This is a genomic window from Achromobacter sp. HZ01, from assembly GCF_003267925.1.
In the GTDB taxonomy this organism is placed as follows: Bacteria; Pseudomonadota; Gammaproteobacteria; order Burkholderiales; family Burkholderiaceae_B; genus Achromobacter; species Achromobacter pulmonis_A.
Genome location: NZ_LWKV01000004.1, coordinates 166,418 through 388,716, shown reverse-complemented (window position 1 = coordinate 388,716; position 222,299 = coordinate 166,418). Strand labels below are relative to the sequence as shown.

Sequence of the window (222,299 nt, the reverse complement as noted above, 5' to 3'; positions counted from 1 at the left end):
CGATCAGCCGGCGCCCGACAGCGCCGCCGATCCCGTCCACGCCGCCGTGCGCGCCTGAGGAGAGCATCATGGAAAATCTGATCCCCTTCGACTACGGCACCCTGCGCGTGGTGTGGTGGGTGCTGATGGGCGCGCTGCTCATCGGCTTCGCCGTGATGGACGGCTTCGACCTCGGCGTGGCCGCGCTGCTGCCGGTGGTCGCCAAGACCGACGTGGAGCGCCGGGTGGTGATCAACGTGGTCGGCCCCGTCTGGGAAGGCAACCAGGTGTGGCTCATCACCGCGGGCGGCGCCATCTTCGCCGCGTGGCCGCTGCTGTACGCGGCCTCGTTCTCCGGGTTCTACCTGGCGATGATGCTGGTGCTGATCGCGCTGATCCTGCGGCCCGTGGGCTTCAAGTACCGCAGCAAGATGGAAGACACCCGCTGGCGCAGCCGCTGGGACGCCGTGCTGTGCTTTTCGGGCGTGCTGGCCTCGCTGGTGTTCGGCGTGGCCATGGGCAACATCATCCTGGGCGTGCCGTTCACGTTCGACCCCGTCACGCTGCGGCCCATCTACGAAGGCCACTTCTACCAGCTGTTCATGCCGTTCGCCTTGCTGGCCGGCGTGCTGAGCGTGGTGATGCTGGCCATGCACGGCGCCGTGCTGCTGGCCTGGCGCACCGAGGGCGCGGTGGCCGAGCGCGCCCGCAACTGGGGCCGGCTGTGCGCGTTGCTGACCGCCGCGCTTTTCATCGTCGGCGGCTTCTGGGTGGCCGGCGGCATCGGCGGCCACGTGATCACCAGCGCCATCGACGTGGCGGCCCCTTCCAATCCCATGCAGAAGACCGTGTCGGTGCAGGACGGGGCATGGATGGCCAATTACGCCAAGTGGCCGCTGATGTGGATCGCGCCCGCGCTGGGCGTGGCCGGGGCGGTGCTGGCGGCGCTGCTGCTGAGCGCGCGCGCCAACATGCTGGCGTTCCTGGCCTCGGCTACGTCCATCACCGGCGTGATCCTGACGGCGGGCTTTTCGCTGTTCCCGTTCATCATGCCCTCGTCGACCAGACCGCAGGCCGGGCTTACGGTCTGGGACGGCTCGTCCAGCCACTTGACGCTGTGGATCATGGTCATCGCGGTCGCCGTCTTCCTGCCGATCGTCACCGTCTACACCGCCTGGGTCTACCGCGTCATGCGCGGCAAGGTCACCGAGGAATCGGTCGGCGGCACGCCCAACTCATACTGACTTAGGAGCCTCCACCATGTGGTATTTCTCGTGGATACTCGGCCTGGGCCTGGCGTGCGCATTCGCCATCCTCAACGCGATGTGGTTCGAACTGCGCGAAGGCCATGCGCATGACCCGCGCGCCGGCCGCGACGACGAGTGAGGGGCGACACCAGCGCCCTCGAGCACGATCCCTCCGCAACGCTGGGCAAACCGCCGCGTGAACAGTCGCGGTGGCTGGCGGCGCTTGCCAGGGCCGCCCGGCTGCCGCTGATACTGGCGGGCGCCGCGCCGCTCGTCGGCGGCATCCTGATGGTGGCGCAGGCCTGGCTGCTGGCCAGCGTGCTGGACGCGGCCATCGTCGGGCAGGCGCCCCGGCACGAACTGATCGGCGGCATTCTCGGCATCGCCGCGCTCATGCTGGTCCGCGCGGCCATCGCCTGGGCGGGCGAGCGCGCCGGCGCCGAGGCCGCGGAACGCATCAAGCTGCACGTGCGGCTGTCGCTGTTCCGGCGCCTGCTGCGCCTCGGGCCGCACTGGAGCCGGGGCCGCGCCGCGGGCGAACTGGCCAGCGCGGTGGTGGACCAGGTCGAGGCGCTCGACGGCTATTTCGCCAAGTACCTGCCGGCCATGGCGGCGGCGGCCATGCTGCCGGTGGCGTTCTCCGTGGTGCTGCTGCCGGTGGACGTGATCGCCGGGCTGCTGCTGCTGGTCACCGCGCCGCTGATTCCGCTTTTCATGGCCCTGGTGGGCTGGGGCGCCCAGGGCGCCAGCCGCCGCCACCTGCGCGCGTTCGCGCGGCTGTCGGGCTTTTTCGCCGACCGCCTGCGCGGCCTGTCGACCCTGAAGCTGTATGGCCGGGCCGAGGCCGAAGCCGCCTCGGTGGCCGCGGCCAGCGACGCCCTGCGCCAACGCACCATGTCGGTATTGCGCATCGCCTTCCTGTCGTCGGCGGTGCTGGAGTTCTTCGCCGCGCTGGGCGTGGCGGGCGTGGCCGTCTATATCGGCCTGACCTATCTGGGCTTTCTGGACGTGCGCTGGACGCCGCTTACCCTGCAGGCGGGCCTGTTCTGTCTGCTGATGGCGCCGGAGGTCTATGCGCCGCTGCGCCAGTTCGCGGCGCACTACCACGACCGCGCCACGGCGCTGGCGGCGGTCACGCAGATCGCCGCCTTGTTCGACGGCCTGCCGCAGGACGACGGAACCGGCGATCGCGTCGAAACCGGCGTCCCCGCCGCGCCCGCATCGCGCGGCGCGGGCGCGGCGGTGGCCGTGGCGGGCCTGGGCGTGCAGGCGCCGGGGCGCAGCCGCCCGGTGCTGTCCGGCGCCGCGCTGGCGCTGGCCCCGGGCGAGCATGTGGCGCTGATGGGGCCCAGCGGCATCGGCAAGTCCACGCTGCTGGAGGCGCTTGCGCGCCTGCGCCCGGCCGAAGGGGACATCCGCATCGACGGCCTGCCGCTGGCCGAATGGAGCGAGGCGGCCCTGCGCGAACGCGTGGTGCTGATCGGGCAGAAGCCGCAGCTGCTGGCGGGCTCCATCGCCGACAACATCCGCCTGGGCCGGCCCGACGCCAGCGACGCCGAGCTGCGCGAAGCCGCCAGGCGCGCCTGCGTGCTGGAATTCGCCGAGGCGCTGCCGCAAGGGCTGCAGACGCGGCTGGGCGGGCGCGGCCACGGGCTGTCCGGCGGGCAGGCGCAGCGCGTGGCGCTGGCGCGCCTGTTCCTGCGCGATCCGGGCCTGATCCTGCTCGACGAGCCCACGGCGCACCTGGACGAGGACACGCAGGCGCGCGTGCTGGACGAGATTCTGGCCTTTTCGGCCGGCCGCAGCCTGTTGCTGGCGACGCATGCGCCGGCCGTGGCGGCGCGGCTGGGCCGGATCTTGCGCGTGGCCGACGCGAAAGTGGAAGACGCATGAAGAACCTGTTGCTGCTGCTGCCGCTGTATGCCCGCCGAAAAAGCGGGCTTTTGCTCGCATTATTCTGCGCGCTGGCCACGGTGGCGGCGGGCGTGGGCCTGCTGGGCGTGTCGGGATGGTTCCTGACCGGGGCCGCGCTGGCCGGCGCGGGCGCCGCGTTCAACTTGTTCGCGCCGTCGGCGCTGGTGCGCGCGCTGTCGTTCCTGCGCATCGTGGCGCGCTACGCCGACCGCGTCGTCGGCCATGCCGCCACGCTGCGCCTGCTGGCGGACCTGCGCGCCGTGGTGTTCGCGGCGCTCACGCGGCTGACGCCGCGGCAACTGGCGCGCTACCGCGACGGCGACCTGGTGGCGCGCATGACGGGCGACGTGGACGCGCTGGACACGGTATTCCTGTTCGTGCTGGCGCCGCTGGCCACCGCGCTGCTGGGCGGCGCCATCCTGACCGCGGTGCTGGGGCGCTGGGTGCCCGCCGCCGCGCTGGCGTTCGCGCTGGCGCTGTTGACGGCCTGCGTGCTGGTGCCCCTGTGGCTGTTGCGGGCCGCGCGCCGGCCGGGCGCGGCGGCGCAGGAAAGCGCGGCCGGACTGCGCGCGGCCACGCTGGACGCGGTGGATGGGCATGCCGACATGGTGGCGCTGCACGCGCAGGCGCAGACCACGGATCACTTCGAGCGGCTGTGCCAGGCCAGCGCGGCCGCGCGCGGCGACCAGGCGCGGGTCGCGGCCCGGGGCCAGTTCTTCCTGCAGTTCGCCGCCGGCGCGGCGGTGCTGGCCTGGCTCTGGTTCGGCCTGGACACGCTGGCCACCGGACGGATCAGCGGTCCGGTGCTGGCCGGCCTGCTGCTGGCGGTCATCGGCATCTTCGAAGTGGCCGGTCCCATCATGCGCGGCGTCTCGCGCATGGGCTCGGCGATGTCGGCGGCGGCGCGCATCCGCGAGGTGACGCAAAGCCAGCCCGACATGCTCGATCCCGATGCGCCGCAGGCCCTGCCCGAGACCGGCGCGCTGGAACTGGACGGCGTGCGCTTCGCCTATCCCGCCGCGCCCGGGGAGCCGGCGCCGGCGGTGCTGGAAGACGTGAGCCTGCGCGTGGCGCCGGGCGAAAGCGTGGCCATCCTGGGGGCGAGCGGCGCCGGCAAATCGACCCTGCTGCATCTGCTGCTGCGCCTGGAAGATCCGCAGGCCGGGCAGGTGCGTTTCGGCGGCGTGGACGCGCGCGCCTGCGCGCAGGCCGACTGGCACCGCCGCGTCGCCTTGCTGTCGCAGGAGGCGCCGGTGTTCCTGGGCACGCTGCGCACCAATCTGCTCATCGGCGATCCGCAGGCCGACGACGCCGCGCTGTGGCGCGCGCTGGACGCGGCGCGTCTGGGCGATTTCGTGCGCGGCCTGCCCGAAGGGCTGGACACCTGGGCGGGCGAAACCGGTTCGCGGCTGTCGGCAGGCCAGGCGCGCCGCCTGTGCCTGGCGCGCGCGCTGCTGTCGCCGGCCGCGGTCATCGTGCTGGACGAGCCCACCGCCGGCCTGGACGCCGCCGCCGAAACCGCGTTCTTCCAGGACCTGCGAGCCGCGGTGCGCGGGCGCGCCGTGGTGCTCGCCACCCACGCGGCCTTGCCGCCGGGGGCGGTCGACCGAAGCTACCGATTACGCGCCGGCCGCCTGCATAAACATGGTCGGAACGCCGTCCTGGCTTAAGCGCGGCCGCGAGGTTATAGTTCGCCTTGCTTCAATTCTTCAGGGCCGTCTTCCATGCAGACCGACTACGCCGAGTACATCCGGCGCACCATCCGCAGCGTTCCAGACTGGCCCCAACCCGGTGTCGTTTTTCGCGATATCACGCCGGTGCTGCAGGATCCGCGCGCATTCCGGGTGCTGATCGATCTCTTCGTCTACCGTTACATGCGCCAGCGCCTGGACCTGGTGGCCGGGATCGACGCGCGCGGGTTCATCGTGGGCAGCGTGCTGGCCTATGAACTGAACCTGGGCTTCGTGCCCGTGCGCAAGAAGGGCAAGCTGCCGTTTCGCACGGTGGCCGAGGAATACTCGCTGGAGTACGGCAACGCGTCCGTCGAAATGCACACGGACGCGGTGCGCACCGGCCAGCGCGTCCTGCTGGTGGATGACCTGATCGCCACCGGCGGCACCATGCTGGCCGCCATCAACCTGCTGCAGCGCCTGGGCGCCAACGTGGTCGAGGCCGCGGCCATCATCGACCTGCCCGGCCTGGGCGGTTCGGCCAAGGTCGCCGCCACCGGCACGCCGCTTTTCACGGTCTGTCAGTACGGGGACGATTGATCACGCATCCAGCAACCGCGGCTGGATGAAGTCCAGGAACGCCTTGGTCTTGGCCGGCAGCATGCGCGAGGGCAGCAGCGCGAACAGCGGCAGCGGCGTCAGGCTCCAGTCGGGCAGCACGCGCACCAGGCTGGATTGCTGGATGGCGCGCTCCATGGCGTCGAACACCAGCAGCGGCGTGATGCCCAGGCCCTGGCTGGCCAGGCGGGCGAGCATGCCGACGTTGTTGGCCGACAGCCGCCCCGACACCTGCACGCGTTCCACCTTGTCGCCCGAATGCAGCATCCAGAAGGATGAGTCCTCGCGCATGGTGGGCCGCAGGCATTCGTGGTGGGCGAGATCGGCCGGCGTGCGCGGTTCGCCGTGGCGGGCCAGGTAGTCGGGCGAGGCGTACAGCTGGTGCGCCATCAGCACGATCTTGCGCGATATCAGGCTGGAGTCCGGCTGCTGGCCGAAGCGCAGCACCAGGTCGAACGGATTGCTGATGGGATCGATCGGCCGCATGCTCAGATCGAAATCGCATTCGATGTCCGGATGCTGTTCGCGGAATTCGCGGATCACGGCGGGCAGGAATAGCTGCGCCAGGCTGGTGGGCAGGGAAATGCGCAGCCGGCCCTTGGGCTGCACCGCCATGTCCAGCAGCTGGTCGTGCGCGATGCGCGCCTCTTCCACGATGTGGCGGCAGCGCTCGAAATAGACGGCGCCGGCTTCGGTCAGGTCGATCTTGCGGGTGCTGCGGTTGAGCAGCCGCATTCCGATGCTGCGTTCCAGTTCGCTGACCCGGCGCGAGAGGGTGGAGGTTGGAATATTCAAGGCTTCGGCCGCGTGGCTGAAGTTCTTGCGCTTGGCGACTTCGACGAACAGGGCGATGTCGTTAAGCTGTATATCCATAGGTCCTCGTCATTCAAAATTCCATTTCTGGCAGATTCATATCATAAATGTAATTATTGTCCCGCCAGCAGGAATGTCTATTCAGCGCGGGATAAAAGTCCGGGGCGCGCATGGCGTAATCCGGCGCCGTTACGTAGCTTGCGCGTGGCTGAATGCCGGACAGGCTTGCGGCACAACGGTTTTCCCAAATCTTGTGCAAAAATTGATCGGGTTTGGCCGGCGATAGCCAGGAATTATCCCGTTCATGAAAATATGTTCGCCAAATTAAGGGTTTTTACTAGGTCGCAATCGCCAGATACTTCGTCCCAGCAATCAAATTGTCATATCGCGGCGCCAGCCTGGCGCCTGCGGTGTGCAAGGTTTAGGATGGAGTCGTCTCAATGAAAGCCCTAGCTACCGCCCTTATGGTTACCGCCACGCTGGTAGGCATGTCCGCCGCTCACGCCGATGGCAAGACGCGTGAACAAGTCCAACAGGAACTGCAGGCCGCCAAGGCCGCCGGCCAGGTCACGTTCGGTGAACTGGATTACCCGCCTGTCGCCGCCGAGCGCAGCGGCATGTCGCGCGAGCAGGTCCAACAGGAACTGCAAGCCGCCCAGGCCGCCGGCCAGGTGACCTCGGCCGAGCTGGACTACCCGCCCAAGGCCGCCGTGTCGCAATCGGCCGGCAAGACCCGCGAGCAGGTCCGCCAGGAACTGGCCGAGGCCAAGGCGCGCGGCGAATACACCTTCGGCGAACTGGATTACCCGCCCCAAGGCAAGTAAGCCGCTCGCGCCGCAAGGCCGTCGAGAACCCCTCGCGCATGCAGGCCGAGGGGTTTTTCTTTGGCGCGCGCGGATCGATAGTGTTGCGCGCGCGCATCGGAATTGGACGGCGGCCGCGACAACTGTTGTGGGTCGGCCTGGGCGCGCCAACAATGTCCAGGACGGTCGTTTTCCGAATGCGTGCAATGATTCACATTTGATATCAGTGCGTTAGCGGCGGTTTCCAGAAATCGCCTGACCGGCGGCGCCGGCCATTATTCCAACCATGGAAAGTTGTTCTTCGAAATCCGGGTTACTTCGAATTGGCGCAGGCAGGACACTAGCTTCAGTGCATGCGCCGCGGCCTGCCGCGGCACGCAAATTCCGGCCCGCTTGCGTGGTGGGTTTGCGATTTGCCTTTATCTCGCCATATTGGGGACTTATATGAAGAAGACGTTATTGGCCGCAACGCTGCTGGCCGGCTTTGCCGGCGCAGCGCAGGCCGCCGACTCCGTGACGCTGTACGGCTTGATCGACGCCGGCGTCGGCTACGAAAGAGTGAAGTTCGACGGCCATGCGCAAAGCCGCTTCGGCGGCGTGCAGGGCGTGAGCAGCGGCTCGCGTTTCGGCCTGCGCGGCACGGAAGACCTGGGCGACGGCCTGCGCGCCGTCTTCACGCTGGAAGGCGGCTTCGGCCCGATGAACGGCAACTCGCTGCAGAACGGCCGCCTCTGGGGCCGCCAGGCCACCGTCGGCCTGGACAGCGATAGCTGGGGCCGTCTGGAATTCGGCCGCCAGACCAACCTGGCGTCCAAGTACTTCGGTTCGATCGACCCGTTCTCGATCAGCTACAACACCGCCAACATGGGCACCACGTTCGGCAGCGCCAACACGATGCGCCTGGACAACATGGTGCTGTACCAGACCCCCAGCATGGGCGGCTTCAAGGTTGGCGTGGGCTACTCGTTCAGCGCCGATGACACGGTCACGGACAGCAAGCAGACCGGCTTCGAAAGCGGCAACAACAACCGCGTGCTGACCGCCGGCATCCAGTACGTCAACGGCCCGCTGAACCTGGCCGCCGCGTACGACCGCTTCAACCCGTCCAACGACAGCGCCGGCGGCAAGTCGTCCGCGCGCATCCAGGAATACATCGTCGGCGGTTCGTATGACTTCGAAGTCGTGAAGCTGGCCGCGGCGTTCGGCCAGACCCGCGACGGCTGGTTCGTGGGCCAGAACATGGGCACCACGCCGGACGGCATGGAGAAGCTGGGCACGTTCAAGCTGGCCGATGGCTTTCGCGCCAACTCGTACATGATCGGCGCGACCGTGCCGCTGGGCCGCCACGCCGTGTTCGGCTCGTGGCAGCGCGCGACCCCCAGCAACGACAGGCTGACCGGCGACGACGCGACCTTCAACGTCTACAGCCTGGGCTACACCTACGACCTCTCCAAGCGCACCAACCTGTACGCGTACGCCTCCTACGGCGACAACTACGCGTTCCAGCGCGATGCGACCGACACCGCTGTTGCGGTGGGCGTGCGCCACCGTTTCTGAGCGACAGTACGTCCGGCCGATACCTTGCTGAATGCGCGGCCCGTCTCCGCGGGCCGCCGAGTGACAGCGAACCCCCCTCCCAGGTTGGGGCCGGACGTATCTGGAGCAGGAAAGGGAAGGGCCTCCGCAAGGAGGCCCTCTCGTTTTTTCGCCGCGGCGCCGAGGCGCGCGCCGCCCGCTACAGGAACAGCTTGTAGGCCGGGTTGTCGGTCTCGTTCCAGTGCGGATAGCCGAGTTCGGCCACGAAGCTGCGGAACTGCTTCTTGTCGGCCGGCGGCACCTGGATGCCGATCAAGATGCGGCCGTAGTCGGCGCCCTGGTTGCGGTAATGGAACAGGCTGATGTTCCAGTCCGGATTCATCGCGTTCAGAAAGCGCATCAGCGCGCCCGGGCGTTCCGGGAACTCGAAGCGGTACAGCAGTTCGTTGCGCGCCAGCGCCGAACGTCCGCCCACCATGTGGCGCAGGTGGGTCTTGGCCATTTCGTCATGCGTCAGGTCCAGCGTATCGAATCCGTGGCGGCGGAAATTGGCCGCGATCTTGTCCGGCTCGGCCGCCGACGACACCTGGATGCCGACGAAGACGTGCGCGCGGTCCGAATCCGAGATGCGGTAGTTGAACTCGGTGACGCTGCGCTCGCCCACCAGTTCGCAGAAGCGGCGGAAGCTGCCGCGCTGCTCGGGCATGGTGACGGCGAAGATGGCTTCGCGCATTTCGCCCACTTCGGCGCGTTCGGACACGAAGCGCAGGCGGTCGAAATTCATGTTGGCCCCGCAGGCGATGGCCACCAGGGTCTTGCCCTTCAGGTTCTGCTCGGCCGCGTATTGCTTGGCGCCGGCCACCGCCATCGCGCCGGCCGGCTCGAGCACGCTGCGCGTGTCCTGGAACACGTCCTTGATGGCTGCGCAGATCGCGTCGGTATTGACCACCACGAAGTCGTCGACGTACTGGCGCGTGAGCTTGAAGGTTTCCGCGCCCACCATCTTCACCGCCGTGCCGTCGGAAAACAGCCCCACGTCGTTCAACTGCACCCGCCGGCCCGCGCGCACGCTGCGCAGCATGGCGTCGGAGTCTTCGGTCTGCACGCCGATGATCTTGATTTCCGGGCGCAGCTGCTTGATGTAGGCCGCCACGCCCGCGATCAGGCCGCCGCCGCCGATGGCCACGAAGATGGCGTCGATCGGGCCGGGATGCTGGCGCAGGATCTCCATGCCCACCGTGCCCTGGCCGGCGATGACATCGGGATCGTCGAAGGGATGGACGAAGGTCAGCTTTTCCTTCTTTTCCAGCACCTGCGCGTGCGCGTAGGCGTCGGAGAAGCTCTCGCCGGCCAGCACCACCTCGCCGCCCAGCCGGCGCACCGCGTCGATCTTCACCTGCGGGCTGGTGGTGGGCATGACGATGACGGCCCGGCAGCCCAGCCGGCTGGCCGCCAGCGCCACGCCTTGCGCGTGGTTGCCGGCGGAAGCAGCGATCACGCCGCGGCTGCGCGCCGCCGGGCTCAGGTTGGCCATCTTGTTGTACGCCCCGCGCAGCTTGAAGCTGAACACCGCCTGGGTATCTTCGCGTTTGAGCAGGACCGTGTTCGAAATCCGCTGCGACAGCAGCGGGGCCGCCTCCAGCGGGGATTCGACCGCGACGTCGTAAACCTTGGAAGTCAGGATGCGTTTCAGGTAATCGGTGGACATGGAGCGTGCAGAGTAGGGAAGTGGGGGAGATTATTGCAGACGGCCGGGCGCGGCTACACTCGCCCCACTATGGAAGAAAGTCTGTTGTCCGCCGTTCACTGGATGCTGGGGGTGCTGGCGCTGCCCTCGGTCGGCCTGTCCGCGATCTTCACGGTTTCGCTGGTGTCGGCGACCCTGCTGCCGATGGGCTCCGAGCCGGCCGTGTTCGGCTATATCAAGCTCGCGCCCGACATGTTCTGGCCGGCCGTGCTGGTGGCCACGCTGGGCAACACCATAGGCGGGGCCATCAGCTACGCGATGGGGCTGGGCGCCGAGCGCGCCGTGCAGCGCTGGAAGGAAAAACACCCCCATCCGCACCCCGACGCCACCGAAAGCGGACGCATGCGCGGGCGCTGGAACGAGCGGGCCCACGACTGGATCCACCGCATGGGCCCGCCGGCCCTGCTGCTGTCCTGGCTGCCCGCGGTGGGCGATCCGCTGTGCGCGGTGGCGGGGTGGCTGCGGCTGCCCTTCTGGCCCTGCGTGCTCTACATGGCCATCGGCAAGTTCCTGCGCTATCTGGTCATGACGGCCAGCCTGCTGTGGTTTTTCCCGGGGCAGATCTAGCGCCGGCGTCCCGATAAATAGGGGGCGCATTATTTCGGATTTTCCGCGGTTCCATGCCCGTTCCTGGGGGTATTCAGGGACAGACATGAACGATGGCATAAAATGTTTTTTTACGGGCCCCTCTTGCAGCCATGAACGCCCCACTCGCTAGCCACATCTTGAACGGGGCGATGCCGCCCGCAGCACCCGCGCGCTTGCGCGAAATCCCCTACAACTACACCTCGTTCTCCGACCGCGAGATCGTCGGCCGGTTGCTGGGCGACGATGCCTGGAGCCTGTTGACCGACCTGCGCGGCGAACGCCGCACCGGACGCTCGGCCCGCATGCTGTACGAGGTGCTGGGCGACATCTGGGTGGTGCGCCGCAATCCCTATCTGCAGGACGACCTGCTCGACAACCCCAAGCGCCGCAAGCAGCTCATCGAAGCCTTGCATCACCGCCTGGCCGAGATCGACCGCCGCCGCGAGCCCGACGTGCCTGCCGAGGCCGGCCACGACCCGCACCGCGACGAGAAGGTCGTCGGCCTGCTGGCGCGGGCCCGTTCGGCCATCGCCGCCTTCGAGGGCGAGTTCGACCAGACCGCCATGATGCGCAAGCAGGCGCAGAAGGCGCTGGGCCGCATCACCGCGCGCGACAACATCAAGTTCGACGGGCTGTCGCGGGTCTCGCACGTCACCGACGCCACCGACTGGCGCGTGGAGTATCCCTTCGTGGTGCTGACGCCGGACTCGGAAGACGAAGTCGCGGCGCTGGTCACGGCCTGTATCGAGCTGGGCCTGACCATCATCCCGCGCGGCGGCGGCACCGGCTATACCGGCGGCGCGATTCCGCTGACCTGGAAGTCGGCCGTCATCAACACCGAGAAATTCGACAAGCTGGGCCAGGTCGAGTCCTGTATCCTGCCCGGGCTCACCGAGCCCGTGGCGGTCATCCATGCCGGCGCCGGCGTGGTGACCAAGCGGGTCTCCGAGGCCGCCGAGGCGGCGGGCTTCGTCTTCGCCGTCGACCCGACCTCGGCCGAGGCCTCGTGCGTGGGCGGCAACATCGCCATGAACGCCGGCGGCAAGAAAGCCGTGCTGTGGGGCACCGCGCTGGACAACCTGGCCTGGTGGCGCATGGTCGACCCCAACGGCAACTGGCTCGAAGTCAGCCGCCTCGACCACAACATGGGCAAGATCCACGACGTGGACGTGGCCCGCTTCGAACTCAAGTGGTTCGACGGCCGCGGCAAGCCGGGCGAGCGCCTGCTCAAGACCGAGACGCTGGAGATCCAGGGCCGCGTGTTCCGCAAGGAAGGCCTGGGCAAGGACGTCACCGACAAGTTCCTGGCCGGCCTGCCGGGCATCCAGAAAGAAGGCTGCGACGGCCTGATCACGTCGGCGCGCTGGGTGCTGCACCGCATGCCGCGCCATACGCGCACGGTCTGCATGGAATTCTTCGGCCAGGCGCGCGACGCGATCCCGTCGATCGTCGAGGTCAAGGGCTACCTGGACGGCGAGGGCCGCGCGCGCGGCGCCATCCTGGCCGGTCTGGAGCACCTGGACGAACGCTACCTGCGCGCCGTGGGCTACGCCACCAAGAGCAAGCGCGGCGTGCTGCCCAAGATGGTCCTGATCGGCGACATCGTCGGCGATGACGAGGACGCGGTGGCCGCGGCGGCCAGCGAGGTCGTGCGCCTGGCCAACACCCGCCACGGCGAGGGCTTCGTGGCCGTCAGCCCCGAAGCGCGCAAGAAGTTCTGGCTGGACCGCTCGCGCACCGCCGCCATCGCGCGCCACACCAACGCCTTCAAGATCAACGAAGACGTGGTGATTCCGCTGCCGCGCATGGGCGAATACACCGATCACATCGAGCGCATCAACATCGAGCTCTCGACCCGCAACAAGCTCAAGCTGCTGGGCGCGCTGGAGGCCTATCTGCGCACGCCGCTGCCGGTGGGCAAGGCCGACGACAGCGAGACCGACATCGCGGACACCCGCGCCGAGGCGCTGGCCGAGCGCACCCGCCAGGCGCTGGAGCTGCTGGCCGGCGCACGCCGCCGCTGGCAGTGGCTGCTGGACAACCTGGACATGCCGCTGGCGCAGGCCTTGCCCGAGCTGCACGGCCTGGGCATGGGCGAACTGCAGGCCACGCTGTCGGACCGCGTGGCGGCCCAGCCCGGCGCGCGCCTGTTCGACGTGGTGCAGGACCGCAGCATCCGCGTGTCCTGGAAGGCCGAAGTGCTGGCCGGGCTGCAGCGCACCTACTCGGGCGCGGCCTACAAGAAGATCGTCGACGAGCTGATCGCCATCCACGGCCGCGTGCTCAAGAGCCGCGTGTTCGTCGCGCTGCACATGCACGCCGGCGATGGCAACGTGCACACCAACATCCCCGTCAACTCGGACGACTACGAGATGCTGCAGGAGGCCCACCAGGCCGTCGAGCGCATCATGCAGATCGCCCGCGACCTGGACGGCGTGATCTCCGGCGAGCACGGCATCGGCCTGACCAAGTACGAATTCCTGACCGACGCCGAACTGGCGCCGTTCCAGGAATACAAGCGCCGCGTGGACCCCAACGGCCACTTCAACGCCGGCAAGCTCATGCCCGGCGCCGACCTGCGCCACGCCTGGACGCCCAGCTTCAACCTGATGGGCCACGAGTCGCTCATCATGCAGCAAAGCGACATCGGCGCGATCTCGGAATCCATCAAGGACTGCCTGCGCTGCGGCAAGTGCAAGCCGGTGTGCGCCACGCACGTGCCGCGCGCCAACCTGCTTTATTCGCCGCGCAACAAGATCCTGGCGACCTCGCTGCTGGTGGAGGCTTTCCTGTACGAAGAGCAGACCCGCCGCGGCGTGAGCCTGAAGCACTGGGAAGAATTCGAGGACGTGGCCGACCACTGCACGGTCTGCCACAAGTGCTACAACCCCTGTCCGGTCGACATCGACTTCGGCGACGTATCCATGAACATGCGCGCCGTGCTGCGGCGCATGGGCCGCAAGTCCTTCAATCCCGGCACGGCCAGCGCCATGTTCTTCCTGAACGCCAAGGACCCGGCCACCATCAACGCCACCCGCAAGGCGATGGTGGGCGTGGGCTACAAGGTGCAGCGCGCCGCGCACGACCTGCTCTCGGGCCTGGTCAAGAAGCAGACGTCGGCGCCGCCGGCCACGGTCGGCAAGCCGCCGCTGCGCGAGCAGGTGGTGCACTTCGTCAACAAGAAGATGCCGGGCGGGCTGCCCAAGCAGGCCGCGCGCAAGCTGCTGGACATCGAAGACGCCAACTACGTGCCCATCATCCGCGACCCCAAGGCCACCACGGCCGACACGGAAGCGGTGTTCTACTTCCCGGGCTGCGGCTCGGAGCGCCTGTTCTCGCAGGTCGGCCTGGCCACCCAGGCCATGCTGTGGCATGCGGGCGTGCAGACCGTGCTGCCGCCGGGCTACCTGTGCTGCGGCTATCCTCAGCGCGGCAACGGCATGACCGACAAGGCCGAGCAGATCATCACCGATAACCGGGTGCTGTTCCACCGCGTCGCCAACACGCTGAACTACCTGGACATCAAGACCGTGGTGGTCAGCTGCGGCACCTGCTACGACCAGCTGGCCGGCTACGAGTTCGACAAGATCTTCCCCGGCTGCCGCCTGATCGACATCCACGAATACCTGCTGGAAAAAGGCATCAGGCTCGAAGGCGCCAAGGGCGTGCGCTACATGTACCACGACCCCTGCCACACGCCCATGAAGCTGCAGGAGCCGATGAAGACCGTGCGCGCGCTGGTGGGCGAGGGCGCGGTCAAGAGCGACCGCTGCTGCGGCGAATCCGGCACGCTGGCCGTCACCCGGCCGGACATCTCCACGCAGGTGCGCTTCCGCAAGCAGGAGGAACTGCTCAAGGGCGACGCCGCGCTGCGTAGCGACGGTTTCACGGGCGACGTGAAGGTGCTGACCTCGTGCCCGTCGTGCCTGCAGGGCCTGTCGCGCTATCAGGGCGACACCGGCATGGACGCCGACTACATCGTGGTCGAGATGGCGCGCCACATCCTGGGCGAAAGCTGGATGGAGGACTACGTCCGCCGCGCCAACGCGGGCGGCATCGAGCGCGTGCTGGTGTAAGTCGGACACACGCGCCCGGCGGCATTGCGCCGGGCGCGTTCATTGACGGGGCGCAATGCGGCGCGGCCCGGCTTCATGTTGAGATTCGTTTTTAAATAAAATCGATTCTCATTATTGAGTTCGGACACCCGTATTGCGCCATGCCCGCTTCTTCCAGAACCACCATCCTCGCCGCTGCCCTGGCGGCCGCGGCCAGCCTGCCTGCCGGCGCCGCCCTGCAGCCCATGTCCGAAGCGCCGCTGGCCGGCGAGGCCGAACTCCAGTGCCGCTTCGGCGAGGACAACAGCACCGAGTGCGTCAGCACCTACCGGTACACCATTCTGACGCCGGCCGGGCGCGACGTGGTCTCGCGCATCGACCGCAGCTATCCGGAGACCGACAGCCTGGAAGTCTTGCGCGCGGAGCTGATCCAGCCGGGCGAGCCGCCGGCGCCGCTGGCCGACGAACAGATCGACACCCGCATGGCGCCCAATCCGGACCAGGGCTTTCTGCGGTTCAAGCAGACCTCGCTGGCCTTTCGCAATCTGCGGGTGGGCAGCACCATCGTCTTCACGCTGCGGGAACGTTCCGCCGGCATCGCGCAGGCCACGCAATTCCATTACCGGCTCAATCTGACGCCGGCGCAGGTGCGCCAGGACCGCTTCCGGGCCGAGTTCAGCGCCGGCCGTCCGATGGTCTGGCGCGCCGAGGCCATGGACGACTATCGCATCGAGGCGTCGCCCGACGCCAGGCGCATCACCGTGGCGCTGAAAACCACGCCGTACTACCACGCCTACGTCAATGAATCCGACAACGGCTATCTGCGCCGGCCCCCGCGCCTGGAGATCGGCAGCGCCGCCGGGCTGCAGGATTATTTCGGCCCGTTCGCCGCGCGCTACAACGAGATCCTGTCGGCGCCGCTGCCGCCGGCCGCCGCCCAGGCCGTCCAGGCGCAGCGCGGCAAGACGCCGCAGCAGGCCGTGGCCGGCCTGATGCGCCACATCCACGAACGCTACCGCTACCTGGCCGACTGGCGCGGCAGCGAACGCGGGTTCATTCCGTTCACGCTGGACGAGATCGAGCGCCGCGGCTACGGCGACTGCAAAGACCTGACCGTGCTGCTGACCGCCATGCTGCGCGCGGCCGGCATCGCGGCCGAGCCCGCCCTGGTGGTACGCGGCGCCGTGGCCCCGAGCGTGCTGCTGCCGGGCATGGCGGCGCCCAACCACTCGGTCGTGCGGGCCCGCGTGCAGGGCAAGACCTGGTGGCTGGACCCGACCAATCCGGTCTTCGTGCCCGACTTCATCATGCCCGACATCCAGCAGCGTTGGGCCTTCGTCATGGACGCCCAGGGCCGCATGCGGCGCGAGGACATTCCGCTGGAGCGGCCGATGCCCAGCTTCGCCGCCACCCGCCGCGAGCGCTTCCTCCAGGACGGGCAGGCCGAGGTCCGCGCCTCGGTGGATCTGGCCGGCATGGCGGCGGTGCAATTGAGCCTGGGCGACCGGCAAGCGGGCACGACGGCGATGGACCAGGTCCTGTGCCGCAGCTTTGCCCCCGAAAACCGCGATTGCAGCCTGCGCCGTCCGGCCAGCGGCTTCGTGATGCCGCCCGTCTATCGCATCGACGCCACGCTGGTGGACCTGCAGGCGCTGGAACGGGCCGGCGCCGGGTACGTGCGCACGCAGTCCGCGCTGGCCGAGGACTGGGAATTCTTCGCGCGCTATCGCCGCACGGGCCAGCTGGCGGACATCTATCTCGGCGCGCCGGAGGTCCTGTCCCATGACGTGACGCTGACCGGCGCCACAAGCGATGCGCCGGCGCTGCGCTGCCGCGTGCGTTCGCCCTGGATCGACGTGGACCTGGAAGGCGCGCCGGCCGGGTCGGACTATCGCTACCGCTACCGCAGCCTCAGGAAGGTGGGCTGGTTCAGCCACGCCGACATCACGTCGGAGGCCTTCGGCCAGGCCATCGAACAGGGCAGGCAGTGCGTGGCGTCGCTGCGCATGACGGTCGCGCCGCCGGACCGGTGAGCGCGCCCGCGCCCAAGTAAAAAAACGCGGCCGCAAGGGCCGCGTTTTCATTGCCTGCGAAAAGCCGGCTTATTCGAGCTTGATGCCCGCCTTCTTGATCACGTCCGCCCAGGCGCTGCGCTCCTGCTCGGCGTAGGCCTTGAATTCCTGGGCCGACAGCGGCATGGGGATGACGCCCATGTCCAGCATCTTCTGGGACACGGCCGGGCTCTTGAGCGTGGCGTCCAGGTCGGCCGAGAGCTTCTTGACCACGTCGGCCGGCAGGCCGTCCGGGCCCACCAGGCCTTGCCAGGCGTACGCGACGAAATTGGCCACGCCCTGCTCGGCCATGGTCGGCGTGTCGGGCAGCACCGGCAGGCGCTCCGGCGTGGCGGCCGCCAGCACGCGCAGCTTGCCGGCCTTGACGTTGGGCAGGCCGGCGGCCAGGTCGATGAACATCAGGTCCACCTGGCCGCCCAGCAGGTCCTGGATGGCCGGGGCCGCGCCCTTGTAGGGCACGTGCAGCACGTCGGCGCCGGTGCGCTGCTTGAACAGCTCCAGCGCCAGGTGGTGGGGCGAGCCCGCGCCGGCCGACGCCGCCGTCAGCTTGCCCGGTTCCTTCTTGGCGGCCGCCAGCACCTCGTCCACCGTCTTGTACGGGGAATTGACGTTCACCGCCAGCAGCAGCGGGAACTTGGCGATGCCGCCGATATAGGTGAACTTGGCCGGATCGTAGGACAGCTTGGCGTACAGCGACGAGTTGAAGGCCAGGGTGCCGGAGTCGGCGGTGCCGACCACATAGCCCGACGGTTCGGCCTGGGCGATGGCGGTGGCGCCGATGATGGTGGCGGCGCCCGGGCGGTTCTCGACCACGATGGTCTGGCCCAGCGTCTTTTCCAGGCTGCTGGCGACGGTGCGGGCCACGACGTCGGTGCCGCCGCCGGCCGGGTAGGGCACGATCCAGCGCACGGGCTGGGTGGGCCAGGATTGGGCGCTGGCCGCGCCGGCGGCCAGGGTCAGGGCGGCGAGCGCCAGCAGGCGCTTCATGGGCTTGTGCATGGGGTGTCTCCTTGTGCGGAAGGGCTAAAGCGCGGCGGTCGCAGCCTTGGTCGCCGTCGAATTCACGCCGCTTTTTCTTGCGCCGCCATTATGCCTTGCGCTTGCGCAAACAAACCGGAAAAAAACCCATGCCCGGCGCGGATCACTGCGGATCGGGGTAGGTCCGGGCGCCGAACACGGCCGTGCCGATGCGCACCTCGGTCGAGCCTTCCTCGATCGCCAGCTCGAAATCCCCGCTCATCCCCATCGACAGCCGGTCCAGGCCGACGCCGGGGATAGGGTCCTGGCGCAAGCGGTCGCGCAGCTCGCGCAGGGCACGGAAACAGGCCCGCACCTCGGCCGGGTCCGGCGAGTTCACGGCCAGCGTCATCAGCCCTTGCACGCGCAGGGTGGGGAAGTCGGCCGCGATCCGCCGCAGAAAGGCCGGCACGTCGGCCGGCGCCATGCCGTACTTGCTGGGCTCGGAGGACGTCTTGACCTGCACCAGCACGTCCAGGACCCGGCCCTCGTTCTGCAGGCGCCGGTGCAGGGCCTCGGCCAGTTCCACGCGGTCCAGCGACTGCACCTCGGCCGCGTCGCGCGCGGCGTCGCGCGCCTTGTTGGTCTGCAGATGGCCGATCAGCACCCATTGCAGGCCCTCGCCGGCCAGCGCGGCGGCTTTTTGCCGGATCTCCTGCGTCTTGTTTTCGCCGAAGCGCCTCAGCCCCAGCGCCATGGCCTCGCGGATGGCTTCCACGCCGAAAGTCTTGCTGACGGGCAGCAGCGTCACGCTTTCCGGCGGGCGGCCGGCGCGCGCGCAGGCCTCGGCGATGCGTTGCTGGATACGGGCCAGGCGCCCGGCCATGGTGTCTACGGCGGTCATGCAGCTCTCTTGCGGAAACGGAAACGCCTCATAGTGTAGGACCGCGCGCAAGGCTTGCGCCACGGGGCCGGCCGCGCCGTTGACCCTGCGTAATCGGCAGGCTTAGAATTTGCAGATATTTGTTTATATTTCAATCTTTTATGCCCTCCGGCGCCGCTTGCGGCACGGCCCCTCAGCCCTTTCCCCGTCCCTCCGCCATGTCCAGCGCAGCGCCCGAATACGCTTTTGCCCAGCCATTTTGCAACCCGCCGGCCTCGCCGATCCGTTCGCTGATGCCATACGCCATGCGGCCCGGCACCATTTCACTGGCGGGCGGCTATCCGGCCCAGGAACTGTTCGACATCGAGGGTCTTACCATCGCCTCGACCCAGGTCATGGCGCGCCTGGGCGCCTGCCTGCAGTATTCCAACATCGACGGGCAGGCCAGCCTGCGCCATGAACTGGCGCGCCTGTCGGCCGAACGCGGCCTGGTCTGCGACGCCGACACCGAGCTGGCCGTGACCGGCGGCTCGCAGCAGGCGCTGGCGCTGCTGAGCCGCGTCATGCTGCAACCGGGCGACCACGCCATCATCGAATCGCCCGCCTTCCCCAATTCCGTCCAGGCGCTGCGCTACACCGGCGCCACCGTGCACACCGTGCCGTCCGGGCCCGAAGGCATCGACGTGGACGCGCTGGACGCGCTGGCCGCGCAGGTCAAGCCCAAGATCGTCTGCGTCGTCGCGTCGTTCTCCAATCCCTGCGGCGCCACGCTGACGCGCCAGCGCCGCCTGCGGCTGCTGGAGCTGGCGGTCAAGCACCGCTTCCTGATCGTCGAGGACGATCCCTACAGCGAACTGCGTTTCGCCGGCGAGGCGGTGCCGCCCATCGCGGCCCTGGCCGAAGGCGAGGCGCGCCACTGGGCGGTGTACCTGGCCAGCATGTCCAAGACCATGGCGCCGGCGCTGCGCATCGGCTGGCTGGTCGCGCCGGCCGAGGTCCGCCGCCGCTGCGTCGGCGCCAAGGCCGCCGACGACATGGCTTCCTCGGCCTGGATACAGGAAGTCGTGGCCCAGTACCTGGCCAACGGCCGCTATGCCGAGCACGTGCCGCGCATCCGCGCCGCCTACGGCCAGCGCTGCGACGCCATGGCCGAATCCCTGGCCCGAGAACTGGACGGCCGGATCACGTTCAGCAAGCCCGAGGGCGGCATGTTCTTCTGGGCGCGTTTGACCGGCGAGGTCGACGCCACCCGGCTGCTGCCCTACGCCATCGAACACGAAGTGGTGTACGTGCCGGGCAAGGCGTTCTATGCCGATCCCGCCCAGGCCGACCTGCACGCCATGCGCATGTCGTTCGCCACCATGAACGAAACCCAGATCGCGCAGGGCATGCAGCGGCTGGGCCGCGCGCTTCAGGCCTGCGAGGCCAACGAGCCGGTTTCGATCTCGCTGGCGGCCTGAGGCATACCGAAATAAGCGCCGGTTGTTTGGCGCGCGGGCTTCATGCCTATAAGCTTGTTGATTGCCGGCGGGCGCCGGCCGATGGGTTACGCGCGCTTGATATTCGTGTTCCTGGTCAAGGACGCTCGCGCTGCACCCATCCTACGATGACCGGACCGTAGGATGGGTGCAGCGCGAGCGTGCCCGGGCAAGAACCCCGTCATCGAACGCGCGTAACCCATCTGCCAACGCCAGCCGGCATCGGCGTGCGACAAGGTCAGAACAACAGGAAACAACTCATGAAGATAGCAAAAGGTTTGATGGGCGCGGCGCTCCTGATGGCGGCGGCGCAAGGCGCGCAGGCGGCCACGCTGGACGTGGTGCGCCAGCGCGGCGCGGTGGCTTGCGGCACGACGACCGGCTTCGCCGGGTTTTCCGCGCCCGACGCGCAGGGCAAGTGGCAGGGGCTGGACGTGGACCTGTGCCGCGCCATCGCCGCGGCCGTATTCGGCGACGCCAACAAGATCAAGGTCGTGCCGCTGAACTCGCAGCAGCGCTTCACCGCGCTGCAATCCGGCGAGGTCGACGTGCTGACCCGCAACACCACCGTGACGCAGCAGCGCGACACCGCGCTGGGCATCATCCACGCCGGCATCAACTTCTACGACGGCCAGGGTTTTCTGGTGCCCAAGTCGCTGGGCGTGAAAAGCGCCAAGGAAATCAACGGCGCCACGGTCTGTCTGCAGACCGGCACCTCGAACGAGAACACGCTGGCCGACTGGGCGCGCGCCAATAACGTGAGCTACAAGCCGGTCGTGATCGAAACCTTCAACGAGGTGGTCAACGCCTTCGCGGCGGGCCGCTGCGACGTCTTCAGCACCGACGCCTCGGGCCTGGCCTCGATCCGCATCTCCAAGCTGCAGAATCCCGACGACTACGTCGTGCTGCCCGAGATCATCTCGAAAGAGCCGCTGGGCCCGTTCGTGCGCCAGGGCGACGATGCCTGGCTGAACGTGGTGCGCTGGTCGCTGTCGGCCATGATCGAGGCCGAGGAATACGGCGTGACGTCCGCGAACGTGGACGAGCAGGCCAAGAGCGCCAACCCCAACATCAAGCGCATCCTCGGCGTGACCCCCGGCAGCGGCGCGAACCTGGGCCTGGACGAGAAGTGGGCATACAACATCATCAAGCAGGTGGGCAACTACGGCGAGAGCTTCGAGCGCAACGTCGGCCAGGGCAGCCCCCTGAAGATCCAGCGCGGCCTGAACGCGCAATGGACGCAGGGCGGGCTGATGTACGCCCTGCCGATACGCTGACGCGGCGCCTTCAGGCGCCGGGATGGCGGTAGAGTTCGGCGATCTTCATGAAGGCGGCGCGCAGTTCGCGCGTGCCGCCCTGGAAGATCATCGGCCGCCCGCGATGCGTGAACACCACCAGGCGCTTGGAGAACACCATGGGCACGAAGCGCGCGTAGCGCACGTCTTCCCAGGCCACTTCGCGGCGCGTGAACCAGGTCTGGCGCAGGCCGCGTTCGTCTATGGTGGTGATCGAGGTCTGCATGTGCCAGGACACGAACAGCAGCCCCAGGAAGCACAGCGCCACCACCACCATCAACAGCGTGTCGTAGGGCTGCGAAGGCGCGCGGATGGCGGTGGTCACCACCTGCACGCCCAGCACGGCCAGGATCACCCAGGTCAGGATGCGCACCCAGTCCGGCCATGCCTGCCCCGACAGCGGCAGCGGGCCGATCGCGCGCAGCAGCGCCGCGCGGTCTTCGGGAGCGGGTGCGCCAGTCGAAGCGCTCATGCCGCCCGTTTCGCGGCAATGGCGTTGCCGGCCCGGCTGGAGCCCTTGCGGTTCAGGTGGGCCGACATCCATTGCCCGATATCGACCACGGCGTCGAAGTCCACGCCGGTGTCGATGTCCAGGCCGCGCAGCATGTACAGCACGTCCTCGGTGGCCACGTTGCCGGTGGCGCCCTTGGCGTAGGGGCAGCCTCCCAGGCCGGCCACCGACGTGTGGAAGATGGAAATGCCGGTCTCCAGCGCCGCCAGGATGTTGGCCAGCGCCTGGCCGTAGGTGTCGTGGAAATGGCCGGAGACGCGCGCCGGATCGGCCACCCGCGTCACGGCGGCCATCACCTCGCGCACGCGCTTGGGCGTGCCCACGCCGATGGTGTCGGCCACGTCGATCTCGTCGACCTGCATGGCCAGGTAGCGCTGCACCACGTCCACCACGGCCTCGACCGGGACCTCGCCCTGGTACGGGCAGCCCAGCGCGCAGCTGATGCTGCCGCGCACGCGGATGCCGGCTTCGCGCGCGGCCTGCACCACGGGTTCGAAACGGGCGATGGATTCGGCGATGGAACAGTTGATGTTCTTTTGCGAAAAGGCCTCGCTGGCCGCGCCGAAGATCACGATTTCATCCGCGCCGGCGGCGCGCGCGCCCTCGAAACCCTTCATGTTGGGCGTGAGCACCGAATAGATGGTGCCGGGGCGGCGCTGGATGCGGGCCATCACGTCGGCGCCGTCGGCCATCTGCGGCACCCACTTGGGCGACACGAAGGACGCGGCTTCCACATTCGGAAAGCCGGCGGCGCTGAGCCGGTCGACCAGTTCCACCTTGATGTCGGTCGGCACGAATTCCTTTTCGTTCTGCAGGCCGTCGCGGGGCGACACCTCGACGATCTTTACGCGGGAGGGCAAAGCCATGTGTGTTCCTGTTCCGGGGTGCAATGGGCGCCGTGTGGCGGCGCGACCGTTCAATATTAGCGCCTACTTCAGGCGCTGGTATCGGCCGTCGTCCAGCCTGGCGATCCGTCCCTGGAGTTCCAGTTCCAGCAGTTGCGCCTGCAGCTCGCCGGTGGACAGCGCGCAGCGGGCCTGTATGGCGTCCAGGTGCAGCGGATCGAAGCCCAGCGCGTCCAGCACGGGATGGTCCGGCAGCGCGGCGGGCGCGGCCTGCGTGCCGCGCGCCGCGGGCATGGGGCCGCCGCCGAGTTCGTCGGTGATGTCGCTGGCGGTCTCCACCAGCTTGGCGCCCTGGCGGATCAGCGCATGGCAGCCGCGCGACAGCGGCGAATGGATCGAACCGGGGATGGCGAACACCTCGCGCCCGCTTTCGCCGGCCAGCCGCGCGGTGATCAGCGAGCCGCTCTGCCTGGCCGCCTCGACCACCAGCACGCCGCGCGCCAGCCCCGCCACGATGCGGTTGCGCTTGGGAAAGTGCTGCGGCTGCGCGCCGGTGCCCAGCGGCAGCTCGGACACCAGCGCGCCGTGCGCCGCGATGCGGTGCGCCAGCTCGCGGTGGCGCGCGGGATAAATGCGGTCGATGCCGGTGCCCATCACGGCCACCGTGCCGGCGCCGTCCGGGCCGGCCTCCAGCGCGCCCTCATGGGCCGCGCCGTCGATGCCCAGCGCCAGCCCGCTGACCACGCGCCAGCCGTGGGCGGCCAGGTGGCGCGCGAAGGCGCGCGCATTGTCGCAGCCGCCCGGCGTGGCGTTGCGCGCGCCCACCACGGCCAGCGAAGGCCCTTGCAGAAACGCCGGGTCGCCGGCCACGTACAGCAGGATGGGCGGGTCGGCGATGGTGAGCAGGCTTTGCGGATAGGTCGGGTCCGCCAGCGTCACCAGGTAGCGGCCGGGGGCGGCGGCCCATTCCAGCGCCTGCTCGACCTGCGCGGCCATCCCGGCCGGCATCGGCGCGGCCAGCTGGCGCGCCAGCGCCTCGGGCAGATGACGCGCCAGCGCCGTGGCGCGCTGCGCGTAGATCTGCTCGGGCAGGCCCAGCGCGCTGAGCAGCGTGCAGGCGGTGGCGGAACCGACGCCCGGCTCCAGGGACAACCGCAGCCAGGCGGCGAGTTCGGAAGAAGATTGCGTGAGCGGCATGTCGCGGGCGCGTGCAGGATGATTCGGTGCGTGAGTGTCGCATGCGGTGCCGCATGGGCGCGCGCGCCGGCCGCGCCGGGTGGACGGAATTGCGCGCCGGCGGGGCGCCGGCAACCGGGGACGCGGCAATCCCGCCAATCCTGAAATTAGGCGAAAACTATTAGAAATCAAGACTCTAATGAATTAAACTCTTACTCAGCATCATTACCAGGCTCCCCCTTTTCAATGGCTTTACTTCCTATTCTTCGCTACCCGGACCCGCGCCTGCACAAAAAGGCCAAGCCGGTCGCCGAGGTCGATGACCGCATCCGCCAGCTCGTGCGCGACATGGCCGAAACCATGTACGACGCGCCGGGGGTGGGCCTGGCCGCAACCCAGGTCGACGTGCACGAGCGCGTCGTGGTGATCGACGTCTCCGAGGAAAGCAACCAGCTGCTGGTCCTGATCAACCCCGAGATCACCTGGCGCAGCGACGACTACAAGGTCTACGAAGAGGGCTGCCTGTCGGTGCCCGGCATCTACGATGAAGTCGAGCGCGCCTCGCGCATCCGCTGCAAGGCCCTGGACATCGACGGCAAGCCCTTCGAGTTCGAAGCCGACGGCCTGCTGGCCGTCTGCGTGCAGCACGAACTCGACCACCTGGAAGGCAAGGTGTTCGTCGAATACCTGTCCAACCTCAAGCAGAACCGCATTAAAACGAAGCTGAAAAAGGCCGAGCGCGAAGCGCTGAGAGCCTAACGGATAGGCCCACCCCCTACCCGCTGCGCGGGCCCCCTCAAGGGGGCGGCGCTGGCGGACCGGCGAAGCCGGCTCCGCGGCGCCCCGGATCGGGCAGGGCATCTGCATGCGCGGAAGCGCTATTCTTTGAGCCCCTGTTTCATTCTTTTCCAATTCCCATGCGCCTAGTCTTTGCCGGCACGCCGGAATTCGCCCGCATCGCCTTCGACGCCTTGCGGGCCGCCGGCCACGAAATTCCCCTGGTCATGACCCAGCCCGACCGTCCGGCCGGACGCGGGCTGAAGCTCACGCCCAGCCCCGTCAAGCAGGCGGCGCTGGACGCCGGCATCGAGGTGGCGCAGCCGCGCAGCCTGCGCCTGGACGGCCGCTATCCCGACGAGGCCGCGCAGGCGCGCGCGCTGTTGCAGGAAGCGGCGCCCGACGTGATGGTGGTGGCGGCCTATGGCCTGATCCTGCCGCAGTGGGTGCTGGACCTGCCGCGCCTGGGCTGCCTGAACATCCACGCCAGCCTGCTGCCGCGCTGGCGCGGGGCCGCGCCCATCCAGCGCGCCATCGAGGCCGGCGACGCGCAGACCGGCGTGACCATCATGCAGATGGACCAGGGCCTGGACACCGGCGACATGCTGCTCGAGCGCGTGGTGCCGATCACCGCCGACACCAATGCGGCGCAGCTGCACGACGCGCTGGCCCAGGCCGGCGGCGAGGCCATCGTCGACGCGCTCGCGGCGCTGGCGCGGGGCGCACTGACCCCGCGCAGGCAGCCCGATGAAGGCGTCACCTACGCGGCCAAGCTCGACAAGGCCGAGGCCGCGCTGGACTGCGCCCAGCCGGCAGAACTGCTGGCGCGCCGGGTGCGCGCCTTCAACCCGGTGCCGGGCGCCAGCATCCGCCTGCCCGGCCTGGCCGATCCGGTGAAAGTGTGGCGCGCCCAGGCGCTGGACGAGACGTGCCCGGCCGAACCCGGCAGCGTGCTGCGCGCGGACGCCGCCGGCGTCGACATCGCCACCGGCCGCGGCGTGCTGCGTCTGCTCGAATTGCAGAAGGCGGGCGGCAAGCGCCAGCCCGTGGACGTGTTCGTGCGCGGCTGGCAGCTCGCCTGAATCCGCGGCCGGCCGTCAGGGCTGGCCGGCCAGCAGATCCAGATAGGCGCCGGACACCAGATGCTCGGGCGCCACGCCCAGCGCCTGCATCAGGCTGCGGGCCTCCTGCATGCCGGCCTCCACCGTTTCGCCGTCGCGCAGCACCACTTCCAATTCCAGGAATTCGCCCAGGTCTTCGACCCGGTCCAGGTGGATGCGGGTGCGTCCGGTGATGTACAGCAGGCGCTGCTTGCGCACGCGGCCGATCGCGCCGTAGGCCAGCGCCAGCGTTTCGCGCAGCGCGTCGGGCGCGGCGGTCGGCGTGATGATGTAGAAGCTTTCCTTGGGCCCGGTTTCGTCGTTGCGGCGGTAGAAAATCAGTTCGCCCGAGCCGTCGGCAAAGGCGCGCAGCTTCAGCCGGCCCCGGGCGCAGGCAAAGAAGGTGTCGTCCTGCGCGATATGCGTGGGCTCCTGGCCCGACAGCGCCGCCGCCAGCGGTTCGATGGCCGCGAGGCTGGGCACCCGGGCCTTGATCTCGACATTGCGCGCCATGCGGAGCCTGCCGGGTTTCAGTACAGGGTGCTGGCCGCCCGCGCGGGCAGCTCGCGGTCGTAGGCCACGCCGTCGATGGTGCCGGACGACAGGTCGGCCAGGATGCGGCCGGTGCTGGGCAGCGCGCTGCGCGGCACCTGCGTCTGCGGGTCCCACAGCTTCGAGCGCAGCAGTGCGCGCGAGCACTGGAAGAACACGGTCTGCACGTCGATGACCAGCACCGAGCGCGGCAGCTTGCCGTCCATCTCGAAGCGGGCGAGCAGGGCCGGCTCGACGCTGATGCGCGCGGTGCCGTTGACCCTCAGCGTCTCGCCCACGCCCGGCACCAGGAACAGCAGGGCGATGCGCGGATCGGCCAGCACGTTGCGCAGCGTGTCGATGCGGTTGTTGCCGCGGCGGTCCGGCAGCAACAGCGTCTTTTCGTCCTCCACCACCACGAAGCCGGCCGGGTCGCCGCGCGGCGAGGCGTCCAGCCCGCCGGGGCCGGCCGTCGCCACCATGGCGAAGGGCGCGGCTTCGATGAAGGCGCGGTAGTGCGGATGCACGTGATCCACTTCCTTCTTGATCGAGGCCTCGCCGGGCTCGCCGTACAGGTCCTTCAGGGCGGCGGCGTCGGAAATCAGGTGGGCGGGATCGAGATGCATGGCGATGGGCTCCGGTTCAGGCCAGGGTGGCGGGCAGGTCGGCGACAGTCAGGAACAGCTCGTCGGGGCTGCGCTCGCGCAGCGCCTCGACGTGGTTATAACCCCAGGCGACGGAGCCGACGCGCACGCCCGCCTTGCGGGCGGCGTCGATGTCGCGCATTTCGTCGCCCACCAGCAGGAAGCGTTCCGGCGCGGTGCCGTGCTGCCTGAGCAGGCGGTCGATCTTGGCGGACTTGCCGAACAGGTCGGTGCCGCATTCGAAATCGTCGAACAGCGCGGCGGTCTGCTCGCCCAGCACGCGCCGCACGTTCTCGATGGAATTCGAGCTGACCACGGCCAGGCGCAGCCCGGCCGCCTTCAGCCGCGCCAGCGCGTCCGGGATGCCGTCGAACAGCTGCACGCTGGGGTCGATCTCCTGCATCAGCGTGCGCACGTGGGCCATGATGGCCGGCAGCTTCCACAGCGGAATGCCGAGGTACTTCAGGATCTCGGCGGCCTCGCGGTGGCGCAGCTGGTCGCGCTCGGCGGCGTCGATCTTGCGAAAGCCGTATTTGTCGGCCACCGTGTTGAGGATGGAATTGAACCAGGGCATGGTGTCGGCCAGGGTTCCGTCGAAGTCGAAAGCGGCGAGGTCGTATTTCAAGTGCAGGGTCCAGTGCGCGTCCGGCGCCGGCGTCAAACGCCGTCGGGGTGGAGGAGGTAGTGCACGACCGGCGCCAGGGCTTCCAGCGGCGGGGCGCCGGCCACGACGCGGGCCGCGTCGGTCCACGGATAGTCCAGCGCCAGCAGCCAGCCGAAGACCGCGTCGGCGTCGGTGGCGGGCAGCGTCACCATGGTCTCGATGGTGATGACCAGGCTGGAGGCGCGGTAGGGCTGCGGCTGGAATTCCCAGTCATAGCGGCCACAGCCCACGCGCACGTTGCCGCTGGCCTTTTCGGTCATGCCGACGATCCAGTCGCAGCGGTAGCCCGGCAGCTGCGCGCCGGCCTCGGGCCGCGACAGATAGAAGGTGTAGACGTTGTCGTAGGTCTGGCCGAACTTGCGCACCAGCGTGTCGGCGATGGCCGCCAGGCCATGCGATTCCGGCGGGAAGGCGATGGCCTGCGTGCGCAGCGCCATCTTCAGCACCGCGTCCGGTGCGAACGCGCGCGCCATGTAGTGCGGGCGGTTCTCGTCCTTGGCGTGGAAATAGTCGCGCAAGACGGATTCGGTGCTGGCGGGGGGCAATGTAGCGGGGGACATCGCAAGAGCTTCCATGAATGGGGGCGTCAGGCCTTGACCGGGTCGAACCACTTCGAGACGTTGGGCGGCTCGTAGATGGCGTAACGGTCCAGCAGCAGGGCGGGGTCGGATTCCACCACCAGCATGTCGCGATGCTGGGGGCGGATGAATTCCTCGTCGACGGCGTGGTCCACGAACCGGACCAGCGCGTCGTAATAGCCCGCCGTGTTCAGCAGGCCGCAGGGCTTCTGGTGCATGTTCAGCTGCGCCCAGGTCCAGACCTCGAAGAATTCTTCCAGCGTGCCGGCGCCGCCGGGCAGCGCGATGAATCCATCGGCCTTCTCCATCATCATGGCCTTGCGCTCGTGCATGCTCTGCACCAGGTGCAGCTCGGTCAGGCCCCGGTGCGCCTGTTCCTTTTTCTGCAGCAGTTCCGGGATCACGCCGATCACGCGGCCGCCGCCGGCCAGCACTTCATTGGCCACCACGCCCATGATGCCGACCACCGATCCGCCGTACACCAGCCCCAGATCGCGCTTGACCAGCTCCCTGGCCAGCACGCGGGCCTGCTCGATGTAGTCCGGCCGCGATCCGGGGTTGGAGCCGCAATACACGCAAATGTTCTTCAGAGTCATAGGGTTCGGGCGACGCTGTCCCGTTACAGATTGCGTCACGGGTTTTCGGGAAGCCCATAGTTTACGCAAGGTTCCCGAAGCATCCCCGGCCGCCGCCGTATTCGGGACCAGAGGCAATGTTTCGACACAGCATGTTCCGCCACGATCGGTAGACTGGGAGCTACGGATCGACTGGAAGCCCCAGGTCGCAGCGCTTTCACTTAACCCAAGAGGAGCCACGATATGGAACAAGCAACCCGTACCCGCCCGTTCGACATGGACGTCAAGGCCATACGCGCCAAGGCCCGCCAGGACATCGAATCCGGCGCCGTCACCGACACCTACCGCGCCGACCGGCAGACCGTGCTCAAGCTGCTCAACGAGGCGCTGGCCACCGAAATCGTCTGTGTGCTGCGCTACAAGCGCCACTACTTCATGGCGCGCGGCCTGAACGCCGAACCTGTGGCCGCCGAATTCGCCGAACACGCCACGCAGGAACAGGAACACGCCGACCGGCTGTGCGAACGCATCGTGCAGCTGGGCGGCGAGCCCAACCTGTCGCCCAAGGGCCTGCTCGACCGCAGCCATTCCGAGTACGTCGAAGGCACTACGCTGGTGGACATGATCAAGGAGAACCTGATCGCCGAACGCATCGCCATCGACAGCTATCGCCAGATGATCGAGTACATCGGCGAGCAGGACTCCACCACGCGCCGCCTTCTTGAAGAGATCCTGGCCGTGGAAGAGGAGCATGCCGACGACATGTCGGACTTCCTGGCCAAGCGTTGAACGGCGGCGCGCGCCGTCAGAGGGCGTCGGCCCAGAGGTCGTATTCGTCCGAATCGGTGACGCGCGCGCGCACCATGTCGCCCGCCTTCAGCGGGCGCTCGGCGCTCACGTAGACGCAGCCGTCGATCTCCGGCGCGTCGCCGGCGCTGCGGCCCACGGCGCCGTCCTCGTCCACTTCGTCGATCAGCACGTCGATCTCGCGGCCCACCTTGCGTTTCAGGCGGGCGGCCGAGATGGACTGCTGCAGCTCCATGAAGCGCTCCCAGCGCTCCTGCTTGACCTCGTCGGGCACCGGGTCGGCCAGCTGGTTGGCGGGCGCGCCTTCCACCGGTGAATACTGGAAGCAGCCTACGCGGTCCAGCTGCGCTTCCTGCATCCAGTCCAGCAGGTACTGGAAGTCCTCTTCGGTTTCCCCGGGGAAACCGACGATGAAGGTCGAACGGATCGTCAGGTCCGGGCAGATCTCGCGCCAGCGCTTGATCCGCGCCAGCGTCTTGTCTTCGAAGGCCGGACGCTTCATGGCCTTGAGGATGCGCGGGCTGGCGTGCTGGAACGGGATGTCCAGGTACGGCAGGATCTTGCCTTCGGCCATCAGCGGAATCACCTCGTCCACGTGCGGATACGGATAGACGTAGTGCAGGCGCGTCCACACGCCCATCTCCGACAAGGCCGTACAGAGTTCGGTCATGCGCGTCTTCACCGGGCGGCCGTTCCAGAAGCCGCTGCGGTACTTCACGTCCACGCCGTAGGCGCTGGTGTCCTGCGAAATCACCAGCAGTTCCTTCACGCCGGCCTTGACCAGGCGTTCGGCCTCGTTGAGCACGTCGCCCACCGGCCGGCTGACCAGGTCGCCGCGCATCGACGGGATGATGCAGAAACTGCAGCGGTGGTTGCAGCCTTCCGAAATCTTCAGATAGGCGTAGTGGCGCGGCGTGAGCTTCACGCCCTGCGGCGGCACCAGGTCCAGGTAGGGGTTGTGGTCCTTCCTGGGCGGCGCGGCCTCGTGCACGGCGCGCACGACCTCTTCGTACTGTTGCGGCCCGGTCACCGCCAGCACGCTGGGGTGCACGTCGCGGATCACCGATTCCTCCACGCCCATGCAGCCGGTCACGATGACCTTGCCGTTCTCGGCCAGCGCCTCGCCGATCGCTTCCAGCGACTCCGCCTTGGCGCTGTCGATGAACCCGCAGGTATTGACCACCACCACGTCGGCGTCATCGTAGTCGGGCGTGACCTGGTAGCCTTCGGTGCGCAGCTGGGTCAGGATGCGTTCGGAATCGACCAGCGCTTTCGGGCAGCCGAGCGACACGAACCCTACGCGCGGCACGCGGCCGTCTGCGGCGGCCGCGGCGATCGCGTCGCCCAGTTGCTTGCCGCTTTCGTTCGCGGGCGCCTTGACGTCAGCGTTGACGGAGCCTTTGCCGGCCCGGGATTTTTCCTGAATTTCCAATCTAGTTCACCGTAGTGTTCGTGTCGTCCGCATGCCAGGGCGGCAGGTCGCGCAGTGTTTCCGGGTGCAGGATGGCGACGCGCAACAGGGTCTTGGCCGCGCCCGAAGGGTTGCGGCGGCCCTGTTCCCAGTCCTGCAGGGTACGCACGCTGACGCCCAGCAGTTCCGCGAAATCCGCCTGGGGCAGACCGACGCGGCTGCGTGCTTCGCTGATGCGCGACGGCTGCCACCGGGCGGCATGTGCCGGTGGGGCTGCTTTTTTCATGACTCGTTCGAAGGTCGGGCGGCGCCTGGCTGCGGCCGCCCAGGGATACAGACCGTCGTGCCGGGGAAGGCGACGAGGGGTAGGGCGTGATTATACGGCATTGCCGTAGGCGCGCATCTGAGGGGCGCGCAACGGCGCCGCCGATCGGCCCGTGCGCGCGAGCGGGCGTCTGCCCTGAGCAGACGCGGCCGCTGGCCAGTCTAAAGATACCTATCGGTACCTTTGTGATAGCGTCCATTTATTCTTATAAATACCTATTTATTAAGGATAATTTACTAGGGTATGCCCTCGCATTGACTTATATAGATACTGCATAGTATGTTCTATCCAGAAAGTGACCACGCAGGAGACAGGCGCGCGTAGGGTTCACTCACCGGCTCACCAACCCATGGCAAGGATGTCTGGAAATATGGATACCCCACGTTGGAAGCAGCGTCCGGAGGGGTCGAATTGGGGCGATTTCGGCCCCGACGACCAAATCGGCCGCATGAATCTGCTGACCCCGCAAACCCGCTTGCGCGCATTTCGCGAGGTTCAGGAAGGCTTGGCCTTCTGCCTCAGTCTGCCGCTCGACTATCCCGGCGGGAACACCTTGTTCCAGCATCGCCGCGAACCGCAGTTCTCTTACGACAGGCGCGGCGATGGCTATAACTACAACTACCGCCTGTCGCAGGTCTGTCCCTGCTTCAACGACGTCGTCTCCGACGATGCGGTGCTGATGTTCCTGCAGTACTCGACCCAATGGGACGGACTGGGCCATGTCGGGCAGATGTTCGACGCCAATGGCGACGGCCTTCCCGAAAAGGTCTATTACAACGGCTACCGGGGCGGCCTGGAGGTGGTCGGCCCGGACGACGCCAAGAGCGGCCTGGGGGCCAAGGCCATCGGCATCGAGCGCATGGCGACCGCCGGCGTGCAGGGGCGGGGGGTGATGGTCGATCTGGAACGCCGCTACGGGCGCGAGCGCGCCCTGGTCGGCTATGACGAGCTCATGGCGGCCCTGGAGGGCGTCACGGTGTTGCCGGGCGACTTTCTTTGTCTTTATACGGGTTTCGCCGACCTGGTCCTCGAAATGAACAAGCAGCCCGACGGGGAAGTCCTGGCGCGCTCCTGCGCCGTGCTCGACGGCCGGGATGAGCGGTTGCTGCAATGGATTACCGATTCCGGCATCGTGGCGATCTGCGCCGACAACTTTGCGGTAGAGGCGTATCCGGCCACGCCGGGCAAGGGCGAGCACTACCCGGGCCTGCCCTTGCATGCGCACTGCCTGTTCAAGCTGGGGCTGCATCTGGGTGAGCTCTGGTACTTCGCCGAGCTGGCGCAATGGCTGCGCGAGCATGGGCGCAGCACTTTCCTGTTGACCGCGCCGCCCCTGCGCCTGCCCGGCGCGGTGGGTTCGCCCGTCACGCCAGTCGCCACCGTCTGACTCCGCCGGGCGGAATGCCCGGCTTTCAATTGCTTTTATTCGGAGACCGCAATGCTCGCTCGCATTCCGGCCTGGACCCTCGCGGTCCTGGCCAGCCTCGCGCCGCTGGCGCACGCCGCCCCGGGTTATCCCGACAAACCGGTAACGCTCGTCATCCCTTTCCCGCCCGGGGGCACCAGCGATGTGGTGGGCCGGCAGCTCGCCATGCAGCTGGGCGAGGAACTGGGCGGAACGTTCGTCGTGAACAACAAGGCCGGCGCGTCCAGCATGATCGGCGCCACCTTCGTGGCCCGCGCGCCCAAGGACGGCTACACCTTGCTGCTGTCGTCCGGCAGCACCTTCACCGTCACGCCGCACCTGATGACGCAGATGTCGTACACGCTGGACGACTTCGCGCCGGTCTCGGCCGTTGCAACGGTGCCGTTCGCCTTCGTGGTGAAGAAGGACTTTCCGGCCCGGACCGTGGCCGATTACGCCGCCTACGCCAAGGCCCATCCCGGCAAGATCAACAATGCCACCAATGGGCTGGGCAGCATGGTGCACCTGCTGGGCGAGCTGGCCGCAACCGGCATGGGCGTGGAGGTGACCCAGGTGCACTACAAGGGCGCCGCCCCGGCGACCGTGGACATGATCGGCGGCGTGGTCGATTCCAACGTGGAGGCGCTCACCAGCGCGGTGCCGAATGTGCGGGCGGGGCAGTATCGGGCGCTCGCCGTGTTGAGTCCGCAGCGCCAGCCGTTGTTGCCCGACGTGCCCACGTTCGCCGAACTGGGCTATCCGGAGATCGTCGGGGAAACCTGGTACGCGGTGTTTGCGCCGGCCGGCACGCCGCCCGCGGTGGTGGAAAAGCTGAACGGCGCATTGCGCAAGATCACGGCATCGCCGCAATTCGTCAAGACCATGCAGCAGATCGGCAATCAGCCGCGCAGCAGCAGTCCGGAAGAGCTGCGGGAGATCACCCTGCGCGAAAGCCGGCGTTGGGGCGATCTCATCGAGAAACTGAATATCCCGCCCGTGCAGTAGGCGCAGGGACGGGGCGCCCCGGCGGCGCCCCGTTCAGCGCGGCAGATAACCCAGCGCCTGCATTGCGCGCAGATGATCGAGCACCGCCTCCTCGCTATCGATGCAGTCGCCGAAACCCGCCTGGCGCAGCTTGATGGTCGATACGAGCGGGGGCAGCGGCAGCGGATGTTGCGCCGACCATGTCGCATCGGCGTACTGCCACGACAGCCCGATAAGGTCCGAAAGTTCCTCCACCCGCAGCCGTTCGCGCCGCGCGATCCCGCGCCACGCCCGGGCTTCGCCCGGCATGGCTTCGCGCATGCGGGTGCGCACCGGCTCTCCCAGCGGCATGTCGAAGAACTCCGCCAGGCGTTCGAACAGCTGGCGCCAGACGATCACGTCGCCATTGGCGATATTGAACGCTTCGCCCGAGGCCTGCGGCGCGTCCCAGGCCCATTCGACCGCCCGGGCGATCAGGCGCGCGTCAGTACACTCCGTCAGCAGTTCCGGATGTCCCGGGTAGGCCAGCGGCTGCCCGGCCTCGCGCAACAGCGCCGCGTACGCTCCCAGCGTGGCGACCGGATTCATGGCGCTGCCCAGGGCAACCCCAAGCACGATCTGGGGGCGGAAGATCGTCCAGCCGAATCCCCGCCGCCGCGCCAGTTCGGCCACCAGGTCCTGCTGGTCGAAATAGAAGTTCGCGTGGTCGCGCACGGCGTCCTGCTCGCGCGCCGGAACGTGCCTCATCTGGCCGTTGTGCACGCCGTATGCCTTGGTCCCCTGCAACAAGGTTACGTGCGCGAGGGGCGCGCCGTCCAGCGCCGACAGCGTGTTGGCCAGCATCCGCGTGTTGAGGGCGACATTGTCCGGGTCCCGCCAGCCTTTGAGCAGGTCGGCCTGCTCATTCAGGGCGGCGTAGACCAGGTGGGTCGTGTCGCGGTGGCCGGCCAGGGCCCGCCGCGTCGCGTCGGCGTCCCGGAGGTCCGCCGAAATCCAGGTCGCTGCCGGCGCGAAGTCGGCCGTGCGGCGCGACAGCCCCGCGCACTGTATGCCCGGCCTGCCCCCCATATGCTCCATGACGGCACGGCCCACCACCCCGAGGGCGCCCACCACCAGCACTTTTCTCGCTGTCATTGGCCTGCTCCGAATTCCAATGCGCCGTTATCGATGGCTATCGCGTCGCGTTCGGCCACCACGGCGCAAAAGCGCACCCGCCCGGGTTCGTCCTGCCACACGTCCAGCCGCAGCGTCTCGCCGGGATAGACCGGCGCGCGAAACCGGCCGCTCATGGCGCGTAACCGTTCCGGCGCGCCGCCGCAGCACAGGCGCACCAGGCCATGCCCGGCCACGCCGAAACTTGCCATGCCGTGCAGGATGGGACGGTCGAATCCAGCCGCGCGCGCGGCCGCGGGATCGATGTGCAGCGGGTTCAGGTCGGCCGAAAGGCGGTAGATGAGCGCTGCCTGCGGCGAGGTCGGGCATTCGGTGCGCTGATCGGGCTCGCGCTCGGGCAAGGGCGCAGGCGCCGGGCGCACCGATGGCGCGCCGCCGAAGCCGCCATCGCCGCGGCAGAACACGGTCTGCTGCATGGTGGCCACCAACGCGCCATCCTCCATGTCGAACAGATCGCGCTCGGCGTACAGCAAGGCGCCTTTGCCTGGCCCCTTGTCGGCCAGGTCGACGATGCGCGTCGCGCTCCGGACCCGCCCCTGGGCAGCGAGCGGCCGGTGCAGCCGGATGGACTGCTCGCCATGCACCGTGCGCCGCCAATCCAGGCCCAGCGGCAGGTCGCGCAGCCAGAAGCCGGGATCGGCCAGCACATTGACCAGGGTGGGCTGGACCTTCAGGCGGGTTTCGTCGACGAAGGCGAGATCCGCCTCGTCGGCCGGATGCATGCCGGCGCCGAGCGCGAGCGCATAGAGCACGCAGTCGCGCCAGCCGTACTGCTGAACGGAGTCGGGAATGCGCGCGGCCAGCAGCGCTTCTGGATCGATGGGCATACGGGCCTCACAAGGTGTCGGCGGTGCCGAGGATGGCCGTGGCCTGGCTGGACAGCACGCCGCCGTTGGCATGCGCCAGCGAGACGCGGGCATCCGGCACTTGCCGTTCGCCCGCCTCGCCGCGCAGTTGCTGCACCGACTCCAGCAGGGTGAACAGGCCATACATGCCGGGATGATTGCAGGAGAGGCCGCCGCCATTGGTATTCACCGCCAGCCTGCCCCCGGGCGCGATCGCGCCGCCGGCGACGAAGCTTCCGCCTTCGCCCTTGGCGCAGAAGCCCAGGTCCTCCAGGAACAGAATGGTATTGATGGTGAAGGCGTCATAGAGCATCACGTGGTCGATATCGCGCGCCGACAGCCCGGCCATGGCGTACGCACGCTGTCCGGACTCGACCGCGCAGGTGGTGGACAGATCCGGCATCGCCGAGATCTGGCGGTGGCTGACCGCCACGCCCGTCCCCAGTACGTAAACGGGCGGCCGGCGCAGATCGCGCGCCCGTTCCGCGCTGACCAGCACCACGGCCGCGCCGCCGTCGGTTACCAGGCAACAGTCCGCCTTGCTGAGCGGGTCGCTGATCATGCGCGAGGCCAGCACGTCGTCGCGTGTGAGCGCGCCGCGCGCGTAGGCGTCGGGATTGCGCTGCGCCCACAGGCGGGCCGCCACCGCCACGTCGGCCAGCTGTTCGCGGGTAGTTCCGTATTGGTGCATGTGCCGGGCGGCCGCGAGCGCATAGCTGGAAATCGGATAGCGCGGCGCGAACGGCGTTTCGTAGGGCTGCGGATCGGGCATGGAGGCCAGCTTGCCGCCGGCCGTCAGCTGATTCGAGCCGTAGCAGATCAATGCCACGTCGCAAAGGCCTGTCTCCAGCGCGGCCATGGCCGATTGGAGGTGGAACAGGAACGATGCGCCGCCCACCATGGTGCCGTCGGCCTGGCGCGGGCGGATGCCCAGGCGCTCGGCCACGTTGAGCACGGGCAGCCCGGACGTGGACATGGCGCAGTAAAGGCCGTCGACGTCGCGCGGTCCCAGTCCGCAATCCTCCAGCGCCAGGACCGCCGCTTCCTGCAGTTGGTCGAAGGGCGAACGATCGGGGGAATTCCAGCGTCGGGTGTTGCCGATCCCCGCGATCGCGCAACGGCCACGCAGGCGGGCGCTCATGGGCGTTCTCCTGCGGCGTCGAACACGACGTAGGCGCCTTCATCGCCGGAAACGATGCGGGCGCGGACAGGCAGGCCGATCGCGGGCGAGGAAGCGCCTTCGATGCGCGTCATCATGCGGGCACCGCCTTCCACTTCGACCAGCGCCACGTTGTAATCGCCGGCGCGGTCGCGTACGGTCGTCGTCGAATACACCACGCCCAGTCCGGGCGATTCCCGCCACGTCAATCGCGGACTGCCGCAAGCCCGGCACACCAGGGCAGGCGGAAACCGCACGCTGGCGCAGTCGTCGCAGTGCTGCAACAGAATCCGGCCTTCCAGCAGGCCCGCCTGATGATGGGCGTCAGGCCCCGGCCCATCGAAACGCGCGTCGCTTGCCATGTCCTACCTCCCTTGCCAGATGGGGGCGCGCTTCTCGGCGAACGCTGCCGAACCTTCGCGCGCGTCGGCCGAGGTGAAGACGTGCTCGGTCAGTTCGGTCTGGCGTTGCCAGATTTCATCCGCCGGCCAGCCCTGCGACTCCACGATGACGCGCTTGCTTGCCGCCACCGCCAAGGGCCCGTTGGCCACGATGCGGCGCGCCAGCTCGCGGGCGCGCTGGAGCGCTTCGCCAGGGGCGCTGACCTGATTGATCAGGCCATAGCCCAACGCCCGCGTTGCGGGGAACATGTCGCCGGTGAGCGCCAGTTCCAGGGCCACCCGATAAGGCAGTTGCCGTGGCAGGCGCACGAGGCCGCCCGCGGTGGCGGCCAGGCCGCGTTTGACCTCGGGCACGCCGAACTGGGCATTTTCGGCGGCAACCACCAGATCGCAGGCCAGCACCAGCTCGAAACCGCCCGCCAGCGCGTAGCCTTCTACGGCGGCGATGAGCGGCTTTTTCGGCGGACGCATGGTCAGGCCGCCGAATCCGCGACCCTCGATGCTGGGACGCTCGCCGCGCAGGAAACCTTTCAGGTCCATCCCGGCGCAGAACGATCCGCCGGCGCCCGTCAGGATACCGATGCGCAGATCGTCGCGGGCATCCAGTTCGTCCACGGCCGCCGCGATCGCGCGCGCCACGGCCAGCGTCACGGCGTTGCGGGCCTGGGGCCGGTTGATGGTGATCGTCAATATGCCTTCGCTGCTTTCCAGCAATACTTCGTCCTGCTCCATGGCGGTCTCCTGTTCGTGTCAACGCGGGGCCATGCGCAGGGCACCGTCCAGACGGATGGTTTCGCCGTTGAGCATGGGATTGGCAATGATGTGTTCGGCCAGCAGCGCATATTCCGCCGGCGTCCCCAGGCGCGCCGGATGAGGCACCGATGCGGAAAGGGTCTTGCGGGCGTCTTCGGATACGCGGGCCAGCATGGGGGTGTCGAAGATGCCGGGCGCGATCGTGCACACGCGAATGGCCTTGCTGGCCAGGTCGCGGGCCGCCACGATGGTCATCCCCACGACCCCGGCCTTGGACGAGGCGTAGCCGATCTGGCCGATCTGGCCTTCATAGGCCGCCACCGACGCCGTCAGGATGCAGACGCCGCGCTCGCCTTCGGCGTCCGGCGCATTGCGGGCCATGTGCGCGGCCGCGATCCGCAGCGTGTTGAATGTTCCGATCAGGTTGATGCGGACGATGTCCGTATAGGTCTCCAGCGATCCTGGATTTCCCTCTTTGTCGACCAGCCGCACCGGTCCACCCCGGCCCGCGCAGTGCACCAGCACACGCAAGGGGCCGAGCGTGGCCGCCAGTTCGCAGGCCGCCTGCACGTCCGCTTCGACGGTGACGTCGGCGGGCGCGAACCGCGCTCCGATCTCGCCGGCCACGCGCTCGCCGTCGGACCCCGGCAGGTCCGCGATCACCACCTTTACACCCTGGGCGGCAAGGCGCCGCGCCGTTGCCAGGCCTAGCCCGGACGCGCCGCCCGTCACGAGCGCGCTACTGCCTTCTGTCTTCATGCCATCGACTCCTTGCCAAAAAGGGAGAACCCATAATACATACCATACGGTATCTTTTCAACGAAGAAGTTAAGTCGATATTTTTACTAGGGAAAATGCCTATGAATAAATTAAAAGGCGGAGATTGACCTTTAAAGATACCGAATGGTATGTTTGCGTCGAGACGCGATTCCAACCAGGCGCAGCCCGGAAAACAGTCGCCGTCGACCGTTGCACCACGCAGTCCCCCTTCACGCAGCACGGGCGGCCTCGGCCGCCGCAGCGCCGGCGCAGACCGGCGATACAAGACGAGGAGACAGGCATGAAGCGGTTACAACAGTTGTTGCAGATGGCGCTCCCGCTGGCGCTGGCAGCCACGATGGCGGTTCCTGCCGGAGCCGCTCCGGCGCCCATCAAGGTGGGAGTCATCTTCCCGTTATCGGGCGGCGCGGGTCCGCAGGGCCAGCACGTCACGCAGGCCATCCAGGCCATGGCGGCGGTGATCAACGAAGACGGCGGCGTGCTCGGCCGTCCGATCGAGATCGTGTCGCGCGACGACGAATCCACGCCGGCCGTCGGCGTGTCGCGAGCCACGGAACTGGTCAGCGCGGGGGTGTCGGTCATCATCGAGGGCTGGAACAGCCCCGTGACGCTGGCGATGCAGCCGGTGATCGCCCGCGCCGGCGTCCTGGACATCACCGCGATATCCAAGGCGGACCCGATACTCTCCGGCGAAGGCAATCCCCTGGCCATCCGGCTGAACAGCTCCAACGCCCAGGACGGAGCGATCATTGCCGATTACATCGCCAGGACGGCGGGCGCCAAGCGCGTCGCTTTTCTGACCGAGAACGATGCCTATGGCAATGGCGCGCAGGAATCCATCGAAAAAGCCCTGAAGGCGCTCGGCCACCCCTACGAGAAAGTGGCCGAGGAGAAATTTCCTTTCACGCAGGCCGATTTCCGGGTGGCCATGACCAACGTGCGCGCGGCCAAGCCGGACGTTACCGTCGCCATCAACGCGAACGAAGGGCTGGGCATGCCCGCCATCATCCGCCAGGCCCGTCAATCGCGGCTGCCGGGCCAGCTTGTGAGCGCGGTGGGCACCGTGGCGCCCAGCGTCATCAACGTGGCCGGCGATGCGTCGGACGGCCTGATCGGCGCCGACATCTATTTTCCCGACGTGGAGCCCTTCGCGTCGAATCCCGCCAACAAGCGGTTCGTAACGAAGACCCAGCAAATGTTCAAGCTCACGCCCGACAAGTTCATGGCGCTGGGCGCGACCTCGCTGCAGGTATGGGCCCTGGCGGCCAACGAGCTCAAGACGCTGGACCGCGAGCCTGTGGCCAAACGCATCCGCGGCGGCAGCTTCAAGGGCACGCTCATGGGCGACATCACCTTCGACCCCAATGGCCAGCTGCAGTCGCACTACTACCTGTTCACGGTCAAGAACCGCAAGATCGTGGTCAAGCCATGACATCGCCGGCCATGACCGCCGCCTTGCGCGTGCAGGGCCTGGGCGTGTGCTACGGCGCCCTGGTCGCCCTGGAGGACGTCAGCTGGGAAGTCAGCCGGGGCGAGCTGCTGGGCATCATCGGCCCCAACGGCGCCGGCAAGAGCTCCTGCTACGACGCGGTGTCGGCGCTGATTCCCCGGCGTGGCAGCGTTTATCTGCATGGACGCGATATCAGCCGCGTGCCGGCGCACGGCCTGGCGCGTCTGGGCATCAAGCGGGCGTTTCAGCAGAACGCCTTCTTCGACCAGCTGACGGTGCGCGACAACATGGTGGCGGCGCTTGGCGGCACGGCCAGCCTCGGAACCAGCATCTTGCGTCCGCTGGCGGCGGGCCGCCACGCGCAGGCGCTGCGCGAGCAGGCCGGCGATTGCCTGGAGCGGTTCGGCCTGCCGCGGGAAAGCCATGGCCTGCGGCCCCACGAGATCTCGTACGGCATGCAGCGCATGCTGTCGATCGCGCTCGCCTACGGCGCGGGCGCCGAGGTGCTGCTGCTGGACGAACCGGCGGCCGGGCTGGGCGGCACCGACATGACCGCGCTGACCGCCTTGCTGCATTCGCTCAAGGCCGAGGGCGTGGCCCTGGTGGTCATCGAACATCACATGGATCTGATCATGTCGGTCGCCGACCGGATCTGCGTGCTCAACCTGGGCCGGCCGCTGGCCTGCGGGACGCCGGCAGAGATCCAGCGCGACCCGCGCGTGCTGCAGGCCTACCTCGGAGGCGAGCAATGACTTCCTCAACCCCTGTATTGAGCGCGCGCCGGCTGGAAGTCTCGTACGCCGGCAACCGGGTGCTCCAGCTCGACCAGCTGGATATCCGTGCCGGCGAGATCGTCGGCGTTATCGGCGCCAATGGCGCGGGCAAATCGACGCTCATCAACGCGATGCTGGGCTGGTCGCGCGGCCGTCCCGCCGTGAGCGGCGAGGTCTCGCTGTCGGGCAGGCCGGTAGGCCGGCTGCCGACGCACGAGCGCGTGCGCGCCGGCCTGCTGCTGGTGCCGGAATCGCGGCTGGTGTTTTCGCAGATGACCGTCCAGGAGAATCTCACTCCCGCCGTCGCGCCGGTGGAGGAGCCGGGGCGCCGCTACTACCGCCGCGACGACGTCTATGCGCTTTTTCCGCGCTTGCAAGAGCGCCGCCACCATCTCGGCGGACAGCTGTCGGGAGGCGAACGGCAGATGCTGGGCATCGGCCGATCGCTCATGATGGGGCCGCGCGCGTTGTTGCTGGATGAACCTTCCATCGGACTGGCGCCCATGCTGGTGACGCAGGTGCTGCAAAGCCTGCGCGCCCTGGCCAGCGCCGGCCTGGCCGTCCTGCTGGTCGAACAGAACGTGCGCGCCGCCTTGCAGGTGGTCGACCGCCTGCTGCTGCTCGAGCGCGGCAGGCTCGTGCTGCAGGGGCCCGCCGCCGAAGTCGGCGCGGACCCGCGCATCGCGCAGGCCTATCTGGGAGCACATACGGCATGAGCCTGCTACAACAACTGATCAATGGCCTGGTCCTCGGCCATGCCTATGCCCTCATCGCCATCGGCTGGACCCTGTTGCTGGGCGTGGCCCGGCTGGTCAACTTCGGCCACGGCCAGATGTACATGCTGGGCGCCTTCGTCACCTGGTGGGCCACCACCACCGCCGGCCTGCCGTATCTGCTGGCCTTGCCGCTGGCCATGGCCGCCGGCGCGCTGATCGGACTTTTCATGCAGCGCATCATGCTGCGCGCCACCTTCGAACAGAACCTGGTGTCGATCATGATCATGACGCTGGGCTTCGGCTACGTGATGCACGGGGCCGCGTCGCTGGCTTTCGGATCGACCGGCCAGATCCTGGACACCGCATGGTCCCGGCACGATATCGAATTCGGCGAGCTGTGGCTGACGTGGCAGGACGCGGCCATCGTGGCGGCCGCCATCCTGCTGTTCCTGCTGCTCAAGCGCGCGCTCGATGGCAGCCGCGCAGGCCGCCTGGTCCGCATGGTGGCCGAGGATCCCAAGCTCGCACAGCTGGCGGGCATCAACGTGCGCCGGGTCTATTACGGCGTGTTCGCGTTCGAAGGCGCGGCGGTCGCGCTGGCGGCCGGCCTGGTGGCGCCGCGCACTCCCATCCTGACCTCCATGGGTTTCGAGGAGGTGATCATCACCTTCGTGGTGGTGGTGCTGGGAGGCATCGGGAGCGTGACCGGCAGCTATGTCGCCGGGGTCGCGCTCGGCGTTTTCACCGCGCTGTTCAGCGCGTTGATCTCGCCCGCCTATGCGACGGCCGCCGCGTTCGCCGTGCTGATCGCGGTCCTGGTGCTACGCCCCGGTGGCCTGAGCGCCGGCGCCATGAAAGGAGTCCATTGATGGCCACGTTATCCGTCTCCCGCCTCGCGCTGCTGCCGGGCGCCGCCGTCGTGTTCTTCCTGCCCGCCTGGCTGGGCGGCAGCCAGGCCCTTTATAGCGCCGCCGTGCTGATCGCGATCATGGCCGTCATGGCCTATGGCCTGGACGTCATCGTCTCCGACCTGGGCGAGGTCAGCCTCGGCCACACCGTCTTCTTCGCCGCGGGCGCGTATGTGACGGCCTTGCTCGCCACCCGCACCGGAGCGGGCGCCTGGCTGACGCTGGCCGCGTCCATCGCAGTGGCGCTCGGCCTGGCCGCCCTTGTCGGCCTGGTCACGCTGCGCCTGCGCGAATTCGTCTTTTCGCTGGTGACGTACGCCGTCTCGGTGGTGGCGGTGACCTTGGCCGCGAACTGGGCATTCCTGGGAGGCTCGGACGGCATCCGCGGCCTGCCGACGCTGGATCTGTCGATCGGCCCCTGGCCGCTGACCGCGGGCAATGACGAGGCGCTCTGGCCCTATGCGTTCGCGCTGCTGGCGGTCACGCTCTATCTGGTGGACCGCTTTCGCCATTCCCGCCTGGGACAGGCCGCGCTCATGGTGCACCTGAATCCGCGCCTGGCCACCATGAACGGCATCGATCCTCTCAGGGTACGCCTGCAGGTATTCCTGTTCTCCGCGCCGATCACGGCCTGCGCGGGCTGGCTCTATGCCTACCAGCGCGCCTACGTGAGCGCCGACATCCTGGAGACCTATTTCCTCATCCTGATGCTGACCGCGGTCGTGCTTGTCGGCCGCCGCCAGCTGCTCGGACCGCTGCTCGCCACGGCGCTGGTGCTGATCCAGGAGAAGTTTTTTTCATTCGGCGGCTATGTCGACAAGATCGTGCTCGGCAGCCTGCTGATCCTTGTTCTGGCCTTTTTCCCGCAAGGGCTCATGGGCCTGCTGACGACGCGTCGCAAGCAGCCCCGAGCCATGGCGACCACACTGGAGAACTCGAAGTGACCGTGATCTGGAATCCGACGCTGGACGATACCGCCACCCGCTGGCAAACCCTGGCCCATCGATTGGGCGCCGAACGCTTCGCGCCGCTGGCGCCCGAGCTGGACCGCGAGCAGCGCTACCCCTGGGAGACCATCTCGGCGCTGGTCGAGCACAAGTTCGCGGGCCTGTTCCTGCCCACCCAATGGGGCGGGCAGGGCGCCGACCTCGTCACCACGGTGGCGGCGGTGGAGGCGCTGGGCACGCACTGCGCGTCGACGGCGGCCATCATGTGCGCCTACCAGCTGGGCGCCTTCCCGCTGCTGCTGGCCGGCACGGACGAGCAAAAGTCCTTCTACCTGCGCGAAATGGCCGAGGGCCGCGCCACCAGCTTCGCCCTTTCCGAGCGGATCGCGGGCTCAGACGCCGCAGCCATCGAAGCCACGGCCGTGCGCGAAGGCGACGGCTGGCGGCTGCGCGGCGAGAAATACTGGATCGGCAATGGCGGCGCCTCGCGCTACTACGTCGTGTTCGCCAAGACCGATCCCGCGGCCGGCGGGCGCGGGATCAGCGCCTTCATGGTCGACAAGGAGCAGGAGGGCGCCGTCATCGACGAACTGTCGGACAAGATGGGCATCCGCGGCACCCAGACTTCGAACCTCAAGCTCGATCTCGTGGTGCCGGAAAGCGCCCGGGTGGGCGAACTCAACCGCGCGCTGCGCCTGGCGCTCCAGACGCTGAACGTCGGCCGCATCATGGTTGCCGCCCAGTCGCTGGGCGTGGCGCTCGCCGGCTACCGCGAGGCGGCCGCCCGCGCGGTCGAGCGGCGGACCTTTGGCCAGCCCATCGGCGAAAACCAGGCCATCGGCTTTCGCCTGGCCGACATGGCGACCGAGATCTCCGCCGCCCGCATGATGCTCTACCAGGCTGCGCAAGCCTATGACCGGGGGGAAGACGTGTCCAACCTGGGCGCGATGACCAAACTGTTCGCTTCGGAGGTTTCGCACCGGGTGGTGGACAATACCGTCCAGATCTGGGGCGGGCTGGGCTACTGCAAGCCAACGGTGGCAGAGCGGCTGTACCGCGACCAGCGCATACTTGAAATCTACGAGGGTTCTTCCGAAATCCAGCGGCTGGTGCTGTCGCGAGCGGTTCGCAAGGAGGCGGAAGAGCTGACTAATTGACCCGAATCCGACACGAGGTAGTAATGGTGAGTGCACAACAGAACCCGGCAGAGATGAGCGGCGGCGAGTCGCGAGAGGAAATTCTGCAGGCGGCCGCTGAACTCTTCATGGAGTTCGGCTACGCCGCCACCTCCATCGATGCGGTCGCCCAGCGCCTGGGCGCCACCAAGGGCCGCATCTATCACCATTACCGGAGCAAGGCCGACCTGTTTTTTGACGTGCAGGTGGCGGCGATGACGCGCCTGACCGACCAGATCGAGCCCATCGCCCGCAGCGGCGGCGATGCGGTCGAACGGCTGTCGGCCATGGCGCTGCGCCATACCCAGATCCTGCTCAAGGAACTTCCGATGCAGAAGGTCGCGGTCCAGGGGCTGGAGCGCCATCTGCTCGAGGCGTCCGCGGCGGCCAAGCGGCTGCGGTCCGTGGTGAAGATGCGCGATGACTACGAGCAGATGTTCGTCGAGGTGATCGACGACGGCATCCGCGCCGGTTCGTTCGTGGATCTTCCCGCCAGGCTGTTGAGTAAACCTTTCTTCGGCGCGCTGAACTGGGCCACGGTGTGGTACAGCCAGCGGCGCCTGCAGAGCGAAGAGGCGATCGACGATATCGCGCACACCCTCGCGGCCTATGCGCTGCGGGGTCTACTCAAGGACTCCAACGATGAAGCAGCAAGAGCAACCCCCTTATTCCAATACCATTTGGGATGAGGTCGAAACCTGGTCGCGGGACCGCATCGAAAGTTTCCAGCTCGATGCCCTGCGCAGGCAATTGCGGCGCGTGGCCGACAGCAGCGCGCATTACAGAAAGGTCTTCGCGGACATGGGCTTCGTGCCCGAAGACCTCAAGACCCTGGCGGACCTGAGGCGCCTGCCTTTCACCCACAAACGCGACTATCTCGACGGCCTGCGCGCCGATCCGCCATTCGGTACGCTGGCCGCCGTCCGGCCCGGCGAGGCCGTCCGGGTGCACTTTTCCTCGGGAACCACGGCCCAGCCCGCGCCCGTGCTCTGGACCCAGCATGACGTGGACCGCTGGGCCGAACTCTACGCAAGATATCTCTATGGCCAGGGCCTGCGGCGCGGCGATGTCTTCCAATGCATGTTCAATTACGCCTGGTTCGTGGGCGGCCTGGGGGCGACGCTGGCCGCGCAACGGGTCGGCGCGCTCGTGATCCCGGCTTCATCGGGAGACACGCAGCGCCAGGTGGAAACCATCTTCGAATATGGCACGGACTGCGTCATCGGCACGCCGTCTTTCATGGCCCATATGGCCGAAACGGCCCAATCCATGGGCCGCGACCTGCGCGAAGCGCGGGTGCGCATGGTCTGCGTCGGCGGCGAGCCCGGCGCCAGCGTCGCCGGCACGCGGGAACGCATCGAACGCCTCTGGGGCGCAAAGATGTTCGATTGCTACGGCGCGCTGGAATGCCAGCCCATCGGCTGGGATACCGCGGCGCAGCTCGGTCCCACGCTGGCCGAAGATTTCATCTACGTCGAGGTCCTGCACCCGGACACGCACGAGCCGGTGGCCGACGGCGAACGCGGCGTGCTGGTGCTCACCCACCTCGACAAACAGGCATGTCCGCTGGTGCGCTGGTGGACCGGCGACATCGTGGTGCGCGACAGCCGCCCCGCGCCGGACGGGCGCACCCACGCCCGCCTGCCGGGAGGCGTGCTGGGCCGCGCCGACGACATGCTGATCGTGCGCGGCGTGAACCTCTTTCCGTCCGCCATCGAAGACGTGGTGCGCAGCTTCGCCGGCGTCAGCAACGAGTACGTCATCATCATCGATGACAGCGTGAAAGACCCTAAAACCGGGTTCCTCACCGGCGTGAAGCTGCGGGTCGAACGCGAACCCGGCGCGGGCGCCGATTTGAGCGAGCAGCTGGCGCGGCTGTTGCGCGACCGCCTGAAGGTGCGCTTCCACGTCGAAGTGGTCGAGAACGGCACGCTGCCGCGCACGATCCACAAGGCGAAGCGGGTGCTCCATGTCTGAGCCCGCGACCCCCAGGCCGCTGGCGGGCAAGCGCATCGTCGAACTCTCGCAGTTCATCGCCGGCCCCACTGCGGCTCAGTATCTCGCCGACTTCGGCGCCGACGTGCTGAAGATCGAGTCGCCGCGCGGCGATGGCGTGCGGACTTTGCCGGGCAACGATTTCGGCAGCTTCTATGCGCGCAGCTTCAACACCGGAAAGCGCAGCGAGGTGCTGGACCTGGCCTCGCCCGAAGGGCGCCAGGCCCTGGAAGCGCTGCTGGCGCATGCCGATGCGTTCATCTGCAATCTCGCTCCGGGCTCGCTGGCCCGTCTCGGTCTCCAGGGCGAGGCGCTGCGCGCCCGGCATCCGGGCCTGACCGTCGTGCTCATCTCCGGCTACGGCCAGCACGACGACCGCATCTGCATGGACACCATTGCGCAGTGCGAGTCGGGGTTCGCGCTGCTCAACGGCGACGAGGACGGTTCGCCGCGCCTGTCCACCGGCTGGCCGGTGGATATGTTCAGCGGCATGTACGCGGGACTGGCTTGCGCGATGGCGGTGCTGGAAGGCCGCGGACGGCTGATAGACCTTTCCATGATGGAGGTGGCCTCGGCGATGCTGCTGGGGCCGGCGGCGCTGGCGCTGAGCGAAGGCGAGACGCTGGACCCGCCCATGGGCAACCGCGACCGCGCCTCCGCGCCGTCCAGCATTTACCGCTGCGCCGACGGCCACGTCTACATCCTGGGCGGACTCGACAGTTATTGGGCGCGTCTGCGCCCGCTGGTCGGCGCCGACGATGCCCCCATCAAGGAACGCATACGCCGGGCGGCGCATTTCGATGCTCAGGTGGAGGCCTGGACCCTGCCGCAGACCCGCGAAGCGGTGCTCAGGCAGATGCGCGAGCTGCAGATTCCGGCCGGCAACGTCCGGCCGCCCGCCGAAGCGCTGGCGCTCATCCGCGCAATGCGGCCGGGTGCGGTATCGCACGTGCTCGCCAGCGGCGAGCACGTGCCGGCTTTCCCCGCCCTGTTCGACGGCCAACGCATCCCCCGCAGCCCCACGCCTGCCATCGGCGGCGCGCTGCGGCCCCTCTCTTGAATTGAACCCCTGCCTTCAGGTGAGCACGATGAATACTTCCACTTGTACGGATTCGACCCAGGTCATGCGGCCGGGGGTGTTGACAGGCCGCAGCGCGCTGGTGACCGGCGCGGGCTCCGGCATCGGCCGCGGCATCGCCCTGCGTTTGCTGGAACTGGGCATGGACGTGTTTGGCGTCGGGCGGCGCGAAGAGCCGCTGGCCGAAACGGCGGCGATGGCTGAGCGCCTGCCCGGCAGCTTCGGCTACGCCACCGCCAACATCCGCGACACCGCGGCCATCGAGGCGCTGATCGCCGAGGTGGGGGAGCGGCAGGGCATCGATCTGCTGGTCAACAACGCCGGCGGCCAGTTTTTCGCTCCGGCCACGCAGATCAGCCGCAAGGGCTGGGATGCGGTGATCGACACCAACCTGAACTCGGTCTTCGTCGTCACCAAGGCGGCCTACCCGTATCTCAGAAAGCGCAAGGGAGCGGTCGTCAATATTTCATTGTCGGGCGTGGAGCGCGGCTCCATGGGTATCGCCCATTCGATCGCCGCGCGCGCCGGCGTGCTGGGCCTGACGCGCACCCTGGCCCTGGAATGGGCCGCCGACGATATCGCGCTGAACTGCATCGGCCCGGGAGCGGTGATCACGGAAGGGCTGGCGGGCGAGGCCGCGCAGGTCATGCTGGACCGCCTGATCGCCGCCACGCCGATGGGCCGTGCCACTCCCGTCGAAGATGTCGCCGAACTGGTTGCCTTTCTCGCCACGCCGGCCGGCCACCTGATGACCGGCCAGCTATTGCAGATCGACGGAGCCGCCCATCTGGGCAGCGGCTTGCACATGCTGGCCGCATAGCCGGGGGAAGCGATTTATCTGTCCCTTAATTTTGACCCGGAGGGGCCTCAGGGACCGCTGCGCCGATACAGCGCCAGCGTCCCCGCCAGCCCGATCAGCAGCCCGCCGCAGATGCGATTCAGCCAGCGCAGGCCGGTGCCGCGCAGGGCGCGCACCATCTGCGCGCCGAGGACGGCGTAGGCCAGCATCACTGCGATGTTCATGAGCGCCATGACGCCGGCCAGGATGGCGTATTGGGCGAACAGGGGCGCGGCGGGATTGATGAATTGCGGCAGGAAGGCGGACATGAAGAGCAGCGCCTTGGGGTTGGTCAGGGCCACCGCGAAGCTGCGCAAGCCTAGGGCCAGGCCGCCGGGGTGGGCGGCGTCGGCCTGGGCGGACGGCATGATGGGGGCGGCGTCGGTGCGCAGCATTTTCCAGCCCAGCCAGGCCAGGTAGGCCGCGCCCGCCCATTTGATGAACTGGAACGCGACCTCGGAGGCGGCCAGCACCACGCCCAGGCCCGAGGCCACGGTCCCGATCAGGACCAGGTCGGCCAGCACCGCGCCGCCCATGCCCCAGCAGGCCGCGCGCACGCCGTGGCGCGAGCCGTTGCTCATGGCGAGCAGCACGGTGGGGCCGGGGGTGACGATGATGGCGGCCGAGGCCACGATGAAGAGCAGCAGGGTGGCTAGGGTCATGGCGGGGCTCCGGAACTGGAAACAGTTTGCCGCCGCGGCGGCGATCCGTCCAGGTCCGGCTACCATAGCGGTCTTGTCTTCTGAATCTGCATCATGTCCACGCGTCCCGACTCCCCCAATCTGGCCCCCCCGCTTTCCGCCGTCCTGCTTTCCAGCGCGGAGGTGGTCGAGAGCGTGCTGGACGGCCGCTCGCTGACGGACGCGCTGGCCGAAGTGGAATCGTCGCTGCGCCCGGCCGTGCAGGCGGTGTCGTTCCATGCGATGCGTTATCTGGGCTGGGCCGACGCCGTGGGGCGCGAACTGGTGCAGCGCTATCCCAGCGTGCTGTTCGAATCGCTGCTGCTGGTGTCCCTGACCCTGCTAAAGGAAGAGGGCGAGGCGGCCGCGGCCTTGCCGGGCATGCCGGTCTACGCGCCCCATACGGTGGTGGACCAGGCGGTGACCGCCGCCGCGCGCAAGCGCGCGCTGGCCTCGTACAAGGGCATGCTCAACGCCTGCCTGCGCCGCTTCCTGCGCGAACGCGCCGCGCTCCAGGCCGCGGTGGCCGACAGCCCCGAGGCCGAATGGAACCATCCGGGCTGGTGGGTGAAGCAGCTGCGCGTGGCCTATCCGCAGCAATGGCAGGAGATCCTGGCCAGCGCCAACGTGCCGGCGCCGCTTACCCTGCGCGTGAACCGCCGCCGGGCCAGCCGCGAGCAGGTGCTGGCCGCCTTCGAGGCGGCGGGCCTGCAGGCCGAGCCGGTGGGCCAGTCCGGCCTGGCGCTGTCCACGCCGCGGCCCGTGGCCCAGCTGCCCGGATTCGCCGAGGGCTGGTGGTCGGTGCAGGACGCCGGCGCGCAGCTGGCGGCCGAACTGCTGGCGCCGGCCGACGGCATGCGGGTGCTGGACGCCTGCTCGGCGCCGGGCGGCAAGACCGCGCACCTGCTGGAGCTGGCCGACATCGACCTTCTGGCGCTGGACGCCGACGCCGGGCGACTGGCCCGCGTGCAGCAGAACCTGGACCGTCTCGGCCTGGCCGGCGGCCACGTTCGGCTGAAGGCGGCCGACGCCGCCGACCTGGACAGCTGGTGGGACGGCAAGCCGTTCGAGGCGGTGCTGGCGGACGTGCCGTGCACGGCCTCGGGCATCGTGCGCCGCCATCCCGACATCCGCTGGCTGCGGCGCGAGAACGACGTGCGCCGCACGGCCGCGCTGCAGGCCAGGATCCTGGACGCCCTGTGGCGCACCGTGGCGCCCGGCGGTCGGTTGCTCTATGTAACGTGTTCGGTGTTCCCGCTGGAGGGCGTGCGCCAGGCGCTGGAGTTCGCGCAGCGCCATCCCGAGGCGATCCGGCTCGATGCGCCCGGCCAGCTGCTGCCAGTTGCGCTCGATGCAACACCCGCGGCGCAGCGCGACGGTTTTTTCTATGCCTTGTTTGCCAAGCAGTCCTGAATCGCCAAGAATAGGGGCATGACGTAGTCTCGGTGTCGTATGTCCATTATCTCGCGCGTATTTCTTGGGTTGTTGCTGGCATCTGCCTTGCTTTCGCTCGTGCCGGGCGGAGCGGCCCATGGGGCCGAACCCAAGGTCACGCAGGTGCGCCCGATGGTGCGCGACGGCAAGCTCGAGATCGACGCGGACATCGAATTCGGACTGAACGACCAGTTGCGCGACGCCGCCCAGCGCGGCGTGCCGCTGTATTTCACGGCCGATCTCACCATCACGCGCGAGCGCTGGTGGTGGTTCGACAAGTCCCTGGTGGACACCTCCCGGACCTGGCGCATCGTGTATAACGCGCTGACCCGGCAGTGGCGCGCCGGCGTGGGCGAACTGTCGTTCCCGGTGGCCTCGCTGGACGAGGCCATGAGCGTGGTCCGGCACGTGCGCAACTGGCCGGTGGCCGACGCCGCCGAGTTCGACGCCGACGTGCTCTACGGCGGCCAGCTGCGGCTGCGCCTGGACACCTCCATGCTGCCGCGGCCTTTCCAGGTCAATGCGCTAAATAGCAGTTCCTGGGTGCAGACCACGCCCTGGACCGACTTCTCGTTCGTGCTGAGCGACAAGGAGAAAAACCCCTCATGAGGCTGTTGCTTCGGCTGGCCCTGATGATCGGCGCGGTGAGCGGCCTGGCCCTGCTGGGTCTGCTGGCCTGGTCTACCGGCAATGCCTCGCGCTTCGCGCGCTATTACGACACGCTGCTGGTGCTGAACGGGATTTTCGCGCTGGCGCTCTTCGTCTGGGTGGTGGCGCTGACCGTGCGGCTGGCCCGGCAGATCCGCCGGCGCCAGTTCGGCGCGCGGCTGACGGCGCGCTTCGCCCTGGCGTTCGCCCTGATCGGCGTGGTGCCCGGCGCCCTGATCTACACCGTGTCGGTGCAGTTCATGTCGCGCTCCATCGAATCCTGGTTCAACGTGCGCGTGGACACCGCGCTGGAGGCGGGCCTGAACCTGGGCCGGGCGGCGCTGGATTCGCTGCTGGCCGACCTGGATGCGCGCGCCCGCTCCATGGCGATGGAGCTCAACCGCAGCAGCGACAGCGCGGTGGCGCTGACCCTGACCCGGCTGCGCGAGGCCAACGGCGTGCAGGAAGCGATGGTGTTCACCGGCAGCGGGCGCATGGTGGCGTTTTCCACCAGCCAGTACGGCCAGCTGCTGCCGGCCATGCCGCCGTCCACCGTCATGAACCAGCTGCGGCTGGCGCGCGGCTACTCCGCGGCCGAGGCCGACGATCCCATGACGCCCGGCGCCGAAGGCGGGCTGCACCTGCGCGTGGTGATCCCGCTGACCGGCCCGGACCGCTACGACAACCTGCTGGGCACGGCTTCCGAACCGCGCTGGCTGCAGCTGCTGCAGCCCGTGCCGGAGCAGATCGCGCACAACGCCAACCAGGTGCAGCAGGGCTTTCGCGACTACCAGGAACTGGCGCTGTCGCGGCTGGGCCTGCGCAAGCTGTACGGCATCACGCTGACCCTGGCGCTGCTGCTGGCGGCGTTTGGCGCCATCGCGGTGGCGCTGTCGCTGTCCAAGCGACTGGTGCGCCCGCTGCTCAGCCTGGCCGGCGGCACGCAGGCGGTGGGGGTGGGCGACTACCGTCCGCTGCCCGAGCCGCCGGAGCGCGACGAAGTGGGCCAGCTGACCCGTTCCTTCAACGCCATGACGCGCCAGCTCGACGAGGCGCGCCGCATGGTCGAGAGCAACCGCCAGCAGCTCGAACGCTCCAACGTCTACCTGGAAAGCGTGCTGTCGAACCTGTCCTCCGGGGTGCTGGTGTTCGACGAATCGTTCCGGGTCACCACCGTCAACCAGGGCGCCCAGACCATCCTGGGCGCCGACCTGCGCTCGGTCATCGGCCGCCCGCTGGAGACGGCCGACGGCATGCTGGAATTCGCCAACATCGTGCGCCAGGCGTTTTCCGCGCATGCGGCGGTGGGCTCCGAGCGCCAGCATTGGCAGCAGCAGTTCGAGATCAGCCCGGTGCAGGGCGCGTCGGCCGCGCCGCAGCCCCTGACCCTGCTGGCGCGCGGCACCCACCTGAAGGTGGACGGGCGCGGCAACGGCTACCTGGTGGTGTTCGACGACATCACCGAAGTGATATCGGCCAACCGCACGGTGGCCTGGGGCGAGGTGGCGCGGCGGCTGGCGCACGAGATCAAGAACCCGCTGACCCCGATCCAGCTGTCGGCCGAGCGCCTGGCCATGAAACTCGAAGGCAAGCTGCCCCCGGCCGAGGCCCAGATCGTCGAGCGCTCCACCAACACCATCGTCAACCAGGTGGCCTCGCTCAAGCAGATGGTGGACGACTTCCGCGAATACGCCCGCACGCCGCCGGCCGTGATGCAGCGGATCGATTTCAACGCGCTGGTGGCCGATGTGCTGTCGCTGTACGGCTGGGAGCCCGACGGCGGCTCGCCGCGGCATGGCGAAAAGGCGCTGAACCTGGACGTGACGCTGGGGGCCGACCTGCCGGCCATCGAGGGCGATCCGACCCAGCTGCGCCAGGTGATCCACAATCTGCTGTCCAACGCCCGCGACGCCATCGCCGAGCAGGGCGGGCAGGGGCGGGTCAGCGTCACCACGCAGCTCATGCGCAGCGAACAGCCCGATCGGGCCGACCAGAAGGCGCTCCGGTTCACCGTGGCCGACACCGGGCCGGGCTTCCCGCCCCAGGTGATGCAGCGCGCGTTCGAGCCGTACGTCACCACCAAGTCCCACGGGACTGGGTTAGGATTGGCCATCGTGCGCAAGATCGTGGAAGAACACGGCGGGCGCATCGACCTTGCCAACCGCAAGGACGGGGGCGCGCGGATCTCCATATTGTTGACCCGGCTGGCTTCCGAGGCCGATACTATGGACGCGACCGCGCAAGAAAAGGATAATGCGGCTACGCAATAGGTGGATGCTTTATGGCCAGAATTCTGGTGGTTGACGACGAAGTCGGTATTCGCGAGCTTTTGTCGGAGATCCTTTACGACGAAGGACACACGGTCGAGCTGGCTGAAAACGCCGCGCAGGCGCGCGCGGCAAGGCTGCGCATGCGTCCCGACCTGGTGCTGCTGGACATCTGGATGCCCGACACCGACGGCGTCAGCCTGCTCAAGGAATGGGGCTCGCAAGGCCTGCTGGACATGCCAGTCATCATGATGAGCGGCCATGCCACCATCGACACGGCGGTCGAGGCCACGCGCATCGGCGCCATGGATTTCCTCGAAAAACCCATCACGCTGCAGCGCCTGCTGAAAACCGTGGCCGCCGGCCTGGCGCGCGGACGCGCGCCGCATCCGGCGCCCGTGGCCGCGCATCCGGCGGCCGCCAGCCCCGCCGTGGCGCTCGAAGACGAACTCGATCCCCCCGCCCTGGCCGCCGCCGCGCCGGCCAACGAGATCCCGGCCACCTCCAACGGCCAGCTGGGCAGCATCTCGCTGGACCAGCCGCTGCGCGAGGCGCGCGACGAATTCGAGCGCATCTACTTCGAATACCACCTGGTCCGCGAAAGCCACAGCATGACCCGGGTGTCGGAGCGCACCGGCCTGGAGCGCACCCACCTCTACCGCAAGCTCAAGCAATTGGGCATCGAGTCCGCCCGCAAGCGGAGCACATGAAGATCCTGATCATGGGCGCTGGCCGCGTGGGAACCAGCGTGGCCGAGAACCTGGTGTCCGAAGAGAACGACATCACGGTCGTCGATTCCGATCCCGCCCAGCTTCAGTACCTGCAAGAACACTTCGACCTGCGCGTGGTCCATGGCGACGGCTCGCAGGTGTCGGTGCTGGAAGCCGCCGGCGCCGCCGACACCGACCTGCTGATCGCCTGTGCGGCCTCCGACACGGCCAATATGGTGGCCTGCAAGATCGCGCGCCAGCTGTTCAACATCCCCCGCCGCATCGCCCGGATCCGCTCGGTGGAGTTCGCCGAGCATCCCGAGCTCATGAGCGAAGAGGGCTTCTGTATCGACGCGCTCATCAGTCCCGAGCGCAGCGTCACCACCTACCTGCACAGCCTGATCGAGTTCCCCGAAGCCCTGCAGGTGGTGGAATTCGCCGAAGGCCGCGTCAGCGTCGTGACGGTGCGGGTCGGGCATGGCAGCCCGATGGCGCATTCGCCGGTGGATCGGCTGCGCGACGTCTGGCCCGACGTGAAGGCCCGCGTCATCGATGTGCTGCGCGGCGGACGGCCGCTGCGCGCCGGCAGCGGCACCGTCATCGCCCCGGGCGACGAAGTGGTGCTGGTGGTGGACTCGCGCGACGCGCGCCGGGCGGTGCGCCAGCTGCGCGAAGCCGAGCGCGACGTGCGCCGGGTGATGATCGCCGGCGGCGGCAATATCGGCCTGCGCCTGGCGCGCGAGCTGGCCGAGGAGCAATACAGCGTGCGCATCATCGAGCGCGACCTCAAGCGCTGCGAGTACCTGGCCACGCAGCTGCCCGACAGCGTGCTGGTCCTGCACGGCAGCGGCACCGACGAGGCCCTGCTGGAACGCGAAAGCATCGAGGACATGGACACCTGGCTGGCGCTCACCAGCGACGACGAGGACAACATCATGTCCTCGCTGCTGGCCAAGCGCCTGGGCGCGCGCAAGGTGATCGCGCTGATCAACCGCCAGGCCTATGGCGAACTGATGCAGGGCAGCCATATCGACATCGCGGTATCGCCGTCCCAGGCCACCATGAGCGAGCTGCTGCGCCACGTGCGCCGCGGCGACGTGGCCGCGGTGCACCGCCTGCGCCAGGGCGTGGCCGAGGCGCTGGAAGCCATCGCCCACGGCGACCGCTCCAATTCCAAGGTGGTCGGGCGCAAGGTGGGCCAGATCAGCCTGCCCAAGGGCGCCAGCATCGGCGCGCTGGTGCGCGGCGACGAGATCATCCTGCCCGATGCGGATACCGAAATCGAATCGGACGACCACGTCATCGTCTTCGTGCCCTCGCGCCGGCAGATGCCGCGCGTCGAAAAGCTGTTCCAAGTCTCGGCGTCGTTCTTCTGATCCATGAAGCGCGTCCTGGCGACCCTCTACATCCTGGGCCTGACGATGGTGATGTTCGCGCTCACCATGCTGATCCCGCTGGGCGTGGCCTATGTGGGCGGCGACGCGGCGCGCGACGCTTTCCTGGACGGATTCCTGATCTCGGTGGGCATCGGCGGCGGCCTGGCGGTGCTGACCCGCCGCGCCCGCTGCGAACTGCGCGCGCGCGACGGCTTCGTGCTGGTGTCGGCGGTATGGGCCGGCCTGCCGCTGCTGGCGGCCATTCCGCTGCTGCTCTACTTTCATGGCGCGGGGCTGCCGCTGTCGTTCACCGGCGCCTATTTCGAGGCCATGTCGGGCCTGACCACCACCGGCGCCACGGTCCTGTCCAACCTGGATGCGCTGCCGGCCTCCATCAACCTGTGGCGCGCCACCCTGATCTGGGTGGGCGGCATGGGCATCCTGGTGCTGGCCGTGGCCATTCTGCCGCTGCTCGGCGTGGGCGGCCACCAGGTGGTGCGGGCCGAAACGCCGGGGCCGATGAAGGACGAACGGCTGACGCCGCGTATCGCCAGCACGGCCAAGGCGCTGTACGCCGTGTATTTCGCCTTCTCCATCCTGTGCTTCCTGGCCTACCGCGCGGTCGGCCTGTCGTGGTTCGAGGCCTGGTGCCACATGGCCACGACCATGGGGCTGGGCGGCTTCTCCACCTGGGACGACGGCTTCGCCCATTTCGATTCGGTGGCCGTGGAAATGGTGGCGATGGTGTTCATGCTGATCGCCGGCATCAACTTCGCCACCCATTTCAACGCCTTGCGCCAGCGCAGCCTGCGGGCCTACGTGATCTGCCCCCAGGCGATTCCGTACCTGGTCCTGGTGCTGGGGACGGGGCTGGTCATATCCGTTTTCATTTTCTGGAAAGGCGTCTATGCCGATCCGTTGCAGGCGCTGCGCTACGGGATGTTCAACACCATCTCCATGGCCACCACGACCGGCTACGCCAACACCGATTTCGCGCAGTGGCCGCTGTTCGCGCCGCTGACGATGCTGCTGCTGTCGGGCGTGGCCACCTCGGCCGGGTCCACCGGGGGCGGCATCAAGATCATCCGCGCCATCCTGCTGGTCAAGCAGGCCCGCAACGAACTGGTGACCATGCTGCACCCGCACGCGGTCAGCCCGGTGCGGATCAACGGCAGGGCGGTCGAAGCCCGCACCATGTCCTCGGTGCTGGCCTTCATGCTGTTCTACGGCCTGTCCATCGCCGTGTTCACCAGCCTCCTGCTGCTGTCGGGCCTGGACCCGATCACGGCGTTCTCGGCCGTGTTCGCCAGCATCAACAACACCGGTCCCGGCCTGGGCCCGGTCGGCCCCATGGGCAATTTCGCGGTGCTGTCCGACTTCCAGATCTGGGTCTGCACCTTCGCCATGCTGATCGGCCGCCTCGAGCTGCTGACCGTGCTGGTGCTGTTCACGCCGATCTTCTGGCGCAAGTAGCCCGGCAGGCCTCAAATTTATTGGGGATAACCCTATGTAGGGTTATCCCTCTCATCCTCCGAAGCCCCGTCCTGACTGGCCTGGCGAGCACCGCAGGCCGGAAACCCGCGCCATTTCTATGCGGTAAGCGCTCGCTCACTTTCTCTCGCAGGGAAAAACCGAAGGTTTCCTGATGTTGCACATAAATGTCACGATTTTCCTTCGTTTTGCCACAAAGTAGCGGCTATCATGCAAGCACAAGCTGCCGTCTAGTGCCCCCCGGGAAGTTGCCGGGCTTCAAGGTCGAACGGCGCACTCCCTCATCAAACATTCAAAGGAGTCCGAGATGGAACAGATTCCGTTCATTTCGTCGGCCCCCAACACCCTGGGCATCGAGCTCGAGCTGCAACTGATCGACCCCCGCAGTTTTGACCTTACCGCAGCCTCTGACGAGCTGCTGGCCCAGATGGCCAACCACCCCATCGCCGACCGCGTCAAACCGGAAATCACGCGCTCGATGATCGAATTGAATTCGTCGGTGCACGAGCACCCGATGGGCCTGCTGGCCGAGATGCGCGAGATGCGCGATGCGCTTGTCGAGGCGGCCGACGCCGTCGGTGTGTCCGTTGCGGGCGGCGGCGCCCATCCCTTCATGCGCTGGCAGGAGCGCTCCATTTCCGACACGCCGCGCTTCCAGTACCTGGCCGAAATGTATGGTTACCTGGCGCGTCAATTTACTGTCTTCGGCCAGCACATCCACCTGGGCGTCCGAAACGGCGACGACTCCATCAAGCTGCTGCGCCGCCTGTCGCCCTACGTGCCGCACTTCATCGCGCTGTCGGCCTCGTCGCCGTACTGCGAGGGCGTGGACACGCTGTTCGCCTGCTCGCGCCTGAACGCGGTCAACAGCTTCCCGCTGGCCGGCCATATGCCGCCCGAGGTCAAGGACTGGTATCAGTTCGAGGCCCATCTGGCGCAGCTGCGCGCCTACGGCCTGGCCGAGAGCATCAAGGACCTGTACTGGGACATCCGCCCCAAGCCGGAGTTCGGCACGGTCGAGATCCGCGTCTGCGATACCCCGCTGACGGTCGAGCGCGCCTGCCAGATCGCTGCCTTCGCCCAGGCCCTGGCGGTGCTGCTGATGCGCGAGGACGATCCCAGCGACAACGCCTGGCTGTCCTACCGCAGCAACCACTTCCAGGCCTGCCGTTTCGGCCTGCAGGGCAGCTACGTCACGCCGGACGGCCAGCGCCTGCGCCTGATGGACCATCTGCGGGTGCTGTTCCAGCGCCTGATGCCGGTGGCCGAAGAGCTGGGCACGGGCGACATGATCGCCACGTTGCGCGACGAGTCCATGCGCAGCGGCAACGATTCGCGCTGGCTGCGCAGCCAGTTCCACCGCCTGCGCGACCTGCCGCTGCTGGTCGAAGCCATGTCCAACGCCTGGCGCGGCGTGGCCGCCGGCGCCCAGGCGCCGGCCGAGCCCACCGCGGTGCTGCGCCGCCGTATCCGGGCCACGTCCGAGCCCATGCAGGCCCTGCCGGCCTCCGAGCCCGGGGTCAGCGTGCCCATGCCGGACCGTCTGCACTAGCCTGCCGCGCAACCCCGCTTCAGGGGTTGCCGCGCTGGCGCCCGCCGATTGCGCTGACCGACAGGCGGGTCTCGCCCGCCGTCGTGCGGTGCGCGGCGGCGCGCCAGGCGTGGCCATAGGCCACTTCGATGCTTAGCGCGATCACGCCGTCCGGGCGCCGTTGCGCCTCCAGCGCGGCGCACAGCCGGTCGCGCCAGTCCCGGCCCACCAGCCCGCCGCGCCGGCCTTCGGCGGGGTTGCCGCCCAGCGCGCGCACGTCCTGCAGCAGCTTTTCGGGACTGCGGTAGGTCAGGGTCAGGATCTCCTGGTCCATCACCGGGTCGGCAAAGCCGTTTTCCACCAGCAGATCGCCGAAATCGTGCATGTCCACGAAGGACGGCGTGGCCGTGCGCAGCCCGGCGTCGTCCAGCGCCTGGCGCAGCTCCCGCAGCGTGGCCGGCCCCAGACAGGAAAACATGGCCAGCCCGCCCACCTTCAGGATGCGCCGCCATTCCGCCAGCACGGCGTGCGGCGCGCGGTGCCAGTGCATGGCCAGGTTGGACCACACCAGCTCCAGCGATTCGGGCGCCAGCCCCGTGGCCGCCAGGTCGGCCTGCACGAAGGCCGGGGCGGGCGGGCCGCGGCGCGCCAGCTTGCCGATCCAGGCCGACAGGCCGGCCGGCGCGTGGCGCCTGCGGGCCTCGTCCAGCAGCGGGCCGCAATTGTCCAGCCCGGTGTAGGCGGCCTCGGGATAGCGTTCGCGCAGCAGGGGCAGGTTGTCGCCGGCGCCGCAGCCCGCGTCCAGCATGGCCTGCGGCTGCAGGCGGATGTATTGCAGGCGGCCGAGCATGCGGCGGGCGATTTCGCCGTACAGGAACTGGGCCTCGGCAAGATCGCCGCGGCGGGCGAACTGCCTGGGCACGTCGGCGCTGACGATGGGCAGGGTGGGTAGCGTTGCGGGTTCGGGCAGGGACATTTCGGTCGCGCCTGCGCCCTGCGGGCGCGGCGGATCATGGTTTCATGAGGAATGGCATCCATTATTACGCATCCTGGCCGCGGGCCCCGATTGTCCCTACGCGGCATGGGGCGGCGCCTGCTGTTCCGGATCGGCTGCGACTGCCCGCTGTGCGGCGCGCGGGTGGCCGGGGCCAGACTTTGCGCTGGCTGCGAGGCCGACATCCTCTACGTGGCGCCGGACGCGCCGCCGCGCTGCCCGCGTTGCGCGCTGCGGCTACGGCCTGGCGCGCCCTGCTGCGCCGCCTGCCTGGGCACGCCCCGGGCCTTCGCGCGCACCGTGGCGGCCTTCGACTACGAGCCGCCCGCCGACGCCCTGGTCCGGATGCTCAAGGTCCAGCTCCGGCTCAGCATGGCGCCGGTGCTGGCGCGGCTGATCGCCGCCGCCGTCGCGCGCGACGGCCGCCTGCCTGCCGGCGCCCTGCTATTGCCGGTGCCAGCGGGACGGGCCTCGCTCCTGCGGCGCGGCATGAATCCCGCCGCCGAGATCGCCCGCGGGCTGGCCGCGGAACTGGACCTGCCCCTGGCGCACGGCGTATTGCTGCGGCGGCGCGAAACGCCGCGCCAGACCGGCAGGAGTCGCCAGGCCCGGCGTCGCGGCGCGGTGGGCGTGTTCGCCTGCGCAGGCGGCGTGCAAGGCCGGCACGTGGCCGTGGTGGACGACGTCATGACCACGGGCAGCACGGCCGACGCCGCGGCCGCCGCGCTGCTGGCCGCCGGCGCGGCCGAGGTGACGCTGCTGGTGGCGGCGCGCACGCCGTAGCGTCGGGGGGCCGGCAAATCGGCGACAATGCCGGCATCCCGGCCATCCGCTTCATCCGCCATGTTTCACGTCATCCTGGTCTGCCCCGAGATCCCGCCCAATACCGGCAACGCCATCCGCCTGTGCGCCAATACCGGCGCGCAGCTGCACCTGGTGCGCCCGCTGGGCTTCGAACTGGATGACGCCCGCATGCGCCGCGCGGGGCTGGATTACCACGAATGGCAGCCGGTCCGGGTGCACGACAGCCTGGAAGAGGCCCTGGCCGACACCGGCGCCGCCCCGCCCAGCATCTACGCGCTGACCACGCATGCGCAGCGCAGCGTGGCCGACGTCGGCTTCAAGCCGGGCGATGTGTTCGTGTTCGGCCGCGAAACCGCCGGCCTTTCGGAAGCGCACCAGGCGCTGTTCCCGCCCCAGCAGCGCCTGCGCCTGCCCATGCGCGCCGGCCAGCGCAGCCTCAACCTGTCCAACGCCGTGGCCGTCACGGTGTTCGAGGCCTGGCGCCAGCAGGGGTATGAAGGGGGGGTGTAGGCTGGGTGCAGCGCGAGAGCCCTCAAGCAAGAACTCAAATATCGAACGCGCGTAACCCATCAGGCGGCGCCAGCCGCCGTTTTTCGTGGCAAGAGACAAAGCCGGCTCTCGCCGGCCGATGGGTTACGCGCGCTGGACAACCAGATCCTTGCCCAGAAAGCCGCGCGCTGCACCCATCCTACGATCCGCGCGTCCCCGCCATCCGCTCAATCCAGCGACAGCTTCAGCTTTTCGATGACCTGGTCCCACCGCGCCTTTTCATTCTTGATCCGCGCGGTCAGGGCTTCGGGGGTGGACGGCGCCGGCGTGAAGTACTGCAGCGCCAGCTGCTTGCGCACGGCTTCGCTGTCGATGATGCGGGCCAGTTCGCTGTTGAGCCGTTCGATGATCGGGGTGGGCGTGCCGGCCGGGACCAGCACGGCGTTCCACGAAATCGCCTCGAAATCCGGATAGCCCTGGGACGCCATGGTCGGCACGCCCGGCAGCGCGTCGCTGGGCTGCAGGCTGGTCACGGCCAGCAGCTTGACCTTGCCGTCGCGCGCCTGGGGCACGGCGATGGCGGGCACCATGAAGCCGGCCTGCACGTCGCCGCCGATGATGGCGGTGATGACCTGCGGAAAGCCCGAATAGGGGATGTGCGCCAGGTCGACGCCGGCGCTTTCCTTGAACATCTCCATCGCCAGGTGGGCCGAACTGCCTGGACCCACGGAGCCGTAGTTCAGCGAATTGCCGCGCTGCTTGACCAGCGCGACGAAGTCCTTGACGTTGTCGACCTGCAGGCCGGCGGGCACGACCAGCACGTTGGGGCTGGTGCCCACCAGGGACACCGGCGCCAGGTCGCGCAGCGGGTCGTAGCCCAGGGTTTTCTTGTAGAGCGTGGGCGCAGTGACCAGCGGGCCGTTGATCGTGTAGAGCAGCGTGTAGCCGTCGGGCTTGGACTGGGCCACCACGCGGGTGCCGATGTTGCCGCCGGCGCCCGGCTTGTTGTCGATCACGATGGGCTGGCCCAGGGCCTGGGACAGCGGCTCCGAAATCGTGCGCGCCAGCAGGTCGGGCGAGGACCCGGGCGGGAACGGCACGACCATATGGATGGGGCGGTCGGGCCAGTCGGCGTGGGCGGCGGCCGGCAGGATGGCGGCCAGGCTCAGGCACAGGCCGCGTAGCAGCTGGCCGACCCGGAACTTGCGGGTTTGCGTCATGTAGCGTGTCTCCTCGGTGTATGGGATGTCGGGTCGTGGGTCAGCTGGGCGTTTCGTCCGGCAGGCCCGCGCCGCTTTCGTAGCGGGCGTCGCGGGCGAGCAGGGCGGAGACCGCCGTCATGGGGGCCACGCCGTCGAACAGCACGGCGCAGACGGCCTCGGTGATCGGAAGTTCGACCTGGATGGCGCGCGCCCGCTCCAGGGCCGCGCGCGCGCAGCGCACGCCTTCGGCGGTGATGCCGCTGGCCAGGATGTCGGGCAGCTTGCGGCCGGCGCCGATTTCCAGGCCGACGCGGCGGTTGCGCGAGAGTTCGCCGGTGGCGGTCAGCACCAGGTCGCCCAGGCCGGTCAGGCCGGCGAAGGTCTCGGCCTGCGCGCCCAGCGCGACGCCGAAGCGGGTCATCTCGGCCAGGCCGCGGGTGATCAGCGCGGCGCGCGCATTGGTGCCCAGGGCCAGGCCGTCGCAGATGCCGCAGGCCACGGCGATGACGTTCTTCAGCGCGCCGCCCACTTCCACGCCGACCAGGTCGGTGCTGGCGTAGACGCGCAGCGCCGCGCCGTGGAAGGCGGCGATGGTGGCCGCGCGCAGCGCCGGGCTGTCGCTGGCGACGGTGAGCGCCACGGGCAGGCCCTGCGCGACTTCGCGCGCGAACGAGGGGCCGGACAGGGCGCCGCCGACGGCGCCGGGCAGGGCCTCGCGCATGATTTCGTGGGGCAGCCTGGCCGTGTCGGCTTCGAAGCCCTTGCACGTCCAGACGATGGGGGTGTCCTGCAATCCCAGCGCGGGCAGCCGGCGCGACAGCTCGCCGCACAGCGCGGTCAGCCCGGCCACGGGCACGCCCAGCACGATGAGGGCTTGCGCGCCGTCGTCCTGCAGGCTGCGCAGGGTGGCGTCGAGATCGGAGGAAATAGTCAGGGCCTGGGGCAGGGGAACGCCAGGCAGGTAGCGCGCATTTTCATGCGTGGCGGCCATGTCGGCCGCCTGGGCGGCGTCGCGCGCCCAGAGCACGGTGGGGTGGCGGCGGCTGGCGGCCGCCGCCAGCGCGGTGCCCCAGCTTCCCGCACCCAGGACGGCGACGCGCAGGCGCGGGGTGGGCTTCATGGGGCGGCTTGCTTACTGGCGGGTCGCGCCGGGGGGCAGGATGATGCCCGAGTCGCCGCCGTTGCCATTGCCGTTGGCCGCGTTCTGCTGTTGCTGCAGTTCGGCCAGGCGCTGCTCGTACAGGGCCTGGAAGTTGACTTCGGTCAGGTGCAGCGGCGGCATCGAGGTGCGGGTGATCGCGTCGGCGATGTTGGCGCGCAGGTACGGGTACAGCATGGTCGGGCAGACGATGCCCAGCAGCGGGTCGAGCTGCTCTTCGGGGATGTTGGCGGCCTCGAAGATGCCGGCCTGCGTGCCTTCGACCAGGTACACGACCTTTTCGTTGACGCGGGTGGTGACGGTCACGGTGACCGTGGTCTCGAACACGGTCTCGGCCAGGCGCTGCCCGCCCACGGTGATGCTCACTTCGACCTGGGGCGCTTCTTGCTCCAGGAAGACGTGAGGCGCGTTCGGCATTTCCAGCGAAAGGTCTTTCAGGTAGACGCGCTGCAGATTGAACGAGGGCGCGTCGTTGCTGCCTTCTTGCTGGGTGTTTTGGTCTTGATCAGCCATGAGTGTTTCCGTTGGTGGGAGGGGCAAAAAGGGAGCGGGTTCAGCCGGCCAGCAGGGGAGCCAGGCCGCCTGCGCGGTCCAGCGCCATCAGGTCGTCGCAACCGCCGACATGGGTATCGCCGATGAAAATCTGCGGCACGGTGCGCCGGCCGGTGCGCTGGATCATGACGTCGCGCTGGGCCGGGTCACGGTCGATCTGGATCAGTTCCAGGTCGGTCACGCCACGTTGTTCCAGCAGCGACTTGGCGCGCGCGCAAAACGGGCAATAGTCCTTGCTGTACATGACGACTTTTTTCATGGGCGCTCCTGTGCTGTGGATACAAGTATGGGCAGATGGGGGCGCAGCCCTGGGATTCAACCCTTGCGGGTGACGGGCAGGCTGGCGGCGGCCCAGGCGCGCATGCCGCCTTCCAGCGGCACCACGTCGGTGTAGCCCTGCGCGCGCAGCTTGGCGGCGGCGCGGGCCGAATCCCGGCCGTTGTCGCAAACTACCACCAGAGGCTTGTTCTTGGGTAGAGAGGCTGCCTTCTGCTCCAGCTCGGCGGCCGGCACGTTTCGTGCCTGGGCGATGTGGCCGGCCTGGAACTGCTCGGCGGGGCGCACGTCGACCCACACGGCCTGGCGCTGGTTGACCATCTGGATGGCTTCGCCCGTGCTGACGGCCGAGCCGGCGCGGCCGCGGCGCAGGGCCGGAATGACCAGCATCACGCCGGAAACCACGGCGACGGCGACAATGAAGATGTTGTTTTTATCGAGCAAGAATTGCAGAAGGTCCACGGGGCATCCTGAAGAGCGGCGGCTAGCCTGGTATTGGCGAACCCTGGGCGAGCCGGACCGAAATCGGGGTGCGCCAGGGCCAAATCAAGGGCAAAATCACTCAATTATAAAATGAGCGCATTCCCAGACCATTTCCTAACTTTAACCCGCGATAAACGCGCGCCTAACCATGCATAAACTTGTCCTGATGCGCCACGGCGAAAGCCAGTGGAACCTGGAAAACCGCTTCACCGGCTGGACCGACGTGGACCTGACCGATACCGGCCGCGAGCAGGCCCGCAAGGCCGGCGAGCTCCTCAAGAAAGAGGGCTACACCTTCGACCTGGCCTACACCTCGGTGCTCAAGCGCGCCATCCGCACCCTGTGGATCGCCCTGGACGCCATGGACGCCATGTACACCCCCGTGGGCGTGAACTGGCGCCTGAACGAACGCCACTACGGCGCGCTGCAGGGCCTGAACAAGTCCGAAACCGCGGCCAAGTACGGCGACGAGCAAGTGCTGATCTGGCGCCGCGCCTACGCCATCGCCCCGGAACCGCTGTCGCTGGACGACGAACGCCACCCGCGCTTCGACAGCCGCTACGCGCGCATCCCGGCCGACCAGCTGCCGGCCACCGAGTGCCTGAAGGACACCGTGGCCCGTGTGCTGCCGTTCTGGAACGAATCCATCGCCCCGGCCATCCGCGCCGGCCGCAAGGTGCTCATCGCCGCCCACGGCAACAGCCTGCGCGCCCTGATCAAGCATCTGGACAATGTGTCGGACGACGACATCGTCAACCTCAACATCCCCACCGGGCAGCCGCTGGTGTATGAATTGGATGATGACCTGAAGCCCATCCGCCACTATTATCTGGGCGATGCGGCCGAGATCGAGGCTGCCATGGCGGCCGTGGCCGCCCAGGGCAAGGCCAAGAAGGGCTGATATCCACAGAAGGACTGATATTTCCATGTGTCGCGCGGCGGGGTTGTTGTTGGCGGTCATGCTGGCCGGAGGGGCGTTGCCGGCCGGCGCCGCAACCGACGACCTTGCCGGCCGTCAGTCCGATGCCGAAAGGCAGCAGGCCGCCCTGCGCGACCGCATCGAAAACCTGCAGAAGGAAATCGACGACCGCGAGGCCGCCCGCAAGGAAGCGGCCGACGCGCTCAAGCAGTCCGAGTCGGCCATTTCCCGGATCAACCTGCGCCTGCGCGAACTGGCCGAGGCCAACCGCCAGGCCCAGTCCGACCTGGCCGGCCTGGAACAGCAGATCGACGCCCAGCAGGCCGTGCTGGCCAAGCGCCGCACCGAACTGGCCGAGCAGCTGCGCACGCAGTACACCAGCGGCCTGTCGCCCTGGACCGCGCTGCTGTCCGGCGACGATCCCCAGGTGCTGGGACGCAACCTGGGCTACCTGGATTACGTCTCGCGCGCCCGCGCCGCCGCGGTGCAGGCCCTGAGGGCCGACATCGACCGCCTGGCCGCGCTGCAGGGGCGCGCCGACGCCCGGCGCGCCGAGATCGAAAAGGTCGTGGCCGAGACCTCCGAACAGAAAACCGCGCTGGTCGCGCAGCAGAAAGAGCGCGCCACGCTGCTGGCGCAGCTGGAAGGCCAGATCGCCGCCCAGCGCGCCGAGGCCAACAAGCTGGGCCGCGACGACCAGCGCCTGTCGCGCCTGATTACCGACCTGGACGCGGCCATCGCCCGCCAGATCGAAGAGGCGCGCAAGGCCGAAGAAGCCCGCAGAAAGGCCGAAGAGGCCCGCCGGGCCGAGGAAGCGCGCCGCGCGGCCGCCGAAGCCGCCCGCAAGCAGGCCGAGGCCGAACAGGCCCGCAAGAAAGCCGAGGCGGACCGCCTGGCCGCCGCCGACAAGGCGCGGCGCGAACGCGACGCCCGCGACGCCCGTGAAGCGGCCCAGGCCCGCGAGCAGGTCGAGGCGGCCTCGCGCCAGAACCGCGGCCCGGTGGCCCTGGCCGATCCGGACGCCGCCGGCCTGCGTCCGGCCGAACAGCGCGAATCCCGCGTGATCGTGCCGCCGGCGCCGCCCGTGGAAAAACCCGAGCCGGCGCCGCAGAAAGCGGAACCCGCGCCCGAGAAACCCGCTCCAACCCGCAGCGAGTCCGCGCAGCAGACGGCGCGCGCCGCGCCGCTGGGCGGCGGCAACGGCCTGCGCCGCGGCCTGGCCATGCCGGTGCGCGGGCAGGTGCAGGGCCGCTTCGGGGTCGACCGCCCCGACGGCGGCGTCTGGCGCGGCGTGGTGCTGCGCGCGCCCGAGGGCACGCCGGTCAAGGTGGTGGCGCCCGGCACCGTGGTCTACGCCGATTGGCTGCGCGGTTTCGGCAACCTCATCATTGTGGATCATGGGCAGCAGTACCTGACCGTCTATGCTTACAACCAAAGCCTGCTCAAGCGGGTGGGAGATTCGGTGACGGGTGGCGACACGATCGCCACGGTCGGCGCAACCGGCGGCCAAGTGGAATCCGGCCTATACTTTGAAATTCGCCATCGCGGCGCGCCTGTCGATCCAGCCCAGTGGCTGGCGCAGTAAGCGCCGTCGGCAAATGCGTGTCGTTGGCAATTATGTGTCGTTGGTAGAAAACCGTTGGTAAATTTCAAACCCTACCAAACCCCAACCCATCGGCGAAAACACAATTCGGGAAGTGTGCATGGGCACTCGTAAGTTTCGCGGTTTCGGTCTGATTGCCATCGGTGCGGTGGCTGGTGTGTTGCTCAGCGTGGGCGTGACGGCAGTCGCGCAGCGCGGCAGTCCCCTGCCTCTGGACGAGCTCAGGCAACTGAGCAACGTATTTGCCGCCATCAAGAACAACTACGTCGAGGCCGTCGACGACAAGACCCTGATCGACAATGCCATCTCCGGCATGGTGTCGAACCTGGACCCCCACTCCGCCTACCTGGATGCCGACGCGTTCCGCGAAATGCAGACGGCCACGCAGGGCGAGTTCGGCGGGCTGGGCATCGAGGTCGGCGCCGAGGACGGCTTCGTCAAGGTGATCTCGCCCATCGAGGACACGCCCGCCGCGCGCGCCGGCGTGATGGCCGGCGACCTCATCATCAAGATCGACGACACGCCCACCAAGGGCATGACGCTCAACGACGCGGTCAAGCTGATGCGCGGCGCGCCCAAGTCGCCGATCACGCTGACCATCATGCGCGCCGACCGTCCGCAGCCCATCGTGCTGAAGATCGTGCGCGACATCATCAAGGTGCGCAGCGTGCGCAGCAAGATGCTGGACAACGGCGTGGGCTACGTGCGCATCGCCCAGTTCCAGGAAAAGACCGGCGCGGACCTGGCCAAGCAGCTCAAGGACCTGGGCACCAAGGAAGCTCCCAAGGGCCTGGTGCTGGACCTGCGCAACGACCCGGGCGGCCTGCTGACCAGCGCCATCGGCGTGGCCGGCGCCTTCCTGCCGCCCGATGCGCTGGTGGTGTCCACCGACGGCCGCACGCCCGACGCGCGCCACAAGTACCTGGCCACCCCGTCCGAGTACGCCCGCGGCGAAAGCAACTACCTGGCCGGCCTGCCGGCCTGGACCAAGAAGGTGCCGATGGTGGTGCTGGTCAACGTCGGTTCGGCCTCGGCTTCCGAGATCGTGGCCGGCGCGCTGCAGGACCACAAGCGCGCCAAGGTCCTGGGCAACCGCAGCTTCGGCAAGGGCTCGGTGCAGGTGATCCTGCCGCTGTCGGAAACCACCGCGGTCAAGCTCACCACCTCGCGCTACTTCACGCCCAGCGGCCGCTCGATCCAGGCCACCGGCATCGAGCCCGACTACGTCGTGGCCGACACCGCCGACGGCGACCTGTTCCGCCTGCCGCGCGAAGCCGACCTGCAGCGCCACCTGTCGAACCAGCAGACGGCCAACGAAGTGAAATCCAACGCCGACCAGGACAACGTCGACGTGCCGGCCAAGGTGTTCGAATTCGGCGGCAAGGACGACTTCCAGCTGCAGCAGGCGCTGAACCTGCTGGCCGGCAAGCCGGTGCAGAAGGGTTCGGCCCGCGCCCAGGCCAAGGCCGATTCCAAGCCCGGCGTGGGCGCCGCCCAGCGCATGACGATCACGCCGACCGGAGTCGAGCCCGTCAAGACCAAATGAACGACGAGCAACTGCTGCGCTACGCCCGCCACATCCTGCTCGACGAGCTGGGCATAGAAGGGCAGGAAAAACTGCTGGCGGCGCGTGTGCTCATCGTGGGGGCGGGCGGACTGGGTTCGCCTGCCGCGCTCTACCTGGCCACCGCCGGCGTGGGCGACATCACCCTGGCCGACGACGACGTCGTCGAGCTCAGCAACCTGCAGCGCCAGATCCTGCATACCAACGCCAGCGTCGGCCGCCGCAAGGCCGAGTCCGGGCGCGACATGCTGGCGGCCTTCAATCCGCAGACGCGGGTCCACGCCCGCGTCGAGCGGCTCGCGGGCCAGGCCCTGTCGGACGCGGTCGCGCAGGCCGACCTGGTGCTGGACTGCACCGACAACTTCACCACCCGCCACGCCATCAACCGCGCCTGCGTCCAGCACCGCAAGCCGCTGGTGTCCGGGGCCGCGATCCGCTTCGACGGCCAGGTCAGCGTCTACGACCTGCGCGACGACGACGCGCCCTGCTACCACTGCCTGTTTCCCGAAGCCGACGACGTCGAAGAGGCCAATTGCGCCACCATGGGCGTGTTCGCGCCGGTGGTGGGCATCATCGGCAGCATGCAGGCCGCGGAAGCCCTCAAGCTGCTGTCCGGCGTGGGCGAGAGCCTGTCGGGGCGGCTGCTGTGGCTGGACGTGCGCACCATGCAATGGCGCAGCGTCAACGTGCAGCGCGATCCGGAGTGCGCCGTCTGCGGCCATCGCGGGCGCTGAACCGGCCCGGGTATTGAACCCGCGGACAATATTAAAGGCGTCACAGACCTGCTATAACGCCAGCCTGCCCATCTGAACCCGGATGGACGTGGCCAGGGACGTGACAGCGTGGATACTGCACTGAAGTTCAGCTTGCCCAGATGGCGCCTGACGCGCTGGCTCACGCATTCCGGGCACGATACGCCGGCGGACATCCGCGCGGCGCTGATCGCCAGCCTGTTCGGCACGCTGCCGATCTTCGCCGGCGGCGTCATCAACACCCTGATGATCTCGGGCGTGGTCGCCTGGCGGCGTCCCGAGCCGCTGTACCTGTCCTGGCTGGCGATGGAAGTCCTGCTGGCCGTGGTCCGGGTGACCGTGCTGCGCTCCGCGCTGAAGGCCGCGCCCCGCGGCGGCAACACCCATACCGACATCTACATCCTGCTGGCCCTGCTGTGGGCCTTCAGCGTAGGCTACGGCGTCTTCGTCACCTTCCTCAACGGCGACTGGCTGGCCGCCACGCTGGCCGGGGTGTCCTGCGGCGCCATGGCCGGCGGCATCTGCTTTCGCAACTACGGCGCGCCGCGGCTGGTCGGCGCCATGATCTTCCTCAGCCTGGGGCCGATGTGCCTGGGCGCGCTGTTCACGGGCGAATACGTCACCGCCATCGTGTTCATCCAGATCCCGTTCTACCTGGTCAGCATGAGCATCGCGTCGCACCGGCTCAACCGCATCCTGGTGTCGACCATGCTGGCCGAGCGCGACAGCGAACGCCGCGCCAGCCAGGACGCGCTGACCGGCCTGGCCAACCGCGCCGGCCTGCAGGCCGCGCTCGAACGCGTCTGCGCCAGCGCGCGCAGCCAGGACAGCTCGGCGGCGCTGCTGTACATGGACATGGACGACTTCAAGCTCATCAACGACACCTACGGCCATGCCGCGGGCGACCAGGTGCTCATGACCATCGGCCAGCGCATGCGCGCCATGCTGCGGGTCGACGACATGGCCGCGCGCATCGGCGGCGACGAATTCATCGTGCTGGTGACCGGCATCGACGCCACCGCCGCGCTGCGGCTGGGCGAGCACCTGCTGCATGACGTCTCGCAGCCGATCACGCTGGCCGACGGCACCCGCGTCAGCGTGGGCCTGTCCATCGGCATCTCCATCGTGTCGGGGGCCAACCGCAGCCCGCAGGCGGCGCTGGATTCCGCCGACGCCGCGCTGTATCGCGCCAAGGCGCGCGGCGGACGCTGCTGCGCGGTGGCCGGCGGCGGCGAGCCGGGCGCGGCCGATGGCGGCGTGCTGCCGGACGGCGCGCGCGCGGTAGCCTGAAACGCCGCACCGGTATGCGGGCATCGTTTTCAATAAAGTTATCAGATAACCTGAAAAGCCTGTCTATAATCGCCCCATGCTGAGCAAGAGCCTGACCCTGACCGAACAGGTCGCCCGCCGGATCGCGGGCGACATCGCCGAGGGCGCCCATCCCGTGGGCGCCAAGCTGCCGCCCGGGCGCGTCCTGGCGCAGCAGTACGGCGTCAGCGCCGCCGTCATCCGCGAGGCCACCGAGCGCCTGCGCGCCCAGGGCCTGATCCAGAGCCGCCAGGGCTCGGGCAGCGTGGTGGTGTCGCGCACCGGCGCGCAGGGCTTTCAGGTGTCGGCTGGCATCGCCGACCGCGAACAATTGGCCAGCGTGTACGAACTGCGCATGGAACTGGAAGGCGGCGCGGCCGCGCTGGCGGCGCTGCGCCGCAACGCCGCGGACCTGGCGGCCATGGGGCAGGCCCTGGCCGCGCTGCAGCAGCATCTGGACGACCCGGAGCAGGGCGTGGAGCACGACATCGCGTTCCACGTCGCGATCGCCGCGGCCACCCACAACCGCTACTACCAGGATCTGCTGCAGTACCTCAACCTGCAGCTGCGCCTTGCCGTCAGCACCGCGCGCAGCAACAGCCGCCGCCAGGCCGGCCTGACCGCGGCCGTGCACCAGGAGCACGTGGCCGTGTTCGAGGCCATCAGCGCCGGCGACGCCGAGCGCGCCCGGCTGGCGGCCACCCGGCATTTGCAGCAGGCGGCCAGCCGCCTGAACCTCGAACTCTTCTTTCCGGCCGCAAGGCAGACATCATGAGCGCAACCGACTTCACGCAACGCCTGGTCCAGGCCCTGGGCCCCGACACCGTTCTCACCGCCGAGGCCGACATCGCGCCCTGGCTTTCCGACTGGCGCGGCCTCTACAAGGGCCAGGCCCAGGCCGTGGTGCGCCCGCGCAGCACCGAAGAAGTCGCGACCTGCCTGGCGCTGTGCCAGCAGGCCGGCGTGCCGGTGGTGCCGCGCGGCGGCAACACCGGGCTGTGCGGCGGCGCCACGCCGGACGCGGGCGCGGCCAACGTGGTGCTCAGCCTGGACCGCATGAACGCCGTGCGCGCCATCGACACCGTGGCCAACACGATGGTGGCGGAAGCCGGCGCCATCCTCGGCAACCTGCGCCGCGCGGCCCAGGAAGCCGGCCGCCTGCTGCCGCTCAGCCTGGCGGCGGAGGATTCCAGCCAGATCGGCGGCAACGTGGCCACCAACGCCGGCGGCGTGAACGTGGTGCGCTACGGCATGGCGCGCGAACTGGTGCTGGGCCTGGAAGCGGTGCTGCCCACCGGCGAAATCTTCCACGGCTTGCGCACGCTGCGCAAGGACAATACCGGCTACGACCTCAAGCAGTTGCTGATCGGCTCGGAAGGCACGCTGGGCGTGATCACGGCGGTGGCGCTGCGCCTGTTTCCGCGCACCGACGTGCGCTCGGTGGTGCTGGCCGCGGTGGAGTCGCCGGCGCAGGCCCTGCAGCTGTTCGAGATCCTGTTCGAGCAGTGCGGCGCGCGCCTGCAGGCCTTCGAGTATTTTTCGGGCGATTGCCTGGACCTGGTGCTGGCGCACGCCGAAGGCGTGCAGGAGCCTTTCGCGCAGCGCTACCCGGGCTATGTGCTGGTGGAACTGGCCGATACCGCCGACGAGGCGGCCCTGACGAATCTGCTGGAGCACGTGATCGGCGCCGCGCTGGAGCGCGGGCTGTGCCTGGACGCGGCGGTGTCGGCGTCGCTGGCGCAACTGCAGGCGCTGTGGAAGCTGCGCGAAGAGATATCAGAAGCGCAGCGCGCCGACGGTCCGCACCTCAAGCACGATGTGTCGCTGCCCATCGAACGCATCCCGGAATTCATGGAGTCGGCCGAGGCGCGGGTGCGGGCGCTGTTCCCGGACATCCGTCCGTTCATCTTCGGCCATTTCGGCGACGGCAACCTGCACTACAACCTGTCGCGGCCGGCCGGCGCCGACCGCGACTGGGTGGCGGTGCATGGAGAGGCGATCACGGACGCCGTGCTGGACGAGGTGAACCGCTACGGCGGGAGTATTTCGGCGGAGCACGGGATCGGGCAGCTCAAGCGGGCGCATTTCCTGCATAGCAAGGACCCGCTGGAGTTGCGCTTGATGCGCCAGATCAAGGCGGTGCTGGACCCGGCCGGGATCATGAATCCCGGGAAGTTGCTGTAGGAGGGGTGCAGCGCGAGAGTCCTTGAGCAAGAACTCATATCTCAAACGCGCGTAACCCATCAGGCGGCGCCAGCCGCCGTTTTTCGTAGCAAGAGACAAACAGCCGGCTCTCGCCGGCCGATGGGTTACGCGCCGCCTGTCACTGCCGGTGATAAACCTCGGCTCCCTTCTTCACGAACTCCACCGACTTCTCCTGCATCCCCTTCTGCAGCGCGTCCTTCTCGCTCACGCCCTGCGCCGCGGCGTAATCGCGCACGTCCTGCGTGATCTTCATGCTGCAGAAGTGCGGGCCGCACATGGAGCAGAAGTGCGCGACTTTCATCGAGTCCTTGGGCAGGGTCTCGTCGTGGAACTCCTTGGCGGTGTCGGGGTCCAGGCCCAGGTTGAACTGGTCGTCCCAGCGGAACTCGAAGCGCGCCTTGGACAGGGCGTTGTCGCGGATCGCGGCGCCGGGGTGGCCCTTGGCCAGGTCGGCGGCATGGGCGGCGATTTTGTAGGTGATGATGCCGTCCTTCACGTCCTTCTTGTTCGGCAGGCCCAGGTGCTCCTTCGGCGTGACGTAACAGAGCATCGCCGTGCCGTACCAGCCGATCAGCGCCGCGCCGATGCCGGAGGTGATGTGGTCGTAGCCGGGGGCGATGTCGGTGGTCAGGGGGCCCAGCGTGTAGAACGGCGCCTCGTGGCAGTGCTCCAGCTGCAGCTCCATGTTTTCCTTGATCATCTGCATCGGCACGTGGCCGGGGCCTTCGATCATGACCTGCACATCGTGCTTCCAGGCCACCTGGGTCAGCTCGCCCAGGGTCTTGAGTTCGGCGAATTGCGCTTCGTCGTTGGCGTCGTAGCCCGAGCCGGGACGCAGGCCGTCGCCCAGCGAGAAGCTGACGTCGTAGGCCTTCATGATTTCGCAGATTTCCTCGAAGCGCTCGTAGAGGAAGCTTTCCTTGTGGTGGGCCAGGCACCACTTCGCCATGATGGAGCCGCCGCGCGAGACGATGCCGGTCATGCGGTCGGCGGTCATGGGGATGAACGGCAGGCGCACGCCGGCGTGGATGGTGAAGTAGTCCACGCCTTGCTCGGCCTGTTCGATCAGGGTGTCGCGGAAGATCTCCCAGGTCAGTTCCTCCGCCTTGCCGTCGACCTTCTCCAGCGCCTGGTAGATCGGCACGGTGCCGATGGGCACGGGCGAGTTGCGGATGATCCATTCGCGCGTTTCGTGGATGTGCTTGCCGGTGGACAGGTCCATGACCGTGTCGCCGCCCCAGCGGATCGCCCAGGTCATTTTCTCGACTTCCTCGCCAATGCCGGAGCTGACCGCGGAGTTGCCGATGTTGGCGTTGATCTTCACCAGGAAATTGCGGCCGATGGCCATCGGCTCGATTTCGGGGTGGTTGATGTTGGCCGGGATGATGGCGCGGCCGCGCGCGATCTCGTCGCGCACGAACTCGGGCGTGATGGCCGCGGGAATCGAGGCGCCGAACGATTGGCCGGGATGCTGGCGCAGCAGGCGCTTGACCATCTTCTCGCCGTCGGGGCCGCTGTCGCGCAGCGACTGCAGGTATTGCTCGCGGCGCAGGCTTTCGCGGATCGCCACATATTCCATTTCCGGCGTGACGATGCCGCGGCGCGCATAGTGCATCTGGGTCACGTTGGCGCCGGCCTTGGCGCGGCGCGGCGGGCGCTGCAGGTCGAAGCGCATGGCCGTCAGCTTGGGATCGGCCAGGCGCGCCTTGCCGTAGTCGCTGGTGGGGCCGGCCAGCACCTCGGTGTCGCCGCGTTCCTCGATCCAGGCGCGGCGCACTTCGGGCAGGCCGCGGCGGATGTCGATGCGCACGTTCGGGTCGGTATAGGGGCCGCTGCAGTCATAGACCGTGAGCGGCGGGTTCTTCTCGCCGCCGAACATGGTCGGCGTGTCGGCCTGCTCGATCTCGCGAAACGGCACGCGGATGTCGGGCCGCGAACCGGTTTCGTACACCTTGCGCGATTTGGGCAGCGGCGCGACGGCGGCCGCGTCCACTTCTGCGGTGGCGGCCAGGAATTTGGGATTTGCGTTCATGGAAAGCTCCAAGCGAGTGGTTGGAGCCGATCGGGAAGGAATTTCCGCCGCGCGCGGGCGGACGGAAATACGGCTCCCAGCATCGGCATTATCCGTACTGGTACGAAGGGACTCTCTCAACACGTCGCGGCGTTCAAGCCGCGGCGAGTACCCCTGCACGAAAGCGGAGTATAGATGCTGGCGGGCGATTCCGACGAATCGCGGCGTGCGCGGCCGGCGAGCAGGCTGGTATTACCGCTTTACAATTGGAATCAGACTGCGGCGACACGCCGATTCAGGTTCGGTACACTTTTCAGACGTGCCGGGCGCGCGCCGCGACCTGGTCTTAGTCCACTTGAGAAGGAATCGAGCATGCAACTTACCTTACGCAAATTGGCGCCCGCCCTGGTTGTCGTGACGTTGGCGCTAGCGGGTTGCAAGACCGCCCCGACCAAGACCTCCGACACCGGCGCCACCGCGCCCGCGGCCGGCCAGCAATCGACCACGCCCGCCACCGCCGCCAGCGTGGACTTCTACCTGGCCCACAAGCAGCCCGGCGCGGGCCTGCGTGAAATCAGCCTGCCCGACGGCAAGCTCTACATGCAGGAAGTGCCCGTGCTCACGCGCGCCGACCTGACCGACGCCGCCGCGCTGGTCGACCGCCAGGGCCAGAACTTCGTGGGCCTGCGCTTTTCCGAAGCCGGCGCGCGCAAGCTCAACGACGTCAGCTCCAAGAACGTCGGCAACATGCTGGCGCTGGTGATCGACCGCGAACTGGTCGCCGCTCCGCTGATCGGCGAACCGCTGAACCGCGGCGTGCTGGCCTTCGGCGTGCCCTCGGCCAAGGCCGCTTCGGAAATCGCCGCCAAGATCCGCGGCGACGCCGCGGTGCCCGCCACCAGCACGACGCCGGCCGCCAAGCCCTGATCGGCTCGCGCACGAAAGCCCGCTACGGCGGGCTTTTTTTCGTTTGAAATAGGACCACGATACGGCCCCGATCGTCAGCCGCTCTTGCGGCCGCGCGGCTTGGCGTTGCGGCGGATGCGCAGGACCTGTTCGATATAGGTCTGCGCAATGGCTTCCAGTCCGATGCGTTCGTCGGATGTGAGCGATTCCACCTGGGCTGGCGATATATTGAAGAACGGCCAGGGCGCATGCGGACGATGCCGGCCGCTGGCGCGCGGCGGACCTTCCGCCACGCCGGTGACCGGTAGCGTGTCGCTCAGGTCGTACCCGTCCATGGGCAGTTCCATCGGGCCCTTGCCGGTCTCCAGCCATTCGGCTTCGACCTTCAGCACCTGCGCCAGCTTGCGCGAAGAACGGCTGGAATGCCGCAGTCCGCTCTCATAGCTGCCGATGGCGCTTTGCGAAAGGCGCGCCATACGGGCGAGCGTTTTCTGCGTGTGGCCACGCAAAAGACGCGCATGCTTCAGCCGGTCCGAGAATGTCTTCACAAAGCGATTGAAGCGTGGCGTTAGTTTACGTTGGTAGTTATAAATATTACCTAAGTGATAAACGTATTGATGGGCAGGAGGACGGCATGCAGCAACGAGGCAGCGTTTTCGTACTCGCAAGCGATGGTGCAGCTCGCGATCTGGTCGCAATGTTGCGCACGTTCCATTGGACGGTTTGCGCGTTTGATTCCCTGGCGGCGCTACTGGACGGCCTGCAGGCCCAGATGGTCGATGTGCTGGTGTTGCAGGGCAGTTGGCCGGACGTGGCCGAGCGCGTGGTTTCGCTGGGCCGCGCGGTGCCGGCGGCGGCGCTGGTCTGGCGGGTGCGCGGCGGCGTCACGGTCGAGCGGCGCATCGCGGCGCTGGATGCCGGCGTGGACGTCTGCGTCGAAGCCGGCATGCCCGGGCCGGAATGGGATGCCTTGCTGCGCAGCCTGTGCCGGCGCGGGCGCCGGGGCGGCTCGCCGTGGCGCGTCGACCTGCAGGCCGGCGCGCTGGCCGGGCCTGCCGGCCAGCGCGTGCCCCTGACTGCGGCTGAATGTGCGTTTCTCGTCCGCCTGCTGAACGCGCCCGGCCACAGGTTGCCTCGCGAAGCGCTGCTGCCCGAGGAAGTGCGCGGCTCGCAGGTCGGCATGCGGCGGGTGGACGTGCTGGTGTCGCGGCTGCGCGCCAAGGCGCGCCGCCTCAATGTGGAATTTCCGGTGCTCGCGGTGCGCGGCTGGGGCTATATGCTGCTGCCCGACGGCAGTTAGCGCCTTGCCGCTACAGCACCACCAGGTTGTCCCGGTGCATGAGTTCCGGTTCGGTCATGCTGCCCAGAATGCGTGCAATCTGAGACGAAGGCTGGCGCAGGATGCGCCGCGTATCGGCCGACGAATAATTGATCAGCCCGCGTGCGCATTCATGTCCCTGGCTGTCCACGCAGGCCACCACGTCGCCGCGGCCGAACTCGCCTTCCACGTCGGTCACGCCGATGGGCAGCAGGCTCTTGCCTTCGCGCAGCAGCGCCCGCACGGCGCCGTCGTCCAGCACCACGCGGCCGCGCAGGCGCAGGTGGTCGGCCAGCCATTGCTTGCGCGCCGACCACACCGGCAGCACGGCGCGCAGTTCGCTGCCTATGCATTCGCCTTCGGCCAGCCGCGTGAGCACGTTACGCTCGCGGCCGGACGCAATCACCGTGTGCGCGCCGCTGTGGGCGGCGCGCTTGGCCGCCAGCACCTTGGTCAGCATGCCGCCGGTGCCGATGCCGCTGCCGGCGCCGCCGGCCATGGCTTCCAGCGCCGGATCGCCGGCCTGGGCGTGCGCCATGAACTTGGCGTCGGGATTCTTGCGGGGGTCGGAATCGTACAGGCCGCGCTGGTCCGTCAGGATGATCAGCGTATCGGCCTCGATCAGGTTGGTGACAAGCGCGCCCAGCGTGTCGTTGTCGCCCAGCCGGATTTCATCGGTGACCACCGTGTCGTTTTCGTTCACGATGGGCACCACGCCCAGGCGCAGCAGCGCGAACAGCGTGCTGCGCGCGTTCAGGTAGCGGTGGCGGTCGGCCAGGTCTTCGTGGGTCAGCAGGATCTGCGCGGTGCGCAGGCCGAATTCGGCGAACGCGGCCTCGTAGGCCTGGCATAGGCCCATCTGGCCCACGGCGGCGGCGGCCTGCAGCTCATGCATCACCGACGGGCGCTTGCGCCAGCCCAGGCGCGCCATGCCTTCCGCGATGGCGCCGCTGGAGACCAGCACGACCTGCTTGCCCTGCTTGTGCAGGGCGGCGATCTGCGCGGCCCAGTGGGCCACGGCGGCGCGGTCCAGGCCGCGGCCTTCGTTGGTGACCAGCGACGAGCCGACTTTGGCGACGAGGCGCTGGGCTTGTGAGACGACGGAAACTGCGGGTGATTCGGCAGACATGATGGCGGCGGGCTGCGGCGCGGAAAAAAGGCGTAATCGTAAGGACTGCGATTATGGCTTATTCGTCGCCGCTGCGCGGCGTGGAACGCGGGTCGGCGTCCGAGCGCTTGTCGTCGAAGCGCGGGTCCGGCGCCACGTAGCTGCCATCGGCCTGGTCCTGCGCCAGCTGTTCCTTTTCACGCTCGGCGTCCAGGTAATCCTGCAGCGCGTAGATCAGGTCCTGCGTGCCCTCGCCGGACAGGCCGGAGATGCCGAACACCGGACCCTTCCAGCCGTACAGTTCCAGGAAGCGGCGCTTGGTGTCCTCGGGGTCGGCCACCATGTCCAGCTTGTTCAGCACCAGCCAGCGCGGCTTGGCGGCCAGCTCGGGATCGTAGCGGCGCAGCTCCTCGACGATGGCGCGGGCATCGGTGACGGCCTGTTCGACCGGGTCCGCATCGGGATCGGGCGTGGACACGTCCACCAGGTGCAGCAGCACACGGGTGCGCGCCAGGTGGCGCAGGAACAGGTGGCCCAGGCCGGCGCCCTCGGAGGCGCCTTCGATCAGGCCGGGAATGTCGGCCACGACGAAACTGCGCGACGGCGAGGTGCGCACCACGCCCAGGTTGGGGTGCAGCGTGGTGAACGGGTAGTCCGCGATCTTCGGCTTGGCGTTGGAGATGCGGGTGATCAGGGTGGACTTGCCGGCGTTGGGCAGGCCGAGCAGGCCCACGTCGGCCAGCACCTTCAGCTCCATGCGCAGGTAGCGGTGCTCGCCTTCCTTGCCCGGCGTCCACTGGCGCGGCGCGCGGTTCACGCTGGACTTGAAATGGATGTTGCCCATGCCGCCCTGGCCGCCGGCGGCCAGCACCACCTTCTGGTCGTGCTGGTTCAGGTCGAACAGGACTTCGCCGGTTTCCGCGTCATGGATGACGGTGCCGACCGGCACGCGCAGCGTGATGTCGGGCGCGGCCGCGCCGTACTGGTCCGAGCCGCGGCCGTTTTCGCCGTTCTTGGCGCGGTGCAGGCGGGCGTAGCGGAAATCGATCAGCGTGTTGATGTTGCGGTCGGCCACCGCGTAGATGGAGCCGCCGCGACCGCCGTCGCCGCCGTCCGGGCCGCCCTTGGGGATGAACTTTTCGCGGCGAAAGCTCGCCACGCCATTGCCGCCTTTGCCGGCGACGACCTCGATGGTGGCTTCGTCTACGAATTTCATGGTGTCCGTGCGTATGAAAAGTGAGGGCAGGGCGGGACGTCCCGGCCGCTGCCTTGAAACAAAAAAGCCCTGCCGCATGCGACAGGGCTTTGCCGAACGCGGCGGACCGCGTTGCTGACCGTGCTCTTGCCGATTACTCGGCGGCGACGATCGAAACGGTCTGCTTGTTCAACGCGCCCTTGAAGCCGAATTGAACCTTGCCGTCGACCAGCGCGAACAGGGTGTGGTCCTTGCCCATGCCGACGTTCACGCCAGCGTGGAAACGGGTGCCGCGCTGACGCACGATGATCGAACCGGCGGGGATCAATTCACCGCCGAATGCCTTGACGCCCAGACGCTTCGATTCTGAGTCGCGTCCGTTTCGCGTAGAGCCGCCGCCCTTTTTCTGTGCCATGTTTAGCTCCTGCTAAGTGGTACCGAGTCGCTACTTAAGCCGTGATGGCTTCGATGCGGATTTCGGTGTAGTTCTGACGGTGGCCCTGACGCTTCTGGTAGTGCTTGCGACGGCGCATCTTGAAGATCTTGACCTTGTCGTGGCGGCCTTGCGCAAGAACCGTTGCCTTGACCACGGCGCCGGAGACGAGGGGCGTGCCAACTTTCAGCTGGTCGCCTTCGCCCACGGACAGCACTTGGTCCAGGGTGATTTCTTGCCCAATGTCAGCCGGTATCTGTTCTATCTTGAGTTTTTCGCCAGCGGCAACGCGATACTGCTTGCCACCGGTTTTTACGACCGCGTACATGGGGTGTTCCTTAAATAGGTAAAAAGGTCCATTTGCCTGGCCGGCCCTGCTGGGCGGGCTGCGCGCTGTGCCTGCCTGCCGTGCTCCGGATTGCAGGAGCACCACGTGCATCTGGCACAAATCACTCGGCATAAATGAAACCGACGTAATTCGGCCATTGCTGACCGAATCGAGGATATTAGCCCGAGATGCGCGGAAAGTCAAAAAGCGCTTGCAGGGTAAGGGCTTAGGTGTGGCGTACAGGCTTCATGCGGCATCGCCAGGCCTTGCGCCTTCGGTCCCAGAGTTCCGCCCGGCCGGCCGGCGGCGGCCCGGCGCGCGCCCGCGCACGTTACTCCCCGTATAATCGCTGGTCGAATCCCCCGGCCTGGTCCGGCGGTCCAGCGGTAAGAGCCGTCACGCGTACACCCTACGGCTCGTTTCACACTCCGGATACGTCTTGAATCTCCCCGCGCTCATTGCCCCCATTGCTGACGATATGAAAGCCGTCGATGCGGTTATCCGCGAGCGGCTGAACTCCGACGTGGTCCTGATCCGCACCATCGGCGACTACATCATCGGCGCCGGCGGCAAGCGCATGCGGCCGGCCATGGTGCTGATGGTGGCCCGCGCGCTGGGCTATGAAGGGACGCATCACCAGCTGCTGGCCGCGGTGGTGGAATTCATCCATACCGCCACCCTGCTGCACGACGACGTGGTCGACGAATCCGACCTGCGCCGCGGCCGCGAAACCGCCAACGCGGTGTTCGGCAACGCCGCCAGCGTGCTGGTGGGCGACTATCTGTATTCCCGTTCCTTCGAAATGATGGTCGAGGCCGACTCGATGCGCGTCATGAGCATCCTGTCCGAGGCCACCACCGTCATCGCCGAAGGCGAGGTGCTGCAGCTGCTCAACGTGCACGACCCCGACGTCTCGCAGGAGCGCTATCTGCAGGTCGTGCGCTACAAGACCGCCAAGCTGTTCGAGGCCGCCGCCCAGGTCGGCGCAGTGCTGGCCGGCGCCACGCCCGAGCAGGAAGCCGCCGCGGCGGCCTACGGCCGCCATGTCGGCACCGCCTTCCAGCTGGTCGACGACGTGCTGGACTACAGCGGCGATGCCGCCGCGCTGGGCAAGAACGTGGGCGACGACCTGCGCGAGGGCAAGCCCACGCTGCCGCTGATCCGCGTAATGGAAGTCGGCACGCCCGAACAGCAGCAACTGATCCGCGACGCCATCAAGACCGGTGACGCCGACTTCGCCGCCGTGGCCGCCGCCATCCAGGCGACCGACGCCCTGGAACACGCCCGCCAGGCCGCAATCGCCGAGGCCGAACTGGCCAAAAAAGCACTTTCCGACTATCCCATTTCCCCTTTTCAAAAATCTCTGTTAGAATTCTGCGCTTTCGCGGTAAACAGAGATCGCTGAACAAATTCAGCGGTATCGGAAACCAAGAAAAAATAAGAAGCACGCAGGACAGCCCAGCCGTACTGAGCACGGCGAAGCTGAAAGTAGTTGAAGTAAATCGGGGCGTAGCTCAGCCTGGTAGAGTACTGCGTTCGGGACGCAGGAGTCGGAGGTTCGAATCCTCTCGCCCCGACCACTCAATGTGGTCGAATTCATGAAGGTGTTTCCCGACGCCTCAAGCTGAAAGCCGGTATCGCACAAGCGCTGCCGGCTTTTTTGTGTTTGCGCTCTTCCCGGGCCTGTGGGGCAAATCGCTAACGCTCGCTGCCGGGATCGGACGCCGGCCTATACGCGACGGTCCCGGCCGGCCCAGTAGGGCTCGCGCAGCTGCTGCTTCAATACCTTGCCCACCTGGCTGCGCGGCAGCTCGTCGCGGAACTCCACCGACTTCGGCGTCTTCATGCCGTCCAGCCGCGCACGGCAATACGCGATGGCGTCTTCCGCATTCCACTGCGCGCCGGGCTTCAGTTCGATGATGGCCTTGACCGCCTCGCCCCAATCCTCGTCCGGCACGCCGATCACGGCGCAATCGTTGACCAGGGGATGCGCCCACAGGACTTGTTCGATTTCGCCCGGCGAGATATTGAAGCCGCCCGAGATGATCAAGTCTTTCATGCGGTCGACGATGTAGAAAAAGCCGTCGGCGTCGCGGTAGCCGACGTCGCCGGTGTGCAGCCAGCCGTCTCGCAGGGCCTGCGCGGTGCCTTCGGGGTTGTTGTAGTAGCCGGGCATGACCAGGTCGCCCCGGACCACGATTTCGCCGCGTTCTCCGGGGCCGAGCAGCGCGCCTTGCGGGTCCATGATTTCCACGCGGACGAATGGGGCGGCGCGTCCGCAGCTGGCCAATCGGTGTTCCGCGTCCTGCCGCAGCGCGGCGACGTGATCCTCGGTGGTCATGGTGGTGCAGGTGAAGGGGGCCTCAGCCTGGCCGTAGCACTGCACCATGACGGGGCCGAACACGTCCAGCGCCAGCTTCAGTCTGGCCGCCGACATGGGCGCGGCCGAATAGACGAAGTAGCGCAGCGCGTCGTAGCGCCAGCGGTGCACCTCCGGGTGCGCAAGCAGGCGGTAGATGACGGTGGGCGGGCAGAACAGCTGGGTCACGCGATGCCGTTCCAAGGCTTGCAGAATTGCTTCCGGACGCGGCGACGGCAACACGATGTTGACGCCGCCGTAGGCCAGGGTGGCAAAAGCCACCATGCCGGCCGCATGGGTCAGCGGCGCCACGACGAGATGCACGGGCGTTTCGCGGACCGGCATGGTGGCGAACCAGTTGGCGAGCATGGTGGCGTACATGCGATGCGTGACGAGCACGCCCTTGGGCATGCCCGTGGTGCCGCCAGTGCCGCGGATCGCCACGATGTCATCGCCGCCTGCCTCGGACGCCACGGGCGCGGCGCTCTGCGCGGCGGCCCATTGCTCCAGTCCCGGCGCTTCTCCCAGCGGGCCGTCGATGACCACCAGGCCTTTCAGGTCCGGCAGGGCGGCCCGGATCTGCTCCAGGTCGCCCGCGAAGCTGCTGTGCAGGAACAGAAAGGCGCAGTGTCCGCGCGCCAGCACATGGAGGTTTTCCTCGATGCTGTTGCGCGCATTGACGGGCAGCCAGATGCCGTGGGACCGGACGATGCCGAGCACCGCGACAAAGGTCAGGAGATGGTTGGGACTGAGCAGCCCGACCTTGTCGCCGGCAGCCACGCCAGCCGCGTGCAGACCGTTGGCGATGCGGTGCGACAGGTCCGCCACCGTGCCATAGTCCAGGACCCGGCCGTCGGGCTCCGCGAAGCAGGGCGCGCTTGCGGACATCCTCAGGCCTCGCTCGAAGAAATCGATCAGATGCGCCATGGCCTATACGGCATCGGACGCCGGCCATTGGAAGCGCTGCGCCGCCTTGGCCAAAAAGCGCTCGGTCGCCTCGCGGTGGTAGTCGGTGGAGCGGGCCACGCCCTGGCCGGCCGCCTCCAGGTCCAGCATGGTGTTCAAGTCGCTGTTGAGCGATGCGTTGAAAGCGCGCTTGGTGATCGCCAGCGCCGCCATGGGCAGTTCGGCCATGGACAGCGCGATCTGGCGGGCGCGCTCGTGGATGCGTTCCTGCGGCTGGATCTCGAACACGATGCCCATGTCGCGGGCTTCCTGCGCCTGGAACTCGCGGGTGGAAAACGCCAGTTCCTTGGCGCGTTGCAGGCCCACCATGCGCGGCAGGGTATACAGGGTGGCGCAATCGGGAATGGCCCCAAGCCGCAGGAACGACAGGCAGAAGCGCGCGCGTGGCGAGGCCAGGATCAGGTCGGCGGTCAGCGCCAGGCCCAGCCCGGCGCCATAGGCCGCGCCGTCGACCGCGGCGATGACCGGCCGGTCCAGCGTGATCAGGCCTTCTATCGTCAGGAGCAGGCTGGCCATGCGCTCGCGCGCCTGCTCGGCGGAGCCGCCGGCTCCCATGGTGGAGATATCGCCGCCGGAACAGAAGGCGCCGCCGGCGCCGGCCAGTATCACCACGCGCACCCCGCGATCGCGCCGGATCTCGCCCACTACGTGGGCCAGCTCTTCACGCATGGTCATGTCCAGCGCGTTGCGTTGGGCGGGACGGTTCAGGGTGATGGTGGCGATGCCGCCTTCCACGGCATAGAGCAGGGTCTTGAACTCGCTTGAGATGACTTGCATCGGATCGGTCTCCATGTCTGTCTTCCATGATGGCCGGGCCGCATGCGGGCCCGGCCGCAAGCTGTCGCGGGCCGTCAGGCGATGGCGCCGCCCTCGCGCAGGGCCTGGATGTCGGCTTGCGCCAGGCCCAGTTCCGCCAGCAGCGCTTCCGTGTGCTCGCCAGGCGCGGGCACGGCTCGGGCCTGGCCAGGGGTACGGGAAAAGCGCGGCGCGGGGGCGGGATGCACGGTGCCGGCGGTTTCGATGAAGCTGTCGCGAGCCTGGTGGTGCGCATGCCGCGGGGCTTCCTCGAAATCGAGCACCGGAGCGAAGCAGGCGTCCGTGCCTTCAAGCAGCTCGCACCATTGCTCGCGGGTCTTGCCAGCAATGATGCCCGCCAGCTTGGCACGCAACTGCGGCCATTGCGCGCGGTCCCATTGCTGCTGGAAATCCGGGTCGTCGATGCCGCAGCGCTCCAGCAGCAGGCGGTAGAACTGCGGTTCGATCGCGCCGATCGACACGTACTTGCCGTCCGCGCACGCATAGCAGCCGTAAAAGTGGGCGCCGCCGTCCAGCATGTTGGACTGGCGCTGATTGATCCAGTCGCCGCTTTGCAGCTTGCCGTAATAGGCGCTGGCCAACAGCGAAGCGCCGTCGCAGATCGCGGCATCGACCACCTGGCCTCTGCCTGTGCGGCCCGCTTCGAGCAGGCCGCACAGGACGCCGAAGGCCAGCATCATGGCGCCGCCGCCCATGTCTCCGACCAGGTGCAGCGGTGGCGCCGGCGGCAGCCCGGCGTGCCCCATGGCGTGCAACGCGCCCGTGATGGCGATGTAGTTCAAGTCATGGCCGGCCGCCTGCGCCAGCGGGCCGTCCTGCCCCCAGCCCGTCATGCGTCCGTACACCAGGCGCGGATTGCGCGCCAGACACTCGTCGGGCCCCAGGCCCAGCCTTTCCATGACGCCGGGCCGAAACCCCTCGACCAGCGCGTCCGCCTTGTCCAGCAGCCGCAGCACGATGTCGATCGCGCCGGGCTTTTTGAGGTCCAGCGCAATCGTGCGGCGACCCCGGTCGATGATGGTGCCGCCGCCGCCCAGGAACCCCGGGGCCAGCCGGTCGATGCGGATCACGTCCGCGCCCATGTCCGCCAGCATCATGGCGCAGAACGGGCCGGGCCCTATGCCAGCCATTTCCACGACGGTAAATCCGCTCAAGGGACCAGCCATGTCTATCGTCACTCCATGATGAAGCGGGGTTTCAGGATTCGAAGAATTCCGCGCGCGCGTCCAGGATGATCTGGGTGTACTTCTCCATGTTGGCGTCCATGCGGTTGGTCGGCCCCACGATGGACAGCGCGGTCAGTTGCCCGCCCACTCGCCCCGCGATACCGATGGCGGATACGCCTTCGTTGCCTTCGTCGCGGGTGTGGAAGTACTTCTTTTCCAGCTGGGTTTCGATCTGTGCGCGCAGGGTGCCGGGGTCGGTGATGCTGCTGGCCGTGACGTGTTCGAACGGCAGCGCGTCGATCAACGCATTGCGTTCCGCGGCGTCCATCTCGCCCAGCAGGGCCTTGCCCAGGGCCGCGACCTGCAGGTCGAAGGTGGTGCCGGGCTGCACCACGTAGCGCAGGGCGCGCGGGCTTTGCTGGCTGGCGTAGATCTTCACTTTGTTGCCGTCGAGCAAGCCGCACATCGAGGACTCACCGGACTGGCGCGTCAGGATCTCCAGCGCTTCGGACGCAAACGCCTGCAGCGGGTCGGCCGCCGAGATGCCCTGGGCCACGTCGAGCAGTCTGCCCGTGGGGTGGAAGTAGCGGGATTTCGGCGTGCGCAACAGGTAGCCGGCCTGGCGCAGCGTGTAGAGCAGGTCCGAGCAACTGCTGTCGGCCAGATCGAGAAAGCGCGCCATTTCCGAATTCGTCAGGGGACGGCGCTCGCGCGCATAGACTTCGAAGACTTGCAGCACGCGTTGCGCGGTAGGGAGGATTTGCGGCATAGGATGTCGGAGTTGAGTGGGGAGCCGGCCCGGGCTTTTGCATCGTTGGTCATTTCAACGCGGAAATGCCCAATACGCTTTGCGCCATGAGTAGGGCCTGGATCTGGTTGGTGCCTTCGGCAATGCTCAGGTGGCGGGCGTCGCGGTAATGACGCTCGACGGGGAACAGCGTGGTGTAGCCTGCGCCGCCATGCACCTGCATGGACAGTTCGGCCACGCGCAGCACGGCGTCGGTGGCATGGCGCTTGGCCATCGAACATAGCATCTGGCTGTCGGCGGCGTTGCGGTCCAGCGCGTCGGCGGCGCGCCAGCAGAGCAGGCGCGAGGTTTCGACCAGCGTCATCATGTCGGCGATCATATGCTGCACCAGTTGGAAGCCGCCTATGGGCCGGCCGAACTGGACTCGGTCGCCGGCGTATTTTACCGCCGCCTCATACGCCGCTTCGGCGATGCCCAGCGCAGAAAACGCCACCACGCAACGGCCGATATTGAGATATTTCTTGGCCAGCGCGAAGCCTTTGCCCTCGGCGCCGATCAGGTTGGCCGCGGGAATCTCCACGTCTTCGAACAGCAATTCGCCCAGCGGGCAGCTCAGCATGCCCATCTTGTGAATCGGGCTGGACGAGAAGCCCGGCATGGCGCGTTCGAACAGCAGGCACGATACGCCGCGTTCGCCGCTTTGCCGCTGGGTCTGCACGAACACCACGCCCAGTTCGCAGACTGTGCCCAGGCTGATGTAGAGCTTGCGGCCATTGACGCGCCAGCCGGTGGCGGTTTCCACCGCGCGCGTTTCGACATTGGCGGCATCGGAGCCGATATTGGGTTCGCTCAATGCGAAGCTGGCGATCGCGTCGCCCGACAGGACGCGCGGCAGGTACTTTTCCTTGAGATAGGGCGAGCCGCCGTCGCTCAGCACCGACGCGGCAAGATTGCTGGTGCTGACGATGCTGCGCAGCGACGGCCAGACCCGCGCGAGCTCGGCTATCAGCATGCCGTAGGTCGTCATCGGCAAGCCGTAGCCGCCGTCCTTCTCTTGCAACATGCCGCCCAGCAGGCCGAAGTCGCGCATGGCGCGGACCATTTCCTGCGGCACCACGCGGCCTTCGGCTTCATAGCGGTTGACGATGGGCGCGACTTCGGCCGCCAGGTAGCGGCGCAGCGAGTCGCGCAATTCGGTCTGGGTGGAGTCCAGTGAGAAGTCCATGCGAGTCCTAGGTGAAAAGGGGCGGGAATGGGAATCCGGCGATGTTCATGCCCGCCGCTGCTGCAGGCCGGAGTTCGCGCCTTCGCGCAAGCCGATCAGCGCATCCAGCGGCACGGCGCCCTGTCCACGGGCGCCGACCCAGACCGGATTGAGCTCCATTTCCTGCAGGGTGTCGCGGTGGTGCCAGGCAAAGTCGGAGACCCGCAGGATCAAGTCCTCCAGCGCGGCGAGATCGGCCGGCGCCTGGCCGCGCACGCCATCCAGCACGTCGGCATAACGGATCTCTGCCAGCAGCGCGCGTGCATCGTCGCGCGACAGCGGGATCATGCGGTGGGCCACGTCGCGGATGGTTTCGACGAAGATGCCGCCCAGGCCAAAGGTCAGTACCAGGCCGAAGGCCGCATCGCTGTGCACGCCGATCAGCACCTCGCGCCCGCCCGGCGGCAGCATGCGCTCGACCAGGATGCCGTCGATGACGGCGCCCGGGCAGCGCTGCGCGACGGATTCGTGGATGGCGGCGTAGGCCTCGCGCGCCGAGCCGGCGTTGGCGATGCCGAGTTTGACGCCGCCCGCTTCCGTCTTGTGCGCGATCTGGACGCTGACCACTTTCATCACCACCGGAAAGCCCAGAAGCTCCGCTTCCCGGGCCGCCTGTTCTGCGCTCGTGACCACCCGGCCTTCCGGTATCGGCAGCCCGGCTTCGCGCAGCAAGGATTTGGCCGCGGCCTCGCTGAGCATGCGGACGCCGCTGGCCGTGCCCGCATCCTCATGCCGGGACGCAGCGGCGGCCGGGCGACCGGCGCGGGTCCACGGAATGGCCTTGGACAGGGCGGAGATTGCGTCGGACAGGGACAGGAAGGGCAGCAGGCCGGCGGTTTCCAGCAACTGGAAGCCGCCGCCCAGCCGACGGCTCATCCAGACGGGCACGATCAGGGTCTCGGTTTCGGCGGCGACCGTGGCGATGGCCTGCGCCATGCCGTCGGTAATGACGCCATAGTCCATCGGAATCGGAAACAGCACCGTGCCAACCGCGGGGTCGGCGCATATCGCGCGCAGGCATGCGGCCGAGGCTTCGGGGTTGCGCAGGATGTCGGCGGTGGTGTCGACCGGATTGTCCATGCTGGCGAAGTCCGGCAGCAGTTTGCGCAGGGCCGCCTTGGTGTCAGGCGAGAACGTCGCCATCGGCAGTCCGGCGGCGCCGGCAATGTCCGCGGCCAGCGCGGCGGTGCCACCCGAAAAGGTATAGATGCACAACCCGTTGCCGCTCTTGGGCGTGATGCGGGTCAGCAGGCGCGAGGCCGCCAGCAGCTCGTCCAGGTCGTCCACCTCGATCGCGCCGAACTGGCGGAACACGGCGCTGTTGACGGCTGCCGTGCCGGCCACGGACGCCGTGTGTGACTGCGCCGCGCGCACGCCGGCATCGGATCTGCCGACCTTGAGCACCACCACCGGCTTGTTGCGCGCGCGCGCCAGCTCCAGCGCCGCCGTCAGGCGCCGGCCGTTCTTCACGCCCTCCATCAGTAATGCGATGACGCTGATCTGCGGGTCGTTCGCCATGTGGGCGATGAAGTCGGGGATCTCCAGGTCGACCTCGTTGCCGGCGGAGAACCACAGACCCACGCCCTGCCCGAACGACAGGCCCTGCAGCAGATTGCGGCCTAGCCCGCCGCCCTGCGTCGCCAGGCCGATCGAGCCGGCATTCAGGTCGTCCTTGAACGCCGGCGAAAAAGTCATGCCCAGGCGGTCGCGGACATTCACGAAGCCCGGACAGTTCGGTCCGTAGACGTGCAGGCCCGTGGCCTGGCACAGCTCGGCGATCTCGCGTTCCAGGCGCTGGCCTTGCGCGCCCGCTTCTGAAAAGCCCGATGTCATGACCACTGCAAATGGAATTCCGCGCGCCGCGCATTCCCGCAAGGCTTCCAGCACCAGCGTGGCGTTGATCATGATCAGGGCCACGTCGATATCGGCCTCGGGCAGCGCGCTGATGGACGGCCAGCAGGGCCGGCCGCCGATCTCCTGGTAAGCGGGATTGACCGCGTAGACCTCGCCGGGCACGGCGGAATGCAGCACGAGGTTGTCGTACAGGCGGCGCCCCTGGCTGGATTCGCGGGCGGAAGCGCCGACCACGGCCACGTTGCGCGGATTGATGAAGCGGGTCAAGTCTGCAAAGGGTTTCATGCCGCGCTCTCCATGGACCGCAGCACCATCGCGAAGTCGGCCTGGACCACGACCTCGCCGCGCTGGTTGATGGCTTCGCGCCGGAACACCACCCTGTCCTTGCCGGGGCGGTATTGCCCGTTCTTTTCCGTCACCGTCACGCGCACGACGATGGTGTCGCCGATGAAGGTGGGCTTGGGAAAGCGGCAATTGATGTCGATCAGCGCCAGCACGTAGGGCTCGAGCTGGCGGTATCCGCTGGACTGGGTGGTCAGCCCCGACAGCACGGACAGCACCAGCAGCCCGTGGGCGATGCGCTGGCCGAACGGAGTGGCGCTGGCGTATTCATGGTCGACGTGCAGGCGGTTGAAGTCGCCGGACAGGCAGGCGAAGTTGACGATGTCGCTCTCGGTGATTGTGCGGCCGGCGGACTCGAAGCTGTGGCCGACCTGCAGGGGGGGAAGCGGGGACTGGCTGGCGGGGCTTGCGCTTTGCATGGCTGGTGGGATTCCGGAAAGAGGCGCGGGGAGGGCGTTTTACGAAGCGTAGCGGCCGCCGGTCACGTGCAGCAGTTCGCCCGTGATGAACGAGGCGCGGTCCGAAGCCAGGAAGGCCACCGCGTTGGCGATGTCCTCGACGGCGCCCAGGCGCGGCACCGGCTGGCGCGCCAGCGCGTTGGTGCGCAGCGTTTCGTAGGTGGACAGCCCGCGCACCAGCGGCGTTTCGATCAGTCCCGGAGCGATCGCGTTGGCGGTCACGTTGAACTTGCCCTGTTCCAGCGCCAGCGCGCGGGTGAAGCCGATCAGACCCGCCTTGGCGGCCGAGTAGTTGGTCTGGCCGGGATTGCCCCAGTGCGCGCGCGAGGCGATGTTGATGACGCGGCCCCACTTCCTTTCCATCATCGACGGCAGGGCGGCCTTGGTGCAGTAGTACGCGCCCTTCAGGATGGTGTCCACCACCGAATCCCAATCTTCCACTGGCATTTTGAGCAGGTACTTGTCGCGCGTGAAGCCGGCGTTGTTGACCAGGATGTCGATGCCGCCGAACGCATGCGCGGCCAGATCGGCCATGGTCTGGACCTGTTCGGGATCGCAGACGTCGAGCACGGCGCCGATGGCCTCGTGGCCGGCCTGCTTCAGGCCGCCGACCGCCTGTTCCACCGATTCGGGATTGATGTCGGTAATGACGATCCGGGCGCCTTCCTGCGCCAGGGCCAGCGCAGATGCGTAACCGATGCCGCGGCCCGAACCCGTGATGACAGCGACTTTACCGGTGAGTTGCAGGTCCATCTCCATTCCCCTTCTCTAGCTGATGAGTGTCGAAGTTATTCCGAGGTTCCGAACAAATATACACATCACCGGAAAAGTTGACAATTAATATCGGCACATCGTTATACTGTTCGGCATGTCGGAATAAGTTGGCCCGGCATTCCCATATCTCTAAAAAAAACGGAAGGAGATCGACTCATGGCAATGTTGAAGGGATTGTTGGCCGCGGCACTGAGCCTGGCTGCTGTCGGAGCAGCCAGCGGGGCCAACGCTTATCCGGACAAGCCGGTGCGGGTGTACGTGGGCTTCGCGCCAGGCGGCGCCACCGACCTGCTTGCCCGCCTGTACGCCAAAAAGCTGGGCGAGCGGTTCGGCCAGACATTCATCGTGGAGAACCGCCCTGGTGCAGGAGGCAACATCGCGGTCCAGGCGCTCACACAGGCCCCGGCCGACGGCTACACCATCGCGATGGCGGCCAACTATGTGGCGGCCAATGCCGCCATGAAGCGCAACCCCTATGACTGGGAGCGCGACCTCATGCCCATCGGCATGGTGGCGTCCACGCCCAATATCCTGGTGGTGCCACCCGGCTCCAGCATCCAGAGCGTGGATGACCTGGTCCGCAAGGCCAAAGCCGGCGGCAACAAGCTGACCTTCGCGTCGGCGGGCATGGGTTCCTCCATCCACCTGGCGGGCGAACTCTTCAAGGTGATGGCGGGGGTCGACATGACCCACGTGCCCTACAAGGGCGTGTCGCCGGCGGAGGTGGACTTGATGTCGGGCACGGTCGACATGATGTTCGGCAGCGTCTCCACCGCCATCCCCCTGGTGCAGTCCAAGAAGCTGAAGGCCTTGGCCGTGACCGGACGCGAGCGCATGAAGGCGATGCCGGACCTGCCCACCATCGAGGAAGCCGGCCTCAAGGGCTACGACGTGGAAGCGGTGTACTTCATGGCGGCGCCCGCCAAGCTGCCGGCGCCGGTCCTGAAGACGCTGGCCGACGCCGTGGCCGACATCAACAAGCAGCCCGATGTGCAGGAATTCATGGACCGGATCTATGCCCGCCCATTGACGGGCGGCCCCGAAGAGGCCCGGGCCTTTCTGAAGTCCGAGGTGAAGAAGTGGCAGGGCGTGGTCGACGCCACCGGCATGAAGGTGGACTGACGCGCGGCAAGGGGTCCGTTCGCCGGATCCATGACAGCGGGCGCCACAAGCCCGCGGAACACAAGACCTATCAGGAGACACACATGAACACACGCAGGCGAGTCGCGCTGGCAGTGCTGGCCGGCCTGATGACTACAGTGGCTGTGCCGCAGATGTCGCGCGCGGCCGATGACTACCCGAACAAGCCCTTGCGCCTGATCGCGCCCAGTTCGCCGGGCGGAATCCTGGACATTACGAGCCGGGTGGTGGGCAAAAAGCTGTCCGAACGGCTGGGCCAGCCGGTGGTGGTGGAGAACGTGCCCGGCGCGGCCGGGATTCTGGGCATGCAGAGCCTGCTGCGCGCAGAGCCCGATGGCTACACGATGATCATGGGCAGCAGCGGGCCGAACGCCGTGAACTACACGCTGTACAGCAAGCTGCCGTACGCCATGTCCGACTTTGCTCCGGTGGTGCGCATCATCACCATGCCGAACGCGCTGGTCGTCAATGCCAGCGCGCCGGTCAAGACGCTGGCGGAATTCCGCGACTACGCCCGGAAGAAGCAAGGCAACCTGTCCATGGCCGTTTCCATGATCGGCACGTCCGGCCACCTGGGCGGAGAACTGCTGAAGAACCGCCTGGACTTTACCGCGGTCACCGTGCCGTACAAGGGCGCGGCGCCCGCGACCAACGACCTGGTCGCCGGCCAGGTCGACTTTACCGTCGAAAACGTGATCACCGTGGCGCCGCTGGTCAAGGCCGGCAGATTGCGGGCGCTGGCCGTCACCACCCGTGAGCGCAGCCAGATCCTGCCCGACGTGCCCACGTTGGCCGAGCAGGGCTATCCCGACGTGGACGTCGGCGCCTGGCTGGGCGTGCTGGTCGCTGCGCGCACGCCGCCGGCCGTGGTCGCGCGCCTGAACACGGAGCTCAACGCGGTTCTGGCTGACGAAGAAGTGAAGAAGCAGCTGGCGCAGCAAGGAGGAATTCCGCTGGGTGGCACGCCGGCCGAGTTCGACAGCTTCATCCGGTCGGAAAAGGACCGCTGGGAAAAAATCATCAAGGCCGCCGGCATCAAGGTGGAATGATCAGCATGCCGGCGGCGGCAACGCGCCGCCGGCATGCGTAGGAGGCATGATCCATGGCAATTGATTATCAAAACCTGCGCAACTGGAAGTTCGAAGACCGCGTCGACCGCTACACCGCGCGCGACTGCATGATCTATGCATTGGGCCTGGGCTACGGCAGCGATCCCGCCAACGAGGCCGAACTGCGTTATGTGCATGAGGATGGGACGGTCGTGGTGCCGACCTTCCTGGCGACCATCGGGGCGCCCAACGGTTGGGCGGCCGATCCGGGCACCGGCATCGACTGGGTGAAGATCCTGCATGGCGAACATCGCATGACCTTCCATGCGCCCTTGGCGGCCGCAGGCGCCGTGCGCAGCCAGACGCGGGTGACGCGGGTGGTGGACAAGGGCGCCAGCAAGGGCGCGCTGGTGGTTACCGTGCGCGACATTTCGGACGCCGAGAGCGGCGCGCCCCTGGCCACGGTGGAGCATGTGTCGTTCTGCCGCGCCGACGGCGGTTTCGGCCAGGGGGACGAGCCGCCCGACGCCTTGCCGGCGACGCCGGAGCGCGCGCCTGACCAGGTCGTGCTGCTGCCCACGCTGCCGCAGCAGGCCCTGCTTTACCGGCTGAACGGCGACCTCAACCCGGTGCATGCGTTGCCGCACATGGCGCGCGCCGCGGGTTTCGACCGACCCATTCTGCACGGCCTGTGCACGTACGGCATGGCGGCGCGCGCCTTGCTGCAGGCCTGCGCGCCCGCCGCGCCGCAAAGGTTGGGCGGAATCGCCGCGCGTTTCTCCGCGCCGTTTTTCCCTGGCGAGACGCTGCGCGTGGAGCTGTGGCGCGACGGCGACAGCCTGCGTTTCCGCGCCCTGGCCCACGAGCGCGGCACGGTGGTGCTGAGCAACGGCGTCGCCAACCTGGCCCATTGAGCTGACCCGAGGTGAACCATGTCTGCACTTGAAGCCCATGCCCGGGAGATGCCCGAGCGCATCGCCTACCGCATGATTCCATCCGGAACCACGGTGACGTGGCGCGAACTGGAGCTGCGCAGCCGCAAATGCGCGGCGGCCCTGCTCGATGCCGGCCTGCGGGCCGGCGACGTGATCGCGGTGTTCCTGGAAAACCATCCACGCTTTTTCGAACTGCTGTGGGCCGCGCATCGCATCGGCCTGTACTACACCACCATCAGCCGCCACCTCAAGCGCGAGGAGGCACGCTACATCATCGAGAACTGCGACGCCCGGGTCCTGTTCTATTCAGGCCATACGCAAGCTGAAACGGACGCGGACAGCCTGGACCGGCGCGGCGTCCTGCGCGTCTGCATGGACGGCGCCGACGCCGGCGCGATCCGGTACGAAACCTGGATCGGCCGCCATGCGGACGACGTGACGCTGCCTGAAACCCCGGAAGGCACGGACTTCCTCTATTCGTCGGGCACCACCGGCCTGCCCAAGGGAATCAAGCGTCCGCTATCGGTGGCCAACCGCTACTTCCGCGTGGGCGATGCGCCCAGCAGCGCCTGGAAGGCATTCGATCGCGACACGGTCTATCTGTCCACGGCGCCGTTCTATCACGCAGCCCCCGTGCGCTGGAACATGGCGGCGCTGCGCGCGGGCGGCAGCTGCGTCATGATGGAAAAATTCGACGCGGCGGCGGCGCTCGAAGCCATCGAGACCTACGGCGTCACGCATTCGCAGTGGGTGCCGACCATGTTCATCCGCCTGCTGCGCCTGCCGCAGGAAGTGCGCCAACGTCACGACCTGTCCACGCTGCGCTATGCCGTGCACGCGGCCGCGCCGTGCCCGGTCGACGTCAAAGAGGCCATGATCGCGTGGTGGGGACCGATCCTGTACGAGTACTACAGCGGCACCGAGCTGGTCGGGCGCACTTCGCTGGGGTCCGAGGAGTGGCTGGCGCACCGGGGGTCGGTCGGCAAGCCCGAGTTCGGCCAGGCACACATTATGAGCGAGGACGGCCTGACCGAATTGCCCGCGGGCCAGCCCGGGGTCATCTACTTCTCGGGCGGCGGCTCCTTCGAATACCACAAAGACCCGGACAAGACGCGCGCCGCCTACAACGCGCGCGGCTGGGCCACCTATGGCGATATCGGCTACCTGGACCAGGACGGCTATCTGTACCTGACCGACCGCCTGTCCAACATGATCGTGTCGGGCGGGGTCAACATCTATCCGCAGGAAGCCGAGAACCTGCTCTGCACGCATCCCGCGGTGGCCGACGTGGCGGTGGTCGGCGTGCCCAACGCCGAGTTCGGCGAGGAGGTCAAGGCGGTTGTGCAACTGCGCGACCCGGCCGCAGCCAGCCCCGAGCTGGCGCAGCAACTGATCGCCTATTGCCGCGACCGGATCTCGCCCATCAAGTGCCCCAAGAGCGTGGACTTCTCCAGCGACATGCCGCGCACCGAGACCGGCAAGCTGCTCAAGCGCCTGGTCAAGCAGCGCTACTGGCCGCAAGCGTAGGCGGCCCACTATGACAGATCAGGAGGCAGCATGAACCGGCAGCGCAAGCTTTTCTCGGCGGACCATGAATTGTTCCGCGATACCGTGGCGCGCTTCATCGCGGACGAGATCACGCCCAACCACTATCAATGGGAACAGGAAGGCCTGGTGCCGCGGGACCTCTGGCGCAAGGCCGGCGCGGCGGGCATCCTGCTGCCCAGCACACCCGAGGAATACGGCGGGGGCGGCGGCGATTTCCTGCACACCATCATCGTGGTGGAAGAAATCGCGCGCGCACTGGCGACCGGGGTCACGGGGTTCACGACCCATTCCGACATCGTCGCGCCCTACCTGCTCAACTTCGGCACTGAACGCCAGAAGCAGCGCGACCTGCCCGGCATGGCGCAGGGAGACATCGTGGCGTCCATCGCCATGACCGAGCCGGGGGCGGGCAGCGACGTCAAGGCGATACGCACCGCGGCGGCCAAAGCGCAGGGCGGTTACGTCATCAATGGCCAGAAGACCTTCATCACCAACGGCTTTCACGCCGACCGCGTGCTGGTGGTGGCCAAGACCGATCCGGCCGCGGGCGCGCGCGGCATCAGCCTCTTCTGGGTAGACGCCACCACGCCGGGATTCACGCGCGGACGTCTCCTGGACAAGGTCGGCCAAAAGGCGCAGGACACGGCGGAGCTCTTCTTCCAGGACATGTTCGTGCCGGACGAGGACATGCTGGGCGAGCCCGGGCAGGGATTCGGCTACCTGATGAAGGAACTGGTGCGGGAACGCCTGATGATCGCGGTGCGCTGCGCCATGGCGCTGGAGAGCGCGCTGCAATGGACCGTGGACTACACCAAGGAAAGGCGCGCCTTCGACAAGGCCCTGATCGACAACCAGCACATCCGCTTCAAGCTGGCCGACATCAAGACCCTGGCTGCCGCCACCCGGGCCTTCGTCGATGGCTGCGTGCAGCAATACCTGGACGGCGAGCTCGACGCCGCGGGCGCCGCCATGGCCAAGCTGTGGGCGTCCGAAGCCACGGACGCCATCGATGACCTGCTGCAGTTCCATGGCGGCTACGGGTACATGCGCGAATACCCCATCGCGCGCGCCTATACCGACGTGCGGCCCAACCGGATTTATGGCGGCGCCTCGGAGGTCATGCGCGAGCTGATCGCCCGGACGCTTTGAACCTTTTTTGACTTCGACAGGAACAGATCCCTACATGACCAAGCATCTCTCGAAATCGGTCGCCATCGTGGGCGCCGCCGAATCGGACCTGGGGAAAGTGCCCGGGATGACCTCGCTGGACCTGCAGGCGCAGGCGTCGGCCCGCGCGCTGCGCGATGCCGGGCTGACGCTCAATGACGTCGATGGCGTGTTCGCGCACGTGGACGACAAGTTCGCCGGCCTGCATCTCGCCGAGTACCTGGGCATCCGTCCGCGCTACGTGGATTCGACCAGTGTCGGCGGCATGTCGAGCGTCATGCACATCCGCCACGCCATGGCCGCCATCGAGGCCGGCATGTGCGAGGTGGCGCTAGTGGCCTACGGCAGCACTCAGTTGTCGGACGGCACGCGCAAGGTGGGCGGCACGCCCGAGGACATGCGCATGCCGCGCGGCCAGTTCATCACGCCGTATGGCCAGCTGAGCCCCATCGGCTATTACGCGATGGTGGCGCAACTGCACATGCAGCGCTACGGCACCACTCACAAGGATCTGGCCGAGGTCGCGGTCGCGGCGCGCAAGTGGGCGCAGCTCAACCCCAAGGCCTACCGGCGCGAGGACACCTCGATCGAGGAAGTCATGGCGTCCAGGATGATCGCCGACCCCTTGCGGCAGCGCGATTGCTGCCTGGTGACCGACGCGGGCGGCGCATTCATCGTCACCTCCGCCGCGCGGGCCCGCAGCCTGAAACGGCCGCCGGTCTACGTGATGGGCATCGCGGAATCCTTCTCGCATCACTACACGCCGTTCAACACGGCGGACTGGCTGGATACCAACGTGGCGCAGACGGCGGACGCCGCGCTGGGCATGGCCGGCGTCACGCGCGCGGACATCGATGTGGTGCAGATCTACGACCACTTCACCATCGGCGTGATCCAGTCGCTGGAGGAACTGGGCTTTTGCAAGCGCGGCGAAGGCGGGGCCTTCGTGGCAGACGGGCGCCTGGCTCCCGGTGGCGACTTCCCGATCAACACCTCCGGCGGCGGCCTTTCGTACAACCACCCAGGCCAGTTCGGCATGCTGCTGCTGCTCGAAGCCGTGCACCAATTGCGCAAGGAATGCGGCGAGCGCCAACTGCCCAAGGCCGAGCTGGCCCTGGTGCATGCGCCCGGCCTGGTTTTTTCCTGCAACACCACCCTGATACTCGGAGTCTGATCATGGACCACGCACAACGCCCGCTGCCGCAACCGACCCGGATCACGCAGCCGTACTGGGATGCGGCCAGGCAAAGCCGCCTGGTCATCCAGCAATGCGGCTGCTGCAAGACGCGCCAGTTCTATCCGCGCGAATTCTGCACCGCCTGCCTGTCCGACAGCATCGAGTGGATCGACTGCGGCGGCGGAGGAACCGTCTATACCTACACGGTCAACCGACGGCCGAGCAATGCCGCCCTGAGCGAGAAAGTCCCTTACGTCGTCGCCATGATCGACCTGGACGAAGGGGTGCGCATGATGGCCAACATCATCGACAGCCCGCCCGAGGCCGTCAGGATAGGAAGCCGGGTGCGCGTGTGCTTCGAGCAGGTATCGGAGGACATCACCTTGCCGCAGTTCCGGCTGGAAGGTTGAGCCGGCCCGCTGCGGTATTGGGTGGCGGGAATCAGCCCTTGGTCCGCCGATTCGACGAGCCGGCCGCCTCCCCGTCCGGCGCGACGCTCGCCACCGCTTGCAGGCATTCGATCAGCCCCCGCATGTGCGACGACAGGTCCAGGCTGCAATGGCGGACCAGGCCGATGGGGCCGAAGACGGGCGGCAGGTCGATGTCCAGGATGGCCAGGCCCTGGCCGCGGGCCAGGTGGCGGGCCACGCAGCGCGGCATGAGCGACAGGGTGTCGCTGCTGTTCATCAGGATGGTGTTGTTCAGCGCGGACGCCGATTCGATCCGGGCGTAGGGATAGACGCCATGGCGTTGCAGCAGCATGTCCAGGCCGATGCGCACCGGGCTGCCGCGCGGCGGCATGATCCATGGGTAGGCGGCCAGCCGTTGCCACGGCACGCCCGGTTCGCCGGCCAGCGGGTGGCCGGCGCGCGCGCAGACGCACATCGGCTCTTCATACAGCACCTGGCTGGCGAGGTCGGGTTTGCGCACGGCCTCGCCCAGCCTGGCGACCAGCAGGTCGAGCTTGCGGGTGTACAGCTCCGGGGCCAGCGCTTCGAGCGAGCCTTCGCGCACCAGCACGTTGACGTTGGCGGCCTGCTGCTTGAACCGCAGCAGCGCGCGCGGCACGAGGAAGGCGGCGGCGGTGGAGTTGACGCCGATGCTGATGGTCTCGACGTCCAGGTCCGGCGCGCCGGACCATTCGCCGCTCATGCGTTCCAGGTCGCCCAGCACCCAGCGCGCATGGCGGATCAGCGATTCGCCGTGGCGCGTGGGGAAGGTGCCTTTGGGCGTGCGGTCGAACAGGCGCGCGCCGAGCATGTCTTCGAGTTCGGCGATCATGCGCGATACGGCCGGCTGGGTGGTGGCCAGGCGCCGGGCCGCCAGGCCGACGTTGTGCACTTCGTCCAGCACCCGCATCAGGTGCAGGTGGCGCAGCCGCAGCCGCCCGCGCAGATACCAGCCGGGCGGCAGGGCGGGGGAGTCGTCGGCGGGCTGCATCTACATATCAACATTGATATGGAAAGGCCAAAATATATCATTGGACCGGAATGTGCCGCTGTTCCATGATCGTCATGACCAGCGCGCCCGCCGACGAGGCGCGCGGCGGGAAGGAGACGATCATGCTGAATTTCATACGCGCGCCGCTGGCCATGCTGTGCCTGGCGATTCCGCTGGCCGCCGCCGCGGCCTACCCCGACCGGCCGATCACGCTCATCGTGCCCTCCGTGCCCGGCGGCGGCGCGGACGTGGCGGGCCGGCTGGTGGCCGCGGAGCTGGCCAGGCGGCTGGAGGTGCCGGTGATCGTCGAGAACCGGGCCGGGGTCGCGGGCATCATCGGCTCGCAGGCCGTGGCGCGGGCCAGGCCCGACGGTTATACGCTGCTGCTGGGCCTGGACGCTTCGTTTACCGCGGCGCCTTATCTGATGGAGGAGGCGCCGTACCGGACGGAGGATTTCGCGCCCATCGCCACGCTGGCCACCTTGCAGTACGTGCTGGTGGCCTCGCCCTCGGCGCCGTTCGGCTCGCTGCGCGAGCTGCTGGACCAGGCGCGGGCGCGCCCGGACACGATCACCTACGCCAGCGGCGGGCTGGGCTCGACGCATCATTTGGCCATGGCGCTGTTCGAGCACGATGCCGGCATATCGCTCAAGCACGTGCCGTACAAGGCCGCGCCGCAGGGCTTCGTGGGGGTGATGGGCAGCCAGGTCGACCTGATGTTCATCGTGGCCAGCACGGCGTTGCCGCAGGTCCGGGCGGGCAAGGTGCGCGGGCTGGCCAACGCCGGCACGGCGCCCATCGCGGGCGCGCCCGATCTGCCGATGATCAAGGAGGCCGTGCCCGACTACACCTTCTATAGCTGGTTCGGCCTGTTCGCGCCGGCCAGGACGCCGGCGCCGGTGGTCGAGGCGCTGGGCAAGGCGGTGGCCGCCGCGCTCAAGAGCCCCGAGCTGCGCGACAAGATGCAGGCCCAGGGCATGATCGTGGGCGACGAAGGCGCCGAGGGCCTGCGCCAGCGCATCGCCCGCGACACCCGTGTTTTCGCTCCCATGCTCGCCGACATCAAGACCGCAGCCGCCAGACAGCCATGAAACCAGCCATGAAACGTCCCAATATCCTGCTCATTACCACCGACCAGCATCGCGGCGACTGCCTGGGCTACGCCGGACGGCGGGTCAAGACGCCGCACATCGACCTGCTGGCGCGCAACGGCACGCACTTCTCGGCCTGCATCACGCCCAACGTGGTCTGCCAGCCGTCGCGCGCGTCCATGCTGACGGGCCTGCTGCCGCTGACGCACGGGGTGTGCGACAACGGCATCGACCTGGACCTGCGCACCGGCGAGGCCGGCTTTGCCGGCAGCCTGGCCGCCGCGGGCTACGACACGGGCTTCATCGGCAAGGCGCATTTCTCCACTCACCACACCTTCGAGGCCACGGGGCGTCCGGAGTGCCAGTACAGCGAGGCGGCCCTGGGGCCGGGCTGGAACGGCCCGTACATGGGTTTCGAGCACGTGGAGCTGGTGGTCGAGGGCCACAACTACTGGCTGCCCACGCCGCTGCCCGGCGGCCTGCACCATTCGCGCTGGCACTACGGCGACGGGCAGGGGGAACTGCGCAACCAACTCTACCAGAAGGACCTGGGGCCGCCCAGCGGCGCACCGCAGACTTTCAATTCGGCGCTGCCGGCGGCCTGGCACAACTCGGCCTGGATCGGCGACCGGACCATCGAATACCTGCGCCGGCATGGCCAGGAGCGGCCGTTCTGCCTGTGGGCCTCGTTTCCGGATCCGCACCATCCTTTCGATTGCCCCGAGCCCTGGTCGCGCCTGCATCATCCCGACGAGGTCGATCTGCCGCGCCATCGCAGCACCGACTACGACCGCCGGCCGTGGTGGCACCGGGCCAGCATGGAAAGCAAGCCCATGGGCAATGCCGAGGTGCAGGCGCTGCGCCAGAACTTCTCGCGCATGCCGACGCCGTCCGAAGCGGCGCTGCGGCGCATCACCGCCAACTACTACGGCATGATTTCGCTGGTGGACCACCAGGTCGGGCGCGTCATGAAAGCGCTGGCCGAGTACGGGCTGGACCGGGACACCATCGTGATCTTCACGTCCGACCACGGCGAGTGGCTGGGCGACCACGGGCTGATGCTGAAAGGGCCGATGCCGTACGAGGGCCTGCTGCGCGTGGCCATGGTGGCCAGCGGTCCGGGCATCGAGGCCGGCCGGCAGGTGGCCGATCCGGTGTCGACGCTGGACCTGGCCGCCACCCTGTACGACTACGGCGGCGCCTCGGCCCTGGGGCCGGTGCACGGGCGCAGCCTGCGTCCGCTGCTCGAAGGTCGGGATGCCGGCCGCGCGTTCGCGCTCAGCGAATGGGACGTGGCGGCCTCGCGCTGCGGGGTCGAACTGAAGCTGCGCACGGCCCGCACCCGCGACTGGAAGCTGACGCTGGAACTGGATAGCGGCGCGGGCGAGATGTACTGCCTGGCCGAAGATCCGGACGAGATGGACAACCTGTTCGACGATCCCGGCCACGCGGCCCGGCGGCGCGAACTGACCGACATGATCAGGAGCCGTCCCGCCGACCAGCTGCCGGCGCGCCTGCCGGCTTCGGGCATCGCCTGAAGGCGCGCGCGCCGGCATTTGCTTTATATTCCCTGCGAATACCAACTTCCAGGGATACCCGGCCGGCTGCGACTGCGTCATAGTTCGGCGTGGGCAATGCCGCCCGCGCCTTTCTCATGACCGCCGCCATGCTTGCTTCCGAGTCGACCCTGCCTGCCCCGGTGCTGCTGGTGGAGGACGAACCCCTGATCTGCCGCCGGCTCGAAGGCCTGCTGCTGCAGCTCGGGTATGCGCCCGAGGCGCTGGTGTTCGCCGCCACGCTGGCCGAGGCGCGCGCCTGCCTGGCCACGCAGCCCGTGGCCCTGGCGCTGGTGGACCTGGGCCTGCCCGACGGCAACGGCACCGAACTGATCGCGGAAATGCACGCGGCCGATCCGGGGCTGGCGATACTGGTCATTTCGGCCTGGAGCACCGAGGACGCGATCCTGGCGGCGCTGCGGGCCGGTGCCACCGGCTATGTGCTCAAGGAGCGCGACGACCTGGAGGTGTCGCTGTCGATCCGCAGCGTGCTGCGCGGCGGCGCGCCCATCGACCCCTTCGTCGCGCGCCGCATCATCGAGGAATTGCGCCCCAGGCCGGCGGAGCCGGCAGGCGCGGCCGCCGGCGAGACGCTCAGTCCTCGCGAAAACCAGATTCTTCGCCTAGTATCCGAGGGGCTGGGAAACCGCGAAATCGCCGAGGAACTGCACCTGTCGCGCTACACCGTCGAATGCCACGTCAAGCACATCTACCGCAAGCTCGCCGTTTCCTCGCGCACCCGGGCGATCCACGCCGCGCGGTCGCGGGGGCTGCTCGATTGAGGCTGGCGATCCGGCTGGCGGTCTTGTGGCTGGCGCTGGCTTTTTCCCCGGTATGGGCGCAGGCGGAATGCACGGCCCAGGTGCTGTCGATCCAGTCGGCGCAGGGCGATGCCGAGGGCGGCCGTCCCGGGCCGGACGCATGGCGGCCGGTGACGCTGCCCGATGACTGGACCGCGCGCTGGCCCGACTACAGCGGTACGGCCTGGTATCGCATCGACTGGCGGGCGCAGTGCCCGGACGGGCGCGCCGGGCCGGTGGCGCTGGTGCTCGAATCGGTGGTCATGGCTGGCGAGGTCTACGTCAACGATGCGCGCATCTGGAGCGATCCTCAGCTGAGCGAGCCCCTGTCGCGCAGCTGGAACATGCCGCGCTACTGGCTCATCCCCGAGGCCCTGATGCGCGATGGCGTGAACACGCTGTGGCTGCGGGTGGTGGGCGTGGCCGAGCAGACGCCCGGCCTGGGGCCGGTCTACCTCGGAGAGCCCGGCCCGCTGCTGCGGCGCTACGAGGACCTGCGGTGGCGCAACCGCACGCTGTTCATGCTCAACCTGATCGTGTCGGCCGTCCTGGGCGGGCTGTGCTTCTGCATCTGGCTGATGCGCCGCGAGCAGCGCGCCTTTGGCTGGTATGCGCTGATGGCGCTGTTCTGGGTGCTGTTCATCGCCAACGTGCTGGTCACCAGCCCCTGGCCATTTGCCGACAGCATCGGGGCGGCGCGCGCCAACGCCATGGTGCTGGTGCTGTACGTGGCGTGCTTCTGCATTTTCACGTGGCGCTTCGGCGAGCAATCGCTGCCGCGCACCGAAAAGGCCTTGTGGATACTGTCCGCGGCGCTGCTGGCGGCGGTGGCCCTGGCGCCGCGGGCGCAGCTGCCCGAGGTCCGGCTGGCCGCGGTGCTGACCGCGTCCGCCATTTTTTTCGCGAACTGCCTGCAGTTCCCGTTCCACGCCTGGCGCACCCGGCGGCCCGAAAACCTCATGCTGGCGGCCTGCCTGCTGGTGTTCCTGGCCGTCAGCGTCCATGACCTGCTGCGCATCCTCAAGCTCATCGCCAGCGACACCGCGTATACGCCGTTCACCAGCGTGGTGGTCACGCTGTGCATATCGGCCGTGCTGGGGCTGCGCCACGCGCGCAACGTGCGCCGCATCGAACGCTTCAGCCAGGATCTGGCCGTGGGCATCGCGCAGGCGCGCACCGAGCTGGCCACGACGCTGGAGCGCGAGCACGCGCTGGCGCTGGCCAATGCGCGCCTGCAGGACCGCCTGCAGATCGCCCACGACCTGCACGACGGCCTGGGCGGCTCGCTGGTGCGCATGATGGCCGCGGTGGAGCAGGCCAGCCAGCCGGTGCAGAGCCAGCAGTTCCTGTCCATGCTCAAGCTGCTGCGCGACGACCTGCGCCAGACCATAGACAGCGGATCGAGCGCGGGCGTGAAGGTGCCGGCCACCCCGCGCGAGTGGATCGCGCCGCTGCGCCACCGTTTCATGCAGCTTTTCGACGAACTGGAGATCCGCGCGAGCTGGGCGGTCCCGGCGCAGTGGCGCACGCCGCCCAGCGCCTTGCAGTGCATGGCGCTGACCCGGCTGGTCGAGGAATCGCTGGTGAACGTGCTCAAGCACAGCCGCGCGCGCCGCGTCGAGCTGGCGCTGCGCCAGCCCGAATCCGACAGCCTGGAGCTGCTGATCGAGGACGACGGCGCCGGTTTCGATGTGGCGGCGGTGCTGCGGGCCGGTATCAGCGTGGGCATGCGCAGCATGCACACCCGCATCGAGCGGGTGGGCGGCAGGCTGGAGGTGGCGTCCCGCCCGGGACGGACCGCGCTGACCGCCACGCTGGCGCTGCGCGCGTCCCAGCCCTGAGGCGCGCCGCTACCGGTTTTCGTCGCCTATCGTCAGCCCGCCGGCCTTCATGATGCGTTGGGCGATCTCTTCGGCGGACTTGCCTTCGAAGCCATGTTCGCCCGCGACGATGCGCAGGTTGTCGCTTTCCAGCGGGGCCATGAGGGTGGCCGACGACAGCACCACGCCGTCGGCGCGCAGCTGGATGCGCTGGCCGACGCGCGCGCGGGTGAAGTCGGCCAGCGCCTTGGCGCTTTCCGGCTTCAGCGTGATTTCCACCGTGCGGGCCGAGGTGGCCGGATCGGCGCTCGCCGTCGCCTGCTGCGCCTGCAGCATGACCGTCTCGGCCTGCGCCGCGCAGGGCAAAAGCGCGGCCAGCAGGGCGGCGCGCAGCAAATGGCGGATGGGCGGCATGGAACTCTCCTTCCGGGCAATGGCCCGCGTTTTCGCATCCTAGCCTATCCCCTGGTGTTGTTAATCGGCCAGAAAATTCGACAAAAATGACGAATTTCTGAATAAAGCCTGACAAATAGTTGAATGCAATAATGGTAATGAATATCATTGGCCTTCTTATAAAACCAAGAGCGCATCCATAGCGCACCCGCCGCGGGGCGGTTTCCGAAAGAGTCCAATGAGCAAAGCAGAGAGTTTGACGGCCGGCGCCAAGGCCGGCGGCAGCATTTCGTCTACGAATTCCACGATCTACGCCGCGGTCTGCGGCGCCCTGATGTCGCCGGGCCTGGTCCTGGCGCAGGGCAGCCTGGCGCCGGGAGCGGTGCCGGAACTGTCGCCCGTGCAGGTGCAGGGCCAGGCGGTCAGCGACGGCTACGAGGCGAACGTCGCCTCGTCTCCCAAGATGACGGCGCCCCTGCTGGACACGCCGCGCTCGGTGACCGTGATCACCGAGCAGCTGATGCGGGACCGCGCCGCCTCGTCGCTGATGGACGTGCTGCGCACCGCGCCCGGCATCACTTTCGGCGCGGGCGAGGGCGGCACGCCCGCCGGCGACCGGCCCTTCGTGCGCGGCTACGAGGCCAGCACCGACATGATGGTCGACGGCATGCGCGACCTGGGCCGCTTCTCGCACGAGACCTTCAATCTGGAATCGGTCGAGATCCTGAAGGGCCCCAGCTCGGCCTACAGCGGGCGCGGTTCGACCGGCGGCAGCATCAACCTGGTCAGCAAGACGCCCAAGCTGGAAGACTTCGTCGAAGGCACGGTCGGCGTCGGCACCGACAAGAACTGGCGCCTGACCGGCGACGCCAACTGGGGGCTGGGCGAGAGTTCGGCGTTCCGCCTGAACTTCATGAAGCAGGGCGGCGACATCCCGGGCCGCGACCACGTCGAGACCGACCGCTGGGGCGTGGCGCCGTCGTTCACCTGGGGCCTGGGCACGCCGACCCAGGTCACGCTCAGCTACTACCACCTGCAGAACGACGACACGCCCGACCTGGGCATCCCGTTCAAGAACGAATCGCGCCCCGGGCGCGTGACGCCGCCCGACGTGGACCGCGACAACTACTACGGGCTGGTCGGGCGCGACTACCGCAAGAACCAGGCCGACATGGGCACCCTGATGGTGGAGCACAAGTTCAGCGACAGCCTGAAGCTGCGCAACGGCACGCGCTACACCCAGTCCAGCAACGAATACGCCATGACGCGCCCCTCGTTCGACAACTGCGCGGCGCGTACGGGCGGGCGGCCCAATCCGGCCTATGGCGTGGCGCCGTGCTCCACCGAGGCGCCGGGCGTGCAGATGACCAAGGCGCTGCGCACGCTGAACCAGACCAACCGGTCCTTCATCAACCAGACCGACCTGTTCGGCGAATTCCTCGCCGGCGGCGTGCGCCACAGCTATGCGGCCGGCCTGGAATACAGCAACGAGAAGATCATCAAGCGCGACGGCGTGCCCCGCGGCGGCTTCGACAAGGCCCTGATCGACGATCTCTACCACCCGAACCCGCACCAGGCCTATACCGGCAGCCTGAGCTGGGGCCCCAGGTACGACGCCGCCGAAACCATCACCCGCGCGGCCTACCTGTTCGACACGATGAAGTTCAGCGAGCAATGGGAGGCCAACGTCGGCCTGCGCTATGACAACTACCGCGTCACCAGCGGCGACGCGCAGCGCACCGACAATATGTGGAACTACCAGTTGGGCCTGGTCTACAAGCCCGCGCCCAATGGCAGCATCTACGTGTCCTACGGCACTTCGTCCAACCCGTCCGGCGAAACCGCGGCCCAGTCGGGCGGCGCCGACGGCGCGGCCGGCGGCCGCCTGACCGCGGACACGGCGCAACTGGCGCCGGAAAAGAGCCGCAGCATCGAAGTGGGCACCAAGTGGGACGTGTTCGACGAGCGCCTGTCGCTGACGGCGGCGGTGTTCGAGACCCGCAAGACCGACGCGCGCAGCGCCGACCCGATCACCGGCGACGTGACGCTGTCGGGCAGCAACCGCGTGCGCGGCATCGAACTGGGCGCGGCCGGCGCCATCACGCCGAAATGGCAGGTGTGGGCGGGTTACAGCTACATGGACCCCAAGGTCACCAGCTACCAGAGCGGCGGCACGGACTACAGCGGCAACCAGATGAAGTTCATTGCGCGCCAGAGCGCCAGCCTGTGGAGCACGTATCGCCTCATGCCCGAGTTGACGGTGGGCGCCGGCGCCACCTATACCGGCAAGCGCTACGTGGACGACGCCAACGTCTACCAGCTGCCCTCGTACTGGCGCTACGACGCGATGGCGTCCTACCAGTTCAACCGCAACTTCAGCCTGCAGCTCAACCTGAACAACCTGACCGACGAGACCATATACGAAGCCTCGCACGTGGGCCTGTTCAGCTACGTGGCGCCGGGCCGCTCGGCCATGCTGACCGCCACCTTCCGCTACGACTGAGGCGCGAAGCCGGCCCCACCGCGGGGCCGGCCATGATTGCGCGCCGGTCCGCCATGGTCAAGAATGTTGCTCACCGAGTGTCGGCAACATCAAAGGAGCAACCATGGCAGACATCAAATCCGAAACCCAGGCCCTGTTCGACCAGGGCCTGGAACTGCGCCGCGAGGTGCTGGGCAGCGAATACGTGGACGGCTCGATGGCCCGGGCCAACGAGTTCATGATGGCGTTCCAGCACATCACCACCGAGTGGTGCTGGGGCTACACCTGGGGCCGGCCCGGCCTGGAGAAAAAGACCCGCAGCATGCTGAATCTGGCCATGCTGACGGCGCTGAACCGTCCGGCCGAAATCAAGCTGCACGTCAAGGGCGCGCTCAACAACGGCGTGACGGTCGAGGAGATCAAGGAGATCCTGCTGCAGGCCACCGTGTACTGCGGCATTCCGGCGGGCCTGGACGCCTTCAAGGCCGCCAATCAGGTGCTGGAGGAAGAGGGCGCCTTCAAGGCTGACGCGTCGTAAGCCGGCGCCGCCCGCTGCGGCGGGCATGAGTCTGATAAAGCGCGGCGGCGTCCCGGACGCCGTGCTTTCGCTGGCATAGTCTGCGGCACTTCAACGGACGGATTCCGTCGCGCCAGCCGCATGACCCTACCACCGCAGTCCTTCCCGCGGGCGCTTCCATGAGCGCCGTCATCACGCTGCTGCGTCCGCAGCAATGGCTGAAGAACGGCTTCGTGCTGATCGGGCTGATCTTCAGCAACGGCTGGGCCGATCCCCGCCTGGTGTTCGCCGTGTGCGTGGGCTTCGTGGCGTTCTGCCTGGCGTCCAGCGCGGCCTACGTGCTGAACGATTACCACGACCGCGGCGCCGACGCCGCGCATCCCGTAAAGCGCCATCGTCCCATCCCGGCCGGCCGGGTCGGGCTGCGCGAGGCGCGCGCGCTGATGCTGCTGCTGGCCTGGGGCGCCCTGGCCATTCCGCTGGGCACGGGACAGTGGGCGGTGGCGCTGGCCGTGGCGGTCTATTTGCTGCTCAACGTCGCCTACAGCCTGAGCCTGAAGCATCACGTGCTGGTGGACGTGTTCTGTATTTCAGCCGGCTTCATGCTGCGGCTGGCCTGCGGCACGTATGCGGTGGGCGTCGCGCCCTCGCGCTGGCTGCTGCTGTGCAGTTTCATGCTGACCCTGTTCCTGGGGTTCGCCAAACGCCGCGCCGAAATCGCCGTGCGCGCCGAAGGCGCGCGCAGCGTGCTGCAAGACTACAGCGCCCAGCTGCTGGATGCGCTGGTCGCCATTACCGCCTGCGCCAGCCTGCTGGCCTACGGACTGTACACCGTGGACCCGGAGGTCGCGGCGCTGCACGGCACCGACCATCTCATCGCCACCCTGCCCATCGTCACCTTCGGGGTGTTCCGTTACCTGTACCTGCTGTACCGGGAAGGCGCGGGCCAGGAGCCGGGCCGCGATCTGCTGGCCGACGGCCAGATCCGCCTGGCGGTGCTGGCCTGGGCGGCGGCGGCCATCCTGTTGCTGGGAGCATGAACATGACTGCGCTGGCGCGAATGTTCGCCTTCGAGCGTCCGGGCTTGCGCCGGTTCCTCCTGTGCTGCGCCTATGTGGTGGTCGCGGCCGCGGCGTTCAACGGCTTCTACACCAAGTGGCGGCTCAATGACGGCAATCCGGCCCTGAGCCTGGCGCACATGGTGGAGGGCACGGCCCACCGTCCCTATGTGTACCGGCAATTCGTGCCCGCGCTGGCCAACGGCATCCAGGCGCTGCTGCCGCCGGCGATGGTGGCGCGCATCTCCGCGCGTCTGGCGCGGCCGGGGCGGGTCGACAGCCGCTGGGGACTGGCGATGCGCTATCCGGCCTCGGAATCGCTGATCCCCGCGGTCGCGCTGCGCTATCACCTCGTCTATTACCTGGCCTTTCTCGCGCTGGTGGCCGCGCTTTTCGTCATGCGGCGCGTATGTCTGCGGGCCGGCGCCGACCGGATGGGCGCGACCCTGGCGCCGGCCGCCGTCGCGCTGCTGCTGCCGTTCTTCCTGACCGGGGGCGGCTATTTCTACGACTTCTTCGAACTGCTGTTCATGATGGGCGCGGTGCTGCTGGCGCTGGGCGCGGATCGCCGCCGGCCGCTGCGCATGCTCGGGCTGCTGGTATTGACCGGCGTGGCGGCCTGGAACAAGGAAGCCTTTTTCTTTTTCGCGCTCTCGCTCTATCCGCTGTTGCGCCGCGGGCTGCCGCGCTGGCAGGCCGGCGCGCTGGTGATGGGCATGCTGGCGATAAGCGGCTGCGTATACCTGGCGCTGCGCTTGCGTTATGCCGGCAATCCGGGGGGAACCGTCAGTTATCAGCTGTTGCATACCCTGCGCTTTTACGTCAATCCGGGCAACTGGCTGCTGACGGAAAGCACCTACGGCGTGCTGCTGCCGCGCGGCTTCGGCATCGTGAGCGCGCTGGCGCTGGCCGGCGTGGCGGCCGCCGGCTGGGAGCGTCTGCCGCCGGCGCTGCGCCGGCACGCGCGCCTGGCCCTGTGGATCAATCTGCCGCTCTTCCTGCTGTTCTGCTCGCCGGCGGAAATGCGCAACCTGAGCATGCTGTACCCCACGCTGACATGCCTGATGGCCCTGGCGCTGGATCGGTGGGCGCGGGAACGGCCGCCGCCAACGGGTTAGCCCTAGGTGTGGGGAATCGTCAAAGTTGTATGATGACCCGATTACTTCCAGCGCTGTTTCCCATGTCCGAAGAAGCCCGCATCCGCGAAGAAATCTGCACGGTAGGCGCCAGCCTGTACGACCGCGGCTACACGGTCGGGGCGGCCGGCAACATCAGCGCGCGGCTCGACGACGGCTGGCTGATCACGCCCACCGACGCCTGCCTGGGCCGGCTGGACCCGGCGCAGCTGGCCAAGGTGGACGCGGCCGGCAACTGGGTGTCGGGCGCCAAGCCTTCCAAGACCCTGGCGCTGCACCAGGGCATTTACCGCGCCAGCCCGCAGTCGCGCGGCGTGGTCCATACGCATTCCACCCACCTGGTGGCCCTGACCCTGGCCGGCGTGTGGCGGACCGACGAAGTGCTGCCGCCCATCACGCCTTACCAGGTCATGAAGGTGGGGCGGATTCCGCTGATCGGCTATCGCCGTCCGGGCGATGCGCAGGCCGCGGCCGAGGTCGCGGCCGTGGCGGCGCAGGTGCGCGGGGCCTTGTTCGAGCGGCTGGGGCCGGTGGTGTGGGAGCGCTCCGTGTCGCACGCCTCTCATGCGCTGGAAGAACTGGAAGAAACGGCCAGGCTGTGGCTGATGAGCGATCCGCGCCCGCAGCCGCTGAGCGCCGAGGCCATCGAAGAACTGCGCGCCGTCTTCGGCGCGCGCTACTAGGAGCCGCCATGCCACGCCTGGCCGCCAACCTGAGCATGATGTATGCCGAGCACCCGTTCCTGGACCGTTTCAAGGCGGCGGCGGACGATGGATTTGCCGGCGTGGAGTTCCTGTTTCCCTACGAATTCGCGGCGGCCGACCTCAAGGCGCGGCTGGCCGATCACGGCCTGACGCAGGCCTTGTTCAATGCGCCGCCCGGCGATTGGGAAGCCGGCGAGCGGGGCATCGCCTCGCTGCCCGGCCGCGAGGACGAATTCCGCCGCGGCCTGGACCGGGCGCTGGAATATGCGGCCGCGCTGGGCTGCCGCCGGCTGCACGTGATGGCCGGCCTGATCCGCCCGGACCAGGACCGCGAGGCGCATCGCCAGGCCTATCTGGAGAACCTGGCGCGGGCCGCGCTGGCGGCGGCGCCGGCCGGCATCACCGTGGTGATAGAACCCATCAACCCGCGCGATATGCCGGGCTTTTTCCTCAACCGCCAGGACGAGGCCCAGGCCATCTGCGCCGAAGTCGGCGCCGACAATCTCAAGGTGCAGTTCGATATCTACCACTGCCAGATCGTGGAAGGCGACATCGCCATGAAGCTGCAGCGCGACATGGCGGGCATCGGCCACATCCAGATCGCGGGCGTGCCGGACCGCCACGAGCCCGACCTGGGCGAGCTGAACTACCCCTATCTGTTCGAGCGCATCGACGCGCTGGGCTACGCCGGCTGGATCGGCTGCGAATACCGCCCCAAGGCCGGCACCTCCGCCGGCCTGCGCTGGGCGCGACCCTATCTTTGCGGCACTGGGCACTCATCATGAAAATACTGATTACTGGCGGCGCGGGCTTTCTGGGCCAGCGGCTGGCGCGCAAACTGCTGGAACGGGGCGCGCTGGCGCTGGATGGCGGCGCGCCCCAGCCCATCGGCCGGATCGATCTGCTGGACGTGGCCGAGGCGGGCGCCTGCGCCGATCCGCGCATGCGGTCGCTGGTCGGCGACATCGCCGATCCGGCCGTGCTGCGCCAGGCCATCGACGCCGATACCCGCGTCATCTTCCACCTGGCCGCCATCGTCAGCGGCCAGGCCGAGACCGACTTCGACCTGGGGATGCGGATCAACCTGGACGCCTCGCGCGCGCTGCTCGAAACCTGCCGCCAGCTCGGCCATCGCCCGCGCGTGATCTTCACCAGTTCGGTGGCGGTGTACGGCGGCGACTTGCCCGAGACGGTGCGCGACGACACCGCGCTCAATCCCCGGTCGTCCTACGGCACGCAGAAGGCGATTGCCGAGCTGCTGCTGGCCGACTACACGCGGCGCGGCTACGTCGATGGCCGCGTGCTGCGCCTGCCGACCATCAGTGTGCGCCCGGGCCGTCCGAACGCGGCGGCCTCGTCGTTCGCCAGCGGCATGATCCGCGAACCGCTCAACGGCGAGGCGGCGGTCTGTCCGGTCGGCCCCGATACCCGGCTGTGGCTGCTGTCGCCGCGCGGCGCGATCCAGGCGCTGATCGCCGGCTGCGAGCTGCCGGCCGCGGCAGTGGCCGACCGCCGGCCGATCAACCTGCCGGGCGTGTCCGTCACCGCCGGCGACATGCAGCAGGCGCTGCGCGAGGTGGCCGGCGACGAGGTCGCCGACCGCATCGCCTGGCAGGCGGACGAACGGGTCGAGCGCATCGTCGGCAGCTGGCCCGGACGCTGGGACACGACGCGCGCGGCCGCGCTGGGGCTGCAGGGCGAGCGCGATTTCGCCGAAATCATCCGCGCCTACCTGGCCGACGACCTGCCGCGCTGATCGCCGGGCTTTCTGGATCTCCATACCATGAACCATCCGCAGACTACTCCGCGCCGCGTCGGCGTGATCGGCCTGGGCGCCATGGGCGCGGGCATCGCGCAAAGCCTGCGCCGCGCCGGCCACGAGGTGCATGCCTACGACATCCGGCCCGGCGTGGCCGAGGCCTACGCGGCCGAGGGCGGCGTGGCCTGCGCCTCGCTGGCCGAGATGGCGCAGGCCTGCGACATCGTGATCAGCGTGGTCGTCAACGCACAGCAGACCGAGGCGGTGCTGTACGGCGACGGCGGCATCGCCGCCGCGCTGCGCCCGGGCGCCGTGTTCGTGATGTGCTCCACCGTGGACCCGAACTGGTCGGTCGCGCAGGAGGCGCGCCTGGCCGGGCTGGGCGTGCTGTACGTGGACGCGCCCATCTCCGGCGGCGCGGCCCGGGCCGCCGCGGGTGAAATGACCATGATGACCGCCGCTCGGCCGGCCGCCTACGAGGCCTGCGGCGGCGTGCTGGAATCGATGGCCGGCAAGGTGTATCGCCTGGGCGACCGGGCGGGGGCGGGCAGCAAGGTCAAGATCATCAACCAGCTGCTGGCCGGCGTGCATATCGCGGTCGCCGCGGAGGCCATGGCGCTGGGCCTGCGCGAAGGGGTGGACGCCGACGCGCTGTACGAAGTCATCACCCACAGCGCCGGCAACAGCTGGATGTTCGAGAACCGCATGGCCCACGTCCTGGCCGGCGACTACACGCCGCTGTCGGCGGTGGACATCTTCGTGAAGGACCTGGGCCTGGTGCTGGACACCGCGCGCCACAGCAAGTTTCCGCTGCCGCTGGCGGCGACCGCGCACCAGATGTTCATGCAGGCCTCGTCGGCCGGGCATGGCCGCGAGGACGACAGTGCCGTGATCAAGATTTTTCCGGGAATCCTCCTGCCGGAGCCGAAATGAGCCTCAAACTGGGTTGCATCGCCGACGATTTCACGGGGGCCACGGACCTGGCCAACAATCTGGTGCGCGCCGGCATGCGCGCGGTGCAGACCATCGGCGTGCCGGGCGCGCCGCTGCGCGGCGACGCCGACGCAGTGGTGGTGGCGCTGAAAACCCGCACCCTGCCCGCCGACGAGGCCGTGGCGCAGTCGCTGGCGGCGCTGGACTGGCTGCAGGCGCAGGGCGCCGAGCAGATCTATTTCAAGTACTGCTCCACCTTCGACAGCACGCCGCGGGGCAATATCGGTCCGGTCATCGACGCCCTCATGGCGCGCCTGGGCACGGATTTCACCATCGCCACGCCGGCCTTTCCGGACAACGGGCGCACGGTGTTCAAGGGCTATCTGTTCGCCGGCGACGTGCTGCTGAACGAATCGGGCATGCAGCATCATCCGCTCACGCCCATGACCGATCCCAACCTGGTGCGCGTGCTGTCGGCGCAGACCTCGCGCAAGGTCGGGCTGATCGACTATGCCGTGGTGGCGCGCGGCAGCGACGCGATCGGCGCGCGCATGCGCGAGCTGGCATCCGAGGGCGTCGGGATCGCCATCGTCGATGCGGTCGGCAACGCCGACCTGCTGGCCCTGGGCCCGGCGCTGCGCGGCATGCCGCTGGTGACCGCCGGCTCGGGCGTGGCGATCGGCCTGCCGGCCAACTGGGGTTTGGCGCCCGGCGGGCGCGCCGCACGGGCGCGCGTGCCGGGGCCGCAGGCGGTGCTGGCCGGCAGCTGCTCGGCCGCCACCAACGGACAGGTCGCGGCCTTCATCGAAAGCGGACGGCCGGCGCTGGCGCTGGACCCGCTGCGGCTGGCGGCCGGCGACGACGTGGCCGGCGAGGCGCTGGCCTGGGCCGCGCCGCGGCTGGCCGACGGACCGGTGCTGATCTATTCCACCGCGCAGCCCGAGCAGGTGCGCCAGGCCCAGGGCGCGCTGGGCGCCGAACGCGCCGGCGCGCTGGTCGAGGCGGCGCTGGCGCGCATCGCGGCCGGACTGGTCGAACGCGGCGTGCGACAGCTGATCGTGGCCGGCGGCGAGACCTCGGGCGCGGTGGTGCAGGCGCTGGGCCTGGAGCAGATCGCCATCGGCGAACAGATCGACCCGGGCGTGCCGTGGTGCGCGGGCTATGCGCCCGCCGCGCAAGGGGACATCAGCATTGCGCTGAAGTCGGGGAACTTCGGTACACGGGATTTTTTCATCAAGGCATTCGCCAAGGCGTTTGCCTAACGATGCGCCTGCCGCAGCCGCCTGGCTGCGTTCACCATATGGATGCGGGCCGCTTCGCGCGCGCCGTCGACGTCCTTGTTGCGTATGGCTTCGACGATGGCGGCGTGTTCCTGCAGTACGTCGCGCATGAGGTTGGCGTGGCGCGCCTCGTTGCCGCGCGTGACGCGGGTGGCGGCTTCGAGGAACTGGCTGACGAAGGCCAGCGTGGTCAGGAAGTACGGGTTGCCGGTGGCGCGCGCGATGCTGCGGTGAAACGCCACGTCTTCTTTCACGCCGTCGCCGCCGTCCGCGACCGCCTGCGAGATCGCGGCCAGCGCCGCGTCGATGTCGGCCATGTCCTGCTTCTTGCGCATGGCGGCGGCCTGCGCGGCGATTTCGGTTTCCAGCGCGCGGCGCAGGTCCACGATATGCAGCACCGCCTCGATCGAGGACAGCTCGGCCGCGTCGATGCGCAGGGGGCGGTTGCCGGTGGCGGCGGTGACGTACACGCCGCTGCCCTGGCGCGCCTCGACCACGCCGTCCTGGCGCAGCCGGGACACGGCTTCGCGGATGACGGTGCGGCTGACGCCGAACTGCTGCGCCAGCGTGGTCTCGGGCGGCAGTTTGGCGCCGGGCGGCAGGCGGCCCGTGTCGATCTCGGCGCGCAGCTGCTTGGCGACCGTATCGGTCAGCGTGGGCGGGGAGGGAAGTCGGGGAAACGACATGGATGCGCAGCGCCTGGGAATGAGCCGCTCACGAGTCGGCGGGGCAGCGTCGATGATAACCGCTAGGCGCGCGCCGCGCGGCTCAGGGTTGCGCGGGCAGGCAGCCCTGGCTTTCCAGGTATTGCAGGAAACGCTGGTCGGCGGGGCTGAGGCCGGCCTGTTCGTGGCGGGCCAGGTAGACCGGCAGGACGATGGGCGGCAGCGGCAGTTCGGCCATGCCGGGGTCCTGCGCGGCATAGCGCCTGGGCAGCGCGCCGATGCCGGCGCCGGCGCGCACCAGCGCGGCCAGCGATTCGCAGTCCGGCGCCTCGGCCACGGTGGGGCCTTCCAGGCCGGCGCGTATGCGGTGCACGGACAGCGCGGCCAGCGGCGAGCCGGTCTGCTCGTCCTCGAAGCCGATCACCGGCGCGGCGTGCGGATCATCGGCGCCGTGGACCGCGCCGTGGCCCATATAGTGGCCCATTTCCTGGTCGAACAGCTTGCGCTGCACCAGCACCGGGCGCGCGTCGCGCGCCGACACCACGCCCAGCGTGGCGTGCTTCTGGGCGAGCTGGCCGAGGATGTCGGCGCAGGTTCCGCGCTTGACGCGAAAGCGCACCAGCGGATATTGCTGGCGGTAGCCGGCGATCAGGGCCGGCAGTTCCGGCCAATGGATATGTCCGCTCAGGTGCAGCGTGACGATGCCCTGCACCACGCCGTGGGCGGCGTCCAGCGCCTTGGGCAGCGCCGTGACGATGCCGTAGATATCGGCGCAGTGCCGGTACAGCACCTCGCCGGCGGCGGTGGGCTGGAAGGCGGCGGCGCCGCCGCGTTCGATCAGGCGACGTTCCAGGCGCTCCTCCAGCCGGCGCAGCGCGGCGCTGACTGAAGGCTGGGTCACCGACAGGCGGTGCGCGGCCAGCGTGATGCTGCGCTCCTGCACGATCACCATGAAGGTGCGCAGCAGGTTCCAGTCCAGCTGATTGGCGAATTTGTCCAGGAGAGCGGTCATGCCGGGCGACTCGTATCAGCGTGCAGTTTTACCATTCCCGGTCCGGCTTCGGTGTCAGGGCGCCGGCGCATACAGGTGGCAGCGCGCCTCGTGCGCCGCCCCGGTGGCGTACAGGCCGGGCTGCGCGGCGTCGCAGCGGCCCGCGATGGCCTTGCCGCAGCGCGAGGCGAAGGCGCAGCCGCGCGGCAGGTCGATGGGCGAGGGAATGTCGCCCTGCAGCGTGATGCGCCGCTCGGGCTGGCGGCCCTCCGGCACGGGGATGGCGTCGATCAGCGCTTCGGCATAGGGATGGCGGGGCTGGACGAACACTTCTTCGGTGGGGCCTTGTTCGACGATGCGGCCCAGGTACATGACCGCCACGCGCGGGCACAGGGCGCGGATCACGGCCAGATTGTGCGAGATGAACAGATAGGAAAGGTTGAAGCGCGCCTGCAGCTCTTTCAGGAAGCTCAGGATCTGCGCCTGCACCGATACGTCGAGCGCCGAAGTGGGTTCGTCCAGCACCAGCAGCCTGGGCTTGAGCGCGATGGCGCGCGCGATGCAGACGCGCTGCTTCTGGCCGCCGGACAGCTCGTGCGGATAGCGGCTCAGGAACTGGGCCGGCAGGCCGACCATCTCCATCAGTTCGGCCGCCTGCGCGCGCAGGCGCGCGCCGCGCAGGTCGGTGTGCAGGATCAGCGGCTCGGACACGCTGCGCAGAATCGTCATGCGCGGATTCAGCGCGGAATGCGGGTCCTGGAAAATGAACTGCACCGAGCGGCGCAGCGCGCGCAGGTCGCGCGGGCTCAGCCGGGTCACGTCGCGGCCGTCGAAGTGCACGCTGCCGCTGGTGGGGTCCAGCGCCCGCGCGCACAGGCGGCCCAGCGTGGACTTGCCGCAGCCGGACTCGCCCACCAGCCCCAGCGCCTGGCCGGGTTCGATGCCGAAGCTCACGTCGCTGACGGCGTGCAGGCTGCGGCCGTCGTTCATGCGGAATTCTCGGGAGACGGAGCGCAGTTCAAGCAGCATGGGCATCGGGCTCGTGGGCCGGGCGCCGGGCCAGCAGCAGGCAGGCGGCGCTGTGTTGAGGGGCTAGGGAAACCGTGGCCGGCCGCTGTTGGCTACAGGCGGGCACGGCCGCGCTGCAGCGCGCCTGGAAACGGCAGCCGGCCGGCGGATGCAGCAGGTTGGGCACGGTGCCGGGAATGCCGGCCAGCATCTGCGCCGGCTTGCGCGGATGCGGCACGGACGCCAGCAGGCCGCGGGTGTAGGGATGGCGCGGATCGTCGAACAGGCTGGCGACCGGCGCGGTTTCGACCACGGTGCCGGCATACATCACCGCGACGCGATCGCACACGCGCGAGATCACGCCCAGGTCGTGCGAGATCAGCAGGATGGCCAGGCCCAGGTCGCGCCGCAGTTCGTCCAGCAGGTCCAGGATCTGCGCCTGGATGGTGACGTCCAGCGCCGTGGTGGGCTCGTCGGCGATCAGCAGCGACGGCGAGCCGGACAGCGCCATGGCGATCAGCACCCGCTGGCGCTGGCCGCCGGACAGCTGGTGCGGATAGCGGGCCAGCTGCGTGTCCGGATTGGGCAGGTGCACGCGCGCCAGCATGTCCGCGGCCAGTTGCCGGCGCTGGCGCGCGCTGCGGCGTTGCGCGCGCGGCTTGGCGGCGTCGTGCGCGGCGATCACGGCCGACATCTGGTCGCCGATGGTGAACAGCGGGTTCAGGTACGTCATGGGGTCCTGGAAGATCATCGCGATCTCCACGCCGCGTATCCTGCGCATGGCGGCTTCGTCCAGGCCCAGCAGACTCTGCCCGCGGTAGCGCAGGTCGCCGCCGGCCACGCGCGCCGGCGGGCTGGGCACCAGCCCCAGCACGCTTTTGGCGGTGACCGACTTGCCGCAGCCGGTTTCGCCCACGATGCCCAGGCTTTCGCCCGGGGCGATGCTGAGCGTGACGCCGTCGAGCGCCTGGTAGCAGCCATCGAAGGTGTCGAAATGCAGGCGGAAGTCGTCGAATTCCAGCAGGGGAGCCGTCATGGTGTCAGCTCCGCTGCTTGGGATCGAGCACGTCGCGCAGGCCGTCGCCGATCAGGTTGAAGCCCAGCACCGTGAGGTAGATGGCCAGGCCAGGAAAGGCCGAATACCACCACCATTGCGGCAAATAGTTGCGTCCCACGGAAATCATCGCGCCCCACTCCGGCGAGGGCGGCTGCGCGCCCAGGCCCAGAAAGCCCAGGCTGGCCGCGCTGAGAATCGCCATGCCCATGTCCATGGACGCCTTGATGACGATGGGCGAGACGCAGTTGGGCAGGATGTGCACGAACACGATGCGCAGCGGCCCGGCGCCCATCATGCGGGCGGCGTCGATGTAGACCTCGCCCTTGAGCGACAGCGTCTTGGCCTGGACCAGCCGCACATAGCCCGGCCACCACACCAGCGACAGCGCGATCATGGCGTTCAGGATGCCCGGCCCCAGCGCGCCCACGATGGCGATGGCCAGCACCAGCCCCGGCACCGACAGGAAGATGTCGGTGACGCGCATGATCAGCTCCTGCACGCGGCCGCCGAAATAGCCGGCGATCACGCCCAGCGGCACGCCGATCAGCACGGCGATGCCGGTGATGGTCAGCCCGATCTGCAGCGAAGTGCGCGCGCCCAGCAGCACGCGCGACAGGATGTCGTTGCCCATTTCGTCGGTGCCGAACCAGTGCGCCGGGCTGGGCGGCAGCAGCTTCTGCGCCAGCTTGACGGAGCCGGCCGCGTCTTCCGGATAGGGCGCCAGCCAGGGCGCGAACAGCGCCACCAGCAGGAAGCCGACGACGATGGCCAGCCCCAGCATCGCGGACTTGTTGCGCGCGAAGGTGGCGGCGTACAGCCGCAGCTGGCGCGACAGCCCGTGGCGGGCCGGTTGCGGCTGCGGCGGGGAAATGGCGGTGGTGGTGGACATGAGGCTCAGCCCTGATGGCGGACGCGCGGGTCCAGCGCGCCGTAGACGATGTCGATGACGAAGTTGATCAGCATGAAGCTCGCGCCCAGCACCAGCGTGACGCCCATGATGGGCTGGAAGTCCGAGTTCATCGTGGCCTGCACCGCGTACAGCCCGATGCCGGGCCAGTCGAACACCGATTCGATCAGCACGGTGCCGCCCAGCATCCAGCCGAAGCGCAGGCCTATCATGGCCAGGGTCGGCAGCATGGCGTTGCGCAGGGCGTACTTGGCGATCACGCGCCACGGCGCCACGCCGTGCGCGCGCGCCGCCACGATGTAGTCCTGGCGCAGCACTTCCAGCATCTCGGCGCGGTTGACGCGGATGATGGACGCCAGCGCCGGAAACGCCAGCGCCAGCGCCGGCAGGATCATGTAGCCCAGGGCCGAGGCGAAGGTCTCGACGTCGCCATGCAGCAGGCTGTCCACGGTGTAGAAGCCGGTGATGGTGTCGGGCGGAAAGGCCAGCATGTCCAGCCTGCCGCCCAGCGGCAGCCATTCCAGGTGCTGCGCGAACACGTATTTCAGCAGCAGCCCCAGCGAGAACATCGGAAAGGCCACGCCCGAGGTCGACAGCAGGCGGATGAGGTGGTCGGGCCAGCGGTTCTGCGTGGCCGCGGCCACGGTGCCCAGCAGCACGCCGCCCACGATGGCCAGCAGGATGGAGAAGCACACCAGTTCCAGCGTGGCCGGGAAAAAGCGCAGCAGGTCCTGGAACACCGGCCGGGTGGTGGTGATGGAGCGCCCCAGGTCGCCCTGCACCACGCCGCCGAGGTAGGTGGCGAACTGCGCCAGCACCGGGCGGTCCATGCCGTATTCCTCACGGATGGTCTGCACCATGGCCTCGGTGGCGTTGGGGCCGGCCGCCAGGCGGGCCGGGTCGCCCGGCGCGACATGCGAGATGGTGAAGGTGATGGCCAGCAGGCCGGCCAGCATCAACAGCATGAACGCCGAGCGTTTGACGATGAAGCGCAGCATGCTAGCGGCCGATGTACAGCGGATACAGGTCGAATTCGCTGGCCATGCGGATCGGCGAGTCCACCAGGCCCTGCACGTAATCGCGCGAGGCCGTGGTGCGGTCGCGGATCATGCCGAAGATCTCGGGCTGGGCGGCCACGATGCGGCGCTGGATGTCCTCGTACAGCGGCTTGCGCTCGGACCAGGCGGACAGCGTGCGGGCGCGTTCGATCAGCGCGAACAGTTCCGGATCGTTCAGGAAGTGCGTGCCGTAGTACTGGCCCCAGGAACCCTTGTGGTACATGTAGGCGACCGAATCGGGATCGATCGACATGACCGAGGTGAACGAGGCGAAGATGTCGGGCGAGGTCTCGGCCTTGGCGCCGCGCGCCACCATGTTGGGCCAGGTAAGCGGCACCATGCGCACGCCGATGCCCAGCGGCTTGAGGTTGTCGATAAGCAGCAGGCCCATCTGGCGTTCTTCCTCCAGGCCCTGCACGTACACGTATTCCAGTTCGATGCCGCCCTGCGGCCATTTCGATTTGGCCAGGTACTGGCGCGCGCGTTCCATGTCGCGGCGCGGCATCTCCGGCATCGCCATGTATCCCTGCACCGACGGCGAGAACGGGCTTTCCATCAGGCGCGCCTTGCCGTTGTAGATCTTCAGCAGCGACTCGTAGTCGAACGCGTAGGCCAGCGCGCGGCGCAGGTTCAGGTCTGACATGTACTTGCCCTGGGTGTTGAACTTCAGGCCGAATCCGCCCATGCCGGGCTTGCGTCCGATCTTCACGCCCTTGACCGAAGAGAGCTGGTCGATGTCCTCGGGCGAGAGGCTGGCGGCGATGTCGATCTCGCCGCGCGCCAGCGCCGCGCGGCGGCTGGAGTTCTCGGTGATGACGCGGTAGATGATGCCGCCCAGGCGCGCCTTCTCGGGCTGCGACCAGCCCTTCCAGTAGTCGTTCCAGGTTTCCAGCTCGTACAGGGAGTTCGGCTCCACGCGCTTGACGCGGAACGGGCCGGAGCCGGCCGTGTGTTCGGTCAGCCATTGCTGGCCGTAGTCGCCGTTCTGTTCGTGTTCCATCGCCTGCTTGACGTTGACGATGTACCACCACGGCATCAGGCCCAGGAACGCGGCGTAGGGGCGCGTGAGCTTGAAGCGGATGGTCTGCGGGTCGTCCACCACGATGTTCTCGGGCTTGAGGAAGTCCGCGTACATCCAGGCCGGTCCCTTGTTCAGCTTGAGCGTGCGCTCGAACGAGGCCTTCACGGCGGCGGCGTCGACGGGGTCGCCGTTCTGGAAGCGGGCGCGCGGGTCGAGCTTGAAGGTCCATTCCGAGGCGTCGGCGTTGGACGACCACGAGGTCGCGAGCCAGGGCTTGAGTTCGGGCGGATCGCCTTCGTACTTGAGCAGCGCGTCGTAGGTGGCCTGCTGGATGGTGCGGATGGACAGGTCGTATTTCTGCGCCGGGTCCATCACGGAGACGGCCTGCTGGCCTCCGATGACGAGGATGCGCTTGCCGTTGGAGGTTTCGAACGCATGCGAGGCCATCGGCGCGCAGGCGATGGTCGCTGCCAGAAGAAAGGTGCTGAGGCGTTGCCGCATTGGTGTTTCCCCTTGTATATCGCTTGCCGGTCGGTGCCGGAGGCCGTGGCCCGATATTTGCAGATGCATCAGGCCACGGCAAATAAATACGAAGAATGCGGCACATAGGTTCAACACATGCAGGCGCATGATTTGGGTCTATGCGAGACATGCGCATATTCAATTTGCCCGCCGTATTCGCAGCGAAGTAAGGTTTGTTTCCCATTCCGGCTCACTTCTGACTTCATCGAACCATGCTATCTGTAGCCGCAAGCACGAACACCGGAACGCGCGTCGTTTCCGCCGAAGAGATGGAAGCCCTGGCCGTGGGCGCCTGGATTCTGGGCACCGGCGGCGGCGGCGATCCCTACCAGAAACTGTTGAACATGCGCCAGCTGTACAAGAAGGGCTACAGCGTTTCGCTGCTGGACCCCATGTACCTGGAAGACGAAGACCGCGTGGCGGTGGTGTCGGGCATGGGCGCGCCGCTGGTCGGTCAGGAACGCCTGGCCGATCCGCATTTCGCGGTCAAGCCGGTGCGCATGATGGAGGAGTATTGCGGCGCGCGCTTTCGCGCCGTGATGGCCTTGGAGATCGGCGGCGGCAACGGCCTGCAGCCCTTCATGGTGGCGGCCCTGACCGGCCTGCCGGTGGTCGACGCCGACAGCATGGGCCGGGCCTATCCCGAAGCGCAGATGACGAGCTTCGCCGCCAACGACCTGCCCATGTATCCGCTGGCGGTGGCCGACATCCGCGACAACGAAGTCATCGTCACCCGCGCGGCCTCGGCCACCTGGGTCGAGCGCCTGAGCCGCAAGGTTGTGGTCGAAATGGGCTCCACGGCGGCGACTTGCAAGACGCCGCGCCGCGGCAGCGAGGTCAAGGACCACGGCATTCTCTACACCGTCAGCAAGGCCATCCGCCTGGGCGAAGTGGTGCTGCGCGCGCGCCGCCAGCATGCCGACGTGATCGGCGCCGTGCTGCAGGAGACGGCCGGCAAGCGCATGTTCAGCGGCAAGGTCATCGACGTGGAACGCCGCACCACGGCCGGCTTTCTGCGCGGCCGCGCGGTGTTGGAAGGGCTGGGCGAGGACCGCGGCTCGCGCTACACGCTGCACTTCCAGAACGAATTCTCGGTGGGCGAGCGCGACGGCGTGCCCGAGGTCATGACGCCCGACCTGATCTGCGTGCTGGACTCGGTCAGCGGCGACGGCATCGGCACCGACGTGCTGCGCTTCGGCCAGCGCGTGAGCGTGCTGGCGCTGCCCGCGCCTGCCGTTTTCACCACGCCGCGCGGCCTGGAGCTGGTCGGCCCGCGCGCCTTCGGTTTCGACTTCGACTATCGCTCGGTCTTCGCATAGAACCCTCACATGAAACACATAGGCATAGACGTAGGCGGCACCAACACGGACGCCGTATTCGTGCAGGACAACAAGGTGCTGGGCGCGGTCAAGTCGCCCACCACCGCTGACGTCACCAGCGGCGTGCGGCGCGCGCTGGCCGCGCTGATCCAGGCCTGCCCGCAGGCCGGCGAGCCCGACGCGGTGATGATAGGCACCACCCATTTCACCAACGCCGTGGTGCAGCGGCGCGACCTGGAGCCGGCCGCCGCGCTGCGCGTGTGCCTGCCGGCCGCTGCCTCGCTGCTGCCGTTCTGCGACTGGCCGGAGGACCTGGCGCAGAAGGTCAACGGCGGCACCTACCTGGTGCAGGGCGGCCATGAATTCGACGGCCGCGAACTGATGCCGCTGGACGAACGCGCGGTGCGCGACGCCGCGCGCGCCATCCGCGCCTCGGGCATTTCCACGGTGGCGGTCAGCGGCGTGTTCTCGCCGCTGATCGGCGCGGCCGAACTGCGCGCCGGCGAGATCCTGCTGCAGGAGCATCCCGATTGCCGCATCACCTATTCGCACCAGCTGGGCCGCATCGGCCTGCTGGGCCGCGAGAACGTGGCGCTGTTGAACGCCACGCTGATCGACCTGGCGCACAAGACCACCGACGCCTTCGTGCAGGCGCTTGCCGACAGCGGCATCCGCGCGCCGCTCTTTCTGACGCAGAACGACGGCACGGTCACGCTGGCCGAGAACGCGCGCGATTTTCCCGTGCATTCCTTCGCGTCCGGCCCCACCAACTCCATGCGCGGGGCCGTGTTCCTGGCCTCGATCAACGACGCCGTGGTCTGCGACGTGGGCGGCACCACGGCCGACGTGGGTTATGTGCACAACGGCTTTCCGCGCCAGGCCAACAACATGGTGGAAGTGGGCGGGGTGCGCACCGCGTTCCGCATGCCCGACCTGCTGTCCATCGGCGTGGGCGGCGGTACGCTGGTGGACCCGCAGACGTTGCAGGTCGGCCCGGTCAGCGTCGGCCACCGCCTGCTCGAAGAGGCGCTGGTGTTCGGCGGCACGCAGCTCACCTGCACCGACATCGCGGTTGCCGCGGGCCTGGCGGACATCGGCGACCGTTCCCGCGTGGCGCATCTGGACCCGGCGATGGTGCGCGGCGCGCTGGCGCGCATGCACGAAGCCATTTCCGAGGCCTGCGACCGCATGAAAAGCGACGCGCGCGAGGTGCCGCTGATCGCGGTGGGCGGCGGCTCGGTGCTGATTCCGGATCGGGTCGCGGGCTTTTCCGAAGTGGTGCGCGTCGAGAACCACGCCGTGGCCAACGCAGTGGGCGCGGCCATCGCGCAGGTCTCGGGCGAGGTCGACCAGATCTTCACCAACCTGGGCCGCGAGGAACTGCTGGAGCGTGCGCGCGGCATCGCGGTCGAGCGCGCCGTGGCCGCCGGCGCGGACCCCGCCACGATCAGCGTGATCGAACAGGAAGACATTCCGCTGGCCTACCTGCCGGGCAACGCCGTCCGGGCGCGGGTCCGCGTGGTGGGCGAGATCGCCGGCCGCGCGCACTAGGCACGGGAACCTGGGTTGCACCTGCCGCCGCCATTTCCGGCGTCGGGTTGCACCCGCGCGCGGCGGGCGCGCCGCCGCGCGCATGCAAGAGGCTCGCAATAATGGGTTATCCCTAGTTGAGCCGCGCAGCAACCCGTCGATATGCTCTGGTTAACCGTAGATACCGCAGGTTTCTACCCAGGATACTAGCCGGCTGCTGCTGACAAGGAACCAGGGATTTGCATAACGCGCCTCCTTTGAACTCGGCCGCCACGGCCGTCCGGGACCGGACCCTGCGGGTGATTCCGTGGGCGACGTGGTTGCATCGCGTCTTCGTCGTGCTCATGTACGCGTTCATGCTCAGCCCCATCGTGCTGGTGGTCTGGCTGAGCTTCTTCAAGGACGCCATTCTCTACTTCCCGCCGTCGGGCTATACGCTGTCCTGGTACGTGAAGGCCTGGGAAAACCCGGCTTTCGCCAACGGCTTCATCTTCAGCCTGCAGGTCTCGCTGGTGGCGGCCGCCATCGGCGTGGCCCTGGGCGTGCTGGCCGCGGTCGGCATCGCGCGCTACCGCTTCAGCGGCAGCAAGAGCATCAACACCCTGCTGCTGTCGCCGCTGCTGATTCCCGGCATCGTGGCCGGCGTGGGCATCTACCTGTTCTATCTGCGCGCCGAAGAAGCGCTGGACCAGGACATCATCGGCACCTTCGGCGGGCTGGTGATCGCGCACATCTGCCTCACCATTCCGTGGACGGTCCGGCTGGTCACGGCCGGCATGGCGGGCCTGGACGGCTCCATCGAAGAGGCCGCGCGCAACCTGGGCGCCAGCGCGCCGGTCGCGTTCATGCGGGTCACGCTGCCCATGCTGCGCCCGTCCATCGTGGCCGCGGCGCTGTTCAGCTTCGTGGTGTCGTTCGAGAACCTGGAGCTGTCGCTGTCGCTGGTCGGCCCCGGCCGCACCACCTTGCCGATCGCGATCATGCAGTACCTCGAATTCAACCTGGACCCGACCATCGCCGCGGTGGCCTCGGTGCAGATTCTGCTGTTGGGCATCATCATGCTAGTGACCGACCGCTACGTGAAACTCAGTCAGGTGGTATAGAAGATGGCGAAGGTCTCTATCGAAAACATCCGCAAGCAGTTCGGGCAGGCGGTGGCGGTATCCGATTTCTCGCTGGAGATCGGCGACGGCGAACTGGTGGCGTTCCTGGGCCCCAGCGGCTGCGGCAAGACCACCACGCTGCGCATGATCGCCGGCTTCATCGCGCCCACGGCCGGACGCATCCGCATCGGCGACACCGACGTGACGCGCCTGCCGGTGCACAAGCGCGACACGGGCATGGTGTTCCAGCGCTATGCGCTGTTTCCGCACATGACGGTGGCCGAGAACGTGGCCTTCGGGCTGGAGATGCACAAGGTTCCCAAGGCCGACCGCGACGCCAGGATCAGGCGCGTGTTGGACATGGTGCGCATGAGCGAGCTGCGCGAGCGTTATCCGCGCCAGCTCTCCGGCGGGCAGCAGCAGCGCGTCGCGATCGCGCGCGCGCTGGCCATCGAGCCCAAGGTGTTCCTGCTCGACGAGCCCTTGTCCAACCTGGACGCCAAGCTGCGCGTGGAAGTGCGCGAGGAGATCCGCGCGCTGCAGCAGCGCCTGGGCCTGACCACGGTATTCGTCACGCACGACCAGGAAGAGGCGCTGGCGATCGCCGACCGCATGGCCATCATGCACGACGGCATCGTGCAGCAGGTCGGCTCGCCGGACACGCTGTACGAGCGGCCGGCCAATCTGTTCGTGGCCGATTTCCTGGGCAAGATGAATGTGTTCAAGGGGCGCGGCGAAGCCGGCAACGTCTTCCAGACCGACGCCGGCCAGCGCATCGCGGCTCCTGGCGGCGCCGGCGCCACGCACCTGGGCGTGCGCCCCGAGCGCGTGAGCCTGCGCGCGCAGCCGGCCGGCGGCAACGCGCTGGCGGGCGTGGTCGAGTCCTCGCTGTACCTGGGTTCGGTGCTGGAGGTGCGGGTGCAGCTGGAAGGCGGCGAGCGCATGCTCAGCCAGGTCGTCAACGCCGGCGCGCGCCAGGCGCAGCCGGCGGCCGGCGAGCGCGTCTACGCGTGCTTCGAGCCGGACGACTGCGTGGCGTTCACGCAATAGGAGCCGCCATGACGACCGCGACGCCGAACGGGCCCCGCCGGGGCTGGCTGGGGCCGGGGCTGGCGTTTCCGGCCTCGCTGGTGGTGCTGGCCATCATCATGGTGCCCATCCTGCAGCTGGCGCGCTACAGCTTCAACCGTTTCGATCCCGCGGAGCTGATGCAGTCCGCCTTCACCTTCGACAACTACGCCAAGTTCTTCGGCGACCCCTACTACCGCGACGTATTCCTGACGACGCTGGGCATCGCCGGGCTGTGCACCGTGCTGGCGCTGGTGCTGGGCTTTCCGGTGGCGTATTTCCTGGCGCGCACGCAAAGCCGCTACAAGAGCCTGTTCGTGATCCTGCTGGTGTTTCCGCTGATGGTGGGCAACGTGGTGCGCGCCGCCGGCTGGATGGTGGCGCTGGGCAACGCCGGGGTGGTGAACGCCGTGCTGCAGGCAATGGGCCTGATCGACGGGCCGCTGACCATGATGTACACGCCCACGGCCGTGGTGATCGGCACCACCGCCGTGGTCATGCCGTACCTGATCCTGACGCTGCAAAGCGTGCTCGAAGGCATGGACCTGTCGGTGGAAGAGGCCGCGCGCAACGTGGGCGCCAGCTTTTTCACCACGCTGCGCCGCATCGTGCTGCCGATCGCCGCGCCCGGCGTGGGGGCCGGCACGATGCTGGTGTTCATCCTGTGCATGAACGCCTATGCCACGCCGGTGCTGCTGGGCGGCTCCGGCCTGACCATGATGGCGCCGGCGCTGTACGACCAGATCACCAAGGCCTCGAACTGGCCGTTCGGCGCCGCGCTGGCCGTGGTGCTGGTCTGCGGCACCCTCGTCATCGCCCTGATTTCCAACTGGCTGATCCATCGCCGCTACCTCAAGACCATGGCGTCCTGAGTCCGGCGCCACACAAGGAATTCCTCATGGCTTCTGTACTGTTCAAGAACGCGAACCTGCTCGATCCCTTGCAGGCGGAATTGCTGGAAGGCCAGCACGTGCTGGTCGAGGACGGCGTCATCAAGGAAGTCTCCGACCGGCCGATCGCGGCGGCGTCGGCGCGCGTGATCGACGCCGCCGGCCGCACGCTCATGCCGGGGCTGATCGACCTGCACGCGCACGTGATGGCCACGCAGCTCAACCTCAGCGCCCAGGGCGTGCTGCCCGACGCGCTGGTGATGATGCGCGCCGTGCCCATCATGGCCGCGATGCTGCGCCGCGGCTTCACCACCGTGCGCGACGCGGGCGGCGCGGGCTGGGGCCTGAAGTGCGCCGTCAACGAGGGCACGGTCCAGGGGCCGCGCCTGTTCATCTCGGGCCGCGCCATCAGCCAGACCGGCGGCCACGGCGACCCGCGGCCGCGCTCCGACCATCTGCGCCCCATGAGCTTCTGCGGCTGCTGCTTCCGCGCCGGCGACATCGGCCGCGTGGCCGACGGCATCGACGATGTGCGCAAGGCGGTGCGCCAGGAACTGCAGATGGGCGCCGACCAGATCAAGATGATGGCCTCCGGCGGCGTGGCCTCGCCGACCGACCCGATCGCGTCCTACGGCTATTCGGAAGATGAAATCCGCGTGATCGTCGAGGAGGCGGCCGGCCGCCAGACCTATGTGATGGCGCACTCCTACACGGCCGACGCCATCGAGCGCGCCGTGCGCAACGGCGTGCGCACCATCGAGCACGGCAACCTGGTCGACGAACGGGTGGCGCGCTACATGGCCGAGCGCGGCGCCTTCGTCGTGCCCACGCTGGTCACCTACGAAGCGCTGGCCAACGAGGGCGCCGACTACGGCCTGCCGCCGGACTCGGTGGCCAAGATCGCCACCGTGCGCACCGCGGGCCTGCATTCGCTGGAAATCTACAAGAAGGCCGGCGTGAAAATCGGCTTCGGCTCGGACCTGCTGGGGCCGTCGCAGCGCCTGCAGAGCGACGAGTTCCGCATCCGCGCCGAGGTGCTGACGCCGCAGGAAGTGATCCAGTCCGCCACCACCACCGCCGCCGAGGTGCTCAACCAGGTGGGGCAGCTGGGGCGCATCCAGGCCGGCGCGCTGGCCGACGTGCTGCTGGTCGACGGCAATCCGTACCGCGACCTGTCCTGCCTGCTGGGCCAGGGCGAACACCTAGCGCTCATCATGAAGGGCGGCGTCATCGAACACGACGGACTGGGGGCATAGGCGCCATGAGCGATCCCACGCAACTGCAATCCGAAGTCGGCGAAGAGTCGCGCGACGTCAACGCCGCCAAGGGCTGGCATCCGCCTTCGGCGCCGGCGCCGCGCGACCGCGGGCTGGGCCCGTTTCCGCGCCTGATCCTGCGCGGCGCCACCGTGATCGACGGCACCGGCGCGCCGCCCTGGGGCCCGGTGGACATCGTGATCGAGAACGAGCGGATCACGGCGCTGGTCAACGTGGGCACGCCGCACAAACCCATCGACCCCAAGCGGCGTCCCGGCCCGGGCGACCACGAGATCGACTGCCACGGCAAGTTCGTCACGCCGGGGTTCGTGGACGCGCACGCGCACATCGGCACGCCGTACCACGCCATGAGCGGCATCGTGCCGCCGGCCGACTACATCTACCGGCTGTGGCTGGCGCACGGCGTGACCACGGTGCGGGAAATGGGCGCCATGGGCGGGCTGGGCTGGACGCTGGAGCAGCGCGAGCTGTCGGCGGCCAACAAGATCGCCGCGCCGCGCATGATCGTGCATTCGGTGTTCCCCGCGGTCAACGACCGGGTCAAGACCATCCACACGCCTGAGCAGGGGCGCGAGTGGGTGCGCAAGCTGGCCGCGCGCGGCGCCGACGGCATCAAGTTCTTCGGCGCGCCGCCGGCCATCATGCAGGCCGCGCTGGACGAGGCGGCGCAGCTGGGCCTGCGCTCGGGCTGCCACCATGCGCAGATGGCCGTCACCCGCGTCAACGCGCTGAAATCGGCGCGCTGGGGCCTGACCAGTTCCGAGCACTACTACGGCCTGCCCGAGGCCTTGTTCGAGGACCGCGTGGTGCAGTCGTTTCCCACCGACTACAACTACAGCGACGAGTACTACCGCTTCGCCGCCGCCGGGCAGACCTTCATGCAGGCCGCCCAGCCAGGTTCGGCAAAATGGCGCCAGGTCATGGACAGTTTCCTGGAACTGGGCCACACCTTCGTGCCCACCTTCAACATCTACGACGCCAACCGCGACCTGATGCGCGCGCGCCGCGCCGACTGGCACGACCAGTACACCTGGAAGGCGGTGTGGAAATACTTCCAGCCGCAGCGCGGCGGGCACGGCGCCTACTGGTACCGCTGGAGCACCACCAACGAGATCGAGTGGAAGCAGAACTACCGCCTGTGGATGCAGTTCATCAACGAGTACAAGAACCAGGGCGGGCGCGTGTGCGCCGGCAGCGACTCGGGCTTCATTTACCAGATCTACGGCTTCGGCTTCATCCGCGAACTGGAACTGCTGCAGGAAGCGGGCTTTCATCCCATCGAAGTGCTGCGCGCCGCCACCTCGCAGAGCGCGGCGCTGCTGGGCATCGACGACGACACCGGCTCCATCGACGTGCAGAAGCGCGCCGACCTGCTGATCCACAACCAGAATCCGCTGACCGACTTCAAGCTGCTGTTCGGCACCGGCGCCATGCGCCTGAACGACGAGACCGCGCAGGTCGAATGGCAGCGCTGCCTGGAGACCACGATCAAGTCCGGCGTGGTGTACGACACGGCCGAACTGCTGGCCGACGTGCGCGACATGGTGCGCGACAGCTGGGCGGGCGATCCGGACGGCGAACGTCCGCCCTTGGGCGGCTCGCCCGCCGGTTTGCCGTGCGACGACGGACAGGCGGCGCCCTGACATGGCGGTCGATCTGTTCCTGCTTTGCGGGTTCCTGGGCAGCGGCAAGACCACGCTGCTGGTGGACTATCTGCGCACCGGCGCGGCCGATACCGGCGTGATCGTCAACGAGGCGGGCGAGGTCGGCGTGGACGGCGCCATCGTCGCCAACGACAGCGACAGCGTGCCGATGACCCTGCTGGCCAACGGCTGCGTCTGCTGCTCGCTGCGCAGCGACCTGGTCCATACGCTGAGCGCGCTGCTGGACGCGCCGCGTCCGTCCGGCGCCGGGCCACTCAAGCGCGTCATCCTGGAGTGCAGCGGCCTGTCGCGCCCCGGGCCGGTGATCGCGTCGCTGGCCGATCCGGAGCTGGCCAGGCGCGGCCTGCGGCTGACGGTGGTCTGCACCGACGACTGCGGACGCGATCCCGATGCGCTGGCCGAAATGGACGAGGCCATGGCGCAGTTCGGCGCGGCCCATCGCATCGTGCTGACCAAGACCGATCTGCTGCCCGCGGCGGCCCTTGCCCAACGCGCGGCGCGCGCCGCCGCGCTCAATCCGCTGGCCGCGGTCATCGCCGAGCCGGACCGCGAGCGCGCCGTGGCGGCGGCGTTCGCGCCTGCGCAGGGCACGGCCGATCCGGCCGCGCTGGCCGCGCACATGCTGGCCGCCGGCGGCGCGGCGGCGGCGCATCCGCGCATCCGCGTCATGGCGGCGCGCGCCCGCGCCGGCATCAGCTGGACGGACTTTTCGGAATGGCTGGACGACCTGGCCGGCTTTTGCGGCGAGCGCCTGCTGCGCGTCAAGGCCGTGGTGCGGGTCAGCGACTGCGCCGAGCCCATCCTGATCCAGTCGGTTGGCGCCACCTTCAGCGCGCCGCAGCGCCTGACGCGCCAACCCGACGCGCGCGACGCCATCATCGTCATCGCCCGCGACATCGACGCCGAGGCGATCCGGGCCTGGGCGCCCGCCGCGCCGGTGGAGATGCTTGCCTGATTTTTCGCAGTAAACCGTCAGTTCTCTTCGATACGAGGTCGTTATGCAAGACAAAAACCTGACTCGCCGTGGCTTCATCAAGACGGCCTCCGGCCTGGCGCTGGCTCCCGCCCTGGGCTGGGTGCCGGGCATGGCGCAAGCCGCGGGCAAGGAAATCGTCGTGGGGACCTGGGGCGGCGACTACCAGAACCTGCTGCAGCAAATCATCAATCCCATCGTCGGCAAGGACGGCGTGAACGTGGTGTACGACACCGGCAACGCCGTGGGCCGCGTGACCAAGCTGCGCGCCGAAAAGAATTCGCGCCGCGGCAGCATGGACGTGGCGCTGCTGGGCGAAGTGGACATGTACGACGCCGAGCGTTCGGGCGCGCTGGCGCCGCTGGACACCGCCAAGCTGCCCAATCTGGCGCACGCCATCGGCGCGTTGAAGACGCCGTATTCCATCCCGCACATCTTCAGCGCGATGACGCTGGTCTACAACACCGAAAAATTCCCTACTCCGCCGGATTCGCTGGAGGTGCTGCTGGACCCGAAATGGAAGGGGCAGGTGGGCTTCTCGGACATCCTGTACCTGTACAACGCCGTGTTCGTCGGCCTGGGTGCGGGCGGCGACACCAAGAGCTTCGAAGGCGGCAAGCGCTTCCTGGCCAAGCTCAAGCCCAACGCGCCGCGGATCTATCCGTCCAACGAGGCGGTGGCGGCGGCCTTCAAGTCGGGCGAGATTGCGATTGCCTGCATGTGGAAGGCGCGCGCGCTGCAATGGCGCGACAGTGGCCTGCCGCTGGGTTTCGTGATCCCGAAGGAAGGTTCGGTGCCGGTGGCGTTCGAGGCCGCCGTGGCCAAGAACAGCCGCAACAAGGACGCGGCCTGGGCATACCTGAACGCCATGCTCGATCCGCAGGGCCAGATCGCGTTCGCCGAGAAGATGGGCTACGCGCCCACCGTCACCAACGCCACGCTGCCCGAGCCGCTCAAGCGCGTGGGCTTCTCGGACGCCGAGGTCAAGCTGCTGCACGCCTACGACCTGAAGGGCCTGACCGAAAAGAAGGCCGACATCCTGGAATTCTGGAACAAGGAATTCAAGGCGGGCTGAGCGCGCCGGCTTGCCGCAAAAGGGCGTCCCGCAAGGCCGGGGGCGCCTTTTTTTTGTCCGCAGTGATTGAGATGTTATATCATTCGCTTCTCATTTGTAATGATATAACATTTGGAGGATCATCATGCGTGGCAAGAAGCAAGGGCGGGAACATGGACGGGAGTTTCGCGGCAGGCTGGCGCCGCTGGCCTGCGCGCTGATGCTGGCCGCGCCGGGGGCCCAGGCGCAGGAAGAGGGCGCGGCGACGCTGGCGCCCATTACGGTGTCGGCCAATCCGCTGGGCCTGGACCTGAACAGCACCACGCTGCCGGCCTCCGTGCTGGAAGGCGGCGAGCTGACCGAGCAGCGCACCGGGACGCTGGGCGAGACCCTGAAAAACCTGCCCGGGGTCAATAGCGACACGTTCGGGGCCGGCGCCAGCCGTCCGGTGATCCGCGGCCAGACCGCGCCGCGCGTGAAGGTCCTGTCCGACGGTTCGGAAGTGATGGACGCATCCAGTATCTCTCCCGACCACGCCGTGACGGTCGAGCCGCTGCTGGCCGAGCGCATCGAAGTGCTGCGCGGCCCGGCCGCGCTGCTGTATGGCGGCGGCGCCATCGGCGGGGTGGTTAACGTGGTGGACAAGAAAGTCCCCACCGCGGTGCCCGAGCGCGGCGTCGAAGCCGAAGCCGAGCTGCGCGGCGCCACCGGCACGCGCGAACGGTCGGGCGCGGTCGGCATCACGGCCGGGGCCGACAATTTCGCCGTGCGGGTCGAGGGCCTGAAGCGGCGCAGCAGTGACTACGACGTGCCGGACTGGCCCGGCGGCAAGCTGGAAGGCTCGTACAGCGAATCCTCGCAGGGCTCGGTCGGCATGTCGTGGATCACGCCGCGCGGCTATGTCGGCCTGGCTTTCACGCACCTGGAAAGCAAGTATGGGCTGCCCGGGCACAACCACGAATACGAAGGCTGCCACCCGCATGGCACGCACCTGCATTGCGGCGGCCATGATCACGGCGAGGAGGAGGACGGCCACGACCACGATCACGAGCATGAGCACGGCGACGTGCCCTACGTGAAGCTGCGCAGCAACCGCCTGGACCTGCGCGCCGAATACCAGGATCCGTTCGCGGGCTTTGAAAAAATCCGCCTGCGCGGCGGCCTGACCGACTACCAGCACGACGAGATCGAAGGCGGCGAGGTCGGCACCCGCTTCAAGAACAAGGGCTACGACCTGCGCCTGGAACTGCAGCACAAGCCGGTGGCGGGCTGGCGCGGCGTGGTCGGGTTGCAGAACGCCTACAGCGATTTCAGCGCCGACGGCGAAGAGGCGTTCCTGCCGCGCAGCACGACCCGTTCCTACGGCCTGTTCGTGCTGGAGGAATACCAGTTGAACGACTGGCGTTTCGAGCTGGGCGCGCGCCAGGACTGGCAGCGCATTTCGCCGGCGGGCGGCAACCCCCGCAGCAGCCTGTCGGGCACGTCGTTCTCGGCCGCGGCCATCTGGGACTTCGCGCCGCAGTATTCGCTGGCGCTGTCGCTGTCGCGCTCGCAGCGCCTGCCCAGCGCGCAGGAGCTTTATGCCGACGGCGTGCACCTGGCCACCAACACCTATGAACTGGGCAACCCGGACCTGGGCCGCGAGACCTCGCACAACATCGACCTGACCCTGCGCAAGCACGCCGGCGACACCACGTTCTCGGCCAGCGTGTTCCACAACCGGGTGAAGAACTACATCTATGCCGACACGCTGGACCGCTACGAGGACTTCCGCCTGATCGAGTACGCCCAGCGCGACGCCGAATTCACCGGCGTGGAAGGCGAGCTGCGCCACCAGTTCACCCCGGTGTTCTCGGCCGCCGTGTTCGGCGACTACGTGCGCGGCAAGCTGACTGGCGGCGAGGGCAACCTGCCGCGGATTCCGGCGGCCCGCGCCGGCGTGCGCGGCAACGTCAAATGGGGGCCGTGGTCGGGCGGCGTGGAGTACGCGCGCGTGTTCGCGCAGAAGGACATCGCGGCCTATGAAGACAGCACGCCCGGCTACAACATGGTCAATGCGGTGGTGGCCTACCGCGGCCAGTACGGCGGCGCGGGTTACGAGGTCTACCTGCGCGGCACCAATCTGCTGAACCGCCTGGCCTATAACCATGCGTCCTTCATTTCCTCGGTGGCGCCGCTGCCCGGACGCAGCGTGCTGCTGGGCGTGCGGATGACGTACTGAGGCAGCCGTTGTGCTATTTTCCAGCCATGCCGCCCGGTCCGGAGTCCGCCATGCTGAAGTTCGCCGCCAATCTCTCGATGCTGTATCCGGAACTCGCGTTCCTGGACCGCTATGAGGCCGCCGCGGCCGACGGCTTCGCGGGGGTGGAATGCATGTTCCCGTACGAGGCGCCGGCCGCGCTGGTGCGCGAACGCATCGACGCGGCCGGCGTCGCCCAGGTGCTGTTCAACGCGCCGCCGGGCGTGGCCGGGCGCGGCGAGCGCGGCCTGGCCGCCTTGCCCGGACGCCGGGACGAGTTCCAGGCCGGGATCGAGCTGGCCCTGTCCTACGCCACGACGCTGGCCTGCCCCAACGTGCACGTGATGGCGGGCCTGGCGCCGCAGGGCGCATCGCGCGAGGCCATGCTGGACTGCTATCGGGAGAACCTGGACTGGGCCGCGCGCCAGGCGCGTTCGGCCGGCGTCAACGTGCTGATCGAACCCATCAACACGCGCGACATCCCCGGCTATTTCCTGAACCGCCAGGAAGACGCGCACGCCGTGGTCCAGGCCGTCAACGCGACCAACCTGAAAGTGCAGATGGACCTCTACCACTGCCAGATCGTCGAAGGCGACGTCACCGCCCGGCTGCGCCAGTACCTGCCCACCGGGCGGGTCGGCCATCTGCAGATCGCCGGCGTGCCGCTGCGCCAGGAGCCGGACCGCGGCGAACTGGACTACGGCTGGGTGTTCGGGGTGCTGCGCGAGCTGGGCTACGACGGCTGGATCGGCTGCGAATACCGCCCGGCCGGCGCCACGTCCTCCGGCCTGCGCTGGCTGGCGGCCGCGCGCGCCTGACGCGCGCGGCGCGGCATGCGTAACAGGCGGCGCAAGGTGTAACGGCGGCGTGCGCGCCGGCGGCGCAAGCGTACGATGAAGCCATGTCGATCCTGCCCGGCGCGCCCGGGCGAGGAGCCTATCATGTCTCTGATCGTAGCTGCCCGCTTCGAGGGCTTCGAAGCGGCCCAGGCCGCGGCCGCGCGCCTGTCCGCCAACGGTTTCCCAGACTGGGACGTCAACATCTTCTACGTCAATCCGGCCGGCGAGCATGGCCGCTATCCGCTGGGCGGCGACCGCCGTTCGGACCCGGACGCGGGCCGCGCCGACATGGGCGCCTTTCTGGGCGCCGGCGGCATGGGGGCGGGGTTCGCGGTGTTCGGCGGCTTCGTGATGTCGGAGCTGAGCGACTCCACGCCGCTGATCCTGGCGGCCGCGGGCGTGGGCGCCTATCTCGGCTCGCTTTTCGGCGCGCTGTGGGTGACCGGCCACGGCAGCACCCAGCACGGCTATTTCAATCCCGATGCGCACGCCGAGATCCGCCAGGCCGGCGTCATGGTGGCGGTGCGCGCGCGCCCGCAACGTGAGCTGCTGGCCTGCCGCCTGCTGCGCGACGCCGGCGGCGCCGACGTCGAACACGCCAACGGCCGCTGGCGCAATAACCATTGGGAAGACTTCGACCCGCTGCGGCCGCCCCAGCGGGAAGTGGGTTTCGGCTAAGACCCGGTTTGGCGCCGGCGCGCGTTCTGGCGGCGGGCCGTGGCCGCGCAGCCGGCCGAGGCCACGATGATGCCGCCGATGGCCAGCCATTGCGTCTTGTCCAGGTGCTCGTTGAGCACCACCACGCCGGCCAGCGCGCCCATGGCCGGCTCCATGCTGAGCAGCACGCCGAAGGTCTTTTGCGGCAGGCGCTTGAGCGCCACCATTTCCAGCGAATAGGGCAGGGCGCTGGACAGGATGCCGACGGCGATGCCGGCCAGGATCAGCTTGGGGTCGAGCAGGGCCGCGCCGGCATGCGCGGCGCCGATGGGCAGCGCCACCAGCGCGGCCGCCGTCAGGCCCAGCGAGGTCGCCTGCCCGCCGTGCACGTTGCCGGCCATCTTGCCGAAGATGATGTACAGCGCCCAGCACACCGCCGCGCCCAGCGCGTAGGCGATGCCGACGGGGTCCAGGTCGTGCACCGACTGGCCCGTGGGAATCAGCAGCACCAGGCCGGCGGCCGCGCAGGCGATCCAGACGAAGTCGATGGCGCGCCGCGACAGCGCCACGGCCAGGGTCAGCGGCCCGGTGAATTCGATGGCGATCGCCACGCCCAGCGGCAGCGTGCGCAGCGCCATGTAGAACAGCAGGTTCAGGCAGGCCAGCGTCACGCCGTACAGCGCGATCTTGCCGGCGTCGCGGCGCGTGAGCGGAAAGCGCCACGGCCGCCAGAACGCCAGCAGGATCAGCGCGCCGATGGCGATGCGGTAGGCGGTGGTGCCCTGCGCACCCACCAGGGGGAAAAGCGACTTGGCGAAGGACGTGCCGATGCACAGCGACGCCATCGCGCCGATCAGCGAGAGGGTGGGCAGCAGGGTGGACGGGGAGGCGTTGCGGCCGGTGTTCAAGGTTGCGGTGGTCATGGAAAAAGGCGGCGCGGGCGGATCAGGGCAGGGTTGCGGTGGTGGAATACAGCACATACAGCGCCAGGGCCAGCATGATGGCTCCCAGCAGGCCTTGCTGCGTGCGCAGGAACCACGGATTGCGGCCGACCCAGCCGCGGATGCGCGAGGCGCCGTAGGCGAAGCCGCTGCCATAGGGCAGGCTGAGCGCCTTCATGGTGATGCCCAGCACCAGCATCTGTATCCAGACCGGCCCGTTTTCCGGACTGGTGAACTGCGGCAGGAAGGCGATCATGAAAAGCAGCACCTTGGGGTTCAGCAGATTGGTCATGAAGCCCTGCCAGAACGCGTCGCGCGCATCGCCCGGGCGCGCCGCCAGCGACACCTCGGCCGAGCGGGCGCAGCGCACGATGGCCTTGACGCCCAGATAGCCCAGGTACAGGCCGCCGGCGGCCTTGATCCCGACGAACAGGGAAGGAAAGGCCCGCAGCACCGAAGCCAGCCCCAGCACCACCGCCGGCACCTGGATGAACCCGGCGGCGACGTTGCCCAGCACGCTGTGGAAGGCGGGCCGGAACCCCTGCGTCATCCCCCGCGTGAGGGTCAGCGCCATGTCGGGGCCGGGCGTGAGCTTGAGCGCCGCGTCGGCGGCGAGAAATAGCAGGAAAAGCTGGAGTGACGGCATGATACGAGGGAGCGGCCCGCCCGCGGCGCGGACGGAGGGCTCCAAGTGTAAGCAAGCCGGCTGATTAATTCCTGCATCCGGAGGCGTCGCAATGAGGTTTCCCGTCGAAATGGGGGCGGATTGCGGCGCGGCTCGGCTTAGAATCGACGGCGGGCCCGTCCCGCCCGCTTTCAACACGTTCCGAGACCTTTATGGAACTAGACGATTTCGATCTCCAGATCCTGCAAAGCCTGCAGGAAGACAACCAGCGCACCAGCCAGGAGGTCGCGCAGCGCGTGAACCTGTCGCCGGCGTCCTGCCTGCGCCGGATGAAGCGGCTGCGCGAGACCGGCGTGGTCATGGGCGACGTGTCCGTGGTCGACCCGGCCGCCGTCGGACGCGGAATCATGATGGTGGTGCTGGTCACGCTGGAGAGCGAGCGCGCCGACAAGCTGGACCATTTCAAGCGCGCCATGCTGGGGGCGTCGGAAATCATGCAATGCCTGTCGGTCACCGGGGACGTCGATTTCGTGCTCACCCTCACCATGCGCGACATGGACGAATACGAGGCCTTCGCCCAGCGCCATTTCTGGGGCAACCCCAACGTCAAGCGCTTCTCCACCCTGGTGGTGATGAACCGGGCCAAATACGGGATGACGGTCCCGATCGGCTGAGGCCGGAACGCGGCGCTCGCTCGCGACATCCAACCCCATATGCAAGCGCGTTTCGCGCCATTCCGGCGCGCCGCCACGCCTGCATCCATCGTCTTGGGGGGTGAAATGAAAGCGATTCAGACTACATGGTTCTGTGCCCTGGTCCTGGCCGGCGCCAGCGCGTTCGCGCACGGCAACGGCCCGACCGACCCGCAGATCGCGGCCATCGTCGTGGTGGCCAACCAGGTGGACGTGGACGCCGGCAAGCTGGCGCAGCAGAAATCCGACGCCAAGGAAGTCCGCGAGTTCGCCGCGCTGATGGTCACCGACCATACGGCGGTGAACAAGTCGGCCGGCGAACTGGTGCAGAAGCTCAAGGTCACGCCCGAGGCCAACCCCACCAGCGCCAGCCTGCAGAAAGGCGGCGACGAGAACCTGGCCAAGCTCAAGGGCCTGAAGGGCGCGGCGTTCGATAAGGCCTACGTCGACCACGAAGTGGCCTATCACGAGGCGGTCATCCAGGCCCTGGACGGCACCCTGATCCCGGGCGCGCACAACGCCGAGCTCAAGGCCCTGCTGGTCCAGGTGCGGCCCGCGTTCATCGCGCACCTGGAGCATGCCCGCCAGTTGCAGAAGAGGCTCGCCGGTGGCTAGGGGGAACCTGCCCGCAGTGTGGCGGCGCGCCGGCGCCGCCGCGCTCTGCGCGGGCCTGCTGGCCGGCGCGCCGGCGCGCGCCGCGGACGGGTCGGCGGCCGAACATGTCGTGACCATGGAAGGCATGCGGTTCGTCCCGGCCACGCTGGCGGTGCGGCGCGGAGACCGGGTGACCTGGGTCAACAAGGACCTGGTGCCGCACACCGCCACCGCGCAGTCGAAGGCCTTCGATTCGGGGGCCATCGCCGCCGGCGCGTCCTGGACCTACACTGTCGACGAGACGGGCAGCATCGCCTATGTCTGCCTGTTCCATCCGACCATGCAGGCGACCCTGGTCGCGCAATGACGAGGCGGAGATTGAACGCATGAACACCGTGGCGGCGCCGGCCGCAGTGCTGGCCGAAGAGAACGACCTGGCGCTCGCGCGCCGCATCGCGGCGGGCGAGGCCGCCGCGTTCGAACTGATGATGCGCCGCCACAACCGGCGGCTGTACCGCCTGGCGCGCGCCACCCTGCGCAACGACGCCGACGCCGAAGAGGCCTTGCAGGAAGCGTACCTGGCCGCGTACCGCTCGATCGCGCGGTTCCGCGGCGACGCCTCGCTTTTCACCTGGCTGTCGCGGCTGGTTCTGAACGAGTGCTATGGCCGCCTGCGCAAGCGCGGACGCCGCGAGGCGCTGTGCCCCATGGCCGACGACATCGAAGACGAGGCTGACGCGATGACGATCAACGACTTCGATCCGCCCTACCACGCGGCGGCGCGCGCGCAACTGCGCGCCTTGCTGGAGGCGCGCCTGGACGCGCTGCCGGTCGCGTACCGGACCGTGTTCGTGCTGCGCGCCGTCGAGGAACTGTCCGTGGAGGAAACGGCGCGCAGCCTGGGCATTCCCGAGGCCACCGTGCGCAGCCGCCACTTCCGCGCCAACGCGCTGCTGCGCGAAGCGCTGTCGCACGATATCGACGCCACCGAAAAAAGCCTGTTCGAGTTCGACGGCGACGACTGCGACCGGCTGGTGGCAGCCACGCTGGCGCGCTTGCGCGCGTAAGCGGCGGCCGTTTTTTACCTGGCGCCGCGCAGCCGCAGCGCGTTGAAGATCACCGAGGCCGAACTCAGGCTCATGGCCAGCGCCGCGAGCATCGGCGACAGCAGCCATCCCGTGAACGGGTAGAGCAGGCCCGCCGCTATCGGCACGCCGATGCCGTTGTAGACGAAGGCGAACATCAGGTTCTGCCGCATGTTGCGCACGGTGTCGATGGAAATCTGGCGCGACACCGCGATGCCGCGCAGATCGCCCTTGATCAGCGTGACCTGACCGCTGTTCATGGCCACGTCGGTGCCCGTGCCCATGGCCACGCCGACGTCGGCGCGCGCCAGCGCCGGGGCGTCGTTGATGCCGTCGCCGGCCATCGCCACCACGTGGCCGTCCTGCTGCAGCTTTTCCACCAGGGCCAGCTTGTCCGACGGCTTGACCTCGCCATGCACCTCGTCGATGCCTAGCGCCGCGCCGACCGCCTGTGCGGTGGTCAGCCCGTCGCCGGTGGCCATCACGATGCGCAGGCCGCTGTCGTGCAGGCTCTGGATGGCCTCATGGGTGCTGGGCTTGATCGGGTCGGTCACGGCCAGGATGCCGGCGAAGCGTCCGTCCACCGCCAAGTGCATGATGCTGGCCCCTTCGCCGCGCAGGCGTTCGCCGTCGGCCTGGAGCGCGGCCACCGGCACGCCTTCCTGTTCCATCAGCGCCGTGTTGCCGAGCGCCAGGCGCCTGCCTTGCACCGTGCCGCGCACGCCGATGCCGCTGGCGGAGTCGAAATCCGCCGCCGGGGCCAGCGCCAGGCCCTGCTCGCGCGCCGCGCTGACGATGGCGTCGGCCAGCGGGTGTTCGCTGCCCTGGTCCAGGCTGGCCGCCAGCCGCAGCACCTCCTCCGGCGTATAGCCCTGCGCCGCGATCGCGACATCGAAAGCCGGCCGGCCTTCGGTCAGCGTGCCGGTCTTGTCCACGATCAGCGTGTCCACCTCGCGCATCTTCTCGATTGCGCCGGCGTCGCGAAACAGCACGCCCTGCGTGGCCGCGCGCCCGGTGGCCACCATCACCGACATGGGCGTGGCCAGCCCCAGCGCGCAAGGGCAGGCGATGATCAGCACCGCCACGGCGTTGATCAGGCCGAACACCCAGCTCGGCTCCGGCCCGAACAGGCCCCAGGCCAGCAGCGTGGCCAGCGCCACCAGCACCACCAGCACCACGAACTTGCCGGCCACCACGTCGGCCATGCGCTGCATCGGCGCCTTGGAGCGCTGGGCGGACGCGACCATCTGCACGATCTGGGCCAGCATGGTGGCCGAACCCACTTTCTCCGAGCGCATCACCAGCGTGCCGCTGGTGTTCAGCGTGGCCCCGATCAGCGCGTCGCCGGCGCGCTTGCTGACCGGAATCGGCTCGCCGGTCAGCATGGACTCGTCCACCGCGCTGCCGCCCTCGGTGACGACGCCGTCCACCGGAATCTTCTCGCCCGGACGCACCCGCAGCAGGTCGCCCACGTGCACGTGCGCAAGCGGCACGTCCTCTTCGCTGCCGTCGGCGTTGATGCGCCGCGCCGTCTTGGGCGCCAGGCCCAGCAGCGACTTGATCGCCGCCGAGGTCTGCGAACGGGCCTTCAGTTCCAGGATCTGCCCCAGCATGGTCAGCGAAATAATCACCACCGCGGCCTCGAAATACACCGCCACCCGGCCCATGGACATGAACGAATCGGGGAAAACGCCGGGCGCCAGCGTGGCGACGACGCTATAGACAAAGGCCGCCGCCGTGCCCAGGCCGATCAGCGTCCACATATTCGGGCTGCGCCGCGCGATCGACTGCCAGGCCCGCACGAAGAACGGCCAGCCCGTCCACAGCACCACCGGCAAGGAGAGCACCAGTTCCAGCCAGGACTGCGTCGCCATGTCGAACCAGCCCAGCCGGTGGCCGAACATCGCCAGCACCGTGACCGCCACCGTCAGCGGCAGCGTCCACCAGAAGCGCCGCTGGAAATCCCGCAGCTCGCCATCGTCCTCCGCCTCCAGCGGAATCAGCGGCTCCAGCGTCATGCCGCACTTGGGACAGTTGCCCGGATGATCCTGGCGGATCTCCGGATGCATGGGACAGGTGTAGATCGTGCCGGGCGGCGTCTCGGCCGGCGCCGGCGCTGGAGGCGTCGCCTGGTGGTGCGCGCTGTGCTGGGGGGAGTGCTGCGAATGATGCCGATGGTCCATGCCTATCCCTCGAGTCCCGGAGCGGTGCCGCTCCCTGATTACGCAGAATTTCCAGTGTGACGGCGCGATGATGGCGCGGGGGTTACGTGGGGATTACTTTTTTGTAATCTTTTCCGAGGGCGTCGCATGGACATATTGCGCTAAAGCAGCGTACGACAGGGCGAGCCTGCGGACAGTTCTGTCGGCGCCATTCGCAATTCGCGAATAGCGAATGTGCGGAATCGGCGGAACTGTAGAGTTGCCCCGATGTCAGAAACTGGTATAGTTATTCTGATATCAAAGGCGCCCATGCACACGCTGCCCGAAACCATCCTGCGACACGCTCAATCCCTGCCCGAGGGAGGCGTCCTCTCGCCCAAGGAATTCCTGCACCTGGGGAGCAGGCCTGCGGTGGATCAGGCGTTTTCGCGGCTGACCAAGGCCGGAAAGTTGCTGCGTGTGGCACGCGGGCTCTACGCGACGCCGGTCGCAGGGCGGTTCGGCTCACGGGCGCCCGCGCCCGAGAAGGTTGTCCAGGCGCTAGCCGATCAAAGCGGAGAAATTGTCGTGCCGCATGGCGCCAGCGCGGCCAACGCGCTGGGCCTGACGCAGCAAGTGCCGATACGCGAGGTGTATCTGACTTCAGGTCGGACCCGCAAGCTCCGGCTCGGGCGCTCGGAAGTACTGGTGAAGCACGCGCCACGCTGGATGCTGGCGTTAGGCGCGCGCCCTGCCGGCGCGGCCGTGCGCGCGCTGGCCTGGATCGGGCCCATGCATGCCGGCGAGTCGGTGGTTTCGTTGCATCGCACCTTGCCCGATGGCGAATGGCAGTTGCTGGCTTCTGCGCGCGCGACGCTGCCAGGCTGGATGGCGAAAGCCATTGGCCAGGAAGCCGTACGTGGCTGATTCCTTCTTCAGTCTGAGCAAGGCGGAACAGCGGGAAGCCCTGGAATTTGGACGCGCCGAAAGTGGTCGCCCTACCCATTTGTTCGAAAAAGACATATGGGTGGTGTGGACGTTGCGCACGCTGTTCGCCTCGCCATTGGCGGCCGATCTGACGTTCAAGGGCGGCACCTCATTATCCAAGGTCTACAAAGTCATCGACCGCTTTTCCGAAGACGTCGACCTGACTTATGACATCCGCAAGTTGATTCCCGATCTGATTGGTGCGGGAAGCGAGTTGCCGGGCAGCCGTAGTCAGGCAAGCAAGTGGACACAGGCAGTCCGGCATCGGCTACCGGACTGGATCACGCAGGCGGTGCAACCTGTGCTTCAGGCGGCCTTGGCCAATGAGCGACTGGACGTCCAGCTAGAACTTGGTGGACAAGACCGCGACAAGCTGTTCCTGCGCTATCCTGCCTTGACGCAAGGCACAGGCTATGTGGCGCCCGTAGTTACGCTGGAATTTGGCGGGCGCGCCACTGGCGAGCCGCATCAGGCATGCGCGGTGACCTGCGACATTGCGGAGCATTTGACCGAGGTCTCGTTTCCGGCTGCTACGCCGCTAGTCATGAGTGTCGCCCGCACGTTTTGGGAGAAGGCCACCGCGGCCCATGTGTTTTGCGCGCAAGGTCGCATCCGTGGCGAGCGCTACGCGCGGCATTGGCATGACTTGGCTGCGATTTCCCGAAGCCCGGCCTTTTCGGCCGTCGTGGGCGATCAGGCGGTGGCCGAGGTCGTCGCTCGTCACAAATCGTGTTTCTTCATTGAGAAGGATGCCTTCGGCATGGCGATCGACTACATGGCGGCGGCTACAGGGAATTTGAAAATCGTTCCCGAAGGCAAAGCCCTGGAGGCGCTGGCCAAGGACTACGAGGCCATGTTGGCGGATGACTTGATGGTGGGAGATGCCATGCACTTCGATGCGCTGATGGACGCTTGCGCAGAACTCGAAGTCACGATGAACGGCGTTGCGCGGCGACAGAAAAAATAAAGAACTGTGCCGGGAAGCCGTGCGCGCTGCCAAATGTATTGGTGGCCTGGGGCGGAATCGAACCACCGACACAAGGATTTTCAATCCTCTGCTCTACCGACTGAGCTACCAGGCCAACGAAGTCCGCAACTATACACAAAATCCGCCTCAGGCGGGGCCGGGCGGCTGTTCGGGTCCGGAAGCGGGATGGCGGGCCTGGGCCAGCGTGGCGCCGGCGGCCTCGGAGATGCTGCGCAGGTGCAGGTCGGTCTGGGGGTAGGGGATCTCGATGCCGGCCTGGGTCAGCGCGGCGTACATGCGCGACAGCAGGTCGCTGCGCACCACCAGGGAACGGTCGAAGTCGGGCGTCCAGGCGCGCAGGCTGAAGTCCAGGGTGCTCTGGCCGAAGCCCATGAAGAGCGCCAGCGGCGCCGGCTGCACCGAGACGCCGGGCGTGGCGCGGGCGGCCTCGGTGAGCAGTTCGAGGGCGCGGGCGGGGTCCGTGCCGTAGGCCAGGCCCAGGTTGATGTCGATGCGGCGGTTGCGGTCCAGCATGGTCCAGTTGGTCAGCTTTTCCGAGAGCAGGGTGCCGTTGGGCACCACCACGTCGGCGCCGTCGAAGGTCCGAATGCGGGTGGCGCGCATGCCGATGTCGCGCACTTCGCCCGAGGTGCCGCCGATGTCCACGGCGTCGCCCGGCTGGATGGGGCGCTCGAACATCAGGATCAGGCCCGAGACGAAGTTGTTGACCACGTTCTGCAGGCCGAAGCCGATGCCCACGCCCAGGGCGCCGAGCACGATGGCGAGCTGGCTGGCCTTGACGCCGGCCGCCGACAGCGCCACCGCCAGGCCCAGCAGCAACACCGAGTAATAGCTCAGCGAGGCCACGCTGTTGCCCACCCCGCGCGGCAGCGGCATGCGGTTGAGCAGTTCGTCGTGCAGCAGCAGGCGCACCGTGCGCGCGGCCCAGAACGCGATCAGCACCGAGACGACGAACACCAGGATATTGCCCAGGCTGATCGTGATATTGCCGACCGCCAGCGTGTACGACAGCGTTTGCGTCACGATGCCGTAGACCGCGCGCAGGATGCGGAAGCGGTCCATCGTGTAGACGGCCCAGCCGATGACCGCGCCGACCGTCACCAGCCGGATCAGGAGCTGCACCAGGGGCGGGGCGTGCTCGCGCGCGATCCGGAAGCGCGACACGCCTGGGCGGGCCAGCAGCAATTGCAGCAGCGTGACGATGATGGTGACGCCGGCATACAGCATCAGGCCGAAATAGCCGCTGCTGACCACCGCGCTGGTCAGCATCTCGGCCAGCGACAGGTTGCCGACGATGTTGGCGATCGCGGAAATGGCCAGCAGCGCCGTGGCGCCCCAGGCGATGGCGTGCAAGGCCTTGCGCAGGCGGCCCGGGGCCTGGGCGTCGGGGGCGCGGCGCGCGCGCGCCAGCAGCCAGAGCGAGGCCGCCAGCGCCAGCAGGGTCAGCACCAGGCTGTGGAGCCGATACCAGGTCTCGCTGACCAGGAACAGCACGCCCAGCCGTTCGATCAGGTACAGGCCGGTAATGGCGTAGGGCCACAGGCCGAGCTGCTGGCGCGTGGCCGGCGGCAGCAGCCGCAGCACCGGCACCACCGCCAGCAGCAGCGCCACCTGCTGGACGATGAGCGGCGCGTCCGCCTCCAGCAGCAGCACGCCCATCATGGCCAGCAGCAGCCATGCGGACAGCGGGCGGCCCAGCACCCGGGCGGCCGTTACGCTCATCTCCTGCGCGCGGATCGCGGCGCGGCTGCGCCACGCCAGCCAGAGCAGCAACGGCAGCAGCACGGCCTGCAGCACATGCAGGGCGAGCTGGTTGCTGGTGTCGGCCGCGGCGTACTCGCGCGCGAAGCGCAGTTCCAGTTCCAGGCCGGTGCGCAGCAGCGCCAGCGCCTGGCCGGGGGCCACAGGCTGGTCGGCGACGCGCCATAGCGGCGCGGCGTCGAGCTGCAGCAGGCGCGCGTCGATATCGTCGATGGCGCTGGCGACTTCGCGCTGTCCCGCCATGATCCGGCTTTCGACGGCGGCGCCGCGCTGGCTCAGCGCAATCTGGCGGGCCAGCGGGCCGGACAGCGCGGCTTCGGCCTGCGCCAGTTGCGCGATGACCGCGTCCACGCTGGTCATCAGCGCCGGCGGCAGGCGCGCCGCGCCGGGCGAATTGCGGATGGCCTGCCAGGCGTCGCTGCGCCGCGCCAGCTCGGCGGCCTCGGCCGCGTATGCCGCGGTCGCGCGCTGCATATCGGCCTGCCAGCGATCGAAGCGGCGGGCATCGAACATCCAATGCCGTTCCAGGCTTTCCAGCCGCATCACGGGCAGGGTGCGCAGCTGGGCGGGCTGGAACTGGTGGAGTTTCTCGTCGCTGGAGCGGGCGATCGCCTCGAGGCGGGGCGCGAGCCTGTCGGCGGGATCGCTGGCCGTGACGTTCTCGATCACGCCTTCGGCATAGCGGTGATCGGTATCGGCGCGCAAGGGAATGTCCGCCACCTGGATCGCCGCGGCGGAAGCGGGCGCCGGCTGGGCGGCCGGCGCGGGCTTGTCCTGCCCGTAAGCGCAGCCCAGGGCCGCCATCCACAATGCGATCAGGCTGAAAAGCGTCTTGGCATAGGCGCGCATGTCGCGGTTCCGGGGGATGAGAGCGGTCGAGGAGAACGGCGGGGCCGCGCAAGGCGCAGGCGCCTCTTACGATATCCCGGAAGCGTCAGTAAGGGGAGGGGGCGCTGCTATTCAGATCTGGTCGCCCAAGTCCAGACCTTGCTGGCCGTCCAGCCGGAAAGCGCCGGGGTCGTAGCCAGCCGACAACAGGATGGTGCGTACCTGGCAAGCCCCGGTATCGCGTAGCCGCTTGCAATACTTATGCAGGGACGAGGCGTCCTCCGTCAGGAGGAACGGGATGCGTTCGTGGCAGGCTTGGGCGATCAGTTTTATGTCGTCGCGCGCCACGGGGCGGGTAGTCTTGTCGTCGCGTGGACCCAGCGCGTTCCATAGTTGGGCGGCACGTTGCCCATGTGGGATGTTGAACGGCAAGTGGCGGAACTTTGGCAGGGGCAAGTCGGTGATCGGCTGCTTGACGCCGAACTCCGCGGCAACGATGGCAGAAAAGTACATCGGCATCGATTCGTCGAGCATCTGCCGGAAGTACTTGGTGGCGGTTTGATGGTTGGGTCGTCTGGCGTCGACCAGGGATATCAGGTAGCTGGTGTCCAGCAGCACTTCCACCGTCATACGCCCTCGCCGCGCAGCGACTCGACCCATTGGGCCGCATCGGGTACGTCGGCCCATGCCGCAGTGCCTTTACGCACCATCTGCTGGAATTCGTCCTCGTCATAGGCCGGGTGGTGCGCCTCGAACGAGCGCAGATTCAGGTTGCGCAGCTCGCCGGTACGCAGGTTTTCTTCCGCGGTCACGTGCAGTAACGCTGGTCGGTAGAGGCGATTTTCGCTTTCCTGGGCCAGGAGTTGCTGGGTGGCGGCCACCACCAGGGATTTGCCGTCTTCCAGCACCAGGTGGATGTTTGCCTTGGTCTTGCCGCCCCAGTCGACGACTTTGCCGTGCAGATATTTTTCGACCGTAACCCAGGTGTCGACCGGCCGTCTGAAGTTTGATCGGGCGTTGACCGTCGCCAGGGGGCGGCTGGCCGCATCTTCAAGTCGGTAAATCCGCTGTGGGTTGGTGCGAGCCTGGATTTGCCAGCGCTCGACGACCGCCGCCCGCTTGGGATCGATCGCCTCCTGCGAGGCGAGGTCGGACAATCGGGCCACGTCGGACCATAGCGTCGAGGCGCCCAGTAGCCCGGTCGCCACCAGGACCAGCGATCCTTCGTCTACGGATACCAGCACCTCGGCAGGGTTGACGTCCCGGGACGAGCCCTGCAAAAAATCGCTGACGTCCTTCTGGAATTCGCCCAGAAGGCTCAGAGGGACGTGCTTCGGCCCCACATCAACGCCATTGATGCGGTCGCGCAGAGCGAAACGAAGCGTATTGGCGGGTCCCATAACTGGGATTGTAGAGCCAGTGCCTGGCTAGAGGGGAGTGCCTGCCCCGGTGCGGTGGTCGTAGATGCCAGTTTGGATACCAATCTGGATGCCACCCGAAAAATGCGAAGGGCCAGAAAACGGCGCAAATCGAAAAGGCATAAAAAATCCCCGCGCAAGGCGGGGATTTTGGAATTCTGGTGGCCTGGGGCGGAATCGAACCACCGACACAAGGATTTTCAATCCTCTGCTCTACCGACTGAGCTACCAGGCCAACGAAGTCCGCAACTATACACAATTTTTCGGACTTGTGCCAGCCGGCAGGAAAATCCCTGGATATTGTCCGCCTGGAGGCGCGAATGGCCGGCGGTCCGGGCCGCCGCTGTTGTTTGGCGGAGACGTTGGCCGTTGCTGCGGCCCGCGGAAGCCGCGGGCTGGCCTGGGGATAACCCGCAGGAGTATAATCGCTAGCGGTCTGCCGCAGCGCACGTGCCTGTATCCCCCGCCCGTTGCGACGCTTGTCGGCGGCAGTTCTTAACTTACCCGCGGATGGCCTGGCCGTCCTTCCCTCATGTCGGTAGCAGTCCTTGCCTTCGGTCTGAATCACACGTCCGCGCCGGTTTCGGTCCGCGAACGCGTGTCCATGCCCGTCGATCTGGTGAAGCCCGCGTTGGAAGGGCTGCGTTCGGCGTTCGGCGGTTCGGTGCGCGAAGCCGCGATCCTGTCGACCTGTAACCGGACCGAGATCTATTGCGCGGCCGACGGCCACGTGGCCGATCAACTGCCGGCCTGGCTGGCCGAGCACAACCGCCTGGACGCCGGCACGCTGCGTCCGCACCTGTACCGCCACCACCAGGACGACGCCGTGCGCCATGCTTTCCGCGTGGCCAGCGGGCTGGATTCGATGGTGCTGGGCGAGACCCAGATCGTGGGCCAGATGAAGGACGCGGTGCGCGCCGCCGGCGAGGCCGGCGCCCTGGGCACGCTGCTGCACCAGATGTTCCAGCGCACCTTCTCGGTGGCCAAGGAAGTGCGGTCGCAGACCGCCATCGGCGCGCAGTCGGTGTCCATGGCCGCCGCCGCGGTGCGCCTGGCCGAGCGCGTGTTCGGCAATCTGGACCAGGCCCGCACGCTGTTCATCGGCGCGGGCGAAATGATCGAGCTGTGCGCCACGCACTTCGCCGCGCAGCGTCCGCGCAGCATGGTGGTGGCCAATCGCACCGCCGAGCGCGCCGAAATCCTGGCCAACCGGTTTTCCGCCAGCACGATGAAGCTGTCCGACCTGACGGACCGGCTATCCGAATTCGACGTCATCGTGTCCTGTACTGCGAGCTCCCTGCCCATCCTCGGCCTGGGGATGGTGGAACGGGCCACCCGGCTGCGCCGCCACCGGCCGATGGTCATGATAGACCTGGCCGTGCCGCGCGATATCGAGCCCGAAGTCGGCCGCCTGGACGACGTCTATCTGTATTCGGTGGATGACCTGGGCCGGCTGGTCCAGACCGGCACGGACGCGCGCCGCGCCGCCGTGGTGCAGGCCGAAGCCATCATCGAAACCCGCGTCCAGGGCTTCATGCACTGGATGCAGTCGCGCGAAGTGGTGCCTGTCATCCGCGACCTGCATCAGGCCGCCGAGGACGTCCGCAGCGCCGAGCTGGAGCGCGCCCGCAAGCTGCTGGCGCGGGGCGAATCGCCCGAGGCCGTGCTCGAGCAGCTGGCCCACGGCCTGACGCAGAAATACCTGCACGGCCCGCTGGCGGCCCTGAACCGCAGCGAAGGCGAGGACCGCAAGCAGCTGCTTGCCTGGATGCCGCGCCTGTTCCCCGGCCGCGACTCGCGCCGTTAGCGACGCTGTCCCACGTCCCGCCCTCTCTGGCGGGCGTTCCGTTTCTGGGCGCCCGCTGTCCTGCTTTTCTTTTTGGTCATTCCCCATGAAATCTTCCATGCGCAGCCGGCTGGAGCATCTGTGCCACCGCCTCATCGAGGTCGACGCCATGCTCGCCGAACCGGAAACCGCCTCCGACATGGAGCGCTTCCGCAAGCTCTCGCGCGAACGCGCCGAACTGGAGCCCGTGGTCGAGGCGTTCACCGCCTTCACGCGCACCGAGGAGGACCTGACGGCCGCCCAGGAGATGCTGGCGGACCCGGACCTGAAAGCCATGGCCGAGGACGAACTCAAGTCCGGTCGCGCCAGGCTGGAGGAGCTGGAAGCGGCGCTGCAGGTGCTGCTGCTGCCCCGCGACCCCAACGACGGCCGCAGCGTGTTCCTGGAAATCCGCGCGGGCACGGGCGGCGATGAGAGCGCGCTGTTCTCGGGCGACCTGCTGCGCATGTACACGCGCTACGCCGAGCAGCGCGGCTGGCGCGTGGAGCTGATGTCCGAAAGCCCGTCCGAACTGGGCGGCTACAAGGAAGTGATCGCGCGTATCGACGGTGACGGCGCCTACGGCCGCCTGAAGTTCGAATCCGGCGCGCACCGGGTGCAGCGCGTTCCCGCCACGGAGGCGCAAGGCCGCATCCACACGTCGGCCTGCACCGTGGCGATCATGGCGGAAGCCGACGAGATGTCGGACATCGTCATCAATCCGAACGACCTGCGCATCGACACCTTCCGCGCCAGCGGCGCGGGCGGGCAGCACATCAACAAGACCGATTCGGCCGTGCGCATCACCCACCTGCCTACCGGCCTGGTGGTCGAGTGCCAGGACGACCGCTCGCAGCACCGCAACAAGGACAAGGCCATGCAGGTGCTGGCCGCGCGCCTGAAGGACAAGGAAGTCCGCGAGCGGCAGAGCAAGGAGGCGGCCGAGCGCAAGAGCCTGATCGGCTCGGGCGACCGCTCCGAACGCATCCGCACCTATAACTATCCGCAGGGCCGCGTGACCGACCACCGCATCAACCTGACGCTGTACAAGCTGCAGCAGATCATGGAAGGCGATCTGGAGGAACTGACCGGCGCGCTGATCGCCGAACACCAGGCCGAGCAGCTGGCGGCGCTGGGCGACGATCTCTGACCGGAGCCGCGCCATGACGCCGCCGCAGCTCAAGACCCTGCTGCTCGATGCGCGCCTGCCGCGGCTGGAGGTGCGCATGCTGCTCGAGCACGTGCTGGGCAAGCCGCGCGCCTGGCTGCTGGCGCATGACACCGATGCGCTCGCGCCGGAAGTCGCGGCCGCCTACGAGGCGCTGGCGCAACGCCGCCTGGCCGGCGAGCCCATGGCCTATCTGGTGGGCCATCGCGAGTTCATGGGCCACCGCCTGCGGGTCACGCCGGACGTGCTGATTCCGCGCCCGGACACCGAGGTGCTGGTGGAAACCGCGCTGGAATGCCTGGCCGGCCTGTCCGCGCCAGCGGTGCTGGACCTGGGCACGGGCAGCGGCGCGATCGCGATTTCGATCGCGCTGGCGCGCCGCGACGCGCGCGTGATGGCTTCGGACGTCAGCGCGGCCGCGCTGGCGGTGGCGGCGGGCAACGCCTGGGACCTGGCGGCCTCGGTCCGGCTGGTCGAGGGCAGCTGGTACGAGGCGGTGCCGGCGGGCGAGGGTTTCGACCTGATCGTGTCCAACCCGCCGTACGTGGCCAGCAACGATCCGCACCTGGAGCAGGGCGACGTGCGCTTCGAGCCGCGCGGCGCGCTGACCGACGGCGCCGGCGGCCTGCAGGACCTGTCCCGCATCGTGCAGGGCGCGCGGCGCCACCTGAAGCGCGGCGGCTCGCTGTGGCTGGAGCATGGCTGGGACCAGGCGCAGGCGGTGCGCGACATGCTGGCCGCCGCTGGATTCGAGGCCGTGCACAGCCGGCGCGACCTGGCCGGCATCGAGCGCATCTCCGGCGGCCGGCTCCCCGCCTGAACGATACCCCGGGCCGCTCCCGGGGTATCCGGGCGATTTTTCCCGCTGTACCTATAATTGACGTATTCCCCTACGCCTGTCCAAGAGACCACCATGAGCGACGTTCAAGAATTCATCCGCGAAACCGTGACCCAGCACCCCGTCGTGCTGTTCATGAAGGGCACCGCCCAGTTTCCGCAATGCGGCTTTTCCGGCAAGGCCATCCAGATCCTGAAGAGCTGTGGCGTGAAGAAGCTGGTCACGGTCAACGTGCTGGAGGACGAGGAAGTCCGCCAGGGCATCAAGGAATTCTCCAGCTGGCCCACCATTCCGCAGCTGTACGTGGGCGGCGAATTCGTCGGCGGCTCGGACATCATGAATGAGATGAACGAGTCCGGCGAACTGAAGACCCTGCTGGAGCAATCCGGCGCAATGGCCTGAGCAAGCCCGTGCGGCGGCTGGTCATCGGCATCACGGGCGCCACCGGGGCGCTCTACGCGGTGCGCATGCTGCAGGCGCTGCGCGGCGTGGACGACGTGGAGACGCATCTGGTGGTGTCGGCGTCCGGCGTGCTCAACATCAAGCACGAGCTGGACGTCAGCCGCCACGACGTCTACGCCCTGGCCGATCACGTGCACAGCGTGCGCGACGTGGGCGCCACGCTGGCCAGCGGCGCGTTCCAGACCGCCGGCATGGTGATCGTGCCCTGTTCGATGCGCACGCTGGCGGCCGTGGCCCACGGCCTGTCGGACAATCTCATCACGCGCGCCGCCGACGTCACGCTCAAAGAGCGGCGGCGCCTGGTGCTGATGGTGCGTGAAACCCCGTTCAACCTGGCGCACCTGCGCAACATGACGGCCGTCACGGAAATGGGCGGCATCGTCTTTCCGCCGCTGCCGGCCTTTTATCACCGCCCCGCGTCCATCGAGGAAATGGTGGATCACACCGTGGCGCGCGTGCTGGAACTCTTCGATATCGCCGTGCCCGGCCCCCACTGGGAAGGCATGAAGTAGGTCCTACTGGACCAGGCCCAATCCGTTCAGCGCCGCCAGGTTCTCCGGCCATTGCCGGGCCCTGGCATTCTGCAGTTCGATGCGCGCCCAGGCCATCCATCCGGCCCATTCGATGCGCTTGTCCCAGGCCGTGCCCCAGGCCTGCAGGGCCGCGAGGCCGGCGGCGGCATGCGCCTGCGCGGCGTCGAAGTCGCCCGCGGTCAAGGCCAGCTGCGCGAGCAGCAGGCGCGGCTCGCCCACCCAGGGGTTGTGCGCCACGGCGGCTTCCAGCAAGTGGCGCGCGCTGTCCATTTCGGTCATCGGGTGCATGCGGGTCACGACCTGCCAGTACAGCGCGCTGGCGGCGGCTTCGTCGCGCGGGCTGAGGGTGGCGCGGCAGCCGTCGAACGCGGGCGGGACCGGAATGCCGGTGTCGGCGGGCATGCGCGACAAGGGCGCCAGCAGGTGCGACAGCATGGACAGGATGTTCGACGGCGGCTTGAGCGGACCGGGCCACATCGAGGCGGCCCAGTTCGTCTTCAGGTCGCGGCGCTGCTGCTGCGGATAGCCGGCGAAGATCTCGTCCTGCCAGCTGTGCCATTGCTCGCCGATGTCGGCGGCCGACACGACGATGAAAGCGGCGACCTGGCGCGGCGTGAGCGCATAGACCTGGCCGTCCGCGCCTTCGAGCTTCAGCCCGTCCGGGCCCGCGCCCTGGCCTTGCAGGATGGCCTGCACGAACTTCGTGCGCGGCATGGCGCAGAACAGGCTCACCCATTCCTCGGCCTCGGCGCCCAGCGCCTCGCGCAGCGTGCTGCGCTCGCGCTCGCGGTCGAACAGGGTGAGGTCCACGTATTCATTGCCGTAGACGCTGTGGAACAGGCCCAGCAGGCGCACTTCGCGCGGCTGGTTCCACAGCGCCAGCGTGCGGTAGACGCCCAGCAGGTGGTGCTTGAAGGTGCCGGCCTTGTGCCAGTCTTCGCCGGCGCTACGGGCGAACAGCAGGTCCAGCAGGGCGGGCAGGTCGGCGTCCACGGCGGCGTAGTGGTCGGAGAGCAGGGCGCGCGCGTGGGGGTGGAGTTCTGTGGTGGCGGACATGGGATCGCGATGAATGAAAGCAAGCCCGTATTGTGTCCGGATGCCGCCGGCTTGTCATGGCGCGCGGCTTTATATCGTAATTCGCATATCAATATGAATATTCATCGCTTCCGGTTTTGAAGCCCGCTCACTAGAATGCGGGGTCTTTCCTACCGACTTTGCGAGACTTGTATGCGCCTACGCCATTTCCTGGCCGTTTTCACCGCCCTGGCGGGCTTTGCCGGCACCCAGGCCATGGCGCAGGACGCCGAACTGACGGTGGGCGTGACCGTCGGCCCGCACGCGCAGATCGGCGAGGTCGCGCAGCGCGTGGCGGCCAAGGACGGGCTGAAGGTCAAGCTGGTGGAGTTCAGCGATTTCATCCAGCCGAACGCCGCGCTGGACGCCAAGGAGCTGGACCTCAACATCTACCAGCACAAGCCCTTCCTGGATTCGCAGAACAAGGCGCGCGGCTACAAGCTGGTGCCGGTGGCGACTGCCGTGGTGCAGCAGATGGGCATCTATTCCAAGCGCCTGAAGTCGCTGGACGAGCTGCCGCAGGGCGGCAAGGTGGCCATCCCGAACGATCCCACCAACGGCGCGCGCGCCCTGCTGGTGCTGGCCGCCGCCAAGCTGATCACGCTCAAGGACGGCGTGACCGTGACGGCTTCGCTGTTCGACGTGGAGCAGAATCCGAAGAAGCTGAAGTTCATCGAGATCGAGGCCGCGCAACTGCCGCACTCGCTGTCGGACGTGGACGCGGCCGCGGTGAATTCGGCCTACGCGATCCCGGCCGGCCTGTCGCCGGCCAAGGACGCGCTGGCCCTGGAAAGCAAGGACGCGCCCTTCGCCGCGGTGGTGATCGCGGCCCGCGAGGACAACAGGAACGACCCGCGCGTCGCGCGCTTCATCAAGGCCTACCAGTCGGACGAGGTGAAGGCCTTCGTCGCCCGGCAGTTCCCCGGCGCCTATTCGACCTCCTGGTAAGCCCGCCGTTTACGCGTACTTGCCGGTAAGTCCGCCGTCCACGACCAGTTCCGTGCCGGTGATGTAGGACGCTTCATCCGACGCCAGGAACGCGACGGCATTGGCCACTTCCCACGGCGTGCCCATGCGCCCCATCGGGACCTGCTTGTCGCGCGCCGCGCTGGCGGCCTTGGCGTCGGCGTCGAACATGCGCGCCACATTCTTCGCCACGCGCGGCGTGTCGATCAGGCCCGGAATCACGGTGTTCACGCGGATGCGGTCGGCGGCGTATTGCTGCGCGGCCATGCGGGCGAAGTGGATCACGGCCGCCTTGGTCACGCTGTACGCCAGGTGCGGATAGCCCGTGTAGCGGATGCCGGCCACCGACGAGACAGTGACGATGGCGCCGCCGCCTTGCCCGCGCATCAGCGGGGCCAGCAGCCGCGTGGCGATGAGCAGGCTGGTCACGTTGACCTGCTGGATGCGGTCCCAGTCCTGCAGCGAGATGTCCTCGGGGCCGCCGACCTTGCCGATGCCGGCGTTGGCCTGCAGCACGTCGATGCGGCCATAGCGGCGCAGCGCCGCGTCCACCGCGGCCTGCATCGCGTCCGGATCGGCGACGTCGGCCTGCACGGGCAGGGCGCTGCCGCCGGCCAGCTCGACTTCGTGGGCCGCGTCTTCGGCCGCTTCCATGCTGGCGTCCAGCGCGACGATGGAGGCCCCCTGGCGCGCCATGGTCACGCAGCTGGCCTTGCCGATGCTCCAGCCGGCGGCCGAGGCGCCGGCGCCGGCCACCAGCACGATCTTGCCCGCCAGGCGGGTGTCGTTGACGGCGGTCATGACTGTTCCCCGCCTTGCTGGTGCGACTTGCCCGCGCCCACGTACGGAATGGCGTGGTCGATGGTTTCCCAGATATAGCGGCCCGAGGGGCTTTGCTGTTCTTCGGCCACGTGCGACACCAGGCCGGCGGCGCGCGAGATCACGGCGAAGCCGCGCATCAGGTCGGTGGGCACGCCGATCTCGCTCAGCAGCGCGGCCACCGCGCCGGTGGCGTTGATGGTGATGTGCTTGCCGTAGGTGGCGTCGATGGCCGAGGCCAGCAGGCGCAGCGCCTTGAGCGAGTCTCCCGGCAGATCCGGCTCGGCCTCGGCCAGCGCCAGCAGCTTGATCGAGCGCGGATCGTCCGGCTTGTGCAGATGGTGGCCGAAGCCCGGCAGGGGGCGGCGCGACTCGCGGAATTCGCGCGCGATGGCCAGCGCCTCGGCCTCGCCGTCGGCGGCCTGGCGGATGCGGTCCAGCAGGCGCGAGCAGTTCTCCATGGTGCCGACGAACTGGCTGCCCACCGCCATCAGCCCGGAGGCCACGGCGCCCTGCAGGTTTTCCGGCGCGCTCATGTAGATCAGGCGCGTGGTGATGGCGCTGGGCGTCAGGCCGTGTTCCATCAGCGTGACCAGCACCGCGTCGACGATGCGCAGGTCCACCGGGCGCGCCTCGCGGCCCAGGATCTGCATGATCATGACTTCGGTGAAGGTCTTCTTGCCGATCAGGTCCTCGACCAGATCGACGTCGCGGTAGGACATGCCGGTGAGATGATGCGCGCACAGGCGGGTTTCGGGCGTTTTCATGCTGTCTCCTTGAGGGCCGCGTCGCGCACGGCGTTCTTCAATACCTTGCCCACGTTGGAGCGCGGCAGGCTGTCATGGATATGGAACTGCTTGGGCGTGGCCACCGGCCCGAGCAGGCCGCGCACGTGCGCCTTGAGCTCGTCGGCGCTGGCCCGCGCCCCGGGATGGAACTGGACGGCGGCGTGCACGGCCTCGCCCCATTTGTCGTCGGGCAGGCCGAAGACCGAGCATTCGTACACGGCGGGATGCGCCGACAGCGCATTCTCGACGTCCACGGGATAGATGTTGAAGCCGCCGGTGATGATCACGTCGCGCAGGCGGTCTTTCAGGAACAGGTAGCCGCGCGCGTCGATCAGGCCGGTGTCGCCGGTATGCAGCCAGCCGTCGACGATGGTCTCGGCGGTCTTTTCCGGCAGGCGCCAGTAGCCGGACATCATCAGGTCGCCCTGCACCACGACTTCGCCGATTTCGCCGCGCGGCAGCAGCGCGCCGTCCGGTCCCATGATGGCCACGTCGCTCAGCCAGGTGACGCGCCCGACCGAGGCGCGGTTCTCCGGCGCTTCGAGGTCGGCGGGGCGCAGCACGGTGACGATCTGCGGCGCTTCGGTCTGGCCGTAGGTGGTGCCCAGCACCGGGCCGAAGAAGGCGCGCGCCTTGTCGATCTTTTCGACGGGCATGGGCGCGCCGCCATAGATCAGGTTGCGCAGGCGCGGAAAGTCCGCGCGCGAGACGCCCGGCTGCGCCATGATCATGTAGATCAGCGTGGGCGGCATGAAGCACAGCGTGCCGCCGCGTTCGCGGAAGGCGGCGGTGATGCTGGCCGGGTTGACGGTGTCGAGCAGCAGATGGGTGCCGCCCTGGGCCAGGACCGGCAGCAGGTAGGTGCCGGTGCCGTGCGTGACGGGGGCGGCCACGACGTAGCGGTCGTCCTCGGTCAGTTCCCAGCTGGCGATCTGGTTGACGATGCCGGCGTTCCAGGCGTGGTACGGCTGCATCACGCCCTTGGGCAGCCCGGTGGTGCCGCCGGTGAACTTGATGGCCTGGGTGGCGTCGCGCGGCAGCGCGTGCCACACCGGCGTGCGTCCGGCGTTGCTGGCCAGCAGGGCGTCCAGGGCCAGCGGCGCCGAGCCGTCTTCCAGGTGGATGCGATGGCGGCCCTGGGCCTCGGGCGCCAGGGGCGCGCCCACGCCGTCCACGATCACGATGGACGGCTCGGTGGCCTCCAGGATGCGCCCGATCTCGCGCTCGGTGCTGCGGTAGTTCAGCGGCACCCAGACCTTGCCGCTGGCCAGCACGGCCAGCAGCGCCAGGATGTGCCGCGCGGAATTGCCGGCGCAGATCGCCACGCGGGTCTGCGGCGCCGGGTCCAGCTCCTGCAGCGCGGCCGCCAGGGCGCGCACTTCGGCGGCCAGCCGGGCATACGTCGCCTGGCCCTCGGGGCCGTCCAGCGCGATGCGGTCCGGATGGCGTTCGGCGGCGCGGAAGAAGAAATCGATCGGGTACACCTGTGCTCCTTGGTCTTGATAAGGCCTAGTTGGCCTTGATGTCGGCGCTCTTGATGACGGCGCCCCACTTGTCGATTTCGCTGGCGATCTTCTTGCCGAACGATTCGGGCGTATTGGGGGGCTGCGGCGCATAGAAGCCCGACTGCTTGTAAGAGGCCTGCAGCGCCTGGCCGACCAGCGCCTTGTTCAGCGCCTGGTTGAGGCGGTCGATGACCGGCTTGGGCGTGCCCGCGGGCGCGACCAGGCCGAACCAGGATTCCACGTCGAAGCCGGGCAGGCCGGATTCGGCCAGCGTGGGCGTATCGGGCAGCGAGTCCAGGCGCTGCGGCGACGTCACGCCGATGGGGCGCAGCTTGCCGGCCTGCACGTGGGGCAGCGACGAGGGCAGGTTGTCGAACATGGAGTCCACCTGGCCGCCCAGCAGGTCGGCCACCGCCGGGCCGCTGCCGCGGTAGGGCACGTGCAGGATGTCGGCGCCCGTCTTCATCTTGAACAGTTCGCAGGACAGATGGATGGACGAGCCGGTGCCCGAGGACGCGCAGGTCAGCTTGCCGGGATTGGACTTGGCGTAGGCGATGTATTCCTGCACCGTCTTGACCGGCACCTTGGGGTTGACCACCAGGATGTTGGGGATGGTGGCCAACAGGCCGATGGGCTCGAATCCCTTGACGAAATCGTAGTTCAGCTGGCTGTAGAGCGTGCGGTTGATGGTGTTGGCGATGGAGCCCACGTACAGCGTGTAGCCGTCCGGCGCGGCGCGCGAGACGATTTCCGCGCCGATGTTGCTGTTGGCGCCGGTCTTGTTCTCGATCACGAAGGGCTGGCCCAGCTCCTCGGCCAGTGATTTGGCCACCAGGCGCGCGACGATGTCGGTGGCGCCGCCGGCGGCATAGCCGACCACCAGCGTCACCGGGCGTTCGGGATACTGGCCCGCCAGGGCGGGGGCCGCGAACATCGTAGTCAGGGCAGCCGCCGCGGCCCACCGCTTGCTGAAAATCTTCATTGTTGTCTCCGTCCTGTGTTGTCTAGAATTTGGACAGTTCTTTGCCTGTCCCGCCCCATAATGGGCTTTGATAGGGTCCCCATCAACGCAACTTGTCCAAAAATTGAACAAAACGGAACCGGAATCGGAAGGCTCGGGCCCGCGCGTGCTGCGCCGCGGCCTGCGCGTGCTGGGCGTGCTGCGCCAGGCCGGGGCGGCGGGCATGCACGTGGTCGACATCGCGCGCGCCGCCGGCATGCAGCGCTCCACTGTCTATCGCTACCTGGACGTGCTGGTGGAAGAGGGCTATGCGCTGCGCGAATCGGAGGCGCCGCGCTGGCGCGTGGCCGAGCTGGGCGTGATGATGGCGGGCGATCCCCATGCGCAGGCGGTGCGCGGCCTGCGGCCGGTGCTGCGCCAGATCAGCGACGTGAGCGGCGATTCGGTATTCCTGATCTGCCGGGCGGGCAGCGATTCGCTGTGCCTGCACCGCGAGGTCGGGAACTACCCCGTGCAGGTGCTGGCCGTGACGGTGGGGCATCGCCAGCCGCTGGGCGTGGGGGCGGCCGGGCTGGCGCTGCTGGCGGCGCTGCCGCCGGACGAGGCCGAGGAAGTGATGGCGCAGAACGAACGGGCGCTGCGCGCCTACGGCGGCATGACGGTGGCGCAGATGCGCCGCCTGGTGGAGAACACCCGTGGCCGCGGCTGGTCGGTGGTGGGCAACTCGGCGGTGCCCGGCGTGCTGGGCGTGGGCGTGGCGCTATGCGACGCCGGCGGCTATCCGCGCCTGGCGGTCAGCGTGTCCAGCCTCATCGACCGCATGCAGGCGCAGCGCCAGCGCAGCATCGCCGACCTGATCCGCGCGCAGCTGGCGCCCGTGCCGATGTTCTAGGCGAGCGCCGGCTCGGGCACGCGGTAGGTCTTCTGGTAATGCACGGTGAACGTCCGGAAGGCCTCCAGCGCCTTGTGCGGATCGTGGCCGGGCTTGACCAGGAAGCTGTCGAAGCCGACCCGCGCCTGGTAGTGGATGGTGTCGATCATCACGTCGCCGACCGCGCGCAGCTCGCCCTGCCAGCGATAGCGGGTGCGCAGCAATTGCGCCAGCGAATAGCCGCGGCCGTCGGTGTAGACCGGAAAGTCCACCGCAATGAAGGCGATGCCGGCGGGGTCCAGCACGCCGTCGGCATCGGCCAGCTCGCGCAGGTCGGCGTCCGGCTCCAGCAGGATCGCGACCGGGTGGCGGTGGCGGCGCAGCGTGGTGCGCGAGGTCTTCCAGACCGCCAGCGGCACGATCCAGCCCGGCTCGTCGCCGGGCACCTGGCCTTCGGCGGCCACATCGGGTTCGGGCACGAACGGGCGGGACGTGTCGGCCTCCAGCCGGCCGCCGCGGATCAGGTGCGGGCCGGGAGCGTCGTGGGCGTAGATCTCAGACATGGGCGGGTTGCTCGATGGGCGCGGGTTTGGCGAAGGCGGGGTCCGAATACACGTCCTGCTTGAACGGCTCGATCCCGACGCGGTCGACCACGTCGATGAAGCGTTCCGCCTCGCTGTCGCGCAGGCCCAGGTAGGTGCGGATCAGGCGGTCGACCACGCCGGCGACCTGGTCGCGCGCGAAAGACGGGCCGATGATGCGGCCGATCGCGGCGCCGCCGCCGCGCGTGGATTCGATGTCGGGCAGCGGCTTGGCCGCGCCGTTCTGGCGTCCGCCTATGGTGACCTGGTACCACTCCTCGCCGGCCTTGTCGACGCCGAGGATGCCGATATGCCCCACGTGATGGTGGCCGCAGGAGTTGATGCAGCCCGAAATGTTCAGGTCCAGCTCGCCGATCTCGAACAGGTAGTCCAGATCGTCGAAGCGGCGCTGGATCGCTTCGGCCACGGGGATCGACACGGCATTGGCCAGCGCGCAGAAATCCCCGCCCGGACAGGCGATGATGTTGGTCAGCAGGCCGATGTTGGGCGTGGCCAGGTTGAGCGCCTCCAGCGCCTTCCACAGATCGTGCAGGCGCGCGCGGCGCACGTCGGCCAGGATCAGGTTCTGCTCGTGCGAGACGCGCAGCTCGCCGAAGCCGTAGTCGTCGGCCAGGTCGGCCACCGCGTCCATCTGGTCGGCGGTGACGTCGCCCGGCGGCACGCCGGTGGCCTTCAGCGACACGGTGACGGCGGCGTAGCCGGCCACTTTGTGCGGATGCACGTTGGTGCGCAGCCAGCGGGCGAAGCGCGGGTCGGCGGCCGCCTGCGCGGCGGTGTCGTCGGGTTCCTGCGCGGCGGCGGCGTCGTACTGCGGCCACACGAAACGCGACTTGATGGTGTCGACGAATTCCTGCGTGATGGTGTCCGGCCCGCCCTTGATCAGCTGCCACTGTTCATCGACCTGCTGGGCGTAGACCTCGGGAGTCAGGTCCTTCACCAGGATCTTGATGCGCGCCTTGTACTTGTTGTCGCGGCGGCCGTGCAGGTTGTAGACGCGCAGCGCCGCCTGCAGGTAGGTCAGCAGGTCCTGCCATTCGACGAAGGGATTGATCAGCTTGCCGACGATGGGCGTGCGGCCCAGGCCGCCGCCGATCCAGACGCGAAAGCCCAGCTTGCCGTCGCGCTCGACCGCCTGCAGGCCGATGTCGTGCACGCCGACGGCCGCGCGGTCCTGCACCGCGCCGCTGACCGCGATCTTGAACTTGCGCGGCAGAAAGGCGAATTCGGGGTGCAGCGTGGACCACTGGCGGATGATTTCGCACCAGACCAGCGGATCGACCAGCTCGTCGGGCGCGACGCCGGCGAAGTGATCGGTGGTGGTGTTGCGGATGCAGTTGCCGCTGGTCTGGATGGCGTGCATCTGCACCGTGGCCAGTTCGGCCAGGATGTCGGGCACGTGCTCCAGCCTGGGCCAGTTGAACTGGATGTTCTGGCGCGTGCTGAAATGGCCGTAGCCGCGGTCCCACTTGCGCGCGATGTGGGCCAGCGTGCGCAGCTGGCGCGAGGCCAGCATGCCGTACGGGATGGCCACGCGCAGCATGGGCGCGTGGCGCTGGATGTACAGCCCGTTCTGCAGGCGCAGAACGCGGAATTCGTCTTCGGTGAGCTGGCCGTCGAGAAAGCGGCGCGTCTGGTCGGCGAACTGCGCGACGCGCTGCTCGACGAGCTGCTGGTCGACGGGGTCATACACGTACATGTCACTGCCCTTGAAGTCTTCTCGGTCTGGGCCCCTCTGGCCGGTCGGCGCAAAGCGCGAGGGGTTCATAACCGTAGCAGGCAGCCGCCGGGGCCGTCTAAGTCATTGTGGTAATAAGGTAATGTCGCGGCAAGGCGATGGGTTGCGCGCGTTCGATATCCGGTTTTTTGCGCAAGGATTCTCGCGCTGCACCCATCCTACGAAGGCCTGGTCGTAGGATGGGTGCAGCGCGAGACTTCCTGTGCAAGAACTTAACCATCGAGCGCGCGCAACCCATCGGCCACCCCACCTTCCGCATCGTAGCCCCCGCCCGCCCCACACCAAAGACTCCCCGCAGCACGCATTTGACCCTGCGCAAGCAACCTGCCTGCGCCTTATTCGACCGACGGCGACGCGCCGATGCCGCGCACGATGTGCTCCAGCAGTTCGCGCGCGGCCGGGGAAATGTGGCGGCCGGCGCGGCTCAGTACCTGCAGGCTGCCCTGGTTCAGGATGGGGTTGGCCAGCGGCAGGCTGGCCAGGCGCCGGGCGCGCATGTCGGCCGTGACCGCGATGGGCGGGGTCAGGGCATAGCCGATGCCGGCGGCGGCGAACTGCCACAGCGCCTTGAACGAGGAGGTGGTCAGCACGTTGCGCAGCCGCACCTGCTCGCTGATCTCGGCGGCCTGGATGTGCTGGCGCACGCCGAAGCCTTCCTGCATCGCGGCCCCGGGATACTCGGCCAGGTCGGTCAGCAGCAGGGGGCGGCGCAGGCGGGCCAGCGGATGGTCCTGGCGCACGATGGCGCGGATCGGCTCGGGGCGCGCGTAATGGGCGCGCAGCCGGGCGTCGTTGGGCGGCTGGAACACCAGGCCGATATAGGCGCGGTCGTCGACGATGCGCTGCACGATCTCGGAGGTGCGGGCCACGTCGATGTCCAGCGTGACTTCCGGATGGCTGCGCCAGTAGCCGGGCAGCACCTGGTCGAACATCAGCTCGACGAAGCCTTCGCCCAGCACCAGGTCGATATGGCCGCGCTCGGCGTTGCGCAGGCTGTCGATCTCGGAGAAAAAGCTCTCCTGGATGTTCTGCTGGCGCTTGACGTAGCGCGCCAGGATGTGGCCGGCGTCGGTGGGCACCACGCCGCGGCCGCGGCGTTCGAACAGCGTCATGCCGCAGTCGCGCTCCAGGGCGGCGATGGCGCGGCTGACCGCCGAGGGGTCCATGTCCAGCGCCTCGGCGGCGCCGCGCACGGAACCCCGGCTCATGACCTGCATGAAGTAATGGGTTCGTCGGGCGTCCAGTTTTTCGTCCATGGCGGCGGGAAGTGCGGCGGCAGGTCCACAGGTCGATGCTAGGGTTTACCCTTGCTTTATCCGGGATCATGCAAAATTTTCCCTGGAAAAGCATATGTGTTGCATTTTACGCAACGCTTGGACGCTTGTCCTGTCATGGTTGCATGCCAGCCCCGGGGCGAAAATCGGCCCTGCCGCGCGCAACGCCGGCGCTAGCGGTCCGGCCAACCGTCGCCGCGACCCATTCACGTTCACCAGGGGAATCCGATGTCTCTAGCCAGCGCCAGCCTGGCCGCGCCCACCATGCCGCTTTCCAGCCGCATCCGCATGCTTGCCGCCATCTTGCTGGTGGTGGTGATCGCCGAAGCGATCGGCAGCCTGACGTTCACGGTGGGCCCGGGCAAGATCATCCTGCAGCCGATGCTGTGGGCCATCTTCATCGGCGCGATCGTGGCGGCCCTCGGCCAGCGCCTGCCCGCCGCCGCCGGCGTCGACACCGCCATGCAGACCCGCATCAGCGGCTATCTGCAATATGCGCTGCTGCCGTTTCTGGCCAAGCTGGGCCTGATGGTCGGCGGCGCGCTGCCGCAGGTGCGCGAAGCCGGCTGGGCCCTGGTGTTCCAGGAGTTCGGGCATTTCTTCGGCACCATGGCCGTGGGCCTGCCGCTGGCGCTGCTGCTGGGCATCAAGCGCGAGGCCATCGGCGCCACTTTCTCGGTGGGCCGCGAGCCCAGCCTGGCCATCATCGGCGAGCGCTACGGCATGAACTCGCCCGAAGGGCGCGGCGTGATGGCCGAGTACATCACCGGCACGGTGATCGGCGCGCTGTTCGTGGCGCTGATGGCCGGTTTCATCACCAGCCTGAATATCTTCGACCCGCGTTCGCTCGCCATGGGCGCCGGCGTGGGCTCGGGCAGCATGATGGCCGCGGGCGTGGGCGCGATCGCCTCGCAGCAGACCCCCGAGATGGCGCACCAGGTGGCCGCGCTGGCGGCCGCCGCCAATCTGCTGACCACGGTGGTGGGCGTGTACTTCACGCTGTTCATCTCGCTGCCGACCACCATTTTCCTGTACGGCAAGCTGGAGCCGGTGCTGGGCCGCTTTTCGCGCGGCAAGGCGCCGTCGGCCGTCGAGGACGGCGTGTCCGAAGACGCGCCGGTCCACGGCGCCAAGCTGGGCTTCGGCGACCGCCTGACGGCCTACATCGTGTGCGGCCTGTTCGCGCTGGTGGGCAACCGCCTGGGCTATGGCGTGCCGTTCGCCGACGCCCTGCCGGGCATGGCCATCATCGTGCTGCTGGTCGTCATTACCGACCTGGTGCTGCGCGTGGTGCCCAAGCTGCCGGCCGTGTTCGTGCTGTCGGTGATCGCCATGACGGCGGGCTGTCCCGGCGTGCTGCCGTACTCCGACCAGATCATCGCGATGGTCGGCAAGGTGAATTTCCTGCCCTTCACGACCGTGATCCTGGCGATGGCCGGGCTGTCCATCCTCAAGGACCTGCCGGCCTTCCGCAAGCTGGGCTGGAAGATCGTGGTGGTGTCCCTGGCCGCCAACGCCGGCACCTTCCTGGGCGCGACGATGATCGCCGAGTTCTTCCACTAAGACCAAGGCTGAGGCGCGAAGCCCGGACGGTAGCGCGCCTGGTCGGTGGCGTTTTCCGTGGCGCCGATGCTGGCGACCTTGGGCACGGCCGCGCCCATGGCCTTGGCGGCCGCGGCGGCCTGCCATTCCTGCACTTGCGGGTTGCCCATGGCCAGGCGGTAGGGCTGCAAGGGCGCCAGGCCTTCTATGGTGCCCCAGTCGTTGGCCCGGGCCGCCGCCTCGGCAGGCGCGGCGGCGTAGTCGGCGATGGCGCGGCGCATGCGCGCCTCGGCGTACTGGTCGCGCAGCAGGTCCGGGTCGGGGCGCGGCGCCATGCCGGCGATGGGGGCGGGCGGCGCCTGGCCGCGGCTGCGCGCAGGCTGCGGGGCGGGTGGGCTTTCAGCCGCTTCAGCCGCCCGAGGCGTCGCCCAGGCGGGCCGGGTCTCGTCGATCAGCGGCACGCGCGCCGGGTAGGGCGCGGCGACGCGGGCAATGGCGGGGATCGCTACAATGTCCATGCGAGGCTCCCTGTCGTGGCCGGTCCGCGGGCGGGCCGGTTCAGCGGGTCACAAGTCCAATGTAGCAGGAAACGCCCCGGCGCTCCGGGGCCGCGGCTCATTCGACGATGCCGGTTTCCAGGCAGGGATTGAATTCGCCCGTCTTGGGATCGCGCAGGAACAGCACGCCGGTGGCCACGCCGAAATAGGTGCCGTGCAGCTCCAGCTCGCCCTTCTGCACGCGGCGGCGAATGGACGGGAACGTCATCAGGTTCTCCAGGCTGTGCTCGACCGTGGCCAGCTCCAGGCGCTTGAGGTTGGCCTGGCGGTCGCCGGTGGCCGGGCCGAGGCGTTCGGCCACGGGCTCGATCTGCGACATCCACTTGCCGATGAAATCGCCCTTGGACAGCGGCTTGGCGCCGTCGAAGAAGGAGCGGATGCCGCCACAGGAGGCGTGGCCCAGCACCACGATGTGCTTGACGTTCAGGCCGTTGACGGCGAATTCGATGGCGGCGCTGGTGCCGTGGTAGGAGGATTCGGTGTCGGGGTCGCAGGGCGGCACCAAGTTGGCGACGTTGCGGATCACGAACATTTCGCCGGGGCCGGCGTCGAAGATGACTTCGGGCGAGACGCGGGAGTCGCAACACCCGATGATCAGGATTTCCGGGCTTTGCCCAATTTCGGCCAGTTTCTGGTATCGGCTGCGTTCCGAGTGGAAACGGCCTTTCAGGAATGATTGATAGCCTTCAGAGAGTCTTTTTGGAAACATGATCTTTTCTTCCTCGTTGCGCCGACATACGCGACAAGGGGCTTCGTTGGAAGCCCCTTTTATCGAGTCGACAGCCGTGATTTTCCCACACCTGGACCCGCGCCACGGCCGCTAAACCCTGATGAAATCAGGGTTTTTGGCGGCGGGCTGGCCGGCTAGCGGGCGTCCACGTCCAGCGCCGTGACGCGGGCGAACCGCAGCGGCGTGACCGCCCGGATCGGCTTGATCTGACCGGGCGCAAGCGGCCCCGGCACATCGTTGCGCAGGCGGCCCACTTCGCGGCCCTGCTCGTCGTACAGCACGAAGGTCAGCCAGACGCCGTCGATGGCGCGGTCGGACTGGTTGGCCAGCAGGCCGGTGATGGCCGAGAGGTTCTGGTTGACGTCGCGCACCGCCTGGACGTTGCCCAGCGTGACGCCATAGACGAGATCCTGCGCGCCGGCCGCAAGAGGCAGGCCGGCGAGCAGTGCGCAGGACACGAGTACGGATTTCATGGCGCTCTCCTGTGCGGCCGGGACGGATTGCGCCTATCTCACACCTTTCCGGGCGCGGACACAACAGGGCAAAGGTATGAATCGCCGCCTTGGCGATTCTTGACTTTCCGGGATCTTGCGGCGGCGTCCGGTTTGTTCGATGATGACCGGGCCGGCGATTGGGCCGGCGGATCGAGCGGTCCGCGTCGCGCCTGACCCCGAGGCGCGCGGACGCCCAAGGGAGGAACCATGCTTTCCCGTACCAGCCAGTTTGCTTCTGCCATCCTGTTGTCCGCCTGTTTCGCCGGCGCGTCCTGGGCCCAGACGCCGGCCGCGACCACGCCCGCCAAGACCCCTACGCCGCAGCAGCAGCGCATGACGGACTGCAACAAGTCCGCCGAAGGCAAGAAGGGCGACGAGCGCAAGGCCTACATGAGCAGCTGCCTGAAGGGCGAGACCGCGCCGGCCAAGCAGCTCACGCCGCAGCAGCAGAAGATGACGGACTGCAATGCGAAAGCCGGCGAGCAGAAGCTCACCGGCGACAAGCGCAAGGCCTTCATGAGCACCTGCCTGAAGGGCTAGCGCCGCGGCTCGGCGCCTCGGCCTACACCGTCGCGACCGGCGTCACCGGCGAACCGATGGCGTGCGGCAGGCGCAGCGGCGGCGCCGTCAGCATGAAGCGGTGGCGGCCGTTGGCGTGCAGCCAGTCGGCCAGCTCCTTCAGGTACCACAGCTCCGCCAGGGGCAGGCCCAGCTTGAACAGGCAGTGGTGGTGCAGCGGCAGCATGGCGCGCGGCCCGCTTTTTTCGCGGGCCGGGTAGGCCTCGACCGCGTAGTTGTCGGCGCAGATGGCGGCGATGCCGCTGTCGGTGATCCATTGCAGCAGCGCCGCGTCGGTGCCGTCCAGCGCGGCGCCGTAGCCGTGCAGCACTTCGGCGTCGGGCTTGCCGTTCATGGCGACGACCGCTTCGGCGTAGCCGGTGCGCAGCACCAGCATGTCGCCGGCCTCGATCTCGATGCCGTCGGCCTCGAGCGCGCGGATCAGTTCCGCGTGGCCGATCAGCGTGCGCCCGGGGCCGTAGTGGCGCAGCAGGTCCACCAGCACGCCGCGGCCCTGCATGCCTTTCTGGGCCAGGTTTTCCACGCCCAGCTTCAGCGCCGCCGAGGGGCCGCCGCTGTTGCAGCCGCAGCCGGTGTGGTCGCCGTCGGCCGGGCCGATCACGTCCACGCCGGCCTGGTAGCCGTTGTAGTAGCGCAGTTCCGGCTTGCCGTCGCCGTCGGCGTCGAACAGCGCGCCGACGTGGGCCAGCGCGTCCCACTGGGTGGAGTACTGCATGGACAGCAGCACCTGGTCGTCGCTCAGCACGTCCACGGCGTCCGGGTTGACGTTGCGCAGCGGAAAGTTCAGGTACGGCGTGTCCGCCAGGCGGGTGGGGCTGAGCTGCGGCGGATGGCGCCGCGGGTTGAGCACGTTGCCGCCCGGCAGGTCCAGCGGCAGCGACAGGCAGAAGGTCTTGCCGGCGCGGATTTCGCGCGCGCCCTTGAGGACCTGTTCTTCGGTGATGAGATTCAGGCGGCCGAGTTGGTCGTCGGGCCCGAAGTCGCCCCAGTTGGAGCCTTCGGGCCGCTGTTTCCAGCGCTGCATGCGGGTTACTCCGTCAGGAAGTCGAGCACCGCGCGGGTGAAGGCTTCCGGTTGCTCCCAGTTGGAGATGTGGGAGGTGTTCAATTCGAGATAGCGCGCGCCCGGGATGGCGGCGGCCAGTTCCTGGCCCTGGGCGGGCGTGGCGGCCAGGTCGTGCGTGCTGCTGATGACCAGCGTGGGCGCCGAGATGGAGGCCACCTGTTCGCGGAAGTCCGCGTCGCGCAGCGCGGCGCAGTTGCCGCAATAGCCGGCGTCCGGCGTGCGGCGCAGCATGTCGACCAGCACCTGGGTCAGGCCCGGCTCGGCGGCGCGGTAGCCGTCGGTGAGCCAGCGCTCGACCAGCGTCGGCGCCATGTTCTCCAGCTTCTGTTCGGTGACCGCGGCGATGCGGGCGCTCCAGCCTTCGGCCGAACCGATGCGCGCGGCGGTGTTGCACAGGATCAGCCGGTCCACCAGTTCGGGGCGCGCCAGCGCCAGCCACAGGCCGGTGGGGCCGCCCATCGACAGGCCGCAGAAGTGCGCGCGCTTGATGCCCAGGTGCGCCAGCAGTTCGGCGACGTCGTTGCCCAGTTGCTCGAAGCTGTATTCGCCTTCGGGGACCGAGGATTTGCCGTGGCCGCGGGTGTCGTAGCGCAGCACGCGGAAATGCTTGCTCAGTTCGGGGATCTGGCGGGCCCACATGTCGGCGCAGGTGCCCAGCGAATTGGAGAGCACGAGCACCGGCGCGTCGGCGGGGCCATCGATGACGTAGTACAGCCGGGCCTGGCTGAGATCGGCGTAAGACATGTGGGTTTCCTTCAATTACAGATAGCAGGCGCCGTCGACGTAGGCCTTGCGCCAGCGCGTGATGGTCACGCGTTCGAACAGGTCGGCCTTGGAGAACGGATCGGCGTCGATGAATTGCTGCGCGGCTTCGCGGCTGTCCAGGTCGACCACGTACAGGCCGCCGCCGGCGTCCGTGCCGTCGTCGTGCAGCTTGGCGCCGCAGGCCAGCAGCAGCCGCTTGTTGGCGTCCAGGAATTCCAGGTGGGCGGCGCGGTGCTGCTTGCGCACCTCCAGGTGGCCGGGCTTGTCGAAGGTTTCGATGATGTACGGCATGGACGCCTCCGTTCAGATCGCCGAGGGATGGCGCGCCAGCGCCGTCACCTGGATGTCCATGTAGGGGAACAGCGGCAGCGACGACAGCAGCGTGTGCAGCTCGTCATTGCTTTCGACGTCGAAGATGCTGACGTTGGCGTAGCGGCCGGCCACGCGCCAGAGGTTCTTCCACTTGCCGTCGCGCTGCAGCTGCTGCGCCAGCGCCTTTTCGTCGGCCTTGAGCTTGTCGGCGCGCTCGGCCGGCATGTCGACGGGAAGATTGACCTGCATTTGGACCATGAACAGCATGATGATTCTCTCCGTAAAAAAATCCGCCCCGGCGGGACCGAGGCGGCGCTTCGAAACTCAGTTGGAAAACTTCAGCGGCAGGCCGGTCAGGCGCAGCAGCTCGTCGGCGGTGGTGCCGCCGAACATGTCGGTGACGGTCACGCCGTCGGCGCCGATGTCGAACACCGCCACGTCGGTGTAGACGCGCGACACGCAGCGCACGCCGGTCAGCGGATAGGTGCAGGCTTCGACCAGCTTGCTCTGGCCGTCGCGGGTCTGCAGCTCCATCATCACGAACACGTCCTTGGCGCCGATGGCCAGGTCCATCGCGCCGCCCACGGCGGGGATGGCGTCGGGCGCGCCGGTGTGCCAGTTGGCCAGGTCGCCGTGCTGCGACACCTGGAAGGCGCCCAGCACGCAGATGTCCAGGTGGCCGCCGCGCATCATCGCGAACGAGTCGGCGTGGTGGAAGAAGGAGCAGCCGGGCAGCTCGGTCACGGGCTGCTTGCCGGCGTTGATCAGGTCATAGTCTTCCTCGCCCTTGGCCGGCGCGGGGCCCATGCCCAGCATGCCGTTCTCGGTGTGCAGGATGACTTCGCGGTCGGCCGGCAGGTGGTTGGCCACCAGCGTGGGCAGGCCGATGCCGAGGTTGACGTAGGCGCCTTCGGGGATGTCCCGGGCGACGCGGGCGGCGATCTGGTCGCGGGTCAGTTTGGTGCTCATTGCTGCTCCTTGGGGGCGGGGCGGGCATCGATCTGCACGACGCGCTTGACGAAGATGCCGGGGGTCACGACGGTTTCGGGGTCCAGTTCGCCCAGTTCCACCACTTCGCGCACCTGGGCCACGGCCACGCGCGCGGCGCTGGCCATGATGGGGCCGAAGTTGCGGGCCGTCTTGCGGTACACCAGGTTGCCCCAGCGGTCGCCGCGCTCGGCCTTGATGAGCGCGTAGTCGGCATGCAGCGGATATTCCAGCACATACTGGCGGCCGTTGATTTCCCGGGTTTCCTTGCCGTCGGCCAGCGGGGTGCCGTAGCCGGTGGGCGAGAAGAACGCGCCGATGCCGGCGCCGGCGGCGCGGATGCGCTCGGCCAGGTTGCCCTGCGGCACCAGTTCCAGCTCGATCTTGCCGCTGCGGTACAGGCCGTCGAAGATCTGCGAGTCCACCTGGCGCGGGAACGAGCAGATGATTTTGCGCACGCGGTTCGCGCCCAGGAGGGCGGCCAGGCCGGTGGTACCGTTGCCCGCGTTGTTGTTGATGATGACCAGATCCTTGGCGCCCTGTTCGAGCAGCGCGTCGATCAGTTCCATGGGCTGGCCGGCGGTGCCGAAGCCGCCGATCATGACGGTGGCGCCGTCGGGGACGTCGGCGAGGGCGTCCGCAGCGCTTGCAACGAGTTTAGAGATCATGGTGTTCGCTCATAAGGTGGCGTGTCATAATTTGTTCTCAATTAGAACTTTCGTTCTTCAGAAGAACATTGATTTCATGGGGGATGGCAATGCTGCGCCGCCCCGGTACAGGGTTGCCGACCAGGGCAACGTTTCTCTTCGCGGTAGACGGATGGCCGAGCAAATCACCCAGCAACCCAGCGACAGCTACGTTCAATCCTTTGCGCGCGGCCTGTCCGTGATCCGGGCCTTCGGCCCCGAGCGTTCGCAGATGACGCTGTCCGAGGTGGCGGCGGTGACCGGCCTGACGCGCGCCGGCGCGCGCCGCATCCTGCTGACGCTGGAGCACCTGGGCTACGTGACCGTGGACGACCGCAAGTTCTCGCTCACCCCGCGCATCCTGGAGCTGGGCTACGCCTACCTGTCCGGCACGCCGCTGTGGAACCTGGCGCTGCCCTACATGGAAGAGGTGGCCGAAGAGACCCGCGAATCCTGCTCCGTGTCGGTGCTGGAGGGCGCGGACATCGTCTATATCCTGCGCCTGTCCACCCACAAGGTGATGACCATCAACCTGGCGGTGGGCAGCCGCCTGCCCGCCTGGGTCACGTCCATGGGCCGCGTGCTGCTGGCCGGCCTGACGGAACCGGAGCTGGACCGGGTGCTGGCGATGAGCCAGATCCGGACCTATACGCCGCACACCATCACCGGCATCGACGCGCTCAAGCGCGTGCTGGCCGGCGTGCGCGCCGACGGCTACGCCTGCGTGGCGCAGGAACTGGAGCCGGGCCTGCAATCGGTGGCCGTGCCCATCATGGACCGCAGCGGCCGCGTGATCGCCGCGATGAACGTCAGCGGCCATGCCAACCGCTATTCGCGCCAGGAAATGCTGGCGGCGTTCCTGCCGCCGCTGCGCCGCGCCGCCGACCAGATCAACCACGCCCTGCTGCGCCGCTAGGCGGCGCAGGCAGGACGGGAGGAAGGACGGCGTGCGCATGGCGGGCCTCAGACGGGCGCGACGCCCAGCGTCGTGCCGCCGCAGACGTACAGCGTCTGGCCGGTGACGAAGCCGTTGTCCGGCGACAGGAAGAACATCGCCGCGCGCGCCACGTCTTCGGGCGTGCCCAGGCGCTTGACCACGATGCTCTTGATGATGCGCTCGGTCTGCGGGGCGCCGGCGGGATTGCTCTTGGTGAACAGTTCGGTGGCGATGGGGCCGGGGCCGATGGCGTTGACCGTGATGCCGTCGCCGCCCAGCTCCATGGCCAGCGTGCGCGTCAGGCCCAGCAGGCCCGCCTTGGTGGCCGAATAGACCACGCGGTCGGGCTTGCCCAGCGCCGCGCGCGAGGCCATGTTGACGATGCGCCCGAAGCCGGCCGCGCGCATGGCCGGCAGCACCGCCTGCACCAGGATCAGCGCCGTGCGCAGGTGCAGGTTGATCACATAGTCCAGGTCCGCCAGCGTGGCGGTGTCGGCCGAGCCCGGGCGCGTCGCGCCCGCGTTGTTCACCAGCCCGACGATGTCGTAGGCGTCGGTCACTTCCTTGGCCACCGCCTTGGTGCGCGCTTCGTCGGTCAGGTCGGCCTGGTACGACACCAGCCCGGCGGGCGGATTCTCGGGCAGCTTGTAGTCGATGTTGACGACCTTGTGGCCGGCATCGAGCAGCATGCGGATGATGGCCGCCCCGATCCCGGCGCTGCCGCCGGTCACGAGATACGCGGTAGGTTTGCTCATATCAACTCCGTTCCGGAAGAGTGCGTGTGGCTCAATGGGTCAGATAGCCCCAGAGGAGGACGGCCGTGATGTGGATCACGCCGACCCACAGCATCATGATGACGGTATAGCCCATAACATCGCGCAGTTTCAGCTTGGACAGCGCCAGCGCCGGCAGAATCCAGAAGGGCTGCACCAGGTCGTTCCAGGCGTTGCCCAGCATGACGGCCATGGTGGTCTGGTTCAGGGCGCTGCCGATTTCCTTGGCGGCGTCGATCATGAACGGACCCTGGATGACCCAGTGGCCGCCGGCCGACGGCGCGAAGAAGTTGATGACGAAAGAACTGATCAGGCCCCAGAACGGCAGCGTCTCGGGCGTGGCCACGTCGACGAAGACCGCGGAAATCGTGGTGACCAGCCCCGAGGCGGCCATGATGGCCATGATGCCGGCGTAGAACGGGTATTGCAGGATGATGCCGGAAATCGTCTTGATGCCTTCGGTCAGCTTGGCCACGTAGGCGGCCGGCGTGCCCAGCAGGATGATGCCCAGGAACAGGATGATGAAGTTGATCAGGTTCAGGTCCAGCGAGCCGCCGTCCATGAAGTGGAACACCACGTAGGCCACGCCCAGCGCGCCGATCAGCAGGCTCAGCAGGCGGCTGTTGTTCAGGCGCGAGGCCAGCGTGCCCTTTTCCAGCAGGTCTTCGGCGGCGTTGGCGGCGGTGGTGTCGCGGTCGATCGCGGGATCGACCTCGATGACCTTCTCGCCCTTTTTCGGATGCAGCCAGGCGTTGAGCAGCGGCAGCGTGACGATGATGACCAGGCTGGTGATCAGCATGGGCATCGAGAAAATCGTTTCCGACAGCGGGATGGTGCCCATCTGCTTGGCGGTGGGATGGTTGGGCGTGGCCACCAGCACCGGGATGCTGGCCGACAGGCCCAGGCCGTACATGGTGAAGCCGCTGTACGCGGCGGCGATGATCAGCGGGTAGTGCACGCCCTTGACCTTCAAGGCCAGCTTCTTGGCGACGATGCCGCCGATGACCAGGCCGAAGCCCCAGTTCAGGTAGCTGCCGATGCCGCCGACCAGCGTCGCCACGATGATGGCGGTGTGCGGCTTGTGCACGTGGCTGACGATGCGGTTGAGCATGCGGTCGGTCAGCGGGGCGGTGGCCAGCACATAGCCCATCGCCAGGATCACCGCCATCTGGGTGGTGAAGGCCAGCAGGCTCCAGAAGCCGTTGCCCCAGGCGCGGGTGATGTCGCCCAGGCCCTTGCCTTCGACCCCCATGGCCAGCAGTACGGTAAGCAGGGTCAGCGCGATGGCGAAGACAAAGGGATCGGGCAGATACTTGCGCATCAGCTCCGTGAAAAATGAAGCCAGTTTATTCATGGTGCCTCCAACGAACTCCGGTAAGGCTGGTTTTCTGTGATCGGTTTTCTTTGCGTGGCGGGGCCTTGGGGCCCGACGGCGCGGTAGCGGCAGGCTCCGCGCCTTATGTAGTAATGGGTATGCGCCGGCCTCAGGCGTCGTCGGCCCGGGCGTTGAGCCAGGCGGCCAGTTCTCCGAGCGCCGCGCTCTTCTCGCGCAGCACGCGTTCGCGGCGCTCCGGGCTCCAGGTGTAGAAACCCTGGCCGCTCTTGGCGCCGATCTGCCCGCTTTCGACCTTGCTCTTCAAAAGCGCCGAGGGCTCGGTGCGGTTGTCGAGATCCTTGTAGAGGTAGCTGGCGATGGCGTAATGCACGTCGATGCCGTTCATGTCGCGCTGCTCCAGCGGGCCGGACAGCGCAAGCCGGATGCCCAGGCTCCACTTGACCACTTCGTCGATGTCCTCCGCGCTGGCGACGCCTTTTTCCAGCAGCGAAATGGCTTCGCGCGCCAGCGCGTGCTGGATGCGGTTGGCGATGAAGCCGGGAATGTCCTGGCGCACCAGCACCGGCCGCTTGCCGGCGTGGCGCAGCGTGGCCATGACGCGCGCCACCGTCTCGTCGGACGTGGCGTCGTTGCGCACCACCTCCACCAGCGGAATCACGTCGGCGGGGGTGAAGAAGTGCGTGCCCACGAAGCGGTCGCGCCGCAGCACGGCGGTGGCGATGGCGTTGATGGACAGGCCGGAGGTATTGGTGGCGAAAAGGGTGTGCGCCGGGCACAGCGCGTCGAGCCGGGCGAACAGGTCGCGCTTGAGCTCGAGGTTTTCGGGTACGGCCTCGATCACCAGGTCGCTGTTGCAGGCCGCTTCCAGGCCGGGCGACAACTGGATGCGCTGCATGGTTTCCTGGACCCGGCCGGGCGCGTAGACGTTCAGTTGGCGGTCTATCGTCTTGAGCGCGCGCTCCAGCGCGCCTTCGACCGGGTCGATGAGGACGATGTTCAGTCCCTTCGAGGCGAACAGGGCCGCGATGCCGCTGCCCATGGCGCCTGCGCCGACGATGGCGAGATTTTTGAGGGGAGTATCCATGATGGTTCGCTCGGGCTGACTCGCCGGGCTTGCGGCGGGCACGCGCGGAACCAGGGATTGCCGTCTCTTCCGGGTGTGCCTTCCTGTGCGCCTGGCCAGAAAAATCGTTATGTTCTAGATACGAACATTTGTGCGTATATAGAATTAATGAAAACGATAGTACTAAATGTCGCGGGGGGCGGACAAATCAGGGATTTTGGGTGTCCGGCTGGTGGACGGGGGGCGTGGGGACGTAGGATGGGTGCAGCGCGGCACCTCCGGGGTAAGAAGCCGGACGCCGAACGCGCGTAACCCATCGGCCGGCGAGAGCCGGCTTTGTCTCTTGCCACGAAGCGCAAGCCGGCTTTGTCTCTTGCCACGGAAAGCGGCGGCTGGCGCCGCCTGATGGGTTACGCGCGTTCGATATTTGAGTTCTTGCTTAAGGGCTCTCGCGCTGCACCCATCCTACGCCCGCCCACGATCAGCCTGGTCCGGCGCTGTTGGACCAGCCCTTGGACAGCTCCACCGCCTGCCGCCAGCGCGCCATCCGCGCTTCGCGCACGGACGCGGGCCAGCTCGGTTCGAACGTGCGTTCGGCCTGCCACTTGGACGCGAATTCGTCCTGGCCGGACCAGAAGCCCACGGCCAGGCCGGCCAGGCCGGCCGCGCCCAGCGCGGTGGATTCGGGCACGCGGGGGCGCACGACCGGCACGCCCAGCAGGTCGGCCTGCATCTGCATCAGCAGGTCGTTGCGGGCCGCGCCGCCGTCGACGCGCAGCTCGGTCAGGGCGATGCCGCTGTCGGCGTTCATGCAGGTCAGCAGTTCGGCGCTTTGCAGGGCGATGGATTCGAGGGTGGCGCGCGCGATGTGGGCGCGGGTGGTGCCGCGGGTCAGGCCCACCAGGGTGCCGCGCGCGTAGGGGTCCCAATGCGGCGCGCCCAGGCCGGCGAAGGCCGGCACCATGAAGACGTCGTCCGTGCTGGACACGCTGGCGGCCAGCGCCTCGATCTCCTCGGAGCGCTGGATGATGCCCAGGCCGTCGCGCAGCCACTGCACCGCCGCGCCGGCCACGAACACCCCGCCTTCGAGCATGTAGGTGGGCTGCCAGCCGCCGCCGTCGCGCGGCAGGCCCCAGCCCACGGTCGACAGCAGGTTGTTGCGCGACTGCACGGGCTGCCCGCCCACGTTCATCAGCATGAAGCAGCCGGTGCCGTAGGTGTTCTTGGCCATGCCCGGCCTGTAGCAGGCCTGGCCGAAGGTGGCGGCCTGCTGGTCGCCCGCCACGCCGGCGATGGGGATGGCGCCGCCCAGCCATTCGGGCAGGGTGTCGCCCACCACGGCGCTGCTGGGGGCGATCCGTGGCAGCACGCTGCGCGGGATCTTGAGCAGCGCCAGGATGTCGTCGCTCCAGTCCTGGGTATGCAGGTCGAACAGCATGGTGCGCGAGGCGTTGCTGGGGTCGGTGCTGTGGACCGCGCCGCCGGTCAGCTGCCACACCAGCCAGGTATCGACGGTGCCGAAGGCCAGTTCGCCGCGCTCGGCGAGCTGGCGCGCGCCGGGCACGTGGTCCAGCAGCCAGGCCAGCTTGGTGCCCGAGAAATAGGCGTCCACCACCAGGCCGGTGCGCGATTGCAGGAAATCGGCGTGGCCGTCCTGGCGCAGCTGGTCGCACATGGGCGCGGTGCGGCGGTCCTGCCAGACGATGGCGCGGGCCAGCGGCCGGCCGGTGGCGCGTTCCCAGATCAGCGTGGTTTCGCGCTGGTTGGTGATGCCGAGGGCGGCGATGTCGGCCGCGGCCGCGCCGGCGTTGCGCAAGGCCTCTCGGGCCACGTCCAGCTGGCTCTGCCAGATTTCGCCGGCGTCGTGCTCGACCCAGCCCGGACGGGGATAGTGCTGGCGGAATTCGCGCTGGCCTACGCCGCGCACCACGCCTTCGCGGTCGAACACAATGGCCCGGGAGCTGGTGGTTCCCTGGTCCAGGGCCAGGACAAATTCATTCGTCGTCACGATTCTTTGCGCCGTTCAGGTGAGCCCCGGCCAGCGGGTCGAGGCGTCCAAATGAGAAGACCGAGGCCATGCACAGCACGCCGATGACGATGAAGCCCGCGACCACGTCCCGTATCGCCAGCGTCTCGGCGCCGCGCAGGGCCATGCTGATGTTCAGCGTGACCGCCGCCACGCCCACGCCCAGGCTGATGCCGAGCTGCTGCGCCATGGCGGCGAAACTGCTGGCGCGGCTCATCTGGGTCGGGGGAATGTCGGCATAGGTTAGCGTATTTACCCCCGTGAACTGCAGCGAGCGGAAAAACCCGCCCACCAGCAGCACGGCGATCATCAGCCAGACCGGCGTGGCGGGCGTGAAGGCGCCGCAGACCACGATGAAAATGCCGGTCAGCAGCGCGTTGACGGTCAATACCCGACGAAATCCGAAGTGCTGCACGATGGGGGTGGCGACGAACTTCATCAGCAGCGCGCCGGCGGCGCTGGCGAAGGTGATCAGCCCGGCCGAGAACGGCGACAGGCCGAAGCCCACCTGCAGCAGCATGGCCAGCAGGAACGGCGTGGCGCCCACGGCGAAGCGGCACAGGTTGCCGCCCAGGGTGGCGATGGCGAAGGTCGGTATCCGCATCAGGGACAGATCGATGATGGGATGGGGCGCCCGGCGCGCGTGCCAGCCGTAGAGCAGGCCGCAGGCCAGGCCGGTGGCGATCAGGCCCAGCAGCATGGGCAGCGGCATCACGTCGCGGCCGATCGCCTCGAAGCCGCTGACCAGCGTCGCCAGACAGATGGCGCTGAGCAGAAAGCCCGGCCAGTCCAGGCGCGGCGCGCCTTCCACGCGGATTTCCTCCACGTAGCGCAGCACCAGGAAAATGCCCAGGATGCCGATGGGAATGTTGATCAGGAAGATCCAGTGCCACGACATATAGGTGACCATGAAGCCGCCCAGCGGCGGCCCGATCACCGGCCCCAGCAGGGCGGGGATGGACAGGAAGGACATGGCCTTGAGCAAGTCCTGCTTGGGCACGGTGCGCAGCAGGATGATGCGCCCCACCGGCACCATCATCGCGCCGGCCATGCCCTGGACGACGCGGGCCGCCACCAGCTGCGGCAGGTCCTGCGACAGGGCGCAGGCCACGGAACTCAGGGTGAACAGGCCGATGGCCGCCACGAACACGCGCCGCGCGCCGTAGCGGTCGGCCGCCCAGCCGCTGACGGGCACGAACACGGCCACCGACAGCAGGTAGGAGGTGATGGCCACGTTCAGCCGCACCGGGGTCGAGCCCAGGGCCCGCGCCATCGCCGGCAGGGCCGTGGCGACCACCGTGGCGTCCAGCATCTGCATGAACAGCGCGCAGCCGACGATGAAGGGAATCATGCGTGCCGCGCGCATCGCTTCCGGGGTGAGTGAGGGAGCGGGATGGGCGGCGGCGGCGGATTCTGCGGACATGGGCGAGGATACGTAGGGGGCCTCCAGATTGTAACGCCGGGGGAGGGGCCGTCGTGAAGTAAACTCCCCTCATCCGAAACCCACTGAAATTGGCGTCATGGCGACCAACTACGAATCCGAGATCACCCGTTTCCTGAAAGACTACAAGCAGTCGCATCCCGGCACCGAAGAGCGCCAGCGCGAGGGCCGCGCCCGTCTTTGGGACAAACCGCAGGACCCGGAGCTGCTGGAGGCCTTCCGCGCCGGCCGCGTGCCGCAGAAGCCGTACGTATACCAGGCCGACTGAGCCCCTTGCGGCAACCATGGCCCAGAACGCTTTCCCGGGCGACGCCCTGGCCGCGCTAGTGGAACCGCCCGTCGACAGCACCCCCGACACGGTAGACAGCGTGGCGTTCGCGCGCCTGTACGGCGAGCCGCTGTTCCAGATGCCGACCGACCTGTACATCCCGCCGGATGCGCTGGAGGTCTTCCTGGAGGCGTTCGAAGGGCCGCTGGACCTGCTGCTCTACCTGATCCGCAAGCAGAACTTCAACGTGCTGGACATCCCGATGGCGGATGTCACGCGGCAATACCTCTCGTACGTCGAGCAGATCCGCATCCACAACCTGGAGCTGGCCGCCGAATACCTGCTGATGGCGGCGATGCTCATCGAGATCAAGTCGCGCATGCTGCTGCCGGTCAAGAAGACCGACACCGGCGAAGAGCCCGAGGACCCGCGCGCCGAACTGGTGCGCCGCCTGCTCGAATACGAGCAGATGAAGCTGGCGGCCCAGAAGCTCGACCGTATGCCGCAGCTCGGCCGCGACTTCGTCAGCAGCCAGGCGGTGGCCGACCTGAGCGTCGAGCGCATGCTGCCCGAAGTCAGCGTGGACGACCTGCGCGCGGCCTGGGCCGACATCATGAAGCGGGCCAAGCTGAACCAGCACCACCACATCACGCGCGAACAGCTGTCGGTGCGCGACCACATGACGCACATCCTGCGGCGCCTGAACGACGTGCGCTTCATGGAGTTCGGCGACCTCTTCATGGAGCGTATCCGCGAAGGCGCGCCCGCGGCGGTGGTCGTGGTGCATTTCATCGCCATGCTGGAACTGGCCCGCGAATCCCTGCTCGAGATCACGCAGGCGGAACCCTACGCGCCCATCTACGTGCGCCTGGCCTATACCAGCGTGGCGGCGGTCGCGGCCTGAGGCCGGGCTGCGCGTTCCTACTTCCGGAGACTCCCCTTGAAAGTCGTACACACCATCCAGGAATTGCGCGACCACCTGCGCGGACAGAACCGCGTATCGTTCGTGCCCACCATGGGCAACCTGCACGAAGGCCACCTGGCGCTGATGAAGCTCGCGCGCCAGCATGGCGATCCGGTGGTGGCCAGCATCTTCGTCAACCGCCTGCAGTTCGGTCCCAACGAAGACTTCGACCAGTATCCGCGCACGCTGGCCGCCGACATCGAGAAGCTCGAACGCGAGCGCGACGTCTACGTGCTGTTCGCGCCCAACGAGCGTGAAATGTATCCCGAGCCGCAGAATTTCCGCGTGCAGCCGCCCGACGACCTCGGCGACATCCTCGAAGGCGAATTCCGTCCCGGCTTCTTCGCGGGCGTGAGCACCGTGGTGCTGAAGCTGTTTTCCTGCGTGCAGCCGCGCGTGGCCGTGTTCGGCAAGAAGGACTACCAGCAGCTCATGGTGGTGCGCAACATGTGCCGCCAGTTCCAGCTGCCGGTGGAAGTGCTGGCGCACGAAACCGTGCGCGCCGAGGACGGCCTGGCGCTGTCCTCGCGCAACCGCTACCTGAGCGAGGCCGACCGCGCCGAGGCGCCGGCCCTGTACGCCGCCCTGCAGCAGCTGGGCCAGCGCCTGGCCCAGGGCGAGCGCGACGCCGCCGCGCTGGAGCGCGAAGCCATCGACGGCCTGACCCGGCGCGGCTGGCAGGTGGACTACGTGGCGCTGCGCCGCCAGCGCGACCTGAAGCGCCCCGAAGCCGCCGACCTGCAGGCCGGCGAGCCGGTGGTGGCGCTGGCCGCCGCCAAACTCGGCGCCACCCGCCTGATCGACAATCTGGAACTGGTCTACACGGCCTGAGGCCCGGGCAGGGGGGGCGTTTATGTCCACCCTGACAGAATTGCCAGCTTCCGGCGGCTGGCGCGGCGGGGCAGACTCGATGCAAATCTACTTTGCAGGAGACAAGCCCCATGCAGCCCCGCCCCGACCTGGACGACGTCCTCGCCACCCTGACGCCGCGCGAACGCCAGATCGTCGCCTACGTGGCGGCGGGCAGCCCGAACAAGGTCATCGCCATCGACCTGGGCATTTCGCTGCGCACCGTCGAAGCCCATCGCGCCCGCATCTTCACCAAGCTCCGCGCCCGCAACGCCATGCAACTGGCCTGCCGGCTGTGCGCCCACCGGCGTTCGGGCGCCTCGCCCGTGCCGCTCCTGCCGGAGGGCGATCCGCACGGCGGGGCCGTCACCCTGCATGAACAGCCCTCGCCCCGATACGCGCCGGCCAAGCCATGATGCCTGCGCGCCCAAAAACATCGGGCCCGGCGAACGAGGCGTTCGCCGGGCCCGGTGCCAGGCATGGATTCAAGCGCGCGGAGCGCTCAGGGGCACTTGGGCGCGGCGGCCTTGGCCAGCTCGTCGATGGGGTCCAGGTCCGGCTGGCGGGTCAGGTTGTAGTTCAGGTTCGGCGTCTGGCCGGCGATGGAGCGCACGCGCAGCACGTTGTTGGCGGCCACCACGAACTCGACGCGGGCGTTGCCCTGGCCGTCCATCAGGATGACGCGCGGCGGGCGTTCGTCGGTGGCGTCCCAGCAGCCTTGTTCGGCCACCGGCTGGCCCTTCTGGGGATCGTTCTCCAGGTAGGCGGTGCGGCCGCGCCAGCGGCCGTTGGGCGCCAGCGTCAGCGTCACGCGCTGCGCCGTGCACTGCATGACGGGCGAGAAGCACGGCAGCGTGCCCATGTAGGTCTGGGGTTGCGGCACCAGGCTGTGCGCGGCGGCATTGGGCGCCGGCGCGGGCGCGGCCGCGGCGGTCGCTGCGCCGGCGCTACCGCCGCCGCCCTCGGCGTGCTCGGGTACGGTCTGGCCGTCTTCGGTGGTTTCCGCGCCTGCCGCGGCCGCTTGCTGGGCCTGGTTCTGCGGCTTGCGGGCATCCGGCTTGAGCGCGATCTGCACCTGCGAAGGCGCGCGGATCACGGTGCGGTAGCCGGCGCCGGAGCCCTGGTACTGCGCGTCGGTCACGGTGCTTTCCGCGGGCGGGTCGTAATAGCCCTCGGTCTTCTGCTGGGCGCAGCCCGCCGCGCCTATGGCGGTGCCCGCCAGCAGCAGCCCCATGACGCTTAGTTTGCGGGAGCGGGTAACAATGTTGTCGACGCGCGCGGTCATGGCAGCTTATCCGTGAATTGAGTCTGTCTCCGATTTTACGCACTTATGCGAAGATTCGATACGTTGCCCTAGCCGCTCCTGGGTGTATTCCGCACTTTATGCACAAATTACGACATGGCCGCCGCCGGCCGGTTCTACATCGCGTCCCGGGCCCGATCGCGCACGCCGCCGGCGCGCGCATCGGATGACGGCGATGCGCTACGTCTTCGACCTGCCCCCGGGCCTGTTCATCGTCCTGGCGGCGCTGACGGGCCTGGCCGTGGGCAACTGGCTGACGCTGCTGACGCACCGGCTGCCGCGCATGATGGAGCAGGAGTGGCAGGCGCACTGCCAGGAGGCGGCCGGCCAGGCGCGCACCGAAAGCCGCTACGGCCTGTGGTCGCCGGCGTCGCACTGCCCGGCCTGCGCCGCGCCGGTGACGGGCTGGCGCCGTGCGCCGCTGCTGGGCTGGCTGCTGCTGCGCGGACGCTGCGCCGCCTGCGGAACCGCGATAGGCTGGCGCTACCCGGCCATCGAACTGCTGACCTGCGCGCTGTTCGCCGCCTGCGCCTGGCGCTTCGGCGCCACGCCGCTGGCGCTGTGCGCGATGGGTCTGTCGGCCACGCTGGTGGCGCTGGCCTGGATCGATTTCGAATCGACGCTGCTGCCCGATGCGCTGACGCAGCCGCTGCTGTGGGCGGGCCTGCTGGCCAATCTGTTCGACGCCTACACCAGCGTGCAGATGGCGGTGGCCGGCGCGGTCGCGGGCTATGTGTTCCTGTGGGTTATCTTTCATATATTCCGCCTGCTGACCGGGCGCGAAGGCATGGGCCACGGCGACTTCAAGCTGCTGGCCGCCCTGGGCGCATGGTTCGGCATCGAGACCCTGCCGATGCTGCTGCTGGGCGCGTCGCTGCTGGGCGTGCTGATCGGCGGCGCGCTGACGCTGAGTGGACGCGCCAGCCGCGGACAGCCGCTGCCCTTCGGCCCTTATCTGGCGCTGGCCGGCATCGTGACGCTGCTGGCGGGCGGGCCGCAGGGGCTGTGGCAATGGCTGGGCTAGTACGCGACACGATGGGACGAGCGGCATGTACAAGATAGGATTGACTGGCGGTATCGGATCGGGCAAGACCCGCGTGGCGGACATGCTTGCGCAGTGGGGCGCGTCGGTGGTCGATACCGACGAGATCGCGCATACGCTGACCGCGCCGCAGGGCGCGGCCATGCCGGCGATCGAACGCGAATTCGGCCCGCGGGCGCTGACGGCCGACGGCGCGCTGGACCGCGCATGGATGCGCGAGCAGGCGTTCTCCGATCCGCAGGTGCGGCTGCGGCTGGAAGCCATCATGCATCCGGCCATCGGCCAGGAGACCGAACGCCAGGCCGCCGCGGCCGCCGGATCGTATCTGGTCTTCGTCGTGCCCTTGCTGGTGGAGTCGCTGCCGCGCTGGCGCGCGCGCCTGGATCGCATCTGCGTGGTGGATTGCGATCCCGAGACGCAGGTGGCCCGCGTGCGCGCGCGCAGCGGGCTGACGGAGCCAGCCATCAGGCGTATCATGGCAGCACAGGCTGCGCGCGCAAGCCGGCTGGAAGCCGCCGACGACGTCATCGTCAACGATGGCGCCACCACGCCCGAACAACTGCGCGCGCAGGCGAAGACCCTGCACGACCGCTGGCTGGCGCTGGCGGGCACGACAGACCGGCAAGCCCTGGGCCAGGCCGGCACCCCTGAATAACATTGGCCTGCCGGCCAACCACAGATGGGCCTGTAAAAAAGCGTGATTGTTTACGAATATCCCTTCAACGAGCGTATCCGCGCTTATCTGCGGCTGGAATTCCTGTTCGACAGGTTGTTCTTCTTTGCACGCGAGGGGGATTCACGACTGCACCAGGTCGCCGTCACCGCCTTGTTCGATCTGCTCGACGCCTGCGAACGCACCGACGTCAAGGGCGCCTTGCTGCAGGACCTGGAACGCCAGCGCCTGGCGCTGGTCGGCCTGCGCGACCATCCCGGCGTGGCGCAGGACGCGTTGGAATCCATGCTGCGCGAAATGGAAAAGGTCACCGGCGCGCTGGCCGTGCCCGGCAAGACCGGCCAGCCCCTGCGCGAGAACGAATGGCTCACCAGCCTGCGCGGTCGGCTTTCCATGCCCGGCAACGCCACGCAGGTCGACATGCCTTCGTATTTCGCCTGGCAGAACAAGCCCGAGTCGGCCCGCTGCGCCGACCTGCAATCCTGGATCGCGCCCTTCATTCCCCTCTACGACGGCCTGACCCTGGCGCTGCGCCTGCTGCGCGAATCCGGCCGCAAGACCGACATCGTGGCCGAGCAGGGCGCCTACCAGCAGATGCTGGGCGGCAAGCAGTTCCAGCTGCTGCGCGTGTGGGTGGACCCCGCCCACGGCGTATTTCCCGAGATCAGCGCCAATAAGTACATGATCTGGATACGTTTTTCCACGCAGGACGGCGAATTCAAGCCCCAGCAGGTGGCCCGCGACGTGGGGTTCCAGATGACGTTGTGCAACTCGTAGGATGGGTAAAGCGCGAGCGCATCTGAGCAAGAACCCGGCTCTCCAGCGCGCGACACCCATCAGGCGGCGCCAGCCGCCGCTTTTCGTGGCAAGAGACAAACACCCGGCTGCCGCCGGCCGATGGGTTACGCGCGATGGGCAATTGAGTGCTTGCCCAAGAATTCTCGCGCTACACCCATCCTGCGCAGGACCCACGTAGCCCCCCAGTACGCAGGAGGGACCCACCCACCCCCCCCATTACCTGTTGCGGGGAGTTTCAACCGCCGCTCCCGGTGCTGGACTACGCGATGGTCTAGTAGACAATACGGCTTTCCCTGCCCGCGTTTGCAACGTACATGCCTGAAAGCCGTCCCGTTTCTCCGCCCGCCCATAGGTCCCGCCGCCGCCTGGCCGTGCTGGCGCTGTTGCTGCTTGCCGGGGCCGGCATCGCCTGGCTGCTGCTGCGGCCGGCGGCCAAGCCGGCGGGCGGGGGCCGTCCGCCCGGGGCGGCGATGGCGAACATGGCGGTGCCGGTGCGCATCGCCACCGCCGTCCGGCAGGACATCGACATTTTCCTGAAGTCGCTGGGCACGGTGACGGCCTACAACACGGTCACCGTGCGCAGCCGGGTCAGCGGCGAGCTGGTCGAGGTGGCCTTCCAGGAAGGCCAGCGCGTGAAGGCCGGCGACCTGCTGGCGCAGGTAGACCCGCGCGCCTTCCAGGTGGCGCTGGACCAGGCGCGCGGCACGCAGATGCAGAACCTGGCGCAGCTGGAGAACGCGCGCCGCGACCTGCAGCGCTACCAGGCCCTGTACAAGCAGGATTCCATCGCCAAGCAGCAGGTCGACACGCAGGCGGCGCTGGTGCGGCAGTACGAGGGCACGGTCAAGAGCGACCAGGCCAACGTCGATAACGCCCGGCTGCAGCTGGACTACGCGCGCATCACCGCGCCCATCGACGGCCGTCTGGGCCTGCGCCAGGTGGACCGCGGCAATCTGGTGTCCAGCTCGGACACCAACGGGCTGGTGGTGATCACTCAGACCCAGCCGATTTCCGTGGTGTTCACGCTGCCCGAGACCCAGCTGCCCGAGGTGCGCGCCGAACTCGCCGCCGGCCGCAAGCTGGCCGTGGACGCCTACGACCGCGCCGACACCCGCCGCATCGCCACGGGCCAGCTGGAAACCCTGGACAACCAGATCGACGTGACCACCGGCACCCTCAAGCTCAAGGCCCGCTTCGACAACACCGACGACGCGCTGTTCCCCAACCAGTTCGTCAACGTGCGGCTGCACGTGCTGACGCGCAAGGACGTCACCGCCGTGCCCACCGCCGCCATCCAGCAGGGTTCGGCCGGCGCCTTCGTATTCCTGGTGCAGCAGGACAACACGGTGCTGGTGCGCCAGGTGAAGCTGGGCGCGATCAACAACGGCATGGTGGCGGTCAACGAGGGCCTGCAGCCCGGCGACCGGGTGGTGGTCGAAGGCACCGACCGCCTGCGCGCCGGCGCCAAGGTGGAAGTGGCGGGCGACGCCGGCGTGATTCCGGCCCCGCGCGACAAGTCGCTGGGCGCGGGCGCTCCGGCCGGCACCACGCCGCCGTCGAAATAGACCGGGAAACGCCGTGAGTCCGTCGCGCCTGTTCATCCTGCGTCCGGTGGCCACCACGCTGTCGATGGTGGCCATCCTGATCGCCGGCTTCATCGCCTACCGGCTGCTGCCCGTCTCGGCCCTGCCGGAAGTGGACTATCCGACCATACAGGTGGTGACGCTGTACCCCGGCGCCAGCCCCGACGTGATGACCTCGCTGGTCACCTCGCCATTGGAGCGGCAGTTCGGGCAGATGCCGGGCCTGAACCAGATGTCGTCGACCAGTTCGGGCGGCGCCTCGGTCATCACGCTGCAATTCAATCTCACCCTGCCGCTGGACGTGGCCGAGCAGGAAGTGCAGGCGGCCATCAACGCCGCCTCCAACCTGCTGCCCGGCGACCTGCCGGTGCCGCCGACCTACAACAAGGTCAACCCGGCCGACGCGGCGGTGCTGACCCTGGCCATCACCTCGCCCACCATGCCGCTGCCGCAGGTGCGCGACCTGGTCGACACGCGGGTCGCGCAGAAGCTGTCGCAGATCTCCGGCGTGGGCCTGGTCAGCGTGGCGGGCGGGCAGCGGCCCGCGGTGCGGGTGCAGGTCAATCCGCAGGCGCTGGCGGCCAACGGGCTGTCGCTGTCGGACCTGCGCACGGCCATCGTCGGCGCCAACGTGAACCAGCCCAAGGGCAACCTGGACGGCCCGCTGCGCTCGACCACCATCAACGCCAACGACCAGCTCAAGACGCCCACCGACTACAACGACCTGATCATCGCCTACCAGAACAACGCGCCGCTGCGCCTGTCGGACGTGGCGCGCGCGGTCGAGGGCGCCGAAGACGTGCGGCAGGCGGCCTGGGCCGGCGACAAGCCCGCCATCCTGCTGAACATCCAGCGCCAGCCCGGCGCCAACGTGATCGAGGTGGTCGACCGCATCCAGGCGCTGCTGCCGCAGCTGCGGGCTGCCCTGCCGGCCACGCTGGACGTGAGCGTGGTGTCCGACCGCACCCAGACCATCCGCGACTCGGTCGCCGACGTGCAGTTCGAAATGCTGCTGGCGGTGGCGCTGGTGGTCATGGTGACCTTCGTGTTCCTGCGCAGCCTCACGGCCACGCTGATTCCCAGCGTGGTGGTGCCGCTGTCGCTGGTCGGCACCTTCGGCGTCATGTACCTGGCCGGATTCTCGGTCAACAACCTGACCCTGATGGCGCTGACCATCGCCACCGGCTTCGTGGTGGACGACGCCATCGTCATGATCGAGAACATCGCCCGCCATCTCGAAGAGGGCGAGACGCCGCTGCAGGCCGCGCTCAAGGGCGCGGCGCAGATCGGCTTCACGCTGATATCGCTGACGTTCTCGCTGATCGCGGTGCTGATCCCGCTGCTCTTCATGACCGAGGTGGTGGGACGGCTGTTCCGCGAGTTCGCGATCACGCTGGCCGTGTCCATCCTGATCTCGCTGGTGGTGTCGCTGAGCCTGACGCCCATGATGTGCGCGCGCCTGCTGCGCGCCGAGTCGGCGCAGAAGCACGGGCGCTTCCATCGCGCCACGGGCGCCTTCATCGACCGCGTCATCGCCGGCTACGACCGCTGGCTGCAGGTCGTGCTGCGGCACCAGCCGCTGACGCTGCTGGTGGCGCTGGCGACCTTCGCGCTGACGGTGCTGCTGTACCTGGCGATACCCAAGGGCTTTTTCCCGCAGCAGGACACCGGCCTGATCCAGGCCATCACCCAGGCGCCGCAGTCGATTTCGTTCAAGGCCATGGCCGAGCGCCAGCAGGCCGCCGCGCGCCTGGTGCTGGAAGATCCCGACGTGCAGGCCGTGTCCTCCTTCATCGGCGTGGACGGCAGCAACGCCACGCTCAGCGCCGGACGCCTGCAGATCGCGCTCAAGCCCCATGCCGAGCGCGATGGCGACCTGCGCACGGTGATGGCGCGCCTGGACCGGGCGCTGGCCGCGCAGGACGGCCTCACGGTCTATATGCAGCCGGTGCAGGACCTGACCATCGAAGACCGGGTCAGCCGCACGCAGTACCAGATGACGCTGTCCAATCCGGACCTGAAGGTGCTGAGCGAATGGACGCCCAGGCTGGTCGAGCGCCTGCGCCAGGTGCCCGAACTCAAGGACGTGACCGACGACCTGCAGGACGAAGGCCTGCAGGCCTGGGTCGAGATCGACCGCGACGCGGCCTCGCGCCTGGGCATCACGGCCGCCGTGATCGACGAGGCGCTGTACAACGCCTTCGGCCAGCGCCTGATCTCCACGATCTTCACGCAGTCCAACCAGTACCGCGTGGTGCTGGAAGTGCAGCCGCAGTTCCAGACGACGCCGTCCTCGCTGGGGCAGATCCGCGTGCCCACCGCTTCGGGCGGGCAGGTGCCGCTGTCGTCGGTGGCGCGGATCACCGAAGGGCGCACGGTGCTGGCCGTGAACCGGCTGGACCAGTTCCCCATGGTGACGGTGTCGTTCAACCTGGCGCCGGGCGCCTCGCTGTCGGGCGCGGTCGAGGCCATTACCGCGGCCGAGGCCGACATCGGCATGCCCACCGGCGTCGAGACGCGCTTCCAGGGCGCGGCGCTGGCGTTCCAGAATTCGCTGTCGAGCACGCTGTGGCTGATCCTGGCCGCGGTGGTCACCATGTACATCGTGCTGGGCGTGCTGTACGAAAGCTACATCCATCCCATCACCATCCTGTCGACCCTGCCGTCGGCCGGGGTCGGGGCGCTGCTGGCGCTGCTCATCAGCGGCACCGAGCTCGACATGATCGGGATCATCGGCATCATCCTGCTGATCGGCATCGTGAAGAAAAACGCCATCATGATGATCGACTTCGCGCTGGACGCCGAGCGCAAGCGCGGCCTGACCCCGCTGGCGGCCATCCATGAGGCGGCGCTGCTGCGCTTCCGTCCGATCCTGATGACCACGCTGGCCGCGCTGTTCGGCGCGCTGCCGCTGATGCTGTCGTCCGGCACCGGCGCCGAGCTGCGCCAGCCGCTGGGCCTGGTGATGGTGGGCGGGCTGCTGCTGTCGCAGGTGCTGACGCTCTTCACCACGCCGGTGATCTACCTGATGTTCGACCGCATGTCGCGCCGCTGGCGCGGGGCGCGCGCCGCCGCGGCGGAGGATGCGTCGTGATCCTGTCGGCGCCCTTCATCGTCCGGCCGGTGGCGACCACGCTGCTGAGCCTGGCGGTCGTGCTGGCGGGCCTGCTGTGCTATTTCCTGCTGCCGGTGGCGCCGCTGCCGCAGGTGGACATCCCCACCATCTCGGTGTCGGCCAGCCTGCCCGGGGCCAGTCCCGAGACCATGGCCTCCAGCGTGGCCACGCCGCTGGAACGCTCGCTGGGCAGCATCGCCGGCGTCACCGAGATGACCTCCCGCAGCTCGCAGGGCTCCACCCGCATCACGCTGCAGTTCGATCTCTCGCGCGACATCAACGGCGCGGCCCGCGACGTGCAGGCCGCCATCAACGCGGCGCGCTCGCTGCTGCCGACCGGTCTGCGCAGCAATCCCACGTACCACAAGTCCAATCCCTCGGACGCGCCCATCATGACGCTGGCGCTGACCTCGGACACGCTCAGCCAGGGGCAGCTCTACGACATCGCCTCGACCATCGTGGCGCAGAAGCTGTCGCAGGTGGAGGGCGTGGGCGAGGTGACGGTGGGCGGCAGTTCGCTGCCGGCGGTGCGCGTCACGGTGCTGCCGGGGGCGCTGGCCAACCGCGGCGTGTCGCTCGACGAATTGCGCGCGGCCCTGGCCAACGCCAACGCCAACCGGCCCAAGGGCGTGCTGGAGAACGACCGCTACCACTGGCAGATCATGGCCAGCGACCAGCTCAGCCGCGCCGAGCAGTACCGGCCGCTGATCGTGGCCTGGCGCGACGGCGCGCCGGTGCGCGTGTCGGACGTGGCCAAGGTGGAGGACTCGGTCGAGGACCTGTACCAGACCGGCTTCTACAACCACAGCAAGGCCATCCTGATGATCGTGCGGCGCCAAGCCGACGCCAACATCATGGAGACGGTGGACGCGGTGCGCGCCCAGCTGCCGGTGCTGCAGGCCCTGATGCCGGCCGACGCCAACATGTCCGTGGCGCAGGACCGCACGCCCAGCATCCGCGCCTCGCTGCACGAGGCCGAATTGACGCTGATCATCGCGGTGGGCCTGGTGGTGCTGGTGGTGCTGCTGTTCCTGCGGCGCTGGCGCGCGGCCCTGATCCCCAGCGTGGCGGTGCCGGTGTCGCTGATCGGCACCTTCTGCATCATGTATCTCAGCGGCTTCACCCTCAACACGATTTCGCTGATGGCGCTGATCGTGGCCACCGGCTTCGTGGTCGACGACGCCATCGTGGTGCTGGAGAACATCATGCGCCACGTCGAGCGCGGCATGTCGCCCATGCGCGCGGCGCTGCGCGGCTCGCGCGAGGTCGGGTTCACGGTTCTGTCGATGAGCCTGTCGCTGGTGGCGGTGTTCATACCCATCCTGCTGATGGGCGGCGTGGTCGGGCGCTTTTTCCGCGAGTTCGCCGTGACGCTGTCGGCCGCCATCCTGGTGTCGCTGGTGGTGTCGCTGACCCTCACGCCGATGATGTGCGCGCGCCTGCTGCAAAACGAACCGCGCGAGCCGCGTCCGCCCGGCAGGCTGGCGCGCTGGGCCGAGCGCGGCTTCGAGGCCATGCTCGGCGGCTATCGCCGTACGCTCGGCTGGGCGCTGGCGCACGGCCGCCTGATGATGCTGACCCTGGCCATCGCGGTGGGGCTGAACGTCTACCTGTACACGGTGGTGCCCAAGGGCTTCTTCCCGCAGCAGGACACCGGCCAGCTGCTGGGCTTTTTCCGGGTCGACCAGGGCACCTCGTTCCAGGCCACCGTGCCCAAGCTGGAAGCGCTGCGCAAGGTGGTGCTGGCCGATCCGGCGGTGCAGAGCATGACCGGCTACGCCGGCGGGCGCGGCGGCAGCAACAGCAGCTTCATGCAGATCCAGCTCAAGCCGCTGGAGGAGCGCAAGGTCTCGGCCGACGTGGTCATCAACCGGCTGCGCGGCAAGCTGCAGAACATGCCGGGCGCGCGCATGTTCCTGGTGTCGCAGCAGGACATCCGCATCGGCGGACGCCAGAGCCAGGGTTCGTACGACTACACGCTGATGTCGGGCGACCTGCAATTGCTGCGCACCTGGATGCCCAGGGTGCAGCAGGCCATGGCCAGGATTCCCGAAATCACCGACGTGGACGCCGACGTGGAGGACAAGGGCCGCCAGATCGACCTGGTGATAGACCGCGACGCGGCGACCCGGCTGGGCGTCAGCATGTCCGCCATCTCCACGGTGCTGAACAACTCGTTCAGCCAGCGCCAGGTCTCGGTGATGTACGGGCCGCTGAACCAGTACCACGTGGTGCTGGGCGTGGACCCCAAGTTCGCGCAGGACATCGAATCGCTCAGGCAGGTCGAGGTGATCACGGCGGCCGGCGCGCGCGTGCCGCTGTCGGCCTTCACCCGGCTGGAGAACACCAACGCGCCGCTCAGCGTGCAGCACCAGGGGCTGTTCGTGGCCGACACCATTTCGTTCAGCCTGGCGCCGGGCGTTTCGCTGGGCCAGGCGACCGCGGCCATCGATGCGGCGGTCGCGCGCATCGGCCTGCCGTCGGATCAGATCCAGGCGGGCTTCCAGGGCACCGCCGCGGCCCTGCAGCAGACGCTGGCGCAGCAACCCTGGCTGATCCTGGCGGCGCTGGTCACCATGTACATCGTGCTGGGCATTCTGTACGAGAGCTTCGTGCATCCGCTGACCATTCTGTCCACGCTGCCGTCGGCCGGGCTGGGCGCGCTGCTGGCCCTGCTGCTGCTGCGTTACGACTTCACGCTGATCGCGCTGATCGGGGTCTTCCTGCTGATCGGCATCGTCAAGAAGAACGCCATCATGATGGTGGACTTCGCGCTGGAGGCGGAACGCAGCCAGGGCATGAGCCCGCGCGACGCGATCTTCCAGGCCTGTCTGACGCGCTTTCGCCCCATCATGATGACGACCATGGCCGCCATCTTCGGCGCGCTGCCGCTGGTGCTGGCCACCGGCGCCGGCGTCGAGATGCGCCAGCCGCTGGGCATCACCATCGTCGGCGGCCTGGTGCTGAGCCAGATCCTCACGCTGTACACCACGCCCGTGGTCTATCTTTACCTGGACCGTTTCCGCCTGTGGGCCGCGCGCGGACGCGCCCGCCGCGACGGATCGGCCGCCTCCATAGAACAAACATGATGCGCAACGCCATGCTGTCCGTGAATCGCCTTCTTCCCCGCGGCGCCGCCGCGGCCGCGCTGTGCGCGCTGCTGGGCGCCTGTGCCGTCGGTCCCGACTACCAGCGTCCGGCGCTGGACGTGGGCGCGGCCTACAAGGAAGGCCAGGTCCAGGTCGACGGCTGGAAGCCCGCCCGTCCGCGCGACGAGGCCGAGCGCGGCCAGTGGTGGCGGGTCTACGACGATCCCGTGCTGGACGATCTGGTCGCGCGCCTGAACGCGTCGAACCAGACCATCGCGCAGGCCGAGGCCAACTACCGGCAGGCGCTGGGGCTGGTGCGCGGCGCGCGCGCCGGCTTCTTCCCGACCGTGGGCGCGGGCGCCGGCATGAGCCGCTCGGGCAGCGGCGGCGGGCAGGGCGGCGCGACCTCCGCCTCCGGCGGCAACGTGTCCAACCAGTATTCGCTGACCGGCAGCGTCAGTTGGGAGGCGGACCTGTGGGGGCGGGTGCGGCGCAGCGTCGAATCCTCGGAAGCCAGCGCCGCGGCCAGCCTGGCCGACCTGGGCGCCACGCGCCTGAGCGCGCAGGCCGCGCTGGTGCAGTCCTACCTGCAGCTGCGGGTGCTGGACGAACAGAAACGCCTGCTCGACGCCACCGTGGCGGCCTACGAGAAATCGCTGCAGCTGACCCAGAACCGCTATGCCGTGGGCGTGGCCGGCCAGGCCGACGTGGCCGTGGCGCGCACGCAGTTGGAAAGCACGCGCGCGCAGTCCATCGACCTGGACTGGCAGCGCGGCCAGCTCGAGCACGCCATCGCCGTGCTCATGGGCCAGGCGCCGTCGCAGTTCAGCCTGGCGCCGGCCGTGTTCACGCTGCGCCTGCCGCAGATCCCGGTGGGCCTGCCGTCCGAACTGCTGGAGCGCCGCCCCGACGTGGCGGCGGCGGAACGCCGCGCCGCGGCCGCCAACGCCCAGATCGGCGTGGCGCAGGCCGCCTGGTTCCCCACGCTGACGCTGTCGGCCGACGGGGGATTTCGCAACGGCCAGTTCGCCGAGCTGCTGACCGCGCCGGCGCGCTTCTGGTCGCTGGGACCGGCGCTGGCGCTGACCATCTTCGACGGCGGCGCGCGCCAGGCGCAGGTCGAACAGGCCCGTGCATCCTACGACGCCCAGGCCGCGGCCTACCGGCAGACGGCGCTGACCGGCCTGCGCGAGGTCGAGGATTATCTGATCCAGCTGCGCGTCATGGAGCAGGAGCAGGCCGTGCAGCGCCGCGCGCTGGAAGCGGCGCGCGAATCGCTGCGGCTGATACAGAATCAATACCAGGCGGGCCTGGTGGATTACCTCAGCGTGGCCGTGGTGGACGCCACCGCGCTGGGCAGCGAGCGCAACGCGCTGAGCCTGCTGGGCAACCGCCTGGCCGCCAGCGTCAACCTGATCGTGGCGCTGGGCGGCGGCTGGGAGCCGCAGCCGGCCGTCGCCCAGGCGAGGGATGCCGCGCCCGCGGCCGACTAGCGCGGCAACGGCGGCTACAGCCCGATCGCGGCGAGGCCGGGCCGGCGCAGGTGCCAGTCGGTCTGCGCCTGGAACGCCATGCCGATGCGGCCCAGCGCGCCTTCCCCGTTGGGCTTGCCCAGCAGCTGCACGCCGATGGGCAGGCCGTCCGCGGTGAATCCCGCGGGCAGCGCCAGGCCCGAGGCGTTGACGTAGTTGCCGGGCCGGGTGAAGGCCGCCAGCGGCGTGGCGGCCTCGTCCACTTCCTCCAGCGGGCAGGCGGCGAAGGGCAGGCAGGGCGCCAGCAGCGCGTCGTAATCGCGCATCCAGTTGCGCCAGTCCTCGCAGGCGGCGGCGTGGGCCTGCAGCGCGCGGATGTAGTCGGCGGCGCTCACGTGCTTGCCGGCCAGCACCCGCGAGCGCACGTGAGGGCCCAGGGGCAGGTTCCCGTCCTCGATGTAGTCGCGATGCTGCGCATAGGCTTCGGCGGCGATGATCTGGCCGTTGCGCAGCATCATGTCGTGGAAATCGAAGGGGAAGGGCGCCTCGACCAGGTCCGCGCCCAGCCCCGCCAGCACGCGCCGCGCGTCGTCCAGGGCGCCTTGCACGGCCGCGTCCACCGCGATCGGATATTGCGCCGGCGGCATGAGCGCGATGCGCACGCCGCGCAGCGGCTGCGCGCCCGCGGCCGGTTCATGGAAGCGGAAGGCCGGCACGGCCTGCGTCACGGGATCGCGCGGATCGGGGCCGGACAGGGCCTGGGTCAACAGCAGCGCATCGCGCGTGTCGCGCGTGAGCGGGCCGATGGAGTCCAGCGTGTGCGACAGCGCCACCGAGCCGTGCAGACTGATGAGTCCGCGCGTGGTCTTCAGGCCGGTGATGCCATTGAGCGCAGCCGGAATCCGCACCGAGCCGCCGGTGTCGGAGCCCAGCGCGGCCGGCGCCAGGCCCGCGGCCACCGCCACGCCCGAGCCGCTGGACGAGCCGCCGGGTATGCGGGCGCGGACCAGGTCCCAGGGATTGCGCGGCGTGCCCATCACGGGATTCGTGCCCCAGCCGCCGAAAGCGAACTCCACCATGTGCGTCTTGCCCAGCACCACCATGCCGGCGTCGACCAGCCGCGTCACCGCCGTGGCGGTGACCGCGCTGCGGCGCTGCGTCCACGCCTGCGAGCCGGCCGTGGTGACCTGGCCTTCGATGTCGCACAGGTCTTTCACGGCCACGGGCAGGCCGTCCAGCGGACCGAGCAGCCCGTAGCCCGCGCGGCGCCGCGCGTCGGCGGCCTCGGCCAGCTTGAGCGCGCCTTCGCGGTCGACGCTGACGTAGGCGCCCAGCGCCGGATTGGCGCGGTCGATGCGGTCCAGGTAAAGCCGCGCCAGTTCCACCGAGCTATAGCGGCCCGCGGCCAGCCCGCGCGCCAGTTCGCCCAGCGTGGCAAATGCGATGTCAGACATGTTTTCCTCAGAAGATGGACGAGCGGCACGCACCACCGTGCCCCCCGGCAAAAAAAAGTTCCTGCCCCAACTTGCAACTGGCCCCCCCAAAGCGGGGACACCGCCAGATCCGGCTCCGCCGGTCTGCAGGTGTCGCCCCCCTGGGGGGGGCGCGCGTAAGCGCGTAGGGGGGGACCTCTACCTCGCCTTCCAGTCAGGAGCCGGGTAAACCGGCTTCTGCGTGGCGACGTCCGCCGGCCACACCGGCACCATGCCCTTGCCGGGCAGCAGCTGCACCACGGGGAAGGGCATCAGGAGCTGCTTGCCCGTGTCGTCGATGGCGTACGGACCGGCCATGACGGTGAGCTTGCCGGACAGGTCCAGCGAGGCCTTCTTGAGCGCGGCGGCGTCGGTGCCGCCGGCCTTCTTCACGATTTCCTCGGTCAGCGCGCCCGCGCCGTAGGCCAGCGCGGTCTGGAAGTCGGGCGGGAACTCGGCCTTGGGGAACTTGCGGTCATAGGCCGCGGCGAACTGCTCGCGCGTCATGCCAGCGTTGACGTTCCAGTTGATGGCGGGGTGGTAGTTGGTGTGGCTGTAGATGTAGTTGGCGTCCGCGCCGATGGCCTGGAACTGCGGCGTGGATGCATAGACCATGAAAACATACGGGAAGTTGATGTCCAGCTGCTTCATCTGGCGCGTCATGCTGATGAGGTCGCCTTCGTACGAGGTCGGCACCAGCGCCTCGGCGCCGGCCGCGCGGGCCTTCTGCAGGATGGTGCTGAAATCCTTCTGGCCCTTGGGATACTTCTCGAACAGCACCACCTCCATGCCGTTCTTGGTTGCCTGTTCGCGGCCGCCTTCGGCCAGGCCGGCGGGAAACGGTTCGTCCGAATACAGCAGCGCCACCTTCTTCACGCCCTGTCTGGCGGCCAGCTCCATGTTGGCGCGCAGCATGGCCGAGACCGGCATCTGCGTGCCGGACACCATGTTCTTGAAGCCCTGCTTGTAGAGATCGTCGCTGGCGGCCGACCAGACCATCATGTATTTGCCCAGGCGTTCGGTCACGGTGGCGGCCGCGGCCGTCAGCGTGGAGCCGAAGGGCGCGAACACCAGATCCACTTTTTCATCGACAATCAGGCGTTCGTAAACACGGGTCACCATCTGCTTGTCGCTGCGGTCGTCCAGCTTGACCAGTTCTACCGGGTATTTCTTGCCGTTGAGTTCGATGCCGCCACGGCGGTTGACGTCGTCGACCCACAGCTCCACGCCGCGCACGCCGGATTGCGAGGCCAGCGCGAAGCTGCCGGTGGACGACACGGTCATGCCCACCCGGATCTTGTCCGAGGTCTGGGCGGCGGCGAGGGAGGGCGTCAGGGCGGCCAGGGCCAGGGCCACGGCCGGTAAGCGGAACAGCCAGGATTTCGCGAACATGGGTTGTCTCCTATCGTTTTTGGACGTGGGCCCTGTCTCCCGCGCAGCTTGAGCGCCAGGCCCGGTGTTGGGCAATAATTGCCCAACACCCGAGAAAGCGTATAACAAATAGGCATGGAGTGCACGCCTTGAATAAATTGAACTACCGGCAGACCGAAATGCTTTGGGCCATCGTGATGGCCGGGTCGATCAGCGGCGCTGCGCGCCTGTTGAACATTTCGCAGCCGGCGGTCAGCCGGATGCTGGCGCAGACCGAGAAATCCCTGGGGCTCACGCTGTTCGAGCGGGTGCGCGGGCGGCTGCGGCCGACGCCGCAGGTGCACAGCCTGTTCGAGGAGATCGAAAAGACCCAGCGCATGATGCAGCGCGTCAACGATCTGGCCGACGCGCTGTCCGAGCACGGCACCGGCGTGCTGCGGCTGGCTTCCATCCCCAGCCTGGCGCAGTTCCTGGTGCCGCGCGCCGTGGCGCGTTTCCAACAGCGCCATCCCGAGCTGCTGCTGCGGCTGAACACCAGCGCGCTGCCCAGCCTGATCACCGAGGTGCTGCAGGGCGAGGCGGAGCTGGGGCTGGTGGTCATGCAGGCGGATCATCCTTTCCTGACGTCCGAGCTGCTGCACGTGGGGCGCATGGTGGCGGCGATCCCGAAATCGCACCCGCTGGCCGGGCGCAGCCTGGTCAGCCTGGCCGACCTTTCCCCGCATCCGCACATCGTGGTGGGCACGCGCATGCCCTTCGGCATGCTGGTGCTGGGGGCGTTCGAGCAGGCCGGGCTGCCGTGCAATATGTGCGCGGACGTGCCCTGGAGCCAGCTGGCCTGCGCCCTGGTCAACGCCGGCGTGGGCATCGCCATCGTGGACGAATTCACCGTCATGCAGAACACCATGCCCGACGTGGTGATCGTGCCGCTGGCCGAGCGCATCCCGCTGAACATCTCGGCCGTCTACGCCAGCGGCCGCGAGCCCTCGGCGATCGCCGTGGAGTTCATCAAGGGGCTGCGCCAGGTGCTGGCGGAGGCCTTTCCGGCCGAAAATCAGGGTTAATACTTAACCTAAAGTTATGGTTGTGTAGGCCATAATCTCCTCCAAAGAAATCGGCCGTCCACCCCGGACAGGCCCGGAGGAAGACACCATGAGCAGCAGTCCCGCCCTGGCGGCGGGCGCGGCTTCGCATCGCGCGCAGGATCAGCGCGCGGTGCGATTGCGCACCCGCATCGCAATCACCGTCTTTGTCGCGCTGACCGCCATCCTGGCCGCGATCCCGCTGGCGACCTCGAACATCTCGTTCGCGTTCTACCTGATGCTGTGGATCACCATGGCCAGCGCCATGAACATCTGCGTGGGCTTCACCGGCTACCTGCCTTTCGGCTATGTGGTGTTCTACGGGGTGGGCTCGTACGCCACCGGCATCTGCTACAAGATCCTGGGCTGGCCGATCCTGCCCTCGCTGCTGGCGGCCGGCGGCGTGGGCCTGGCGATCGCGCTGCTGCTGGCGCCCACGCTGCGCCTGCGCGGGGTGTACTTCGGCATCGTCAGCCTGGCGCTGGCCACCATCGTCAAGCTGGTCATCTCCAACCTGCCGCAGTCCTTCACCGGCGGCAGCATGGGCATCATCCTGTCCAACGCCAACAACCCCTCGCACAGCTACTACGCCATGCTGATCGTCATGGGCGCCACGCTGGCCACCGTGACGTGGCTGTCGGCCTCGCGCCTGGGCCGCGCGCTCAAGGCGATCCGCGACGACGACGGCGCCGCCGCCTGCGTCGGCATCCACGTGCCCAATACGCGGCTGAAGGCCTGGCTGCTGGCGGCGCTGTTTCCGGCCCTGGCCGGCGGCATCGAGGCCTGGTACACGAACGTGGTGGACCCGGAGTACGCCTTCCACGTGCTGATCACGGCCAAGAGCATCATCTACGCCATGGCCGGCGGCTTCGGCACCATCCTCGGGCCGGTGGTCGGCACCCTGGCGCTGCTGGGCATCGACCACATGATCTGGCAGAAATTCCCGGTGGTGAACCTGCTGCTGCTGGGCCTGATCATCGTGCTGCTGATGCTGTTCCTGCCGCGCGGCATCGTCGGCAGCCTGATCAAGCGCAAGCCGCAACTGCGCCGCTACATCGCCTGAGGAGGCCGCCATGACCGGACTGATAATCCAGGGCCTGATGAACGGCCTGATCCTGGGGGCCATCTACGGCCTGATCGGCGTGGGCCTGAACGTGGTGTTCGGCGTGCTGCGCGTGGTGAACTTCGCGCACGGCGAATTCCTGGTGCTGGGCGCCTATTTCGCCTACTACCTGATGGAGTACGCCGGCATCAATCCGCTGCTGGCGCTGCCGCTGGCCTTCGCCGCCTTCTTCCTGGCGGGCTACCTGCTGTACTTCGTGCTGATCCCGCGGCTGAACAGGGCGGACGATCCCGAGATCAGCTCCCTGCTGCTGATGTTCGGCGTGTCCATCATGCTGGGCGCGCTGATGTTGCTGGCCTTCGACGCCGACGCGCGTTCGCTGCCGTACGAGATCGATCCGGTGTTCCTGAAGTTCGGGCCGGTGCTGATTCCCACCGTGCGCCTGCTGGCGCTGGTCATCGCGCTGGCCATCATCGGCGGCCTGACCGTGTTCCTGTACCGCAGCCAGGTGGGCAAGGCGCTGCGCGCCATCATCATGAACCGCGACGCGGTGCGCATCGTGGGCATCAACGCCGAGCGCCTGTCCGGCGTGGCCTTCGGCCTGGGCGTGGGCCTGGCCGCGGCCAGCGGCGTGCTGGTGGCGATGGTGTTCCCGGCGTTCTCGCCCTTCATGGGCAACGACTACACGCTGATCGGCTTCATCGTCATCGTGCTGGGCGGCCTGGGCCATCCGGTGGGGGCGCTGGTGGGCGCGCTGTTGTACGGCATCACGGAGCAGGTGTCGGTGGTGTTCTTCAACCCGTCCATCGCGACCATCTGCGGCTTCGCGCTGATGGTGGCGATGATCTTCGTCAAGCCCAGCGGCCTGTTCGGCCGCCAGGCGCTGCGCTGAACGGGAGCCGTACATGTTGAAAGTCACGAATCTGAAGAAGCGCTTCGGCGGCCTGGTGGCCCTGCAGGGGGTGGACCTGCACGTGCCGCGCGGCTCCATCCTGGGCGTCATTGGCATGAACGGGTCGGGCAAGACCACCTTGCTCAACTGTATCAACGGCATCTACACGCCGGACGAAGGCCGTATCGAGCTGGAGGGCCGGGACATCGCCGGCCGCCAGATCCACGAGGTGGCGAGGCTGGGAGTCGGGCGCACCTTCCAGGTGCCGCGCATCTTCCGCCAGCTCAGCCTGCTGGACAACCTGGACGTGGCGCAGCAGCAGGCCGGCCGCAGCGCCGACGAGCGCTATGCGCTGTCGGAGTACTGGCTGCACAAGGTGGAGCTGCACCGGCTGCGGCACAACTATGCCGAGGAGCTGTCCGGCGGGCAGCAGAAGCTGGTGGAACTGGCGCGCATCATGGTGGCGCGGCCCAAGGTCGTGCTGCTGGACGAGCCGTTCGCGGGCGTGAACCCGGCGCTGGCCGAGCTGCTGATTTCGGTGATCCGCGAGCTGCCGACCGAGCATGACTGCTCGGTGGTGCTGGTGTCGCACGACCTGACGTCGATCTACCAGCTGTCGCACCACATCATCGTGATGAACGAAGGCGCGATCCTATGCGAGGGCGACGCGGACCGCGTGCGCACCGATCCGCGGGTCGTCGAAGCCTATCTGGGAGCCTGACATGAGCACGCCTATCATCGCGCTGGAGGACGTGACGGTCGCCTATCACGGCGACATCACGATCCTGAACCGCATCAACGTGCAGGCGCGCGCGGGCAAGGTCACGGGCGTGATCGGACCCAACGGCGCGGGCAAGTCCACGGTGCTCAAGACGCTGTTCGGCTTTCTGCCGCCGCGCACGGGCCGCATCGTGCTGCGCGGACAGGACATCAGCGCGCAGCCCTCGCATGAACGCGCCGGCCACGGCGTGGCGTTCGTGCCGCAGCACCGCAGCCTGTTCGGGGACCTGTCGGTGCACGACAACCTGCTGCTGGGTTGCTGGCCGTTCCGGCGCGACAAGGCGCGGGTGCGCCAGCGGATCGATTCGGTCTATGACCGCTTTCCGATCCTGGCGCAGAAGCGCAACGATCCCGTGTCGAGCATGAGCGGCGGTCAGCAGCGTTTCGTGGAATTCGGGCGGGCCCTGCTGATCGAGCCTTCGGTGATCCTGCTGGACGAGCCCACGGCGATGCTGGCGCCCAAGATTTCCAAGGAGATCTACGGCTTGATCCGCGGGTTCGCCGACGAGGGGATGACGGTGGTGCTGGTGGACCAGAACGTGCGGCGCTGCGCGGAGGTGGCCGACTATATGTACATCCTGGAGCTGGGGCGCAACAAGGCCGAGGGCGGGCGCGAGTCTTTCGAGGACGGCGGCGGCCTGCGGGAGATGGTCGCGTCCTGGATGGATTACAGGATCGATTGACGCAGTGAGCGGCGCGGCCGCGCGCACGGCGTTTCTGGAACGCGAATCAGAGCAGGCCGCGTATCCCGGCGATGCCGTGCGCGCCATGGCGCAGCGCCGCCGACAGCGTGGCGGCGGACTGGCCGCCCAGCGCGAAGACCGGGATGCCGGCGTCGCGGTTGCCGGCGACGAAGCCTTCCCAGCCCAGCGTGGGCGCGCCCGGATGCGAGGCGGTTTCCAGGACCGGCCCCAACACGGCGAAGTCCGCGCCGAGTTCGCGCGCATGCACGACTTCGGCGTTGTCGTGGGCGGATACGCCCACCAGCGCGCCGGCGGGCAGGGCGGGGCGGGCGTGCAGGCGAGCCGCGTCGGCGGCGCGCAGGTGCACGCCGTCGGCTTCCTTCCACCAGGCCGCGGGATGCACGCTGTTGACCAGCACGCGCGCGCCGGCGGCGCGGCAGCGCTTGAGCACGCTTTGCAGCACCTCATGCAGCGAGCTGGCGCCCACGCCGTCCGGCCATTGCGGCTCGCGCAGCTGCACCAGCTTCACGCCGCGCGCCAGCGCCGCCTCCAGGCGGCCGAGAAACGCGGGCACGCCGGCGCGCGAGCCGATGCCGCTGATGGCGTAAGCGGTGGGCAGCTGCAGCCAGCGCAGCGGCGGCAGCGTGGCGGGCAGCAGGTCGCCGACCGCGCCGGCCTCGGCCGGGTCCACCCATTCCAGGCGCTGGTTCTCCAGGCCGCGCGGCTCGCCTTCCCAGCCCGTGACGTGGCAGAAGGCCAGGCGCACGGTCGTATGCGGATAGGCGTGCACGTAGGTGACCCAGGGGCGCGACTGCGTGACGCGGATGCCGATCTCTTCGTGCAGCTCGCGGGCCAGGGCTTCGAGCACGGTCTCGCCGGGTTCGAGCTTGCCGCCCGGCAGTTCCCACCAGCCGGCCCAGGGCTTGCCTTCGGGACGCTGGCCCAGCAGCAGTTTGCCGTCCGGACGCAGGATCAGGCCGGCGGCGACGTCGACGATTTTTTCAGACATGCCGGGCCGCCCAGTCGCGCGCGAATTGATAGGCCACGCGGCCCGAGCGCGAGCCGCGTTCGATGGTCCACTGCAGGGCCTCGGTGCGCGAGGGCTCGATCTGCGCTTCGGGACAGCCCAGTTCGCGCAGCCAGTGGTAGACGATGTCGAGGTAGTCGTCCTGCTTGAAGGGGTAGAACGACAGCCACAGCCCGAAGCGCTCGGACAGCGAGATCTTTTCCTCGACCGTCTCGCCGGGGTGGATCTCGCCGTCGGGCTGGTGCTTGGCCGCCAGGTTCTCGCTCATGTATTCCGGCATCAGGTGGCGCCGGTTGGAGGTGGCGTAGATGAGCACGTTGTCGCCCGAGGCCGAAACCGAGCCGTCCAGCACCGACTTCAGCGCCTTGTAGCCGGCCTCGCCTTCCTCGAAGGAGAGGTCGTCGCAGAACACGATGAAGCGTTCGGGCCGGGCGGCCACCAGTTCGACGATGTCGGCCAGGTCGCCCAGGTCGGACTTGTCCACTTCGATCAGGCGCAGGCCGCGCTCGCCGTAGGCGGCCAGCATGGCCTTGACCAGCGAGCTCTTGCCGGTGCCGCGCGCGCCCGTCATGAGCACGTTGTTGGCGGGCTTGCCGGCGATGAACTGCTGGGTGTTGCGGTCGATGATGGCCTTCTGGCGCTCGATGTGCTGCAGGTCTTCCAGGTCGATGCGCGCCACGTGGCGCACGGCGTCCAGCCAGCCGCGCGAGCCGCGCTTGCGCCAGCGGAACGCGTGGGCGGTCCAGTCGATTTCGGGCGGGGCGGGGGGAAGCCAGGCTTCCAGCTGGGCCAGCACGCGCTCGGCGCGCTGGATGAGGGTCGAGAACTCGTTTGCGGTCACGGCTGCGGTCCGGAAAGTGCGGGGTTCAGGAACGGTAGTCGGCGTTGATCGACACGTACTCGTGCGAGAAATCGCAGGTATAGACCGTGTCGCTCACCTGGCCGCGGCCCAGCGCGATGCGCACCTGGATCTCGGCCTGCTTCATGACGCGCTGGCCGTCGGCCTCCTGGTAGTCGGGATTGCGGCCGCCGTCCTTGGCCACCAGCACGTCATCCAGCCACAGGCGGATGCCGGACACGTCCAGGTCGTCGATGCCGGCATAGCCCACCGCGGCCAGGATGCGGCCCAGGTTGGGGTCCGACGCGAAGAAGGCGGTCTTGACCAGCGGGGAGTGCGCCACCGCGTAGGCCACCTTCAGCGCCTCTTCGGTGCTGCCGGCTTCTTCGACGCGGATGGTCATGAACTTGGTGGCGCCTTCGGCGTCGCGCACGATCTTGGTGGCCAGGTCCAGCGCGGCGGCGGTCAGGGCCTCGCGCACGGCCGCGTAGGCGGCGTCGGACTCGCTGAGGACCTCGACGCCGGACTTGCCGGTGGCGGCGATGATGAAGGAGTCATTGGTGGAGGTGTCGCCGTCGACCGTGATGCGGTTGAACGAGGCGTCGGCGATCTCGCCGGCCAGCCTGGCCAGCAGCGGCTGGGCGATGCCGGCGTCGGTGGCCAGGAAGCTCAGCATGGTGGCCATGTTGGGGCGGATCATGCCGGCGCCCTTGCTGATGCCGGTGAAGGTGACGGTCTTGCCTTCGATCTGCACGCGGGCCGAGTAGATCTTCGGCAGCGTGTCGGTCGTCATGATGCCGTGGGCGGCGCTGGACCAGTGGTCCGGGCCGAGGTCGGCGATGGCGCGGGGCAGGCCGGCGACCAGGCGGTCCAGCGGCAGCGGTTCGAGGATGACGCCGGTGGAGAACGGCAGGATCTGGGCGGCGGGCACGCCCAGCAGCTGGCCCAGGGCGGCGCAGGTGTCCTGCGCTTTCTTGAGGCCTTCGGCGCCGGTGCCGGCGTTGGCGTTGCCGGTGTTGATGACCAGCGCGCTGATGGGGCCGCCGGCGGCCAGGTGGGCCTGGCAGACCTGCACCGGGGCGGCGCAGAAGCGGTTGCGCGTGAACACGCCCGCGACGCTGGTGCCTTCGGCCAGGCGGAACACCGTCAGGTCGCGCCGGTTGGCCTTGCGGATGCCAGCCTCGGCGACGCCGATTTCTACGCCGGCAACAGGGAAAATTTCGGACTCGGAGGGGATCTGCAGGTTAACGGCCATGACTTCGTCTCATGAATGAGCAGGACGGAATCGCCGCCAGGCGAGGCGGCGTACGAGGGAAAGCTTTGTATTATCCCACCGCTTTGGGGCGCCCGATGGGTTTCGCGCGCTCGATGGTCGCGTTCCTGTTTAAAGGATCTCGCGCTGCACCCATCCTACGATCATCGGTCGGTTCGTAGGATGGGCGCAGCGCGAGGCCCCTCGAGCAAGAACCCCGATATCGAGCGCGCGAAACCCATCAGGCGCCGCCAGCCGCCCACACCTCCCCATCAAGGCCCCATCCGCATCGCCGCAACGTCCAGAACGCCCGCTTCCCGGTTGCTGAGCACGCTGCGCACGGCGCCGTCCGGCGCCTGCAGCACCGATTGGCCGGCGGGCACGTCCTCGCCGCCGGCGCGCCGCGCCGAGCGCCCGCGCGAAGGGGAGAACAGCAGGTCGCCCGGCCGCGCGCCGGGCAGGCCGGCGCGCGCGGCCAGCACCCGCGTGCCGGCGGGATAGGTCATGTCGCCCAGCGCGGTTTCGCGCGCCAGCAGGCCCTCGAAATCCAGCATGCGGCGCTGGCCGTCGAGCTGCATGTCGACCTTGAGCAGCGGCAGGGCGGCGACTTCCAGCGCGCCGCTGCCCTCGGTGCGCAGCAGCCAGCGCGGCGAGTTCGGCGCGGCGGCGTCGAGCGCCTTGAGCCAGGCGCCCGGGGGCACGGGCTGCTGGCCGAGGGTGTTGCCGATGGCCAGGTGGCAGCTGGCGAAATGCGGATTGCCGTCGTGCAGCGCGAACTCGACGCGGTGGCCGTGCGCGCACAGCCAGCCGTCCAGCGCCTGGTCCCGGGCGATCTCCGCCGACAGCGTCTCGGGCTGCCTGGCGTTGGCCGGGTAGCGGAACAGGCGCGTGGCGCTGACGCCCAGGATCGAGGCCGGCTGCGTCTCGGGAAAGACGGCGCGGTCGAACGAGCCCAGGTCGCCGGGCGTGGCCAGGCGCAGCTCGGTGCCGGCCGGCATCTCCACGCCGGCCAGCCGCGTGGCCTGGGCCAGCACGGTCTTGCGGCCGGCGTCGGCCTGCGCGTCGCGCTGGGCCGCGAACCAGATACTGAATTGCTGGTAGGGAAAAATCGAGCCGATGACGGCCAGCAGCGCCAGCAGCGTGGCGCCGGTGCGGCGATGGCCGCCCAGCCAGCGGCGCGCGCTGCGCGTGGTCGCCAGCACGGCCAGCCAGGTCAGCAGCGTGGACAGGCAGGCCAGCGAGACCGCCATCAGCACGTAGAAATTACCGCCAGGGAGGGAAACCGGAATCATGGCGGCAATTATGCGCCTATCGGCGGCCCTCCATCGGCTCAGTTCTTGGCCGCCGCCGAGCGGGTGGCGACCACCTGCAACTTGAGTTCGCCCAAGGCCTGAAACAGCGCATTGCGGGTGGACTCGGGCAGGTCGCCGAACATGGACTTGACCCAGGATTCATGGGCGCGCGCCATGCGCGCGAAGCTCTTCCTGCCCAGCGGCGTCAGCTTGATGAGCGAGCTGCGGCGGTCGGATTCGACCTTGGTGCGCACCACCAGCCCTTCTTTTTCGAGCTGGTCCGTGATGCCGGTGATATTGCCGTTGGTGACCATCATGTGGCGCGACAGCTCGCCCATCTTCATGCCCTTGGGCGCGCGCTGCAGCTGCGCCATCAGGTCGAAGCGCGGCAGCGTGGTGTCGAACTCGGTGCGCAGGCGGCTGCGGATCTCGCTTTCGACGAGATTGGCGCAGGTCAGCATGCGCAGCCACAGGCGCAGCGCATGGTGGTCGTCCGGCGCGGCGCGGGATTCCAGGTCGGGGGCGTTGATCATGGCGGATTACCGGACGGTTGCCAGACCCATCTGCTCGAAGATGGCGCGGGTCAGCGGGCTGTTGGGATCGTTCAGACTGAGCACGATGTCGTAATGGTTGGTGCCGGGCATCGGCACATAACGGCCGGGGAAACCGCGTTCGCGCCAGGCGGCGAGATAGTCGTCGGACTGGCGCTTGAACTCGTCGGTCTCGGTTTCGCCGTAGCTCACCAGCAGCGGGCAGCCCGTTTGCGGCAGCTGCAGGGCGGGGCTGTTGCGGATGGCGTCGGCCTCGCTCATGCGCATCCACTCATTGATATGGGTGTGCACCAGCGGACGCAGGTCGAACAGGCCCGACAGCGGCGCCGCGCCGCGGATCACGTCGGGCGGGACCTCGTAGCCGGCATGCCAGCCGCCGGCCAGCAGCGCGCCCACCAGATGCCCGCCGGCCGAACTGCCGCAGATGTGGATGCGCGCCGGGTCGCCGCCGTATTCGGCGATATGGCGGTGGACCCAGGCGAGCGCGCGCCGGTTCTGGTCCACGATGCGGTCGAGCGTGACGGCCGGCGCCAGCGAATAGTTCACCGCCACCACCACCGCGCCGGCGCGGGTGAAGGCCGGCGCCATGTTGCTGGAATCGCTCTTGGACAGCAGGCGCCAGTAGCCGCCGTGGATGTATACGAACACCGGCGCGCCGCGCGCGCCGCCGGCGGCCGGGAAGATGTCCAGCGATTCGTCGGCATGCTCGCCATAGGACACGTCCAGCACGCAGTCCAGCGTGCGCCGCGCCAGCGCGCTGTCCTCGGCGTATTGCTTGAGTATGGGCTGGATGTCGGGTACTGTCGCGCGAGCGTTGTACTGGACGTCCAGCGCGGCGCGGTCATAATTGCGGTAGAGGGTGGCCATGGCGGTCGCGGTTCGTGAACCCGTTGGTAAAAACCCTAGACTTGTTTTGGGGGATACTTTAAACCTAAACTATGAACCACGCCAGCTTTCCCCCGTGCAACGACGGGGGATCGGGGTAGCCCCGGAGACGGCGCAAAACGCCGGCAGGCCGGGCACAGAAGTCTTTCGCATCGCACCCTGAAGAAGAACAACCTCTGCGCGGCTCGCGCACGGAGCACACCACCATGCGTTTGATCACTTCCCTTCTGGCCGCCGCGGCCCTGGCGCCGGCGCTGGCCGGCGCCGACACCATCAAGGTCGGCATCGCCAACGACATCTCCGGCCCGTTCTCGGCCCTGGGCGCCGAAGCCCGCGATGGTTTCAACCTGGCCATCAAGCAGCTCGGCGGCAAGCTGGGCGGACAGCCCGCCGAATTCCTGCAGACCGACATGGGCGGCAACCCCGATCAGGCGCGCCAGCTGGTCACGCGCTACATCCAGCGCGAAAAGATCGATTTCTTCACCGGCCCCATCGGCTCGAACGTGGCGCTGGCCGTGGGCCCGGCGCTGTTCGCGGCCAAGGTGCCCTACCTGTCGAACAATCCCGGCCCCAGCCAGTTCGCCGGCTCGCAGTGCAACGCCTACTGGTTCGGCACCTCGTACCAGAACGACGCCTTCCACGAGGCGGCCGGCAAGGTCGCCGCGGACCGCGGCTTCAAGAAGATGTTCATCATGGCCCCCGACTACCCGGCGGGCAAGGACGCGCTGGCCGGCTTCAAGCGCGGCTACAAGACGCCGCCGGGCGACGAGGTCTACACCAAGCTCGGCCAGATCGACTACGCCGCCGAACTGGCGCAGATCCGCGCGGCCAAGCCCGACGCCGTCTACATCTTCCTGCCCGGCGGCATGGGCATCAACTTCGTCAAGCAATTCGTCTCGACCGGTCTGTCGCAAAGCGTCAAGCTGATCGGCCCGGGCTTTTCCGCCGACGAGGACGTGATCCAGGCGGTGGGCGACCCCATGCTGGGCATGTACAACACCGCGCAATGGGCGCATGACCTCGACGTGCCGCAGAACAAGGCCTTCGTCGACGCCTTCCGCAAGGAATACAACGGCCGCTATCCCTCGGTCTACGCCGCCCAGTCCTACGACGTGATCATGGCCATGGACGCCGCCGTCAAGCAGGCCGGCGGCAAGGCCTCGGACCGCGCCGCCATCATCAAGGCGCTGGAGAAGGCCGACTATCCCTCGGTGCGCGGCAGCTACACCTACGGCAAGAACCACTACCCGATCCAGGCCTATTACCTGCGCGTCGTCGAGAAGGACGGCAGCGGCCGCGTCACCAACAAGCTGGTGGGCAAGGTGTTCGACAAGTACCAGGACGTGTACGTGGGCGACTGCAAGCTATAGGGCGTTGCGGTTGTACGGTGCGGGGTCGCACGGAGCCGGCTTTGCCGGTCCGTCGCGACGCCCCCTTGAGGGGGAAGCGCGCAGCGCTTCGGGGGTGGGCTCTCCAGAGGAAATTTCATGACGTTTACGCTGATCGTCGAGCAATTGCTGAACGGTCTGCAGTTTGGGTTGATGTTGTTTTTGATCGCGGCCGGGCTGACCCTGGTGTTCGGCATCATGGACATCATGAATCTGGCTCACGGCTCGCTCTACATGGCCGGCGCCTACGTGGCGGCCGAGACCATGCAGCGCACGGGTTCATTCACCGCCGCCGTCCTGGTGGCGGCCGTCGCCACCGGCCTGGTCGGCGTGGTGCTGGAACTCGTGCTCATCCGACGCCTGGCGCTGCGCGACCACCTGGCCCAGGTGCTGGGCACCTATGCCGTCATTCTCATCGCCAATGACCTGGTCAAGATGATCTGGGGCCCGGCCCCGGTCATGCTGAACATGCCGGCCGCCCTGTCCGGGCCGGTGCGGCTGCTGCCCGACCTGCTGTATCCGGCCTACCGCCTGATGATCATCGTGTTCGGCGTGGCCGCGGCCGCGGGCCTGTACTGGTTCGTCACGCGCACCCGCGCCGGCGTCCTGGTGCGCGCCGGCGCGTCCAACCGCCAGATGGCCACGCTGATGGGCGTGCGGGTGCCGCTGCTGTTCCTGGGCGTGTTCGCGCTGGGCGCCATGCTGGCCGCCGTGGCCGGCGCGCTGCTGGGTCCGATCACCTCGGTGCAGGTGGGCATGGGCGAGGAAATCCTGATCCTGGTGCTGGTGTGCATCGTCATCGGCGGCATCGGCTCGATCCGCGGCGCCTTCGTCGGCGCGCTGCTGGTGGGCATGGTCGACACGGCGGGGCGCGCCTTTCTGCCCATGCTGCTGCGCCAGGTCTTTTCGCCGGCCGTGGCTTCCAGCGTCGGACCGACGCTGGCGGCCATCGCCATTTACGTATTGATGGCGGCGGTGCTGGTGTTCCGGCCGTCGGGCCTGTTTCCGGCGCGGGGTTGAGCATGAGATCGATCGTCTGGACCGTGGTCCTGCTGGCCGCGCTCGCGGTGTTCCCGCTGGTCGCGCCGGCCCTGGGCCTGGACTTCTACATTTCCTTCGTGCGGCGCGTGCTGATCTACGCCCTGGCCGCCACCAGCCTGAACCTGATCCTGGGCTATGGCGGCATGGTGGCGCTGGGCCACGCGGCGTTCTTCGGCGCCGGCGCCTACGCGGTGGGCATCCTGGCCATGTCGGGCGTGACCTCGGCGCTGGTCGCCTGGCCCGTCGCCATGCTGCTGGCCGCGGTGCTGGCCTGCATCACCGGCGCGATCTCGCTGCGCACGCGCGGCGTGTACTTCATCATGATCACGCTGGCCTTCGCGCAGATGCTGTTCTACATCTTCATCTCGCTGCGCCAGTACGGCGGCGAGGACGGCCTCAACCTGCCGGGCTATTCCAGCCTGCCCGGCATCGACCTGGCCAATGACGTCAGTTTCTATTACCTGGTGCTGGCGCTGTTCGCGCTGATCATGTGGGTGTTCGGGCGCGTGGTGGCCTCGCGCTTCGGCACGGCGCTGCAAGGCATACGCGAGAACGAATCGCGCATGGAGTCCATGGGCTATCCGGTCTACCGCCTCAAGCTGACCGCCTTCACGCTCAGCGGCGCGGTGGCCGGGCTGGCCGGCGCGCTGCTGGCCAACCACAACCTTTTCATCTCGCCCAGCCTGATGCACTGGACCCAGTCCGCCAACCTGCTGATCATGGTGCTGGTCGGCGGCATCGGCCTGCGCTATGGCGGCGTGGCGGGCGCGGTGGTGATGCTGACCCTGGAGGAAGTGCTGCGGCTGTGGACGGAATACTGGCACCTGCCGCTGGGCGTGCTGCTGCTGTGCGTGGTGTTCGGCGCCCCGCGCGGCCTGGTCGGCCTGTTCGGCCCGCTCTTCGGTGGCCGCGCCGCCGCGCAATCCGGCAAGGTGGGATCATGAACGCGTCCGCAACCCCGGCCCTGCAGGCCACGTCGCTGGTGCGCCGCTTCGGCGCGCTGGTGGCCACCGACAACGTCTCGTTGACGCTCCGTCCCGGCGAGATCCACGCCCTGATCGGGCCCAACGGCGCCGGCAAGTCCACGCTGATCCATCTGCTGTCGGGCACGCTGGCGGCCGATTCGGGCACGCTGCTCGTGGGCGGGCGCGACGTCACCGGCATGAACGCGCACCAGCGCGTGTCCGCCGGCCTGTCGCGCTCCTACCAGATCACCAATATCTTCAAGCAGTCCAGCGTGCTGGACAACCTGGTGCTGGCGGTGCAGGCGCACGCGGGCTCCAGCTTCCGCTTCTGGAAGGCGCGCGCGGCCGAGGCCGCGCTGTACGAGCAGGCGCGCGAACTGGCGCGCGAGTGCGCCATCGACGCCAGCCTGCTGGCGCGCCCGGCCGGCACGCTGCCGCACGGCGAACAGCGCAAGGTCGAGTTCGCGCTGGCGCTGGCCGCAAGGCCGAGCGTGCTGCTGCTGGACGAGCCCATGGCCGGCATGGGGCCGGACGAGACCGTGCGCCTGACCGAACTGATCGAATCCCTGCGCGGGCGCGCCGCCATGCTGCTGGTCGAACACGATATGCAGGCGGTGTTCCGCCTGGCCGACCGCCTGTCGGTGCTGGTGTATGGCCGCGTCATCGCGACCGGCGCGCCGGACGAAATCCGCGCCAATCCCGAGGTGCGCCAAGCCTACCTGGGCGACGAGGAGACCGTGTGATGCTGACCATCGAAGCGGCCAAAAGCGGCTACGGCGCCAGCCAGGTGCTGTTCGGCGTGGACCTGCAGATCGGCGCCGGCCAGGTGGTGACGCTGCTGGGCCGCAACGGCATGGGCAAGACCACGCTGCTGCGCACCCTGTTCGGCCAGCTGCCGCTGCGTGGCGGCAGCATCCATTTCGCCGGGCAGGACATCAGCGGCTGGAGCCCGGACCGCATCGCGCGGACCGGCATGGCCATCGTGCCGGAAGGGCGCCAGTGCTTTCCCAACCTGACCGTGCGCGAGCACCTGACCGCCTTCACGGCCGGGCGCAACCCCGACATCGGCGAGCCCTGGACGCCCGAGCGCGTATTCGAGCTGTTTCCGCGCCTGCAGGAGCGCGCGCGCAACATGGGCAACCAGCTCTCCGGCGGCGAGCAGCAGATGCTGGCCATCGGGCGGGCGCTGGTGACCAATCCCCGGCTGCTGATCCTGGACGAGGCCACCGAAGGCCTGGCGCCCAAGATCCGCGAGGAGATCTGGAACTGCCTGGCGCGGCTGCGCCAGGCGGGGCAGACCATCCTGGTCATCGACAAATATGTCGAAAGACTGCTGAGCCTGGCCGACCGCCACGTGATCCTGGAGCGCGGCAAGGTGGTGTGGACCGGCGACTCACAAGCCCTGGACGCCGACCGCGGGCTGTGGGAGCGCTATCTGGGCGTGTAGCGGGAAAGCTGCAGTGGCATGATGCCCGGCGGATTTGGATTGATATAAATTGCAATAAATCAGTATTTATATTGCAAATTTGAAACTTCCTCCGCCGTGAATGCTTACACTCGTTTTCGACTGTTTCATTTACATCTACTGTTATCTACACTTGTCGCGCCGGGCAAGCCGCGTGGTGCGCCCGCAACCGGAAGGCGGGGCGATCGCGCGGCAAATGGCCGTTTTTTGGCTGCGGCAAAGCTCGCGTCCCCTTTTTACGCACATCGCGTCTTATTCGAGCTGTCAGGAAGACTTCGCATGGCGAAATGGGGTTTGCGCAAAAAATCGTTGATGGCGCTGTTGCTGGCCTGTGTGGTCGCGCTGGCGCCGGCGGCCTTGATCGGCTGGCAGGTGCTGGACGGGGTCCGGGAATACTTCGGACGGGCCTACGCCGATAATTTCACGCAGTTGAGCCGCCAGCGCGTGCTGGCCCCGATCTCGCGCGAGCTGGCGCTGTCGCTGCGGCTGGCCGACAGCGAAGTGACGCGCCGCTGGCTGCGCCACGAAAGCGATCCGGCCGCGCGCGAACTGTTCTTCCGCGAAGCCGACGGCTACCGCCGCGACCTGCTGGGCCGGGCCTATTTCATCGCCAGCGCCGCTTCCGGCAATTACTACTTCAACGACGACCAGCCGCTGTCCGAGACGCCGCGCTACACGCTCAGCCAGACCGCGGCCGACGACGGCTGGTTCTACCTGACGCTGAAGTCGCCAGCCAAATACAACATCAACGTCAACCCGGACCTGAAGCTGCAGACCACCAAGGTGTGGATCAACGTGCAAGTGCACGACGGCGACCGGGTCATGGGCCTGACCGGCTCGGCGCTGGACGTCGGCGGCTTCCTGCGCGAGTTCGTGCACAGCGGCCAGCCCGGCGTCACGCCCATCATCGTCGATGCCGACGGCGCGATCCAGGCGCACATGGACGCCTCGCTGATCGCCTACAACTCGGGCGCCGGCGGCGCCGACCAGGGCCGCGGCAAGGTGTTCAACCTGATCGACGGCAAGGGCGGGCGCGAGCGGCTGGCCGCGGCCATGCAGGCCGCCCAGGCCGATCCGCAGTCGGTGCAGTCGGCCTGGGTGACGATGGGCGGCGTGCGCCAGCTGGTGTCGGTGGCCTACATGCCGGAACTGCACTGGCACGTGCTGACCATGGTGGACCTGGGCGCGGCGCGCGTGCTGAACACGGACTGGGTATGGCCGGCGGCGATCGGCCTGGTGGTGCTGTTCGCGGCCATGCTGCTGTGCTTCGGCTACGCCATCGAGCGGCTGATGCTGCGCCCGCTGCGCCGCCTGCAGCAGTCGGCGCGGGCCATCGCCGACGGCAGCTACGACGTGCGCCTGCCGCCGGGCGGGCAGGACGAGATCGGCGACCTCAGCCGCGCCTTCGGCGTGATGGCCGACAAGGTGCGCCAGCACACGGCCGAGCTGGAGACCAAGGTGCGCGAACGCACCTCCGAGCTGGAGGACGCCAACCGCGCCATGGCCGCGGCCCACAAGAAGATCGACGACTCCATCGACTACGCCAGCCTGATCCAGCGCGCCATCCTGCCGGACCGCCAGATGACGCAGTCGCTGGGCGCGCACCATTTCGTGCTTTGGAAGCCGCGCGACGTGGTCGGCGGCGACTTCTACGTGTTCCGCTCCGACGGCGCCAACTGCCTGCTGGGCATCATGGACTGCGCCGGCCACGGCGTGCCCGGCGCGCTGATGACCATGCTGGCGCGCGCGGCCATCGACCTGGCCATCACCGAGGCCGGACCGGCCGATCCGGCGGCCATCCTGGGCCGCACCGACGGCGCGATCCGCGCCATGCTTGCGGACGCGCAACTGCCGCGGGCGCTGGCCACCAATACCGATGCCGGGCTGGTATATATTGACCGCCACGCTGGCCGGCTGCGCTACGCGGGCGCCAAGATCAGCCTGTACGCAAGCAACGGCGAGGCGCTGCAGGAAGTGCCCGGCGGTAGGCGCGCGCTGGGCGACAAGCGCAGCGCCGTCTACGAGAACGTCGAATTGAAACTGGAGCCCGGCTGGACCTATTACCTCGCCACGGACGGGTTCCTGGACCAGGCCGGAGGCGAGCATGGCTTCGGTTTCGGCAACACGCGCTTCGCCGCCATGCTCAAGCGGCATGCGCGCCTGCCGTTGAGCGAACAGGCGGCCGCCTTCACCCAGGCGCTGGCCGAGTACCAGGGCGGACTGCCGCAGCGGGACGACATCACCTTGCTGTCGTTCCGTTTCGAATAATCGTAATCAGGGCGTAACCCTCATGAATGCCTCCGATCTCTACGCATTGGGCGAACGATTCAACCAGAATCGCACCTTGCTGTGCTTCAACGGACCGATTTCCCGCAGCCTGATCGAAGAAATCGGCAATGCGCTCAAGAACTACCTGAACGCCGAGCACGCCCGGCCGGCCGAGGCCATGGACGTGTTCTCGGTCTACATCGAGATGATCCAGAACATCCGCCAGTACGCCGCCCTGCGCGGCGACGGCGATGCGTCGGCCACCGTCGTGATCGGCCGGCGCGACGACAGCCGCTACGTGGTGTCGGCCGGCAACCTGGTCAGGGACGAGGACGGCCAGCAGCTGGTCGCGCGCATCCAGGAACTGGCGGCGCTGGACAAGCCGGCGCTGAAGGCCGAATACAAGCAGCAGCTGCACAAGCCGCGCGCCCAGGGCGTCGCCTCGGGCGCGGGGCTGGGACTGATCGACATCGCCCGCCGCGCGGGCGCGCCGCTGCAAGCCAGCCTGACGCCCGCCGCGGACGTGGGGCAGGCCTTCTTCAGCCTGAGCGTCGTGATTTGAAAGCGCGAGCGCCCCAGCCATATTTTCGGAGTAACGCATGAAAGACCTCAACATTCCCGGGACCCAGTCCACGCCCGCCATCGATACGGATGCCGCCGCCGGCGTGCTGTCGATGCGCGGCGACTCCTATCCCGAGAATTCCTTCGAGCTGTTCGGCCCGGTCATCGAATGGGTCGAGGCCTACCTGCAAGGCGGCACGGCGCCGCTGAAGCTGGAGCTGGAGCTGCTGTACCTGAACACCAGCAGCATCAAGTCCGTCATGGACATCTTCGACCTGCTGGAGGCGGCGCACGGCAAGGGCCGCGAGGTCAGCGTGACCTGGTATTACGACATGCGCAACGAACGCGTGGGTGAGCTGGCCGAAGAATTCAAGGAAGACTGCACCTTTCCCTTTTCCGTCGTCGGCCGCCAATGAAACCCAACGCCGCCCTGCTGGACCAACATATCGCCGAGCTGCTGGCCGACCCCGCCTACGCGGGCCATCCGCTGCGCGAGGCGTTGGAGGCGCTGTGGCGGCATACGGCCGAGCAGATGGCGCGCATCGAGCGCGTGACGCAGCTGTCCGACGCCTACCAGAGCATGGCGCACGAGCGCGAACTGGGCCTGTGCGACCGCTTCGACCGGCAGTTGCGCAGGCTCACCCGCATCGCGCGGATCTCCGATCACTACCAGAGCATGATGCGCGACCTCAACGTCGCGCTCCTGGAGACCTCCAACCGCGATCCGCTGACGGGCCTGCTGAACCGGCGCGCGCTGATGGACATGATCAAGCAGGAGGTGCAGCGCGCGTCGCGCGGCGGCGAGAGCTTCGTGGTGGCGATGCTGGACGTGGACCACTTCAAGTCGGTCAACGACCGCTACGGCCACGAAACCGGCGACCGCGCGCTGGTCGAGCTGGCCGGGGTGCTGTGCAAGAACCTGCGCGAATACGACCTGTGCGGCCGCTGGGGCGGCGAGGAGTTCCTGGTGCTGCTGCCCAACACCCAGGCCGAGGCGGCCCAGCGCGTCATGGACCGGCTGGTCGGCGCGGTGCGGGCCTTGAGCATCGCCGCCGGCGGCGGCATGCTGCGGCTGACCATCAGCATAGGCATGGCCTACCACCAGTTGGGAGAGACTTTTTCGGAGACGTTGAGCCGCGCGGACCAGGCCCTGTACCTGGCCAAGCAGGACGGGCGCGACCGTGTCGCGCTGGGTTTTCCCAAGCGTTGAATGAAACCGGATCAGCCGCTATCCGGCATGGAGCCCCTTATGCTTGAATCCAATCCAGGCGTTTCCCGAGAGCAGCAGCGAGGCGCCGCCTGGAGCACGGACCATTACCTGACTTCGATGGATCGGGCGCTGCTGCTGTTCGATTTCGATCCGGCCGGCGCCCTGCTGAACGCGAACGAAAACTTCCTCGCCGCGGTGGGCCATGACCGCGCCGAAGTCCCCGGCCTGCGCCACGACATGCTGTGCGACAGCATGGACGAGGGCAAGGGCATCGTCGGCGGCGAACAGATCTGGGCGCGCCTGCTGGGCGGCCGGCACTTCTCGGGCACCTGCCGCTACCGCTGCAAGCAGGGCGGTTTCCTGTGGATCGAGGCCACCTACCTGCCGATCCCCGGCCAGGACGGCGAGGTCGCCCGGATTTCCGTCATTTCGCGGCGCTCCATCGCCGACGCCGAGCGCCAGGAAGAGATCCGCCTGCTGCTGCTGGGCATCAACGAGACCGGCAACGCCGTCGCCGTGTCGGGCCGCGACGGCCGCATCGTGTATGTCAACGACGGCTTCAAGCGCATGCTGGGGTTCTCCCGCGGCGACGCGGTGGCCCAGGAGCTGGGCGAGCTGCTGTCGGGCGGACGCCAGGACGGCGGCACGCGCGAAGAGCTGGCGCGCCGCATCGCCTGCCGCGACGGCTACCACAAGGACGTGCTGGTCTACGACCGGGTAGGGCGGCCGATGTGGGTGTCGGTGATGGCCAACTCCGTATTCGATGACCGCGGCGCGCTGGTCAATATCGTCGACGTGCTGACCGACATCACGCCCACCAAGGTGCACGAGGTGCTGCAGCGCCGCGTGCTGCAGGCCATGGTGAACGAGGCCTCCGTGGTCGAGGTCATGAACATGGTGTGCCGCGAGGTCGAGCGCCTGGCCCCGGAGCTGGTGGCCTGCGTGCTGCGCGTGGACGAGGGCGGCCTGCTGCGTCCGCTGGCCGCGCCCAGCCTGCCGGCCGCCTACACCGACGCGCTCGACGGCGCGGCCATCGGCCCGCAGGCCGGCGCCTGCGGCACCGCGGCCTTTCTCGGCCGGCCGGTCATCGTGCCGGACATCTCCACCGATCCGCTGTGGGACGGCTACCGCGACCTGCCGCTGCCCGAGGACATCAAGGCCTGCTGGTCCTCGCCCATCAAGTCCAGCGACGGCCGCGTGATCGGCACCTTCGCCTTCTATTTCCGCGAACGCCGCCTGCCCGACGATTTCCACCACCGGCTGGTGGACGTATGCGTCTACCTGTGCGCGCTCGCGCTGGAACGCGAAGAGGCCCGCGCCCGCATCCGCCAACTGGCGTTCTACGACGAACTGACCGGCCTGCCCAACCGCAACCTGCTGCTGGCGCAGTCCGAACAGGCCATCGCGCGCGCCGAACCGGAACGCAAGCGCGTGGCGGTGCTGTTCCTGGACCTGGACCGCTTCAAACAGGTCAACGACACGCTCGGCCACCCGGTGGGCGACGCGCTGCTGCGCGACGTGGCCCAGCGCCTGCGCCGGCTGGTGCGCCCCAGCGACATCGTCGGCAGGCTGTCCGGCGACGAGTTCGTGATGCTGATGCCCGACTTCGAGCACGGCCGCCTGACCGCCGCCGCCGAACAGGTGCTGGTGACGCTGGCCCAGCCGTTCTCGGTCGGCGGCATCACGCTGAACCCGTCGGTCAGCATCGGCATCAGCGTGTTCCCCGAGAACGGCCGCGACATGGACACGCTGCTGCGCCATGCCGACATGGCGATGTACCAGGCCAAGACGGCCGGACGCAACCGCATCTCCTTCTTCAGCGCCGAAATGAACCGCCAGGCCCAGGAACGCCTGGCGCTGGAAGCGGCCCTGCGCGACGCGCTCGAAGAAAAGGCGCTGCGCCTGCACTACCAGCCCCAGGTCGGCCTGAAAAACGGCGCGCTCTACGGGGTGGAGGCGCTGGCCCGCTGGCGCCACCCGAACCTGGGCGACATCTCCCCCGCGCGCTTCGTGCCCCTGGCCGAGGAATGCGGCCTGATCGGCGACCTGGGCGACTGGGCCCTGCGCGAGGCCTGCTCGCAACTGGCGATCTGGCGCGGCAAGGGCCTGCAGGTCCCGTCGGTGTCGGTGAACCTGTCGGCGACCAACTTCCACAACCTCAACCTGCCGCGCATGATAGAGCTGACCCTGACGGAGTTCGGCCTGGCCCCCGCGGACCTGATGCTGGAAATCACCGAAAGCGTGGTGCTGGACGCCACCGCCGGCACGCTGCGCACCATCGCCGAACTGCACCGCCTAGGCGTGCGCCTGTCCATGGACGACTTTGGCACCGGCTATTCCAGCCTGGGCCACCTGCGCCGCCTGATCGTGGACGAACTCAAACTGGACCGCAGCTTCGTCCAGGGCCTGGAAAGCGACGACGCCGCCCGCGCCCTGACCAGCGCCGTCATCCGCATCGGCGAAAGCCTGAGCCTGCCCGTGGTGGCCGAAGGCGTGGAAAACGAGGAACAGCGCCGCTTCCTGATCGAACAAGGCTGCGCCGCCGGCCAGGGCTTCCTGTTCTCTCCGCCGCTGCCCGCGGATGATCTGGAAGACTGGCTGCGAAGCAGGTCCTAAAAGGCAAGCGTCAAAGCGGCGGGCAACCGCGCGCCGCCCATCACCCCCCACAAAAACCGAAGATTCATTAGCAAGCACCTCTGCGCAAGCGCGCAAGCGAACCCCCGCCCGCCACAAACATAGGCATATGCCGTTTTCGGCCGCCCGCGCGGCCGAAAACGGCGACCCTGCAAATCTCGTCGCAATCCCAGGCGCAGCAGCGCCACGACCCAAGATGAACGAGCCCGCCCCGACGGGCGGCCCAAGCAAGAAAAAGCACCGCACCCCCGCCACAAAATACGTCCCCATTTAATACCGCCCAAGCCAAGGACGATCTAGATACTTTCCCCATTTGCACACCCCCACCATCAGGTATATATTTCAAGCCTAAACTATCAAGGTTTAAATTTCCGCGACCGCGGAACACAGAGACATCCGTCGCACATCACGGAGCGCATACGGCAATGAAGATAGTCTGCATAGGCGGCGGCCCCGCCGGTTTGTATTTCGGTCTGCTCATGAAACTGCAGAACCCCGAGAACGAAGTCACCGTGATCGAACGCAACCGACCGTATGACACCTTCGGCTGGGGCGTGGTGTTCTCCGACGCCACCATGCAGAACCTCCGTGACGCCGACCCGGTTTCCGCCCAGACCATCGGCGACGCCTTCAACCACTGGGACGACATCGACATCCACTTCAAGGGCCGCAGCATGCGCAGCAGCGGCCACGGCTTCATCGGCATCGGCCGCAAGAAACTGCTCAACATCCTGCAGGCCCGCTGCGAAGACGTAGGCGTCAAGCTGGTATTCGAGAGCTTCGTGCAGGACGACCAGGCCATCGCGCGCGAATACGACGCCGACCTCGTCATCGCCTCCGACGGCATCAACAGCAACATCCGCACCCGTTACGCCGACACCTTCCACCCGGACATCGACCAGCGCCGCTGCCGCTTCGTCTGGCTGGGCACCAAGAAAGTGTTCGACGCCTTCACCTTCGCCTTCGTCCAGACCGAGCACGGGTGGTTCCAGGCCCACGCCTACCGCTACGAAAACGGCATGTCCACCTTCATCGTGGAGACGCCCGAGGAGACCTGGCAGGCCGCCGGCATCGAACAGATGAGCCAGGAAGAAGGCATCGCCTACTGCGAAAAACTGTTCGCCCCGTGGCTCGACGGCAACCGGCTGGTCAGCAACGCCACCCACCTGCGCGGCTCGGCCATCTGGATCCGCTTCCCGCGCGTCATCTGCAACACCTGGGTCCACTGGAACAGCCTGCAGACCGCCCGCGGCCAGCGCCGCGTGCCGGTGGTGCTGATGGGCGACGCCGCCCATACCGCCCACTTCTCGATCGGCTCCGGCACCAAGCTGGCGCTGGAAGACGCGATCGAGCTGGCGCGCTGCCTGAGCGGCGCCGAAGGCAGCCTGGAGGCTGGCCTGAAGCACTACGAGGAAGTACGCAGCGTCGAGGTGCTGAAGATCCAGAACGCTGCGCGCAACTCCACCGAATGGTTCGAGAACGTCGCCCGCTACGCCGACCTGGAGCCCGAACAATTCGCCTATTCGCTGCTGACCCGCTCGCAGCGCATCTCGCACGAAAACCTGCGCATGCGCGATCCGGCCTGGCTCGAAGGGTTCGAGCGCTGGATCGCCGAGCACGCGGGCGCCGCCCCGGCCCCGGGGCAGCGTCCGGCCCTGCCCATGCTCACCCCGTACACGGTGCGCGGGGTGCGGCTCAAGAACCGCATCCTGGTCTCGCCCATGGCCATGTATTCCTGCACCGACGGCGTGCCGGGCGACTTCCACCTGGTGCACCTGGGCGCGCGCGCCATGGGAGGCGCCGGCCTGGTGATGGTGGAGATGACCTGCGTCTCGCCCGACGCCCGCATCACCCCGGGCTGCCCCGGCCTGTGGAACGACGCGCAGCGCGACGCGTTCGCCCGCATCGTCGGCTTCGTGCACGCCAACAGCGACGCCCGCATCGGCATGCAGCTGGGCCATGCCGGGCGCAAGGGTTCCACCCAGCTGGGCTGGCAGAAGATCGACCATCCGCTGCCCGAGGGCAACTGGCCGCTGATATCGGCTTCCGCGCTGCCGTACATCGAAGGCGTGTCGCAGACGCCGCGCGCCATGACCCGCGCCGACATGGACGAGGTGCGCGACAACTTCGTGGCCGCGGCGCGGCGCGCCGAGCAGGCCGGCTTCGACTGGCTGGAGCTGCATTGCGCCCACGGCTACCTGCTGTCGAGCTTCATCTCGCCGCTGACCAACCACCGCGAGGACGAATACGGCGGCAGCCTGGAAAACCGCCTGCGCTTCCCGCTGGAGGTGTTCCACGCCGTGCGCGCCGTCTGGCCCGAGAACAAGCCCATGTCGGTGCGGATCTCCGC

The 222,299-nt window shown here is 68.2% G+C and carries 209 protein-coding genes and 3 tRNA genes (2 of these 212 running past the window's edge); 123 read left to right on the top strand and 89 right to left on the bottom strand.

Annotated elements, in window-relative coordinates; translation table 11 throughout:
• The 6 genes in view from A6B37_RS21410 to A6B37_RS21385 are tightly spaced (at most 54 nt apart) and all read left to right on the top strand, a layout consistent with a single transcriptional unit that may run on beyond the window.
• Positions 1 to 58: the 3' portion of a cytochrome ubiquinol oxidase subunit I gene (locus A6B37_RS21410; RefSeq protein WP_102775234.1), read on the top strand. Its footprint begins 1,514 nt before the window's first position; 58 of the gene's 1,572 nt are visible here — the last part of the coding sequence; the start codon falls outside the window, past its left edge; it ends in the stop codon at positions 56 to 58.
• Between the two features lie 10 nt (positions 59 to 68).
• Positions 69 to 1,223: a cytochrome d ubiquinol oxidase subunit II gene (cydB, locus tag A6B37_RS21405; RefSeq protein WP_111826859.1), complete on the top strand. Its 1,155-nt coding sequence runs from the start codon at positions 69 to 71 to the stop codon at positions 1,221 to 1,223.
• A gap of 16 nt (positions 1,224 to 1,239) precedes the next feature.
• Positions 1,240 to 1,365, top strand: coding sequence for a cytochrome bd-I oxidase subunit CydX (cydX, locus tag A6B37_RS21400; protein WP_102775236.1), 126 nt, complete (start codon positions 1,240 to 1,242; stop codon positions 1,363 to 1,365).
• Positions 1,362 to 3,119 (top strand): thiol reductant ABC exporter subunit CydD, encoded by a 1,758-nt coding sequence (gene cydD / locus A6B37_RS21395; protein ID WP_111826858.1) that lies wholly within the window; start codon positions 1,362 to 1,364, stop codon positions 3,117 to 3,119. The genes cydX and cydD overlap by 4 nt, the downstream gene beginning before the upstream one ends.
• Positions 3,116 to 4,810: a thiol reductant ABC exporter subunit CydC gene (cydC, locus tag A6B37_RS21390; RefSeq protein WP_111826857.1), complete on the top strand. Its 1,695-nt coding sequence runs from the start codon at positions 3,116 to 3,118 to the stop codon at positions 4,808 to 4,810. Before cydD ends, cydC begins: the two co-directional genes overlap by 4 nt.
• Positions 4,811 to 4,864: 54 nt before the next feature.
• Positions 4,865 to 5,410 carry an adenine phosphoribosyltransferase gene (locus tag A6B37_RS21385; protein WP_102775239.1) on the top strand — a complete coding sequence of 182 codons (546 nt, stop codon included), beginning with the start codon at positions 4,865 to 4,867 and terminating at the stop codon, positions 5,408 to 5,410.
• Here A6B37_RS21385 and A6B37_RS21380 read toward each other — a convergent pair whose 3' ends face one another.
• Entirely contained in the window at positions 5,411 to 6,301 is an 891-nt protein-coding gene (locus A6B37_RS21380; RefSeq protein ID WP_111826856.1) for a LysR family transcriptional regulator, read from the bottom strand. It abuts the gene before it with no gap.
• A gap of 380 nt (positions 6,302 to 6,681) precedes the next feature.
• On the opposite strand from A6B37_RS21380, the gene A6B37_RS21375 reads away from it, so the two are divergent.
• Complete coding sequence (locus A6B37_RS21375) at positions 6,682 to 7,065, top strand: DUF4148 domain-containing protein (RefSeq protein WP_102775241.1); 384 nt, start codon at positions 6,682 to 6,684, stop codon at positions 7,063 to 7,065.
• 423 nt (positions 7,066 to 7,488) lie between these two features.
• Entirely contained in the window at positions 7,489 to 8,601 is a 1,113-nt protein-coding gene (locus tag A6B37_RS21370; RefSeq protein WP_102775242.1) for a porin, read from the top strand.
• Positions 8,602 to 8,779: 178 nt separating this feature from the next.
• Here A6B37_RS21370 and ilvA read toward each other — a convergent pair whose 3' ends face one another.
• On the bottom strand, positions 8,780 to 10,288 hold the full coding sequence (gene ilvA, locus A6B37_RS21365) for a threonine ammonia-lyase, biosynthetic (protein WP_102775243.1): 1,509 nt from the start codon (positions 10,286 to 10,288) through the stop codon (positions 8,780 to 8,782).
• Between the two features lie 69 nt (positions 10,289 to 10,357).
• Here ilvA and A6B37_RS21360 point away from each other — a divergent pair, with 69 nt between their 5' ends.
• The 3 genes from A6B37_RS21360 (at position 10,358) to A6B37_RS21350 (ending at position 17,003) form a co-directional block, all read left to right on the top strand.
• Positions 10,358 to 10,894: a YqaA family protein gene (locus A6B37_RS21360; protein WP_102775244.1), complete on the top strand. Its 537-nt coding sequence runs from the start codon at positions 10,358 to 10,360 to the stop codon at positions 10,892 to 10,894.
• A 131-nt stretch (positions 10,895 to 11,025) separates the two neighbouring features.
• Positions 11,026 to 14,991 carry an FAD/FMN-binding oxidoreductase gene (locus tag A6B37_RS21355; RefSeq protein WP_102775245.1) on the top strand — a complete coding sequence of 1,322 codons (3,966 nt, stop codon included), beginning with the start codon at positions 11,026 to 11,028 and terminating at the stop codon, positions 14,989 to 14,991.
• A 140-nt stretch (positions 14,992 to 15,131) separates the two neighbouring features.
• Positions 15,132 to 17,003 (top strand): DUF3857 domain-containing transglutaminase family protein, encoded by a 1,872-nt coding sequence (locus A6B37_RS21350; protein WP_111826855.1) that lies wholly within the window; start codon positions 15,132 to 15,134, stop codon positions 17,001 to 17,003.
• 69 nt (positions 17,004 to 17,072) lie between these two features.
• On the opposite strand, the gene A6B37_RS21345 is transcribed toward A6B37_RS21350, so the two are convergent.
• Positions 17,073 to 18,041 (bottom strand): tripartite tricarboxylate transporter substrate binding protein, encoded by a 969-nt coding sequence (locus A6B37_RS21345; RefSeq protein WP_111826854.1) that lies wholly within the window; start codon positions 18,039 to 18,041, stop codon positions 17,073 to 17,075.
• Positions 18,042 to 18,183: 142 nt separating this feature from the next.
• Positions 18,184 to 18,903 carry a YggS family pyridoxal phosphate-dependent enzyme gene (locus A6B37_RS21340; protein WP_111826853.1) on the bottom strand — a complete coding sequence of 240 codons (720 nt, stop codon included), beginning with the start codon at positions 18,901 to 18,903 and terminating at the stop codon, positions 18,184 to 18,186.
• A 197-nt stretch (positions 18,904 to 19,100) separates the two neighbouring features.
• Here A6B37_RS21340 and A6B37_RS21335 point away from each other — a divergent pair, with 197 nt between their 5' ends.
• Positions 19,101 to 20,342, top strand: a complete 1,242-nt coding sequence (locus A6B37_RS21335) for a PLP-dependent aminotransferase family protein (RefSeq protein WP_102775249.1) — start codon at positions 19,101 to 19,103, stop codon at positions 20,340 to 20,342.
• 278 nt (positions 20,343 to 20,620) lie between these two features.
• Entirely contained in the window at positions 20,621 to 21,637 is a 1,017-nt protein-coding gene (locus tag A6B37_RS21330) for an amino acid ABC transporter substrate-binding protein (protein WP_111826852.1), read from the top strand.
• A 10-nt stretch (positions 21,638 to 21,647) separates the two neighbouring features.
• Here the strand turns inward: A6B37_RS21330 and A6B37_RS21325 are convergent, their stop codons facing one another.
• The 3 genes from A6B37_RS21325 to dprA form a co-directional block, all read right to left on the bottom strand.
• A complete protein-coding gene (locus A6B37_RS21325) occupies positions 21,648 to 22,127 on the bottom strand; it encodes a hypothetical protein (protein ID WP_111826851.1) in 480 nt (159 codons plus the stop codon).
• Positions 22,124 to 23,032 (bottom strand): hydroxymethylglutaryl-CoA lyase, encoded by a 909-nt coding sequence (locus tag A6B37_RS21320; protein ID WP_102775252.1) that lies wholly within the window; start codon positions 23,030 to 23,032, stop codon positions 22,124 to 22,126. The genes A6B37_RS21325 and A6B37_RS21320 overlap by 4 nt, the downstream gene beginning before the upstream one ends.
• Positions 23,033 to 23,095: 63 nt before the next feature.
• Positions 23,096 to 24,208 carry a DNA-processing protein DprA gene (gene dprA / locus A6B37_RS21315; protein ID WP_102775253.1) on the bottom strand — a complete coding sequence of 371 codons (1,113 nt, stop codon included), beginning with the start codon at positions 24,206 to 24,208 and terminating at the stop codon, positions 23,096 to 23,098.
• 225 nt (positions 24,209 to 24,433) lie between these two features.
• Here dprA and def point away from each other — a divergent pair, with 225 nt between their 5' ends.
• Together def and fmt are read left to right on the top strand one after the other, a co-directional pair.
• Positions 24,434 to 24,946: a peptide deformylase gene (gene def, locus A6B37_RS21310; protein WP_102775254.1), complete on the top strand. Its 513-nt coding sequence runs from the start codon at positions 24,434 to 24,436 to the stop codon at positions 24,944 to 24,946.
• 158 nt (positions 24,947 to 25,104) lie between these two features.
• A complete protein-coding gene (fmt, locus tag A6B37_RS21305; RefSeq protein WP_111826850.1) occupies positions 25,105 to 26,046 on the top strand; it encodes a methionyl-tRNA formyltransferase in 942 nt (313 codons plus the stop codon).
• A 15-nt stretch (positions 26,047 to 26,061) separates the two neighbouring features.
• Here fmt and A6B37_RS21300 read toward each other — a convergent pair whose 3' ends face one another.
• Genes A6B37_RS21300 through A6B37_RS21280 form a run of 5 tightly spaced genes read right to left on the bottom strand, consistent with a single transcriptional unit; the run spans position 26,062 to position 29,077 of the window.
• Positions 26,062 to 26,577 carry a class IV adenylate cyclase gene (locus A6B37_RS21300; protein WP_111826849.1) on the bottom strand — a complete coding sequence of 172 codons (516 nt, stop codon included), beginning with the start codon at positions 26,575 to 26,577 and terminating at the stop codon, positions 26,062 to 26,064.
• Between the two features lie 17 nt (positions 26,578 to 26,594).
• Positions 26,595 to 27,221, bottom strand: coding sequence for a pyridoxamine 5'-phosphate oxidase family protein (locus tag A6B37_RS21295; RefSeq protein ID WP_102775257.1), 627 nt, complete (start codon positions 27,219 to 27,221; stop codon positions 26,595 to 26,597).
• Between the two features lie 16 nt (positions 27,222 to 27,237).
• Positions 27,238 to 27,864, bottom strand: a complete 627-nt coding sequence (locus A6B37_RS21290) for an HAD hydrolase-like protein (protein WP_102775258.1) — start codon at positions 27,862 to 27,864, stop codon at positions 27,238 to 27,240.
• Positions 27,865 to 27,896: 32 nt separating this feature from the next.
• Positions 27,897 to 28,463, bottom strand: a complete 567-nt coding sequence (locus tag A6B37_RS21285) for a hypothetical protein (RefSeq protein WP_111826848.1) — start codon at positions 28,461 to 28,463, stop codon at positions 27,897 to 27,899.
• 26 nt (positions 28,464 to 28,489) lie between these two features.
• Complete coding sequence (locus A6B37_RS21280; RefSeq protein WP_102775260.1) at positions 28,490 to 29,077, bottom strand: TIGR00730 family Rossman fold protein; 588 nt, start codon at positions 29,075 to 29,077, stop codon at positions 28,490 to 28,492.
• A 222-nt stretch (positions 29,078 to 29,299) separates the two neighbouring features.
• On the opposite strand from A6B37_RS21280, the gene A6B37_RS21275 reads away from it, so the two are divergent.
• A complete protein-coding gene (locus A6B37_RS21275; RefSeq protein WP_102775261.1) occupies positions 29,300 to 29,845 on the top strand; it encodes a ferritin-like domain-containing protein in 546 nt (181 codons plus the stop codon).
• Between the two features lie 16 nt (positions 29,846 to 29,861).
• On the opposite strand, the gene rimO is transcribed toward A6B37_RS21275, so the two are convergent.
• Together rimO and A6B37_RS21265 are read right to left on the bottom strand one after the other, a co-directional pair.
• Positions 29,862 to 31,172, bottom strand: coding sequence for a 30S ribosomal protein S12 methylthiotransferase RimO (gene rimO / locus A6B37_RS21270; RefSeq protein WP_111826977.1), 1,311 nt, complete (start codon positions 31,170 to 31,172; stop codon positions 29,862 to 29,864).
• Between the two features lie 124 nt (positions 31,173 to 31,296).
• Positions 31,297 to 31,560, bottom strand: a complete 264-nt coding sequence (locus A6B37_RS21265; protein WP_102775269.1) for a helix-turn-helix domain-containing protein — start codon at positions 31,558 to 31,560, stop codon at positions 31,297 to 31,299.
• Positions 31,561 to 31,969: 409 nt separating this feature from the next.
• On the opposite strand from A6B37_RS21265, the gene A6B37_RS21260 reads away from it, so the two are divergent.
• Together A6B37_RS21260 and A6B37_RS21255 are read left to right on the top strand one after the other, a co-directional pair.
• Positions 31,970 to 32,986: a cyclase family protein gene (locus A6B37_RS21260; protein ID WP_111826847.1), complete on the top strand. Its 1,017-nt coding sequence runs from the start codon at positions 31,970 to 31,972 to the stop codon at positions 32,984 to 32,986.
• 51 nt (positions 32,987 to 33,037) lie between these two features.
• The gene (locus tag A6B37_RS21255) at positions 33,038 to 34,009 is read left to right on the top strand and encodes a tripartite tricarboxylate transporter substrate binding protein (RefSeq protein WP_102775271.1); all 972 of its coding nucleotides are present in this window, start codon (positions 33,038 to 33,040) and stop codon (positions 34,007 to 34,009) included.
• Positions 34,010 to 34,042: 33 nt separating this feature from the next.
• On the opposite strand, the gene A6B37_RS21250 is transcribed toward A6B37_RS21255, so the two are convergent.
• Genes A6B37_RS21250 through A6B37_RS21225 form a run of 6 tightly spaced genes read right to left on the bottom strand, consistent with a single transcriptional unit; the run spans position 34,043 to position 39,078 of the window.
• Positions 34,043 to 35,122: an NAD-dependent epimerase/dehydratase family protein gene (locus A6B37_RS21250; RefSeq protein WP_111826846.1), complete on the bottom strand. Its 1,080-nt coding sequence runs from the start codon at positions 35,120 to 35,122 to the stop codon at positions 34,043 to 34,045.
• Positions 35,119 to 35,988: a MaoC/PaaZ C-terminal domain-containing protein gene (locus tag A6B37_RS21245; RefSeq protein ID WP_111826845.1), complete on the bottom strand. Its 870-nt coding sequence runs from the start codon at positions 35,986 to 35,988 to the stop codon at positions 35,119 to 35,121. Before A6B37_RS21245 ends, A6B37_RS21250 begins: the two co-directional genes overlap by 4 nt.
• Before the next feature lie 7 nt (positions 35,989 to 35,995).
• Positions 35,996 to 37,147 carry a thiolase gene (locus A6B37_RS21240; RefSeq protein ID WP_111826844.1) on the bottom strand — a complete coding sequence of 384 codons (1,152 nt, stop codon included), beginning with the start codon at positions 37,145 to 37,147 and terminating at the stop codon, positions 35,996 to 35,998.
• Positions 37,144 to 37,527, bottom strand: coding sequence for an OB-fold domain-containing protein (locus tag A6B37_RS21235; RefSeq protein ID WP_111826843.1), 384 nt, complete (start codon positions 37,525 to 37,527; stop codon positions 37,144 to 37,146). The genes A6B37_RS21240 and A6B37_RS21235 overlap by 4 nt, the downstream gene beginning before the upstream one ends.
• A 3-nt stretch (positions 37,528 to 37,530) precedes the next feature.
• A complete protein-coding gene (locus tag A6B37_RS21230; protein WP_102775276.1) occupies positions 37,531 to 38,298 on the bottom strand; it encodes a crotonase/enoyl-CoA hydratase family protein in 768 nt (255 codons plus the stop codon).
• Between the two features lie 18 nt (positions 38,299 to 38,316).
• Positions 38,317 to 39,078, bottom strand: a complete 762-nt coding sequence (locus A6B37_RS21225; protein WP_102775277.1) for an SDR family NAD(P)-dependent oxidoreductase — start codon at positions 39,076 to 39,078, stop codon at positions 38,317 to 38,319.
• Between the two features lie 301 nt (positions 39,079 to 39,379).
• On the opposite strand from A6B37_RS21225, the gene A6B37_RS21220 reads away from it, so the two are divergent.
• Genes A6B37_RS21220 through A6B37_RS21175 form a run of 10 tightly spaced genes read left to right on the top strand, consistent with a single transcriptional unit; the run spans position 39,380 to position 48,961 of the window.
• Entirely contained in the window at positions 39,380 to 40,531 is a 1,152-nt protein-coding gene (locus A6B37_RS21220) for an ABC transporter substrate-binding protein (RefSeq protein WP_102775278.1), read from the top strand.
• On the top strand, positions 40,528 to 41,301 hold the full coding sequence (locus A6B37_RS21215) for an ATP-binding cassette domain-containing protein (protein ID WP_111826842.1): 774 nt from the start codon (positions 40,528 to 40,530) through the stop codon (positions 41,299 to 41,301). The genes A6B37_RS21220 and A6B37_RS21215 overlap by 4 nt, the downstream gene beginning before the upstream one ends.
• Positions 41,298 to 42,038: an ABC transporter ATP-binding protein gene (locus A6B37_RS21210; RefSeq protein WP_102775280.1), complete on the top strand. Its 741-nt coding sequence runs from the start codon at positions 41,298 to 41,300 to the stop codon at positions 42,036 to 42,038. The genes A6B37_RS21215 and A6B37_RS21210 overlap by 4 nt, the downstream gene beginning before the upstream one ends.
• Entirely contained in the window at positions 42,035 to 42,907 is an 873-nt protein-coding gene (locus tag A6B37_RS21205; protein ID WP_102775281.1) for a branched-chain amino acid ABC transporter permease, read from the top strand. The genes A6B37_RS21210 and A6B37_RS21205 overlap by 4 nt, the downstream gene beginning before the upstream one ends.
• Complete coding sequence (locus A6B37_RS21200) at positions 42,907 to 43,890, top strand: branched-chain amino acid ABC transporter permease (protein WP_111826841.1); 984 nt, start codon at positions 42,907 to 42,909, stop codon at positions 43,888 to 43,890. Before A6B37_RS21205 ends, A6B37_RS21200 begins: the two co-directional genes overlap by 1 nt.
• Positions 43,887 to 45,050, top strand: coding sequence for an acyl-CoA dehydrogenase family protein (locus A6B37_RS21195; RefSeq protein ID WP_111826840.1), 1,164 nt, complete (start codon positions 43,887 to 43,889; stop codon positions 45,048 to 45,050). The genes A6B37_RS21200 and A6B37_RS21195 overlap by 4 nt, the downstream gene beginning before the upstream one ends.
• Before the next feature lie 23 nt (positions 45,051 to 45,073).
• Entirely contained in the window at positions 45,074 to 45,757 is a 684-nt protein-coding gene (locus A6B37_RS21190; protein WP_102775284.1) for a TetR/AcrR family transcriptional regulator, read from the top strand.
• Positions 45,711 to 47,045 carry an AMP-binding protein gene (locus tag A6B37_RS21185; protein WP_102775285.1) on the top strand — a complete coding sequence of 445 codons (1,335 nt, stop codon included), beginning with the start codon at positions 45,711 to 45,713 and terminating at the stop codon, positions 47,043 to 47,045. Before A6B37_RS21190 ends, A6B37_RS21185 begins: the two co-directional genes overlap by 47 nt.
• On the top strand, positions 47,038 to 48,123 hold the full coding sequence (locus A6B37_RS21180) for a CoA transferase (RefSeq protein WP_102775286.1): 1,086 nt from the start codon (positions 47,038 to 47,040) through the stop codon (positions 48,121 to 48,123). Before A6B37_RS21185 ends, A6B37_RS21180 begins: the two co-directional genes overlap by 8 nt.
• A 28-nt stretch (positions 48,124 to 48,151) precedes the next feature.
• On the top strand, positions 48,152 to 48,961 hold the full coding sequence (locus tag A6B37_RS21175) for an SDR family oxidoreductase (RefSeq protein WP_102775287.1): 810 nt from the start codon (positions 48,152 to 48,154) through the stop codon (positions 48,959 to 48,961).
• A 47-nt stretch (positions 48,962 to 49,008) separates the two neighbouring features.
• Here A6B37_RS21175 and A6B37_RS21170 read toward each other — a convergent pair whose 3' ends face one another.
• Entirely contained in the window at positions 49,009 to 49,641 is a 633-nt protein-coding gene (locus A6B37_RS21170) for a LysE family translocator (protein WP_111826839.1), read from the bottom strand.
• A gap of 93 nt (positions 49,642 to 49,734) precedes the next feature.
• On the opposite strand from A6B37_RS21170, the gene rsmB reads away from it, so the two are divergent.
• The 7 genes from rsmB to A6B37_RS21135 all read left to right on the top strand — a co-directional run bounded on the left by rsmB (position 49,735) and on the right by A6B37_RS21135 (position 59,137).
• Positions 49,735 to 51,072: a 16S rRNA (cytosine(967)-C(5))-methyltransferase RsmB gene (rsmB, locus tag A6B37_RS21165; protein ID WP_111826838.1), complete on the top strand. Its 1,338-nt coding sequence runs from the start codon at positions 49,735 to 49,737 to the stop codon at positions 51,070 to 51,072.
• 39 nt (positions 51,073 to 51,111) lie between these two features.
• Positions 51,112 to 51,702 carry a DUF4390 domain-containing protein gene (locus A6B37_RS21160; RefSeq protein WP_102775290.1) on the top strand — a complete coding sequence of 197 codons (591 nt, stop codon included), beginning with the start codon at positions 51,112 to 51,114 and terminating at the stop codon, positions 51,700 to 51,702.
• Positions 51,699 to 54,011, top strand: a complete 2,313-nt coding sequence (locus A6B37_RS21155) for an ATP-binding protein (protein ID WP_111826837.1) — start codon at positions 51,699 to 51,701, stop codon at positions 54,009 to 54,011. Before A6B37_RS21160 ends, A6B37_RS21155 begins: the two co-directional genes overlap by 4 nt.
• Before the next feature lie 11 nt (positions 54,012 to 54,022).
• On the top strand, positions 54,023 to 54,718 hold the full coding sequence (locus tag A6B37_RS21150) for a response regulator (protein WP_102775292.1): 696 nt from the start codon (positions 54,023 to 54,025) through the stop codon (positions 54,716 to 54,718).
• A complete protein-coding gene (gene trkA / locus A6B37_RS21145; protein WP_102775293.1) occupies positions 54,715 to 56,094 on the top strand; it encodes a Trk system potassium transporter TrkA in 1,380 nt (459 codons plus the stop codon). Before A6B37_RS21150 ends, trkA begins: the two co-directional genes overlap by 4 nt.
• A 3-nt stretch (positions 56,095 to 56,097) precedes the next feature.
• Positions 56,098 to 57,567, top strand: coding sequence for a potassium transporter TrkG (locus A6B37_RS21140; protein ID WP_102775294.1), 1,470 nt, complete (start codon positions 56,098 to 56,100; stop codon positions 57,565 to 57,567).
• 325 nt (positions 57,568 to 57,892) lie between these two features.
• Positions 57,893 to 59,137, top strand: coding sequence for a YbdK family carboxylate-amine ligase (locus A6B37_RS21135; protein WP_102775295.1), 1,245 nt, complete (start codon positions 57,893 to 57,895; stop codon positions 59,135 to 59,137).
• 19 nt (positions 59,138 to 59,156) lie between these two features.
• Here A6B37_RS21135 and A6B37_RS21130 read toward each other — a convergent pair whose 3' ends face one another.
• Positions 59,157 to 60,092: a methyltransferase domain-containing protein gene (locus tag A6B37_RS21130; protein ID WP_102775296.1), complete on the bottom strand. Its 936-nt coding sequence runs from the start codon at positions 60,090 to 60,092 to the stop codon at positions 59,157 to 59,159.
• Between the two features lie 105 nt (positions 60,093 to 60,197).
• Here A6B37_RS21130 and A6B37_RS21125 point away from each other — a divergent pair, with 105 nt between their 5' ends.
• Both A6B37_RS21125 and A6B37_RS21120 read left to right on the top strand, forming a co-directional pair.
• Positions 60,198 to 60,893 (top strand): ComF family protein, encoded by a 696-nt coding sequence (locus tag A6B37_RS21125; protein WP_111826836.1) that lies wholly within the window; start codon positions 60,198 to 60,200, stop codon positions 60,891 to 60,893.
• 60 nt (positions 60,894 to 60,953) lie between these two features.
• Complete coding sequence (locus A6B37_RS21120) at positions 60,954 to 61,424, top strand: tRNA (cytidine(34)-2'-O)-methyltransferase (RefSeq protein WP_111826835.1); 471 nt, start codon at positions 60,954 to 60,956, stop codon at positions 61,422 to 61,424.
• A gap of 206 nt (positions 61,425 to 61,630) precedes the next feature.
• On the opposite strand, the gene A6B37_RS21115 is transcribed toward A6B37_RS21120, so the two are convergent.
• The 5 genes from A6B37_RS21115 to A6B37_RS21095 are packed head-to-tail and all read right to left on the bottom strand — an operon-like array spanning position 61,631 to position 65,054.
• A complete protein-coding gene (locus A6B37_RS21115) occupies positions 61,631 to 62,623 on the bottom strand; it encodes a tripartite tricarboxylate transporter substrate binding protein (RefSeq protein WP_111826834.1) in 993 nt (330 codons plus the stop codon).
• 40 nt (positions 62,624 to 62,663) lie between these two features.
• Positions 62,664 to 63,725 carry an NAD(P)H-dependent glycerol-3-phosphate dehydrogenase gene (locus tag A6B37_RS21110; protein WP_111826833.1) on the bottom strand — a complete coding sequence of 354 codons (1,062 nt, stop codon included), beginning with the start codon at positions 63,723 to 63,725 and terminating at the stop codon, positions 62,664 to 62,666.
• 12 nt (positions 63,726 to 63,737) lie between these two features.
• Positions 63,738 to 64,277, bottom strand: coding sequence for a protein-export chaperone SecB (gene secB / locus A6B37_RS21105; RefSeq protein ID WP_102775301.1), 540 nt, complete (start codon positions 64,275 to 64,277; stop codon positions 63,738 to 63,740).
• 40 nt (positions 64,278 to 64,317) lie between these two features.
• Positions 64,318 to 64,575: a glutaredoxin 3 gene (grxC, locus tag A6B37_RS21100; RefSeq protein ID WP_102775302.1), complete on the bottom strand. Its 258-nt coding sequence runs from the start codon at positions 64,573 to 64,575 to the stop codon at positions 64,318 to 64,320.
• 56 nt (positions 64,576 to 64,631) lie between these two features.
• The gene (locus A6B37_RS21095; RefSeq protein WP_168202277.1) at positions 64,632 to 65,054 is read right to left on the bottom strand and encodes a rhodanese-like domain-containing protein; all 423 of its coding nucleotides are present in this window, start codon (positions 65,052 to 65,054) and stop codon (positions 64,632 to 64,634) included.
• A 169-nt stretch (positions 65,055 to 65,223) separates the two neighbouring features.
• On the opposite strand from A6B37_RS21095, the gene gpmA reads away from it, so the two are divergent.
• From gpmA to A6B37_RS21060, 7 genes are all read left to right on the top strand, one after another.
• Positions 65,224 to 65,976 carry a 2,3-diphosphoglycerate-dependent phosphoglycerate mutase gene (gpmA, locus tag A6B37_RS21090; protein ID WP_102775303.1) on the top strand — a complete coding sequence of 251 codons (753 nt, stop codon included), beginning with the start codon at positions 65,224 to 65,226 and terminating at the stop codon, positions 65,974 to 65,976.
• A 25-nt stretch (positions 65,977 to 66,001) separates the two neighbouring features.
• Positions 66,002 to 67,579: a peptidoglycan DD-metalloendopeptidase family protein gene (locus tag A6B37_RS21085; RefSeq protein ID WP_102775304.1), complete on the top strand. Its 1,578-nt coding sequence runs from the start codon at positions 66,002 to 66,004 to the stop codon at positions 67,577 to 67,579.
• 118 nt (positions 67,580 to 67,697) lie between these two features.
• Positions 67,698 to 69,143: a S41 family peptidase gene (locus A6B37_RS21080; RefSeq protein ID WP_111826832.1), complete on the top strand. Its 1,446-nt coding sequence runs from the start codon at positions 67,698 to 67,700 to the stop codon at positions 69,141 to 69,143.
• Positions 69,140 to 69,895 (top strand): molybdopterin-synthase adenylyltransferase MoeB, encoded by a 756-nt coding sequence (gene moeB / locus A6B37_RS21075; RefSeq protein WP_102775306.1) that lies wholly within the window; start codon positions 69,140 to 69,142, stop codon positions 69,893 to 69,895. Before A6B37_RS21080 ends, moeB begins: the two co-directional genes overlap by 4 nt.
• Positions 69,896 to 70,003: 108 nt before the next feature.
• Positions 70,004 to 71,203, top strand: a complete 1,200-nt coding sequence (locus tag A6B37_RS21070; RefSeq protein WP_111826831.1) for a GGDEF domain-containing protein — start codon at positions 70,004 to 70,006, stop codon at positions 71,201 to 71,203.
• A 76-nt stretch (positions 71,204 to 71,279) separates the two neighbouring features.
• Positions 71,280 to 71,996, top strand: a complete 717-nt coding sequence (locus tag A6B37_RS21065) for a FadR/GntR family transcriptional regulator (protein WP_102775308.1) — start codon at positions 71,280 to 71,282, stop codon at positions 71,994 to 71,996.
• A complete protein-coding gene (locus tag A6B37_RS21060) occupies positions 71,993 to 73,405 on the top strand; it encodes an FAD-binding oxidoreductase (protein WP_111826830.1) in 1,413 nt (470 codons plus the stop codon). Before A6B37_RS21065 ends, A6B37_RS21060 begins: the two co-directional genes overlap by 4 nt.
• A 139-nt stretch (positions 73,406 to 73,544) precedes the next feature.
• Here the strand turns inward: A6B37_RS21060 and thiC are convergent, their stop codons facing one another.
• Positions 73,545 to 75,458 carry a phosphomethylpyrimidine synthase ThiC gene (gene thiC, locus A6B37_RS21055; protein ID WP_102775310.1) on the bottom strand — a complete coding sequence of 638 codons (1,914 nt, stop codon included), beginning with the start codon at positions 75,456 to 75,458 and terminating at the stop codon, positions 73,545 to 73,547.
• Positions 75,459 to 75,809: 351 nt separating this feature from the next.
• On the opposite strand from thiC, the gene A6B37_RS21050 reads away from it, so the two are divergent.
• Positions 75,810 to 76,364 (top strand): preprotein translocase subunit SecD, encoded by a 555-nt coding sequence (locus tag A6B37_RS21050; protein ID WP_102775311.1) that lies wholly within the window; start codon positions 75,810 to 75,812, stop codon positions 76,362 to 76,364.
• Between the two features lie 74 nt (positions 76,365 to 76,438).
• Here the strand turns inward: A6B37_RS21050 and A6B37_RS21045 are convergent, their stop codons facing one another.
• Complete coding sequence (locus A6B37_RS21045) at positions 76,439 to 76,891, bottom strand: helix-turn-helix transcriptional regulator (protein ID WP_102775312.1); 453 nt, start codon at positions 76,889 to 76,891, stop codon at positions 76,439 to 76,441.
• Positions 76,892 to 77,040: 149 nt separating this feature from the next.
• Here A6B37_RS21045 and A6B37_RS21040 point away from each other — a divergent pair, with 149 nt between their 5' ends.
• Positions 77,041 to 77,643, top strand: a complete 603-nt coding sequence (locus tag A6B37_RS21040) for a winged helix-turn-helix domain-containing protein (RefSeq protein WP_246842536.1) — start codon at positions 77,041 to 77,043, stop codon at positions 77,641 to 77,643.
• 10 nt (positions 77,644 to 77,653) lie between these two features.
• Here the strand turns inward: A6B37_RS21040 and proB are convergent, their stop codons facing one another.
• From proB to rplU, 4 genes are all read right to left on the bottom strand, one after another.
• Positions 77,654 to 78,790 carry a glutamate 5-kinase gene (gene proB, locus A6B37_RS21035; protein WP_102775314.1) on the bottom strand — a complete coding sequence of 379 codons (1,137 nt, stop codon included), beginning with the start codon at positions 78,788 to 78,790 and terminating at the stop codon, positions 77,654 to 77,656.
• A 58-nt stretch (positions 78,791 to 78,848) separates the two neighbouring features.
• A complete protein-coding gene (gene obgE, locus A6B37_RS21030) occupies positions 78,849 to 79,985 on the bottom strand; it encodes a GTPase ObgE (RefSeq protein WP_102775315.1) in 1,137 nt (378 codons plus the stop codon).
• 133 nt (positions 79,986 to 80,118) lie between these two features.
• Positions 80,119 to 80,379, bottom strand: a complete 261-nt coding sequence (rpmA, locus tag A6B37_RS21025) for a 50S ribosomal protein L27 (protein WP_006389959.1) — start codon at positions 80,377 to 80,379, stop codon at positions 80,119 to 80,121.
• A gap of 34 nt (positions 80,380 to 80,413) precedes the next feature.
• The gene (rplU, locus tag A6B37_RS21020) at positions 80,414 to 80,725 is read right to left on the bottom strand and encodes a 50S ribosomal protein L21 (RefSeq protein WP_006216228.1); all 312 of its coding nucleotides are present in this window, start codon (positions 80,723 to 80,725) and stop codon (positions 80,414 to 80,416) included.
• A 439-nt stretch (positions 80,726 to 81,164) separates the two neighbouring features.
• Here rplU and ispB point away from each other — a divergent pair, with 439 nt between their 5' ends.
• Both ispB and A6B37_RS21010 read left to right on the top strand, forming a co-directional pair.
• Positions 81,165 to 82,130, top strand: a complete 966-nt coding sequence (gene ispB / locus A6B37_RS21015; RefSeq protein WP_102775316.1) for an octaprenyl diphosphate synthase — start codon at positions 81,165 to 81,167, stop codon at positions 82,128 to 82,130.
• Between the two features lie 98 nt (positions 82,131 to 82,228).
• Positions 82,229 to 82,305, top strand: a tRNA-Pro gene (locus A6B37_RS21010).
• Positions 82,306 to 82,454: 149 nt separating this feature from the next.
• Here the strand turns inward: A6B37_RS21010 and A6B37_RS21005 are convergent.
• Genes A6B37_RS21005 through fabG form a run of 8 tightly spaced genes read right to left on the bottom strand, consistent with a single transcriptional unit; the run spans position 82,455 to position 91,451 of the window.
• The gene (locus tag A6B37_RS21005) at positions 82,455 to 84,011 is read right to left on the bottom strand and encodes an AMP-binding protein (RefSeq protein WP_111826829.1); all 1,557 of its coding nucleotides are present in this window, start codon (positions 84,009 to 84,011) and stop codon (positions 82,455 to 82,457) included.
• Positions 84,012 to 84,014: 3 nt separating this feature from the next.
• Positions 84,015 to 84,842, bottom strand: a complete 828-nt coding sequence (locus tag A6B37_RS21000) for an enoyl-CoA hydratase/isomerase family protein (RefSeq protein WP_111826828.1) — start codon at positions 84,840 to 84,842, stop codon at positions 84,015 to 84,017.
• Positions 84,843 to 84,901: 59 nt separating this feature from the next.
• Positions 84,902 to 86,032 (bottom strand): CaiB/BaiF CoA-transferase family protein, encoded by a 1,131-nt coding sequence (locus A6B37_RS20995; protein ID WP_111826827.1) that lies wholly within the window; start codon positions 86,030 to 86,032, stop codon positions 84,902 to 84,904.
• A gap of 31 nt (positions 86,033 to 86,063) precedes the next feature.
• The gene (locus A6B37_RS20990) at positions 86,064 to 86,801 is read right to left on the bottom strand and encodes an IclR family transcriptional regulator C-terminal domain-containing protein (protein WP_111826826.1); all 738 of its coding nucleotides are present in this window, start codon (positions 86,799 to 86,801) and stop codon (positions 86,064 to 86,066) included.
• A 49-nt stretch (positions 86,802 to 86,850) separates the two neighbouring features.
• A complete protein-coding gene (locus A6B37_RS20985) occupies positions 86,851 to 88,005 on the bottom strand; it encodes an acyl-CoA dehydrogenase family protein (RefSeq protein WP_111826825.1) in 1,155 nt (384 codons plus the stop codon).
• A gap of 45 nt (positions 88,006 to 88,050) precedes the next feature.
• Positions 88,051 to 90,183 (bottom strand): acetate--CoA ligase family protein, encoded by a 2,133-nt coding sequence (locus tag A6B37_RS20980; RefSeq protein ID WP_111826824.1) that lies wholly within the window; start codon positions 90,181 to 90,183, stop codon positions 88,051 to 88,053.
• Positions 90,180 to 90,659 carry a MaoC/PaaZ C-terminal domain-containing protein gene (locus tag A6B37_RS20975; protein ID WP_111826823.1) on the bottom strand — a complete coding sequence of 160 codons (480 nt, stop codon included), beginning with the start codon at positions 90,657 to 90,659 and terminating at the stop codon, positions 90,180 to 90,182. The genes A6B37_RS20980 and A6B37_RS20975 overlap by 4 nt, the downstream gene beginning before the upstream one ends.
• Before the next feature lie 39 nt (positions 90,660 to 90,698).
• On the bottom strand, positions 90,699 to 91,451 hold the full coding sequence (fabG, locus tag A6B37_RS20970; protein WP_111826976.1) for a 3-oxoacyl-ACP reductase FabG: 753 nt from the start codon (positions 91,449 to 91,451) through the stop codon (positions 90,699 to 90,701).
• A gap of 177 nt (positions 91,452 to 91,628) precedes the next feature.
• Between fabG and A6B37_RS20965 the strand changes: the two genes are divergently transcribed.
• The 7 genes from A6B37_RS20965 (at position 91,629) to A6B37_RS20935 (ending at position 98,898) form a co-directional block, all read left to right on the top strand.
• Positions 91,629 to 92,594 (top strand): tripartite tricarboxylate transporter substrate binding protein, encoded by a 966-nt coding sequence (locus A6B37_RS20965; RefSeq protein ID WP_111826822.1) that lies wholly within the window; start codon positions 91,629 to 91,631, stop codon positions 92,592 to 92,594.
• Positions 92,595 to 92,677: 83 nt separating this feature from the next.
• Complete coding sequence (locus tag A6B37_RS20960) at positions 92,678 to 93,661, top strand: tripartite tricarboxylate transporter substrate binding protein (protein ID WP_168202276.1); 984 nt, start codon at positions 92,678 to 92,680, stop codon at positions 93,659 to 93,661.
• A gap of 53 nt (positions 93,662 to 93,714) precedes the next feature.
• Positions 93,715 to 94,575 (top strand): MaoC/PaaZ C-terminal domain-containing protein, encoded by an 861-nt coding sequence (locus A6B37_RS20955; protein WP_111826821.1) that lies wholly within the window; start codon positions 93,715 to 93,717, stop codon positions 94,573 to 94,575.
• An 18-nt stretch (positions 94,576 to 94,593) separates the two neighbouring features.
• Positions 94,594 to 96,123, top strand: a complete 1,530-nt coding sequence (locus tag A6B37_RS20950; protein ID WP_111826820.1) for an AMP-binding protein — start codon at positions 94,594 to 94,596, stop codon at positions 96,121 to 96,123.
• A gap of 30 nt (positions 96,124 to 96,153) precedes the next feature.
• Positions 96,154 to 97,293 carry an acyl-CoA dehydrogenase family protein gene (locus tag A6B37_RS20945; protein ID WP_111826819.1) on the top strand — a complete coding sequence of 380 codons (1,140 nt, stop codon included), beginning with the start codon at positions 96,154 to 96,156 and terminating at the stop codon, positions 97,291 to 97,293.
• 34 nt (positions 97,294 to 97,327) lie between these two features.
• Positions 97,328 to 98,485 carry an acetyl-CoA acetyltransferase gene (locus A6B37_RS20940; protein ID WP_111826818.1) on the top strand — a complete coding sequence of 386 codons (1,158 nt, stop codon included), beginning with the start codon at positions 97,328 to 97,330 and terminating at the stop codon, positions 98,483 to 98,485.
• Between the two features lie 2 nt (positions 98,486 to 98,487).
• The gene (locus A6B37_RS20935; protein WP_111826817.1) at positions 98,488 to 98,898 is read left to right on the top strand and encodes a Zn-ribbon domain-containing OB-fold protein; all 411 of its coding nucleotides are present in this window, start codon (positions 98,488 to 98,490) and stop codon (positions 98,896 to 98,898) included.
• A gap of 31 nt (positions 98,899 to 98,929) precedes the next feature.
• Here the strand turns inward: A6B37_RS20935 and A6B37_RS20930 are convergent, their stop codons facing one another.
• Positions 98,930 to 99,928 (bottom strand): LysR family transcriptional regulator, encoded by a 999-nt coding sequence (locus tag A6B37_RS20930; RefSeq protein ID WP_111826816.1) that lies wholly within the window; start codon positions 99,926 to 99,928, stop codon positions 98,930 to 98,932.
• Between the two features lie 122 nt (positions 99,929 to 100,050).
• Here A6B37_RS20930 and A6B37_RS20925 point away from each other — a divergent pair, with 122 nt between their 5' ends.
• From A6B37_RS20925 to A6B37_RS20910, 4 genes are all read left to right on the top strand, one after another.
• Positions 100,051 to 101,019, top strand: coding sequence for a tripartite tricarboxylate transporter substrate binding protein (locus tag A6B37_RS20925; protein WP_168202275.1), 969 nt, complete (start codon positions 100,051 to 100,053; stop codon positions 101,017 to 101,019).
• Positions 101,020 to 101,027: 8 nt separating this feature from the next.
• On the top strand, positions 101,028 to 102,557 hold the full coding sequence (locus A6B37_RS20920; RefSeq protein WP_111826814.1) for a sulfatase-like hydrolase/transferase: 1,530 nt from the start codon (positions 101,028 to 101,030) through the stop codon (positions 102,555 to 102,557).
• 116 nt (positions 102,558 to 102,673) lie between these two features.
• A complete protein-coding gene (locus A6B37_RS20915) occupies positions 102,674 to 103,357 on the top strand; it encodes a response regulator transcription factor (RefSeq protein ID WP_111826974.1) in 684 nt (227 codons plus the stop codon).
• Complete coding sequence (locus A6B37_RS20910; protein WP_111826813.1) at positions 103,267 to 105,216, top strand: 7TM diverse intracellular signaling domain-containing protein; 1,950 nt, start codon at positions 103,267 to 103,269, stop codon at positions 105,214 to 105,216. Before A6B37_RS20915 ends, A6B37_RS20910 begins: the two co-directional genes overlap by 91 nt.
• A gap of 9 nt (positions 105,217 to 105,225) precedes the next feature.
• On the opposite strand, the gene A6B37_RS20905 is transcribed toward A6B37_RS20910, so the two are convergent.
• A complete protein-coding gene (locus tag A6B37_RS20905) occupies positions 105,226 to 105,609 on the bottom strand; it encodes a hypothetical protein (protein WP_111826812.1) in 384 nt (127 codons plus the stop codon).
• A gap of 217 nt (positions 105,610 to 105,826) precedes the next feature.
• Between A6B37_RS20905 and A6B37_RS20900 the strand changes: the two genes are divergently transcribed.
• From A6B37_RS20900 to otnK, 9 genes are all read left to right on the top strand, one after another.
• Positions 105,827 to 108,091, top strand: a complete 2,265-nt coding sequence (locus A6B37_RS20900; protein WP_111826811.1) for a TonB-dependent siderophore receptor — start codon at positions 105,827 to 105,829, stop codon at positions 108,089 to 108,091.
• A 103-nt stretch (positions 108,092 to 108,194) separates the two neighbouring features.
• A complete protein-coding gene (locus A6B37_RS20895) occupies positions 108,195 to 108,608 on the top strand; it encodes a carboxymuconolactone decarboxylase family protein (RefSeq protein ID WP_102775324.1) in 414 nt (137 codons plus the stop codon).
• A gap of 158 nt (positions 108,609 to 108,766) precedes the next feature.
• Positions 108,767 to 109,627, top strand: coding sequence for a decaprenyl-phosphate phosphoribosyltransferase (locus A6B37_RS20890; protein WP_111826810.1), 861 nt, complete (start codon positions 108,767 to 108,769; stop codon positions 109,625 to 109,627).
• 2 nt (positions 109,628 to 109,629) lie between these two features.
• A complete protein-coding gene (locus A6B37_RS20885) occupies positions 109,630 to 110,763 on the top strand; it encodes a hypothetical protein (protein ID WP_246842535.1) in 1,134 nt (377 codons plus the stop codon).
• 62 nt (positions 110,764 to 110,825) lie between these two features.
• Positions 110,826 to 111,464 (top strand): aldolase, encoded by a 639-nt coding sequence (locus A6B37_RS20880; RefSeq protein ID WP_111826808.1) that lies wholly within the window; start codon positions 110,826 to 110,828, stop codon positions 111,462 to 111,464.
• An 8-nt stretch (positions 111,465 to 111,472) separates the two neighbouring features.
• On the top strand, positions 111,473 to 112,270 hold the full coding sequence (otnI, locus tag A6B37_RS20875; RefSeq protein ID WP_102775328.1) for a 2-oxo-tetronate isomerase: 798 nt from the start codon (positions 111,473 to 111,475) through the stop codon (positions 112,268 to 112,270).
• Complete coding sequence (denD, locus tag A6B37_RS20870) at positions 112,267 to 113,241, top strand: D-erythronate dehydrogenase (RefSeq protein ID WP_111826807.1); 975 nt, start codon at positions 112,267 to 112,269, stop codon at positions 113,239 to 113,241. The genes otnI (A6B37_RS20875) and denD overlap by 4 nt, the downstream gene beginning before the upstream one ends.
• Before the next feature lie 27 nt (positions 113,242 to 113,268).
• Positions 113,269 to 114,177: an L-threonate dehydrogenase gene (gene ltnD / locus A6B37_RS20865; RefSeq protein WP_111826806.1), complete on the top strand. Its 909-nt coding sequence runs from the start codon at positions 113,269 to 113,271 to the stop codon at positions 114,175 to 114,177.
• The gene (gene otnK, locus A6B37_RS20860; RefSeq protein ID WP_111826805.1) at positions 114,174 to 115,439 is read left to right on the top strand and encodes a 3-oxo-tetronate kinase; all 1,266 of its coding nucleotides are present in this window, start codon (positions 114,174 to 114,176) and stop codon (positions 115,437 to 115,439) included. Before ltnD ends, otnK begins: the two co-directional genes overlap by 4 nt.
• Here the strand turns inward: otnK and A6B37_RS20855 are convergent.
• The 7 genes from A6B37_RS20855 to A6B37_RS20825 all read right to left on the bottom strand — a co-directional run bounded on the left by A6B37_RS20855 (position 115,436) and on the right by A6B37_RS20825 (position 122,665).
• On the bottom strand, positions 115,436 to 116,143 hold the full coding sequence (locus tag A6B37_RS20855; protein ID WP_102775332.1) for a FadR/GntR family transcriptional regulator: 708 nt from the start codon (positions 116,141 to 116,143) through the stop codon (positions 115,436 to 115,438). The genes otnK and A6B37_RS20855 overlap by 4 nt on opposite strands.
• A gap of 82 nt (positions 116,144 to 116,225) precedes the next feature.
• Positions 116,226 to 117,134: a LysR family transcriptional regulator gene (locus A6B37_RS20850; RefSeq protein ID WP_102775333.1), complete on the bottom strand. Its 909-nt coding sequence runs from the start codon at positions 117,132 to 117,134 to the stop codon at positions 116,226 to 116,228.
• Positions 117,135 to 117,188: 54 nt separating this feature from the next.
• Positions 117,189 to 118,142 (bottom strand): ABC transporter ATP-binding protein, encoded by a 954-nt coding sequence (locus A6B37_RS20845; protein WP_246842534.1) that lies wholly within the window; start codon positions 118,140 to 118,142, stop codon positions 117,189 to 117,191.
• The gene (locus tag A6B37_RS20840) at positions 118,132 to 119,157 is read right to left on the bottom strand and encodes an ABC transporter ATP-binding protein (RefSeq protein WP_102775335.1); all 1,026 of its coding nucleotides are present in this window, start codon (positions 119,155 to 119,157) and stop codon (positions 118,132 to 118,134) included. The genes A6B37_RS20845 and A6B37_RS20840 overlap by 11 nt, the downstream gene beginning before the upstream one ends.
• Before the next feature lie 4 nt (positions 119,158 to 119,161).
• Positions 119,162 to 120,067, bottom strand: coding sequence for a nickel transporter permease (gene nikC, locus A6B37_RS20835; RefSeq protein WP_102775336.1), 906 nt, complete (start codon positions 120,065 to 120,067; stop codon positions 119,162 to 119,164).
• A 5-nt stretch (positions 120,068 to 120,072) separates the two neighbouring features.
• Complete coding sequence (locus tag A6B37_RS20830; protein ID WP_102775337.1) at positions 120,073 to 121,083, bottom strand: ABC transporter permease; 1,011 nt, start codon at positions 121,081 to 121,083, stop codon at positions 120,073 to 120,075.
• A gap of 1 nt (position 121,084) precedes the next feature.
• On the bottom strand, positions 121,085 to 122,665 hold the full coding sequence (locus tag A6B37_RS20825) for an ABC transporter substrate-binding protein (protein WP_102775338.1): 1,581 nt from the start codon (positions 122,663 to 122,665) through the stop codon (positions 121,085 to 121,087).
• A 290-nt stretch (positions 122,666 to 122,955) separates the two neighbouring features.
• Here A6B37_RS20825 and A6B37_RS20820 point away from each other — a divergent pair, with 290 nt between their 5' ends.
• From A6B37_RS20820 to A6B37_RS20765, 12 genes are all read left to right on the top strand, one after another.
• On the top strand, positions 122,956 to 124,005 hold the full coding sequence (locus A6B37_RS20820; RefSeq protein WP_246842533.1) for a DUF917 domain-containing protein: 1,050 nt from the start codon (positions 122,956 to 122,958) through the stop codon (positions 124,003 to 124,005).
• Between the two features lie 9 nt (positions 124,006 to 124,014).
• On the top strand, positions 124,015 to 125,556 hold the full coding sequence (locus tag A6B37_RS20815; protein ID WP_111826804.1) for a hydantoinase/oxoprolinase family protein: 1,542 nt from the start codon (positions 124,015 to 124,017) through the stop codon (positions 125,554 to 125,556).
• Positions 125,557 to 125,879: 323 nt separating this feature from the next.
• Positions 125,880 to 126,638, top strand: coding sequence for an ABC transporter permease (locus A6B37_RS20810; RefSeq protein WP_246842540.1), 759 nt, complete (start codon positions 125,880 to 125,882; stop codon positions 126,636 to 126,638).
• A gap of 3 nt (positions 126,639 to 126,641) precedes the next feature.
• Complete coding sequence (locus A6B37_RS20805; RefSeq protein ID WP_111826803.1) at positions 126,642 to 127,688, top strand: ABC transporter ATP-binding protein; 1,047 nt, start codon at positions 126,642 to 126,644, stop codon at positions 127,686 to 127,688.
• Between the two features lie 8 nt (positions 127,689 to 127,696).
• Entirely contained in the window at positions 127,697 to 128,578 is an 882-nt protein-coding gene (locus A6B37_RS20800) for an ABC transporter permease (protein ID WP_111826802.1), read from the top strand.
• Positions 128,579 to 128,604: 26 nt separating this feature from the next.
• On the top strand, positions 128,605 to 129,852 hold the full coding sequence (locus A6B37_RS20795; protein ID WP_111826801.1) for an amidohydrolase family protein: 1,248 nt from the start codon (positions 128,605 to 128,607) through the stop codon (positions 129,850 to 129,852).
• 5 nt (positions 129,853 to 129,857) lie between these two features.
• Positions 129,858 to 131,516, top strand: a complete 1,659-nt coding sequence (locus A6B37_RS20790; protein WP_111826800.1) for an amidohydrolase family protein — start codon at positions 129,858 to 129,860, stop codon at positions 131,514 to 131,516.
• A 1-nt stretch (position 131,517) separates the two neighbouring features.
• Positions 131,518 to 132,492, top strand: coding sequence for a GTP-binding protein (locus A6B37_RS20785; protein WP_111826799.1), 975 nt, complete (start codon positions 131,518 to 131,520; stop codon positions 132,490 to 132,492).
• Between the two features lie 43 nt (positions 132,493 to 132,535).
• A complete protein-coding gene (locus A6B37_RS20780; protein ID WP_102775346.1) occupies positions 132,536 to 133,585 on the top strand; it encodes an ABC transporter substrate-binding protein in 1,050 nt (349 codons plus the stop codon).
• A 199-nt stretch (positions 133,586 to 133,784) separates the two neighbouring features.
• Entirely contained in the window at positions 133,785 to 135,785 is a 2,001-nt protein-coding gene (locus tag A6B37_RS20775) for a TonB-dependent receptor (protein ID WP_111826972.1), read from the top strand.
• Between the two features lie 50 nt (positions 135,786 to 135,835).
• A complete protein-coding gene (gene otnI / locus A6B37_RS20770; RefSeq protein WP_111826798.1) occupies positions 135,836 to 136,621 on the top strand; it encodes a 2-oxo-tetronate isomerase in 786 nt (261 codons plus the stop codon).
• 123 nt (positions 136,622 to 136,744) lie between these two features.
• Positions 136,745 to 137,320 carry a hypothetical protein gene (locus A6B37_RS20765; RefSeq protein ID WP_111826797.1) on the top strand — a complete coding sequence of 192 codons (576 nt, stop codon included), beginning with the start codon at positions 136,745 to 136,747 and terminating at the stop codon, positions 137,318 to 137,320.
• Here the strand turns inward: A6B37_RS20765 and A6B37_RS20760 are convergent.
• Together A6B37_RS20760 and A6B37_RS20755 are read right to left on the bottom strand one after the other, a co-directional pair.
• Complete coding sequence (locus tag A6B37_RS20760) at positions 137,317 to 138,222, bottom strand: DMT family transporter (protein WP_102775349.1); 906 nt, start codon at positions 138,220 to 138,222, stop codon at positions 137,317 to 137,319. The two genes, A6B37_RS20765 and A6B37_RS20760, sit on opposite strands and share 4 nt — an antisense overlap.
• A 22-nt stretch (positions 138,223 to 138,244) precedes the next feature.
• Positions 138,245 to 138,886: a LysE family translocator gene (locus A6B37_RS20755; protein ID WP_102775385.1), complete on the bottom strand. Its 642-nt coding sequence runs from the start codon at positions 138,884 to 138,886 to the stop codon at positions 138,245 to 138,247.
• Positions 138,887 to 139,077: 191 nt separating this feature from the next.
• Between A6B37_RS20755 and A6B37_RS20750 the strand changes: the two genes are divergently transcribed.
• The 4 genes from A6B37_RS20750 to A6B37_RS20735 all read left to right on the top strand — a co-directional run bounded on the left by A6B37_RS20750 (position 139,078) and on the right by A6B37_RS20735 (position 141,218).
• The gene (locus A6B37_RS20750) at positions 139,078 to 139,539 is read left to right on the top strand and encodes an Lrp/AsnC family transcriptional regulator (RefSeq protein WP_111826796.1); all 462 of its coding nucleotides are present in this window, start codon (positions 139,078 to 139,080) and stop codon (positions 139,537 to 139,539) included.
• 105 nt (positions 139,540 to 139,644) lie between these two features.
• The gene (locus tag A6B37_RS20745; RefSeq protein ID WP_102775351.1) at positions 139,645 to 140,172 is read left to right on the top strand and encodes a DUF4142 domain-containing protein; all 528 of its coding nucleotides are present in this window, start codon (positions 139,645 to 139,647) and stop codon (positions 140,170 to 140,172) included.
• Positions 140,165 to 140,518: a cupredoxin family copper-binding protein gene (locus tag A6B37_RS26250; RefSeq protein WP_246842531.1), complete on the top strand. Its 354-nt coding sequence runs from the start codon at positions 140,165 to 140,167 to the stop codon at positions 140,516 to 140,518. Before A6B37_RS20745 ends, A6B37_RS26250 begins: the two co-directional genes overlap by 8 nt.
• A gap of 19 nt (positions 140,519 to 140,537) precedes the next feature.
• Positions 140,538 to 141,218: an RNA polymerase sigma factor gene (locus A6B37_RS20735; RefSeq protein ID WP_111826795.1), complete on the top strand. Its 681-nt coding sequence runs from the start codon at positions 140,538 to 140,540 to the stop codon at positions 141,216 to 141,218.
• A 14-nt stretch (positions 141,219 to 141,232) separates the two neighbouring features.
• Here the strand turns inward: A6B37_RS20735 and A6B37_RS20730 are convergent, their stop codons facing one another.
• On the bottom strand, positions 141,233 to 143,305 hold the full coding sequence (locus tag A6B37_RS20730) for a copper-translocating P-type ATPase (protein ID WP_111826794.1): 2,073 nt from the start codon (positions 143,303 to 143,305) through the stop codon (positions 141,233 to 141,235).
• 402 nt (positions 143,306 to 143,707) lie between these two features.
• Here A6B37_RS20730 and A6B37_RS20725 point away from each other — a divergent pair, with 402 nt between their 5' ends.
• Positions 143,708 to 144,304, top strand: coding sequence for a DUF6088 family protein (locus A6B37_RS20725; RefSeq protein WP_111826793.1), 597 nt, complete (start codon positions 143,708 to 143,710; stop codon positions 144,302 to 144,304).
• A complete protein-coding gene (locus tag A6B37_RS20720; protein WP_111826970.1) occupies positions 144,297 to 145,331 on the top strand; it encodes a nucleotidyl transferase AbiEii/AbiGii toxin family protein in 1,035 nt (344 codons plus the stop codon). Before A6B37_RS20725 ends, A6B37_RS20720 begins: the two co-directional genes overlap by 8 nt.
• 39 nt (positions 145,332 to 145,370) lie before the next feature.
• On the opposite strand, the gene A6B37_RS20715 is transcribed toward A6B37_RS20720, so the two are convergent.
• The 5 genes from A6B37_RS20715 to A6B37_RS20695 all read right to left on the bottom strand — a co-directional run bounded on the left by A6B37_RS20715 (position 145,371) and on the right by A6B37_RS20695 (position 149,594).
• Positions 145,371 to 145,446, bottom strand: a tRNA-Phe gene (locus A6B37_RS20715).
• A 32-nt stretch (positions 145,447 to 145,478) separates the two neighbouring features.
• A complete protein-coding gene (locus A6B37_RS20710) occupies positions 145,479 to 147,962 on the bottom strand; it encodes a mechanosensitive ion channel domain-containing protein (RefSeq protein ID WP_111826792.1) in 2,484 nt (827 codons plus the stop codon).
• A gap of 111 nt (positions 147,963 to 148,073) precedes the next feature.
• Complete coding sequence (locus tag A6B37_RS20705; protein ID WP_102775356.1) at positions 148,074 to 148,571, bottom strand: PIN domain-containing protein; 498 nt, start codon at positions 148,569 to 148,571, stop codon at positions 148,074 to 148,076.
• Positions 148,568 to 149,341, bottom strand: coding sequence for a hypothetical protein (locus A6B37_RS20700; protein ID WP_111826791.1), 774 nt, complete (start codon positions 149,339 to 149,341; stop codon positions 148,568 to 148,570). The genes A6B37_RS20705 and A6B37_RS20700 overlap by 4 nt, the downstream gene beginning before the upstream one ends.
• A 177-nt stretch (positions 149,342 to 149,518) precedes the next feature.
• A tRNA-Phe gene (locus A6B37_RS20695) sits at positions 149,519 to 149,594 on the bottom strand.
• A 297-nt stretch (positions 149,595 to 149,891) separates the two neighbouring features.
• On the opposite strand from A6B37_RS20695, the gene hemA reads away from it, so the two are divergent.
• The 5 genes from hemA (at position 149,892) to A6B37_RS20670 (ending at position 154,164) form a co-directional block, all read left to right on the top strand.
• The gene (gene hemA, locus A6B37_RS20690; RefSeq protein WP_102775665.1) at positions 149,892 to 151,166 is read left to right on the top strand and encodes a glutamyl-tRNA reductase; all 1,275 of its coding nucleotides are present in this window, start codon (positions 149,892 to 149,894) and stop codon (positions 151,164 to 151,166) included.
• Positions 151,167 to 151,251: 85 nt separating this feature from the next.
• Positions 151,252 to 152,334: a peptide chain release factor 1 gene (gene prfA, locus A6B37_RS20685; protein WP_111826790.1), complete on the top strand. Its 1,083-nt coding sequence runs from the start codon at positions 151,252 to 151,254 to the stop codon at positions 152,332 to 152,334.
• A gap of 13 nt (positions 152,335 to 152,347) precedes the next feature.
• Entirely contained in the window at positions 152,348 to 153,172 is an 825-nt protein-coding gene (gene prmC / locus A6B37_RS20680; RefSeq protein WP_102775667.1) for a peptide chain release factor N(5)-glutamine methyltransferase, read from the top strand.
• A 93-nt stretch (positions 153,173 to 153,265) separates the two neighbouring features.
• A complete protein-coding gene (gene grxD, locus A6B37_RS20675; RefSeq protein WP_102775668.1) occupies positions 153,266 to 153,592 on the top strand; it encodes a Grx4 family monothiol glutaredoxin in 327 nt (108 codons plus the stop codon).
• A gap of 8 nt (positions 153,593 to 153,600) precedes the next feature.
• Positions 153,601 to 154,164: a UbiX family flavin prenyltransferase gene (locus tag A6B37_RS20670; RefSeq protein ID WP_102775669.1), complete on the top strand. Its 564-nt coding sequence runs from the start codon at positions 153,601 to 153,603 to the stop codon at positions 154,162 to 154,164.
• A gap of 3 nt (positions 154,165 to 154,167) precedes the next feature.
• On the opposite strand, the gene A6B37_RS20665 is transcribed toward A6B37_RS20670, so the two are convergent.
• Positions 154,168 to 155,241: a DUF6817 domain-containing protein gene (locus tag A6B37_RS20665; RefSeq protein ID WP_111826789.1), complete on the bottom strand. Its 1,074-nt coding sequence runs from the start codon at positions 155,239 to 155,241 to the stop codon at positions 154,168 to 154,170.
• A 171-nt stretch (positions 155,242 to 155,412) separates the two neighbouring features.
• Here A6B37_RS20665 and A6B37_RS20660 point away from each other — a divergent pair, with 171 nt between their 5' ends.
• Positions 155,413 to 156,207 carry a MetQ/NlpA family ABC transporter substrate-binding protein gene (locus A6B37_RS20660; protein WP_102775671.1) on the top strand — a complete coding sequence of 265 codons (795 nt, stop codon included), beginning with the start codon at positions 155,413 to 155,415 and terminating at the stop codon, positions 156,205 to 156,207.
• Between the two features lie 9 nt (positions 156,208 to 156,216).
• On the opposite strand, the gene A6B37_RS20655 is transcribed toward A6B37_RS20660, so the two are convergent.
• From A6B37_RS20655 to A6B37_RS20640, 4 genes are read right to left on the bottom strand one after another with little or no spacing between them, the layout of a single operon-like run.
• A complete protein-coding gene (locus tag A6B37_RS20655) occupies positions 156,217 to 157,026 on the bottom strand; it encodes an SDR family NAD(P)-dependent oxidoreductase (RefSeq protein ID WP_102775672.1) in 810 nt (269 codons plus the stop codon).
• Entirely contained in the window at positions 157,023 to 157,811 is a 789-nt protein-coding gene (locus A6B37_RS20650; protein ID WP_102775673.1) for a citryl-CoA lyase, read from the bottom strand. Before A6B37_RS20650 ends, A6B37_RS20655 begins: the two co-directional genes overlap by 4 nt.
• On the bottom strand, positions 157,808 to 159,316 hold the full coding sequence (locus A6B37_RS20645) for an AMP-binding protein (protein WP_111826788.1): 1,509 nt from the start codon (positions 159,314 to 159,316) through the stop codon (positions 157,808 to 157,810). Before A6B37_RS20645 ends, A6B37_RS20650 begins: the two co-directional genes overlap by 4 nt.
• A gap of 25 nt (positions 159,317 to 159,341) precedes the next feature.
• Positions 159,342 to 160,319: a tripartite tricarboxylate transporter substrate binding protein gene (locus A6B37_RS20640; RefSeq protein WP_111826787.1), complete on the bottom strand. Its 978-nt coding sequence runs from the start codon at positions 160,317 to 160,319 to the stop codon at positions 159,342 to 159,344.
• A gap of 103 nt (positions 160,320 to 160,422) precedes the next feature.
• On the opposite strand from A6B37_RS20640, the gene A6B37_RS20635 reads away from it, so the two are divergent.
• The gene (locus tag A6B37_RS20635; protein WP_102775676.1) at positions 160,423 to 161,190 is read left to right on the top strand and encodes a helix-turn-helix domain-containing protein; all 768 of its coding nucleotides are present in this window, start codon (positions 160,423 to 160,425) and stop codon (positions 161,188 to 161,190) included.
• Here the strand turns inward: A6B37_RS20635 and A6B37_RS20630 are convergent.
• From A6B37_RS20630 to A6B37_RS20620, 3 genes are all read right to left on the bottom strand, one after another.
• Positions 161,187 to 161,732 (bottom strand): DUF934 domain-containing protein, encoded by a 546-nt coding sequence (locus A6B37_RS20630; protein WP_111826786.1) that lies wholly within the window; start codon positions 161,730 to 161,732, stop codon positions 161,187 to 161,189. The two genes, A6B37_RS20635 and A6B37_RS20630, sit on opposite strands and share 4 nt — an antisense overlap.
• Positions 161,725 to 163,467: a nitrite/sulfite reductase gene (locus tag A6B37_RS20625; RefSeq protein WP_111826785.1), complete on the bottom strand. Its 1,743-nt coding sequence runs from the start codon at positions 163,465 to 163,467 to the stop codon at positions 161,725 to 161,727. Before A6B37_RS20625 ends, A6B37_RS20630 begins: the two co-directional genes overlap by 8 nt.
• Before the next feature lie 374 nt (positions 163,468 to 163,841).
• Positions 163,842 to 164,762, bottom strand: a complete 921-nt coding sequence (locus A6B37_RS20620; protein ID WP_111826784.1) for a LysR family transcriptional regulator — start codon at positions 164,760 to 164,762, stop codon at positions 163,842 to 163,844.
• A 246-nt stretch (positions 164,763 to 165,008) separates the two neighbouring features.
• On the opposite strand from A6B37_RS20620, the gene A6B37_RS20615 reads away from it, so the two are divergent.
• Positions 165,009 to 166,343, top strand: coding sequence for a DUF3100 domain-containing protein (locus A6B37_RS20615; protein WP_102775680.1), 1,335 nt, complete (start codon positions 165,009 to 165,011; stop codon positions 166,341 to 166,343).
• On the opposite strand, the gene A6B37_RS20610 is transcribed toward A6B37_RS20615, so the two are convergent.
• The 3 genes from A6B37_RS20610 to A6B37_RS20600 form a co-directional block, all read right to left on the bottom strand.
• Positions 166,340 to 166,840 carry a hypothetical protein gene (locus A6B37_RS20610; protein WP_111826783.1) on the bottom strand — a complete coding sequence of 167 codons (501 nt, stop codon included), beginning with the start codon at positions 166,838 to 166,840 and terminating at the stop codon, positions 166,340 to 166,342. The genes A6B37_RS20615 and A6B37_RS20610 overlap by 4 nt on opposite strands.
• 97 nt (positions 166,841 to 166,937) lie before the next feature.
• Complete coding sequence (locus A6B37_RS20605) at positions 166,938 to 167,588, bottom strand: carbonic anhydrase (protein WP_102775682.1); 651 nt, start codon at positions 167,586 to 167,588, stop codon at positions 166,938 to 166,940.
• Positions 167,589 to 167,743: 155 nt separating this feature from the next.
• Positions 167,744 to 168,082 carry an FxLYD domain-containing protein gene (locus tag A6B37_RS20600; protein ID WP_102775683.1) on the bottom strand — a complete coding sequence of 113 codons (339 nt, stop codon included), beginning with the start codon at positions 168,080 to 168,082 and terminating at the stop codon, positions 167,744 to 167,746.
• 228 nt (positions 168,083 to 168,310) lie between these two features.
• Here A6B37_RS20600 and A6B37_RS20595 point away from each other — a divergent pair, with 228 nt between their 5' ends.
• Positions 168,311 to 168,643: a PsiF family protein gene (locus tag A6B37_RS20595; protein ID WP_111826782.1), complete on the top strand. Its 333-nt coding sequence runs from the start codon at positions 168,311 to 168,313 to the stop codon at positions 168,641 to 168,643.
• Between the two features lie 22 nt (positions 168,644 to 168,665).
• Here A6B37_RS20595 and A6B37_RS20590 read toward each other — a convergent pair whose 3' ends face one another.
• From A6B37_RS20590 to A6B37_RS20565, 6 genes are read right to left on the bottom strand one after another with little or no spacing between them, the layout of a single operon-like run.
• Entirely contained in the window at positions 168,666 to 169,706 is a 1,041-nt protein-coding gene (locus tag A6B37_RS20590) for a cyclase family protein (protein WP_111826781.1), read from the bottom strand.
• A gap of 5 nt (positions 169,707 to 169,711) precedes the next feature.
• A complete protein-coding gene (pcaD, locus tag A6B37_RS20585) occupies positions 169,712 to 170,491 on the bottom strand; it encodes a 3-oxoadipate enol-lactonase (protein WP_102775685.1) in 780 nt (259 codons plus the stop codon).
• 15 nt (positions 170,492 to 170,506) lie between these two features.
• Positions 170,507 to 170,803 (bottom strand): YciI family protein, encoded by a 297-nt coding sequence (locus A6B37_RS20580; RefSeq protein ID WP_102775686.1) that lies wholly within the window; start codon positions 170,801 to 170,803, stop codon positions 170,507 to 170,509.
• Between the two features lie 12 nt (positions 170,804 to 170,815).
• Positions 170,816 to 171,091, bottom strand: a complete 276-nt coding sequence (catC, locus tag A6B37_RS20575; RefSeq protein WP_102775687.1) for a muconolactone Delta-isomerase — start codon at positions 171,089 to 171,091, stop codon at positions 170,816 to 170,818.
• A 57-nt stretch (positions 171,092 to 171,148) separates the two neighbouring features.
• On the bottom strand, positions 171,149 to 171,793 hold the full coding sequence (locus A6B37_RS20570) for a 3-oxoacid CoA-transferase subunit B (protein ID WP_102775688.1): 645 nt from the start codon (positions 171,791 to 171,793) through the stop codon (positions 171,149 to 171,151).
• On the bottom strand, positions 171,790 to 172,479 hold the full coding sequence (locus A6B37_RS20565; protein WP_102775689.1) for a 3-oxoacid CoA-transferase subunit A: 690 nt from the start codon (positions 172,477 to 172,479) through the stop codon (positions 171,790 to 171,792). The genes A6B37_RS20570 and A6B37_RS20565 overlap by 4 nt, the downstream gene beginning before the upstream one ends.
• Positions 172,480 to 172,630: 151 nt before the next feature.
• On the opposite strand from A6B37_RS20565, the gene A6B37_RS20560 reads away from it, so the two are divergent.
• Complete coding sequence (locus A6B37_RS20560; RefSeq protein ID WP_102775690.1) at positions 172,631 to 173,413, top strand: IclR family transcriptional regulator; 783 nt, start codon at positions 172,631 to 172,633, stop codon at positions 173,411 to 173,413.
• A 47-nt stretch (positions 173,414 to 173,460) separates the two neighbouring features.
• Here the strand turns inward: A6B37_RS20560 and A6B37_RS20555 are convergent, their stop codons facing one another.
• From A6B37_RS20555 to A6B37_RS20535, 5 genes are all read right to left on the bottom strand, one after another.
• Entirely contained in the window at positions 173,461 to 174,189 is a 729-nt protein-coding gene (locus tag A6B37_RS20555; protein ID WP_111826780.1) for an SDR family oxidoreductase, read from the bottom strand.
• Between the two features lie 31 nt (positions 174,190 to 174,220).
• Complete coding sequence (locus A6B37_RS20550) at positions 174,221 to 175,561, bottom strand: TIGR00366 family protein (RefSeq protein WP_111826779.1); 1,341 nt, start codon at positions 175,559 to 175,561, stop codon at positions 174,221 to 174,223.
• Between the two features lie 130 nt (positions 175,562 to 175,691).
• Positions 175,692 to 176,627 carry a 3-hydroxyacyl-CoA dehydrogenase family protein gene (locus tag A6B37_RS20545; RefSeq protein ID WP_111826778.1) on the bottom strand — a complete coding sequence of 312 codons (936 nt, stop codon included), beginning with the start codon at positions 176,625 to 176,627 and terminating at the stop codon, positions 175,692 to 175,694.
• 460 nt (positions 176,628 to 177,087) lie between these two features.
• Complete coding sequence (gene glpK, locus A6B37_RS20540) at positions 177,088 to 178,614, bottom strand: glycerol kinase GlpK (protein ID WP_102775694.1); 1,527 nt, start codon at positions 178,612 to 178,614, stop codon at positions 177,088 to 177,090.
• Entirely contained in the window at positions 178,601 to 180,055 is a 1,455-nt protein-coding gene (locus A6B37_RS20535; protein WP_111826777.1) for an MFS transporter, read from the bottom strand. Before A6B37_RS20535 ends, glpK begins: the two co-directional genes overlap by 14 nt.
• Positions 180,056 to 180,152: 97 nt before the next feature.
• On the opposite strand from A6B37_RS20535, the gene A6B37_RS20530 reads away from it, so the two are divergent.
• The 4 genes from A6B37_RS20530 (at position 180,153) to A6B37_RS20515 (ending at position 182,570) form a co-directional block, all read left to right on the top strand.
• Positions 180,153 to 180,341: a DUF3460 family protein gene (locus A6B37_RS20530; protein WP_102775696.1), complete on the top strand. Its 189-nt coding sequence runs from the start codon at positions 180,153 to 180,155 to the stop codon at positions 180,339 to 180,341.
• 16 nt (positions 180,342 to 180,357) lie between these two features.
• Positions 180,358 to 181,245: a ScpA family protein gene (locus tag A6B37_RS20525; protein WP_102775697.1), complete on the top strand. Its 888-nt coding sequence runs from the start codon at positions 180,358 to 180,360 to the stop codon at positions 181,243 to 181,245.
• A gap of 36 nt (positions 181,246 to 181,281) precedes the next feature.
• Positions 181,282 to 182,136 carry a pantoate--beta-alanine ligase gene (gene panC, locus A6B37_RS20520; RefSeq protein ID WP_102775698.1) on the top strand — a complete coding sequence of 285 codons (855 nt, stop codon included), beginning with the start codon at positions 181,282 to 181,284 and terminating at the stop codon, positions 182,134 to 182,136.
• A 110-nt stretch (positions 182,137 to 182,246) separates the two neighbouring features.
• A complete protein-coding gene (locus A6B37_RS20515; protein WP_111826776.1) occupies positions 182,247 to 182,570 on the top strand; it encodes a helix-turn-helix transcriptional regulator in 324 nt (107 codons plus the stop codon).
• 86 nt (positions 182,571 to 182,656) lie between these two features.
• Here the strand turns inward: A6B37_RS20515 and A6B37_RS20510 are convergent, their stop codons facing one another.
• The gene (locus A6B37_RS20510; protein WP_102775700.1) at positions 182,657 to 183,439 is read right to left on the bottom strand and encodes a copper resistance protein NlpE N-terminal domain-containing protein; all 783 of its coding nucleotides are present in this window, start codon (positions 183,437 to 183,439) and stop codon (positions 182,657 to 182,659) included.
• A 193-nt stretch (positions 183,440 to 183,632) separates the two neighbouring features.
• Between A6B37_RS20510 and A6B37_RS20505 the strand changes: the two genes are divergently transcribed.
• From A6B37_RS20505 to A6B37_RS20475, 7 genes are all read left to right on the top strand, one after another.
• The gene (locus A6B37_RS20505; protein WP_168202273.1) at positions 183,633 to 184,481 is read left to right on the top strand and encodes an A24 family peptidase; all 849 of its coding nucleotides are present in this window, start codon (positions 183,633 to 183,635) and stop codon (positions 184,479 to 184,481) included.
• Between the two features lie 25 nt (positions 184,482 to 184,506).
• On the top strand, positions 184,507 to 185,154 hold the full coding sequence (coaE, locus tag A6B37_RS20500; RefSeq protein ID WP_102775702.1) for a dephospho-CoA kinase: 648 nt from the start codon (positions 184,507 to 184,509) through the stop codon (positions 185,152 to 185,154).
• A gap of 42 nt (positions 185,155 to 185,196) precedes the next feature.
• Complete coding sequence (gene zapD, locus A6B37_RS20495; RefSeq protein ID WP_102775703.1) at positions 185,197 to 185,949, top strand: cell division protein ZapD; 753 nt, start codon at positions 185,197 to 185,199, stop codon at positions 185,947 to 185,949.
• 335 nt (positions 185,950 to 186,284) lie between these two features.
• Entirely contained in the window at positions 186,285 to 187,535 is a 1,251-nt protein-coding gene (locus A6B37_RS20490; RefSeq protein WP_111826774.1) for an MdtA/MuxA family multidrug efflux RND transporter periplasmic adaptor subunit, read from the top strand.
• Positions 187,536 to 187,548: 13 nt separating this feature from the next.
• On the top strand, positions 187,549 to 190,647 hold the full coding sequence (locus tag A6B37_RS20485; RefSeq protein WP_102775705.1) for an MdtB/MuxB family multidrug efflux RND transporter permease subunit: 3,099 nt from the start codon (positions 187,549 to 187,551) through the stop codon (positions 190,645 to 190,647).
• Positions 190,644 to 193,757 (top strand): multidrug efflux RND transporter permease subunit, encoded by a 3,114-nt coding sequence (locus tag A6B37_RS20480; protein WP_111826773.1) that lies wholly within the window; start codon positions 190,644 to 190,646, stop codon positions 193,755 to 193,757. Before A6B37_RS20485 ends, A6B37_RS20480 begins: the two co-directional genes overlap by 4 nt.
• On the top strand, positions 193,754 to 195,250 hold the full coding sequence (locus A6B37_RS20475) for an efflux transporter outer membrane subunit (protein ID WP_168202272.1): 1,497 nt from the start codon (positions 193,754 to 193,756) through the stop codon (positions 195,248 to 195,250). Before A6B37_RS20480 ends, A6B37_RS20475 begins: the two co-directional genes overlap by 4 nt.
• Before the next feature lie 14 nt (positions 195,251 to 195,264).
• On the opposite strand, the gene A6B37_RS20470 is transcribed toward A6B37_RS20475, so the two are convergent.
• Entirely contained in the window at positions 195,265 to 196,683 is a 1,419-nt protein-coding gene (locus A6B37_RS20470) for an amidase (RefSeq protein ID WP_111826772.1), read from the bottom strand.
• A 177-nt stretch (positions 196,684 to 196,860) separates the two neighbouring features.
• Entirely contained in the window at positions 196,861 to 198,093 is a 1,233-nt protein-coding gene (locus A6B37_RS20465) for an amino acid ABC transporter substrate-binding protein (protein ID WP_111826771.1), read from the bottom strand.
• 119 nt (positions 198,094 to 198,212) lie between these two features.
• Between A6B37_RS20465 and A6B37_RS20460 the strand changes: the two genes are divergently transcribed.
• The 5 genes from A6B37_RS20460 (at position 198,213) to A6B37_RS20440 (ending at position 202,572) form a co-directional block, all read left to right on the top strand.
• Positions 198,213 to 199,136 carry a LysR family transcriptional regulator gene (locus A6B37_RS20460; protein WP_102775710.1) on the top strand — a complete coding sequence of 308 codons (924 nt, stop codon included), beginning with the start codon at positions 198,213 to 198,215 and terminating at the stop codon, positions 199,134 to 199,136.
• A gap of 88 nt (positions 199,137 to 199,224) precedes the next feature.
• A complete protein-coding gene (locus A6B37_RS20455) occupies positions 199,225 to 200,217 on the top strand; it encodes a branched-chain amino acid ABC transporter permease (protein ID WP_102775711.1) in 993 nt (330 codons plus the stop codon).
• 10 nt (positions 200,218 to 200,227) lie between these two features.
• A complete protein-coding gene (locus tag A6B37_RS20450) occupies positions 200,228 to 201,109 on the top strand; it encodes a branched-chain amino acid ABC transporter permease (protein ID WP_111826770.1) in 882 nt (293 codons plus the stop codon).
• 13 nt (positions 201,110 to 201,122) lie between these two features.
• Positions 201,123 to 201,830 (top strand): ABC transporter ATP-binding protein, encoded by a 708-nt coding sequence (locus tag A6B37_RS20445; RefSeq protein ID WP_102775713.1) that lies wholly within the window; start codon positions 201,123 to 201,125, stop codon positions 201,828 to 201,830.
• A gap of 1 nt (position 201,831) precedes the next feature.
• Complete coding sequence (locus tag A6B37_RS20440) at positions 201,832 to 202,572, top strand: ABC transporter ATP-binding protein (protein WP_102775714.1); 741 nt, start codon at positions 201,832 to 201,834, stop codon at positions 202,570 to 202,572.
• A gap of 46 nt (positions 202,573 to 202,618) precedes the next feature.
• On the opposite strand, the gene A6B37_RS20435 is transcribed toward A6B37_RS20440, so the two are convergent.
• From A6B37_RS20435 to A6B37_RS20410, 6 genes are all read right to left on the bottom strand, one after another.
• The gene (locus A6B37_RS20435; protein WP_102775715.1) at positions 202,619 to 203,581 is read right to left on the bottom strand and encodes a Nudix family hydrolase; all 963 of its coding nucleotides are present in this window, start codon (positions 203,579 to 203,581) and stop codon (positions 202,619 to 202,621) included.
• Complete coding sequence (locus A6B37_RS20430; RefSeq protein ID WP_102775716.1) at positions 203,574 to 204,440, bottom strand: ATP-binding protein; 867 nt, start codon at positions 204,438 to 204,440, stop codon at positions 203,574 to 203,576. Before A6B37_RS20430 ends, A6B37_RS20435 begins: the two co-directional genes overlap by 8 nt.
• 25 nt (positions 204,441 to 204,465) lie before the next feature.
• Positions 204,466 to 205,692 carry a bifunctional glutamate N-acetyltransferase/amino-acid acetyltransferase ArgJ gene (gene argJ, locus A6B37_RS20425; protein ID WP_102775717.1) on the bottom strand — a complete coding sequence of 409 codons (1,227 nt, stop codon included), beginning with the start codon at positions 205,690 to 205,692 and terminating at the stop codon, positions 204,466 to 204,468.
• A 269-nt stretch (positions 205,693 to 205,961) separates the two neighbouring features.
• Positions 205,962 to 206,981, bottom strand: coding sequence for a hypothetical protein (locus A6B37_RS20420; protein WP_102775718.1), 1,020 nt, complete (start codon positions 206,979 to 206,981; stop codon positions 205,962 to 205,964).
• A gap of 38 nt (positions 206,982 to 207,019) precedes the next feature.
• Entirely contained in the window at positions 207,020 to 207,514 is a 495-nt protein-coding gene (locus A6B37_RS20415) for a MarR family transcriptional regulator (protein ID WP_102775719.1), read from the bottom strand.
• A gap of 6 nt (positions 207,515 to 207,520) precedes the next feature.
• Positions 207,521 to 208,399 (bottom strand): alpha/beta hydrolase, encoded by an 879-nt coding sequence (locus A6B37_RS20410; RefSeq protein WP_102775720.1) that lies wholly within the window; start codon positions 208,397 to 208,399, stop codon positions 207,521 to 207,523.
• Between the two features lie 224 nt (positions 208,400 to 208,623).
• On the opposite strand from A6B37_RS20410, the gene A6B37_RS20405 reads away from it, so the two are divergent.
• The 11 genes from A6B37_RS20405 to A6B37_RS20355 form a co-directional block, all read left to right on the top strand.
• Positions 208,624 to 209,787 (top strand): ABC transporter substrate-binding protein, encoded by a 1,164-nt coding sequence (locus A6B37_RS20405; RefSeq protein ID WP_111826769.1) that lies wholly within the window; start codon positions 208,624 to 208,626, stop codon positions 209,785 to 209,787.
• Positions 209,788 to 209,904: 117 nt separating this feature from the next.
• Positions 209,905 to 210,825, top strand: coding sequence for a branched-chain amino acid ABC transporter permease (locus A6B37_RS20400; protein ID WP_102775722.1), 921 nt, complete (start codon positions 209,905 to 209,907; stop codon positions 210,823 to 210,825).
• A 2-nt stretch (positions 210,826 to 210,827) separates the two neighbouring features.
• Positions 210,828 to 211,790 (top strand): branched-chain amino acid ABC transporter permease, encoded by a 963-nt coding sequence (locus A6B37_RS20395; RefSeq protein WP_102775723.1) that lies wholly within the window; start codon positions 210,828 to 210,830, stop codon positions 211,788 to 211,790.
• Positions 211,787 to 212,554 carry an ABC transporter ATP-binding protein gene (locus A6B37_RS20390; RefSeq protein ID WP_102775724.1) on the top strand — a complete coding sequence of 256 codons (768 nt, stop codon included), beginning with the start codon at positions 211,787 to 211,789 and terminating at the stop codon, positions 212,552 to 212,554. The genes A6B37_RS20395 and A6B37_RS20390 overlap by 4 nt, the downstream gene beginning before the upstream one ends.
• Entirely contained in the window at positions 212,554 to 213,258 is a 705-nt protein-coding gene (locus A6B37_RS20385; protein WP_102775725.1) for an ABC transporter ATP-binding protein, read from the top strand. The genes A6B37_RS20390 and A6B37_RS20385 overlap by 1 nt, the downstream gene beginning before the upstream one ends.
• 297 nt (positions 213,259 to 213,555) lie before the next feature.
• The gene (gene siaA / locus A6B37_RS20380) at positions 213,556 to 215,544 is read left to right on the top strand and encodes a biofilm regulation protein phosphatase SiaA (protein WP_210405813.1); all 1,989 of its coding nucleotides are present in this window, start codon (positions 213,556 to 213,558) and stop codon (positions 215,542 to 215,544) included.
• A 22-nt stretch (positions 215,545 to 215,566) separates the two neighbouring features.
• Positions 215,567 to 216,106 carry a biofilm regulation protein kinase SiaB gene (siaB, locus tag A6B37_RS20375; protein WP_111826767.1) on the top strand — a complete coding sequence of 180 codons (540 nt, stop codon included), beginning with the start codon at positions 215,567 to 215,569 and terminating at the stop codon, positions 216,104 to 216,106.
• Between the two features lie 37 nt (positions 216,107 to 216,143).
• Positions 216,144 to 216,521, top strand: a complete 378-nt coding sequence (gene siaC / locus A6B37_RS20370) for a biofilm regulation phosphoprotein SiaC (protein WP_111826766.1) — start codon at positions 216,144 to 216,146, stop codon at positions 216,519 to 216,521.
• Entirely contained in the window at positions 216,518 to 217,315 is a 798-nt protein-coding gene (gene siaD / locus A6B37_RS20365) for a biofilm regulation diguanylate cyclase SiaD (RefSeq protein WP_111826765.1), read from the top strand. Before siaC ends, siaD begins: the two co-directional genes overlap by 4 nt.
• A gap of 39 nt (positions 217,316 to 217,354) precedes the next feature.
• Positions 217,355 to 219,931 carry an EAL domain-containing protein gene (locus A6B37_RS20360; RefSeq protein WP_246842529.1) on the top strand — a complete coding sequence of 859 codons (2,577 nt, stop codon included), beginning with the start codon at positions 217,355 to 217,357 and terminating at the stop codon, positions 219,929 to 219,931.
• 443 nt (positions 219,932 to 220,374) lie between these two features.
• A protein-coding gene (locus tag A6B37_RS20355) for a bifunctional salicylyl-CoA 5-hydroxylase/oxidoreductase (RefSeq protein WP_111826763.1) crosses the window boundary here: on the top strand, positions 220,375 to 222,299 show its 5' portion. It continues 427 nt past the right edge of the window; only the first 1,925 of its 2,352 coding nucleotides appear in the window; it begins with the start codon at positions 220,375 to 220,377; the stop codon falls past the right edge of the window.

Excerpts from the sequence above, each read along its gene's own strand:
- A6B37_RS21235 (WP_111826843.1), bottom strand. The coding sequence starts at position 37,527 with ATGGCAAGCGACGCGCGTTTCGATGGGCCGGGGCCTGACGCCCATCAT.
- A6B37_RS21130 (WP_102775296.1), bottom strand. The coding sequence starts at position 60,092 with ATGTCCCTGCCCGAACCCGCAACGCTACCCACCCTGCCCATCGTCAGC.
- A6B37_RS20385 (WP_102775725.1), top strand. The coding sequence starts at position 212,554 with ATGCTGACCATCGAAGCGGCCAAAAGCGGCTACGGCGCCAGCCAGGTG.
- A6B37_RS21385 (WP_102775239.1), top strand. The coding sequence starts at position 4,865 with ATGCAGACCGACTACGCCGAGTACATCCGGCGCACCATCCGCAGCGTT.
- A6B37_RS21175 (WP_102775287.1), top strand. The coding sequence starts at position 48,152 with ATGAATACTTCCACTTGTACGGATTCGACCCAGGTCATGCGGCCGGGG.
- A6B37_RS20960 (WP_168202276.1), top strand. The coding sequence starts at position 92,678 with ATGAACACACGCAGGCGAGTCGCGCTGGCAGTGCTGGCCGGCCTGATG.
- A6B37_RS20435 (WP_102775715.1), bottom strand. The coding sequence starts at position 203,581 with ATGTCTGAAAAAATCGTCGACGTCGCCGCCGGCCTGATCCTGCGTCCG.
- A6B37_RS21060 (WP_111826830.1), top strand. The coding sequence starts at position 71,993 with ATGAGCGCAACCGACTTCACGCAACGCCTGGTCCAGGCCCTGGGCCCC.
- A6B37_RS20665 (WP_111826789.1), bottom strand. The coding sequence starts at position 155,241 with ATGTCCGCCACCACAGAACTCCACCCCCACGCGCGCGCCCTGCTCTCC.
- A6B37_RS21295 (WP_102775257.1), bottom strand. The coding sequence starts at position 27,221 with ATGCATCTCGATCCCGCCCACCTGATTTCCGACGCCGCCGCCCTGAAG.
- A6B37_RS21355 (WP_102775245.1), top strand. The coding sequence starts at position 11,026 with ATGAACGCCCCACTCGCTAGCCACATCTTGAACGGGGCGATGCCGCCC.
- A6B37_RS20840 (WP_102775335.1), bottom strand. The coding sequence starts at position 119,157 with ATGACGGCTCCCCTGCTGGAATTCGACGACTTCCGCCTGCATTTCGAC.
- A6B37_RS20405 (WP_111826769.1), top strand. The coding sequence starts at position 208,624 with ATGCGTTTGATCACTTCCCTTCTGGCCGCCGCGGCCCTGGCGCCGGCG.
- A6B37_RS20945 (WP_111826819.1), top strand. The coding sequence starts at position 96,154 with ATGAACCGGCAGCGCAAGCTTTTCTCGGCGGACCATGAATTGTTCCGC.
- A6B37_RS20920 (WP_111826814.1), top strand. The coding sequence starts at position 101,028 with ATGAAACGTCCCAATATCCTGCTCATTACCACCGACCAGCATCGCGGC.
- secB (WP_102775301.1), bottom strand. The coding sequence starts at position 64,277 with ATGGCTGATCAAGACCAAAACACCCAGCAAGAAGGCAGCAACGACGCG.
- A6B37_RS20735 (WP_111826795.1), top strand. The coding sequence starts at position 140,538 with ATGAACACCGTGGCGGCGCCGGCCGCAGTGCTGGCCGAAGAGAACGAC.
- A6B37_RS21085 (WP_102775304.1), top strand. The coding sequence starts at position 66,002 with ATGTGTCGCGCGGCGGGGTTGTTGTTGGCGGTCATGCTGGCCGGAGGG.
- A6B37_RS20785 (WP_111826799.1), top strand. The coding sequence starts at position 131,518 with ATGGCGGTCGATCTGTTCCTGCTTTGCGGGTTCCTGGGCAGCGGCAAG.
- A6B37_RS20535 (WP_111826777.1), bottom strand. The coding sequence starts at position 180,055 with ATGTCCGCAGAATCCGCCGCCGCCGCCCATCCCGCTCCCTCACTCACC.
- A6B37_RS20935 (WP_111826817.1), top strand. The coding sequence starts at position 98,488 with ATGGACCACGCACAACGCCCGCTGCCGCAACCGACCCGGATCACGCAG.
- A6B37_RS20730 (WP_111826794.1), bottom strand. The coding sequence starts at position 143,305 with ATGCATCCGGAGATCCGCCAGGATCATCCGGGCAACTGTCCCAAGTGC.
- A6B37_RS20515 (WP_111826776.1), top strand. The coding sequence starts at position 182,247 with ATGCAGCCCCGCCCCGACCTGGACGACGTCCTCGCCACCCTGACGCCG.
- A6B37_RS20890 (WP_111826810.1), top strand. The coding sequence starts at position 108,767 with ATGAGCGCCGTCATCACGCTGCTGCGTCCGCAGCAATGGCTGAAGAAC.
- A6B37_RS20525 (WP_102775697.1), top strand. The coding sequence starts at position 180,358 with ATGGCCCAGAACGCTTTCCCGGGCGACGCCCTGGCCGCGCTAGTGGAA.
- coaE (WP_102775702.1), top strand. The coding sequence starts at position 184,507 with ATGTACAAGATAGGATTGACTGGCGGTATCGGATCGGGCAAGACCCGC.
- A6B37_RS20925 (WP_168202275.1), top strand. The coding sequence starts at position 100,051 with ATGCTGAATTTCATACGCGCGCCGCTGGCCATGCTGTGCCTGGCGATT.
- A6B37_RS20825 (WP_102775338.1), bottom strand. The coding sequence starts at position 122,665 with ATGCGGCAACGCCTCAGCACCTTTCTTCTGGCAGCGACCATCGCCTGC.
- A6B37_RS21350 (WP_111826855.1), top strand. The coding sequence starts at position 15,132 with ATGCCCGCTTCTTCCAGAACCACCATCCTCGCCGCTGCCCTGGCGGCC.
- A6B37_RS21140 (WP_102775294.1), top strand. The coding sequence starts at position 56,098 with ATGAAGCGCGTCCTGGCGACCCTCTACATCCTGGGCCTGACGATGGTG.
- A6B37_RS20845 (WP_246842534.1), bottom strand. The coding sequence starts at position 118,142 with ATGCTGCTTGAACTGCGCTCCGTCTCCCGAGAATTCCGCATGAACGAC.
- A6B37_RS21080 (WP_111826832.1), top strand. The coding sequence starts at position 67,698 with ATGGGCACTCGTAAGTTTCGCGGTTTCGGTCTGATTGCCATCGGTGCG.
- A6B37_RS21215 (WP_111826842.1), top strand. The coding sequence starts at position 40,528 with ATGACATCGCCGGCCATGACCGCCGCCTTGCGCGTGCAGGGCCTGGGC.
- A6B37_RS20440 (WP_102775714.1), top strand. The coding sequence starts at position 201,832 with ATGAGCACGCCTATCATCGCGCTGGAGGACGTGACGGTCGCCTATCAC.
- A6B37_RS21125 (WP_111826836.1), top strand. The coding sequence starts at position 60,198 with ATGGGGCGGCGCCTGCTGTTCCGGATCGGCTGCGACTGCCCGCTGTGC.
- grxD (WP_102775668.1), top strand. The coding sequence starts at position 153,266 with ATGAGCGACGTTCAAGAATTCATCCGCGAAACCGTGACCCAGCACCCC.
- A6B37_RS20975 (WP_111826823.1), bottom strand. The coding sequence starts at position 90,659 with ATGCAAAGCGCAAGCCCCGCCAGCCAGTCCCCGCTTCCCCCCCTGCAG.
- A6B37_RS20760 (WP_102775349.1), bottom strand. The coding sequence starts at position 138,222 with ATGACCACCGCAACCTTGAACACCGGCCGCAACGCCTCCCCGTCCACC.
- fmt (WP_111826850.1), top strand. The coding sequence starts at position 25,105 with ATGCGCCTAGTCTTTGCCGGCACGCCGGAATTCGCCCGCATCGCCTTC.
- A6B37_RS20830 (WP_102775337.1), bottom strand. The coding sequence starts at position 121,083 with ATGCTGCGCTTCATCGTCAAACGCTCGGCGTTCATGCTGTTGATGCTG.
- prfA (WP_111826790.1), top strand. The coding sequence starts at position 151,252 with ATGAAATCTTCCATGCGCAGCCGGCTGGAGCATCTGTGCCACCGCCTC.
- A6B37_RS20790 (WP_111826800.1), top strand. The coding sequence starts at position 129,858 with ATGAGCGATCCCACGCAACTGCAATCCGAAGTCGGCGAAGAGTCGCGC.
- A6B37_RS21000 (WP_111826828.1), bottom strand. The coding sequence starts at position 84,842 with ATGGAGACCGATCCGATGCAAGTCATCTCAAGCGAGTTCAAGACCCTG.
- A6B37_RS21255 (WP_102775271.1), top strand. The coding sequence starts at position 33,038 with ATGCTCGCTCGCATTCCGGCCTGGACCCTCGCGGTCCTGGCCAGCCTC.
- A6B37_RS20600 (WP_102775683.1), bottom strand. The coding sequence starts at position 168,082 with ATGAAATCCGTACTCGTGTCCTGCGCACTGCTCGCCGGCCTGCCTCTT.
- A6B37_RS21220 (WP_102775278.1), top strand. The coding sequence starts at position 39,380 with ATGAAGCGGTTACAACAGTTGTTGCAGATGGCGCTCCCGCTGGCGCTG.
- nikC (WP_102775336.1), bottom strand. The coding sequence starts at position 120,067 with ATGTCCACCACCACCGCCATTTCCCCGCCGCAGCCGCAACCGGCCCGC.
- obgE (WP_102775315.1), bottom strand. The coding sequence starts at position 79,985 with ATGAAATTCGTAGACGAAGCCACCATCGAGGTCGTCGCCGGCAAAGGC.
- A6B37_RS21230 (WP_102775276.1), bottom strand. The coding sequence starts at position 38,298 with ATGGAGCAGGACGAAGTATTGCTGGAAAGCAGCGAAGGCATATTGACG.
- A6B37_RS20820 (WP_246842533.1), top strand. The coding sequence starts at position 122,956 with ATGGAAGCCCTGGCCGTGGGCGCCTGGATTCTGGGCACCGGCGGCGGC.
- A6B37_RS20605 (WP_102775682.1), bottom strand. The coding sequence starts at position 167,588 with ATGTTTCCAAAAAGACTCTCTGAAGGCTATCAATCATTCCTGAAAGGC.
- A6B37_RS20910 (WP_111826813.1), top strand. The coding sequence starts at position 103,267 with ATGCCACGTCAAGCACATCTACCGCAAGCTCGCCGTTTCCTCGCGCAC.
- grxC (WP_102775302.1), bottom strand. The coding sequence starts at position 64,575 with ATGAAAAAAGTCGTCATGTACAGCAAGGACTATTGCCCGTTTTGCGCG.
- A6B37_RS21185 (WP_102775285.1), top strand. The coding sequence starts at position 45,711 with ATGAAGCAGCAAGAGCAACCCCCTTATTCCAATACCATTTGGGATGAG.
- A6B37_RS20610 (WP_111826783.1), bottom strand. The coding sequence starts at position 166,840 with ATGGACATTGTAGCGATCCCCGCCATTGCCCGCGTCGCCGCGCCCTAC.
- A6B37_RS20560 (WP_102775690.1), top strand. The coding sequence starts at position 172,631 with ATGGCCGAGCAAATCACCCAGCAACCCAGCGACAGCTACGTTCAATCC.
- A6B37_RS21370 (WP_102775242.1), top strand. The coding sequence starts at position 7,489 with ATGAAGAAGACGTTATTGGCCGCAACGCTGCTGGCCGGCTTTGCCGGC.
- denD (WP_111826807.1), top strand. The coding sequence starts at position 112,267 with ATGAAAATACTGATTACTGGCGGCGCGGGCTTTCTGGGCCAGCGGCTG.
- A6B37_RS20415 (WP_102775719.1), bottom strand. The coding sequence starts at position 207,514 with ATGATCAACGCCCCCGACCTGGAATCCCGCGCCGCGCCGGACGACCAC.
- A6B37_RS21135 (WP_102775295.1), top strand. The coding sequence starts at position 57,893 with ATGGAACAGATTCCGTTCATTTCGTCGGCCCCCAACACCCTGGGCATC.
- A6B37_RS20475 (WP_168202272.1), top strand. The coding sequence starts at position 193,754 with ATGATGCGCAACGCCATGCTGTCCGTGAATCGCCTTCTTCCCCGCGGC.
- A6B37_RS20545 (WP_111826778.1), bottom strand. The coding sequence starts at position 176,627 with ATGGATACTCCCCTCAAAAATCTCGCCATCGTCGGCGCAGGCGCCATG.
- thiC (WP_102775310.1), bottom strand. The coding sequence starts at position 75,458 with ATGAACGCAAATCCCAAATTCCTGGCCGCCACCGCAGAAGTGGACGCG.
- A6B37_RS21170 (WP_111826839.1), bottom strand. The coding sequence starts at position 49,641 with ATGACCCTAGCCACCCTGCTGCTCTTCATCGTGGCCTCGGCCGCCATC.
- A6B37_RS21250 (WP_111826846.1), bottom strand. The coding sequence starts at position 35,122 with ATGACAGCGAGAAAAGTGCTGGTGGTGGGCGCCCTCGGGGTGGTGGGC.
- siaB (WP_111826767.1), top strand. The coding sequence starts at position 215,567 with ATGAATGCCTCCGATCTCTACGCATTGGGCGAACGATTCAACCAGAAT.
- A6B37_RS20700 (WP_111826791.1), bottom strand. The coding sequence starts at position 149,341 with ATGGGACCCGCCAATACGCTTCGTTTCGCTCTGCGCGACCGCATCAAT.
- dprA (WP_102775253.1), bottom strand. The coding sequence starts at position 24,208 with ATGCCGCTCACGCAATCTTCTTCCGAACTCGCCGCCTGGCTGCGGTTG.
- A6B37_RS20745 (WP_102775351.1), top strand. The coding sequence starts at position 139,645 with ATGAAAGCGATTCAGACTACATGGTTCTGTGCCCTGGTCCTGGCCGGC.
- A6B37_RS20950 (WP_111826820.1), top strand. The coding sequence starts at position 94,594 with ATGTCTGCACTTGAAGCCCATGCCCGGGAGATGCCCGAGCGCATCGCC.
- moeB (WP_102775306.1), top strand. The coding sequence starts at position 69,140 with ATGAACGACGAGCAACTGCTGCGCTACGCCCGCCACATCCTGCTCGAC.
- siaC (WP_111826766.1), top strand. The coding sequence starts at position 216,144 with ATGAAAGACCTCAACATTCCCGGGACCCAGTCCACGCCCGCCATCGAT.
- cydB (WP_111826859.1), top strand. The coding sequence starts at position 69 with ATGGAAAATCTGATCCCCTTCGACTACGGCACCCTGCGCGTGGTGTGG.
- A6B37_RS20400 (WP_102775722.1), top strand. The coding sequence starts at position 209,905 with ATGACGTTTACGCTGATCGTCGAGCAATTGCTGAACGGTCTGCAGTTT.
- A6B37_RS21375 (WP_102775241.1), top strand. The coding sequence starts at position 6,682 with ATGAAAGCCCTAGCTACCGCCCTTATGGTTACCGCCACGCTGGTAGGC.
- fabG (WP_111826976.1), bottom strand. The coding sequence starts at position 91,451 with ATGGACCTGCAACTCACCGGTAAAGTCGCTGTCATCACGGGTTCGGGC.
- A6B37_RS20795 (WP_111826801.1), top strand. The coding sequence starts at position 128,605 with ATGGCTTCTGTACTGTTCAAGAACGCGAACCTGCTCGATCCCTTGCAG.
- A6B37_RS20630 (WP_111826786.1), bottom strand. The coding sequence starts at position 161,732 with ATGTCTGAGATCTACGCCCACGACGCTCCCGGCCCGCACCTGATCCGC.
- A6B37_RS20445 (WP_102775713.1), top strand. The coding sequence starts at position 201,123 with ATGTTGAAAGTCACGAATCTGAAGAAGCGCTTCGGCGGCCTGGTGGCC.
- otnI (WP_102775328.1), top strand. The coding sequence starts at position 111,473 with ATGCCACGCCTGGCCGCCAACCTGAGCATGATGTATGCCGAGCACCCG.
- A6B37_RS21225 (WP_102775277.1), bottom strand. The coding sequence starts at position 39,078 with ATGAAGACAGAAGGCAGTAGCGCGCTCGTGACGGGCGGCGCGTCCGGG.
- A6B37_RS20420 (WP_102775718.1), bottom strand. The coding sequence starts at position 206,981 with ATGATTCCGGTTTCCCTCCCTGGCGGTAATTTCTACGTGCTGATGGCG.
- A6B37_RS20850 (WP_102775333.1), bottom strand. The coding sequence starts at position 117,134 with ATGACCGCTCTCCTGGACAAATTCGCCAATCAGCTGGACTGGAACCTG.
- A6B37_RS20450 (WP_111826770.1), top strand. The coding sequence starts at position 200,228 with ATGACCGGACTGATAATCCAGGGCCTGATGAACGGCCTGATCCTGGGG.
- A6B37_RS21200 (WP_111826841.1), top strand. The coding sequence starts at position 42,907 with ATGGCCACGTTATCCGTCTCCCGCCTCGCGCTGCTGCCGGGCGCCGCC.
- A6B37_RS20640 (WP_111826787.1), bottom strand. The coding sequence starts at position 160,319 with ATGAAGATTTTCAGCAAGCGGTGGGCCGCGGCGGCTGCCCTGACTACG.
- A6B37_RS21115 (WP_111826834.1), bottom strand. The coding sequence starts at position 62,623 with ATGACGCAAACCCGCAAGTTCCGGGTCGGCCAGCTGCTACGCGGCCTG.
- cydX (WP_102775236.1), top strand. The coding sequence starts at position 1,240 with ATGTGGTATTTCTCGTGGATACTCGGCCTGGGCCTGGCGTGCGCATTC.
- A6B37_RS21065 (WP_102775308.1), top strand. The coding sequence starts at position 71,280 with ATGCTGAGCAAGAGCCTGACCCTGACCGAACAGGTCGCCCGCCGGATC.
- A6B37_RS20980 (WP_111826824.1), bottom strand. The coding sequence starts at position 90,183 with ATGAAACCCTTTGCAGACTTGACCCGCTTCATCAATCCGCGCAACGTG.
- gpmA (WP_102775303.1), top strand. The coding sequence starts at position 65,224 with ATGCATAAACTTGTCCTGATGCGCCACGGCGAAAGCCAGTGGAACCTG.
- A6B37_RS20900 (WP_111826811.1), top strand. The coding sequence starts at position 105,827 with ATGAGCAAAGCAGAGAGTTTGACGGCCGGCGCCAAGGCCGGCGGCAGC.
- A6B37_RS21120 (WP_111826835.1), top strand. The coding sequence starts at position 60,954 with ATGTTTCACGTCATCCTGGTCTGCCCCGAGATCCCGCCCAATACCGGC.
- A6B37_RS20965 (WP_111826822.1), top strand. The coding sequence starts at position 91,629 with ATGGCAATGTTGAAGGGATTGTTGGCCGCGGCACTGAGCCTGGCTGCT.
- A6B37_RS21320 (WP_102775252.1), bottom strand. The coding sequence starts at position 23,032 with ATGGCTTTGCCCTCCCGCGTAAAGATCGTCGAGGTGTCGCCCCGCGAC.
- A6B37_RS20490 (WP_111826774.1), top strand. The coding sequence starts at position 186,285 with ATGCCTGAAAGCCGTCCCGTTTCTCCGCCCGCCCATAGGTCCCGCCGC.
- A6B37_RS21340 (WP_111826853.1), bottom strand. The coding sequence starts at position 18,903 with ATGACCGCCGTAGACACCATGGCCGGGCGCCTGGCCCGTATCCAGCAA.
- trkA (WP_102775293.1), top strand. The coding sequence starts at position 54,715 with ATGAAGATCCTGATCATGGGCGCTGGCCGCGTGGGAACCAGCGTGGCC.
- ilvA (WP_102775243.1), bottom strand. The coding sequence starts at position 10,288 with ATGTCCACCGATTACCTGAAACGCATCCTGACTTCCAAGGTTTACGAC.
- A6B37_RS21205 (WP_102775281.1), top strand. The coding sequence starts at position 42,035 with ATGAGCCTGCTACAACAACTGATCAATGGCCTGGTCCTCGGCCATGCC.
- A6B37_RS20565 (WP_102775689.1), bottom strand. The coding sequence starts at position 172,479 with ATGATCTCTAAACTCGTTGCAAGCGCTGCGGACGCCCTCGCCGACGTC.
- A6B37_RS21275 (WP_102775261.1), top strand. The coding sequence starts at position 29,300 with ATGGAACAAGCAACCCGTACCCGCCCGTTCGACATGGACGTCAAGGCC.
- A6B37_RS21285 (WP_111826848.1), bottom strand. The coding sequence starts at position 28,463 with ATGTCCCCCGCTACATTGCCCCCCGCCAGCACCGAATCCGTCTTGCGC.
- catC (WP_102775687.1), bottom strand. The coding sequence starts at position 171,091 with ATGCTGTTCATGGTCCAAATGCAGGTCAATCTTCCCGTCGACATGCCG.
- otnI (WP_111826798.1), top strand. The coding sequence starts at position 135,836 with ATGCTGAAGTTCGCCGCCAATCTCTCGATGCTGTATCCGGAACTCGCG.
- A6B37_RS20360 (WP_246842529.1), top strand. The coding sequence starts at position 217,355 with ATGCTTGAATCCAATCCAGGCGTTTCCCGAGAGCAGCAGCGAGGCGCC.
- A6B37_RS21040 (WP_246842536.1), top strand. The coding sequence starts at position 77,041 with ATGTTGCGCACGTTCCATTGGACGGTTTGCGCGTTTGATTCCCTGGCG.
- A6B37_RS21280 (WP_102775260.1), bottom strand. The coding sequence starts at position 29,077 with ATGACTCTGAAGAACATTTGCGTGTATTGCGGCTCCAACCCCGGATCG.
- A6B37_RS21265 (WP_102775269.1), bottom strand. The coding sequence starts at position 31,560 with ATGAAAAAAGCAGCCCCACCGGCACATGCCGCCCGGTGGCAGCCGTCG.
- A6B37_RS20555 (WP_111826780.1), bottom strand. The coding sequence starts at position 174,189 with ATGAGCAAACCTACCGCGTATCTCGTGACCGGCGGCAGCGCCGGGATC.
- A6B37_RS21345 (WP_111826854.1), bottom strand. The coding sequence starts at position 18,041 with ATGCACAAGCCCATGAAGCGCCTGCTGGCGCTCGCCGCCCTGACCCTG.
- A6B37_RS21330 (WP_111826852.1), top strand. The coding sequence starts at position 20,621 with ATGAAGATAGCAAAAGGTTTGATGGGCGCGGCGCTCCTGATGGCGGCG.
- A6B37_RS20615 (WP_102775680.1), top strand. The coding sequence starts at position 165,009 with ATGTCTCTAGCCAGCGCCAGCCTGGCCGCGCCCACCATGCCGCTTTCC.
- A6B37_RS21380 (WP_111826856.1), bottom strand. The coding sequence starts at position 6,301 with ATGGATATACAGCTTAACGACATCGCCCTGTTCGTCGAAGTCGCCAAG.
- A6B37_RS20805 (WP_111826803.1), top strand. The coding sequence starts at position 126,642 with ATGGCGAAGGTCTCTATCGAAAACATCCGCAAGCAGTTCGGGCAGGCG.
- otnK (WP_111826805.1), top strand. The coding sequence starts at position 114,174 with ATGAGCCTCAAACTGGGTTGCATCGCCGACGATTTCACGGGGGCCACG.
- A6B37_RS20655 (WP_102775672.1), bottom strand. The coding sequence starts at position 157,026 with ATGACCGCCGTCAACGACACCCGCCTGGCGGGCAAGATCGTGCTGGTG.
- A6B37_RS20930 (WP_111826816.1), bottom strand. The coding sequence starts at position 99,928 with ATGCAGCCCGCCGACGACTCCCCCGCCCTGCCGCCCGGCTGGTATCTG.
- A6B37_RS20590 (WP_111826781.1), bottom strand. The coding sequence starts at position 169,706 with ATGCAGCGCTGGAAACAGCGGCCCGAAGGCTCCAACTGGGGCGACTTC.
- A6B37_RS20625 (WP_111826785.1), bottom strand. The coding sequence starts at position 163,467 with ATGTACGTGTATGACCCCGTCGACCAGCAGCTCGTCGAGCAGCGCGTC.
- A6B37_RS20505 (WP_168202273.1), top strand. The coding sequence starts at position 183,633 with ATGCGCTACGTCTTCGACCTGCCCCCGGGCCTGTTCATCGTCCTGGCG.
- A6B37_RS20395 (WP_102775723.1), top strand. The coding sequence starts at position 210,828 with ATGAGATCGATCGTCTGGACCGTGGTCCTGCTGGCCGCGCTCGCGGTG.
- A6B37_RS20810 (WP_246842540.1), top strand. The coding sequence starts at position 125,880 with ATGTACGCGTTCATGCTCAGCCCCATCGTGCTGGTGGTCTGGCTGAGC.
- A6B37_RS21005 (WP_111826829.1), bottom strand. The coding sequence starts at position 84,011 with ATGGCGCATCTGATCGATTTCTTCGAGCGAGGCCTGAGGATGTCCGCA.
- A6B37_RS21190 (WP_102775284.1), top strand. The coding sequence starts at position 45,074 with ATGGTGAGTGCACAACAGAACCCGGCAGAGATGAGCGGCGGCGAGTCG.
- A6B37_RS20780 (WP_102775346.1), top strand. The coding sequence starts at position 132,536 with ATGCAAGACAAAAACCTGACTCGCCGTGGCTTCATCAAGACGGCCTCC.
- hemA (WP_102775665.1), top strand. The coding sequence starts at position 149,892 with ATGTCGGTAGCAGTCCTTGCCTTCGGTCTGAATCACACGTCCGCGCCG.
- A6B37_RS20815 (WP_111826804.1), top strand. The coding sequence starts at position 124,015 with ATGAAACACATAGGCATAGACGTAGGCGGCACCAACACGGACGCCGTA.
- A6B37_RS20650 (WP_102775673.1), bottom strand. The coding sequence starts at position 157,811 with ATGAAAACGCCCGAAACCCGCCTGTGCGCGCATCATCTCACCGGCATG.
- A6B37_RS20755 (WP_102775385.1), bottom strand. The coding sequence starts at position 138,886 with ATGCCGTCACTCCAGCTTTTCCTGCTATTTCTCGCCGCCGACGCGGCG.
- A6B37_RS20550 (WP_111826779.1), bottom strand. The coding sequence starts at position 175,561 with ATGAATAAACTGGCTTCATTTTTCACGGAGCTGATGCGCAAGTATCTG.
- A6B37_RS20765 (WP_111826797.1), top strand. The coding sequence starts at position 136,745 with ATGTCTCTGATCGTAGCTGCCCGCTTCGAGGGCTTCGAAGCGGCCCAG.
- A6B37_RS20570 (WP_102775688.1), bottom strand. The coding sequence starts at position 171,793 with ATGAGCACCAAACTGACCCGCGACCAGATCGCCGCCCGCGTCGCCCGG.
- A6B37_RS20855 (WP_102775332.1), bottom strand. The coding sequence starts at position 116,143 with ATGTCGTTTCCCCGACTTCCCTCCCCGCCCACGCTGACCGATACGGTC.
- A6B37_RS21300 (WP_111826849.1), bottom strand. The coding sequence starts at position 26,577 with ATGGCGCGCAATGTCGAGATCAAGGCCCGGGTGCCCAGCCTCGCGGCC.
- A6B37_RS21155 (WP_111826837.1), top strand. The coding sequence starts at position 51,699 with ATGAGGCTGTTGCTTCGGCTGGCCCTGATGATCGGCGCGGTGAGCGGC.
- A6B37_RS20800 (WP_111826802.1), top strand. The coding sequence starts at position 127,697 with ATGACGACCGCGACGCCGAACGGGCCCCGCCGGGGCTGGCTGGGGCCG.
- A6B37_RS21050 (WP_102775311.1), top strand. The coding sequence starts at position 75,810 with ATGCAACTTACCTTACGCAAATTGGCGCCCGCCCTGGTTGTCGTGACG.
- A6B37_RS20620 (WP_111826784.1), bottom strand. The coding sequence starts at position 164,762 with ATGGACGAAAAACTGGACGCCCGACGAACCCATTACTTCATGCAGGTC.
- A6B37_RS20750 (WP_111826796.1), top strand. The coding sequence starts at position 139,078 with ATGGAACTAGACGATTTCGATCTCCAGATCCTGCAAAGCCTGCAGGAA.
- A6B37_RS20660 (WP_102775671.1), top strand. The coding sequence starts at position 155,413 with ATGCGCCTACGCCATTTCCTGGCCGTTTTCACCGCCCTGGCGGGCTTT.
- A6B37_RS20995 (WP_111826827.1), bottom strand. The coding sequence starts at position 86,032 with ATGGCTGGTCCCTTGAGCGGATTTACCGTCGTGGAAATGGCTGGCATA.
- A6B37_RS21180 (WP_102775286.1), top strand. The coding sequence starts at position 47,038 with ATGTCTGAGCCCGCGACCCCCAGGCCGCTGGCGGGCAAGCGCATCGTC.
- A6B37_RS20905 (WP_111826812.1), bottom strand. The coding sequence starts at position 105,609 with ATGCCGCCCATCCGCCATTTGCTGCGCGCCGCCCTGCTGGCCGCGCTT.
- A6B37_RS20455 (WP_102775711.1), top strand. The coding sequence starts at position 199,225 with ATGAGCAGCAGTCCCGCCCTGGCGGCGGGCGCGGCTTCGCATCGCGCG.
- A6B37_RS21110 (WP_111826833.1), bottom strand. The coding sequence starts at position 63,725 with ATGAAGCCCACCCCGCGCCTGCGCGTCGCCGTCCTGGGTGCGGGAAGC.
- A6B37_RS20580 (WP_102775686.1), bottom strand. The coding sequence starts at position 170,803 with ATGCCGTACATCATCGAAACCTTCGACAAGCCCGGCCACCTGGAGGTG.
- A6B37_RS21260 (WP_111826847.1), top strand. The coding sequence starts at position 31,970 with ATGGATACCCCACGTTGGAAGCAGCGTCCGGAGGGGTCGAATTGGGGC.
- A6B37_RS20465 (WP_111826771.1), bottom strand. The coding sequence starts at position 198,093 with ATGTTCGCGAAATCCTGGCTGTTCCGCTTACCGGCCGTGGCCCTGGCC.
- A6B37_RS20705 (WP_102775356.1), bottom strand. The coding sequence starts at position 148,571 with ATGACGGTGGAAGTGCTGCTGGACACCAGCTACCTGATATCCCTGGTC.
- A6B37_RS21245 (WP_111826845.1), bottom strand. The coding sequence starts at position 35,988 with ATGCCCATCGATCCAGAAGCGCTGCTGGCCGCGCGCATTCCCGACTCC.
- A6B37_RS21210 (WP_102775280.1), top strand. The coding sequence starts at position 41,298 with ATGACTTCCTCAACCCCTGTATTGAGCGCGCGCCGGCTGGAAGTCTCG.
- siaA (WP_210405813.1), top strand. The coding sequence starts at position 213,556 with ATGGCGAAATGGGGTTTGCGCAAAAAATCGTTGATGGCGCTGTTGCTG.
- A6B37_RS20985 (WP_111826825.1), bottom strand. The coding sequence starts at position 88,005 with ATGGACTTCTCACTGGACTCCACCCAGACCGAATTGCGCGACTCGCTG.
- A6B37_RS21360 (WP_102775244.1), top strand. The coding sequence starts at position 10,358 with ATGGAAGAAAGTCTGTTGTCCGCCGTTCACTGGATGCTGGGGGTGCTG.
- pcaD (WP_102775685.1), bottom strand. The coding sequence starts at position 170,491 with ATGTCTTACGCCGATCTCAGCCAGGCCCGGCTGTACTACGTCATCGAT.
- A6B37_RS21160 (WP_102775290.1), top strand. The coding sequence starts at position 51,112 with ATGTCCATTATCTCGCGCGTATTTCTTGGGTTGTTGCTGGCATCTGCC.
- A6B37_RS20410 (WP_102775720.1), bottom strand. The coding sequence starts at position 208,399 with ATGGCCACCCTCTACCGCAATTATGACCGCGCCGCGCTGGACGTCCAG.
- prmC (WP_102775667.1), top strand. The coding sequence starts at position 152,348 with ATGACGCCGCCGCAGCTCAAGACCCTGCTGCTCGATGCGCGCCTGCCG.
- cydC (WP_111826857.1), top strand. The coding sequence starts at position 3,116 with ATGAAGAACCTGTTGCTGCTGCTGCCGCTGTATGCCCGCCGAAAAAGC.
- A6B37_RS20510 (WP_102775700.1), bottom strand. The coding sequence starts at position 183,439 with ATGACCGCGCGCGTCGACAACATTGTTACCCGCTCCCGCAAACTAAGC.
- A6B37_RS20595 (WP_111826782.1), top strand. The coding sequence starts at position 168,311 with ATGCTTTCCCGTACCAGCCAGTTTGCTTCTGCCATCCTGTTGTCCGCC.
- A6B37_RS21335 (WP_102775249.1), top strand. The coding sequence starts at position 19,101 with ATGTCCAGCGCAGCGCCCGAATACGCTTTTGCCCAGCCATTTTGCAAC.
- A6B37_RS20940 (WP_111826818.1), top strand. The coding sequence starts at position 97,328 with ATGACCAAGCATCTCTCGAAATCGGTCGCCATCGTGGGCGCCGCCGAA.
- argJ (WP_102775717.1), bottom strand. The coding sequence starts at position 205,692 with ATGGCCGTTAACCTGCAGATCCCCTCCGAGTCCGAAATTTTCCCTGTT.
- A6B37_RS20885 (WP_246842535.1), top strand. The coding sequence starts at position 109,630 with ATGACTGCGCTGGCGCGAATGTTCGCCTTCGAGCGTCCGGGCTTGCGC.
- A6B37_RS21325 (WP_111826851.1), bottom strand. The coding sequence starts at position 22,127 with ATGAGCGCTTCGACTGGCGCACCCGCTCCCGAAGACCGCGCGGCGCTG.
- A6B37_RS20880 (WP_111826808.1), top strand. The coding sequence starts at position 110,826 with ATGTCCGAAGAAGCCCGCATCCGCGAAGAAATCTGCACGGTAGGCGCC.
- A6B37_RS20895 (WP_102775324.1), top strand. The coding sequence starts at position 108,195 with ATGGCAGACATCAAATCCGAAACCCAGGCCCTGTTCGACCAGGGCCTG.
- A6B37_RS20990 (WP_111826826.1), bottom strand. The coding sequence starts at position 86,801 with ATGCCGCAAATCCTCCCTACCGCGCAACGCGTGCTGCAAGTCTTCGAA.
- rplU (WP_006216228.1), bottom strand. The coding sequence starts at position 80,725 with ATGTACGCGGTCGTAAAAACCGGTGGCAAGCAGTATCGCGTTGCCGCT.
- ltnD (WP_111826806.1), top strand. The coding sequence starts at position 113,269 with ATGAACCATCCGCAGACTACTCCGCGCCGCGTCGGCGTGATCGGCCTG.
- A6B37_RS20390 (WP_102775724.1), top strand. The coding sequence starts at position 211,787 with ATGAACGCGTCCGCAACCCCGGCCCTGCAGGCCACGTCGCTGGTGCGC.
- rsmB (WP_111826838.1), top strand. The coding sequence starts at position 49,735 with ATGTCCACGCGTCCCGACTCCCCCAATCTGGCCCCCCCGCTTTCCGCC.
- A6B37_RS20725 (WP_111826793.1), top strand. The coding sequence starts at position 143,708 with ATGCACACGCTGCCCGAAACCATCCTGCGACACGCTCAATCCCTGCCC.
- A6B37_RS20955 (WP_111826821.1), top strand. The coding sequence starts at position 93,715 with ATGGCAATTGATTATCAAAACCTGCGCAACTGGAAGTTCGAAGACCGC.
- proB (WP_102775314.1), bottom strand. The coding sequence starts at position 78,790 with ATGTCTGCCGAATCACCCGCAGTTTCCGTCGTCTCACAAGCCCAGCGC.
- A6B37_RS21150 (WP_102775292.1), top strand. The coding sequence starts at position 54,023 with ATGGCCAGAATTCTGGTGGTTGACGACGAAGTCGGTATTCGCGAGCTT.
- A6B37_RS20710 (WP_111826792.1), bottom strand. The coding sequence starts at position 147,962 with ATGCGCGCCTATGCCAAGACGCTTTTCAGCCTGATCGCATTGTGGATG.
- rpmA (WP_006389959.1), bottom strand. The coding sequence starts at position 80,379 with ATGGCACAGAAAAAGGGCGGCGGCTCTACGCGAAACGGACGCGACTCA.
- A6B37_RS21240 (WP_111826844.1), bottom strand. The coding sequence starts at position 37,147 with ATGAGCGCCCGCCTGCGTGGCCGTTGCGCGATCGCGGGGATCGGCAAC.
- A6B37_RS20470 (WP_111826772.1), bottom strand. The coding sequence starts at position 196,683 with ATGTCTGACATCGCATTTGCCACGCTGGGCGAACTGGCGCGCGGGCTG.
- siaD (WP_111826765.1), top strand. The coding sequence starts at position 216,518 with ATGAAACCCAACGCCGCCCTGCTGGACCAACATATCGCCGAGCTGCTG.
- A6B37_RS20915 (WP_111826974.1), top strand. The coding sequence starts at position 102,674 with ATGACCGCCGCCATGCTTGCTTCCGAGTCGACCCTGCCTGCCCCGGTG.
- def (WP_102775254.1), top strand. The coding sequence starts at position 24,434 with ATGGCTTTACTTCCTATTCTTCGCTACCCGGACCCGCGCCTGCACAAA.
- A6B37_RS20775 (WP_111826972.1), top strand. The coding sequence starts at position 133,785 with ATGCTGGCCGCGCCGGGGGCCCAGGCGCAGGAAGAGGGCGCGGCGACG.
- A6B37_RS20530 (WP_102775696.1), top strand. The coding sequence starts at position 180,153 with ATGGCGACCAACTACGAATCCGAGATCACCCGTTTCCTGAAAGACTAC.